General features: G+C 70.8%; 185 protein-coding genes. 81 read left to right on the forward strand and 104 right to left on the reverse strand.

Annotation, left to right across the window (positions count from 1 at the left end; all coding sequences use genetic code 11):
- Positions 1-192: 192 nt before the first annotated feature.
- The 7 genes from hisS to KHC27_RS21605 form a co-directional block, all read right to left on the reverse strand.
- Complete coding sequence (hisS, locus tag KHC27_RS07120; RefSeq protein WP_213336879.1) at positions 193-1,656, reverse strand: histidine--tRNA ligase; 1,464 nt, start codon at positions 1,654-1,656, stop codon at positions 193-195.
- 97 nt (positions 1,657-1,753) lie between these two features.
- Entirely contained in the window at positions 1,754-2,554 is an 801-nt protein-coding gene (gene phnX / locus KHC27_RS07125) for a phosphonoacetaldehyde hydrolase (protein ID WP_213336881.1), read from the reverse strand.
- 31 nt (positions 2,555-2,585) lie between these two features.
- Positions 2,586-3,701, reverse strand: coding sequence for a TIGR03364 family FAD-dependent oxidoreductase (locus KHC27_RS07130; RefSeq protein WP_213336884.1), 1,116 nt, complete (start codon positions 3,699-3,701; stop codon positions 2,586-2,588).
- A 202-nt stretch (positions 3,702-3,903) separates the two neighbouring features.
- Positions 3,904-4,773 (reverse strand): NAD(P)H-binding protein, encoded by an 870-nt coding sequence (locus KHC27_RS07135; RefSeq protein WP_213336887.1) that lies wholly within the window; start codon positions 4,771-4,773, stop codon positions 3,904-3,906.
- A gap of 368 nt (positions 4,774-5,141) precedes the next feature.
- Complete coding sequence (locus KHC27_RS07140; RefSeq protein WP_213336890.1) at positions 5,142-5,639, reverse strand: hypothetical protein; 498 nt, start codon at positions 5,637-5,639, stop codon at positions 5,142-5,144.
- A gap of 93 nt (positions 5,640-5,732) precedes the next feature.
- Positions 5,733-6,737, reverse strand: coding sequence for an AAA family ATPase (locus KHC27_RS07145; RefSeq protein ID WP_213336895.1), 1,005 nt, complete (start codon positions 6,735-6,737; stop codon positions 5,733-5,735).
- Positions 6,738-6,969: 232 nt separating this feature from the next.
- Positions 6,970-7,614: a L,D-transpeptidase gene (locus tag KHC27_RS21605; protein WP_343210854.1), complete on the reverse strand. Its 645-nt coding sequence runs from the start codon at positions 7,612-7,614 to the stop codon at positions 6,970-6,972.
- Between the two features lie 264 nt (positions 7,615-7,878).
- Between KHC27_RS21605 and pip the strand changes: the two genes are divergently transcribed.
- Positions 7,879-8,835, forward strand: coding sequence for a prolyl aminopeptidase (gene pip, locus KHC27_RS07155; RefSeq protein ID WP_213336902.1), 957 nt, complete (start codon positions 7,879-7,881; stop codon positions 8,833-8,835).
- 127 nt (positions 8,836-8,962) lie between these two features.
- Here the strand turns inward: pip and KHC27_RS07160 are convergent, their stop codons facing one another.
- Positions 8,963-11,044, reverse strand: coding sequence for a tetratricopeptide repeat protein (locus KHC27_RS07160; RefSeq protein ID WP_343210855.1), 2,082 nt, complete (start codon positions 11,042-11,044; stop codon positions 8,963-8,965).
- Positions 11,045-11,320: 276 nt separating this feature from the next.
- Between KHC27_RS07160 and aptA the strand changes: the two genes are divergently transcribed.
- The 3 genes from aptA to KHC27_RS07175 all read left to right on the forward strand — a co-directional run bounded on the left by aptA (position 11,321) and on the right by KHC27_RS07175 (position 15,870).
- Positions 11,321-12,670 carry an omega-aminotransferase AptA gene (aptA, locus tag KHC27_RS07165; protein WP_213336905.1) on the forward strand — a complete coding sequence of 450 codons (1,350 nt, stop codon included), beginning with the start codon at positions 11,321-11,323 and terminating at the stop codon, positions 12,668-12,670.
- A gap of 270 nt (positions 12,671-12,940) precedes the next feature.
- Positions 12,941-15,421, forward strand: coding sequence for an ATP-dependent helicase HrpB (gene hrpB / locus KHC27_RS07170; RefSeq protein ID WP_213336908.1), 2,481 nt, complete (start codon positions 12,941-12,943; stop codon positions 15,419-15,421).
- Positions 15,422-15,630: 209 nt separating this feature from the next.
- Positions 15,631-15,870 carry a hypothetical protein gene (locus KHC27_RS07175; protein ID WP_213336911.1) on the forward strand — a complete coding sequence of 80 codons (240 nt, stop codon included), beginning with the start codon at positions 15,631-15,633 and terminating at the stop codon, positions 15,868-15,870.
- Between the two features lie 6 nt (positions 15,871-15,876).
- Here the strand turns inward: KHC27_RS07175 and KHC27_RS07180 are convergent, their stop codons facing one another.
- The gene (locus tag KHC27_RS07180; RefSeq protein WP_213336914.1) at positions 15,877-17,190 is read right to left on the reverse strand and encodes a hemolysin family protein; all 1,314 of its coding nucleotides are present in this window, start codon (positions 17,188-17,190) and stop codon (positions 15,877-15,879) included.
- A 231-nt stretch (positions 17,191-17,421) separates the two neighbouring features.
- On the opposite strand from KHC27_RS07180, the gene aroC reads away from it, so the two are divergent.
- The 3 genes from aroC to KHC27_RS07195 all read left to right on the forward strand — a co-directional run bounded on the left by aroC (position 17,422) and on the right by KHC27_RS07195 (position 20,908).
- Entirely contained in the window at positions 17,422-18,534 is a 1,113-nt protein-coding gene (gene aroC, locus KHC27_RS07185) for a chorismate synthase (RefSeq protein WP_213336917.1), read from the forward strand.
- Positions 18,535-18,648: 114 nt separating this feature from the next.
- On the forward strand, positions 18,649-19,950 hold the full coding sequence (ribB, locus tag KHC27_RS07190) for a 3,4-dihydroxy-2-butanone-4-phosphate synthase (protein WP_213336921.1): 1,302 nt from the start codon (positions 18,649-18,651) through the stop codon (positions 19,948-19,950).
- A 139-nt stretch (positions 19,951-20,089) separates the two neighbouring features.
- The gene (locus KHC27_RS07195) at positions 20,090-20,908 is read left to right on the forward strand and encodes a DUF1194 domain-containing protein (RefSeq protein WP_213336925.1); all 819 of its coding nucleotides are present in this window, start codon (positions 20,090-20,092) and stop codon (positions 20,906-20,908) included.
- Positions 20,909-20,941: 33 nt separating this feature from the next.
- On the opposite strand, the gene KHC27_RS07200 is transcribed toward KHC27_RS07195, so the two are convergent.
- Positions 20,942-22,231 carry a class I SAM-dependent RNA methyltransferase gene (locus KHC27_RS07200; RefSeq protein ID WP_213336927.1) on the reverse strand — a complete coding sequence of 430 codons (1,290 nt, stop codon included), beginning with the start codon at positions 22,229-22,231 and terminating at the stop codon, positions 20,942-20,944.
- Positions 22,232-22,423: 192 nt separating this feature from the next.
- Between KHC27_RS07200 and KHC27_RS07205 the strand changes: the two genes are divergently transcribed.
- A complete protein-coding gene (locus KHC27_RS07205) occupies positions 22,424-22,960 on the forward strand; it encodes a DUF1097 domain-containing protein (RefSeq protein ID WP_213336929.1) in 537 nt (178 codons plus the stop codon).
- A gap of 6 nt (positions 22,961-22,966) precedes the next feature.
- Here the strand turns inward: KHC27_RS07205 and KHC27_RS07210 are convergent, their stop codons facing one another.
- Positions 22,967-23,752: a TlyA family RNA methyltransferase gene (locus tag KHC27_RS07210; RefSeq protein ID WP_213336931.1), complete on the reverse strand. Its 786-nt coding sequence runs from the start codon at positions 23,750-23,752 to the stop codon at positions 22,967-22,969.
- Between the two features lie 107 nt (positions 23,753-23,859).
- Between KHC27_RS07210 and KHC27_RS07215 the strand changes: the two genes are divergently transcribed.
- Positions 23,860-24,507 carry a hypothetical protein gene (locus KHC27_RS07215; protein WP_213336933.1) on the forward strand — a complete coding sequence of 216 codons (648 nt, stop codon included), beginning with the start codon at positions 23,860-23,862 and terminating at the stop codon, positions 24,505-24,507.
- Between the two features lie 81 nt (positions 24,508-24,588).
- On the opposite strand, the gene dxs is transcribed toward KHC27_RS07215, so the two are convergent.
- Complete coding sequence (dxs, locus tag KHC27_RS07220; protein WP_213336935.1) at positions 24,589-26,538, reverse strand: 1-deoxy-D-xylulose-5-phosphate synthase; 1,950 nt, start codon at positions 26,536-26,538, stop codon at positions 24,589-24,591.
- 259 nt (positions 26,539-26,797) lie between these two features.
- On the opposite strand from dxs, the gene KHC27_RS07225 reads away from it, so the two are divergent.
- From KHC27_RS07225 to KHC27_RS07235, 3 genes are read left to right on the forward strand one after another with little or no spacing between them, the layout of a single operon-like run.
- On the forward strand, positions 26,798-28,123 hold the full coding sequence (locus KHC27_RS07225) for a hypothetical protein (protein ID WP_213336938.1): 1,326 nt from the start codon (positions 26,798-26,800) through the stop codon (positions 28,121-28,123).
- Positions 28,120-28,707, forward strand: a complete 588-nt coding sequence (locus KHC27_RS07230) for a protein-S-isoprenylcysteine O-methyltransferase (RefSeq protein WP_213336940.1) — start codon at positions 28,120-28,122, stop codon at positions 28,705-28,707. The genes KHC27_RS07225 and KHC27_RS07230 overlap by 4 nt, the downstream gene beginning before the upstream one ends.
- 39 nt (positions 28,708-28,746) lie before the next feature.
- A complete protein-coding gene (locus KHC27_RS07235; RefSeq protein WP_213336942.1) occupies positions 28,747-28,998 on the forward strand; it encodes a DUF1272 domain-containing protein in 252 nt (83 codons plus the stop codon).
- Here KHC27_RS07235 and KHC27_RS07240 read toward each other — a convergent pair.
- The 3 genes from KHC27_RS07240 to KHC27_RS07250 form a co-directional block, all read right to left on the reverse strand.
- Positions 28,964-29,425, reverse strand: a complete 462-nt coding sequence (locus KHC27_RS07240) for a DUF1284 domain-containing protein (protein WP_213336944.1) — start codon at positions 29,423-29,425, stop codon at positions 28,964-28,966. The genes KHC27_RS07235 and KHC27_RS07240 overlap by 35 nt on opposite strands.
- 92 nt (positions 29,426-29,517) lie before the next feature.
- Entirely contained in the window at positions 29,518-29,763 is a 246-nt protein-coding gene (locus tag KHC27_RS07245; RefSeq protein WP_213336946.1) for an exodeoxyribonuclease VII small subunit, read from the reverse strand.
- Positions 29,764-29,860: 97 nt separating this feature from the next.
- Entirely contained in the window at positions 29,861-30,796 is a 936-nt protein-coding gene (locus KHC27_RS07250) for a histone deacetylase family protein (RefSeq protein WP_213336949.1), read from the reverse strand.
- Between the two features lie 269 nt (positions 30,797-31,065).
- Between KHC27_RS07250 and KHC27_RS07255 the strand changes: the two genes are divergently transcribed.
- From KHC27_RS07255 to KHC27_RS07265, 3 genes are all read left to right on the forward strand, one after another.
- The gene (locus KHC27_RS07255) at positions 31,066-32,061 is read left to right on the forward strand and encodes an L-threonylcarbamoyladenylate synthase (protein WP_213336952.1); all 996 of its coding nucleotides are present in this window, start codon (positions 31,066-31,068) and stop codon (positions 32,059-32,061) included.
- Between the two features lie 325 nt (positions 32,062-32,386).
- Entirely contained in the window at positions 32,387-33,733 is a 1,347-nt protein-coding gene (locus tag KHC27_RS07260; protein WP_246519725.1) for a cell wall hydrolase, read from the forward strand.
- A gap of 163 nt (positions 33,734-33,896) precedes the next feature.
- Positions 33,897-34,628: a carbonic anhydrase gene (locus KHC27_RS07265; RefSeq protein WP_246519726.1), complete on the forward strand. Its 732-nt coding sequence runs from the start codon at positions 33,897-33,899 to the stop codon at positions 34,626-34,628.
- Between the two features lie 107 nt (positions 34,629-34,735).
- Here KHC27_RS07265 and KHC27_RS07270 read toward each other — a convergent pair whose 3' ends face one another.
- The 6 genes from KHC27_RS07270 to smc all read right to left on the reverse strand — a co-directional run bounded on the left by KHC27_RS07270 (position 34,736) and on the right by smc (position 41,297).
- On the reverse strand, positions 34,736-35,218 hold the full coding sequence (locus KHC27_RS07270; RefSeq protein WP_213336955.1) for a F0F1 ATP synthase subunit B family protein: 483 nt from the start codon (positions 35,216-35,218) through the stop codon (positions 34,736-34,738).
- A gap of 11 nt (positions 35,219-35,229) precedes the next feature.
- Positions 35,230-35,745 carry a F0F1 ATP synthase subunit B gene (locus KHC27_RS07275; protein WP_343210856.1) on the reverse strand — a complete coding sequence of 172 codons (516 nt, stop codon included), beginning with the start codon at positions 35,743-35,745 and terminating at the stop codon, positions 35,230-35,232.
- 231 nt (positions 35,746-35,976) lie between these two features.
- Positions 35,977-36,204 carry a F0F1 ATP synthase subunit C gene (locus tag KHC27_RS07280; protein ID WP_029350478.1) on the reverse strand — a complete coding sequence of 76 codons (228 nt, stop codon included), beginning with the start codon at positions 36,202-36,204 and terminating at the stop codon, positions 35,977-35,979.
- A gap of 69 nt (positions 36,205-36,273) precedes the next feature.
- Positions 36,274-37,035, reverse strand: a complete 762-nt coding sequence (locus tag KHC27_RS07285; protein ID WP_213336959.1) for a F0F1 ATP synthase subunit A — start codon at positions 37,033-37,035, stop codon at positions 36,274-36,276.
- A gap of 155 nt (positions 37,036-37,190) precedes the next feature.
- Complete coding sequence (locus tag KHC27_RS07290) at positions 37,191-37,568, reverse strand: AtpZ/AtpI family protein (protein ID WP_213336961.1); 378 nt, start codon at positions 37,566-37,568, stop codon at positions 37,191-37,193.
- Between the two features lie 273 nt (positions 37,569-37,841).
- A complete protein-coding gene (gene smc, locus KHC27_RS07295) occupies positions 37,842-41,297 on the reverse strand; it encodes a chromosome segregation protein SMC (protein ID WP_213336963.1) in 3,456 nt (1,151 codons plus the stop codon).
- 203 nt (positions 41,298-41,500) lie between these two features.
- On the opposite strand from smc, the gene KHC27_RS07300 reads away from it, so the two are divergent.
- Together KHC27_RS07300 and KHC27_RS07305 are read left to right on the forward strand one after the other, a co-directional pair.
- Positions 41,501-42,052, forward strand: a complete 552-nt coding sequence (locus KHC27_RS07300) for an Lrp/AsnC family transcriptional regulator (protein ID WP_213336966.1) — start codon at positions 41,501-41,503, stop codon at positions 42,050-42,052.
- A gap of 124 nt (positions 42,053-42,176) precedes the next feature.
- Positions 42,177-43,142 (forward strand): DMT family transporter, encoded by a 966-nt coding sequence (locus KHC27_RS07305; protein WP_213336969.1) that lies wholly within the window; start codon positions 42,177-42,179, stop codon positions 43,140-43,142.
- An 11-nt stretch (positions 43,143-43,153) separates the two neighbouring features.
- Here the strand turns inward: KHC27_RS07305 and KHC27_RS07310 are convergent, their stop codons facing one another.
- Positions 43,154-44,227, reverse strand: a complete 1,074-nt coding sequence (locus tag KHC27_RS07310) for an FUSC family protein (protein WP_213336972.1) — start codon at positions 44,225-44,227, stop codon at positions 43,154-43,156.
- Between the two features lie 184 nt (positions 44,228-44,411).
- Between KHC27_RS07310 and KHC27_RS07315 the strand changes: the two genes are divergently transcribed.
- Positions 44,412-45,533, forward strand: a complete 1,122-nt coding sequence (locus tag KHC27_RS07315) for a site-specific DNA-methyltransferase (RefSeq protein ID WP_213337275.1) — start codon at positions 44,412-44,414, stop codon at positions 45,531-45,533.
- An 84-nt stretch (positions 45,534-45,617) separates the two neighbouring features.
- Here the strand turns inward: KHC27_RS07315 and KHC27_RS07320 are convergent, their stop codons facing one another.
- Positions 45,618-45,806 (reverse strand): CsbD family protein, encoded by a 189-nt coding sequence (locus tag KHC27_RS07320; RefSeq protein ID WP_213337277.1) that lies wholly within the window; start codon positions 45,804-45,806, stop codon positions 45,618-45,620.
- 85 nt (positions 45,807-45,891) lie between these two features.
- Positions 45,892-46,974: an A/G-specific adenine glycosylase gene (gene mutY, locus KHC27_RS07325; protein ID WP_213337279.1), complete on the reverse strand. Its 1,083-nt coding sequence runs from the start codon at positions 46,972-46,974 to the stop codon at positions 45,892-45,894.
- A gap of 151 nt (positions 46,975-47,125) precedes the next feature.
- Between mutY and KHC27_RS07330 the strand changes: the two genes are divergently transcribed.
- Together KHC27_RS07330 and KHC27_RS07335 are read left to right on the forward strand one after the other, a co-directional pair.
- A complete protein-coding gene (locus KHC27_RS07330; protein WP_213336974.1) occupies positions 47,126-47,653 on the forward strand; it encodes a DUF721 domain-containing protein in 528 nt (175 codons plus the stop codon).
- A gap of 166 nt (positions 47,654-47,819) precedes the next feature.
- Entirely contained in the window at positions 47,820-48,503 is a 684-nt protein-coding gene (locus KHC27_RS07335; RefSeq protein ID WP_213336976.1) for a DsbA family protein, read from the forward strand.
- Positions 48,504-50,207: 1,704 nt separating this feature from the next.
- Here KHC27_RS07335 and KHC27_RS07340 read toward each other — a convergent pair.
- Both KHC27_RS07340 and KHC27_RS07345 read right to left on the reverse strand, forming a co-directional pair.
- A complete protein-coding gene (locus KHC27_RS07340) occupies positions 50,208-50,885 on the reverse strand; it encodes a VOC family protein (RefSeq protein ID WP_343210857.1) in 678 nt (225 codons plus the stop codon).
- Between the two features lie 431 nt (positions 50,886-51,316).
- Entirely contained in the window at positions 51,317-52,420 is a 1,104-nt protein-coding gene (locus tag KHC27_RS07345) for a PA0069 family radical SAM protein (RefSeq protein WP_213337301.1), read from the reverse strand.
- A 357-nt stretch (positions 52,421-52,777) separates the two neighbouring features.
- Here KHC27_RS07345 and KHC27_RS07350 point away from each other — a divergent pair, with 357 nt between their 5' ends.
- A complete protein-coding gene (locus KHC27_RS07350) occupies positions 52,778-53,356 on the forward strand; it encodes a glycosyltransferase family protein (RefSeq protein ID WP_213336978.1) in 579 nt (192 codons plus the stop codon).
- 50 nt (positions 53,357-53,406) lie between these two features.
- Here the strand turns inward: KHC27_RS07350 and moaB are convergent, their stop codons facing one another.
- The 4 genes from moaB to KHC27_RS07370 all read right to left on the reverse strand — a co-directional run bounded on the left by moaB (position 53,407) and on the right by KHC27_RS07370 (position 56,991).
- Positions 53,407-53,970, reverse strand: a complete 564-nt coding sequence (moaB, locus tag KHC27_RS07355; RefSeq protein WP_213336980.1) for a molybdenum cofactor biosynthesis protein B — start codon at positions 53,968-53,970, stop codon at positions 53,407-53,409.
- Between the two features lie 16 nt (positions 53,971-53,986).
- The gene (ypfJ, locus tag KHC27_RS07360) at positions 53,987-54,871 is read right to left on the reverse strand and encodes a KPN_02809 family neutral zinc metallopeptidase (RefSeq protein ID WP_213336982.1); all 885 of its coding nucleotides are present in this window, start codon (positions 54,869-54,871) and stop codon (positions 53,987-53,989) included.
- A 95-nt stretch (positions 54,872-54,966) separates the two neighbouring features.
- The gene (locus KHC27_RS07365; protein WP_213336984.1) at positions 54,967-55,614 is read right to left on the reverse strand and encodes an alpha/beta hydrolase; all 648 of its coding nucleotides are present in this window, start codon (positions 55,612-55,614) and stop codon (positions 54,967-54,969) included.
- A gap of 444 nt (positions 55,615-56,058) precedes the next feature.
- Positions 56,059-56,991 carry a ring-cleaving dioxygenase gene (locus tag KHC27_RS07370; protein WP_213336988.1) on the reverse strand — a complete coding sequence of 311 codons (933 nt, stop codon included), beginning with the start codon at positions 56,989-56,991 and terminating at the stop codon, positions 56,059-56,061.
- 178 nt (positions 56,992-57,169) lie between these two features.
- Between KHC27_RS07370 and KHC27_RS07375 the strand changes: the two genes are divergently transcribed.
- Positions 57,170-58,165, forward strand: coding sequence for a LysR family transcriptional regulator (locus KHC27_RS07375; RefSeq protein WP_213336991.1), 996 nt, complete (start codon positions 57,170-57,172; stop codon positions 58,163-58,165).
- 63 nt (positions 58,166-58,228) lie between these two features.
- Here KHC27_RS07375 and KHC27_RS07380 read toward each other — a convergent pair whose 3' ends face one another.
- On the reverse strand, positions 58,229-58,708 hold the full coding sequence (locus KHC27_RS07380) for a MarR family winged helix-turn-helix transcriptional regulator (protein WP_246519727.1): 480 nt from the start codon (positions 58,706-58,708) through the stop codon (positions 58,229-58,231).
- Between the two features lie 238 nt (positions 58,709-58,946).
- Here KHC27_RS07380 and KHC27_RS07385 point away from each other — a divergent pair, with 238 nt between their 5' ends.
- Positions 58,947-59,972, forward strand: coding sequence for a sugar-binding transcriptional regulator (locus tag KHC27_RS07385; protein ID WP_213336993.1), 1,026 nt, complete (start codon positions 58,947-58,949; stop codon positions 59,970-59,972).
- Between the two features lie 166 nt (positions 59,973-60,138).
- Positions 60,139-61,455 (forward strand): NAD(P)H-dependent oxidoreductase, encoded by a 1,317-nt coding sequence (locus KHC27_RS07390; RefSeq protein WP_425514865.1) that lies wholly within the window; start codon positions 60,139-60,141, stop codon positions 61,453-61,455.
- A gap of 39 nt (positions 61,456-61,494) precedes the next feature.
- On the opposite strand, the gene KHC27_RS07395 is transcribed toward KHC27_RS07390, so the two are convergent.
- Positions 61,495-61,758, reverse strand: coding sequence for a hypothetical protein (locus KHC27_RS07395; RefSeq protein WP_213336998.1), 264 nt, complete (start codon positions 61,756-61,758; stop codon positions 61,495-61,497).
- A 306-nt stretch (positions 61,759-62,064) separates the two neighbouring features.
- Between KHC27_RS07395 and KHC27_RS07400 the strand changes: the two genes are divergently transcribed.
- A complete protein-coding gene (locus tag KHC27_RS07400) occupies positions 62,065-62,229 on the forward strand; it encodes a hypothetical protein (RefSeq protein WP_213337000.1) in 165 nt (54 codons plus the stop codon).
- A gap of 147 nt (positions 62,230-62,376) precedes the next feature.
- Here the strand turns inward: KHC27_RS07400 and KHC27_RS07405 are convergent, their stop codons facing one another.
- The 6 genes from KHC27_RS07405 to KHC27_RS07430 all read right to left on the reverse strand — a co-directional run bounded on the left by KHC27_RS07405 (position 62,377) and on the right by KHC27_RS07430 (position 69,306).
- The gene (locus tag KHC27_RS07405) at positions 62,377-62,673 is read right to left on the reverse strand and encodes a hypothetical protein (RefSeq protein ID WP_213337002.1); all 297 of its coding nucleotides are present in this window, start codon (positions 62,671-62,673) and stop codon (positions 62,377-62,379) included.
- 77 nt (positions 62,674-62,750) lie between these two features.
- The gene (gene lon / locus KHC27_RS07410; protein WP_213337005.1) at positions 62,751-65,204 is read right to left on the reverse strand and encodes an endopeptidase La; all 2,454 of its coding nucleotides are present in this window, start codon (positions 65,202-65,204) and stop codon (positions 62,751-62,753) included.
- 14 nt (positions 65,205-65,218) lie between these two features.
- The gene (locus KHC27_RS07415) at positions 65,219-65,638 is read right to left on the reverse strand and encodes an Hsp20/alpha crystallin family protein (protein ID WP_213337007.1); all 420 of its coding nucleotides are present in this window, start codon (positions 65,636-65,638) and stop codon (positions 65,219-65,221) included.
- Positions 65,639-65,937: 299 nt separating this feature from the next.
- Complete coding sequence (locus KHC27_RS07420; RefSeq protein ID WP_213337009.1) at positions 65,938-66,474, reverse strand: GtrA family protein; 537 nt, start codon at positions 66,472-66,474, stop codon at positions 65,938-65,940.
- 16 nt (positions 66,475-66,490) lie between these two features.
- A complete protein-coding gene (locus tag KHC27_RS07425; RefSeq protein WP_343210858.1) occupies positions 66,491-68,266 on the reverse strand; it encodes an ArnT family glycosyltransferase in 1,776 nt (591 codons plus the stop codon).
- Positions 68,263-69,306 (reverse strand): glycosyltransferase family 2 protein, encoded by a 1,044-nt coding sequence (locus KHC27_RS07430; protein ID WP_213337011.1) that lies wholly within the window; start codon positions 69,304-69,306, stop codon positions 68,263-68,265. Before KHC27_RS07430 ends, KHC27_RS07425 begins: the two co-directional genes overlap by 4 nt.
- A 135-nt stretch (positions 69,307-69,441) precedes the next feature.
- Here KHC27_RS07430 and KHC27_RS07435 point away from each other — a divergent pair, with 135 nt between their 5' ends.
- A complete protein-coding gene (locus KHC27_RS07435; protein WP_213337012.1) occupies positions 69,442-70,353 on the forward strand; it encodes a ChbG/HpnK family deacetylase in 912 nt (303 codons plus the stop codon).
- Here the strand turns inward: KHC27_RS07435 and KHC27_RS07440 are convergent.
- Complete coding sequence (locus KHC27_RS07440; protein ID WP_213337014.1) at positions 70,350-70,772, reverse strand: DUF983 domain-containing protein; 423 nt, start codon at positions 70,770-70,772, stop codon at positions 70,350-70,352. The genes KHC27_RS07435 and KHC27_RS07440 overlap by 4 nt on opposite strands.
- 409 nt (positions 70,773-71,181) lie before the next feature.
- Here KHC27_RS07440 and KHC27_RS07445 point away from each other — a divergent pair, with 409 nt between their 5' ends.
- Complete coding sequence (locus KHC27_RS07445) at positions 71,182-71,607, forward strand: organic hydroperoxide resistance protein (protein WP_213337016.1); 426 nt, start codon at positions 71,182-71,184, stop codon at positions 71,605-71,607.
- Between the two features lie 129 nt (positions 71,608-71,736).
- Here the strand turns inward: KHC27_RS07445 and KHC27_RS07450 are convergent, their stop codons facing one another.
- A complete protein-coding gene (locus tag KHC27_RS07450; RefSeq protein WP_213337019.1) occupies positions 71,737-71,895 on the reverse strand; it encodes a hypothetical protein in 159 nt (52 codons plus the stop codon).
- Between the two features lie 100 nt (positions 71,896-71,995).
- Between KHC27_RS07450 and KHC27_RS07455 the strand changes: the two genes are divergently transcribed.
- Both KHC27_RS07455 and KHC27_RS07460 read left to right on the forward strand, forming a co-directional pair.
- On the forward strand, positions 71,996-73,915 hold the full coding sequence (locus tag KHC27_RS07455; protein ID WP_213337022.1) for a leucine-rich repeat domain-containing protein: 1,920 nt from the start codon (positions 71,996-71,998) through the stop codon (positions 73,913-73,915).
- A gap of 87 nt (positions 73,916-74,002) precedes the next feature.
- A complete protein-coding gene (locus tag KHC27_RS07460; protein WP_213337024.1) occupies positions 74,003-74,209 on the forward strand; it encodes a hypothetical protein in 207 nt (68 codons plus the stop codon).
- A 42-nt stretch (positions 74,210-74,251) separates the two neighbouring features.
- On the opposite strand, the gene KHC27_RS07465 is transcribed toward KHC27_RS07460, so the two are convergent.
- Positions 74,252-74,833 (reverse strand): exopolysaccharide biosynthesis protein, encoded by a 582-nt coding sequence (locus KHC27_RS07465; RefSeq protein ID WP_213337316.1) that lies wholly within the window; start codon positions 74,831-74,833, stop codon positions 74,252-74,254.
- A gap of 691 nt (positions 74,834-75,524) precedes the next feature.
- Here KHC27_RS07465 and KHC27_RS07470 point away from each other — a divergent pair.
- Positions 75,525-77,006: a sensor domain-containing diguanylate cyclase gene (locus KHC27_RS07470; RefSeq protein ID WP_425514866.1), complete on the forward strand. Its 1,482-nt coding sequence runs from the start codon at positions 75,525-75,527 to the stop codon at positions 77,004-77,006.
- A 58-nt stretch (positions 77,007-77,064) separates the two neighbouring features.
- Here the strand turns inward: KHC27_RS07470 and KHC27_RS07475 are convergent, their stop codons facing one another.
- Positions 77,065-77,484 (reverse strand): VOC family protein, encoded by a 420-nt coding sequence (locus KHC27_RS07475; protein ID WP_213337318.1) that lies wholly within the window; start codon positions 77,482-77,484, stop codon positions 77,065-77,067.
- 182 nt (positions 77,485-77,666) lie between these two features.
- Between KHC27_RS07475 and KHC27_RS07480 the strand changes: the two genes are divergently transcribed.
- Positions 77,667-79,307 (forward strand): APC family permease, encoded by a 1,641-nt coding sequence (locus tag KHC27_RS07480; RefSeq protein WP_213337030.1) that lies wholly within the window; start codon positions 77,667-77,669, stop codon positions 79,305-79,307.
- 97 nt (positions 79,308-79,404) lie between these two features.
- Positions 79,405-80,178, forward strand: a complete 774-nt coding sequence (locus KHC27_RS07485; protein WP_213337033.1) for a ferredoxin--NADP reductase — start codon at positions 79,405-79,407, stop codon at positions 80,176-80,178.
- Positions 80,179-80,277: 99 nt separating this feature from the next.
- On the opposite strand, the gene KHC27_RS07490 is transcribed toward KHC27_RS07485, so the two are convergent.
- Positions 80,278-80,631 carry a hypothetical protein gene (locus KHC27_RS07490; protein ID WP_246519729.1) on the reverse strand — a complete coding sequence of 118 codons (354 nt, stop codon included), beginning with the start codon at positions 80,629-80,631 and terminating at the stop codon, positions 80,278-80,280.
- Between the two features lie 244 nt (positions 80,632-80,875).
- Complete coding sequence (locus tag KHC27_RS07495) at positions 80,876-81,718, reverse strand: hypothetical protein (protein WP_213337036.1); 843 nt, start codon at positions 81,716-81,718, stop codon at positions 80,876-80,878.
- A 180-nt stretch (positions 81,719-81,898) separates the two neighbouring features.
- Between KHC27_RS07495 and KHC27_RS07500 the strand changes: the two genes are divergently transcribed.
- Positions 81,899-82,396: a GNAT family N-acetyltransferase gene (locus KHC27_RS07500; RefSeq protein ID WP_213337038.1), complete on the forward strand. Its 498-nt coding sequence runs from the start codon at positions 81,899-81,901 to the stop codon at positions 82,394-82,396.
- A gap of 76 nt (positions 82,397-82,472) precedes the next feature.
- Here KHC27_RS07500 and ahcY read toward each other — a convergent pair whose 3' ends face one another.
- From ahcY to KHC27_RS07530, 6 genes are all read right to left on the reverse strand, one after another.
- Positions 82,473-83,879 (reverse strand): adenosylhomocysteinase, encoded by a 1,407-nt coding sequence (gene ahcY, locus KHC27_RS07505; protein ID WP_213337040.1) that lies wholly within the window; start codon positions 83,877-83,879, stop codon positions 82,473-82,475.
- Between the two features lie 465 nt (positions 83,880-84,344).
- Positions 84,345-84,632, reverse strand: coding sequence for an HPr family phosphocarrier protein (locus KHC27_RS07510; RefSeq protein ID WP_213337042.1), 288 nt, complete (start codon positions 84,630-84,632; stop codon positions 84,345-84,347).
- An 11-nt stretch (positions 84,633-84,643) separates the two neighbouring features.
- On the reverse strand, positions 84,644-85,045 hold the full coding sequence (locus KHC27_RS07515) for a PTS sugar transporter subunit IIA (protein WP_213337044.1): 402 nt from the start codon (positions 85,043-85,045) through the stop codon (positions 84,644-84,646).
- Between the two features lie 116 nt (positions 85,046-85,161).
- Positions 85,162-85,701: an HPr kinase/phosphorylase gene (locus tag KHC27_RS07520; RefSeq protein ID WP_213337045.1), complete on the reverse strand. Its 540-nt coding sequence runs from the start codon at positions 85,699-85,701 to the stop codon at positions 85,162-85,164.
- A 5-nt stretch (positions 85,702-85,706) separates the two neighbouring features.
- A complete protein-coding gene (locus KHC27_RS07525; RefSeq protein WP_213337047.1) occupies positions 85,707-87,602 on the reverse strand; it encodes a sensor histidine kinase in 1,896 nt (631 codons plus the stop codon).
- Between the two features lie 7 nt (positions 87,603-87,609).
- Positions 87,610-88,308, reverse strand: a complete 699-nt coding sequence (locus KHC27_RS07530; RefSeq protein WP_213337049.1) for a response regulator transcription factor — start codon at positions 88,306-88,308, stop codon at positions 87,610-87,612.
- 215 nt (positions 88,309-88,523) lie between these two features.
- Between KHC27_RS07530 and KHC27_RS07535 the strand changes: the two genes are divergently transcribed.
- Positions 88,524-89,279 carry a HugZ family pyridoxamine 5'-phosphate oxidase gene (locus KHC27_RS07535; protein ID WP_213337052.1) on the forward strand — a complete coding sequence of 252 codons (756 nt, stop codon included), beginning with the start codon at positions 88,524-88,526 and terminating at the stop codon, positions 89,277-89,279.
- Positions 89,280-89,295: 16 nt separating this feature from the next.
- On the opposite strand, the gene KHC27_RS07540 is transcribed toward KHC27_RS07535, so the two are convergent.
- Positions 89,296-90,027, reverse strand: coding sequence for a Crp/Fnr family transcriptional regulator (locus KHC27_RS07540; RefSeq protein ID WP_213337055.1), 732 nt, complete (start codon positions 90,025-90,027; stop codon positions 89,296-89,298).
- Between the two features lie 504 nt (positions 90,028-90,531).
- Here KHC27_RS07540 and KHC27_RS07545 point away from each other — a divergent pair.
- Entirely contained in the window at positions 90,532-92,136 is a 1,605-nt protein-coding gene (locus KHC27_RS07545) for a phosphoenolpyruvate carboxykinase (ATP) (protein WP_213337057.1), read from the forward strand.
- Positions 92,137-92,185: 49 nt separating this feature from the next.
- Here KHC27_RS07545 and speB read toward each other — a convergent pair whose 3' ends face one another.
- The 20 genes from speB to KHC27_RS07645 form a co-directional block, all read right to left on the reverse strand.
- A complete protein-coding gene (speB, locus tag KHC27_RS07550) occupies positions 92,186-93,091 on the reverse strand; it encodes an agmatinase (RefSeq protein ID WP_213337322.1) in 906 nt (301 codons plus the stop codon).
- A gap of 91 nt (positions 93,092-93,182) precedes the next feature.
- Complete coding sequence (locus KHC27_RS07555) at positions 93,183-93,959, reverse strand: creatininase (protein ID WP_213337059.1); 777 nt, start codon at positions 93,957-93,959, stop codon at positions 93,183-93,185.
- 547 nt (positions 93,960-94,506) lie between these two features.
- Positions 94,507-95,847, reverse strand: coding sequence for a sugar ABC transporter substrate-binding protein (locus KHC27_RS07560; RefSeq protein WP_213337061.1), 1,341 nt, complete (start codon positions 95,845-95,847; stop codon positions 94,507-94,509).
- Between the two features lie 186 nt (positions 95,848-96,033).
- Positions 96,034-97,263 (reverse strand): acyl-CoA dehydrogenase family protein, encoded by a 1,230-nt coding sequence (locus tag KHC27_RS07565; RefSeq protein WP_213337063.1) that lies wholly within the window; start codon positions 97,261-97,263, stop codon positions 96,034-96,036.
- A gap of 25 nt (positions 97,264-97,288) precedes the next feature.
- Complete coding sequence (locus KHC27_RS07570) at positions 97,289-98,677, reverse strand: LLM class flavin-dependent oxidoreductase (protein ID WP_213337064.1); 1,389 nt, start codon at positions 98,675-98,677, stop codon at positions 97,289-97,291.
- Positions 98,678-98,687: 10 nt separating this feature from the next.
- Positions 98,688-99,668 (reverse strand): ABC transporter permease, encoded by a 981-nt coding sequence (locus tag KHC27_RS07575; protein WP_213337066.1) that lies wholly within the window; start codon positions 99,666-99,668, stop codon positions 98,688-98,690.
- The gene (locus KHC27_RS07580; protein ID WP_213337068.1) at positions 99,665-100,738 is read right to left on the reverse strand and encodes an ABC transporter permease; all 1,074 of its coding nucleotides are present in this window, start codon (positions 100,736-100,738) and stop codon (positions 99,665-99,667) included. The genes KHC27_RS07575 and KHC27_RS07580 overlap by 4 nt, the downstream gene beginning before the upstream one ends.
- The gene (locus KHC27_RS07585; RefSeq protein ID WP_213337070.1) at positions 100,728-102,254 is read right to left on the reverse strand and encodes a sugar ABC transporter ATP-binding protein; all 1,527 of its coding nucleotides are present in this window, start codon (positions 102,252-102,254) and stop codon (positions 100,728-100,730) included. The genes KHC27_RS07580 and KHC27_RS07585 overlap by 11 nt, the downstream gene beginning before the upstream one ends.
- Before the next feature lie 67 nt (positions 102,255-102,321).
- Positions 102,322-103,344, reverse strand: coding sequence for a sugar ABC transporter substrate-binding protein (locus KHC27_RS07590; RefSeq protein ID WP_213337072.1), 1,023 nt, complete (start codon positions 103,342-103,344; stop codon positions 102,322-102,324).
- A gap of 118 nt (positions 103,345-103,462) precedes the next feature.
- Positions 103,463-104,830, reverse strand: coding sequence for an LLM class flavin-dependent oxidoreductase (locus KHC27_RS07595; protein ID WP_213337074.1), 1,368 nt, complete (start codon positions 104,828-104,830; stop codon positions 103,463-103,465).
- 39 nt (positions 104,831-104,869) lie between these two features.
- A complete protein-coding gene (locus tag KHC27_RS07600; protein WP_343210859.1) occupies positions 104,870-106,264 on the reverse strand; it encodes an NtaA/DmoA family FMN-dependent monooxygenase in 1,395 nt (464 codons plus the stop codon).
- Between the two features lie 69 nt (positions 106,265-106,333).
- Positions 106,334-107,671 (reverse strand): sugar ABC transporter substrate-binding protein, encoded by a 1,338-nt coding sequence (locus tag KHC27_RS07605; protein ID WP_213337077.1) that lies wholly within the window; start codon positions 107,669-107,671, stop codon positions 106,334-106,336.
- Between the two features lie 35 nt (positions 107,672-107,706).
- Entirely contained in the window at positions 107,707-109,095 is a 1,389-nt protein-coding gene (locus KHC27_RS07610; RefSeq protein ID WP_213337079.1) for an NtaA/DmoA family FMN-dependent monooxygenase, read from the reverse strand.
- A 29-nt stretch (positions 109,096-109,124) separates the two neighbouring features.
- Positions 109,125-110,123 carry an ABC transporter permease gene (locus tag KHC27_RS07615; protein ID WP_213337081.1) on the reverse strand — a complete coding sequence of 333 codons (999 nt, stop codon included), beginning with the start codon at positions 110,121-110,123 and terminating at the stop codon, positions 109,125-109,127.
- On the reverse strand, positions 110,123-111,772 hold the full coding sequence (locus tag KHC27_RS07620) for a sugar ABC transporter ATP-binding protein (protein WP_213337083.1): 1,650 nt from the start codon (positions 111,770-111,772) through the stop codon (positions 110,123-110,125). The genes KHC27_RS07615 and KHC27_RS07620 overlap by 1 nt, the downstream gene beginning before the upstream one ends.
- Before the next feature lie 212 nt (positions 111,773-111,984).
- Positions 111,985-112,605, reverse strand: a complete 621-nt coding sequence (locus KHC27_RS07625) for a peroxidase-related enzyme (RefSeq protein WP_213337085.1) — start codon at positions 112,603-112,605, stop codon at positions 111,985-111,987.
- A gap of 23 nt (positions 112,606-112,628) precedes the next feature.
- Positions 112,629-113,201, reverse strand: coding sequence for a peroxidase-related enzyme (locus tag KHC27_RS07630; protein ID WP_213337087.1), 573 nt, complete (start codon positions 113,199-113,201; stop codon positions 112,629-112,631).
- 28 nt (positions 113,202-113,229) lie between these two features.
- A complete protein-coding gene (locus KHC27_RS07635) occupies positions 113,230-114,435 on the reverse strand; it encodes an acyl-CoA dehydrogenase family protein (protein WP_213337089.1) in 1,206 nt (401 codons plus the stop codon).
- 399 nt (positions 114,436-114,834) lie between these two features.
- The gene (locus tag KHC27_RS07640) at positions 114,835-115,548 is read right to left on the reverse strand and encodes an SDR family NAD(P)-dependent oxidoreductase (protein ID WP_213337091.1); all 714 of its coding nucleotides are present in this window, start codon (positions 115,546-115,548) and stop codon (positions 114,835-114,837) included.
- On the reverse strand, positions 115,542-116,315 hold the full coding sequence (locus KHC27_RS07645) for an SDR family NAD(P)-dependent oxidoreductase (RefSeq protein WP_213337094.1): 774 nt from the start codon (positions 116,313-116,315) through the stop codon (positions 115,542-115,544). The genes KHC27_RS07640 and KHC27_RS07645 overlap by 7 nt, the downstream gene beginning before the upstream one ends.
- Positions 116,316-116,470: 155 nt before the next feature.
- On the opposite strand from KHC27_RS07645, the gene KHC27_RS07650 reads away from it, so the two are divergent.
- The gene (locus tag KHC27_RS07650) at positions 116,471-117,403 is read left to right on the forward strand and encodes a LysR family transcriptional regulator (RefSeq protein ID WP_213337098.1); all 933 of its coding nucleotides are present in this window, start codon (positions 116,471-116,473) and stop codon (positions 117,401-117,403) included.
- Here the strand turns inward: KHC27_RS07650 and KHC27_RS07655 are convergent.
- On the reverse strand, positions 117,391-118,638 hold the full coding sequence (locus KHC27_RS07655) for an MFS transporter (protein WP_213337101.1): 1,248 nt from the start codon (positions 118,636-118,638) through the stop codon (positions 117,391-117,393). The two genes, KHC27_RS07650 and KHC27_RS07655, sit on opposite strands and share 13 nt — an antisense overlap.
- A 110-nt stretch (positions 118,639-118,748) precedes the next feature.
- On the opposite strand from KHC27_RS07655, the gene KHC27_RS07660 reads away from it, so the two are divergent.
- Positions 118,749-119,609 carry a LysR substrate-binding domain-containing protein gene (locus tag KHC27_RS07660; RefSeq protein ID WP_213337103.1) on the forward strand — a complete coding sequence of 287 codons (861 nt, stop codon included), beginning with the start codon at positions 118,749-118,751 and terminating at the stop codon, positions 119,607-119,609.
- A gap of 58 nt (positions 119,610-119,667) precedes the next feature.
- On the opposite strand, the gene KHC27_RS07665 is transcribed toward KHC27_RS07660, so the two are convergent.
- Positions 119,668-120,291: a TetR/AcrR family transcriptional regulator gene (locus tag KHC27_RS07665; RefSeq protein ID WP_246519730.1), complete on the reverse strand. Its 624-nt coding sequence runs from the start codon at positions 120,289-120,291 to the stop codon at positions 119,668-119,670.
- A gap of 133 nt (positions 120,292-120,424) precedes the next feature.
- On the opposite strand from KHC27_RS07665, the gene KHC27_RS07670 reads away from it, so the two are divergent.
- The 5 genes from KHC27_RS07670 (at position 120,425) to KHC27_RS07690 (ending at position 125,222) form a co-directional block, all read left to right on the forward strand.
- The gene (locus KHC27_RS07670) at positions 120,425-121,504 is read left to right on the forward strand and encodes a putative urea ABC transporter substrate-binding protein (RefSeq protein ID WP_213337106.1); all 1,080 of its coding nucleotides are present in this window, start codon (positions 120,425-120,427) and stop codon (positions 121,502-121,504) included.
- Between the two features lie 129 nt (positions 121,505-121,633).
- Positions 121,634-122,452 carry an ABC transporter permease gene (locus tag KHC27_RS07675; protein WP_213337109.1) on the forward strand — a complete coding sequence of 273 codons (819 nt, stop codon included), beginning with the start codon at positions 121,634-121,636 and terminating at the stop codon, positions 122,450-122,452.
- A gap of 1 nt (position 122,453) precedes the next feature.
- Positions 122,454-123,245 (forward strand): ABC transporter ATP-binding protein, encoded by a 792-nt coding sequence (locus tag KHC27_RS07680; RefSeq protein ID WP_213337111.1) that lies wholly within the window; start codon positions 122,454-122,456, stop codon positions 123,243-123,245.
- Between the two features lie 46 nt (positions 123,246-123,291).
- Positions 123,292-124,605 (forward strand): NtaA/DmoA family FMN-dependent monooxygenase, encoded by a 1,314-nt coding sequence (locus tag KHC27_RS07685; RefSeq protein WP_213337114.1) that lies wholly within the window; start codon positions 123,292-123,294, stop codon positions 124,603-124,605.
- Between the two features lie 77 nt (positions 124,606-124,682).
- On the forward strand, positions 124,683-125,222 hold the full coding sequence (locus tag KHC27_RS07690; protein ID WP_246519731.1) for a flavin reductase: 540 nt from the start codon (positions 124,683-124,685) through the stop codon (positions 125,220-125,222).
- Between the two features lie 13 nt (positions 125,223-125,235).
- Here KHC27_RS07690 and KHC27_RS07695 read toward each other — a convergent pair whose 3' ends face one another.
- Positions 125,236-126,648, reverse strand: a complete 1,413-nt coding sequence (locus KHC27_RS07695) for a formimidoylglutamate deiminase (protein ID WP_213337117.1) — start codon at positions 126,646-126,648, stop codon at positions 125,236-125,238.
- 123 nt (positions 126,649-126,771) lie between these two features.
- Here KHC27_RS07695 and hutI point away from each other — a divergent pair, with 123 nt between their 5' ends.
- Genes hutI through hutU form a run of 4 tightly spaced genes read left to right on the forward strand, consistent with a single transcriptional unit; the run spans position 126,772 to position 132,028 of the window.
- Positions 126,772-127,983 carry an imidazolonepropionase gene (hutI, locus tag KHC27_RS07700; RefSeq protein ID WP_213337120.1) on the forward strand — a complete coding sequence of 404 codons (1,212 nt, stop codon included), beginning with the start codon at positions 126,772-126,774 and terminating at the stop codon, positions 127,981-127,983.
- Positions 127,980-129,524, forward strand: coding sequence for a histidine ammonia-lyase (hutH, locus tag KHC27_RS07705; RefSeq protein WP_213337122.1), 1,545 nt, complete (start codon positions 127,980-127,982; stop codon positions 129,522-129,524). Before hutI ends, hutH begins: the two co-directional genes overlap by 4 nt.
- Before the next feature lie 3 nt (positions 129,525-129,527).
- Positions 129,528-130,364 carry an N-formylglutamate deformylase gene (hutG, locus tag KHC27_RS07710; protein ID WP_213337126.1) on the forward strand — a complete coding sequence of 279 codons (837 nt, stop codon included), beginning with the start codon at positions 129,528-129,530 and terminating at the stop codon, positions 130,362-130,364.
- A complete protein-coding gene (gene hutU / locus KHC27_RS07715; RefSeq protein ID WP_213337128.1) occupies positions 130,361-132,028 on the forward strand; it encodes a urocanate hydratase in 1,668 nt (555 codons plus the stop codon). Before hutG ends, hutU begins: the two co-directional genes overlap by 4 nt.
- A gap of 55 nt (positions 132,029-132,083) precedes the next feature.
- Here the strand turns inward: hutU and hutC are convergent, their stop codons facing one another.
- Both hutC and KHC27_RS07725 read right to left on the reverse strand, forming a co-directional pair.
- A complete protein-coding gene (gene hutC, locus KHC27_RS07720; protein ID WP_213337130.1) occupies positions 132,084-132,809 on the reverse strand; it encodes a histidine utilization repressor in 726 nt (241 codons plus the stop codon).
- A 331-nt stretch (positions 132,810-133,140) separates the two neighbouring features.
- Positions 133,141-133,899, reverse strand: a complete 759-nt coding sequence (locus KHC27_RS07725) for a hypothetical protein (RefSeq protein ID WP_213337132.1) — start codon at positions 133,897-133,899, stop codon at positions 133,141-133,143.
- A 210-nt stretch (positions 133,900-134,109) separates the two neighbouring features.
- Here KHC27_RS07725 and KHC27_RS07730 point away from each other — a divergent pair, with 210 nt between their 5' ends.
- Together KHC27_RS07730 and KHC27_RS21860 are read left to right on the forward strand one after the other, a co-directional pair.
- Positions 134,110-134,871: a response regulator gene (locus tag KHC27_RS07730; RefSeq protein ID WP_213337134.1), complete on the forward strand. Its 762-nt coding sequence runs from the start codon at positions 134,110-134,112 to the stop codon at positions 134,869-134,871.
- Entirely contained in the window at positions 134,868-136,331 is a 1,464-nt protein-coding gene (locus KHC27_RS21860; protein ID WP_343210860.1) for an ATP-binding protein, read from the forward strand. Before KHC27_RS07730 ends, KHC27_RS21860 begins: the two co-directional genes overlap by 4 nt.
- 29 nt (positions 136,332-136,360) lie before the next feature.
- On the opposite strand, the gene KHC27_RS07740 is transcribed toward KHC27_RS21860, so the two are convergent.
- Positions 136,361-137,686 carry an MFS transporter gene (locus tag KHC27_RS07740; protein ID WP_213337136.1) on the reverse strand — a complete coding sequence of 442 codons (1,326 nt, stop codon included), beginning with the start codon at positions 137,684-137,686 and terminating at the stop codon, positions 136,361-136,363.
- 168 nt (positions 137,687-137,854) lie between these two features.
- Here KHC27_RS07740 and cyoA point away from each other — a divergent pair, with 168 nt between their 5' ends.
- From cyoA to KHC27_RS07815, 15 genes are all read left to right on the forward strand, one after another.
- Positions 137,855-139,015, forward strand: coding sequence for a ubiquinol oxidase subunit II (gene cyoA, locus KHC27_RS07745; protein WP_213337139.1), 1,161 nt, complete (start codon positions 137,855-137,857; stop codon positions 139,013-139,015).
- Between the two features lie 16 nt (positions 139,016-139,031).
- Positions 139,032-141,041: a cytochrome o ubiquinol oxidase subunit I gene (cyoB, locus tag KHC27_RS07750; protein ID WP_213337142.1), complete on the forward strand. Its 2,010-nt coding sequence runs from the start codon at positions 139,032-139,034 to the stop codon at positions 141,039-141,041.
- Positions 141,038-141,664 carry a cytochrome o ubiquinol oxidase subunit III gene (gene cyoC / locus KHC27_RS07755; protein WP_213337145.1) on the forward strand — a complete coding sequence of 209 codons (627 nt, stop codon included), beginning with the start codon at positions 141,038-141,040 and terminating at the stop codon, positions 141,662-141,664. The genes cyoB and cyoC overlap by 4 nt, the downstream gene beginning before the upstream one ends.
- Complete coding sequence (gene cyoD / locus KHC27_RS07760) at positions 141,661-142,074, forward strand: cytochrome o ubiquinol oxidase subunit IV (RefSeq protein WP_213337149.1); 414 nt, start codon at positions 141,661-141,663, stop codon at positions 142,072-142,074. The genes cyoC and cyoD overlap by 4 nt, the downstream gene beginning before the upstream one ends.
- A 21-nt stretch (positions 142,075-142,095) precedes the next feature.
- Positions 142,096-142,842, forward strand: a complete 747-nt coding sequence (locus KHC27_RS07765) for an SURF1 family protein (protein ID WP_213337353.1) — start codon at positions 142,096-142,098, stop codon at positions 142,840-142,842.
- On the forward strand, positions 142,820-144,148 hold the full coding sequence (locus KHC27_RS07770) for an ATP-binding protein (protein ID WP_213337152.1): 1,329 nt from the start codon (positions 142,820-142,822) through the stop codon (positions 144,146-144,148). Before KHC27_RS07765 ends, KHC27_RS07770 begins: the two co-directional genes overlap by 23 nt.
- Positions 144,138-144,668: a response regulator transcription factor gene (locus KHC27_RS07775; RefSeq protein ID WP_213337155.1), complete on the forward strand. Its 531-nt coding sequence runs from the start codon at positions 144,138-144,140 to the stop codon at positions 144,666-144,668. Before KHC27_RS07770 ends, KHC27_RS07775 begins: the two co-directional genes overlap by 11 nt.
- Positions 144,669-144,786: 118 nt before the next feature.
- Positions 144,787-145,953 (forward strand): transporter substrate-binding domain-containing protein, encoded by a 1,167-nt coding sequence (locus tag KHC27_RS07780; RefSeq protein WP_213337158.1) that lies wholly within the window; start codon positions 144,787-144,789, stop codon positions 145,951-145,953.
- A gap of 6 nt (positions 145,954-145,959) precedes the next feature.
- On the forward strand, positions 145,960-146,580 hold the full coding sequence (locus tag KHC27_RS07785) for an ANTAR domain-containing response regulator (protein ID WP_213337161.1): 621 nt from the start codon (positions 145,960-145,962) through the stop codon (positions 146,578-146,580).
- A gap of 276 nt (positions 146,581-146,856) precedes the next feature.
- Positions 146,857-147,687: a nitrilase family protein gene (locus KHC27_RS07790; protein ID WP_246519752.1), complete on the forward strand. Its 831-nt coding sequence runs from the start codon at positions 146,857-146,859 to the stop codon at positions 147,685-147,687.
- Positions 147,688-147,736: 49 nt separating this feature from the next.
- Positions 147,737-148,927, forward strand: coding sequence for a substrate-binding protein (locus KHC27_RS07795; RefSeq protein ID WP_246519733.1), 1,191 nt, complete (start codon positions 147,737-147,739; stop codon positions 148,925-148,927).
- 136 nt (positions 148,928-149,063) lie between these two features.
- Positions 149,064-149,900 carry a branched-chain amino acid ABC transporter permease gene (locus KHC27_RS07800; RefSeq protein ID WP_213337167.1) on the forward strand — a complete coding sequence of 279 codons (837 nt, stop codon included), beginning with the start codon at positions 149,064-149,066 and terminating at the stop codon, positions 149,898-149,900.
- The gene (locus tag KHC27_RS07805) at positions 149,893-151,716 is read left to right on the forward strand and encodes a branched-chain amino acid ABC transporter ATP-binding protein/permease (protein WP_213337170.1); all 1,824 of its coding nucleotides are present in this window, start codon (positions 149,893-149,895) and stop codon (positions 151,714-151,716) included. The genes KHC27_RS07800 and KHC27_RS07805 overlap by 8 nt, the downstream gene beginning before the upstream one ends.
- Positions 151,713-152,453: an ABC transporter ATP-binding protein gene (locus KHC27_RS07810; RefSeq protein WP_213337172.1), complete on the forward strand. Its 741-nt coding sequence runs from the start codon at positions 151,713-151,715 to the stop codon at positions 152,451-152,453. Before KHC27_RS07805 ends, KHC27_RS07810 begins: the two co-directional genes overlap by 4 nt.
- Positions 152,454-152,460: 7 nt before the next feature.
- Positions 152,461-153,213: a DUF1028 domain-containing protein gene (locus KHC27_RS07815; RefSeq protein ID WP_213337175.1), complete on the forward strand. Its 753-nt coding sequence runs from the start codon at positions 152,461-152,463 to the stop codon at positions 153,211-153,213.
- A 74-nt stretch (positions 153,214-153,287) separates the two neighbouring features.
- Here the strand turns inward: KHC27_RS07815 and KHC27_RS07820 are convergent, their stop codons facing one another.
- Complete coding sequence (locus tag KHC27_RS07820) at positions 153,288-154,526, reverse strand: CaiB/BaiF CoA transferase family protein (protein ID WP_213337178.1); 1,239 nt, start codon at positions 154,524-154,526, stop codon at positions 153,288-153,290.
- Positions 154,527-154,825: 299 nt separating this feature from the next.
- Between KHC27_RS07820 and KHC27_RS07825 the strand changes: the two genes are divergently transcribed.
- A complete protein-coding gene (locus KHC27_RS07825) occupies positions 154,826-156,286 on the forward strand; it encodes an amidase (RefSeq protein ID WP_213337180.1) in 1,461 nt (486 codons plus the stop codon).
- Here KHC27_RS07825 and KHC27_RS07830 read toward each other — a convergent pair.
- The gene (locus tag KHC27_RS07830; RefSeq protein WP_213337182.1) at positions 156,265-157,935 is read right to left on the reverse strand and encodes an amidohydrolase; all 1,671 of its coding nucleotides are present in this window, start codon (positions 157,933-157,935) and stop codon (positions 156,265-156,267) included. The two genes, KHC27_RS07825 and KHC27_RS07830, sit on opposite strands and share 22 nt — an antisense overlap.
- A gap of 158 nt (positions 157,936-158,093) precedes the next feature.
- Between KHC27_RS07830 and KHC27_RS07835 the strand changes: the two genes are divergently transcribed.
- From KHC27_RS07835 to KHC27_RS07855, 5 genes are all read left to right on the forward strand, one after another.
- On the forward strand, positions 158,094-159,200 hold the full coding sequence (locus tag KHC27_RS07835) for an ABC transporter ATP-binding protein (protein WP_213337184.1): 1,107 nt from the start codon (positions 158,094-158,096) through the stop codon (positions 159,198-159,200).
- Between the two features lie 2 nt (positions 159,201-159,202).
- Positions 159,203-160,126 (forward strand): ABC transporter permease, encoded by a 924-nt coding sequence (locus tag KHC27_RS07840; protein WP_213337186.1) that lies wholly within the window; start codon positions 159,203-159,205, stop codon positions 160,124-160,126.
- The gene (locus KHC27_RS07845) at positions 160,119-160,919 is read left to right on the forward strand and encodes an ABC transporter permease (RefSeq protein ID WP_213337188.1); all 801 of its coding nucleotides are present in this window, start codon (positions 160,119-160,121) and stop codon (positions 160,917-160,919) included. The genes KHC27_RS07840 and KHC27_RS07845 overlap by 8 nt, the downstream gene beginning before the upstream one ends.
- A 23-nt stretch (positions 160,920-160,942) precedes the next feature.
- The gene (locus KHC27_RS07850; protein WP_213337190.1) at positions 160,943-161,977 is read left to right on the forward strand and encodes an ABC transporter substrate-binding protein; all 1,035 of its coding nucleotides are present in this window, start codon (positions 160,943-160,945) and stop codon (positions 161,975-161,977) included.
- 79 nt (positions 161,978-162,056) lie between these two features.
- Positions 162,057-163,478, forward strand: coding sequence for an amidase (locus tag KHC27_RS07855; RefSeq protein WP_425514864.1), 1,422 nt, complete (start codon positions 162,057-162,059; stop codon positions 163,476-163,478).
- 73 nt (positions 163,479-163,551) lie between these two features.
- Here the strand turns inward: KHC27_RS07855 and paoC are convergent, their stop codons facing one another.
- Genes paoC through paoA form a run of 3 tightly spaced genes read right to left on the reverse strand, consistent with a single transcriptional unit; the run spans position 163,552 to position 167,378 of the window.
- Positions 163,552-165,762, reverse strand: a complete 2,211-nt coding sequence (paoC, locus tag KHC27_RS07860; protein WP_213337193.1) for an aldehyde oxidoreductase molybdenum-binding subunit PaoC — start codon at positions 165,760-165,762, stop codon at positions 163,552-163,554.
- Positions 165,763-165,765: 3 nt separating this feature from the next.
- On the reverse strand, positions 165,766-166,716 hold the full coding sequence (locus KHC27_RS07865; RefSeq protein WP_213337196.1) for an FAD binding domain-containing protein: 951 nt from the start codon (positions 166,714-166,716) through the stop codon (positions 165,766-165,768).
- Complete coding sequence (gene paoA, locus KHC27_RS07870) at positions 166,713-167,378, reverse strand: aldehyde dehydrogenase iron-sulfur subunit PaoA (protein ID WP_213337198.1); 666 nt, start codon at positions 167,376-167,378, stop codon at positions 166,713-166,715. The genes KHC27_RS07865 and paoA overlap by 4 nt, the downstream gene beginning before the upstream one ends.
- A 216-nt stretch (positions 167,379-167,594) precedes the next feature.
- Between paoA and KHC27_RS07875 the strand changes: the two genes are divergently transcribed.
- From KHC27_RS07875 to KHC27_RS07890, 4 genes are all read left to right on the forward strand, one after another.
- Entirely contained in the window at positions 167,595-168,860 is a 1,266-nt protein-coding gene (locus KHC27_RS07875; RefSeq protein WP_213337201.1) for a metallophosphoesterase family protein, read from the forward strand.
- A complete protein-coding gene (locus KHC27_RS07880; RefSeq protein ID WP_213337204.1) occupies positions 168,857-172,333 on the forward strand; it encodes an AAA family ATPase in 3,477 nt (1,158 codons plus the stop codon). The genes KHC27_RS07875 and KHC27_RS07880 overlap by 4 nt, the downstream gene beginning before the upstream one ends.
- A 68-nt stretch (positions 172,334-172,401) precedes the next feature.
- Positions 172,402-173,100 carry a spermidine synthase gene (locus KHC27_RS07885; protein WP_213337206.1) on the forward strand — a complete coding sequence of 233 codons (699 nt, stop codon included), beginning with the start codon at positions 172,402-172,404 and terminating at the stop codon, positions 173,098-173,100.
- Positions 173,101-173,148: 48 nt separating this feature from the next.
- A complete protein-coding gene (locus KHC27_RS07890) occupies positions 173,149-173,889 on the forward strand; it encodes a DUF2161 domain-containing phosphodiesterase (protein ID WP_213337362.1) in 741 nt (246 codons plus the stop codon).
- Between the two features lie 40 nt (positions 173,890-173,929).
- Here the strand turns inward: KHC27_RS07890 and KHC27_RS07895 are convergent, their stop codons facing one another.
- The 12 genes from KHC27_RS07895 to KHC27_RS07950 form a co-directional block, all read right to left on the reverse strand.
- A complete protein-coding gene (locus tag KHC27_RS07895; protein ID WP_343210861.1) occupies positions 173,930-174,880 on the reverse strand; it encodes a YncE family protein in 951 nt (316 codons plus the stop codon).
- An 89-nt stretch (positions 174,881-174,969) separates the two neighbouring features.
- Positions 174,970-175,497, reverse strand: a complete 528-nt coding sequence (locus KHC27_RS07900; protein ID WP_213337210.1) for an SRPBCC family protein — start codon at positions 175,495-175,497, stop codon at positions 174,970-174,972.
- Entirely contained in the window at positions 175,494-176,510 is a 1,017-nt protein-coding gene (locus KHC27_RS07905; RefSeq protein ID WP_213337212.1) for a vWA domain-containing protein, read from the reverse strand. The genes KHC27_RS07900 and KHC27_RS07905 overlap by 4 nt, the downstream gene beginning before the upstream one ends.
- Positions 176,507-177,130 carry a hypothetical protein gene (locus tag KHC27_RS07910; protein ID WP_246519734.1) on the reverse strand — a complete coding sequence of 208 codons (624 nt, stop codon included), beginning with the start codon at positions 177,128-177,130 and terminating at the stop codon, positions 176,507-176,509. Before KHC27_RS07910 ends, KHC27_RS07905 begins: the two co-directional genes overlap by 4 nt.
- On the reverse strand, positions 177,127-178,206 hold the full coding sequence (locus tag KHC27_RS07915; RefSeq protein WP_213337214.1) for a vWA domain-containing protein: 1,080 nt from the start codon (positions 178,204-178,206) through the stop codon (positions 177,127-177,129). Before KHC27_RS07915 ends, KHC27_RS07910 begins: the two co-directional genes overlap by 4 nt.
- Entirely contained in the window at positions 178,206-179,264 is a 1,059-nt protein-coding gene (locus KHC27_RS07920) for a nonribosomal peptide synthetase MxaA (RefSeq protein ID WP_213337217.1), read from the reverse strand. The genes KHC27_RS07915 and KHC27_RS07920 overlap by 1 nt, the downstream gene beginning before the upstream one ends.
- A 1-nt stretch (position 179,265) precedes the next feature.
- Complete coding sequence (locus tag KHC27_RS07925; RefSeq protein WP_246519735.1) at positions 179,266-180,228, reverse strand: DUF58 domain-containing protein; 963 nt, start codon at positions 180,226-180,228, stop codon at positions 179,266-179,268.
- Positions 180,225-181,253, reverse strand: coding sequence for an AAA family ATPase (locus tag KHC27_RS07930; protein WP_213337220.1), 1,029 nt, complete (start codon positions 181,251-181,253; stop codon positions 180,225-180,227). Before KHC27_RS07930 ends, KHC27_RS07925 begins: the two co-directional genes overlap by 4 nt.
- A gap of 285 nt (positions 181,254-181,538) precedes the next feature.
- Positions 181,539-181,853: a methanol dehydrogenase [cytochrome c] subunit gene (locus tag KHC27_RS07935; RefSeq protein ID WP_213337222.1), complete on the reverse strand. Its 315-nt coding sequence runs from the start codon at positions 181,851-181,853 to the stop codon at positions 181,539-181,541.
- 95 nt (positions 181,854-181,948) lie between these two features.
- The gene (gene moxG / locus KHC27_RS07940; RefSeq protein WP_213337224.1) at positions 181,949-182,527 is read right to left on the reverse strand and encodes a cytochrome c(L), periplasmic; all 579 of its coding nucleotides are present in this window, start codon (positions 182,525-182,527) and stop codon (positions 181,949-181,951) included.
- A 91-nt stretch (positions 182,528-182,618) separates the two neighbouring features.
- On the reverse strand, positions 182,619-183,527 hold the full coding sequence (gene moxJ / locus KHC27_RS07945) for a methanol oxidation system protein MoxJ (protein WP_343210862.1): 909 nt from the start codon (positions 183,525-183,527) through the stop codon (positions 182,619-182,621).
- A 149-nt stretch (positions 183,528-183,676) separates the two neighbouring features.
- Positions 183,677-185,581: a methanol/ethanol family PQQ-dependent dehydrogenase gene (locus tag KHC27_RS07950; RefSeq protein ID WP_213337226.1), complete on the reverse strand. Its 1,905-nt coding sequence runs from the start codon at positions 185,579-185,581 to the stop codon at positions 183,677-183,679.
- 447 nt (positions 185,582-186,028) lie between these two features.
- Between KHC27_RS07950 and KHC27_RS07955 the strand changes: the two genes are divergently transcribed.
- The 3 genes from KHC27_RS07955 to KHC27_RS07965 are packed head-to-tail and all read left to right on the forward strand — an operon-like array spanning position 186,029 to position 188,840.
- Positions 186,029-186,658, forward strand: coding sequence for a hypothetical protein (locus KHC27_RS07955; RefSeq protein WP_213337228.1), 630 nt, complete (start codon positions 186,029-186,031; stop codon positions 186,656-186,658).
- Entirely contained in the window at positions 186,655-188,181 is a 1,527-nt protein-coding gene (locus tag KHC27_RS07960; protein WP_213337230.1) for an ATP-binding protein, read from the forward strand. The genes KHC27_RS07955 and KHC27_RS07960 overlap by 4 nt, the downstream gene beginning before the upstream one ends.
- Positions 188,178-188,840, forward strand: a complete 663-nt coding sequence (locus KHC27_RS07965) for a response regulator transcription factor (RefSeq protein ID WP_213337232.1) — start codon at positions 188,178-188,180, stop codon at positions 188,838-188,840. The genes KHC27_RS07960 and KHC27_RS07965 overlap by 4 nt, the downstream gene beginning before the upstream one ends.
- A gap of 34 nt (positions 188,841-188,874) precedes the next feature.
- On the opposite strand, the gene KHC27_RS07970 is transcribed toward KHC27_RS07965, so the two are convergent.
- Complete coding sequence (locus KHC27_RS07970) at positions 188,875-189,435, reverse strand: c-type cytochrome, methanol metabolism-related (protein WP_246519736.1); 561 nt, start codon at positions 189,433-189,435, stop codon at positions 188,875-188,877.
- Positions 189,436-189,800: 365 nt separating this feature from the next.
- Here KHC27_RS07970 and cls point away from each other — a divergent pair, with 365 nt between their 5' ends.
- Positions 189,801-191,246, forward strand: coding sequence for a cardiolipin synthase (cls, locus tag KHC27_RS07975; protein WP_213337235.1), 1,446 nt, complete (start codon positions 189,801-189,803; stop codon positions 191,244-191,246).
- A gap of 105 nt (positions 191,247-191,351) precedes the next feature.
- Here the strand turns inward: cls and KHC27_RS07980 are convergent, their stop codons facing one another.
- On the reverse strand, positions 191,352-191,777 hold the full coding sequence (locus tag KHC27_RS07980; protein ID WP_213337238.1) for a DoxX family protein: 426 nt from the start codon (positions 191,775-191,777) through the stop codon (positions 191,352-191,354).
- A 218-nt stretch (positions 191,778-191,995) separates the two neighbouring features.
- Between KHC27_RS07980 and KHC27_RS07985 the strand changes: the two genes are divergently transcribed.
- Complete coding sequence (locus KHC27_RS07985) at positions 191,996-192,940, forward strand: LysR family transcriptional regulator (protein WP_213337240.1); 945 nt, start codon at positions 191,996-191,998, stop codon at positions 192,938-192,940.
- 109 nt (positions 192,941-193,049) lie between these two features.
- Here KHC27_RS07985 and KHC27_RS07990 read toward each other — a convergent pair whose 3' ends face one another.
- Both KHC27_RS07990 and KHC27_RS07995 read right to left on the reverse strand, forming a co-directional pair.
- Complete coding sequence (locus KHC27_RS07990; protein WP_213337243.1) at positions 193,050-193,892, reverse strand: hypothetical protein; 843 nt, start codon at positions 193,890-193,892, stop codon at positions 193,050-193,052.
- A gap of 12 nt (positions 193,893-193,904) precedes the next feature.
- Positions 193,905-195,335 carry a DUF1254 domain-containing protein gene (locus tag KHC27_RS07995; protein ID WP_213337246.1) on the reverse strand — a complete coding sequence of 477 codons (1,431 nt, stop codon included), beginning with the start codon at positions 195,333-195,335 and terminating at the stop codon, positions 193,905-193,907.
- A gap of 270 nt (positions 195,336-195,605) precedes the next feature.
- On the opposite strand from KHC27_RS07995, the gene KHC27_RS08000 reads away from it, so the two are divergent.
- On the forward strand, positions 195,606-196,625 hold the full coding sequence (locus tag KHC27_RS08000) for an AraC family transcriptional regulator (RefSeq protein ID WP_213337249.1): 1,020 nt from the start codon (positions 195,606-195,608) through the stop codon (positions 196,623-196,625).
- 24 nt (positions 196,626-196,649) lie between these two features.
- Here KHC27_RS08000 and KHC27_RS08005 read toward each other — a convergent pair whose 3' ends face one another.
- Positions 196,650-197,561, reverse strand: a complete 912-nt coding sequence (locus KHC27_RS08005) for a LysR family transcriptional regulator (RefSeq protein ID WP_213337251.1) — start codon at positions 197,559-197,561, stop codon at positions 196,650-196,652.
- Between the two features lie 138 nt (positions 197,562-197,699).
- On the opposite strand from KHC27_RS08005, the gene KHC27_RS08010 reads away from it, so the two are divergent.
- The gene (locus KHC27_RS08010; protein ID WP_213337253.1) at positions 197,700-198,698 is read left to right on the forward strand and encodes an MBL fold metallo-hydrolase; all 999 of its coding nucleotides are present in this window, start codon (positions 197,700-197,702) and stop codon (positions 198,696-198,698) included.
- Positions 198,699-198,773: 75 nt separating this feature from the next.
- Positions 198,774-199,448, forward strand: coding sequence for a pyridoxamine 5'-phosphate oxidase family protein (locus KHC27_RS08015; protein WP_213337255.1), 675 nt, complete (start codon positions 198,774-198,776; stop codon positions 199,446-199,448).
- A 342-nt stretch (positions 199,449-199,790) separates the two neighbouring features.
- On the opposite strand, the gene KHC27_RS08020 is transcribed toward KHC27_RS08015, so the two are convergent.
- Genes KHC27_RS08020 through KHC27_RS08040 form a run of 5 tightly spaced genes read right to left on the reverse strand, consistent with a single transcriptional unit; the run spans position 199,791 to position 204,720 of the window.
- Positions 199,791-201,014: an acyl-CoA dehydrogenase family protein gene (locus KHC27_RS08020; protein WP_213337257.1), complete on the reverse strand. Its 1,224-nt coding sequence runs from the start codon at positions 201,012-201,014 to the stop codon at positions 199,791-199,793.
- Between the two features lie 7 nt (positions 201,015-201,021).
- The gene (locus KHC27_RS08025) at positions 201,022-202,020 is read right to left on the reverse strand and encodes an NrtA/SsuA/CpmA family ABC transporter substrate-binding protein (RefSeq protein WP_213337259.1); all 999 of its coding nucleotides are present in this window, start codon (positions 202,018-202,020) and stop codon (positions 201,022-201,024) included.
- 20 nt (positions 202,021-202,040) lie between these two features.
- On the reverse strand, positions 202,041-202,769 hold the full coding sequence (locus KHC27_RS08030; protein ID WP_213337261.1) for an ABC transporter ATP-binding protein: 729 nt from the start codon (positions 202,767-202,769) through the stop codon (positions 202,041-202,043).
- Positions 202,766-203,608, reverse strand: coding sequence for an ABC transporter permease subunit (locus KHC27_RS08035; protein ID WP_213337262.1), 843 nt, complete (start codon positions 203,606-203,608; stop codon positions 202,766-202,768). Before KHC27_RS08035 ends, KHC27_RS08030 begins: the two co-directional genes overlap by 4 nt.
- A gap of 29 nt (positions 203,609-203,637) precedes the next feature.
- Entirely contained in the window at positions 203,638-204,720 is a 1,083-nt protein-coding gene (locus KHC27_RS08040) for an LLM class flavin-dependent oxidoreductase (protein ID WP_213337265.1), read from the reverse strand.
- Positions 204,721-205,195 lie beyond the last annotated feature (475 nt).

Consider the following 205,195-nt stretch of genomic DNA (forward strand, 5'->3'; position numbering starts at 1 on the left):
GACGGATGAGCCAAGAATTCCAGATGATAGGATTTTTGTCTAGGATTATTTTCTGGCATGACGCTTGTCCGGCGTCATGGCGCAGGCGGCCGCCGCCGGGCCGGGAGCTGGCGCTCACGCCGTCCCGTAGCGATGCGGACGGTCAAGGGCCGGGCGCGCACGAGCGACGCCCGGCGGGTCGCCCGCGCCGGTTCAGCCGATGCCGTGGCGGGCGAGGACCTCGCGCACCTTGTCGACCAGCTCCGTCTCGGGGCAGGAGAACTGCGCCGGGCGGGCCTCGCGCCATGCGGCATTGTCGGTGATGGCCTCGGCGGCGCGGGCGCCCTCGATCAGGTCCTTGATCTGGACCTCGCCGGCCTCGCGCTCGTTCGAGCCCTGGATGACGACGCAGGGGCTGTTGCGCCTGTCGGCGTATTTCATCTGGTTGCCGATGTTCTTGGGGTTGCCCAGATACATCTCGGCCCGGATGCCGGCGCTGCGTAGCCGGCTTGTCATTTTCATGTAGTCGGCAACGCGGTCGCGGTCCATCACCAGCACCACGACCGGGCCGAAGCTCGTCGCCGCCCCGTCCCTGAGATAGCCCAGCGCCGAGGCGAGGCGGGAGACGCCGATGGAGAAGCCGGTGGCCGGCACCGGCTCCGAGCGGAAGCGGCCCACCAGCCCGTCATAGCGCCCGCCGCCGCCCACCGAGCCGAACCGCACCGGGCGGCCCTTCTCGTCGGTCACCTCGAAGGTCAGTTCGGCCTCGAACACCGGGCCGGTGTAGTATTCGAGCCCGCGCACGACCGAGGGGTCGATCTTCACCCGTTCGCCATAGCCGGCGGCTTCCACCAGCGCGCCGATCTCGGCGAGTTCGCCGGCACCCGCGGCAAAGGCCGCGTTGTCGATGCCGGTCGCGCCGCCGGGACGCAGCATCGAGAGCACCACATCGCTCTGCGCCTCATCCAGCCCGGCGCCCTTGGTGAAGTCGCCGCTCTTGGCCTCCGGGTTCTCCCAGCGGCCGGGGCCGAGCAGGTCGCGCACGCCCGCGGCGCCCACCTTGTCGAACTTGTCGATCGCCCGCAGCACGGTGAGCCGGCGGCCGGCATTCGCCTCGCCGCCGAGGCCGATCGCCTCCAGCACGCCGTCCAGAACCTTGCGGTTGTTGACCTTGATGACGTACTTGCCGGCAAGGCCGAGCGCGTCCAGCGTGTCGGCCATCATCATGCAGATCTCGGCGTCGGCGGCCACCGTGGGGGCGCCCACCGTGTCGGCGTCGAACTGCATGAACTGGCGGAAGCGGCCGGGGCCGGGCTTCTCGTTGCGGAACACCCAGCCCGCGCGGTAGCTGCGGAAGGGCTTGGGCAGCGCGTCGAAATGCTCCGCCACATGGCGGGCCAGCGGCGCGGTGAGGTCGTAGCGCAGCGAGAGCCACTGCTCGTCGTCGTCCTGGAACGAGAACACCCCCTCGTTCGGCCGGTCCTGGTCCGGCAGGAACTTGCCGAGCGCGTCGGTGTATTCGATGAACGGGGTCTCCAGCGCCTCGAAGCCGTAGCGCTCATAGACCTGCCGGATGGTCTCGAGCATCTCGCGGGTGGCGGCGAGGTCGCCGGCGCCGCGGTCGGCAAGGCCGCGCGGCAGGCGGGCCTTGAGCTTGCTGGATTTTTCCTTGGCCATGGTCGGCGCCGTTCCTCGAAAGCGTGTCCGGCGCGGTTTAGAGGAGGCGGGCCGCAACGGCAATGGGCACGGCCCGCCTGCAGGCGGGCCGAAAGCCCTAGGGTCGAAGCCCCGCCTGCAGGCGGGCTTCGATGGCCTCCAGCACCGGCCTGAGATCGGCGATGGTGTCGATCACGAAATGCGCCCCGGCCCGGGCGAGCCGGTCGGTGGCGGCGGTGCGCAGCGCGGCGCGCTCGTCCGCGGCGAGGCGGTCAAGTTCCGCCTTGGAGAGCCCGGCCGCATTGCCGGAGAGCGCGAGCCCCACCGTCCAGGTGCCGGCGGCGAGGCCCTCGGCGATGCCGGGCTCGGTGTCGTCGATCTTCACGCAGGCGGCGGGCGGCCACACCCCGAGATCGGCGAAGGTGCGGTACATCATCAGCGGCGAGGGCCGGCCGGCGGCGAGGTCGCCGGCGCACACCACATTGTCCGGGGCATAGCCCGCCGCCGCCGCCAGCGGCATCAGCCGCTCCATGATCGGCCGGGTATAGCCGGTGGTGGAGCCGATCTTCAGGCCCTGGCCGCGGGCGAAGGCCACCACGTCGAGCAGGCCGGGAATGAGGTCGGCGTGGTGCTCGATGACCTCGACGTTCAGCGGCTCGAAGATGGCGAGCACCCGGTCGACATCGGCCTCGGTCGGCGCGGCGCCGTTGGCGGCCTGCCAGCGCGCGGCGATGGCCGGGCTGTAGAGCAGCGCGCTGACATGGTCGCGCTTGGGCAGGCCCATCGGCCCGCGCGCCTCGGCGATGGAGATCGTCACCCCCACCCGGGCGAAGGCCTCGACGAAGGCGCCCATCGGCGCGCGCGAGCCGAAATCGACGGCCGTGCCGGCCCAGTCCAGAATCAGCGCCTTCAAGGCCATGCGGGGTCCCCTCTCGCGGGTGGCAGTCAGCTCAGTCGAACAGCTCGGCAACCGCCTCCTCGGCGATGGCGAAGCCGGTGGAGGCGCCGGTGCCGCTGGTCACCACCACGAGGCGGATGGCGGGGTCGGGCCGGTCGATGAAGGCGAGCCGGTCGGGCGCGGAGGCATAGGTGCCGATCCAGCGCTCCACCACCCGGGGGGCGCCGCCGAACAGGGCGCGGTATTCGTCGAGGATCAGCTCGTCCACCGCCTCGGGGGCGAAGGGGTCGGGCGTCGCGTCGTAATGGTGGCTGTCGCCCACCACCAGCGAGCCGTCGGCCGACTGCACCACGATGAGGTGGACGCCATGGGCGAGGTGCTCGGCCTGCTCCGCCGCCAGCCGCGCCTTCAGCGCCGCCGCCTCCGGCAGCTCGGCATAGCCGAGATAGCGGCCGAGCGAGAGATCGGTCATCACCGAGCCGGGCAGCCGGCCCAGCGCGGGGTCGGCCACCCGCAGCATGTGCAGCTTGCAGCGGGTGAGGCCGTAGAGGGCGAAGCGGTCTTCGAGCAGGGTGTGGTAGTCGTCGCCCGGCGCCACCACGATGCGCGCGGCGTGGATCGGGCCGGCCGAGGTGTCGACCCGGCCCGGCTCCACCCCGGTGACGGCGGTGAGGCGGCGGAAGGCGATGCCCTGCCCCGCCAGCCAGGCGGCGAGCTTCGGGATGGCCTCGCGCGATTCCACCCGGAGGTCGTGCGGGCTCCACAGCGCGCCGGACAGCGCCCCGGTCAGCGCCGGCAGCCGGGCGCGGGCCTCGTCCGGGGTGAGAAGGGCGCAGCCCTCGCCCATCTCGGTGGCCATGAAGGCCTCGAGCACCGGCACCGCCTCGGGCCGGCGCACCGCGACCAGAAGGCCGCGATGCACCACCTCGATGCCGGCCTGCGGCGCGATCTCGGCCCAGATGTCGCGCGAGCGCATCGCCCGGCGCCAGCATTCGCCGCGCTGCTGGCCGGTGACGGTGACGAAGCCGAAATTGCGCACGGAGGCGCCGTTGGCGCGGGCGTCGCGGTCGATGACGATGGTCTTCAGCCCGCGCCGCCGGGCGGCAAGGGCATGGCCGAGCCCGACGACGCCCGCGCCGACGATGGCGAGATCGTACTGCTCGGTCATGGCGGGCTCCGCGGCGGGGGCCGGCGCGGGCAGCGGCCGGCGGGGGATGGTGGCCCCGCTCATAGCCGCTTCGGCCGCGCGGGGCCAGCACGACCTTTGCCGCACCGGCGGGACGATCCGTCACGCCGGCGGCCGTCCCGTCCCGGCGGGGCCGACCCATGACCGGGCGGTTCCGGGGGAACGGGAACGGCCCGGCGGCGCCTCACCCCTTCAGCGCGGCGGCCAGCACGGCGGCGAGCGGGGTTGTGGAGCGGCCGATCAGGCGGCTCAGCGTGTGGCTGTCGTCGAACAGCCCGCCCCTGGCGGCGCCGGCGTCGGACGTCGCCAGCAGGTCGGCGAGGCCTTCCGGCAGGCCGACGCTGACGAGGAAGGCGCGGTATTCGGCTTCCAGCAGGTCGCGGTACACCACGCTCTTGCCGGCGGCGGCGGAGAGCGCGGCGGCCCAGCCGGCCATCGTGAAGGCCTCGTCGCCCGCCAGCTCATAGACCTTGCCGGCGTGGCCCTCGCCCGCCAGCACCACGGCGGCAGCCTCGGCATAGTCGGCGCGGGCGGCGGCGGCGATGCGGCCCTCCCCGGCCGCGCCGGCCACCGCGCCATGCTCCAGCGCGGAGGGGATGAAGCCGTTGTAGTTTTCGAGGTACCAGCCGTTGCGCAGCAGCACATGCGGCAGGCCGGAGGCGGCGAGCATCGCCTCGGTCTCGACATGCTCGGCCTTCAGCGGCAGCGGCGAGGCGGGGCCGCCGAGCAGGCTGGTATAGGCCACCAGCCCGACCCCCGCCGCCTTGGCCGCGGCGGTGACATTGGCGTGCTGCGGCGCGCGGGCGCCGACCGCGCTGGAGGAGATCAGCAGCAGCCGGTCGATACCGGCGAAGGCGGCCTCCAGCGTCGCCGGCTTCTCATAATCGGCCACGCGCAGCTCGACGCCGAGCGCGGCGAGATCGGCCGCCGCCGCGACATCGCGCACGCCGGCGACGATGCGGGAGGGATCGACCTTCGCGGCCAGCGCGGCCAGCACCAGCCGGCCAAGCTGGCCGTTGGCGCCGGTGACGAAGAGACGGGGTTGGGCGGTCATGGTGGGCTCCTTCAGGGTCTCAAAATCGGTGTTGGTCTAGAATAGAGACCGCCGCGGAGACCCGGAAGGAGGCAGGATTTTATCGGATGGTTACGTGTAGGGAACTGGGGGGAGGGATTCTGGCTGCGCATTAGGAACCGACGGACAGCCTGAGAGCCACCTGTGCCACGAGCGGAAGCTCGCCGCGCTGGGGGCAGACGTTTGTTTCGGGATGGGAAGGGGACAGTCCGGTAGCGAGTTGGTCACGTCAGCTAGGTGCGAGAAGCGGATATTGGGTGATGATGCCCATCGAACGCTGAAAAAACTTTGGGGCAAACTTCGAACGGCCTGACTGTCCAGGAGCGGGAAGAAAGAAGACTCAGGTCTTGTCAGACGCCAAACACATCCATGTGCAGCTTTTTATAGATAGCCATATCGGGCTTGATCAGCTTCGCTAGCGTATTACGTGCAAACGCGCCAGCGTCGTTGCCCACCTGCGTGAGCGATAGAATTCTCTTGGCACTGACATAGATGGTGCCTGAGGTCTTCTTAATATCGTCCGCGGGATAGCCCTGGTTCACCACGTTGGTGATAGCAGCAGCCTTGGCTGCGAGCACGTCCGCTGTCTTCTCGGACTTCTCTACAGAGTTGCACAGAGCTGTCAACACCTCGTCATCGTAGAGGTATGCCTCTATATGCCGGAGGCTCAGAACATTAATGCCATTGCTCTTAAAAGCGACGACTTCACTTTGGCTATGGTCGTCCCGGTCAATTAAGCGAATGATTTTCATTCCGGAGGCCAGCTTCGGAAGCACGGTCGCCAATCCTATGAAATCGTTCTGCACTTCCTTCGAATTTCCGGCAGAAATGAAGGTGGTGTCGGCCATCTCGTTGCCAAAGATCGTTTCGTAGATACGAGCATCGCTCTCGGTGTTCTTTCCTGCTACCGAGCCTGTCGGATTGCCTTCACATATTACTACTTACTTTGGCGCCACCAACGCAGTGAGATCGTCGAGCGCGACGTGCATCACCCCCTCCCAGAAGGCCCTAGTAGGCTTGCTGGGGGTGAGCGTGACCACCTGATCGAAGTCGTGGCCACTGAAATTTATGAAGGACACCGACGCTGGGTCGACATCGTACATCTCGCGCGCCTTCCGCATCATCCCGATCGAGTGTGACGCGATCCAGAGCTGAGATTCGCTAGGAAGTAACCCGACGATTTCGCCAAGCAGTGCGCCTTGGAGCCGAGCATTCATGTGGGCTTCCGGCTCATCTATACAGTATATCGCATTCGGGTAACTCCTCTTCTTGACCACTAAATCGAGGATTAGGTCGAAGGAAGCCTTCTCACCACTGGAGAGGTTTTTATAGTCGAAACCCTTTGAGGCGCCCTTGTCGAAATGAAAGGAGCCTTGGTCGAGAGGATTGCCGATGCCGACGAAGGATAAATCGGGAAACAACCGTTTGAGGGGCGACCTAACTTCGCCGATCAGCTTTTCGCGAAAGTCACCTATAGTCGTCTTTGCCGACTCGTTGACGAATACGTCCTCCATTGCTTGGGAGGCGAGGCGCTGGTAGTTGGTGCTGACCGTGGCATCGGGCTCAATAAGCCGGCTTAGACTCAGGCGCTCGAGAATGGCTCCTTGCCGAGTGAGGGCATGGGTAGTAAATTCATGGTCGTTCCTGTATGCTGTTCGAATGTAGACGTTTCCTGGGGCGAATCTTTTGTTGGCGTCGGTTGTGACGGAAATCCTGTCATTAATATTGCGGATAGTATCCTCCGGCCGATTGTAATATTTAGTATCGCCGCTCCAGCCGTATCGCGTATCCAAGCGGTAACGTAGAAGCAGAGCGTCGAAGAGCGACGACTTGCCTGATCCATTCGGGCCGGCGAGCACCACCAGCTTCGCGGTTGGTGGAATATCCAGAATGGTTAAATCGGCGAACCGGCGGAACTGGGTGATATGGATGTTGAGCAAACGCACGGCGAAGCCCCCAGGAATCAATCCGAGGAATAGAGCCAAAATTACAGTTGTTGACTAGGTTGTCCCCGCAGCCTTAACGTGTAATTTTCGCGGCGAACGCCCGTGCCGGTGTGATGGAGTCCCTTCGGGCTACAATCCGCCATCAATCGTGACTCCAAAACGGCTGTTCGTACGGCAACCTAACGCGGCAAGTCTGCGCGTAACACATCCCAGCCGCCAGCCCCTACCCCCCTCAACTCAGCACCACCACCCGGCTCCCCACCGGCACCCGGCCGTACAGGTCGATGATGTCCTGGTTCATGAAGCGCACGCAGCCGGAGGAGACCATGGTGCCGATGGTCTGCGGCTCGGTGGTGCCGTGCAGGCGGTAATAGGTGTCGCGGCCGTCGCGGTAGAGGTAGAGCGCGCGGGCGCCGAGCGGGTTGGCGGGGCCGCCGGGCATGCCGCCGGCATAGGGGCCGTAGCGCTCCGGCTCGCGGCGGATCATGTCCGGCGTCGGGGTCCAGCGCGGCCACGCCGCCTTGCGGGCGATGGTGGCGGTGCCCTTGAAGTTGAACGCCTCCTCCCGCCCGACGCCGACGCCGTAGCGGATGGCCCGGCCGTGCTCGCCGACGAGATAGGCGTAGCGCTCGCGGACATCGACCACGACGGTGCCGGCGGGCTCGCGGGTGGGATAGTCCACCTCGCGCCGCAGGAAGCGCGGGTCGACCTCGCTGAGGTCGATGGCCGGCACCGGGAAGGGCTCGGTGGTGATCGCGCCATACATGACGGAATAGGGGTTGAGCAGGCTCGGCCCCGCCGTGTCCGGCGGGCGGGAGGTCACGCACCCCGCCAGCAGGAAGGGCGTTCCGAGCACCAGGCTGCGCCGTCCGATCACATGAACCTCCAAATCCGCGAATGCGCCAAGGCGCGGTGATAGCGAGAGGATTCGCCGCCACGGCCCAACGTTTCCGTGATCGCGGGACGCGGCGCCCCACCTGATGCGGCGGCGCAACAGCCGGACTACTCCCCCACCGCTGCGGCCTCCGCCCGGTCCCTCTCCAACCCCCGGGCCCACCGGCGGGGCCGCCCCGGCCGTTGCCTTTGCCCCGCCGCGGTGCTCTGCTCGCGCCCTTTCCGCCCCTCTTCCGCGAACAGGCCCATGACCCGCGAGCTGCGCTCCCTCTACCCCCCGATCGAGCCCTATGAGTCCGGCTGGCTGGAGGTCGGCGACGGCCATTCCGTCTATTACGAGCGCTGCGGCACGCCGGGCGCCAAGCCGGCGGTGTTCCTGCATGGCGGCCCCGGCGCCGGCTGCTCGCCGGTGCACCGCTCGCTGTTCGACCCCGCGCGCTACGACGTGCTGCTGTTCGACCAGCGCGGCTGCGGCCGCTCGAAACCCTATGCCGACCTCACCGCCAACACCACCTGGCACCTCGTGGCCGATATCGAGCGGCTGCGGGAGCTGGCCGGCGTCGAGAAATGGCTGGTGTTCGGCGGCTCCTGGGGCTCGACGCTGGCGCTGGCCTACAGCGAGACCCACCCCGAGCGGGTCAGCGAGCTGGTGGTGCGCGGGGTCTACACCGTCACCCGCGCCGAACTCGACTGGTACTACCGCTTCGGCGTCTCCGAGATGTTTCCCGACAAGTGGGAGCGTTTCCTCGCCCCCATCCCGGAGGCCGAACGCGGCGACCTCATCGCCGCCTATCGCCGCCGGCTGGTCGGCGAGGACGAGGCGGCGAAGCTGGAGGCCGCGCTCGCCTGGACGCTGTGGGAGGGCGAGACCATCACCCTGCTGCCCGACGCCGGCTTCACCGCCCACCATTCCGACGCGCATTACGCGCTCGCCTTCGCGCGGATCGAGAACCACTATTTCACCCATGGCTGCTGGCTGGAGGAGCGCCAGCTCCTCGACAAGGCCAGCCGGCTCGCCGGCATTCCCGGCGCCATCGTCCATGGCCGCTACGACATGCCGTGCCCGGCGCGCTACGCCTGGGAACTGCACAAGGCCTGGCCGGACGCCAGCTTCGAGCTGATCGAGGGGGCGGGCCACGCCTTCAGCGAGCCGGGCATCCGCGACGCGCTGGTCCGCGCGACCGACCGTTTCGCCGGGGGGTAGCGGCGCGGCAGGCAGCCGGCCCTCGCCATGGGCCGCGCGGCCGCCGCGAGGGAACCGAAGCTCGGCGCGCGCCCCGGCCGTGCGGCCGGGCGCGGCGGCGCCGTGAGCGCGGCGAAGGCGAATGGCTTCAGGGCGTGGCGTGGGCGGCCGGCGGCAGGGCGGCCGAGGCCTCGGCCTTGCGCTGGGGCAGGCCCGCGGCGGCGAGGTCGGCCCGCACCCGGCGGGCGATGGCGGGATCGGGGAAGAAGCGCGCCACCATCAGCTCGGTCTCGTTGGCCCAGGCCGGGGCCAGCGCCACCAGCTTGTGCAGGTCGCCCGCCGCGCCCTCGTCGTCGCCGGCGAGGTGGCTGGCGAGCGCGCGGGCCAGCAGGCCGGGCGCGTAGCCCTCGCCCATCAGATGGTCCGCCGCGGCGGTGGCGGCGGCGATGTCGCCGCGCAGATAGGCCGCGATCACCCGGTTGTAGTCCACCGAGGGCGGCATGCCCGGCGCGATCATCCGCACCGAGGCCAGCATCGCCTCGCCGCGCTCCTGCTCGCCATAGGCGATCAGGCGGCCGCCGACATCGGCCATGATGTCGACGTCATAGGGGTTCAGCTCCAGCGCCGCCTCGCCGGCGGCGATCGCCGGCCCGCGCTCGCCGCGGAAGAAATGCACGTCCATCAGCACGCGCCGGGCATAGGCGCTGGTCGGCGCCAGCTCCACCGCCTGCTCGGCGGCGGCGAGCGCGCGGTTGAGCGCGGGGGCGTCGGTGCGGGGATTCACGCCGTTGCGCATCTCGTCGAGATAGAGCTCGGCGAGCAGCGCATTGCCCACCGCAAAGCCGGTGTCGCCGGCCACCGCCGCCTCCAGGCACTCGCGCGCCCGGCGGTGTTCGGCCGGCAGATAGGAGCGCCAGTAGCCATAGGCCATCAGCACGCAGCCATAGGGCCCGGCCTGCTCCAGCGGCGCGCCGGCCGCGGCGATGCGGGCGCGGGCGCGGGCCTGGATGATGCCATAGGGCTCCGCCACCGCCGCCATGATGTCGCGCACCAGCGCCACCTCGGTCAGGGTCGGGTCGTTGCCGCGCCGCAGGCTCTCGAACTCGCGCGACCAGACGATGGTGCCGTCGCACACATCGGCGAGCCGCAGCAGCACGGCGACGCTGCCGTCCTCGTGATTCTCCACCATGCCGCCGAGCGAGAAGGCGGCGGACAGCCGGCCGCCGCCGCTGCAATCCGCCGAGGGCCGCACCTCCGGCGTCGCCAGCACGTCGAGCAGGTCGAACCGCGCCAGTGCGTCGCGCACCCGCATCTCGATCGCCCGGGGATCGAACTCGCCGGCCGCCGGCGCGGCGGTGGCGGTGGTGACGACGGGGGCCGCGCCCATGGAGGCGAAGGTGCCGGCGGTCTCGAAGGGCCGCACCTCGATCATCGGAATGCCGAGCCGGTTGGTGCGCTCCTGCAGCCGCGGGGCGCCCGCCAGCAGCGCCTGCCAGCCGGAGGGATCCACCATCTGCAGCAGCCCGCCCAGCGCGACGACGAGCACCAGCACCGCCACGAGGCCGAGCATCCAGCGCCGCGAGGCCCGGTCGGCCGGCGCCGCCGCGAGGAGGTCTCCCGTCTCGGTGTCACCCGGGCCGGTACCGGGGAGCCCCATGGCGGAAAGCCCGAGCCCGGCCGGGCTGGCCGGGCCGGCGCTGCCGCCGCCCGCCGCGGCGCCGTCCGGCGACGCCAGCCCGGGCACCGCCAGCCCGGCCGGAAGGCCCGCCGGCGCGGGCGGCGGGGCGCCCGGGCCCTCGCCCGGGGCCAGCGGGGCGGCCTCGGACCGGCGCTCCACGAACTGGGGAACGTAGCTGCCGCGCGGAATGACCAGCACGATGTCGTCGGTGGCGCCGGTGCCGGCGTAATAGCGCTCCAGAGCGCGGCGCAGCCGGGTGGCCTCCACCCGCACGATGGGGTCGGTCTGCGGGTCGAAGGAAGCGTCGCGCCCCAGCGCCTCGACCGCGATGGTGTAGCCCTTGATGGCGTCCTGCCGGCCCTCCAGCGTCGCCTCGACCACGAAGCGCAGGATGTTGGAGAGCTGCGGCGAGGAGCGCAGCTCATCCGCCTCCAGCACGCGGGCCAGCGCGTCCCGCACCGCCTGCGGCGCGAGCGTGGGGGCGACCCGCCCGGGATCGCTCCCGGTGGCGTCCGCCATCAACCGCTGTTCGACTGCATCAGCGTCGGCCACGCACGTTTCCTGACTGCATCCCTAAGGCCGCCGCCGAAGCGGCATAGCGGCACCATAAACCATGACCTTAGGTGAATGTAGCATGGTTGGGGCGACTTGATGGCACGCCAACGGCTTCGGCCTCCAATCTCGGGGTTTCCGCACGGGAAAAACACACGCCTAGAAGCGAAAGTGATCACATCATCACTTTTTCTCGTGTGCCCTCTGTTGGTACCCTATTGTACATGATCCCCGCGGGCTTGGAGCCTGCCCGCCACCCGACCCCCGGAGACCTTCATGTCCCTCGCTTACGACATCGACACCGTCGCGGACGCCGCCCCGAACGACCTCGAAGCCTTCTGGATGGGCTTCACCGCGAATCGGGCGTTCAAGCGCCGCCCCCGCATGGTGTCGCGGGCCAAGGACATGCACTACTACACGCCCGAGGGCCGCGCGATTCTCGACGGTTCGGCCGGCCTGTGGTGCTCGAACGCCGGCCACAACCGCGATCCCATCGTCGCCGCCATCCAGAAGCAGGCGGCGGAGATGGATTTCGCCCCGACCTTCCAGTTCGGCCACCCGCTCGCCTTCCGCGCCGCCTCGCGCATCGCCGAGCTGGCCCCGGGCGACCTCGACCACGTGTTCTTCTGCAACTCCGGCTCGGAAGCCGGCGACACCGCGCTGAAGATCGCCCTCGCCTTCCATGCCGTCACCGGCAAGGGCACCCGCACCCGGCTGATCGGCCGCGAGCGCGGCTATCACGGCGTCGGCTTCGGCGGCATCACGGTGGGCGGCATCTCGCCGAACCGCCGCTTCTTCGGCAGCCTGCTGGCCGGCGCCGACCACCTGCCCCACACCTATGACCGGGAGAAGCAGGCCTTCTCCAAGGGCGAGCCGGAATGGGGCGCCGAGCGCGCCGAGGCGCTGGAGGGCATCGTCGCGCTGCACGACGCCCAGACCATCGCCGCCGTCATCGTCGAGCCGATGGCCGGCTCCACCGGCGGCCTGCCGGCGCCGAAGGGCTATCTGAAGCGGCTGCGCGAGATCTGCGACAAGTACGGCATCCTGCTGATCTTCGACGAGGTCATCACCGGCTTCGGCCGTCTCGGCTTCCCCTTCGCCGCCGAGCGCTACGGCGTGGTGCCGGACATGATCACCTTCGCCAAGGGCGTGACCTCCGGCGCGGTGCCGATGGGCGGCGTGATCGTGCGCAAGCACATCTACGACACCTTCATGAACGGCCCCGACCATGTGATCGAGCTGTTCCACGGCTACACCTATTCCGGCCACCCGCTGGCCTGCGCCGCCTCCATCGCGACGCTGGACCTCTACCGCGACGAGGGCCTGTTCGAGCGCGCCCGCGCGCTGGAGCCGACCTTCGCCGACGCGGTGATGACGCTGAAGGGCAAGCCCGGCATTCTCGACATCCGCACCGTCGGCCTCGTCGCCGCCTTCGACATGGCCTCCAAGCCGGAAGGCATCGGCAAGCGCGCCTATGAGGCGATGGAGAGCGCCTTCCACGACCAGGGCCTGATGTTCCGCGTGACCGGCGACACCATCGCGGTGAGCCCCCCGCTCATCATCAGCGAATCGCAGGTCGGCGAGCTGGTGGAGAAGGTCGGCAAGACCATCGACGCGGTGATGTGAGGCGCCGGCCCCGGCGGGCCGGGCCGGGCCGGCGGTGACCCCACGCCCTCCATGTCCTGACACAATGCCATCCCGGCCGGGCCACCCGCGCCGGGATGTTCGTTCAGGCGGCTATCCCTCCCGCGCCGGCGCCGGGCGCGTTTTCCCGGAGGCACCGCCCCGCCTCCACGACGGCCGCCCATTACGGCCCGCGGCCCCCTGATGGCCGCCGCGGTGCCTGGCTGCCCGGCGGGGCGCCGGCCGGCCACGGCTGTGCTATGTGCTCGCGCGATGACCGGCTTCTCCTCCCCCCTTCCCATCGACGAGGCCCTGCCCGCCCTGCAGGCGAGCCTTGCGGCGCGGCCGAACGCGGTGCTGGTGGCCCCGCCCGGCGCCGGCAAGACCACACGGGTGCCGCTCGCCCTGCTCGACGCGCCGTGGATGGCCGGCCGCCGCCTTCTGGTGCTGGAGCCGCGCCGCCTCGCCGCCCGCGCCGCGGCGGAGCGGATGGCGGCGACGCTGGGCGAGCCGGTGGGCGAAACCGTGGGGTATCGCGTGCGGTTCGGCTCGAAGATCGGCCGCCGCACCCGCATCGAGGTGGTCACCGAAGGCATCTTCACCCGCATGATCCTCGACGACCCCGAACTGAGCGGCGTCGGGGCGGTGCTGTTCGACGAGTTCCACGAGCGCAGTCTCGACGCCGATCTCGGCCTCGCCCTGGCGCTCGACGCCCAGGGTGGGCTGCGCGAGGACCTGCGCCTGCTCGCCATGTCGGCGACGCTGGACGGCGCCCGCGTCGCCCGGCTGCTGGGCGAGGCGCCGGTGATCGAGAGCGCGGGGCGGGCCTTTCCGGTGGAGACGGTCTATCTCGGCCGCGATCCCCGCGCCCCGGTGGAGCGGCAGGTGGCGGAGGCGGTGCTGCGGGCGCTCGCCGCCGAGCGCGGCTCGGTGCTCGCCTTCCTGCCCGGCGCGGCGGAAATCCGCCGCACCGAGCGGCTGCTGGCGGAGGCGCTGCGCGACCCCGCGGTCGACATCGCCCCGCTCTACGGCGCGCTGGAAGGGCGCGAGCAGGAACGCGCCATCGCCCCCGCCCCGCCGGGCCGGCGCAAGGTGGTGCTCGCCACCTCGATCGCCGAGACCAGCCTCACCATCGAGGGCGTGCGCATCGTGGTGGACAGCGGCCTCGCCCGGGTGCCGCGCTTCGAGCCGGGGGTGGGGCTCACCCGGCTGGAGACGGTGCGGGCCTCGCGCGCGGCGGCCGACCAGCGCCGCGGCCGCGCCGGGCGCACCGAGCCGGGACTGTGCTACCGGCTGTGGAGCGAGGCGGAGACCGCGAGCCTGCCGGCCTATGCGACGCCGGAAATCCTCGCCGCCGACCTCTCCCGCCTCGTGCTCGACCTCGCCGCCTGGGGCCTTGGCGACCCCGCCGGCCTCGCCTTTCTCGATCCGCCGCCGGCGCCGGCGGTGAAGGAGGCGCGCGCGCTGCTCGCCGGCCTCGGCGCGCTGGACCGCGAGGGCCGGCTGACCGATCTCGGCCGCGCCATGGCCCGGTTGCCGCTGGAACCCCGGCTGGCCCGCATGCTCATCGAGGGCGCCCGCCGCGGCGCCGGGGAAGAGGCCGCCGCCATCGCCGCGCTGGTGTCGGAGCGCGGGCTGGGCGGGGAGGACGTCGACCTCGCCCATCGGCTCGACGGCTTCCGCCGCGACCGCTCGCGCCGCGCCGAGGAGGCCCGCCGGCAGGCCGCGCGCTGGCGCGAATCGGCCGAGCGGGCGGCGGGGCCGGCCCCGCGCGGGGCCGAGCCGCCCTCGCCCGCCGGGCTGCTGGCGCTGGCCTTTCCCGACCGCATCGCCCGCGCCCGCGGCGACGGCCGCCGCTTCGTGCTGGCGAACGGGCGCGGCGCCGCCATCGACCCGGCGCTCGGGCTCGCCCGCGCCCGTTTCCTCGCCGTGGCGGAACTGGCGGGCACCGCCGATGAAGCCCGCATCCTGCTGGCGGCGGATTTCGCCGAGGACGAGCTCACGGCAGAGTTCGCCGACGCCCTCACCGAGGGGGTGGAGACCGCCTACGACCCGGCGGCCGGCGCGGTGCGGGCGCGCTTCGTGCGCCGGCTGGGCGCGCTGGTGCTGGAGGAGCGCACCGCCCGGGTCGAGCCCGGCCCGGCCACGGCGGCGGCGCTGGCGCGCGGGGCGGCGCAGCGCGGCATTGCCCGGCTCGGCTGGTCCAACGCCCAGCGGCAATGGCTCGACCGGGTGCGGTTCCTCCGTGCCGCCGCGCCCGATCTCTGGCCGGACCTCTCCGACGCCGGGCTCGCCGAGACCGTGGAGGACTGGCTGGCCCCGGCGATCGAGGGGCTCACCAGCCTGGAGGCGATCGACGCCGAGCGGCTCGGCCGCGCCCTCGCCGGGCTGCTGCCCTGGGACCTCGCCCGCCGGATGGAGGAGGAGGCGCCGACCCATTACGAGGCGCCGACCGGCTCGCGCCTGCCGATCGACTACGCCGCCGAGGGCGGGCCGACGCTCGCGGTGCGGGTGCAGGAGCTGTTCGGCCTCGCCACCCACCCCGCCATTGCCGGCGGCCGGGTGGCGCTGACGCTGGCGCTGCTCTCCCCGGCGCACCGGCCGATCCAGCTCACCCGCGACCTCCCGGCCTTCTGGCGCGGCTCGTGGCGCGAGGTGCGCGCCGAGATGCGCGGGCGCTACCCCCGCCATCCCTGGCCGGAAGACCCGGCCGCCGCCGCCCCCACCACCCGGGCGAAGCCGCGCGGCACCTGACGGACGACGCCCGCCCGCGGCCGCCGCCGGTGAAGGCGGCCGAGCCCCCCTGCGCCGCGCGGCGCAGGACGATGGCAAAGCATTAACCACGGCATCAGCGGGTTCGACCTGTTAACCCGTGGGCAGGGAGTGCGGCACTAGGGTCCAGCCACAATAAATCTGCCGCAAGACAGATGCTGGAACAGATGAGCGCAAGCAGAGATATCACGATGGGACAGTATGCTCAGCGACGCCGGGACGTCGTGGGCCGGCGCCCGACCGGCACCGGGCTGGAATACGGCCTCATTGCCGCCGCCCTCGCCGTCGCCATCGTCACCGTGGTCGCGAGCCTCGGCGCCCGCTACAGCGCACCGGCCCACGGCCTGCCGGCCGCGAGCGCCCCTGTGGGCATGACCGGCGCGGCCGCGCCGGCCGCCGCCGGCTCCGGGCTGTCGCGCCCGGCCAACTGAGGGTGATCAGAGCGGCGCGCGCCGCCGCGGGGTGACGGCGCGGGAGACCAGCAGCTTGTCGATGCGCCGGCCGTCCATGTCCACCACCTCGAACTTCCAGCCATTCGCCTCGAACACGACGCCCTCCTGCGGCAGCGCCTTCAGCTCGTTCAGCGCGAAGCCCGCGGCGGTGTGGAAGCCGGCATCGTGCGGGATCTGGATCGCCAGCAGGTCGCCCAGTTCGTCCACCGGCGTCGAGCCGGCGACGAGATAGGAGCCGTCCGCGCGCTCGTGGATGTGCGGGCTGGCCTGGCCCTCGTCGTCGAGCATCACCGTTCCGGCGATGGCGCCGAGCAGGTCGGCCGGGGTGAGGATGCCGACCATCGAGCCGTATTCGTCGACCACCAGCGCCATCGGCGCCTGGGTCTGGCGCAGCAGCTTCATCGCGTCGAGCGCGCCCGCCGTCTCCACCAGCACGGCGGCCGGCTTCACGAACTGGCGCGGGTCCGGCGTGGCGCCGTCGAGATAGGCCTCCAGCAGGTCGCGGATGTCGATGACGCCGATTGATTCCTCCGGCGTGCCCTCGCAGGCGGGCATGCGGGTGTGGCGGGTCTCGCGGATCGTCCGGCGCACCGCGTCGGGATCGTCGGTCAGGTCGATCCAGTCGACATCGGTGCGCGGGGTCATCACCGCCCGCACCGGGCGGTCGGCGAGGCGCATCACGCCCGCGATCATGCGCCGCTCGTCGGGATAGATGACGCCGGCGGTCTCCGCCTCGGCGACGATGGCGCGGATTTCCTCGTCGGTGACGTTGTTCTCCGAGCCGCCCGAGTTCTCGCCCAGCAGGCGCAGCACCAGCCGGGAGGAGAGGTCGAGCATCCACACCGCCGGCGCCGCCACCCTGGAGAGCACCACCATGGCCGGGGCGACGAGGCTGGCGAGCTTTTCCGGGCTCTGCAGCGCCAGCCGCTTGGGGATCAGCTCGCCGATGATGAGCGAGACATAGGTGATGGCGCCGACCACCAGGCCATAGCCGAGGCCGTCGGCAAGGCCGTGGGAAACGCCCTGCTCCTTCAGCCAGCCGCCGAGCATCTCGCCCAGCGTCGCGCCCGAGAAGGCACCGGCCAGAATGCCGATCAGGGTGATGCCGATCTGCACGGTGGAGAGGAAGCGGCCGGGGTCGGCGGCAAGGCTCAGCGCGGCCCGGGCTCCGGCGGAGCCCTGCTCGGCCCGGCTGCGCAGACGGGCCGGGCGGGACGACACGACCGACAGCTCGGCCATGGCGAGCACGCCGTTGATCAGCACGAGCAGGACAACGACGGCGATTTCAAATAAGGGCATCTAACATGTGATGGTGAACTGGAAGGGTCCCTGTCTAGCACGGATCGGGGCTGTTGCGAGGTGGCGGGGTGGAAAAGACCCGTCTGCCGGTGGCCGCCGGGTTGGCCGGAGGCGCCCGGACCCTCCCCCGGCGGCGGCACGGCCGGCCTGCCGGCCAGCCGCCGCCGGCGGTTTGACGTGCCTGCCCAAGCGGCCTAGAAGCCGCACGCCTCCTCAACCCGGTGCCTGGCGATGTCGTTCAACACCTTCGGCCATCTCTTCCGTGTCACCACCTTCGGTGAGAGCCACGGTCCGGCGATCGGCGGGGTGATCGACGGCTGCCCGCCCAATCTGCGCTTCCGGCTGGACGAGGTGCAGGCCGCGCTCGACCGCCGCCGGCCCGGCCAGTCGCGCTTCACCACCCAGCGCCGCGAGCCGGACGAGGTGAAGATTCTCTCCGGCACCCTGCCGGACGGGGATGGCGGGCTCATCTCCACCGGCACGCCGATCGCCTTCCTCATCGAGAATGTCGACCAGCGCTCCAAGGACTATTCGGAGATCGCGGCGAGCTACCGCCCCGGCCATGCCGACTATGCCTATGACGTGAAGTACGGCATCCGCGACCATCGCGGCGGCGGGCGCTCCTCGGCGCGGGAGACCGCGGTGCGGGTCGCCGCCGGCGCCATCGCGGCGAAGGTGCTGCCGGGCGTCACCATCCGCGGCGCGCTGGTGGCGATGGGCGAGATCAAGATCGACCGGCGCCGCTGGGACTGGGACGAGATCGGCCGCAACCCCTTCTTCTGCCCGGACGCCGAGGCGGCGGGCCGGATGGAGGCCTATCTCGACGGCATCCGCAAGGCCGGCTCCTCGGTCGGCGCGGTGCTGGAGGTGGTGGCGGAGGGCGTGCCGGCGGGGCTCGGCGCGCCGCTCTACGGCAAGCTCGACGCTGATCTGGCGGCGGCGCTGATGAGCATCAACGCGGTGAAGGGAGTCGAGATCGGCGAGGGCTTCGCCGCCGGCCGGCTGACCGGCGAGGCCAATGCCGACGAGATGCGGATGGGCAATGACGGCACGCCGATCTTCCTCGCCAACCACGCCGGCGGCATTCTCGGCGGCATCTCCACCGGCCAGCCGGTGGTGGCGCGCTTCGCGGTGAAGCCGACCTCCTCCATCCTCACCCCGCGCCAGACCGTGACGCGGCATGGCGAGAACGCCGACATCCTCACCAAGGGCCGCCACGACCCGTGCGTCGGCATCCGGGCGGTGCCGGTGGGCGAGGCGATGGTCGCCTGTGTGCTGGCCGACCACCTGCTGCGCCATCGCGGGCAGGTGGGCACCGGCACGCCCTGGCCGTTGCCGCGCTGAGCAGGGCGGGCGAATCCCGGGGCGGGGCTGCATCGACAAAGCCGATTTCAGTATCACTGAAATTCATCGCGCATCTTCATTGCCGGCGAAGATGAGCTGGGCTAGGCTGCCCTCATGAAACTGGCGGACTGGCTCAGGACGACGAAAACCTCGCGCAGCGGCTTCGCCCGCGCCGCCGGGCTGTCGCCGGCGAGCGTTACCGCTCTTTGCAACGACGAGCAGGCCTGGATCTCGCGGCAGGCGGCGGAGCGTATCTGCGCCGCCACCGGCGGGGCGGTGACGCCCAACGATTTCCTCGGTCTCGACATCCAGAGAGTGACGGGCATGACCGACAATCTTCGCAGCCGGATGGAAGCCGCCATCGAAGCCTTCGCCCGCGGCGAGATGCTCGTGGTGACCGACGACGACGACCGTGAGAACGAGGGCGACCTCATCGTCGCCGCCCAGTTCGCGACCCCGGAGAAGATGGCCTTCATCGTCCGCCACACCTCCGGCATCGTGTGCACGCCGCTCACCGCCGAGCACGCCCGCCGGCTGCGGCTGAACCCGATGGTGACCGACAACGACGCCCCCCACGCCACCGCCTTCACCATCTCGGTCGACTACCGCCACGGCACCACCACCGGCATCTCCGCCGAAGACCGCACCGCCACCGTGCGCGGCCTCGCCAATCCCAATGCCGGCGCCGCCGATTTCGTCCGCCCCGGCCACATCTTCCCGCTGATCGCCCGCGAGGGCGGCGTGCTCATGCGCTCGGGCCATACCGAGGCGGCGGTCGACCTGTGCAAGCTGGCCGATCTCGAGCCGGTCGGCGTGATCTGCGAAATGGTCAATGACGACGGCAGCGTGATGCGCGGGCCGAAGATCGCCGCGTTCGCCGCCGAGCATGGGCTGCTGCGGGTCTCCGTGGCCGATCTCATCGCCTATCGGCAGGCGCGCGAGAAGCTCGTCACCCGCACCGCCGAGTTCGACTGCCCGACCGCGGTCGGCGACATGGCGGCGATCTCCTATGTCACCCCGTTCGAGCCGGTGAACCACCTCGCCCTCGTGCACGGCAAGATCGGCGACGGGCGCGACGTGCTGGTGCGGCTGCACCGGGCCGACCCGATCGGCGACGTCTTCACCGGCGGCCGGGCGATCCGCGCCTCGCTGGAGCGGATCAAGGCGGAAGGCCGCGGCGTGCTGGTCTATCTGCGCGACGGCACGGCCGGCGTGCCGACCACCAATGTCGGCGCCGACAGCGCGGATTCGCAGAGCCTGCGCGACGCCAACTGGCGCGAAGTCGGCCTTGGCGCCCAGATCCTGCGCGATCTCGGCATTTCCTCCATCCGCCTCATCGCCTCGCGCACCCGCACCTATGTCGGCCTTGCCGGCTTCGGCATCGAGATCGCCGACACCGAGCATCTCGACGTCTGACCCTCATTTGTGATTTCGGCCCCCGCCGCCCGCGTGTCACGCTGAAGGGGTGCGGTCTCGACCAGCCGGAGCGACAGGACGTCGCGTTCCGGCCGCCTCGGGGCCCGCCCTGCGAGCACGATCCCTGGCGGAGGTCGCGATGGTGCGTATCGGCGCGTGGCTCACGGCTTTTCTGGCCGCCCTCCTGACGGCGGGGCTGGCGGCACCGCCGGCCGCCCGCGCCGCCGACGAGACGGTCGATGTCGAGCTGGTGCTGGCGGTCGACGTCTCCTACTCCATGGACCTCGACGAGCTCGCGCTGCAGCGCGAGGGCTACATGCAGGCGGTGGTCTCGCCGGAATTCCTCAACGCGCTGCGGCTCGGCCCCAATGGCCGCGTGGCACTGGCCTATGTCGAATGGGCCGGGGCGGGCGAGCAGAAGCTGGTGGTCGACTGGACCGTGGTGGAAGACCGGGAGAGCGCCCGGCGCTTCGCCGACGCCATCGGCGCGGCGCCGCTGCGCCGGGTCTACCGCACCTCGATCTCCGGGGCGATGACGTTCGGCGCCGCGCTGTTCGAGAATAACGGCCTGCGCGGCCTGCGCCGGGTGATCGACATTTCCGGCGACGGCACCAACAACCAGGGCCCGCTGGTGGAGCCCACCCGCGACGCGGTGACCGCGCGCGGCATCACCATCAACGGTCTGCCGCTGCTGCTGAAGGCGGCCTCGGGCTCGCAGCTCGATATCGAACAGCTCGACGTCTATTACGAGGACTGCGTCATCGGCGGGCCGGGCGCCTTCGTCATTCCCATCCACGCCCGCCACGAATTCGCCGACGCCATCAAGACCAAGCTGGTGCTGGAGGTGGCCGGGGTGAAGCCGCCGCCCGAGACCACCGTCCGCTACGCCGCCGCGACCGCGCCGCGCATTTCCTGCACCATCGGCGAGCGGATGTGGCTGGAGCGCTGGGGCAACTGATCCGGCGCGCGGCGGCCCGGCCGCCCCAACGGCTCACCGCACGAACACGCCCACCAGCTCCACATGGGCGGTGTAGCGGAACTGGTCCACCGGGGTGACCTCGATCAGCCGGTAGCCGCCTTCCACCAGCAGGGCGGCGTCGCGGGCGAAGCTGCCGGGATCGCAGGACACGCCCACCACCACCGGCACCGCGCTGCGGGCGAGCTCCCGGGCCTGCGCCTCGGCGCCCTGCCGCGGCGGATCGAACACCACCGCGTCGAACGCCTTCAGCTCCAGCGGCAGCAGCGGCCGGCGGAACAGGTCGCGGGCCTCGGCCACCACCGGCTTCAGCCCGGCGGCGGAGCGGGTCGCCCGCAGCAGCGCCTCCACCGCCGGCTCGCTGCCTTCCACCGCGGTGACGCGGTGGGTCTCGGCCAGACGCAGCGCGAAAGTCCCCACCCCGCTGAACAGATCCGCCACGTGGCCGCCCTTGCCGGGCCGCCCTTTGCCGAGCCGTTCGGCCAGCGCGGCCTGCACCCGCTCCGCCAGCACGGCCTCGCCGGCCCGGGTGGCCTGCAGGAACGAGCCCGGCGGCAGCGCGACCCGGGCGCGGCCCATCGTCACCACCGGAGGCTCGCGCTGGATGACCAGCTCGCCATGACGGGTGAGGCGGGCGAGCCGATGCCGGCCGGCGAGTTCGCCGAGGCGCGCCATCACCGCCGGCTTCAGCGGCCCGGAGCCGCGCACATCCATATCGAGCCCGGTCTCGGTGGCGGTGACCTGGATGTCGAGCGGCTTCTTCAGCGGCACCAGCGCCTCGGCCACCGCCCAGGCGGCGGCCAGCGCCCCGTCCAGCGCGGGATCGAGGATGGGGCAGGCGTCGATCGGCACCACGGCGTGGCTGCGCCGGCCGGCAAAACCGACCGCCAGCACATCCAGCCCGGCACGGACGCTGCCGCCGCCGGCGCGGGCATGGAAGGTGGCGCGGCGGCGGCCGGCGCCATGGGCGTCGCGCAGTTCGCCCACCGGGGCATCGAGGCCCGCGCGCGCCAGCGCCTCGACCGCCAGCCCCCGCTTCCACGCGGCATAGGGCACGCCGTCCCAGTGCTGCAGCGCGCAGCCGCCGCAGGGCCCGACATGAGGGCAGAACGGCTCCCGCCGCCCCGGGCTCGGCTCGATCACCGCCAGCAGCCGGCCGCGGTCGCCCTCCAGCTCGGCCTCGACCCGCTCGCCGGGCAGCGCCAGCGGCACATAGACCGGGCCGGCCGGCGTCAGCGCGACGCCATCCCCGCGCTGGCCGAGATGGTCGATGGTGAGGGCGGCGCGGGCGGGGGCGGCGGTCATGGGCGATACACTCGATAAAAAATTACGTATTACACAAGTTTTCGACGTGCGTCATTTTGGCAGATAGACAGATAGATTCGAATATATGGCGGGACTCATGTAGTATTCGTTCGCTGCATGCCGCGAATATTGCAAAGCAGCACAGACAAAGCATCCGCACATAATAAGAAGTCAGCCACATAGGGGGAAGACATGTCACTCATCTCGGCCTTGGCCATCAGCATCGGCGTCCTCGGCGGCATCGCCACCTGGGCGTTCCTCGGCCCGCTCGCGGGCGCCCTGCAGATCTGGGCGGCGTTCATCGCCTGGGCCTGCTTCTTTCATTGCGGCGGCAAGGAAGCCGGCCTGAAGGCCACCATTCCCGCCACCATCGCCGGCGCGATCATGGCCGGCCTCACGCTCATCGCGGTCAGCCGCGGCGGGCTCGGCGCCAGCCTCGGCCTGCCGGTCTGGGCGGGCCTCTGCGTCGGCGTCGGCGTGCTGGTGATGATCCTGCTCGCCAATGTGCCGGCGCTCGGGGCCATCCCCGCCATGGTCTATGGCTTCGCCGCCACCGCCGCGCAAGCCCTGATGGCGGCGGATGGCCTCGCCAACCTCACCAGCCCCGGCCTTGCCAACCCGGTCGTCTCCATCGCCGCCTCAATGGTGGTGGGCGCGATCCTTGGCTATGTCTCGGAAAAGGTCGCGGTGGCGCTGCTCGGCACCGGCCCCGCCCGCCGCCCGGCCTGAGGGCGCTCAGGCGCCGGGCGGGTCCTCCCCGGCCGGCGCCGCCACCACGAGACTTTCCTCATTGCCGTCGCCCCCGGCGATCGGCGAGGCGAGACGGGTGAGCACCCGCCACCCCAGCCGCTCCAGCGTGGCGACCACGCCGGCCACGGCGTCGGCGCGGGCCGCCGGATCGCGGACGATGCCGCCCTTCGACAGCTTGTCGCGCCCGACCTCGAACTGCGGCTTCACCAGCGCCACCAGATGCGCCGCCGGCCCGGCATGGCGCAGCGCGGCGGGCAGCACCTGGGCCAGACCGATGAAGCTGACATCGATGGTGACGAGGTCCACCGGCGCCGCGATCACGCCGTCGGCCAAAGTGCGGATGTCGGTCGCTTCCAGCGAGACGACCTCGGGCCGCTCCCGCAGACGCGGGTGGAGCTGGTCGCGCCCCACATCGACCGCGTAGACCCGCCGCGCCCCGCGCGCCAGCAGCACCTCGGTGAAGCCCCCCGTCGAGGCGCCGACGTCGAGCGCCGTCAGCCCCGCCACCGACAGGCCGGCGGCGTCCAGCGCCGCCTCCAGCTTCAGCCCGCCGCGCGACACCCATTCATAGGCCTCGCGCGCCTCGATCGCCGCATCGGCATCGATCATCTCGGAGGGCTTGGCGACCCGGCGGCCGGCGGCGACCACGAGGCCCGCGGCAATGGCGGCCTGGGCGCGGGCTCGGCTGTCGAACAGGCCCCGCGCCACCAGCAGACGATCCGCCCGCTGTCGCCCGGAAGACGCGCCGGAAAAGGAATCGGATTGGCTCACGATCGATCAATTACCCGTTCATACGCCCTGGTCTACTCATGGAGCCGAAAGCCGCCCATGCCGTTCAGCCGAGCCGGACCCGCGCTCCGGCAGCCGCCAGGAAACAGATGCCGCTCCTCCGCCTGCCTGTCCACCCGGCGCTTCGCGCCCTCGCCGCCGTCGCTGCCCTGCTGGCCGGCTTCTGCCAGCCGACAGGGCCGTTTGGCGGGGCGGACCTGCACGCCGCGCAGGCGGCCGACACCCAGAGCGCCGCCGGCACGTCCACGGCGAAGAGCGGGGGCAAGGCGGCGAAGAACAAGGCCAAGGCCGCCGCCAAGGTGCCGGCCAAACCGGCCGGGGTCTGGACCTTCAGCCGCGATGACGAGGCCGTGGTCCTGCAGTTCCGCATGCCCGGCGCGCCCGCCGCCACCCTGGTCGCCACCTGCCGGCCGGGGCCGGGCCTGTTCCAGCTCGTCGCCGAGCTCTCGCCGCCCAAGGCGCAGGTCGGCGACGCGGTGCGGCTGGTGGTGGCGGCAGGCCGCACCAAGGTGGAGTTCGCGGCGAGCGTCTTCCCCTCGGTCGAGGCCGGCCGCCGCGCCGTTGAAGCCCAGGCCCGGCTGGAACCGAAGCTGGTGCAGCTCTTCCAGGAGGGCGAGCAGCTTCACCTCACCGCCCCGGGCGCCAGCGCCACCCTGCCGCTCGGCACCGCGGGCCGCGCGGTCGACAGCTTCACCGATGCCTGCCGGACGACGAGAGCCCTGCCCGCCAAGAGCTGAGTGACGGGCCCGCGCCGTCACGCGACACAGCGGCGGCGAGGCTCCCAACCCGCCGCGCAGATGCGCGGCGACGTCGTTTCTTCAGCCGCGCAGCAGCGCGGCGAGGGGGGCAGCAGCGACGCCCACGGCATCCTGCTCCCGCCCGAGCGAGGCAAGCACGCTGGCGACGATGCCGTTGCTGTCGAGCCCGGCGCGCGCCATCTGCGCCGCCGGCGAATCATGGTCGATGAAGGTGTCCGGCAGTTGCAGCGTGCGCACCTTCAGCCCGCGGTCCAGCGCGCCGGATTGCGCCAGCAGCGTCAGCACATGGCTGCCGAAGCCGCCGACCGCGCCCTCCTCCACCGTCACGAAGACCTCGTGGTTGCGGGCGAGATCGAGGATGAGCCGGCGGTCGAGCGGCTTGGCGAAGCGGGCGTCGGCCACCGTGGTGGACAGGCCGAAGCCGGCGAGCTGGTCGGCCGCGGCGAGGCAGGCCGACAGCCGCGTGCCGAGCGAGAGCAACGCCACCGTGCTGCCCTCGCGCAGCACCCGGCCGCGCCCGATCTCCAGCGGCACGCCCTCGGCCGGGCGTTCAATCCCGACGCCCTCGCCGCGGGGATAGCGGAAGGCGATCGGCCCGGCATCATAGGCGGCGGCGGTCGCCACCATGTGCACCAGCTCCGCCTCGTCGGCAGCGGCCATCACCACCATGTCCGGCAGGCAGGCCAGCATCGGCACGTCGAAGGCGCCGACATGGGTCGCGCCGTCCGCCCCGACCAGGCCGGCACGGTCGATGGCGAAGCGCACCGGCAGCTTCTGGATGACCACGTCGTGGACGATCTGGTCATAGGCCCGCTGCAGGAAGGTCGAGTAGATCGCGCAGAACGGCTTGTAGCCTTCGGTCGCGAGGCCGGCGGCGAAGGTCACCGCGTGCTGCTCGGCAATGCCGACGTCGAAGGCCCGCTCGGGAAACTGCTCGGCGAAAAGATCGAGACCGGTGCCGGCCGGCATGGCGGCGTTGATGGCGACGATCTTTGGGTCGCGCCGGGCCGCGTCGATCAGGCTGTCGGCGAAGACGCGGGTATAGGTCGGGGCGTTGGACGCCACCTTCTTCTGCGCCCCGGTGGCGACGTCGAAGCGCTGGACGCCGTGATACTTGTCGGCCGAGGCCTCGGCGGGCGGATAGCCCTTTCCCTTCTGGGTGACGACATGCACCAGCACCGGGCCGTTCTCGGCGTCCCGGATGTTGCGCAGCACCGGCAGCAGATGGTCGAGATTGTGCCCGTCGATCGGGCCGACATAGTAGAAGCCCAGTTCCTCGAACAGCGTGCCGCCGGAGAGGAAACCGCGGGCATATTCCTCCGCCCGCGCCGCCTGGCGGCCGAGGAACTTCGGCAGGTTGCCGGCGAGCTGCTTGGCGGTCTCGCGCAGCGAACGGTAGGTGCGGCCGGAGATGAGGCGGGCGAGATAGGCCGACATCGCCCCCACCGGCGGGGCGATCGACATGTCGTTGTCGTTCAGGATGACGATCAGCCGGCTGTCCATGGCCCCGGCATTGTTCATGGCCTCATAGGCCATGCCCGCCGACATCGCGCCGTCGCCGATGACGCAGACGACGTTGCGCCGGGTGTCCTGCAGCTCGCTCGCCACCGCCATGCCGAGGCCGGCGGAGATCGAGGTGGAGGAATGCCCGGCGCCGAACGGGTCGTACACGCTCTCGGCGCGGTTGGTGAAGCCGGAGAGGCCGCCGCCCTGGCGCAGGGTGCGGATGCGCTCGCGCCGCCCGGTGAGGATCTTGTGGGGGTAGCACTGGTGCCCGACATCCCAGATGAGGCGGTCGTCCGGGGTATTGAAGATGTAGTGCAGCGCCACCGTCAGCTCGACCACGCCGAGACCGGCACCGAGATGGCCGCCGGTCACCGAAACGGCGTCGATCGTCTCGGCGCGAAGCTCCGCCGCAAGCTGGGCAAGCTGATCCTCTGGGAAACGGCGAAGGTCCGCGGGTTCGCTCACCAGGTCGAGAAGCGGCGTCGACGGTCGGGTCAAGGACATCTCCGATACGCGGGCCGCGCGAGCGGGTGCGGACAAGGCTGGGGTGACCTGCCCCGCAGCGCGCGAAGGCCGTCGTCCGGCATACACAATGCCGCCGCGCGGTGCAACGCGCGCCCGTGTGCCGACCTTGCCGCGGCCACCTCGTACACGCACGATCACCGCAACGTGCACAGGCGGCCGGCGGGCGGCATCGCGTCTCGGGTGGGGATGGCGGGTCTGGCCATTGGCCAAGACCGCGCACATCCGATAGAACCCGCGCATGAGTTTCGGTGTCGTGACGAGGCGGCCGGCGGAGACCCAGGCGGCGGGGCGGACCTGTCCGCGCCGGCTCGTGCTGTTCCTGCCCGGCCACGATGCGACCGAGATGGACTATCATCACGGCCGCTTCGCCTATCAGGCGGGGCTCTGCGCGCGGCTGTGGTCCTTCACCGTGGAGACCTCGCCGCGCCTCGACGCGCCGGGCGATCTCGCCGGCCGCTGGCGCGTGCGCAGCCAGGGGCCGGGCTGGCAGCAGGAAACCGACTACGAAATCCTGCACTGGGACGAGATCGTCATGGCGCTGGACCGCCGGTCCGACGCGGTCCGGCTCTGGCGCGGCTTCGCGGCGCTGTGGAACTTCCTCCTCACCGGCACGGCGTGGCGCTATCTGCGCGCCTGCGTGCGCTACGGCCTTTTCTTCTTCTTTCCCTTCGCGGTCGTCGCTCTGTTCATGCTGGCCGGGCTGGCGGCGGGGGGGGCGGTGGCGTTCGGGCTCGGCTGGCTGCTGGCGGCGGAACTGCCGGGCAGCCTGCCGGGCTGGGTGCCCGCCCTGCTCGGCACCGGCATCGGCCTTGCCACCTTCTTCGCCCTGTTCCACGGCACCGGGCGGCGCTGGCGGGTGCACCATGCGCTCGACGACTGGGACCTCGCCCGCGCCTATATGCGCGACCAGACCCCGGCGCTCTCGGCCCGGCTCGACGCCTTCGCCGTCCACCTCGCCGAACGGGTGCGCTCGGGCGGCTATGACGAGGTGCTGCTGGTCGGCCACAGCCTCGGCGCCACGCTGGCGGTGGGGGTGCTCGACCGGGCGCTCTCCGCCGACCCCTTCCTCGCCGAGGGAGCGACGCGGCTGTGCCTGCTCACCTGCGGCGCGACCATCCCGAAATTCGCGCTGCACCCGGAGGGCGGCCGGGTGCGGGCGGAGGCCCGGCGCGCGGCGACGACGCCCGGCCTGTTCTGGGCGGAGTACCAGGCGCGGCACGACGCGATCAATTTCTACAAATTCGACCCGGTGCGGCTGAAACGGGCGCGGCTCGACCAGATCGAGCTGCCGCCCGGCGCGCCGCGGCCGATGCCGGTGCTGCGCACCGCCAACATCAAGACCATGCTGACGGCGGAAAAGCTCCACCGGCTGCGCTGGCAGATGATGCGGCTGCACTACCAGTTCATGCTGGCGAACGAGCGCCCCGCCGCCTACGACTACTTCGCCTTCGTGATCGGCCCGGTGCCGTTTCCCGCCATGGTCCTCAGCCGCAACGGCCCGGCCGATCATTTCAGCCCCGACGGCTCGCTGAAGAGCCAGGTCGCATCCACGGACGCCGCATGAGCATTCTCGCCGCCGCCAAGATCATCTGGGGCCTCGGCCTCGTCGGGTGGTACGCCATCCGCTTTCCCTTCGAGCGGCGGGTGAAGCGCGAACGGGTGGTGGATGCCCGCTCCCGGCTGCGGGAGCGGGTGCTGCTCACCTGCTCGACGCTCGGCCTCGGCGTCGTGCCCGGCATCTGGGTGGCGACCGGCTGGCCGCGCTTTGCCAACTACCCCTTCACCTTGGTTCAGCTCGTGCTGGGCACCGCCGTGTTCCTCGCCTCGCTCTGGCTGTTCCGCCGCACCCACAAGGACCTCGGCAAGAACTGGTCGGTGACGCTGGAGATCAAGGAGAAGCACCGCCTCATCACCGAGGGGGTGTACCGCCATGTCCGCCACCCCATGTATTCCGCCTTCTTCCTGTGGGCGCTGGCGCAGCTCATCCTGATCCCGAACGCCGTGGCCGGGCCGGCCGGCTTCGTCGGCTTCGGCATCCTGTTCTTCTTCCGGGTCGGGCAGGAGGAGCGGATGATGCTGGACACCTTCGGCGACGAGTACCGCGCCTACATGGCCCGCACCCCGCGCGTGGTGCCCGGCCTGTACTGAGACGGTACCGCGCGGCATGATGCCGGCCTTGGAGGGACCATGCTGGAACTCAGGCCGAACTGCGAATGCTGCGACCGTGACCTGCCGCCCACCACGCGGGAGGCGTTGATCTGCACCTTCGAGTGCACGTTCTGTGCGGACTGCGCCGAGGCGGTATTGGGCGGGATCTGCCCGAACTGCGGCGGCGAACTGGTGCGCCGCCCGGTGCGCCCGCCCGGACCGCTGGCCCGCAACCCCGCCTCGACCGTGCGGGTGTTCAATCCGGCGTGCCGAGAGCGCGCGGGGGCGTGACGAGGTCGGCCCCCGCCAGCCGCGTGCCGGAAAAGCCGCGCGCCGCCACCTGATCGCACAGGCCGGTCCACTGGCACCCCGCGCAGGCCGCGCGGATGGCGCCGGTGGCAAAGGCCGCCCGCAGCCGGGCCACCTCGTCGCGGGAGAGGGGAAACGTCGCGCCGAGGGACAGGGCCCCGCCGGAAAGACCGGCCAGCGCCGCCAGCGCCGCCGCGTCCCGCGCGGCGATGCGCGGCTCGTGGCAGTGGTGGCCGGCCCCGAGCATGGGCGCGCAGATATCGTCCGGCCCCGCCACCAGCACCGCGCCCTCGCCGGCATCCAGCCGGGCGACGATCCGGTCATAGCCGGCGACGAAGGCCGGGCTGTAGCCGCGCCCGACATAGGTGAGGAGGCACAGCAGGTGGTGCGCCCGCAGCCGGACCGTCATGGGCGGGCCTTCATGGCGGGGTTTTCATGGCCAACGCCTCGCAGGCGCCCCTCGTGAATGCAGCCGCCGCTGCGTCGCTCGCCCGGTTCGGCTCATTCGCCGTCCAGCGGCACGGTGCCGGTGGCCTTGCCGTCGGCGCCGTGGGTGATCTTCTCGACCTTCGCCTCGGCGTCCTTCAGCAGGGCGTCGCAGCGCGCCTTCAGCGCCTCGCCGCGGGCATAGAGCGAGATCGATTCCTCGAGCGGGACATTGCCGCTTTCCAGCTTCTGCACGATGGCCTCCAGCTCGGCCAGCGCCCGCTCGAAGCTGAGCCCGCTCACATCAGTCGTGTCGGCCATGGCATCCTCCCTCGCATCGACTCGGCGCCTTATACAGGATCGGCGCGCCGGGGTCGGCCCCGGCCGCGCACATGCCGGGCGCGGAGGAAAGGCCGGCTCAGCCGCGCATCAGCGCCGTCACATGGGCCGAGGCCGAGCGCGCCAGCCCTTCGAGGTCGTAGCCGCCCTCCAGCACCGAGACCAGCCGCCCGCCGCAATGCCGGTCGGCAACGTCCATCAGCTTCTTGGTGACCCAGGCGAAATCGTCCTCCAGCAGGTTGAGGCTCGCCAGCGGGTCGCGGGTGTGGGCGTCGAAACCGGCGGAGATGATGAGCAGCTCCGGCCCGAACGCCTCCAGCCGCGGCAGGATGCGGCTCTGGAAGGCTTCCTTGAAGTTCTCGCCGCCATCGCCCGGCCGCAGCGGGGCGTTGACGATGTTGTCGGAGGTGCCGCGCTCGCCCACCGCGCCGGTGCCGGGGAACAGCGGCATCTGGTGGGTGGAGGCGTACATCACGCTGGGGTCCGACCAGAAGATCTCCTGCGTTCCGTTGCCGTGATGCACGTCGAAATCGACGATGGCGACGCGGCCGAGGCCGTGCACCTTCTGCGCGTGGCGCGCGGCGACCGCGACATTGTTGAAGAAGCAGAAGCCCATGGGGGTGCGGGTCTCGGCGTGGTGGCCGGGCGGGCGCATGGAGACGAAGGCGTTCGCCACCTTGCCGCCCAGCACCTCGTCCACCGCCAGAACCGCGCCGCCGACGCCGCGCCAGATCGCCTCGCCGGTGCCCGGCGACATGACGGTGTCGCCGTCGATGCGCACCAGCTCGCCGTCCTTCTGCGGCATCGCCTCGTCCAGCGCGTCGATGAGATCGGCCGGGTGCACCCGCAGAATGTCTTCCCGGCTGCCGCGCGGGGCCTGCTCGCGGGCGAGATGGGCGAACTGCTCCTGCTCGAACACGCGGTTCAGCACCCGCACGCGGTCGGGCCTCTCGGGGTGGCCCGGAGGCGTCTGGTGGTTGATGCAGGCGTCGTGCGAAATGAGCAGGGTAGTCATGGCGGCGGGATGATCCTTGGCGTTCCGGGCTCGGCATTGCGCGGGCGGGTGGGGCGCGGCAGGCGCTCCGACAGTGTCGCGGGCTTCTCTTGTTTGGAAGGCTTGCGGTAGACGATATGCCAGCCACGCCCGGCATTCCAGCCGCAACCGGGAGAAATTGAGCCGCGCGCCCCGGTCGTGCCGGCATGCGGCCCCATGCGCCGGCACGGCTTGACCCGCCGCGGCCGGGCGCCTATCGAGCCGCGCTCACGAACGGATGTCGAACGACGATGAACGCGGCGATCGAGGAACGGCAGACCCGGCTGCTGGCGGCGGACGCCGCCGGCATCGCGGAGGCGGCGCGCCTTCTCTCCACCGGCGGCCTCGTCGCGATTCCCACCGAGACGGTGTACGGCCTCGCCTGCGACGCCACCGACCCGCATGCCGTCGCCCGGCTCTATGCCGCGAAGGGCCGGCCTTCCTTCAACCCGCTGATCGCCCATGTGCCGGACCTCGCCGCAGCGCGGCGCATCGGCCGCTTCGACGCCCGAGCCGAGCGGCTTGCCGCCCGGTTCTGGCCCGGACCGCTCACGCTGGTGGTGCCGGCCGTCGAAGGGGCGGTCTGCGACCTCGCCCGCGCCGGCCTGCCGACGCTGGCGATCCGTGTGCCGGCGCATCCCGCCGCCCGCGCGGTGATCGCCGCCAGCGGCCGGCCCATCGCCGCGCCCAGCGCCAATCGCTCCGGCCATGTCTCGCCGACCTCGGCCGCCCATGTGCTGGCCGATCTGCGCGGTCGAATCGACCTCGTGCTCGATGCCGGCCCGTGCCCGGTCGGGATCGAATCGACCATTCTCGACGCCTCCGGGCCTGAGGTGACACTGCTGCGCCCCGGCGGGCTCGCCCGGGAGGCGATCGAGGCCGCGCTCGGCGCCCCGCTCGCCCGACGGGCGCCGCCGGCCGATCAGGACGCGGCGCCCCTCGCCCCCGGCATGCTCGCCTCGCACTATGCCCCCTCGGTGCCGGTTCGGCTGGACGCCCGCGAGGTCGCGCCGGGCGAGGCGCTGCTCACCTTCGCCGGCGCGCGGCCCCCGGGCTCGGCGGAGGCGGTCGCGGTGCTGGACCTCAGTCCCGACGGCGATCTCGTGGAAGCCGCGGCACGGCTCTTCGCCCATCTGCGCGCACTCGACGGGCGCGGGGCGCGCGGCATCGCCGTGGTGCCGCTGCCGCGCCACGGCCTGGGCGAAGGCATTCGCGACCGCCTCGCCCGCGCCGCCGCGCCGCGCTGAGGCGCCTGCCCCGCGCCGCCCGCCACAGGCGCGCCCAGGCGGCGGCCGTGTGCCTCCTTCTCGCCTCCCCCTGCCGCCTCCCGGCCATGGCTGCGTCGCGCCCCCGCCGCAGGCCGCCGTTAACCGCCGGGCAAGGTTAATGGGCGACAACCATTCCGTCCGGCTGGCAGGACCTTGTGTGTGATCGGCGTGCCACGCGGCGGCTTCTGCCGGGCGCGGGAGCGGCGATCCCACACAGGCCCGGCCATCCGGTGCGGGCGAACGCCCCTCCTTCGCAGCACCGACCCCGGCGACATCGGCGGCTCGGGAAAAGACGGGCGCAGACATGGGTGTGACGACGTTCGGCCGGCGGTCTCTGGCGCTCCTGGCCATTCTGGCGCCGGTGATGGCCGGCGCAGGAATCGGGCTGTGGTACCGCACCGCCGACGCGGTGGCCGCCGCGCCCGACTCCGGGAGCGAAGGGGTTCGGCTGCGGCTTCTGCCGGTGAGCGGGCGCGAACTGCGCATGGCGACCTTCGCCTGGCCCTCCTCCGACCTCGCCATTACCCCACCCGGCCGGTTCCGCGTCGATGTCCACCGCGAAGCCAAAGGCGACCGCCTTCCCGTTCCCCACCGCATGATCGCCGGCGACGGCACCGGCCCTGCGGGAGCCGGCAGCGCCAGCGCCACGGCCGGCGCGGGCGCCGGCACCGATCCCGACGATCTCGCCGAGATGCTGCCCTCCGGCGACCCCACAGGCGACCCCACCGAGCTGGAGGACGGCACCACCGCCTATGGCGCCGGCAGCGGCACCGCCCCCGGGGACGGCGCCGGCACCCCGCCCGGCACCGCCGTCGCCCTTGCCGGGCCGGCGCGAACCGAGGCGGCGCTCACCGCCACGCCGGCCGGCGCGGGCGAGACCGCCGATCCCGATTCGTCGCATTTCGACCTCCCGGCGGGCGATCCGGCCGATGACGCCGCCAGCGTCGCGCCGGACGAGCCCGACTCGCCGGAGGTCGCGGCCGGGCGGTCCCTCGACGCCGGGCTGACCCCGCCGGACGCCAATGCGGCGGCGGAAGAGGCGATGGGCGGCGCGGCGGCGATGTCCGGGCTGGCCCGGCCGGCGGACAGCGAGCCGGCCCTCATCTTCGGCGCCAGCCTTGCCAGCCTGCCGCCACAGCCCCTGGCGCCGATGGAATCCGGCAGCAGCTTCGCCAAGATGGCCGAGGGCGAAGCCACCGCCGGCGAGGCGAGCCCGGCTGATCGGCTCGGGCTTTCCGGCAAGCGGCGCGAGCGGGCCGAGACGTGCCTCGCCGAGGCGGTTTATTTCGAGAGCCGCGGCGAACCCGAGCGCGGCCAGATCGCGGTGGCGCAGGTGGTGATGAACCGGGTGTTCTCCGGCTACTACCCCGCCGATGTCTGCCGCACCGTGTACCAGAACGCCCACCGCCACCTGGCCTGCCAGTTCACCTTCGCCTGCGACAACGTGCGGGACGTCGTGACCGAGCCGGAGGCGTGGCAGCAGGCCCGGCGCATCGCGGCCGACATGCTGGACGGCCGGATCTGGGACGAGCAGGTGGGGCGGGCGACCCATTACCACGCCCAGTCCGTTCATCCCCGCTGGGTGCGGGAGATGCGCAAGCTCGATGCCATCGGCGAGCATACCTTCTACCGGCCCCGCCGCTGGGGCTGAGGGCCGCCTTTCCCAAGGACAGCTTCACGGCAGCCACAGGGCCGACACTCGCCCGATGTCCCTGCCGCACGGCCAACCACCGGCGGCGGCATAACGGGACTCTGTGTTATGGTACCTTCGACGGCCTCGGAGAAGGCCGCCATCCATCCCTAGGGGGCTCGCCATGTGTCTGGACTGCAACCCATCCACCCTTTCTCTGTCACGCCGCCACCTGCTGCGCGGCTCCGTCGGCCTGTCGGCCGCGGCCATGGCCGGCATGCTCGGCTGGCCCGGCACCGCCGCCGCCACCACGGCGGCGCCGGCACTGGCGCCGGACGCGGTGGTGAAGGAACTGGTCGCCGGTAATGCCCGCCACGTCGCGGGGGTGCAGACCTGCACCGATTTCCTCGGCAATCGCGCGACGCTGGCCAAGGGCCAGCACCCGATGGCGATCGTGCTGGGCTGTTCGGATTCGCGGGTCTCGCCTGAATATGTGTTCGACCAGGCGCCGGGTGGCCTGTTCGTGGTGCGGGTGGCCGGCAATTTCGTCGACACGGACGGCCTCGCCAGCATGGAATATGCGGTCGGCCACCTCGGCGTGCCGGTGATCGTGGTGCTGGGCCACAGCGCCTGCGGCGCCGTCACCGCCGCCGTCGAGGTGGAGCAGAAGCATGTGAGCCTGCCCGGCCATCTGCCGGCGCTGGCGGAACATCTCGCCCCGCCGGTGCGCACGGCGCTGGCGGGTAACCCGCCCGATCCGGTGGCCGCCGCGATCCGGGCCAATGTGCTCTACACCATGGAGCGGTTGAAAACCGAGGAGTCGGAGGTCGCCGAGGCCATTCACGCCGGCAAGGTGACCGTGGTGGGCGGTGTCTACGACCTCGCCTCCGGCACCGTCACCTTCGTCAAGGCCTGAGGCGTTCGCGCCCGCTCAAAACGCACGACGCCCGGCACACGGCCGGGCGTCGCAGCATCGTCCAATAGATCCGGCCAAGCCATCGGCAGCGCGAGGGCGCCGCGTCGTCAGTTCAGCTTGGACCGCACATCATTGACCGCGGCGGCGAGCACGCGATCGGCGGTCTCACCCACCACATTCGCGGCGAGCAGGGTTTCGGCCGCCTTCACCGCGGCGTCTGCCGCGGCAGCACGGACATCGGCCAGCGCCTGGGCTTCGGCCTGGGCGATCTTCTGCTCGGCCATGCGGGTGCGCCGCACGATGAGGTCTTCCAGCTTGGCCTTGGTTTCGGCGGCGAGACGCTCGGCCTCCGACTTGGCGGTCGAGATGATCGCCTCGGCTTCGGCTTCGGCTTCGCGCTGGCGGCGCTTGTACTCGCTGACCAGCTTCTGCGCCTCCTCCTTGAGGCGGCGGGCCTCGTCGAGGTCGGCGCGGATGCGCTCGCCCCGCGCGTCGAGCGCGCGGGTGATGTTCGAAAACGCGCCAGCCTTGATCAGGATGGCCATGAAGATCACGAACGCGATCGCGACCCAGAGTTCCGCGTTGCCCATCGGCGGCGTCCTCAGTTCTTCACAACGGCGTCGACCGCCGATTCGACCGCCTGCGGCGCCGGGACGGTGCCGATCAGGCCGGACACGATGGCGCCGGCCGCGTCGACCGCGATGCCGCGGACATTGGCCATGGCCGCCGTCTTGGTGGCGGCGATCTTGGCCTCGGCCTCGGTGAGCTTGCCGTGCAGGTCGGCCTCCAGCGCCTTGCGGCTGGCCTCCGACTGGGCGGCGAGCGTATCGCGGGTTTCCGCGGCGATGGAGTGGGCCTTGCCGCGAGCGCTGGCGAGGGCCTGCTCATAGGCCTGAGCCGCCGCCTCGCTTTCCGCCTTCAGGCGACCGGCTTCCTCGATGTCGTCGGCGATGCGATCGTGACGTTCTTCGAGAATGGTGCCAATGCGCGGCAGGGCGATGCGGCTCATCAGCAGATAGAGAGCGCCGAAGGCGATCGCCAGCCAGATGAGCTGCGAAGGAAATGTGTGAGCATCGAAGGGCGGAAATCCCGCGCCGTGAGCTTCGCCTGACGGCACCGAAATCTCCACACCGTTCGCCGCGCCGCCGCTCGGCGGAAGGGGCGACGTGTCATCTTGCGTGCCGACGCCGTGCGCGCCGGGAGCCGACGTTTCCGCCTGCGCGACGACGAACGAAACGGCCGGACCCTCTGTCTGCGGCATGGTTCAGGCTTCCTCGATCGTAGAAGGCGGGGGTCGCCGGCATCCCGGCCTCAGCGGCCGGCCGGCGACACCCCTGCCGGCGTTTCGTCAGACCACGAAGAGCAGGACGAGCGCGACGACGAGCGAGAAGATGCCCAGACCTTCGGCAAGGGCCGCGCCGATGAACGCGCGGGCGAACTGGCCATCGGCCGCCGACGGGTTGCGCAGGGCGCCCGAGAGGAAGTTGCCGAAGATGTTACCGACGCCGATGCCGGCGAGACCCATGCCGAGGCAGGCGAGACCGGCGCCGAGGAACTTGGCGGCTTCCGCTTCCATGATCTTCTCCTATTGAATTCGCAGTAGCTGTGGTGAGGCGAAAAGGGTGGGACCCCGCGACGGCGCCGATCAGTGACCGGGATGCAGCGCGTCGTTGAGATAGATGCAGGTCAGGACGGTGAAGACGTAGGCCTGCAGGAAGGCGACCAGGAATTCGAGCGCGGTCAGCGCCACGACCATGGCGAGGGGCAGCGTCGCGCCGAGAAGGCCGGCGACGCCCGACGCGCTCATCATCACCACGAAGCCGGCGAACACCTTCATCGCGATGTGGCCCGCCAGCATGTTGGCGAACAGACGCAGCGAAAGGCTGATGGGACGCGAGAGGAAGGAGATCAGCTCGATCACCACCATGAAGGGCAGCAGGAAGGCCGGCACCCCCGAGGGAACGAACAGGTGCAGGAAATGCGTGCCGTGGCGGACGAAGCCGTAGACGATCACGGTGCCGATCACCACCAGCGCCAGCGCGGCGGTGACGATGATGTGGCTGGTGACGGTGAAGGTATAGGGAATGAGGCCGACGAAATTGGCGACCAGAACGAAGATGAAGAGCGAGAAGACCAGCGGGAAGAACTTCATCCCCTCATTGCCGGCGGTCTGCCGCACGGTCGAGGCGACGAATTCGTAGCTCATCTCCGCCAGCGACTGCAGCCGGCCCGGCACCAGGGTGCGCCCCCGGGTGGCATAGGTGAGGAAGAAAAACACCAGCGCCACGATGCCGACCATGTAGGCCGCGGAATTGGTGAAAGCGAGCTGCACGCCACCCGGCGCCCCCAGATCCACGATCTTCAAGATCTGGAACTGATGGATCGGATCGATCTCGCTGCTGGCCATTGCCGGTCGCTGCCCTCAATCGCGGCGCTGCCTGTACAGCGCCGGCCCCCGTAACCCCGCCGCCCGGGCCGGAACCTTGCGGCCCGGACCTTCGTTCGGCTGCTCATCCCACCACCCGCCGGGCGATGCCTTCGTGCCGCCCGGAGGCGGAAATCCTACCTGCCGCCCTTTGGCGGCGTGCGGCCCGTCTCGCCGGCCGCCCGCAGCATGTTCGCCACCGCGGCACCGAAGCCGAACAGCAGGAACACGATCATTCCCCAGGGCGAGGTACCGAACAGCCGGTCGATGCCCCAGCCGATGCCGGCACCCACCAGAACGCCCGCCACGAACTCGCTTCCCAGCCGGAACGCCAGCGTCATACCCGCGGAGGTAGACGTCCGATCCGGCTCGGCCGGCTTCGCTTCCGCGCGCTTCTCGGCCCGCACCCGATCAAGGGCACCGCCGAGGCCGCGAAGGCGCCCCTGAAGCTCGGCATCGCTCTCTTCCGGCCGCCGCTCGCCGCCCTGGCCGTCCGTCTTGTTCCGGTCGTCCATCTCGTGCGCTCGGCTCCTGCCGGAGAAGGTAGCCCCACCCCCGAAAACCGCCGGCACCATAGTGATCGCCCGGAGAGGTGTCAAGGACGCGATCACATCTTTCAAGTGCTTGTTCGAATTACGTAATTCCGACGACAGGACGCTCTGTCGCAGGCGTTTTTCACCGCCCGCGCACCAAGGGAAGCCCTGCGTGACTTATTTGGCATACCAGAGCGCCTTCGGCGATGCGGCAAAGCTGCTGCCGCTCGTCGCACCCTGCGGCAGCTCGGACGGTCAGACCGCCTCGCGGAGCGCCTCCGCCGTGGTCAGATCGACCGACACCAGCTTGGACACCCCGCGCTCGGCCATGGTGACGCCGAACAGCCGATTCATCCGGCTCATGGTGATGGGGTTGTGGGTGATGGTGAGGAAGCGCGTCCGGGTCAGGCCGCGCATCTCGTCCAGCAGGTTGCAGAACCGCTCGACATTGGCGTCGTCGAGCGGGGCGTCGACCTCGTCGAGCACGCAGATCGGCGCGGGATTGGTGAGGAACACCGCGAAGATCAGCGCCATGGCGGTGAGCGCCTGCTCGCCGCCGGAGAGCAGCGAGAGCGACTGCGGCTTCTTGCCCGGCGGCTTGGCGATGATGTCGAGCCCGGCCTCCAGCGGATCGTCCGAATCGGTGAGCGCGAGCTGGGCCTCGCCGCCACCGAACAGCGTACCGAAGAGCTGGCGGAAATGGCCGTCCACGACGGTGAAGGACGCCTGAAGCCGCTCGCGCGCCTCCCGGTTCAGCGCCGCGATTCCCTGCCGCAGCCGCTTGATCGCCTCGGTGAGGTCGTCGCGCTCGGCCACGAGGCCCTGGAGCTGCCCCTCCACCTCGGCCAGTTCCTCCTCGGCGCGCAGGTTGACGGCGCCGAGCCGCTCGCGCTCGCGCTTCAGCCGGTCCAGCTCGGCTTCGAGGCCGGCCGATTCGGGCAGCGCGGCGGCGGGATCGAGGCCGGCGATCTCGCGGGCGCCCTCCGGCGCCACGTCAAGCACATCGGCGATCTCGCGCATCAGATCGCCCCGGCGCTGGCGGCCGGCCTCCAGCCGCGCTTCGGCACGGACGGCGGCCTCACGGGCGCCCGCCAGCCCGTCCAGCGCGGCGCGGGCCAGCCGGTCGGCGTCGAGCTGCAGCGCCTCGGCCTCGGCCAGGCGGTCGGCGGCGGCGGCGCCCGCGGCTTCCGCCGCCGCGGTCTCGTTCAGCAGCGCCCGCCGGCGGGCGGCGAAATGAGCGGGGGCGTCGTCGAGTTCGGCACGCTCGATGGCGGCTTCCTCGCGGCGCGCCTCCAGCGCGGCGAGCCGCTCGCCGGTGCCGCCCGCGCGGGCTTGCCACGAGCCGCGCTCGCCGGCGATGGCGGACAGGCGGCGCTGACGCTGCTCGCGCTCCCGGGCGAGGCCTTCGGCGCGGGAGCGCGCCTCGGTGACGGCGGCCCGGGCCTCGGCGAGGCGGGCCTGCATGCCGGCGATCTCGGCGGCACTGTCGGTGGCCGGCGGCAGCTCCGCCAGCGCGTCCTGTGCCTCGGCCTGGGCGATGGCGGCGGCCTCACGGTCGGCCTCCAGCCGCTCGCGGCCGGCCTCCAGCGCCGCCAGCCGGGCCGCACGCTCGGCCCCGGCGCGCTCGGCGCGGGCGAGCTCGTCACGCGCGGCGTCCAGAGCGCGGGCGGAGGAACGGCGGGCCTCGCGGGCGGCGTTCTCGCGGCTGCCGGCGCTGCGCAGCGCGACCTCCGCCGCCTCCAGCGCCCGGCGCTGGGTGGCCACCTCGGCGCGGGCGCCGTCGAGCCGGGCCTCGATATCGGCGAGCCGGTTGCGCTCGGCGAGGCGGCGGGCGGCGGCGGTGGGCGCCTCCGCGGCGGCATCGAAGCCGTCCCACCGCCAGACGTCACCTTCCACCGAAACCAGACGCTGTCCCGGCCTGAGGCCAGCGGCGAGACGAAGGCCCTGGTCGCGCGGCACCACGCCGATCTGCGAGAGCCGGCGGGCCAGCGCGGGCGGCGCCTCCACATGGCGCGACAGCGGCTCGGCGCCCGGCGGCAGCGCCGCATCCTGCGCCTCCCCCGGCCGCTCCAGCCAGTGCACCGGGGCGGCGGCATCGGCCGGCGCGTCGAGGTCGTCGCCGAGGGCGGCGCCGAGCGCGGTCTCGTAGCCGCGCGCGACGCGAATCGAATCGAGCACCGGCCGCCACTGCCGGCCATGGCCGGGGTCGAGCAGCTTGGCGAGGGTGCGCGCCTCGGTGTCGAGCCGCTGCAGCGTCTTCTCCGCCTCGGCGAGCGGGCGGCGGGCCTGGTCCAGCCCGGCGCGGGCGGCGGCGTGGGCGGCCTCCGCCTCCTGGGCGGCGATCTCCGCCTCGGCCAGCGCGTCCTGCGCCTCCTCGGCGGCGACGCGGCGGGCGTCGAGGTCGTCGGCGGCACCGTGCGTGGCGATCTGCCGGGCCTGCGCTTCCAGCCCGGTGATGTCGCGCTCCAGCCGCACCAGACGCTCGCCTTCCTCGCGAAGGCGGCGTTCCAGCGCGCCGCGGCGGGCGTGGCGCTCGGCACTGGCGGCGGTGGCTTCGGCGAAGCTGCGCTCGGCCGCCACGAGCGCGGCCTCGGCCTCCTCCCGCCGGATCGCCGCGTCCTCTTCCAGGTCGGCGGCCTCGGCCTGCGCCATGGCCATCTCCTCGGCCTCGGCGGCAAGGCGTTCCAGCATGGCGCCGGCGTCGGCGGCGAGGGCGCGCTCGCGCTCCATGTCGCCGAGGAGCTGCGACAGCCGGCGGTCGAGCTCCTCGCGGCGCGCATCGGCGCGGGCTTCGTCGCGGTCGAGCTCGCCGCGGGCCAGGGTCAGCCGCTGCAGCGCGGCGGCGGCCGCGGCGGCGGCCTCGCGGAGGGCAGGTAATTCATGGGCGGCCACCGCCGCGCGGGTGGTGGCCTCGGCCTGGGCGCGGGTACGCTCGGCCACCTCCCGAACGGCGAGGTCCAGCGTGCGCTCGGCCTCGGCGAGGCCGCCCACCGCCTCCTGCCAGCGCAGCCACAGCAGCGTCGCCTCGGCCCTGCGGATGTCGCCGGAGAGGGTGCGGTAGCGCACCGCCTGCCGCGACTGCCGGCGAAGCCCCTCAGTCTGGTTGGCGATCTGGCCGATGACGTCTTCCAGCCGGGCGAGATTGGCCTCGGCGGCGCGCAGCCGCATCTCCGCCTCGTGGCGGCGCGCGTGCAACCCGGCAACGCCCGCCGCTTCTTCCAGAATGCGCCGCCGCGCCGACGGCCGGGCCCCGATCAGTTCCCCGATCTGGCCCTGCCGCACCATCGCCGGCGAGCGCGAGCCGGAGGAGGCGTCGGCGAACAGGATCTGCACGTCGCGGGCACGAACCTCGCGGCCATTGATGCGGTAGGACGAGCCGGCCTCCCGCTCGATGCGGCGGGAAATCTCCAGCGTATCGGCGTCGTTGAAGATGGCGGGAGCGGTGCGCTCGGTATTGTCGACGGTGAGCACCACCTCGGCGGTGTTGCGCGCCGGGCGGTTGGTGGTGCCGCCGAAGATGACGTCGTCCATCCCCTCGGCGCGCATCGCCTTGTAGGAGTTCTCGCCCATCACCCAGCGCATGGCCTCGACGAGATTCGACTTGCCGCAGCCATTCGGCCCCACCACGCCGGTGAGGCCGGGCTCGATGAGCATGTCGGTCGGCTCCACGAAGGTCTTGAAGCCGGTAAGACGAAGCCGGGTGAATTTCATGGCCCGAAAGTGCCGGCCTCGACCCACAAGTTCAAGTAGCACCGGGGATACGATCCACGACATGTTGACGTCGCACCTGCGCCGCCTCGCCTGTCACGGGCGACGATGGTAACGGCCCGCACCGCCATCACCTTGCCGTTCCTGCCGGGTGAATGACACATTGCGGCAGATTATGACCTCGTAGGCCGCAGAAGGAGCAGAAGATGCGCCCGCCTGTGCTCGACATGTTCGATCTGCGCATCCTGCGGGAGCTTCAGGAGGACGGCCGCCTCACCAATGCCGAGCTCTCCGAGCGCATCGGGCTGTCGCCCTCGCCCTGCCTGCGCCGTACGCGGCAGCTCGAGGAAATGGGGCTGATCGCCGATTATCAGGCGCGGCTCGACGCCCGGAAGCTCGGCCTCGGCGTGCTCGCCTTCATCCATGTGCATCTGGAACGGCAGGTCGAGGAAGCCGCGCGCGATTTCGAGGCCGCCGTGCTGGCACTGCCGCAGGTTGTCGCGTGCGACAGCGTGACCGGCGACAGCGACTATCTCCTGCAGGTGGTGTGCGAGGACCTGGAGGCCTTCGCCCATTTCGCCCACGACATCCTCATGGGCATTCCCGGCGTGCGCGGTGTGCGCTCCTCGCTGGCGCTGAAGCGGGTGAAGGAAGACCGGCGGCTGCCGCTCGACCATCTCCGGCCAACGCCTGTTTCAGTGGATTCCGTTGCCGAAAAGACAGGCAGCGGCAGGGAACCGCGCAAGACGACGCGTTAGGCGGCAGATTCTGCCGTTCACCGCCACGCTGCACCGCAACAACGCAAGGACATGCCGGCATAGGTCAACTAGTCTTACCTATATCGGCAGCGCAGTCGCGCCGCCCCGTCCGACGGAGGCAGTCATGGCGTTCGTGGCAGACACCCTGATCTCCCTCGCCGCCCGGCGCGGCGGCATCCCCGGCATCCGCGCGCTTTCGGCAGGAGCGCTCGCGGCCCTGCTGCTGAGTGGGGCCGCGCTGCTGTGGTCGGGCAATTTCTTTGTCGGCCGGGTGCTGGCCGACACGGTGCCGCCCGCCACCCTCTCCGCCGCGCGCTGGAGTGTGGCGCTGGCGCTGCTGCTGCCCTTCACCTTCCGCGAGCTTGCGGGCAATTTCGGCGTCGTGCTGCGGCGCTGGCCCTTCTTCCTGGCCTGCGGCGTGCTCAACATCGCGGTCTTCACTGTGCTGATCTATGCCGGGCTCGCTCATACCAGCCTCATCAACGGCTCGCTGATCGGCTCCTGCGCACCCATCGTGGTGGGGCTGTTCGGGTGGCTGCTGCTGCGCGAGCGCTCCAGCGCGCGCCAGCTCCTGGCGCTCGCCGTCTCCACCGCGGGTGTAGGGCTGATCGTGCTGCGCGGCGATCTCGGCCATCTGCTCGGCCTCGCGCTCGATCCGGGCGACCTCGTGCTGTTCGCCGGCATCTGCGCCTTCGGCCTCTATGCCGTGCTGCTGAAGCGCTTTCCCTGCGAGCTGTCCACCGCCGCCGCCCTCGCCGCCAGCATCCCCTTCGGCCTCGCCGCGCTCGCCCCGGTGGCGGCCTGGGAACTCCTGCAGGGCGGGCTACCGGCCGCTCATGCCGGCGCGCTCGGCGAGGCGCTGCTCGGCATCGGCTATGTCGCGACATTGCCGACGCTCGGCTTCGTGCTCTGGGCCCGCGGCGTGGCGGAGCTGGGCCCGGCGCGGGCGGGGCAGTTCCTGCAGCTCATGCCGGTGTTCGGCGCCGGGCTCGCGATCGGCGTCCTCGGCGAGACGCCGCAGCTCTATCACGGACTGGGCCTCGGTCTGGTCGTCGCCGGCCTCGCCCTGCGCGACCGCGCTCCGGGCTGAGAGCGGCTCCGCTACCGCAAGGGGCGGCTGGCGGCAAACCTGCGGTGCACGGCGTCGAACAACGCGTCGAGCCCGAGCGCCAGCATCGCGAAACCGCAGCCGAGGCTGAAGTCGAGCACCCGCTCCTCCACATCGCGCGCGGCGACGCCGGCCGAGCCGGCGATCACCTCCAGCAGCAGCAGCACGAACATGGTGAGCGCGGCATTGCCGAGAATGCCGTGTATCTCATGGGCCGGCCAGCGGATGAGCGCGGCGATCATCATGCCGGCGATCAGCCCCCAATGGCCGCCGCCGACCAGGGCGCTGACAACCAGCGCCGCCACCGCGCCGGCGACGCAGCCAAGCATCACCTCCACCATGGTGCGCCAGCTCGTCATCACGTCGTGGCGGAGCACCAGCACGACGGCGATGAGGGTCCAGTAGGGCTTGGCGACGCCCAGCCCGACGCTGGTGAGCGAGGCGAGCGGCACGACGATGCCGACCGCCGCCGCAAAGCGCCACCTCTCCCCGGCGGTGTCGCGCAGGCGCCGGGCGATGCCGGCCGGCGCGGGCGCCAGCGAAGGCCGGGGTCCGCCCACCAGCCCATCCCACACCGCCGAGACCGCAAAACCATAGGCCACGGTCGCCAGCGCGGCCGCGGCCCCGATGCCGTCCAGATGGATGTAGTGCGCGCCGATGGCGAAGGTGAAGCACAGAAAGCGCGAGGCCGCCGCCGCAGTCGCGTCGAGCGCCTCGACCAGCGCGTAGAGCACGCCGGCCGCCGCGAACCCCAGCGTGGTCGGCAGGTAGAGCCCGCTCACCAGCGTGCCCAGCCCCGCCCCCGCCAGCACCACGAGCCCGCCGCCGACCATCCAGCCGAAGCGCGGCGCCAGCCGCCCGCCCACATCGAGGCTGAAGCACAGGATCGCGGTCACCAGCGCGAAGATCATCCACGTGCCGACGCCAATGGTCAGCGCCACCCCGATCGGTCCCAGCACGGTCGCGGCGAAACGCACGGCCCGCCCGATGGTGCCGTCGCCGCGCCAGGGCGGCGGACGCGGCACCGGCCCCGCGGGGGCGGACGAAACCGCCGATCCTGCATCCACCAAAGCCGGCTCCTTCCGATGGGATATCCATCCCGCCGAGGGACGCGGGTTTTACCCCGTCTTTACCCCAACGCGTGGAGATTGTGGACGCATGTTGCGTTGCTAGGCGTCAGGTCGGTCCATGAAAGTTCTGCGTAACGGGGTAACGACGGCGGGTTCCGGCCGCGGCAAGCGTGGCGGCGGCATGGGGGACGGAACGGCGGACAGCCTGCCGCTCAACACCATCCGCCACGGCGACTGCATCGCCGAACTGGCGAAACTGCCGCCCCGTTCGGTCGATCTCGTCTTTGCCGACCCCCCCTACAATCTCCAGCTCCAGGGCGAGCTGAAGCGCCCGGACGACAGCCTCGTCGACGCCGTGGACGATGCCTGGGACAAGTTTGAGAGCTTCCAGGCCTATGACGATTTCACCCGGGCCTGGCTGCTGGCGGTGCGCCGGGTGCTGAAGCCGACCGGCACGCTGTGGGTGATCGGCTCCTACCACAACATCTTCCGCGTCGGCGCGATGCTGCAGGATCTCGACTTCTGGATCCTGAACGACATCGTCTGGCGCAAGACCAACCCGATGCCCAATTTCCGCGGCCGCCGCTTCACCAATGCCCATGAGACGCTCATCTGGGCGGCGCGGGAGCCGGACGCGCGCAACTACGTCTTCAATTACGAGGCGCTGAAGTCCGGCAACGACGACGTGCAGATGCGCTCGGACTGGCTGTTCCCCATCTGCTCCGGGCATGAACGGCTGAAGGATGCCGAAGGCCGCAAGGCTCACCCGACCCAGAAGCCGGAGGCGCTGCTCGCCCGCATCCTGCTCGCCGCCAGCCGGCCGGGCGATGTGGTGCTGGACCCCTTCCTCGGCTCGGGCACCACCGCCGCGGTCGCCCGCCGGCTGCGCCGCAACTTCATCGGCATCGAGCGCGACGCCAGCTATGTCGCCGCCGCCACCGCCCGCATCGCCGCCGTGGAGCCGCTGCCGGAAGACGCGCTCACGCTCGCACCCTCGGCCCGGGAGGCGCCCCGCGTGCCGTTCGCCGCGCTGATCGAGCGGGGCCTCATCGCGCCGGGAGCACTGCTCACCGATGCGCGTCAGCGCTTCCGCGCACTGGTGCGCGCCGACGGCACGGTGTCGCTGGAAAGCGCGCCCGGTCTCGGCACGGTCGGCTCCATTCACCGCGCCGGGGCGCTGGCGCAGGGTGCGGAGGCCTGCAACGGCTGGACCTTCTGGCACGTGCCGACACGCGACGGCCTTGTGCCGATCGACAGTCTGCGCGCCGCCTTCCGAACCGAAATGGCGCAGGCGGCGGAATAGGCGGGGCGGCGATCCCCCGCCGATCGCGTATGAAAAAGGCCGCCGGGCGGCGGCCTTTCATTAGTGCGGAAGGGAATCGGCGGCTCAGAGGTCGGCCGCGCGCTTCACCGCGTCCTTGGCTTTGCCCTTGGCCTGCTGGGCTTCGCCCTTGATTTCCTGAACCTTGCCTTTGGCCTCGAGTTCGCGGGAGCCGGTCGCCTTGCCGATGCCCTGCTTGACGTTGCCGACGGCCTCGTTGCCGAGGCCCTTGGCCTTGTCCGCTGCACTGCCCATGGTGATGATCTCCTGGTGAGCCGCACGATGTGCGGGTTGCTTCACCAACGCGCCGGGTGCGGCCGGGTTCACCGAACCGGCCGAATTAATCGGCATGGGCCAACACCTTGCGCATCACGCTCGGGAAGGCTTCGGCATCGAAGCCCTGCGGCGTGACCCAGCGATGGCCGGCCGGCGCCGGGGTGTGCTGCGGCAGCCGGGCGCGCCAGAGCGCCAGTTCCAGCGCGAAATGGCTGAAGACATGGCTGACCGCCGCGTTGAGCGGATGCCAGTCGGCGGCGAGCGGCGCGTGCGCGGCGACGTTCGCGACAGGCTCCGGCTCCCACGGCGTCGAGGGCACTTCCGTCATCCCGCCGAGCAGGCCCCTGGGGGGGCGTGAGCGCACCAGCACGGCGCCGTCCGGCCTTACCGCCAGAAACGCGACGCCCCGCCGCGTCGGCCGTGCCGCCTTCGCCACCTTGCGAGGGTAGAGTTCCGCCGTTCCCGCCGCGCGGGCACGGCAGGGGACCTGCCAGGGACAGAGCGCGCAGGCCGGCCGGCGCGGCGTGCAGATGGTCGCACCGAGGTCCATCACCGCCTGGGCGAAATCGCCGTGGCGGTGCGCCGGAAGGATGTCCAGCGCCAGCCGCCGGAACAGCGGCCGCGCCGCAGGCAGAGGCTCCTCGACGGTAAAGAGCCTCGCCAGCACCCGCTCCCAATTGCCGTCCACCGGAGCAGCGGCGGCGTCGAAGGCGATCGCCGCGATGGCCGCGGCGGTGTAGGGGCCGATGCCGGGCAGCGCCAGCAAGGCAGGCTCCTCCGCGGGGAAGCGTCCGCCATGGCGTTCCACCACCGCCCGGGCACAGGCATGGAGATTGCGGGCCCTCGCGTAATAGCCGAGCCCGGCCCAGGCCGAGAGCACCTCCTCCAGCGGGGCGGCGGCAAGATCCTCCACCCGTGGCCAACGGGCGAGAAAGCCCGCGTAGTAAGGCCCGACCGTTGCTACCGTGGTCTGCTGGAGCATGATCTCGGAGAGGAAGACGTGGTACGGGTCGGCCCGCTTGCCGGGCGGCGCCCGCCAGGGCAGGTGCCGGCGATGCCGGTCGTACCAGACGAGCAGCGCGGCCGGGTCCGGCCCCTCCCGAGGCGGCAAAGCAACGCCCCCCGGCTTTCGTGCGGGACCATCCATTGCTAGTTTGGCTTTCGACGCCATGCTGTCATCGGCTCCGCGCCGCGCACATCCCACGCGCGGCCGCGCCACGATGGCGGCCCCGTCGGCGGACCGCAAGGCGGCGCCGGACTTTGGTCGAGAACGTCATGAAAGCAGGGGAAGCGACGGCATGAGCCGACCGGAAGGCCCGATCCGCCGGCAGCGCACCGCTGCCCGCCCGCTCGCCGACCTCATCACCGGCAGCATAGCGGAGAGCTGCGCCCGGCGCGGTCTCGCCGCGGTCGACATCGTGACCCACTGGCCGGACATCGTCGGCGCGGGGCTCGCGGCGCGGGCGCTGCCGATGAAGCTGGTGTGGCCCTCCCGCCCGGATGCGGATGAGCCCGGCGTGCTGCATGTGCGGGTGGAGGGCGGCTATGCCATTGAACTTCAACACGATGCGCCCATCGTGATCGAACGGATCAACCGCTATTTCGGCTGGCGCTGCGTCGGGCGGCTCGCCCTGAAGCAGGGTCCCGTGGCGCCGCCCCGGCCGCCCCGCCGCCCGCCGCCCGAGCCTGACGCGGGGGCGCGGGGGGAGGTGGTGCGGCGAATGGAGGCGATGGGCATCGGCCCGTTCGAGGAGGAGCGGCTGCGCGACGCGCTGGCGCGGCTCGGCGCCTTCATCGCCCGCGAGCGCGGCCCGGCCGGGCGCTGAGGTATGGCGCTGAGGTGCGTCACTCGGCGCCCATCACGCAGCGGTGACAACACGGCGCGGACGCCTACCGTTGCCATGATCGCGCCGTGCTTGTAGGCGCTTGTGCGACCGGGTGGCGCCGCGCCCCCGACCCGTGTTCCGAACCTTGCCTCACCGGAGTTCTCCAATGATCGATCGCCGTCGCTTCCTCGAGGGAGTCGGAGCCGTCGCCCTCACGGGGGCCGCGCTGCTGGCCTTTGCCAGCCCGCAGAGCTTCGGCCCGGCAACGTTCGCCTTCATCGGCGAGGCCGAGGCGCAGACCGTGAGCGCCGACAAGCTGATGGCGCCCGGCGCGCTGCCGGACATCGTGCTGGGCAAGGCGGACGCGCCGGTCACCATCGTGGAATATGCCTCGATGACCTGCGGCCACTGCGCCCATTTCCACACCACCACCTTCCCGATCCTGAAGGAAAAATACATCGACACCGGCAAGGTGAAGCTGATCCTGCGCGAGTTTCCGCTGGATGTGGTGGCGAAGGGCGCCTTCATGATCGCCCGCTGCGCCGGCCCGGACAAATACTACCCGATGGTCTCGACCATGTTCGAAACCCAGAAGGACTGGGCCTTCGGCAACAACCCGGCGCAGGCGCTGCTCGCCATCGCCAAGCAGGGCGGCATGACCGAGGAGCAGTTCAACACCTGCCTCTCCGACGCCAAGCTGGCCGGCGAGGTCGACCAGGTGTCGAAGCGCGGCGCCGAGCTCGGCGTCTCGGCGACGCCGACCTTCTTCATCAACGGCAAGAAGATCTCCGGCGCGCTCAGCCCGGAAGACCTCACCAAGGAAATCGACCCGCTGCTGCCGGCCAACTGAGACGCGACTGGGCCGCCGCCGGGATGAGGGGCGCACCTCATTCCGGCGGCGGACAGCCCCGCCGGCGGGGCCGCGCCCGCCTCAAGCGAGCGCCGCCGGCCGCCGCGGACCCCGCCGGTGCCGCCGCCGGCAGATCCGCCTGCGCGGTATTAAATAACCTTTGAGACAATGACCGGTCAGGCCGATGAGGTGGACGATGTGTCCATCCACACCCCTGACCGACGGGCCGCCCTGCCCCTGCCTGCCCCACGATCGGCCGATGCCGGGACGCCGGCTCCGGCAGCCGTGCCCGGCGGGACCTCCCGTTCCGGCCCGCCCTCACGCCGCGGCATGTCGCCGCAGCACCCGGCGATCATCCTCCCCTGACGGCCATTGCAGGGCGCGCCCCCGGGTCACCGGGCGCCCCATCGGGCTCCGCCTGTGCGGTCCCGCAGCGGTGCCTCTCGCAGCCGGGCGGACGGCACGTCCCGGCCCGCCGGAGCCCCGCACGAGGCGACCGCGCCGCGCGTCCGGGGGCCTGTGCGGCGGACCCGGGGTGGGGTTGCGGCGATCCCGCAGGCCATCCGTCGGACACAGACATCGGGTGGACACAGACATCGGGCTGGGCGACATGGCCGGTACCGCCAGCCCACCTCGTCCACCGCGCCGGCAACCGCGCCACGCTGACCCCAGCCGCGCCTCGCCCCACCTCCAGACCCGCCTCACGCCAGCCGGCCGTCGTCTGCTCCGCCTGCCCTCAGCCATGGACCGTGGCCACCGGCACGTTCGCCGGTCCCGGAGCCACTGGCGGTCGCGGCGGCGGCCTCAGGCCGCAAGGACGAGGCAACTTTTGCGGCGGACCCGGGGTGGGGTTGCGGCGATCCCGCAGGCCGTCCGTCGGACACCGGGCTGGGCGACATGGCCGGTACAGCCGGCCCACCTCGTCCACCGCGCCGGCGACCACGCCACGCTGACCCCAGCCGCGCCTCGCCCCACCTCCAGACCCGCCTCACGCCAGCCGGCCGTCGTCTGCTCCGCCTGCCCTCAGCCATGGACCGTGGCCACCGGCACGTTCGCCGGTCCCGGAGCCACTGGCGGTCGCGGCGGCGGCCTCAGGCCGCAAGGACGAGGCAACTTTTGCGGCGGACCCGGGGTGGGGTTGCGGCGATCCCGCTGGCCATCCGTCGGACACAGACATCGGGCGGGGCGACATGGCCGGCACGGCCGCCGTTGCCCCTTTCCGCCTCCGACCCGCTTCAAACGGGACCTTACCCGCGCCACGCCACCTCCCGACCCGCCTCACGCCAGCCGGCCGAGGTCCGCTCCGCCTTCCCTCGGCCATGGACCGCAGCGGCCCGACCGCGCCCCGGCTCCACCTTCCGACCCGCCTCACGCCGGGCCACGACCGCCGCCCCGGCTCCGACCATCGGCTCGCGGCCCACGGCTGCCCGTCATTCCCCTCCATCCCCCGCAGGAACGGCGGCTCCGGCCACACGCGGGCCTCGGCACCCCGCCCGGTCGCCGGCCGGGGGCGCCTCACACGCGCCCGCCCGGACGGTCCGCTCCGCCGCCGGCGCGCTCAACCACGGGCTTGGCCGGCTGCCACCCGAGGGTGGCCCCACCTCCCGGCAGGTGCTGCGACCAAGGCCCGTGACCCGAACCCGGTCCGAACCCGGTCCGAACCCGTTCCCCGACACGCTCCACCGCAGCGTCGTGGCCGGCGGTTCACGCCGGCAGGGCGAGGCGGCCTTCCCGGTCGAGCGGGAAGCCGGGGTTGTGGGCGATCTCCCAGACATGGCCGTCGGGATCGGCGACATAGCCGGCATAGCCGCCCCACGCCGTCTCGTGCGGGCCGTGCAGCGCCCGGCCGCCGGCGGCGACCGCGGCGATGATGGTGCGGTCCACCTCGCGCCGGTCCGGCCGGTTGCAGGCCAGCGTCACCCCGCCGAACATCCCCGCCCGGCCCGACAGCACGCCGGCATCGGCCGCCAGCTCATGGCGGGGATAGAGCGCCAGCGCCACCGCGCCGGCCGCGAAGAACATCACCCCCTGCGCCTCGGCACAGCGGCGGGACAGCCCCATCGCGGCATAGAAGCGGCCGGCGCGGGCGAGGTCCTCGACCCCCAGCGTCACCAGCGAGACATGGAGACCCGGCGCCGCCGCCGGGCAGCCCGGCTTTGCCGCGTCCAATCGGGCCGCGTCCAATCGGGCCGCCTCCACCTTGGCCGTCTCCACCTTGGCTGCCTCCACCTTCGCCGTGCCGCAGGCGGCGAACGGCGCCTCCCCTACCGCCCGACCGCCGCCGGCCGGCCCGCCCGGCGGCGCAGCCCCGATGCCGCCGCGCGCGGCCGCGCCTTGCTGCGGGCGTGCGCCCGTCCGCATGCCGATGACCGTTCCCATCATCTCCGCTCCTCCCCGTCTCTCCCGCCACAGCCGGCCGATACCGACTCGCGGGCCCCGCTCCACCTCACCCACATCCGCCGCCTTCAGGCCCGGAACTGAAATATTACGCTACGTAACCTCCTGCCGGCACAGCCGCGCCGATCACCACGCGACCGGAAGGGCCGAGGCCCTCCCCCGGCGGTTCGCCGGCCGGGCGGCGCAGGCCGACCGTCCCGCGCCCTGCCCCACACCTCCCGGCCGGGCAGGCGCCGCCGAAACGCGCACCCCGGATTCCCGGCTTCCGTGGCGCACCCCCGGTCCGCCCTCCGGCCATCGTGAGGGCCGAAGTCCCGGCATCGCCGGGCACTTCCGCCGGCCCGGTCCATTCGTCACCTTTCGAGGCGACGATGGGCGGTTCCCGTGCCGGTCGCCGCAACCGGCGCGGATCGCGCCTAGCCGAACAGCGACAACTGCTCGCCCGCCGCCGGACGGCGGTGGAAATGCCGGGTGGTCAGCTTCAGATGCCGCCGGTTGAGGCCGAGCCGCTCCACCGCGATCTCGAACCGCCGCCCCACGGTCCAGGCATAGGGGCCCGAGCCGGTCATGCGCTGGCCGAAGGCGGCATCATATTCCTTGCCGCCGTGCAGCTCCTTCACCAGTGACAGCACGTGGCGGTACTTGTCGGGGAAATGCGCCAGCAGCCACTCCTTGAACAGGTCGCGGATTTCCAGCGGCAGGCGGAGCATGACATAGCCCGCCTCTTCCGCCCCGGCCGCGGCGGCGGCGTCCAGAATGCGCTCCAGCTCGTGGTCGTTTACCGCGGGAATCAGCGGGGCCACCAGCACCGCGGTCGGCACCCCGGCCTCGCTGAGGCGGCGCACCGCTTCCAGCCGGCGCACCGGGGTCGCCGCCCGCGGCTCCATCGCCCGCGCCAGCTTGTGGTCCAGCGTGGTGATCGACAGCGCCACCTTCACCAGCCCCTTCTCCGCCATGGGGGCGAGGATATCGAGGTCGCGCAGCACCAGCGCCGATTTGGTGACGATGCCGACGGGGTGGCCGAAATCGCGCAGCACCTCGAGGATGCGGCGGGTGAGGCGCCATTCCTTCTCGATCGGCTGGTAGGAATCGGTGTTGATGCCGAGCGCGATGGTGCGCGGCTCATAGCCCGCCCTGGACAGCTCCTTCACCAGCAGCTCCGGCGCGTCCGGCTTGGCGAACAGCTTCGATTCGAAGTCGAGCCCGGCGGAGAGGCCCTGATAGGCATGGGTCGGCCGGGCGAAGCAATAGACGCAGCCATGCTCGCAGCCGCGATAGGGGTTGATCGAGCGGTCGAAGCCGACATCGGGGGAGTCGTTGCGGGTGATGATGGTGCGGGCCCGCTCCACCGTCACCTCGGTGCGGAAGGCCGGCAGCTCGTCGAGGCTCTGCCAGCCATCGTCGAACGCCTCCCGGCCATGCGGCTCGAAACGGCCGGCGGCATTGGAGAGCGCGCCCCGCCCGCGCCGCCGCTCCGCCTCCACGCCCGGCGCGGCGGCCTCCTCCCCGGCGCCGGCCATATCGACGAGCGCGCTACGGTCGCGCGCCGCGGCGGCCTCCGCCTGCTCGCGCTGCGCCTGCCGCTCCTGCGCCAGCCGGCCGAGGATGTTGCGGTTGCCGGCCCGCCGGCGCGGCGCCGCGGCCGTCACCGGCCCGGCCGGGGCCGGCCGCAGGCCGGCGTCCTCGATCTGTGCCATGGGAAGTGCTCCTGCCTCTGTTCCGTTCTAGGGCCGAAAACAGAACATATCAAGAACATCTCGCATTCTTCGCATCAGGGCTCGACGCTGCGAAACGACGTGCTATAGGCAGATCAAGGACTTCAGCCAGAATGTGACACGCCCGGCGCGCCCCGGCGGGCGATAGCCCCATGGAAGCCCGTGATCTCCGTCGTCATCGCCACCCACTCCACGGAACGGCTGCTGATTCCCACGCTGGCGGCGCTGGTGCCGGGCGCCGCGGCCGGCCTCGTGCGCGAGGTCATGCTGGTCGACAGCGGCCATGCCGGCATCGCCGAGATCGCCGACGCGGCGGGCTGCGAATATCTCGAGGGGCCGGCCGATGCCGGCGCCCGGCTGCGCCAGGGCGCGGCGGCGGCGCGCAGCCCGTGGCTGCTGTTCCTCGAACCCGAGGCGCTGCTGCAGGAAGGCTGGCCCCGCGACGTGCGCGGCTTCATCGACCAGGTCGAGCGGATGCAGGCCAGTGACCGCCAGGCCGCCACCTTCCGGCTGGCGCTGGACGGCTTCGGCATCGCGCCGCGGCTGCAGGAGGCCGCCGCCATGGCCCGGCAGGCGGTGACGGGGCGGCCCCGCGCCCAGCAGGGCCTTTTGATCCACCGCCGCTTCTACGACCGGCTCGGCGGCCACCCGCCGGGCGCCAGCGCCCCGCACCGGCTGTTCGGCCGCATCCGCCGCGGCGGGCTGGTGCTGCTGCGCTCGCAGATCCTGCTGCCGGGCTGAGCCGGCCGCGCGCCGGGCGCGGCTCGGCCGGGTCCGCGCGCCGGGCGCGGCTAGACCGTGGCGCCCTTCGCCTTCGGCCGCTTCAGGTGCTCGTCCAGCCGGGGCAGGATCTCGACGAAGTTGCAGGGGCGGTGGCGCACGTCGAGCTGGTGCACCAGGATCTCGTCCCAGGCGTCGCGGCAGGCGCCGGGCGAGCCGGGCAGGCAGAACACATAGGTCGCGTTCGCCACGCCGGCGGTGGCCCGGCTCTGCAGGGTCGAAGTGCCGATCTTGCCGAAGGAGACGAGGTGGAACACGGTGGAGAAGCCCTCCATCCGCTTTTCGAACAGCGGCTCCACCGCCTCCGGCGTGACGTCGCGGCCGGTGAAGCCGGTGCCGCCGGTGGTGAGGATCACGTCGATGCCGGGATCGGCGATCCACCCCTCCACCTTGCCGCGTATGGCGGCGACCTCGTCCGGCACGATGTCGCGGGCGACCAGGCTGTGGCCGGCCGCCACCAGCCGGTCGACCAGCGTGGTGCCCGAGCGGTCGTCGTCGAACACGCGGGTGTCGGACACGGTGAGCACCGCGATGTTGAGCGCCACGAACGGCTTTTCGGCGGGTGTCTGGGTCATGGCCGAGAGATAGGCCTCAAATCGCGCCCTGAAAAGTGTTGCACTGCTGCATGGAGCCGGTTTTCAGCCCGCGGGTGAACCAGGTGCTGCGCTGCTTCGAGGTGCCGTGGGTGAAGCTGTCGGGCACCGCATAGCCCTGGCTGCGCTTCTGCAGCGTGTCGTCGCCGATGGCGGTGGCGGCGTTCAGCGCCTCCTCGACATCGCCGGCCTCAAGGATGCGGAAGCGGTCATTGGCGTGGTAGGCCCACACCCCGGCGAGGCAGTCCGCCATCAGCTCGACCCGGACCGAGAGGGTGTTGGCTTCCTCGCGGGAGGCCTGGCGCTGGCGCTCCTGCACCTTGGCGAGCAGGCCGATCTGGTTCTCGACATGGTGGCCGACCTCGTGGGCGATGACATAGGCGGCGGCGAAATCGCCCGGCGCGCGGAACCGGTCCTTCAGCTCCTGGAAGAAGGAGAGGTCGAGATAGACCTTCTGGTCGAGCGGGCAATAGAACGGGCCCATGGCCGACTGGGCGGCGCCGCAGCCGGAGCGGGTGGCGCCGGAGAACAGCACCATGCGGGGCTTCTCGTAGGTCTTGCCCTGCGCCTTGAACAGCTCGACCCAGACATCCTCGGTCTGCGCCAGCACCGCGCTGGCGAACTGGCCGAGCTGGTCGCTGGGCGCGCCGGTACGGGCGGCGGGCGCCTCCTGCTGCGTCTGGCGGCCCTCGCCGAAGATCGCCTCGGCGCCGCCGAGCAGGATCGCCGGGTTGATGCCGGTGGCCCAGGCGAGCAGGCCGACGACGATCAGCCCGCCAAGGCCGAGCCCGCCGCCGCGGAAGCCGCCGCCGCCACCGAAGCCGCCCCCTGCGCCGCGACGGTCCTCGACATTGTCGCTGCGGCGGAAATCCTCCCACCTCATAGGCCTTCCCCCCGGCGTTGTCCGGCCCGCAGGGGCGGGCCGGCGGCAGTGTGGTCGAACCCCGGCGCGGCGGCAAACGCGCGCCGGGGCCGCCATCAACCGCGAGAGGTGCCCCGCTGTTCCAGCCAGTCGCGCGTCAGCGTGAGATCGGGCTGGGTGAGGCCGTGGCCGGCCGGCAGCACGCGGTGGTCCACCTGCGCCCCGGCCGCGGCGAGGAAGCGGGCGAGGCGGGCGGCGTTCTCCTCGGGCACGATGGGGTCCATCGCGCCGGAGAGCATCAGCACCGGCGTGCCGGGGATCGGCCGTGCCGGCGGCTGCGCCAGCGGCACCATGGCCCGCACCAGCACCGCGCCGGCCAGCACCTCCGGGTGGAGCTGGAGCAGCGCGGCGGCGATGTTGGCGCCGTTGGAAAAGCCAAGCGCGATCGGCGCGGCGAGGCCATAGGCGTCGCGCGCCTCCGCCACGAAGGCGGCGAGGTCGCCCGCGCGGCGGCGCACATCCGCCTCGTCGAACACGCCTTCGCGCAGCCGGCGGAAGAAGCGCGGCATCGCGCCTTCCATCACCGGGCCACGCGGCGAGAGCAGCGCCACGCCGGGCGCCACGCGGGCCCCGAGCGGGACGAGATCGTGCTCGTCGCCGCCGGTGCCGTGCAGCAGCAGCAGCGGGGGACGGTCGGCGGTGCCGGGCTCGAAACGGTGGATGAAGGAAAGCCCGGCCTTCGCCGGGGCGGCGTTGACGGTCATGACGAAATCCTCCGGCCGCCTCGGGCGGCCTTTCCAGAAACGGCCGCCCCGCAGGGCGGCGGCCGCGATGGCGGCCATGGGGTCAATGTCTGCCGCCCTTGGGCGGGAATTCCTGCCCCTCCGGGCCGGCACGGCCGGCCTTCGGGGCGGACAGCCGGCCGGCGCCGGTTCGTCCGGCCGCCCCCTTCCCGAGCCTCCCCGCGCGAGCGGAAAGGGCGGGAGGGGTGCCCGGGCACACGGCCCGGGCGTTGGCGGCAGGAGAGCTCGGAAACCGGAGCCGGGGAACGGAACTCAGGCACGGAAGCCCGAAACGGGGGCTCGGGCACGGGGCTCGCCACGGGAACACCCGCCAGCCGGCGGGCGAACCCCCGGCGACGTCCGCGCCCCGGTCGCCCCGGCCGCGGAAGCCGGACCGGCGGGCCCGCGGGGCCCGCCGGCGCCGCGTCACGCGATCTCGGGCAGAACCTGCTCGATGCGGGCGCGCTGCGGCTCGAGGAAGGCCGGCAGCTTCAGGGCCTGGCCGAGGCTCGCCACCGGCTCGTCGGCGGCGAAGCCGGGAATGTCGGTCGCGATCTCGAACAGCACATGGCCCGGCTCACGGAAATAGACCGAGCGGAAGTAGTTGCGGTCCTTCTGCTCCGTGGTGCGGATGCCGTGGTTCTCCTGCAGCTTCTTCACCATCGCCGCCTCGGCCGCGTCGTCCTCGGCGCGGAAGGCGATGTGGTGCACCGAGCCGCCGCCCATGCGGGCCGGCAGGAAGCCGCCGGCCTCGTGGATGTCGACCACGCCGCCGATGGCCTGCCCCTCCACCGCGAAGCGGACCAGCGAACCCTCGCGGCCGACCTCGCGGAAGCCGAACACGTCGGTCAGGATCGCGCCGGTGGGCGCGGCCTCGGCCAGCAGCAGGTTCACGCTGTGGAAGCCGCGAATGGCCGCCTCGGCGGGAATCTCGCCATCGGTCCAGCCCGGCTCGTTCTCGATGCCGGGCACCGCCACCAGCGCGAGGCGCATGCCGTGCGGGTCCTTGAAGGACAGCACGCTCTCGCCGAACCGCTTCACCGGGGCCTGATGGGTGACGCCCTTTTCGACGAAACGCTGGGTCCAGTAGCCGATCGCGCCTTCCGGCACGCGGAACACGGTCTCCTGCGTCTCGCCGACGCCGAGCCGGCCGGGCGCGACATGGTCCCACGGGAAGAAGGTGAGGATGGTGCCGGGCGAGCCGACCTCGTCGCCGTAATAGAAGTGATAGGTGCCGGGATCGTCGAAATTGACGGTCTTCTTGACCAGCCGCAGGCCGAGCGTGCGGGTGTAGAATTCGACATTGCGGCGAGCGTTGCCGGCGATCGCCGTCACGTGGTGGATACCGTTGTGGATCATCGTGGTGCCCTCATCTGGTGGGGCGCGCCAGCGCCCTTGCTGGCCATCCAGATAATCCGAACCGGGACGGAATCCATCAAGGCATCGCTTGCGTTGACGCAACATCGCTCCTGCCGATATGATTCACGCATTGCGGCCACGAAACGATTTGGTATCGCGACACGGAGCTTCGACAGGCATGGCCGAGCCGTTCAAGGGACTGAGCTGGGACGATTTCCGCCTCATCAAGGCGGTCGCGGACGCCCGCGGGCTGCCGGCCGCGGCGGCGCAGATGGGGGTGAACCACTCCACCGTGTTCCGCCGGCTCAACCAGATCGAGGAGACCCTCGGCGGGCCGCTGTTCGAGCGTCACCGCACCGGCTACGCCCTCACGCCGTCGGGGGAGGAGCTTTTCGCCCTCGCGGCCCGGCTGGACGAGGAGATCACCAGCGCCGGCCGCAAGCTGGCCGGGCGCGAGCCCACCCCGGCGGGCGAGCTGCGGGTGACCATTCCCGATTCCATCATGATGAACCTGCTGGTGCCGGTGCTCGGCGGCTTCCGCCGGCGCTACCCGGAGGTGCGGCTCGATTTCGTGCTGTCGGCGACCTCTCTGAACCTGTCGAAGCGCGACGCCGACGTCGCCATCCGCGCCACCGACCACCCGCCGGAGAATCTGGTGGGGCGCAAGATCGCCACCATCAACTGGGCGCTCTACGGCCGCGCGCAGGACTTTCCCAACCCGGAGGCGGTGACGTTCGAGGAGCTGGCGGCGCGCAACTGGATCGGGCTGGGGGAGAACTTCGCCCATGTGCAGGCGGCGAAGTTCCTGCACGAGAACATCGCCCCCGAGCGCATCGTGCTGCGCATCAACTCCGTGCTCGGGCTGGCCGAGGCGATCGAGGAGGGCATCGGCATCGGCCACATTCCCTGCATGAGCGGGGATGCCCGCCCGCTGCTGGTGCGCCTCGGGCCGATCGAGCCGACCTTTTCCGCCGATCTCTGGCTGCTGACCCACCCGGACCTGCGCCACGCCCCCCGGGTGCGGGCGTTCCTCGATTATGTCGGGGCCGAGGTCACCCGGATGCGGCGCTTCATCGAGGGCGGCTCGCGGCTGCCGGCCGCGGAGGCCGCCGCGACGGCGGGCGGCGGGGAGGACGGCGCGTCGGCCACGGCCGTGAGCCCGGCGTCAGCCTGACCGGCAGGGCCGGCGTCGAGCGGCGAGCGGCGAGGCCCGGCGGTCCCCCGCGCCGGGGCGGCATCACGCCTTGATGCGGGCCAGCAGGCCGTCGCGCAGGCAGGTCAGCTCATGGGTGAGCCGCTCCAGCGTGGCGGTGTCCTTCTCGAGGCAGGAGCCCATCTCCCGCGGCACGATGGCGGCCTCGGCGCGCAGGGCGCGGCCCTTCTCGGTGAGCTTCACCCGGACCTGGCGCTCATCCTCGGCGCAGCGCGAGCGCTGCACGAGACCCGACCCCTCCATCCGCTTCAGCAGCGGGGTCAGCGTGTTGGTCTCCAGCAGCACCCGGTCGCCGATCTGGCCCACGGTGAGGCCGTCGCCCTCCCACAGCGCCACCATGACCACATATTGCGGGTAGGTGAGGCCGAGCCGGTCGAGCATAGGCTTGTAGACGCGGTTGAAGGCGTGATTGGCGGAATAGACCGCGAAGCAGAGGAAGTCGCCGAGCCGCATCGGGTCGTCGGCCACGGAGCCCTTGCCGGTGATGTCGCCCTTGTCGGACATGACGCGCGCCAATCCCTGTTGTGTGACGAATAGATTAAATCGCATGCGACCTAGTTCAAGGGCGAATCGGACATGACCGGCATGCGTTTCCGCTGCGCCGGCAAGGGATCGCGGCGGCACGTCGGTGATAAGGCACCGCCGCGGCCCGCGTCCTGCCGGACAGCCGGCCGGGCCTACGCCTAAAGTTTGATGAAGCAGGCCCGCCCCCTGTAGGATCGGCGGGCAAGCGGGGCGGACCATGGCGGAAGACACGGCGAAGAGGCAGGACCCGGCGGCAGGCGCGCCGGAGCTTGGCGCGGCCGGGCGGCGCTCCTCGCGCCTGCGGCTGCGCGCGGCCTGGATGTACTATGTCGAGGGCATGACCCAGAGCGCCATCGCCGAGGCGCTGGACATCGGCCGGGTGACGGTGGTGCGGCTGCTCGCCGACGCCCGCAGCCTCAACGAGGTGCGGATCTCGCTCAGCCGCGAGGTGGCGGAGCTGCCGCGCCTGGAGATGGGGCTGCAGAAGGCGTTCGGCCTCGCCGAGGCGGTGGTGGTGCCGCTCTCCGGCCCCGGTGCCGACCCCACCCCGGCCATCGGCGCGGCGACCGGGCAGTATCTCTCCGAGCTGATCCGCTCCGACCTCCGCATCGGCTTCGGCTGGGGCCGCACGCTGATGCGCGCGCTCGGCTTCATCGACGAGAAGACGGTGAGCAACCTCTCGGTGATCTCGCTGCTCGGCGGCATCACCAAGGCCCGGCAGTACAACCCCGCCGAATTCGCCTGGCAGTTCGCCCGGATGTTCCAGGCCGACTGCCACCTCATCGCCGCCCCGGCGCTGGTCGACAGCCTCGACACCAAGACCGCGCTGATCGAGCGCTGCGGCCTCGGCACGGTCTACGCGCTGGCGCGGGAGATGGACGCGGTGGTGGTGAGCGTCGGCGGCATGGGCGCGCAGAGCACCGCGCGCCGGTTCGGCTTCTTCTCGGAGGCGGACTGGGCCTCGCTGGAGGCGGCCGGGGCGGTGGGCGACATCGTCTACAACTTCCTCGACCTCGAAGGCCGGCTGATCGACCACCCGATCAGCCGCCGGGTCATGTCCATTCCCATGGAGACGCTGCAGGCGACGCCGCGCCGCATCCTCACCTCCGGCGGGCCCGAGAAGACCGAGGCGGTGATCGGCGCGCTGCGGCTGCTGCGCCCGACCGTGTTCATCACCGACGAGGTGACGGCCGCCGCCGTGCTCGCCCGGCTCGGGCTGGAGGTGGCCGCGCCGCCGGCATGAAGGCTCGTGCACAAAGAGAACCTTTGCCGCCGCCGCAATGTCGGCTACCGAAGAGCCGACCACGCCCTGCGCCGGACGCGCGGGGGGAGAGGAAGCGCAGATGTTCTCCACCACCGGGCTCGCGCCCTTCGGCACGCCGCTGCCGGCCGGCTCCCACCCGGGCGGAATCGCCCGCACCGGCCTTGCCGCCGAGCTGGCCCGCCACACCGACGCGAAGGGCCCGATCACGCTCGGCCTCGTCGGCGCCGGGCAGATGGGCACCGACCTGCTGGTGCAGGCCGCGCTGATGCCGGGCGTGCGGATCGGCGCGGTCGCGGTGCGCAACCCCGGCTCGGCCTTCGAGGCCGCCGCCATCGCCGGCCATTCCCGCGAGGACCTCGCCGCCGCCTCCACCGTCGCCGGCATCGACCGCGCCATCGAGGCCGGCAAGATCGCGGTGACGGAGGACTACCACCTGATGTGCGCGGCCGGGCGGATCGACGTCGTCATCGACGCCACCGGCAGCCCCAACATCGGCACCATCGTCGCGCTGGAGGCGATCCGCAACGGCAAGCATGTGGTGCTGCTCTCGGTCGAGGCGGACATCACCATCGGCCGCCACCTCAAGCAGGAAGCCCGCGCCGCCGGGGTGGTGCTCACCGGCGCGGCCGGGGACGAGCCGGCCTCGACCCTCGAACTCATCGGCTTCGCCCAGGCGCTCGGCTTCGAGATCGTCTGCGCCGGCAAGGCCAAGAACAACGCCTTCGACCGCGACGCCACGCCGGATGCCTTCGCCGCCGAGGCGGCGGCGCGCAACATGAACCCGCGCATGCTGGTGGAGTTCGTCGACGGCTCCAAGACCATGGTGGAGATGACCGCGCTCGCCAACGCCACCGGGCTGGTGCCGGACGTTCCGGGCATGCACGGTCCCGCCGCCGACCGCGACGTGCTCGCCCAGGTGCTGTGCAGCCGGGAGGATGGCGGCATCCTCTCCCGCTCCGGGGTGGTGGACTACACGCTCGGCGCGGGCGTGGCGCCCGGCGTGTTCTGCATCGTCAAGCCGCGCCACGAGCGGGTGATCGAGCGGATGGCCGACCTCAAGGTCGGCCCCGGCCCCTGCTTCGCGCTGATCCGCCCGTTCCACCTCACCAGCCTCGAAGTGCCGCTCTCGGCGGTGCGCGCGGTGCTGCACGGCCAGCCCGACATGGAGGTGCTGGACCGCCCGGTGGCCGAGTGCGTGGCGGTGGCCAAGCGCGACCTCGCCCCCGGGCAGGTGCTGGGCAAGATCGGCGAGTACGACTATCGCGGCTTCACCATGGCCTGGCGCGAGGCGCGCGAGGGCTTCGCCCTGCCGCTCGGCCTCGCCGAGCGGGCCCGGGTGGTGCGCCCGGTGCGCAAGGGCGAGCGGCTGACCTATGACAACTGCCAGCCCGACGACACGCTGGCGGTGACCCAGATCCGCCGCCGGCTCGACCAGGCCGACGCCCGCTTCCTCGCGGCGTGACGCACGGCGCGGGCGCGGCGGGCGGCCGGCCCGCCGCCGTCAGGCTCGGCCGGCCAGCGAGGTGAGGGTCTCCAGCCGCTCCGCCACCTCGGCGAGGGCGTCGGCGAGCTGGCGCACCTGATCGGGCTTCAGCACGAGCTGCAGCGCGGGAATCGGTTCGCCCGGCTTCGGCGCGGTGGTGCCGATCTCCAGCCGCAGCCCGGCCGCTTCCTGCCCGAACAGCGCGGTGGTGAAGCCGAACAGCGGCCACACCTTGAGATGGCCCTGTCCGTCGGTTTCCCAGTCCTTAAAGGCGTCGCTCATCATCTGTCTCCCGGCGCGACCGGAGGGCCGCTGTTGCGCGAGCAGTAGCATTGCTGACACGATCGCGCGGCAGGCTTTTTGCCGCCGGTCCCGCGCGAGGCGCCGGCTACCGCCCTCGGCCGCGCCGGAACCCGCGGCACGGCACAGGCGAGAGGCGGCGACGGCCTGGGAAGACCCGCGCCGCGGCGCGGCGAGAAGCCGGATCCCGCGCCAGTGGCGCGCGACCACGTCCCCGAAGTCCCTTGCCGATCGGGCGCAACGATCGCCCGGCCGGCGCGTTCACGACGGCAGCACTGGGAAGACGCCATGGACACGCCCACCCGCAAGGCCCTCGAACTGCTTCTGGAAATCGCTGAGGAGCGCCGCATCCACGAGGCGGAAAAGCCCGACCCCGACTTCGCCGCCCGGCTGGAAGCGGCGATCGCGCAGGTGCGCGGCCTGCTGGGGGTGCTGGGCGACGCGGCGAGCTGACAGGCGCGGCCGCCGGACGGCAGCGGCACCCCTAAGGGGCAGCCCGTCCGCCCGACCCGGCGCACCGGAGCGAACGAACGGGCAAGGAACCGCCGCTCCCGCAGCGCGGGGGCGGAGCCGGCACGGCGTCGCTCGACGGGGCGCCGCTCAGCGGCTGGAGCGGGCGTTCGCGGTTTCCTGCTGCAGGATCGCCGCCGCGCCGTTCTCGGCGGTCTGGCTGAGATAGGCGTTGCGACCTTCGGTCAGCCGCGAGGTGGTGGCCGCCTCGGCAGCGGAAGCGCCGAACGCCGCGGCAGCAACGATCAGAAGAGCGGAAGCGGTCTTGAGGTTGATCATCATCATTCTCCCTGTTTGAAGGTCGATCTCGGCTCGACATCGACAATGACAATGTATCTCCGCCCCCTCCTGCACGTTATCGACTTGATGTTTCATCGAAACAGCCATGGATGTGACCGGACACATACAGGCGTATAGGGCGAAAGCCGGCCCGCCTGCGCGATACAGGCGGGCCGGCCCGGCCCTCAGGCGGAGGCGCGGAGCGGCGCCACGGCGGGCTCCGCCGCCGGCTCCAGAGCGTTGAGGACGGCATCCTCGACCCGTTCCAGCCAGACGAAGTCCAGCCGGTCGCGGGCATCCTGCGGGATGTCCTCATAATCGCGCCGGTTGCGCGCCGGCAGCATCACCCGGGTGAGCCCGGACCGCGCCGCCGCGACAACCTTCTCCTTGATGCCGCCGACCGGCAGGACGAGGCCGCGCAACGAGATTTCACCCGTCATCGCGGTGTCCTTGCGCACCGTCCGGCCGGAGAGCAGCGAGACCAGCGCGGTGAACATCGCCACGCCCGCGCTCGGCCCGTCCTTGGGGGTCGCCCCCGCCGGGACGTGGACATGCACGTCGTTCTTCTCGAACAGCGCGGGATCGATGCCGAACTCCGCGGCGCGGCTCTTCACCAGGCTCATCGCCGCCTGGGCGCTCTCCTTCATCACGTCGCCGAGCTGGCCGGTGAGGATCAGCCCGCCACGGCCCGGCACCCGGGTCGCCTCGATGAAGAGGATGTCGCCGCCGACCGGCGTCCAGGCGAGGCCGGTGGCGACGCCGGGCACGCTGACGCGCAGCGCCACCTCATCCTCGAACAGCGGCGGGCCGAGCAGCTCCGGCAGGTCCGCCGCGGTGATGGCGGCCTTCTCCACCGTGCCCTCGGCGATGCCGACGGCGAGGCGGCGCACCGCCCGCCCGACCTCGCGCTCGAGATTGCGGACCCCGGCCTCCCGGGTGTAGGCCCGGATCATCGCCTTCAGCGCCTCGTCGTCGATCGTCACCTGGCCTTCGGCCACCCCGTTCGCCGCGAGCTGGCGGCGAACCAGATAGCGCCGGGCGATCTGGAGCTTCTCGCTGTCGGTGTAGCCCGACAGGGTGATGATCTCCATGCGGTCGCGCAGCGGGCCGGGGATGGTGTCGAGCATGTTCGCGGTGGCGATGAAGACCACGCGCGAGAGATCGAACGGAACGCCGAGGTAATTGTCCCGGAACGTGCCGTTCTGCTCGGGATCGAGCACCTCCAGCATCGCGGCCGAGGGATCGCCCTGGATGCCGGAGCCCATCTTGTCGATCTCGTCCAGCATCATCACGCAGTCGCGGGTGCCCGCCTTGCGGATGCCCTGGATGATGTTGCCCGGCAGCGCGCCGACATAGGTGCGCCGGTGGCCGCGGATCTCCGCCTCGTCGTGCACGCCGCCCAGCGAGACGCGCACGAAGGCGCGACCCATGGCGCGGGCGATGGACTGGCCGAGCGAGGTCTTGCCGACGCCGGGCGGACCGGCGAAGCACAGGATCGGCGCCTTGCCGTTGGGCGCGAGCTTGCGCACGGCGAGATATTCGACGATGCGGCGCTTGATCTTGTCGAGGCCGAAATGGTCCTCGTCGAGAATGCGGCGCGCCTCGGCGATGTCGATGGCCTTCTCCTCCGGCAGCTTCCACGGCAGCGCGATCAGCCAGTCGAGATAGGTGCGGATCATGCCGTATTCGGCCCCGGCATCCGGCATGCGGCGCAGCCGGCCCAGCTCCTTGCGGGCCATCTGCTCGACATCCTCCGGCATGCCGGCGTCGGCGATCGCCTTTTCGAGGTCGGCGATCTCCTGGCTGTTGCCGTTGTCCTCGCCGAGCTGCTTCTGGATCGCCGCCATCTGCTCGCGCAGCAGCACCTCGCGCTGGCGCTCGTCCAGCGAGGCCTTGGTCTGGCGGCCGATCTCCTGCGACAGCCGCAGCACCTCGATGCGGTGGGCGAGCAGGCGCGCGACCTTGTTCATGCGGGCGACGATGTCGACCGTCTCCAGCAGCTCCTGCTTCTCCTCCGGGGAGATGTCGATATAGGCGGCGACGAGGTCGGCCAGCGCCGAGGGCGAGGCCGCGCCGCGCACGGCGGCGACCAGCTCCTGCGGCACCTGCGGCAGCAGCTCCAGCGCCTCCGAGGCCTGGCCCTGGAGGTGGACGAAGCGGGCCTCGATCTCCGACGTGCCCTCAGAGCTCTCCTCGATGCGGCGCACCCGCGCGGTGATGAAGGGCTTCTCCTTCACGAACTCCTCGACGCGGAAACGCTGCTCGCCCTGGCAGACGAGGTGGTGGGTGCCGTCCGGCGCGGTGACATAGCGCAGGATGTTGGCGACCACGCCCATGCGGTGCAGGTCCATCGGGCCGGGCTCGTCGACCGCCGGGTCGCGCTGCATGAGGATGCCGACCGGCCGGCCCTCGCGGATCGCCTGCTGGGCGGCCGCGATGGAGGCGGGACGGCCGACCACGACCGGCATCACCACGCCGGGAAACAGCACGAAGCTGCGGACCGGCAGGATGATGAGCGTGTCGGCGCCGTTGCCCTGGGTGCCGGGGCCGCCCGCGCCGGCTTCCGCGGGCGAGAGCGAGGCGCCGCCGGTTTCGGCGGAGAAGGTGGGGTTGGTGCGGGTGAAAACGGGGTTCTGCATGGTGATGTGCCCCCTCAAACCTTACGCAGGACAATGGCGAGGCAGCCATTGACGACGGACGGACGTGAAACCTCGTAACGGCCCGGCGGCAGCACCAGCTGACGCTCGAATCGGCCCTGCGGAAGCTCCATGCGATGGATGGTGGCGGTGCGCAGCTCGGAGGGGAGCACGCGCTCTCCCGAGATCTGCAGCACGCCGTTCTGGATGGCGACCTGCATGCGGGCAGGGTCCACCCCGGGCAGCGCGGCGAGGACGAGAAGCTCGTGCTCGGTCTCGAGGACGTCGACCGGCGGCTCCCAGCAGGGGGCGTGGCTGCGGGCGCGCGCCGGCGCCGGGGCGGCGGGCTGGAACATCTGCCGGTGCAGGCGCTCCGCGCGGTTCAGCATCTCGACGGCGTCCGACCACATCCAGGCGCGGGGGTCGTTCTTCTTCATGATGGCTCCTGCGGGGTGAGGATTTCGGCCGCAGCCGTCCCCCGCCAGCGGCATATGGGGTGGCGTCGGCGCCGCGCCAGAGTGCCGGGATGCATTATATCGCGAACGATATTTTCATTTCCGCAAGCTCAGGGGAGGTCTTGCGAAAGCGGAATGGCATACCGGCCGGGGCGCGGCGGCGGTTCGGGCCGCACGCTTCAGCGATAGCGCGCGCCACGGCCGGGCGCTTGCCGGAGCGCACGGCGGCGGCGACAGGAAGCCGGAGAGGGAGAGGGAAGAGGAGGCGCGGCGGCGGCCGCTCAGGCCGAGCCGGCGTCGGCGGCGGGCGCCGGGGCGGGCGTGACCGGCCGGGACTCGCGGAAGGTCCACAGCGCGTTGCCGGCATAGTGCCAGAGCACGAGAAGCCCGGTGCACAGCAACTGGGCCGGCAGATAGGGCAGGCCCAGCACCCGGGTGAAGAGCGTCATCAGCAGGGCGTTGAGGCCGAGGCCGATCCCCGCGACGGTGAAGAACTTGCCGGCCGCCTCGGCATGAGACTTCGAGGAGCGGAAGGCGATGCGGCGGTTGAGCTGGTAGTTGACCAGCCCGCCGACCAGGAAGCCGGCGGTGGAGGCGAGCACCGGCCCCAGCCCGGCCCCCCGCACCAGCGCGACGAGCACGGTGTACTGCGCCAGCGTGCCGACCGCGCCGAGCGCGGCGAACAGCAGGATGTGGCGCAGCCGCGCGATGAGCGGCGCATGGCGCAGACGCGCCGCGCCATGCCGGCCGGCGGCGGGGCCGGCCTGCGCCGTTCCCGCCCCGTCTGCCGCGCCCTCAAGGGCTTTCCGCTCCGTCATCGCGCGGGCTCCGGCCTCAGGGCTTGCTCGCCCGGGCCACCGTCTCGCTGCCGGCGTCCTTCAGCGACACGGCGGGAGCGTCGGGATCGGTGCCGGTGGGGCCGTCCTCGCGGTCGTCCCACGGCAGCGGCTCGGCGAGCGGGGTGTGGCGCGCCCGCAGGTCCACCGCCATGGCGAGCGGCACGCCCATGCGGCTGATGGTCTTGTAGGTCATGCCCGACATCACGTCGTCGCAGCCGACATTGCGCGCGGTCAGCAGGAAGTCGGCGGCGTCCCAGTCCTCGACCATGTCGACATTCGGGCCGAGATAGGTGGAGGCCTGCACGTCCTCGGCGCAGACCGCCACCTTGTAGCGGCGCGGCCCGGCGGCCACTTCGTGCTCGATGCCGCGGCGCAGGGCGATGGCGGCCTCGCGCACGCTGGACGACCAGTAGTCGCCCTCGAACCGGCCCCAGGCGCCGGCGGTGCCGCCGACCAGCTCGTTATAGGCGACATATTCGTAAGGGTGCATCCGCACGAAGGTGCTGACATTGAAGCCGAACACCGCCAGCGCCAGCGCCGCGAAGGCGAACCCGGCCGGCCGCGACTGCCGCACCAGCCCGCGCCACGCCGCCTGCAGCCCCAGCGCCGCCAGTATGGTCACCGGCGGCAGCACGAACAGGAAGTGGCGGATGCCGTTATAGAGCGGGGGATGGTCGATCAGGGTGAAGACCACCGGCACCGCGATCGCCAGCAGCAGCGGCAGGAAGCCGATCGCCCGGCGGGGATGGCGCGCCAGCGCCGCACGCAGGCCCACCCGGCGCAGCACGCCGATGCCGGCCGCGAGGCCCGCGCCCAGCGCGGCGAGAAGGCCGAGCAGCGTGATCTCCGGCAGCTTGATCAGCAGATACTCCGACATGTAGGTGCCGGGCACCTGGCCGATCGGGGTGTCCTTGCCGTTGATGAGGGTGGAGAGGTCGAAGGTGAAGTTGTTGAAGGTGCCCATCGCCGCGAACAGGTTGGTCGGCGGCAGCACCGACCACGGCCAGGTCACCGCCATGATGGCGAGCGCCACGAGGCCGGCGATGATGAGGCGGGGCAGCAGCCGCAGCGGCAGGCGCGGATCGCGCAGCAGCACGCTGGCGAAGCCGATGGTGAGCAGCAGGTAGAACACCGCGAAGACGCCGCCGACGCGCTGGCCCAGCGCGCCGCCGACCGCGATGCCGAGCCCCACCATCACCCGGCGGGACGGCAGCTCCGGCAGCCGCACCACCATGAGGGTGATGAAATAGAGGCTCCACAGCATGGCGGCCGCGAAGGGCACGTCCTTGGTGTGGGTGAACATGGCGCCGCCATACATGCCCGTCACCGCGAGCAGCAGCACCGCCATGATGCCGGCCTTCTCGCTGCCGAGCAGCCGGGCGAGCCGCCACACCCCGAGCAGGCCGACAAAGCCGAAGCCGGCCGAGAGCAGGTGCCGCCACTCATAGACCGGCAGCGGGACATAAGGCTCCAGCCCCGCGGCGATCATGTCGAACAGGCCGCCATAGAGATAGAGGTTCACATAGTGGAAGGCCCGGTCGTCGGTGAAGCCGCTGCCGTACCAGGCCAGCAGGAGCTGGCCATAGGTGTGCTGCACCGGCTCGTCATTGCTGATGCCGTAGTCGCGGAAGACCACGACGATCCACACCGCCAGCCCGGCGAACAGGGCGAGGCTGGCGAGCCGGGTGAGGCTGGTGGAGCGCCACGCGCTCACCAGCGCGGAGAAGGGACGCAGGCCCGCAAGGGGGAAGTCGGCGACGCGCAGGCTCACAATTCGATACCGGGCACGAGAGAAGGGGCGTGCCGGTCGTCGGCACGGGCGGAACGGGCGGCGGGCAGCAGGTCCGGCATCGGGGCGGAGAACCCGACCTCGTCGGCGACAAGATACAGCGGGCGCTGTTTCACCTCTGTGAAGATGCGGCCGATATATTCACCCATCACCCCGAGGCTGATGAGCTGCACCCCGGAGAGGAACAGCATGCCGACCATGATCGAGGCGAAGCCGGGGGTGCGCACGCCGAACACCAGCGTCTCGCCGACGAGGTAGGCACCGTAGAGCGCCGAGAGCAGGGCGAGGCCGACGCCGACCAGCGACCACACCCGCAGCGGCACCATGGAGAAGGAGGACAGCCCGTCGATCGCGTAGCGCAGCAGGCGCAGCATCGAGAAGGAGCTTGTCCCCGCGACGCGCTCGGCCACCTCGAAGGCGATCTCCTCCTGGCGGAAGCCGACCCAGCTCGTGATGCCCTTCATGAAGCGGTTGCGCTCCGGCAGGGCGTTGATGGCGTCGACCACCCGGCGGTCGAACAGGCGGAAATCGCCGGCACCCTCGGGAATGTCGACCTCGCACATGGCGCGGAAGAAATGATAGAAGCCGCGGCTGAACAGCCGGCGCGGCAGCGGATCGGTCTCGCGCGAGCGCCGCACCGCGATCACCATCTGCACCCCGGCGCACCAGCGCTCGATCATCTCGGGGATGACCTCCGGCGGGTGCTGGAGATCGGAGTCCATCAGCACCACCATGTCGCCGCTGGCGGCGCGCAGGCCGGCCGCCATGGCCGCCTCCTTGCCGAAATTGCGGGCGAATCGCAGCGCCTTGACCGCGGGATCGCGCGCCCCGAGAGCAACCAGGGTGGCAAAGCTCGAATCCCGGCTGCCGTCGTCGACAAAAACAAACTCGCGCTGCAGGTCGGGATAGGCATCCAGCACCTGACACAGGCGTGCATGCAAAGCTTCGAGACAGCGCGCCTCGTTATACACGGGGACGACGATGGATATCAGGCGGGCTGACCCTAGGGCGCGTGCGGACATGGCGGTTTCGGTTGTTGAAGAGGGAACACGGCACATCAACGTAATGACGAGAGACTACATTACGTAAATTTGCTTTCAGCTCAAGCAGGATGTAAGGTATTATTGAATTGTGATATTTGTTTGGCCCCAAAAGACATGAATGATGACCTCAAGGCGATAGTAATTTGCGCCGATGACTACGGTTTGAGCGAGGGCGTTTGTGAGGCAATCGAGGCGCTGGTGATCCAGGGCCGGCTCTCCGCCACCGGGGCAATGACCGGATTGCCGGCATGGCGCCGCCGCGCCGCCGATTTCCGCGCCCTCACCGCCCGCCACCCCGCCGATGTCGGCCTGCACTTCACCCTCACCGGCCAGCGCGCGCTGACGCCCGCCCGCGGCCTCGCCCAGGACGGCCGGCTGCCGGAGATCGGCTCGCTGATCCTGCGCGCGCTCGGCCGCAGCCTGCCGCTTTCCGCCATTCGCGACGAGCTGCGCGCCCAGCTCGACGCTTTCGAGGACGGTTTCGGCGCGGCGCCGGATTTTCTCGACGGCCACCAGCATGCCCACGCCCTGCCGGGCATCCGCGACATCGTGATCGAGGAGCTCGCCACCCGCTATCCCGGACGGGCGCTTTGGGTGCGCAACTGCACCGAGCGGCCCTCCCACGCGCGGCAGCGGCGGCTGGGGCTCGGCAAGGCGATGCTGATCGGCACGCTGGGCGCCGGGCTGGCGCGCCGCGCGGCGGAAGCGGGCCTGCCGAGCAATGACAGCTTCCGCGGCCTGTATGATTTCTCCGAGCGCGTGCCCTATCGCGAGGTGTTCCGCGCCAGCCTGTCCGGGCCGGGGGAGCGGGTGCTGGTGCACTGCCATCCCGGCGTGGTCGACGACGAGCTGCGCGGGCTCGACCCGCTGCTGGAGCCGCGCGAGCGGGAGCTGGCCTATCTGCGCTCGGCCGACTGCCTTGAGGACCTTGTGGCCGCCGGGGTGCGGCCGGCCCGTTTCCACGAGACCGGGCGGGAGGGGCGCGGCCAGGCGGCGGCGCGGCCGGAGCCGGCGGGCGCCGCCTAACCCTTTTGGACGACAGCGCTTTCCGTCGCCGGCGCGGCGTCGTCATTGCCGACCAGCCGGCCCTCCTCGGCCTTGTAGTAATACTGGCTGGCGACCAGCCAGCCCTTCAGCGGTCGCAGGGGCGGTATACAGGTAAGCAGCAGGAAAGGCAGCGTCGTCACCAGATGCACCCAGTAGGGCGCGGCGAAGGCGACCTCCAGCCAAAGCCCGAACATGACCGCCGGGATGCAGCCGAAGCAGATGACGAAGAACGCCGGCCCATCCGCCGGGTCGGCGAAGGAATAGTCGAGCCCGCACACCTCGCAGCGTGGCGCCAGCGTCAGGAAGCCATTGAACATGTGGCCTTTTCCGCAGCGGGGGCAGAGCCCGCGCACGCCGGTGGCGATCGGCGACAGCGGCGGCCATTCGGTCTGGGACATTGGAAAGCCCTTATCCATACCTTCATTGATCCGCATTGAATGTAGTCAATGCTGCATACAAATACAATTCAATTGACCCCGTCCTTTCCCGGCGCGGGACGCGGCGGATAGCCGCGCGCGGCCACCCTCCCCCGCCAGGGCCGGCCTGTCCGAAAGGTGGCGGGTCGGTGCGGTGAGGTGGACGATGCGGCCGACATCGCCCCGTCCGCGACGACCTGACGCAGCGGCCATGATCCGGTTGACAGAGACGCGTTACACGATATTATCGTGCACGATATTTCAACCCGGAGCTGCCGGCGCCTGCCGTGCCGACCGCCTCCACCCCCACCCGGCGCGCCGCGCCGGCCCCTCCCCGGCGGTGCCGGAACCGGCCCGCCTCCCCTGCCTTCCATCCAGCGAGGATCGACCCATGAGCGTGAATGTTCTCTACCGCACCACCGCCACCGCCACCGGGGGCCGCGACGGCGCCGCCAGGACCGCGGACGGCACCTTCGAGGTGAAGCTCGCCACCCCGAAGGAGCTCGGCGGCGCCGGCGGCCCCGGCAACAACCCCGAGCAGCTCTTCGCCGCCGGCTATTCCGCCTGCTTCCTCGGCGCGATGAAGTTCGTCGCGTCGCAGGGCGGCCCCAAGGTGCCGGCCGACACCACCGTGACCGCCACCGTCGGCATCGGCCCGCGCTCGGAAGGCGGCTTCGGCCTCGACATCGACCTTGCCATCTCGCTGCCGGGCCTGCCGAAGGAAGAGGCCGAGGCGCTGGTGGAGAAGGCCCACCAGGTGTGCCCCTATTCCAACGCCACCCGCAACAATGTCGACGTCCGCCTGACCGTCGCCTGAACCGCGGGGCGGCGCGCGCGCCCGCTTTTGCCTCGCGGCCCCCTCCCGGGGGCCATCGGGCGGCGTGCCGCGCCGCCCGCCCTGCGTTCCGTGAGGCCCCCGCCCGGGGGCCTCATTCGTTTCGGAGCCTCACTCGGCCTCCGCCGCCGCGCAGAGCAGGGCGAAGCCGCAGGCGGCGGCCAGCGCCCACATGCCGTGGACGAAGGCCCCGCTCTCGATGAGGTTCACGCCCTTCTCGGCAAAGGCGGCGCACAGCGCGGCGCTGGCGAGGTGAAGCTGGGGGAACATCGGGGCAGTCTCCCTTTCAGGTTGAGCTGCCTTGCTATTCATACCATTCTGGGCGCAACCGGAATGGCTTCGGCCGCAACGCCTCCCGCAACGATCCGCAATGGCCCGCAACGCCGACCTGCTGCCCGCCCGCGCCGCCTTTGCGCGGCTGCTGGACGAGTATCTGCGGAAGGGCACGCGTCCCGGCGCGTTGCAGGGCCAATCCCGCACCAATGTGGAGTTCGCCGACCGGATCGCCTCCAGCCTGCAGGGCTCGGAGACAGGAGTGGTCGCCGCCACGACGGTGGGCTACTGGCGCCGGGGCGCGACCCTGCCCAAGGAGATCATGCCGATTCTGGACGCCCTGTTCGGCGATGTTGCCGGGCAGAAGGCCGACCGCGACCGGCTTTTCACGGCCTATCTGGCCGCCGCTGCGGAGAAAGCCGGCACCGCCCCCGCCGAGCCGGAAACCTCCCTCACCACCCTCGCCGAGACGGCGCCCGACCCGGCCGGTGCGGTCTGGGTGGCGCAAGGCGACCGGTTCGTCATCGACCGCTCGGGGCGGCCCTCCGACATCGCCGCGGCGCAGGACCCGCAGCTCCGGCAGATGCAGGACGTGGTGCGCGGCTTCGCCGAGGACCTCGCCATCGCCACGGCGCGGCTGCACAATGCGCCAAGCTGGTCGCTGCTGCACCGCGCCGCCCGCGACCTGCACGCGCTGCTTGACGGCGACCCCGGGCAGATGCCGGGCAAGCTGGCCACGGCCTATGGGCTGCTGCTGCGGCTCGGCCGCTGCCTTGAAACCCACAAGGAACTCGCCGCCGACCCCACCCAGCCGGACGACCCTCTGCCGCCCGCCATCCATGGCCCGCTGCGCGACGTGGTGCGGCTCGCCGCGCCGTGGCTGCGCGGCTTTCCCACCGTCGCGGGCTGGGACGATGCCGCCGGCAAGGCGCTGGTGCGCGCCGACCTTTATGAGCCCGCCCGCCGCTTCGCCCGCATCGCCCACGCCGAGGGCGCGATCGGCGCGGCGGACGCCGCCGCGATCGAGGCGCTGGCGGCCGCCGCCGGCCCCGGCTTCCTCGGGGAAAAAGCCGGGGCCCGGGCGGTGGCGAGCCTCACCAATCTCGCGGTCGCCGGGGCCGGGGCGGTTCTGGGCGGCGGCGTCAGCCCGCTCCTCGCCGAGCGGGCGCGGGCGACGCTGGCGACGGCCCCCGCCGAGGTGGCGGCGCTGGCGGAAAGCCGGCCGGACGACCTGAAGCACGCGCTGCTCTTCGCGGTGGAAGAGGCGGCGCGGGCGGGGGAGATTGAGGCGGGCGCCGGATCACAGGAGGAAGAAAGGGGCGCGGCGGCGCCGGAGAGTGAACCGGCGCCGGAGGTAGAAGCTGCCCTGCCCGAGTCGATACCGGAGGATGTCGAGGCTCAGGCGAGGGCGATGATCCTCGAAGGCTACGCCCCGCCGGTGGCGTGGCGGCCATTCATCAAGGGTCTAAACTTTCAGGGTACAGAGCTAGAGAGCCTGGAGCCACTTGCCGGACTTGACGCTCTCTCATGGCTCACCCTCAGCCAAACAGCGGTCACCGACCTCACCCCGCTCGCCGGACTGACAGCCATTTCACTGATCGACCTGCCCGATACAAACGTTACCGACCTTTCCCCCCTCGCCGGGATGACCGCCCTTTCATGGCTCGACTTGTGCCGCACCAAGGTCACCGACCTCACCCCGCTCGCTGGAATGACCGCGCTTTCACACCTCGACCTGCTCAGCACAAAGGTGACGGACCTCGCCCCGCTCGCTGGATTGACAGCCCTTTCATGGCTCAACCTGAACGGCACCAAGGTCACCGACATCACCCCGCTAGCCGGTCTAACCGCGCTCGACCGCCTCGACCTGCGCAATACCTCGGTCACAGACCTCGCCCCCCTCGCCGGGCTGACCGCCCTCACATGGCTCTTCGTGAGTGACTGGGGCGTCGCCCACTTCGCCCCCCTCGCCGGCCTACCCAACCTCAATGCTCTCTCGACACCGAACGACCCCTAACCCCCTCCCCCTAAAAACACTCCGGTAACCACCTGCGCCGCATCGTGTCGCCGCGCCGCACGGCGATTCGACGAGACGAGTGGTTCCATGAGTAACGTGATCCCCTTTCCCGCCCGTCCCGCCGCGGCGGAGGACGACGACGAGATCGACCTCTTCACCGCCGTGGATGTCGCGATCCGCGACCTGCGCGACCTCATGCTGCGGCTGCAGGGCGACGAGGCCGGGCGGCGGCAGGCGCATGAGTGCCTCAGCATGCTCTCGCGCGCGCTGGAAGGGGCCCAGCAGCAGGCCTGAGGCCGCCGCCAGCCAGGGCGGGCCCGGCCGGGGAAGGCCGGCTCAGGCGAAGAAGCTCTTCAGCAGGTAGAGCCCGGTCTCGACCAGCCCCCACACCACGCCGGACACCACCCCCAGCGAGGCGATGGCGATGGCGCCGCCGGCGAGGACCCACAGCCCGTCGCCGGCGAGGATGCCCAGCGCCAGCACGCACACCGCCAGCGCCGGCAGCATGTTGCCGAGCGGGATCGGCAGCACCAGCACGGTCGCCAGCACGAAGCACATGGCGCCGACCAGGTTCTCCCCCGGCGGGCGCGCCAGCGCGCCGAGCCGGGGCCGCAGCAGCCGCTCCGCCCGCGCCAGCCACGGCGCCGCCTTGTTGATGAAGCCGGCGAATTCGCTGCGCCCGATCGAACGGTCGGCGATGACGCGCGGCAGCCACGGCTCGCGGCCGAGCGCGAGCTGGGCGGCGAGGAAAATGAGCGGCGCCCCCAGCACCGAGGAGGTGCCGGGCGGGGTCGGCAGCACGTTGGGCAGGGCGAAGATGAACATCAGCGGCCCGAAGGCGCGCTCCTGCATCTCGCTCACGAGGTCGCCGATGGCGATGCGCTCGCGCGATTCGTCATTGGCGATGTCGCTGAGCATCTCGGAAAGCCGGGGCGCGCTCTCGCCCGCCTCGGGCTCTTCCCGCGGCTCCGCCGCCCGCCCCTCCCGTGGCTCCGCCGCCCGCTCCTCCCGCGGCTCCGCAGCGGGGCCGGCCGTGCCCTGCGGGGCGGCCGGCGGCGGCGGGGTGGGCTCCGCGGCCGCGGGGTCGGGACTGAGCTTCGGGGCCGGCTTGGACATGAACGCTCCCGCAAAACCGGCGCGGCCCGGCCGCCGCGCCTTTCGCCTCACATAGGCACGCCCGCCGCGGTTGGCCAGCGCGGCGCGACCGCCGCCGGCCGGAGGCGGTCCCGTCAGGTCCAGCTGAACAGGAACGCGCCCACCGCGATCAGCAGGATGACGGTGACCGCCACCCAGTGCCTGGCAGAAAAATCGTGCATGGTCATGACGGTTCCCTCGCTGCGGCCGGCCGGGCGGCGGGCCCGGCGCCATCGCTTCGACTTGGACCAGGACGGCGGCGGCGTCAAATGCCGAATAACGTCGGGGAAGCCGCCCGCCCCCGGCGGCCGCGCCGGCACCGGCGCGCGGTTTCGCGCCGCAATGCGGTCATCATGTTACCGGGGTTCCGCTGCGACCAGCGTCTATGCTCGCACGCATGCGAAAGCCGGCCGTCCCGGCGACGCTGCCCGATGCCTTCCCGACCCTTTGCGATCGCCGGACGCCGAACATGTTTCTGAAGAGCACCGACCCCACCCCCGGCCCCCTGCCGGAGCTGGAGGTGGCCGACCCGACCTTCGAGCTCGCGCCCATCGCGCTGTGGCTGGAGGACTTCTCGGGGGTGCAGGCGCTGTTCGACGAGTGGCGGGCGCAGGGTGTCACCGCGCTGCGCCCCCACCTGGCCGAGCATCCCGCCCGGGTGCGGGACTGCGCCGGCCGCATCCGCATCCTCAAGGTCAACCGGCGCACGCTGGCGCTGTTCGGCGCCGACGATCTCGCCCATCTCGTCGCCAATATCGACCGGGTGTTCCGCGACGACATGCTGCGCACCCATGTCGAGGAGCTGGCGCAGCTCTTCGACGGCCGCACCGGCTTCTTCAGCAACACGGTGAACTACACCCTCGCCGGACGGCGGCTCGACATCCAGCTCAACGGCACCGTGCTGCCCGGCCACGAGGCGCGGCTCGACCGGGTGCTGGTGGCGACCGAGGATGTCACCGCCCGGGAGACCGCGCGGCGCCAGGTGGAACAGGCCGAGCACCATGCCCGCGGCCTGTTCGAGCACTCGCCCTGCTCGCTCTGGGTGGAGGACTTCTCCACCATCCGCCAGCTCATGGACGAGGTGCGGGCGCGCGGCATCGAGGATTTCCGGGTCTTCACCGACGTCCACCCGGAATTCGTCGAGCGCTGCATCAGCGAAATCCGGGTGATCGACGTCAACCGGCAGACGCTGGACATGTTCGGCGCCCCGGACAAGGCGACGCTGCTGCGCAATCTCGGCACGGTGTTCCGCGACGACATGATGCGCTCGTTCCGCGAGCAGCTCGTCGACCTGTGGAACGGGCGGCTGATGCACCAGCGCGAGGCGGTGAACTACACGCTGGCGGGGGACGAGGTGCATGTCCACCTGCAGTTCAGCGTGCTGCCCGGCCATGAGCGCGACTGGGCGCTGGTGCAGGTGGCGCTCACCGACATCACCGCGCGCAAGAAGGCGGAGGCCTATCTCGAATATCTCGGCAAGCACGACGTGCTCACCCGGCTGCACAACCGCTCCTTCTATGCCGACGAGCTGAACCGGCTGGAACGCAAGGGGCCGTTCCCGGTCACGGTCATCATCGTCGACCTCAACGAGCTGAAGAGCGTGAACGACCAGCTCGGCCACGCCGCCGGCGATGCGCTGCTGCGCCGGGCCGGCGAGGTGCTGGGCAAGGTGGTGGAGCCGCCGCGCTGCGCCGCCCGCATCGGCGGCGACGAGTTCGCGCTGCTGCTGCCGGCCACCGACGCCGAGGGCGGCCGGGCGGTGATCGAGAACATCGGCAAGCTGATGGAGCTGAACAACCAGTTCTACACCGGGCCGCGGCTGAGCTTCGCCGTCGGCCTCGCCACCAGCCAGCCGGGCGAGCGGCTGGAGAACGTGGTGAAGCGGGCCGACCTCGACATGTACGCCATGAAGCGCCAGCTCGCCGGCGCCCCGGCCGCGGCGACGCCGACGCTCTGAGGCCGGCCCGGGGGGCGCCGCCACCGCGCGCCCCTGCCCCGGCCGCGACCGCGCGGCCTCAGTCGGCGGCGGCGGCGAGGTCGGCGGTGTGGACCACGCAGAGCTTGTTGCCCTCGGGGTCGCGGAGATAGGCACCGTAATAGTCCTCCCCATAGTGCGGGCGCGGGCCCGGCGCGCCTTCGTCGTGGCCGCCTTCGGCCAGCCCCGCCCGCCAGGCGGCCTCCACCGCTTCCGGCGAGGGCGCGGCGAAGCTCACCTGCAGGCCGTTGCCCCAGGTGGCGGGCAGCCCGTTGAAGGGTTCCTGCACATAGAATTGCGGCCAGCGCCGGCCGGGGCGCATCCACAGCACGCCGGGCGGGCCGCCATCGCCGCCCTCCTCCGCCGGCCCGCGCACCAGCCCGAGCGGGGCCAGCAGGGCGTCGTAGAACCGGCTCATCCGCTCGAGGTCGCGCGCGCCGACGATGATGTGGCTGAACAGCGGCATTGTCATACTCCCTGCGACCGCCGCGCGCAGGGCGAGGCGCGGCATGGTCGCACAGAGCCCCCGCCTGCGGCGAGGCGTCCGTGGCGCGCGCGCCCCGAAAGCCGATATCCAGAGGTGTCGGCACGTCTTCCGGCCGGCCGTCGCCGCGACGGGCCGGCCCCTCGGCGGGGGATCGCATGGGTCAGAAACGGGTGTCGGGAACGGTCACGCCGCCGCGCGCGACCTGCGCCGGCGAAGGCGGCGTCGCGACCATCGCCGCCGGCGGCGGCCGCACGGCCTTCACTGCCCGGAGCGAGGCTCCCGCCGCGACCGGGGGAGGAGCGCGGCCGGCCGCCACCGGCGGGACCGCGGGACCGGGACCGGAGGGCGGGCCGGCGCGCGAGCCCGCCGCGCCGCACGGCCCGCGCCGGGGCGCCCTGCGGCGCGGCTCGCTCGGCGCCGGGCATATCCTGTTCTTCGTCGTCGCCGCGGCGGCCCCGCTCACCGCGGTGCTGGGCGGGGTGCCGGGGGCGATCGCCTTCGGCCATCCCGCCGGGGTGCCCGGCGCCTTCGTCATCGCCGGGCTGCTCTACCTCGCCTTCGCCGCCGGGCTCACCGCCATGGCCCGCCACATCGCCAATGCTGGGGCCTTCTACGCCTATATCGGCGCGGGGCTGGGGCCGGCGGCGGGGCTGGCCGGCGCGTTCCTCGCCCTGCTGGCCTATCAGGCGATCCAGATCGCGGTGTACGGGCTGCTCGGCCTCGTGCTGGCGCAGGCCAGCGCCGGGCTGCTGCCGGACGGCGCGCGCGCGCCGTGGTGGGCGGGCTCGGCGCTCGCCATCGCCGCGGTGCTGGCCTGCGGCCGGCGCAACGTGCTGTTCTCCAGCCGGGTGCTCGGGGTGTGCCTGACGCTGGAACTGGGGGTGCTGGTGGCGGTGGATCTCGCCATGCTGGCCCATGGCGGACCGCAGGGCTGGAGCCTCGCCCCCTTCGCGCCGCGCGAAATCCTGGCGCCGGGGCTGGGCGCGGCGATGGTGTTCGTCATCGCCTGCTTCGTCGGCTTCGAGGCCACCGCCATTTTCGGCGAGGAGGCCCGCCGGCCGGCGCAGGACATTCCCCGCGCGACCTATGGCGCGGTGGCGCTGATCGCCGTGCTCTACGCCGCCTCCGCCTATGCCGCGCTGGTGTTCCACGGCGAGGCGGCCGTCGCCGAGGCGGCCCGGTCCGACCCGACCGGGCTCTATCTCGGGCCGGCACGGGCGCTGCTCGGCGAGGGGGTGGCGGAGACGATGAACCTGCTGCTGATGCTCAGCCTGTTCGCCTGCGCGCTCTCGCTGCACGGGGCGATCGCGCGCTATCTCTTCGCGCTGGCCCGCAACGGGGTGGGCACCCACTGGCTGGCGACGCCGCACCCCCGCCATGGCGGGCCGAGCCGGGCCGGGCTGGCGCAGAGCGCGGCGGCGGCGGGGATGCTGGCGGTGTTCGCGCTGACCGGGCAGGACCCGTTCGCGGTGGTGTTCTCCTGGATGAGCGCGCTCGGCAGCCTCGCCATACTGGCGGTGCAGGTGCTCTGCGCCGCCGCCATCATCGCCTTCTTCCGGGCCGATCCGCGCGGGGTCGGCCGCTTCCGCCGGCTGGTGGCGCCGGCCCTCGCCGGGGCGGGCCTCACCGCCTGCCTGCTGCTGGTGGTGATGAACCTGCCGCTGCTCGCCGGCTCCGACAGCGCCGAGGTGCACGCCTTCCCCGCGCTGGTCGCGCTGGTCGGGCTCGCCGGGGCGGTGCTCGGCCGGCTGAAACGGCCGCAGCCGCTGCGCGGTGACGACGCCGGCGGCGCGTGAAGAGTCGACATCGCCGCGATTGCGCAGTAAACCCGTCGCGAAGCGAATTACATGACCTTCCGGTTCATCTGGAAGATTTCACTTAAATGGATTGTAAATGAGCAATCTCCATCAGGAACGTGTCCTCAGCGTTCACCACTGGACCGACAATCTCTTCACCTTCACCACCACCCGCGACCCCGCGCTGCGCTTCAAGAGCGGGCAGTTCGTGATGATCGGGCTGGAGGTGAACGGCAAGCCGCTGCTGCGGGCCTATTCCATCGCCAGCGCGCATTACGAGGACACGCTGGAGTTCTTCTCCATCAAGGTGCAGGACGGCCCGCTGACCTCGCGGCTGCAGCACCTGAAGGAGGGTGACAGCGTCATCGTCGGCCGCAAGCCCACCGGCACGCTGCTGGTGGATTATCTCGTGCCCGGCCGGCGGCTCTACCTGCTCGCCACCGGCACCGGCCTCGCGCCCTTCCTCAGCCTGATCAAGGACCCCGAGACCTACGACAATTACGACAAGGTCATCCTCGTCCACGGCACCCGCACCGTCGCGGAGCTGGCCTATGCCGAGCTCATCACCGAGCAGCTCCCGGACGACGAGTTCCTCGGCGAGATCGTGCGGGAAAAGCTGGTCTATTACCCCACGGTGACGCGCGAGCCCTTCCGCAACCAGGGCCGCATCACCGACCTCATCACCTCCGGCAAGCTGTTCGCCGATCTCGGCCTGCCGCCGCTCGGCAAGGAGGACGACCGGGTGATGCTGTGCGGCAGCCCGCAGCTCCTGGACGACATGCGCGTCATCCTCAAGGAGCGCGGCTTCGAGGAAGGCTCCACCACCGAGCCCGGCGATTTCGTGATCGAGAAGGCCTTCGTCGAGAAGTAGCCGCCGGGCCGCACTGGCGAAACGGAAAAGGCCGGACCCGCGAGGGTCCGGCCTTCGTCATGTCAGGGGGCCGCGATGGGCACCCGATCGGGCTTCTCTTCAGGGGCGCTGCGAAAACGGCGTGGCGCGGAAGCGGCCGGGGCCGGTGGGGCGCACGCCATAGGCGTCGGCCTTGCCCTCGCGGGCGATTTCGTCCGGCGACAGCTCGCGGTATTCGGCGTCGATCACCGTCACATCGGCGCGGGTGCGCGCCACCGGCCGGCGGGGGCCGAACAGCTTGTAGGCGAGACCCGCCAGCAGGGCGACCGGAAACACGACCAGGAACACGCTTGCCGCCACCAGGGCCAGCGCCGTGCCAATGGCGAGCGCCGCCGCGACGGCAAGAGCGACCTGCCAGCCGCTGATGCGCCTCACGGTGAATCGCACGCGCTCATAAGGGTCGGACGGGTTCATCTCGGTCGTTTTCCTCCTGTCGCGGATCATCCGCGCTGTTCTTCATATGGGAAAATCGCGGCACTCTTCCAGCGGCCGCGGACAAATCCGCGCGAGGTGGCCCCGTTCGCCCGCCCACGGAGACCAACCGGCCCTGCCGCGCCCGCCCCCGCCGCCAGACGCCCGCCTGCGCGAGGTCCGCGTTTCGATCGTTGAAAGGTCCGGCAGCGCGCCGCCCCTTCGCAACACCGCGGCGGCGGCCGCCTCACCGCCGGCGGCCGAGACGGGCCGGCCGGCGCAGCGGCAGCGGCACCGCCTCCTCCGGCAGTCCCGGCCCGGCTTCCGCCTCGGCGACGGCGAGCGCCGCGCCCGCCACCGCGGCGGACCCGGCGGCGAGCACCACCTGCTGGTCCGCCGGCTGGTCGAACGAGACCGGCTGCACGGCAAGCTGCGGCGCGGTCTCGTCGCCCACCGCGAAGCGGCCGAGAGGCACATGATCCTGCGAGACCTTATCCTGCGAGGCCCGGTCTTGCGAGGCATCGAACACCGCGCCGCCATAGGCCGGGGCGGACTGGGCGCCGCCGTCCCAGATCTCGTGGATGTGCAGGGTCTGGATCGCGCCGGCCTCGCCCACCGGCATGCTGGCCCAGGCCCCCACCGCGACCAGCCCGGCACAGAGCGCCCCGACGATGGGCGCGCCCACCGACACGCGGGGGCGCCGCACCGCGGCGGCCATCACCACCGCGCCGCGCCCCGCCATTTCCGCCCGCTCCGCAGCGCTCCACAGCTCACCGGCATCGGAGGTCTCGATCTCGATCGCCACACCCTTCAGGCTGCGCCGGCGCAGCGCGCGGTGCCGGGCGAGGCCGAGCACGAAGGCCCGGGCGCTGCCGCCGGCGTCGCACAGCCGCGCCACCAGCCGGGCGTCGCCCTTGGGGAGATAGCCGATCAGCACGCCGCGGCGGTGGACGCTGACCGCGAAGGGGCGTCCTATATCCGCCGGCAGACGGTTCAGCTCAAGTTCGAGGCCCGGCCGCAGCAGGGCGCCCGGATTGGCCGCGCACCCCTCGCGACCAAGACCTTCGATCTGGGACGACCACGTTTCCATGGGACTTCACCCGCCATGAATTCCCCAACCAGCGCCTGCAAGAAGAAGGGCGTCAATTGTGGCACAATCACGTCAAGAGCGTGACGAACCGGCAACCGAGTCATCCTCGGGCAAGCCTCGGCGTCCGCAATACGCTGCACCGCAGCACTTTCACTTCACGAACCGCCGCGCGGAGACACCATGATCGTGCGTCCTGCTGGGGAAGCCGACCTTCCCTCCCTCCTCCTGATCTACAATGATGCGGTGCTGAACTCGACCGCGATCTGGAACGACACGCCCGCCGACCTCGCCAATCGCGCCGCCTGGCTCACCGACCGGCGGGCGCGGGGCTATCCCGTTCTGGTGGCGGAGGCGGAGGGCGCGGTGCTGGGCTATGCGAGCTTCGGCGATTTCCGCCCGTTCGAGGGCTTCCGCATCAGCGTCGAGCACTCGGTCTATGTCGCGGGCGCGGCGCGGGGGCGCGGCGTCGGGCGGGCGCTGGTGGAAGCGCTGTTGGCCCCGGCCCGGGCGCTCGGCAAGAAGGTGATGATCGGCGGCATCACCGCCGGCAATGCCGCCTCGCTGGCGCTGCACGCCCGGCTCGGCTTCGTCGAGACCGGCCGGCTGCCCGGCATCGGCACCAAGTTCGGCCAGCGGCTCGACCTCGTCTTCGTGCAGAAGGAACTGGACGAGGGCTGAGGCCACCGCCACGCCCCGCCCGCGCATGAAAAAGGGGCGCCCGACGGCGCCCCTTTCCCGGTGCGGAAACCGCCGCTCAGTAGCGGTAGTGGTCCGGCTTGAACGGCCCCTCGACGGTGACGCCGATATAGGCCGCCTGCTCCGGCGAGAGCTTGGTGAGCTTCACGCCGAGCTTCTCGAGGTGCAGCGCCGCGACCTTCTCGTCGAGGAACTTCGGCAGGGTGTAGACCTTGCGCTCATACTTGCCCGCATTCGCCCACAGCTCGATCTGCGCCAGCGTCTGGTTGGCGAAGGAGGAGGACATGACGAAGGAGGGGTGGCCCATGGCGTTGCCGAGATTCACCAGCCGGCCCTCGGAGAGCAGGATGATGCGGCGGCCGGAGGGGAACTCGATCTCGTCCACCTGCGGCTTGATGTTGGTCCACTTCAGGTTGCGCAGCCCGGCGACCTGAATCTCGTTGTCGAAGTGGCCGATGTTGCAGACGATGGCCCGGTCCTTCATCTGCCGCATGTGGTCGACGGTGATGATGTCGCGGTTGCCGGTGCAGGTGACATAGATGTCGGCGCGGGAGAACGCCTCCTCGATCGTCGTCACCTCATAGCCTTCCATCGAGGCCTGCAGCGCGCAGATCGGATCGACCTCGGAGACGATGACGCGGGCGCCGGCCTGCCGCAGCGAGGCGGCGGAGCCCTTGCCGACATCGCCGAAGCCGGCGACAAAGGCGACCTTGCCGGCCAGCATCACGTCGGTGCCGCGGCGGATGGCATCCACAAGCGATTCGCGGCAGCCATAGAGGTTGTCGAACTTCGACTTGGTGACGCTGTCGTTTACGTTGATCGCCGGGAACAGCAGCTTACCCTGCTCCGCCAGCTTGTAGAGCCGGTGCACGCCGGTGGTGGTCTCCTCCGAGACACCGCGGATGGCGGCCGCGACCTCGGCGAACCAGCCCTTCGGCTTCTCCGCCAGCAGCCGCTTGATCAGGCGGAAGAAGATTTCCTCCTCCTCCGAGCCGGGATGTTCGAGGAAGCCGGCGTCGCCCTGCTCGGCGCGCAGGCCGTTATGCACCAGCATGGTGGCGTCGCCGCCATCGTCGAGGATCATGTTCGGCACGCCGCCGCCCTGCCAGTCGAACAGGCGGGCGGTGAAGTCCCAGTATTCCTCCAGGCTCTCGCCCTTGTAGGCGAAGACCGGGATGCCGGCGGCGGCGATCGCGGCGGCGGCGTGGTCCTGGGTGGAGAAGATGTTGCACGACACCCAGCGCACATCGGCGCCGAGCGCCTTCAGCGTCTCGATTAGCACCGCGGTCTGGATGGTCATGTGCAGGGAGCCGGCGATGCGGGCGCCCTTCAGCGGCTGGGAGGGACCGTATTCGGCGCGGATGGCCATGAGGCCCGGCATCTCGCTCTCGGCGAGATCGATCTCCTTGCGGCCGAATGCGGCCAGCGAGATGTCCTTCACGATATATTCGCTGGCGAGGGTCATGAGCGTATCTTCCATTGGCTGCGACGGGCGGCTGGGGTTTACCAGCCGGCCCGGCCGCTGGCAATAACGATATAAAGATGTCTTTATATCGACACGCGCAGCGTGCCGCCGCCGCTCCGCGCAGCCGCGGCCAGCCCGCCGGCCCCGCCGCAGGGTCCGCCCTGAACGTCGCCTGGCCCCGCCCTTCTGCCTCGGCGGGCTTGCCCCGGCCTGACACCGCCGGCCGCTGGTGGCGGAAGGTGGCCCGGCGTGCGGACACGGGCGGCCGGGGGGTCGCCAGCCGGCGGGCACGCGGGCGCAGCCCGCCGGAGCGCAGGCGACACGGTTCGGGAAAGCGCATGGGCCGGCACGCACGGGCAGCGCCCACGGGGCTTACCGGCGTCGCGGGCGGAGCGTGTCCAGGTGGGCAGGCTCGGACGGACGGGCGGACGGACGGACGGACGGCGCGCGGTGACGGCGGGCCGGCTATTCCTCCTCGCCGAAGCGGCCGGCGACCAGCGCCTCCAGCGCCTCCAGCGCGGCCACCGCCTGCGCCCCGCTGGCCTCGACGGTGATGACGGTGCCCGGCGCGGCGGCCAGCATCATCAGCCCCATGATCGAGGTGCCGCCCACGGTCTCGCCGCAGCGGGTTACCCGCACATCGGCGTCGAAGCGCTCCACCGTCTGCACGAACTTGGCGGAGGCCCGCGCGTGCAGGCCCCGCTTGTTGAGGATGGGAAGCTCCCGCTTCAGCGCGGCGGGCGTGTCCGTCATCGGGGGCTGCGTCATTTTCCGGCGAGCACACGGCTGGCGATGTTGATGTATTTGCGCCCGGCGTCCTGGGCCTGCGCCACCGCCTGATCCAGCGGGACTTCGGCGCGGACGGTGGCGAGCTTCACCAGCATCGGCAGGTTGATGCCGGCCACGACCTCGATGTCGGGCGCGTTCATCACCGAAATGGCGAGATTCGACGGGGTGCCGCCGAACATGTCGGTGAGGATGACGACACCCGCCCCGCTGTTCACGGACTCGACGGCGGCGAGTATGTCCTTGCGGCGCTGCTCGATGTCGTCGTCGGGGCCGATGGTGATGGCTTCGATCTGGGACTGCGGCCCCATCACGTGCTCAAGAGCCGAGCGGAACTCGCTGGCCAGATGTCCATGGGTTACGAGTACGAGTCCGATCATTCTGCTCCGCCGTCCGCTGAGCGGTTCGGCTCCGAGGGCGTGCCTGCCGCCTCAATCGAGGGGCCGTCATCATCGTTGCACTGCACCAGATTGGCAAGGCCTGCCGCATATTTGATCTAAATCCATGGTGTATCGCCTGCAGCCTCGTCATCGAGCCCCGGCGCGGTAAGGGCGTACGCAATCACCGCGTGCACCGGGTCCATGCCGGGGCCGAGCGCGAGGCGCGCCAGCGCCACCCCGGCGAACGACGCGGTGCGGCCGGGCGGCGGCAGGCGCTCGGCATCGGTGGCGGCAAGGTCGACCAGCAGCCGCAGCGGGACCGGCGCCAGCGGCTGCAGCCGCCGCAACCCCAGGCCGCGAACCTCCAACAGGCCGGCGAGCGCCGGGGCCGGGCGTGCCAGCAGCCGGCCCTCCACAACCTCCACCAGCACCCGGTCGTCGGCCACCAGCCGGGTCTCGGGGAGGATTCCGGCGCGGCCGGCGAGGATGAGCGCGAAGGCGAGGTGCGATTTGCCGCAGCCCGAGGGGCCGCGGATCAGCACGCCGTGCCCGCCAATGGCGACGCAGGCGCCGTGCAGCGTGCCCGCCGGCACCTCGCCGGTCCCCTGCCCCTCGGCCGGCGCGGACGGCGGTTCCTCCGGCGGGTGCGCGGCCATGGCCGTCACACCGCCGGCAGGCGGATGATGAAGCGGGCGCCGACCACGCCCTCCGCCGCGGGCACCACCGGGGCCGGCTCGGCCTTGCGGCGGCCGCGCCGCGCCGGCTTCGGCGCCGTCACCGCCTCGGCGAAGCGGTTCTCCGCCCAGATCCGCCCGCCATGGGCCTCGACGATCTGGCGCGAGATGGAGAGGCCGAGGCCGGAATTCTGGCCGAAGCCCTGATCCTCCGGCCGGTCGGTGTAGAACCGCTCGAAGATGCGGGTCAGCGCGTGCGGGGGAATGCCGGGCCCGTCGTCGTCGACGACGATCTCGACCTGGTCGCGCAGCCGCCGGCACGTCACCCGCACCTCGCCGCCCTGCGGCGAGAACGAGCGGGCATTGTCGATGAGGTTGTTGATGACCTGGCCGAGCCGGGAATCATGGCCGGGCACGACGAAGGCGCCATTCGCCGCACCGCCCGGCTCATAGGTGAGGGCGATGGTCACCCCGTCGCCGCGGCGCACGTCGTTCTGCACCCCGATCACCGTGCCCAGCAGCCGGGTGAGGTCCACCGGGGCGGATTCCTGGCGCTGCAGCTCGGCGTCGAGCCGGCTGGCGTCGGAAATGTCGGTGATCAGCCGGTCGAGCCGCTTCACATCGTGCTGGATCACCTCCATCAGCCGGGCGCGGGACGCGTCGTTGCGGGCGAGCGGCAGCGTCTCCACGGCCGAGCGCAGCGAGGTGAGCGGGTTCTTCAGCTCGTGCGAGACGTCGGCGGCGAAGCTTTCGATCGCCTCGATGCGGGAATAAAGCGCGTCGGTCATGTCGCGCAGCGCGCCGGAGAGATGGCCGATCTCGTCGGAGCGCTGGGTGAAGTCGGGAATCTCCACCCGCTGCCGGGTGCGGCGGCGCACCCGCTCGGCGGCGTCCGCCAGCTTGCGCACCGGCCCGGCGATGGTGCCCGCCAGCAGGAAGGACAGCAGCATCATCACCGCGATGGCGACCAGGAACACCCGCACGATGACGAAGCGCTCCGCCGCCACCGCCTCGTCGATCTCGCCGCCCTGCGTGGAGAGCAGCAGCGCGCCGAGAATGGCGCGGAAGCGCTGCACCGGCACCGCCACCGAGACGATGACCTGGCCGCGGTCGTTCACCTGCACCGCGCTCGCCTTCTGCCCCAGCAGGGCCTGCTCCACCTGCGGGTAGCCCTTGCCGTTGTTGGGGCCGAGCTCCCTGTAGAGCGGCAGGTCGCCGCGCTGGAACCACATCTGCACGCTGTTCCAGCCGCGCTCCATCCAGTTCGGCTTGCGGGTGGTGGGGGCCGGCAGCTCGAAGCGCAGGATCTCGCCGCGGGAATAGAGCGAGCTGGAATCCAGCAGCAGCGCGCCGTCGCGGTCATAGATGCGGGCGCGGGTGCCGGTGGGCTCGACGAGCCGCTTCAGCACCGGGGCGACGCGCTCGGGATTGATGGGGAATTCGAGCGGGGCGAAGCCTTCCTCGCCGGGGCCGTAGCTCTCGCCGGCCTTCAGCTCCAGCAGCCGCTCGGGGTCGATGGTGATGGCGTTGGTCTCGACCTGGGCCGAGGCGGCGATGGCGCCGGCGATGATCTCGCCCTGCACCAGCAGGCTCTGCACCCGGGCGTCGATGAGGCCGGCGCGGAACTCGGAGAGGTAGAGAATGCCCGACACCAGCAGGAACATGCCGGTGAGGTTCAGGAAGACGATGCGGCGGGTGAGGCTGGAGAAGCTCTTGAACGCCACGAAGCGCCGCACCCGGCGCAGCAGCGCCAGCAGGTCGGCGAGCGGGCCCAGCCGCACCGTGCGGCGGCGCGCCAGCCGGGCGGCCGGGTCGCGCGCGGGCGGGCGGGGCTCGGCGCCCTCGCCCTCCCCGGCGGCGCGCGTGGAGTCGGGATCGAGCAAAGGCCCGCTACTCCTTGAAGCGGTAGCCGACGCCGTACAGCGTCTCGATCATCTCGAAATTGTCGTCCACCACCTTGAACTTCTTGCGTAGCCGCTTGATGTGGCTGTCGATGGTGCGGTCATCGACATAGACCTGATCGTCATAGGCCGCGTCCATCAGCGCGTTGCGGCTCTTCACCACGCCGGGGCGGGTGGCGAGCGCCTGCAGGATGAGGAACTCGGTGACGGTGAGAATGACGTTCTCGCCCTTCCAGGTGCAGGTGTGGCGCTCCGGGTCCATGCGGAGCTGGCCGCGCTCCAGAACCTTGGCGCTGTCGGTCTCGCGCGGCAGGGTGCCGTCCTTGGGGGCGAAGCGGCGCAGCACCGCCTTGACCCGCTCCACCAGCAGGCGCTGGGAGAAGGGCTTCTTGATGAAGTCGTCGGCGCCCATCTTGAGGCCGAACAGCTCGTCGATCTCGTCATCCTTGGAGGTGAGGAAGATCACCGGCATGTCGCTCTTCTGGCGCAGGCGGCGCAGCAGCTCCATGCCGTCCATGCGCGGCATCTTGATGTCGAAGATCGCGAGGTCCGGCGGGTTGGAGCGGAAGCCGTCGAGCGCCGTCGCGCCGTCCGTGTAGGTCTGGATGCGATAGCCTTCCGATTCGAGCGCGATCGACACCGAGGTGAGGATGTTGCGGTCGTCGTCGACAAGGGCGATGGTCGGCATGAAACGAGCTTTCCTGTTCGGCCGCGAAATTCAGGTGGCTCGCGGTGAACCGTGCCGGCGTGGCCAGAATGTGACAGGCAACAGGCGACCGGGAAAATAGCGCGCTTTTCGGCGCGTGGCCAAGCCGGACGGGCGCATCCTCGCCAGCGGGCGCCCGGCCCACCCGTTCACCGACCGGAAACGGCAACGCAGCACACGGCAGAAGGAGGCCGCGGATGAACGCCGAAACCCAGCACGATCAAGGCTTCGACCCGGCCCGGGCGGCCCGCACGCTGCTGCGGGAATCCACGACCGGGGCGCTGGCGACGCTGGATTCCGACGGCACCCCCTATGCCTCGCTGGTGCAGGTGGGGACGCTGCCGGACGGGGCGCCGACGCTGCTGCTCTCCGGCCTTGCCCGCCACACCCGCAACCTGAAGGCCGATTCGCGCGCCTCGCTGCTGCTCGACGAGCGCGGCCGGCCCGGCGCCGCCCCGGGCGAGGAGCTGCAGCGCGCCTGCCTCACCCTCACCGGCCATGTGGTGCCGACCGACGACGCGGCGGCGCGGCGGCGTTTCCTGCGCCGGCACCCCGACGCCGCGCTGTTCGCCGGCTTCCGCGACTTCGGCTTCTACCGGCTGGAACCGGCGCAGGGCCATCTCGTCGCCGGCTTCGGCCGCATCGTCGACCTCTCCGCCGCCGAGCTGCTCACCCCGCTTGCCGGCGCCGAGGGCGTGCTGGCGGCCGAGGAGGGCGCGGTTGTCCACATGAACGCCGACCATGCCGACGCGGTGGCGCGCTACGCCACCGTCCTGCTCGGCGCCGCGCCAGGCGCGTGGGAGCTGATCGACATCGACCCGGAGGGCTGCGGGCTGATGGCCGGCGGGGTGGTGCGCCGGCTCGACTTTCCCCGCCGCATCGGCGCCGGGGAGGAGCTGCACCGGATGATGGTGGAGCTGGCGCAGGCAACCCGCCCCGCCCCGCCGGCATGAGCGGACGGGCCCCGCCTCAGATGATCGGGCGCGGCGCCAGCTCGTCGTCGTAATATTGCGCGAGGCGCTCCAGCACCCGCGGGTTGATGATCTGCATCCGGCCGGTGGTGAAGGTGAACAGGCCGAGCCGGCGCAGCCGGGCGATGGTCTTGTTGGTGTGCACCAGCGACAGCCCCAGCGCGTCGGCGATGTGGCTCTGGTTCAGCGGAAAGGCGAAGCTGTCGTCATTGGCGACGAGGCCCAGCGTGCGGCAGCGCTTGTGCAGCGTCAGGATCAGCGCCGCCACCCGCTCGGCGGCGTTGCGCAGCCCGACCGAGACGAGGTTCTCGTCGACGAGGCTCTCCTCATGGGCGCCGAGCCACGACACCTCGAAGGCGAGCTGCGGCACCCGCTCGAACAGCGACCACACGCGCTGGCGCGGAAAGACGCAGAACTCCGCCTCCGTCAGGGTCTCCACCCCATAGAGCGAGGCGCCGAACATCGAGGCCTGCAGGCCGATGAAATCGCCCGGCAGCAGGAAATGCAGGATCTGGCGGCGCCCGTCCGGCAGGGTCTTGTAGCGGAACGCCCAGCCGGAGAAGAGGGTGTAGAGGTCGGCGTCCTCCTGCCCCTGGTGGATCAGCGAGGTGCCGGCGGACACGGTGAGGTGGTCGCGCTTCAGCGTGTCGAGGAAGGCGATCTCCGCCTCGGTCTTGGGCTTGAAGGCGGGCTGCCGGCGCAGACCGCATTCCTGACACCGCACCCGCATCCTCGTCTCCGCCTCGGCCGGCCTTGCCGCGCCCCGCCTCTCTCGCCCGCCGGCCGGCCTGCGCCGCCGCGGATCGGACACGCCCTCTCTACCATCAATGAGGTGACCGTTCACCGCCGGCCGGCCTCGCCCCGCAATGCCGGGGCCGCCCCGGCCGGGCGGCGGCGCGGAGCGGCCCGGCCGGCAGGCCACACGACGGGGCCTTGCCCGTAAAGGCCGTGGCGGACGGTAACGGCCGGCGGCGCGCGAGCGCCGGTCCGGCGGCGGGGGACGGCGGGGGGACGACAGCGGAGAGCGGCCCCGGCCTGCGTCAGCCTGACGCGCCGGGCCGGCGGCCGCCGTGGCCGGCGCCGGGCCGGGCCGGCGGTCACAACTTGGTTCCCTGCCACATTATCAGCACAAGTGGTGGGGAAGACATCGGGTGCGACCTTTCCGTTCCCGCCCCGCGCGGGAGCCCATGGAAGAGACGGCGGCCCGCTTCGGCCCTCGCCTTAGGAGATGAGCATGCAGGAAACCGGCACACGCAATCCCTCGACGGGCGCTGCCGCCTACGGCCTCGACGGCTCGGGAATCGTGTTCTGGAATCTCGCCGAACCCGCTCTGTACGAGCGCTCCATCGCCCGGGGCGAGGCGCGCCTCGCCGCCTCCGGGGCGCTGTGCGTGGATACCGCGCCGCTGGCCAGCGCCGCCCCGGCCGACCGCCGCGTTGTGCGCGAGGACGCCAGCGCGCCGGAGGGCTGGGAAGGCCACCGGCCGCTGGAGCGCGAGGCGTTCGACCGGCTGAAGGCCGACATGCTGGCCCACGCCGCCGGCCGCTCCATCTTCGCCCAGGACCTGCACGCCGGCGCGGATGCGGACTGGCGGCTCAACCTGCGGGCCTATTGCGAGCAGGCCTGGCACGGGCTTTTCCTGCGCACCCTGCTGCGGCGCCCGGCGCGGGAGACGCTGGCGACGTTCGTGCCCGACCTGACCCTGCTCTGCCTGCCCGGCTTCAAGGCCGACCCGGAGCGCCACGGCTTCACCGGCCCCGCCGCCGTCGCGATCGACCTCGCGCGCGGCGACATCCTGGTCTGCGGCACCAATGAGGGCGCCGAGCTGCGCAACGCGGTGCAGCTCTGCCTCGACCACGCGCTGCCCGGCCGTGGCGTGCTGCCGCTGCACGGCGCCGTCACCGTCAGCGAGGAGGGCGAGGCCGCGCTGCTGCTCGGCCATGACGGCAGCGGCAAGACCACGCTCGCCGCCGACGAGGGCCGCACCCTGATCGGCGACGACAGCCATGGCTGGGCGGCCTCGGGGCTGGTCAATCTCGAAGGCGGCTGCCACGTCCGCACCGAGGGGCTCAGCGCCGAGCGCGCGCCGGAGCTCCACGCCGCGGTGAACCGGTTCGGCACCCTGCTGGAGAATGTGGTGCTGCACCCCGACACCCGGGAGCCGAACTATGCCAGCACCGCGCTGGGCGAGACGCCGCGCGCCAGCTTCCCGCTGCGGGTGGTGCCCCATGCCAGCCTCAGCGGCCGCGCCCCGGCGCCCCGCGCCATCCTGCTGCTCTGCCGCGACACGCGCGGCGTGCTGCCGCCGATCGCCCGGCTGAAGCCGGCCACGGCGCTGTACCACTTCCTCTCCGGCTATGGCGCCCCGATGGCGGCGGCCGATGGCGCACCGGCCCATGCCGGCTTCTCGCCCTGCTTCGCCGGGGCGACGCTGGCGCACCACCCCTCCACCCACGCCGCCCGGCTGCGCGACCTGGTGCAGCGCCACGGCGCGACCTGCTGGCTGGTGAACACCGGCTGGATCGGCGGGCCGATGGGAACCGGCCGCCGGGTGCCGCTGGCTTTGACGCGCCGGCTGGTGGCGGCGGCGATCGACGGTGCGCTGGCCGAGGTCGACATGCGCACCGATCCCTATTTCGGCATCTCGGTGCCGACCTCGCTGCCGGGCGTCGAGCCCCAGCTTCTGAACCCCGCCCGGAGCTGGGCCAGCGCCAGCGCCTATGAGGCGGCGGCGCGGGCGCTGGTGGCGCTGTTCGTCGAGAATTTCGAGCGCTTCGAAACCGCCGTGGACGACGAGGTGCGCGGCGCCTGCCCCCGGCTGGCGGTAGCGGCGGAATAGCGCCCGCCGCGCCCCCCCCCGAGGCGGCCGGCCGCGTTCCCGCTCGCGCTCAGCCGGCCTTGCGGCGGGCGACGCTGTCGGCGACCACGCAGAGCAGCTCGAACATCAGCGTCGCCCCGGTGAGGGCGGTGAGGCCCGAGGGGTCGAAGGGCGGCGAGACCTCGACGAGGTCGGCGCCGATGATGTTCAGCCCCTCCAGCCGGCGCACCATCTGCTGCGCCTCCCGGGTGGTGACGCCGCCGATTTCCGGCGTGCCGGTGCCGGGCGCCTGGGAGGGGTCGATGATATCGATGTCGAACGACACATAGGTCGGCGCCGCGCCGACCAGCTCCCGCGCCTCCTGCATGACATCGGCGATGCCGCGCTCGACCAGCTCCTCGATGAAGACGATGCGGATGCCGACGGATTTGGCGTAATCGTAGTTCGACGCGTCGGAGATGGCGCCGCGCAGACCGATCTGGATCACCCGCTTCGGGTCCAGCAGCCCCTCCTCCACCGCCCGGCGGAACGGCGTGCCGTGGGTGTAGCGGTGGCCGCCGAAGAAGCTGTCATAGGTGTCGGAATGGGCGTCGAAATGGATCATGCCCACCGGCCCGCCAAGGGCCGGGTTGTCCTTCACCAGCCCGCGCAGGATCGGCAGCGAGATGAGGTGGTCGCCGCCCGCCGTCAGCGGGGTGGCGCCGGCGGCGCGGATGCCGGCGTAGAAGGCGGTGATGGCGTCGAGGCACTCCATCAGGTCGATGGGATTCACCGGGGCGTCGCCGCAGTCGCCCACCTTAACGAGGTCATAGGGCGAGATGCCGGAGGCGTGGTGCACCCGGCGGGTGAGGCTCGACTGGTTGCGGATCTCGCGCGGGCCATGGCGGGTGCCGGCGCGGTTGGTGGTGCCGCCGTCGAACGGCACGCCCACCAGCGCGACATCGACCTCCTCCGGCCGCGCCATCGGCAGCCGCATGAAGGTGGGGATGCCGGAATAGCGCGGGGTGGTGCCGGAATCGACCGGCTGGAAATCGGCGAGGGTCTTCTGGGTCACGTCGGCGGTTCCGTCAGAGGTTGAAGGCGGCGGTCACCGCCTCGGTGATGAGCGCGACATGGTCGTCCATCAGCAGCCGGCCCTTTTCCGCGCTGGAACCCCGCGCATCGGCCAGCACGCCGGACGGCGGGCCGAACCCCTCCGGCGTCGGCCAGATGTCGTAGGCGGGGAAGGTGGCCGGGCCGTCGGCGGGCACCTTGTCCATCTCCACCAGCTCCGGGCGCAGATGCAGCATCAGCGAGGTCTCGATGAGGCTGGCATGCTCCAGCTCGGTGCCGGGGAAGCTGCCGGGGGCGAAGATGCGCTCATGCGTGGCGCGGTGCACGAAGTCCCAGTATTCCAGCCGCATCACCTTCATGTCGGCGATGCCCTCGCGCGCCAGCTCGCGGAAGGCGAGGTCGATGCCCTCCACCGCCGGCCAGCCATTCTCGAAATGGCCGATCACCACCACGAGGCGCTTCACCCCGTCGCGGCCGAGCGCGCGCACGATGTCGCGCACCACCAGGATGAAGGTGGAGACGTCGAGGCTGGTGGTGCCGGGAAAGCTCTCGCCGCCGCCGGAGCGGGGCTTGGACTTGCAGCCATAGGGCACGGTGGGCGCCACGAGGCCGCCGACCCTGCGCGCCACCGCCTCGCACACCGCCGTGGGGATGACGACGTCGACGCTGAGCGGGGAGTGCGGCCCGTGCTGCTCGGTGGCGCCGAGGGCGAGGAACACCGGCGCGCCGGCCTCGATCTTCGCCTGATATTCCGGCCAGCTCAGCTCGGCCATGAAGACGCTGTCGACCATGGGGGATGTCTCAACCGATTCCGACACACGCTGGCGAGCGGCATTTGCATTTCGGAATCCGCTCAACCAAAGGGTGTCGCCGGTTCCGATCGCCTTTAGCGCCATAGCAATTTCAGGCGTTTAGTCAATCCTCGGCATCAGCCTTGCCCTGTTCGTCGCCGGAGCCGGCGCGGTCTGTCCACGGCGGCGCGACGCTGTCCGGGCGCGATCCGCCGCGCCGTCGGATGCGCCGCGCCGGTGGCCGGACGAGCCGCGTGTCGCGTCATCGCGGAAGGGGCGGACGTTCGCATGCCCCGCCTGGGTATTGGATGAAGGACTGACCGAGGCTTCGCGGCGTGCGGCTGTCCGGCATCCATGCCGGGGCGCTGGCGGGATGGAGCTGCCGGCCTCTGCCGTCGTGGGCCGCGCGCAGGGCGGCGGCTGCGCCGGCGGCTGGCGCCGGGCCGACATGCCACCGGCGGCCACGCGCAGGCGCGGCCACCGGGAGACGTCGTGACGAGCCGGGCCGGTGTCCGACCCGGCCTCGGGGATTGCCCCGGCGTGTGACTCAGGACTTGGCGTTTGGCGAGGGGCCGAAGAACTTGATCTTGTAGTGGTCGCGGTACTCCGCCGTCACCGCCTCCCACTCGCCATTGGTCTTGGCGTCGAGATAGGCCTTCGGATAGGTCCAGCCGTCGGGCTTGGGAATGCCGGCCCACTCCTGGTCGATGTCGAGGGGGAAGACCTCGGCCTGGGGATCCCAGTCGGCAGGGTGCAGGACCTTGGAGAGACGGCGGTAATCGAAGGGTTCGACCCCGTTATTGTCGACATAGCGCTTCAGATAGACGTCGACATTGTCGCGCGTGGTGGTCACGGAGCGCCAGTAGAGCAGGCGCTCGGCGGCGCGCGGCTTCCATCCATGCGTCACGTCGTAGAGCCGGGCGGTAAAGGAGGCGCCGAAATAGGCCGGGCTGTTCGCGCTGGTGGCAAGCTGCGTGCCCTGGGCGATCGCCCGCGCGCCCTCGCTCGTGCCGTCGGCGCCGACCACGAGCACATCCTTGCCGGGCTGCACGCCGGCATTGCGCAGGGCCGCGATCACCCCCTGCGCCACGTCGTCGTTCTGCGCCACGACGCCGACGATGTTCTTGTACCGGGCCAGCAGGTCCTCGGTCGCCTTGAGCGAGTCCTCGCGGTTGAAATTGCCGGGAAGCTGGCCGACCAGCCTGGTCTTCGGAAAGTCCTTGAAGGCATCGTCCCGACCGCGGCTGCGCACCGTGTCCGTCGAGAAGCCCGGCACGCCGGTGACGGCCACGATGTCGCCGCCGCCGAAGTCCCTGGTGACGGTTTCCAGCAGCTTGACGGTGACGCCGCGATGGGCCGAGAACTCCTCGGGCACGGCGTAGAGCGTGTAGTAGTCGCTGGCGTCAAACGGCGTGAACCACGGCAGCGTGGCCCAGACATTGGCGAAATAGACCTGATTGTCCTGCGAGAGCTGGGCGATGCGCTTGAGCGCGCTGCCATCCGAGGCATGCAGGATGATGCCGCCGGAGCCGATGGTCGCCTGCTGCTCGAACTGGTTGAGCTGGCGCTGGCTATCGAATTGACCATCAAGGAAGGTGTAGCCGAGGCCCAACGCCTTGCTGGCCGCCTCGACCGCCTTGCTCGCCTGGATCATGTACTCGACGCGCGAGGTCCAGGCGAGATAGGCGAGCTTGCCGTCCGGCGACGCCACGGCAACCGAGGGCAGCCCGGCCATGCCGGCCGTGGCGCTGGCGATGGCTCCCGCCGAGGCCAGCGCCAGGAAGTCGCGCCGTGAGACACCGCGGGTGTCCAGGCGTTCGAGGTGTTCGTCGACCACCTTCCTGTTGTCGAAATCGGGAAACCGCGAGGGATCTATCGGCCGGGCCATATCGCTTCACCATGGTGAGATTTACATATAATCTATAGTATAAATAGATAATTTGAGTGGCAAGCGAAATGTGGGCAAAGAGGCCTGCGATGGGCCGCCCGCCGCGGCGGGTCGCCGGGTTGGACGACGGCGATGCCGGTCCGCCGGACCGGGTGGTTTCCTTCGCCCGGGACCGGACGCCGAAGGCTAGACGCGGCCGATGCGCCACGACTGGGGCGGCAGCGTGCCGTTCACCGCGAAGTCGCCGACGATGCGGTCCTTGTAGATGCGGGGATTGTGCGAGGCGAGCGTGCGGGCGTTGCGCCAGTGCCGGTCGAGCCCGGCGCTGCGCAGCGTCGCCGAGGCGCCGAGCGCATCGAACAGCACGGTCGTGGCGTTGAAGACGAGGTCGGTGACCACGCTGACGGACTGGGCGGATTCGAGCTCGGCGAGGGCGAGCGCGGTCGGATCGGACGCGGCCTTCCCGTCGCCGGAGTTCGCCGCCCGCTCCACCGCCTCCGCCACCCTGGTGACGATGGCGCCCGCCGCATAGGCGGCGCCATGGACGCGCCCGACCACCTGCAGCACCTGCGGGTCAAGGCGCGGCAAGGGGCCTGCGGCGTGGGTATAGCTCCGCTGGCGCCGGGCGACGGCCTCGGCGACGTCGCGCGCCGCCGCCCGGGCGATGCCGGCCAGCGTCGACAGGTGGACGAGCTGGTAGAAGGGCAGCGTGTAGCCGAAGATCGCGGCGTCCTCGACCAGATCGGCGTCCTCGACCTCCACCTCGTCGAAGAGCGCGGTGCCGCTCGCGGTCAGGGTCTGGCCGAAGCCGTCCCAGTCGTCCAGCACCTGCACGCCGGGCGCGTCGCGTCGCACCACCGCCGTCACCGAGCCGCCGTCCTCGACGCAGGTTGTGGCGACGTGGATCCATTCGGCATAGAGCGAGCCGGTGGTGTAGAATTTGCGGCCGTCGATCCGCCAGCGGTCCTGGTGACGGCGCAGCGTCGTCTCGAACGCCGCCTGGGCTGCGTCTCCCGCCTCGCTGCGGGCGCTGCCGGCGGTCTCGCCGCGTGCCAGACGCGGCAGCCACGCCTCGCGCCGTCCGGGTACATCGGTATGAAGGATCTCCTCGACGAAGCCGAAATGCGCCCGCAGCGCCTGCGTGAGATTGGAATCGGCGGCGGAGAGCTCAATCAGCAGGTTGAAGAATTCCGGCAGGCTCGCGCCCGCGCCGCCGTCGGCCTCCGGCAGGCGCACGGCGGTGAAGCCGGCTTCCTTCAGCCAGCCGATCTCGGCATGGGGCAGCGTGCGGCTGCGCTCGCGCGCGACCGCATTGGCCCGGATGCGTTCGAAGAGCGGACGGAATCGCGCCGCCAGGGTCTCATAGCGCGAACTCGGCCCAACGCCCCACGCCTCTTTGATCTGCGTCGCCGTCATCGTGTCGTCCCTCATATGAGCGATGTCAGGCCGTCCGCAGGGCCGGCCCGACACCGAAGCGGAAGGTGGCCGCGGGATGGGTCGCGGGAAGCCGCGGGCCATTGCCGAACAGCTTCTCGCGGAAGGTGCCGGGGGCGTAGTGCGCCGGGTAGCGTCCGCGCCGCTCCAGCTCGGGCACGACCAGTTCGACGACGTCGCGGAAGCCGCCATCCATCACGGCGTAGGAGAGATTGAAGCCGTCGATGCCGGTGGCGGCGATCCAGTCCTCAAGCTCGTCGGCGACGGTTGCGGGCGTGCCGGTGGTGACCGGGCTCAGCCCGCCGATGCCGCACCAGGCGGCGATTTCGCGGATGGTCCAGACCCGTCCGGGATCGGCGGCGCTCATCGCCTCCACCACCGACTGGATGGCGTTGCTTTCCACATGCTCGAACGGATCGTCGAGCCGGTAGCGGCTGAGATCGACGCCGATCCAGCCCGACATCATGGCAAGCGCGCCTTCCTCGGAAGCATAGCGCGCGTAGTCGGCCCGCTTGTCTTCAGCTTCGGCGGCGGTGGGCGCGATGATGAGCGTGTGTTCGGCGACGATGGGCACGCTGGCGGGATCACGCCCGGCCTCCGCCAGCGCGGCGCGCAGGTGGTCGACCGTTCGCCTGAGCGCGATCCTCGACGGAGCGCCGACGAAGATGCATTCGGCGTGGCGCGCCGCGAAGGCCCGGCCGCGCCGCGAGGCCCCGGCCTGATAGAGCACGGGCGTGCGCTGCGGCGATGGCTCGGCCAGATGCGGGCCGGCGACGTCGAAATGCGAGCCGTGGTGGTCGATGGGGCGGATGCGCGAGGGGTCGGCATAAAGGCCGCCATGCTTGTCCCGGCGCACCGCATCGTCGGCCCAGGAGCCCTCCCACAGCTTGTAGCAGACCTCGAGATACTCCTCGGCGCGCTCGTAGCGGGCATCGTGCGGGAGCTGCCCGGCCCGGCCGAAATTGCGCGCGGCGCTGTCGAGGGCGGAGGTGACGATGTTCCAGCCGATCCGCCCGCCGGTGAGATGGTCGAGCGTGGAGAAGCGGCGGGCGAGGCTGAAGGGGTGCTCGTAGCTCACCGAGCAGGTGACGCCGAAGCAAAGGTGCCGGGTGGCCGCGGCCATCGCCGGCACCAGCAGCAGGGGATCGTTGACCGGAACGTGCAGCCCGTGCCGGAAGGCCGGTGCCATCGAGCCGCCGAACGCCTCGTAGGTGCCGAGCGTGTCGGCGAGGAACATGGCGGAGAAGCGGCCCCGTTCCAGCAGCCGCGCGAGCGCGATCCAGTGGTCGAGGCGCGTATAGGCGGTGGAGCTGTCGTCGGGATGGCGCCAGAGCCCGGGCGACAGATGGCTCGGCGTGTTCATCACGAAGGCGTTGAGGATGATCGGTCTGGACACGGCGGGCGCCTCACGCCGCATCGCGGCGGCCGGTGAAGGCGAGCAGCAGGGCGAGGAAGATGAGCAGCCCGCTGCCGACCTGCTGCCAGTAGAAGTTCCAGCCGATCAGCAGGAGCCCATTGGAGACGAAGCCGAGCAGCAGCACGCCCAGCAGGGTGCCGGGGATGTTGGCACGCCGCGTGCGGCTGAGCGAGGTGCCGATGAAGGCGGCGCCGATGCTGTTGAGCAGATACGCGTTACCCGAATAAGGCACGTAGGCATTGACGTTGGCCGAGATGAGGATGCCGGCGATCGAAGCGATGGCGGCGCTGGCGATGTAGATGAAGGCCAGCACGGAGCGCACCGGCAGGCCGGAATAGAGCGCCACCTGCGGCTCTGTGCCCACCGCCAGAACCTCCCGGCCGAAGCGCGACCTTGCCAGCAGCAGCCAGGCGGCGGCGGCGAGGATCGCGACCAGCCACAGCGCCAGCGGTACGCCGAAGACGGCGCCGTGGCCGATGAAGGCGAGCGCCGGCGGGATGCTGCCGGTCGGAACGTAGACCGGATTGCCGCCATCGGTGGTGAGCTGCTGCAGGCTGTGACCGATGAACAGCGTGCCGAGCGTGGCGAGGAAGGGCGTGATCGACAGCCCCGCGATCAGCAGCGCGTTGAACAGCCCCGTGCCGATGCCGGCCAATACGCCGAGGACAGCGGCGATCCAGACCGGCTGGCCGGCGATGATGGCGGAGACGAAGGCAAGGCTGCCGAGATCCACCGCCGTGCCGACGGAAAGGTCGGTGCCGCCCGACGCGACGGTCAGCGTCATGGCGATGGAGACGATCGCCGCCAGCGCCACATTGTTCACCAGCACGCCGACGATGTTGGAGAGCGTGAGGAAGCCGGGAGCCATCAGCGAGAACGCCACCAGCACCAGGGCGAGCGCCAGCGGCACGCCGAAGCGCAGCAGGTCCGGCGCGGCGGCGCGCGGGCTGTCGAGGGTCTCGAGGCTCATGGGCGCGCTCCCCGCCCGGCGAGGCCGGAGGTGGCGCCGACGACGGCCAGGATCAGCGCGCCCTCGATGCCGTTCACCCAGTAGGACGAGACGTGCAGGAGCTGGAATCCGTTGGCGAGAGCGCCGAGGAACACCGCCGCCAGCAGGGTTCCCGTCACCGTCGGCACCAGCCGCCGCGAGAACATCCGGCCGAGGAAGGCGGTCGCGATCACCGGCAGCAGCATCTCGGCGGAACCGGAGGTGGCGGCGTTGAGGAAGGCGACGGAGAGGATTCCCGCGACCCCGCCTAGGAGGCCGGCGACGAGGTAGGAGCTGGCGAGATAGCGGGTGAGGTCGATGCCCGCCGCCCGCGCGGCTTCAGGGTGGCCCCCCACCGCATAGGCCCGCAGGCCCACCGCCGTGAAGCGCACGGTGACGGCGAGGATCAGCCACGCCGCGACGAGGACAAGCCCGATGACCGGCAGATCGAACGGCCCGACAAGGTTCAGCGCGTCGATCAGCGGCAAGCCGGCGGGCACCGTGGTGTTCTCGGTGAGCACCAGCTCCAGCCCGCCGCAGATGTTCATCACCGCCAGCGTCGCCAGCAGGGGCAGGATGCGCAGCCACGTCACCGACAGCGCGTTCAGCGCGCCGACCGCGAGGCCGGTGGCGAGCGTCGCGGCGACGCAGGCCGTATCCCCGTAGCCCGCCTGGTTGAGGGTGGCGAAGACCGCGGCGGCGAGCCCGAGCGTGCCGGCGAGCGACAGGTCGATGCCGCCGCGTATCACGTCCGAGCCGCCGGTGATCAGCACCAATGTCAGCCCGAGGCCAAGAATGCCGAGCACGGCGGATTGCGAGAGGATGAGGCCGATATTGCCGGTCGTCACGAACGAGGGCACGCGCACCGCGAAGAAGGCGACCACGGCAAGCAGGGCCAGCAGGCCGGCGAAGCGCAGCACGCCGGCAAGGGCGCCGCGCGAAAGCCCCGGGGCCGCCACCGCTTCCGGCGGCGGGGCCGGCCGGCCCGCGCGGGGCAGGTGGAGCGCCTTGAAGGCGGCGAGCGAGGATTCGAACGAGGATTCAAGCGACATGGGCGATGCCTTCCGCGCGGGCGCCGGAAACGGAGGCGGCCAGCAGCCGCGCGCCCGTCGTTTCGGACGGGATGTGCTCGGAGACGATTTCGCCGCGATACATCACCAGAATGCGGTCGCTGACGCCGAGCAGTTCATCGAGATCGGCCGAGAGCAGCAGGATGGCCGCGCCCTGTTCGGCGAGGCGGGCTATCAGCCGGTAGATCTCGGCCTTGGCGGCGACGTCGACGCCGACCGTCGGCTCGTCCAGCACATAGATGCGGGACTGGCGGGCCAGCCATTTGGCGATCACCACCTTCTGCTGGTTGCCCCCGCTCAGTGTCCGCACCGCCGCTTCCGGCCCGGAGGTCTTGATCTTCAGCTCGTCGATGAGCCTGGAGACACGAAGCCGCTCGCGGGCCCGGTCGATGAAGCCGAAGCGGCTGAACGCCGGAAGGCTGGCGAGCGTCGTGTTCTCGTCGACGGCGAGCGCCAGCGCGACGCCCTGCGCGCGGCGGTCCTCCGGCACCATGGCAATGCCCCGGCGGACGGCCGCGCCGGGGCTGCCGAGTCGCACCGGCCGCCCGTCGACCTCGATCCGCCCGGTCCTGGCGGGCGAGAGGCCGAACAGGCTGCGCACGAGATCCTTCGCGCCGGAACCCAGCAGTCCGGTCAGGCCCAGAACCTCGCCCCGGTGCAGGGTAAAGGACACATCGCGGAAGGCCGGCGGCGCGGCAAGGCCGGAGACGCTCAGCACCGGCGCGCCGGCCGTCGCGTTGTGGCGGGGAAAAAGGTCCTTCACGTCCCGGTCCACCATCAGCCGCGTGATCTCGGCGGTGCCGGTGGTGCGCGGGTCGACATGGGCGACGTCCCGCCCGTTGCGCATCACGGTGACCGCGTCGCAGATGCGCTCGATCTCGGCGAGATAGTGCGAGATGTAGATGCTGGTCAGGCCGTGCGCCTTGAGCTGGCCGATCACCTCGAACAGATGATCCACCTCGCGACGGGAAAGCGAGGCGGTGGGCTCGTCGAAGACGATGATCTTCGGGTCGGCGAGCAGGGCGCGGGTGATCTGGACAATCTGCTGCTGCGCCGTCGTCAGGTCCTGGATCAGCGCTCCCTTCGGCAGCGCGATGCCGAAGAAGCGCTCCAGCAGCCCGGCGGCGCGGCGCTCCAGTCGCCCGCGCCACAACCCGTGACGCGAGCCCGATCGTTCCTGGCCGAGAAACAGCGCCTCGCCCACCGTGGCGGTGGGCACCAGCAGCCGGTCCTGATGGATGAAGGCGATGCCGAGCTCTTCGGCTCCCCGCGGCGACAGCGGGCCGAGCGGCGTGCCGCCGACCTCGATGTCGCCCGCGTCGGGCGTGACCAGTCCGGCGAGGATCTTGATCAGCGTCGACTTGCCGGCGCCGTTCTGGCCGACGAGGCCGTGCACCGTTCCCGGCGCGACCGTGAGCGAGGCGCCGTCGAGCGCCCGGGTGGGACCGAATGTCTTGACCAGCCCGCGCATGGCGAGCGTCGGCGCGAGAATTGTCATCGTGCTGCCCGACGGCCGAAGGCGTCGCCGCCTCCGGCTCCATGCGCCTCGGGAGGAGGCGGATGCCTCAGACCTGGCCGAGCTGCTTCTGCACCTCGGCGGCGTTCTTCTTGTTGGCGACGATCGCCGGCAGGAAGGTCTGCGACGGCAGGGACGTGTCGCCGTTCAGATATCGGGCGACGTTGAGCACGGCGGTGCGGCCGATCAGCGAGGGCTGCTGGGCCGCCACCGCGCCGGCCGGCGCCTTCGGATCCTTCACCAGCGCCAGCACTTCCGGCGTGCCGTCGACGCCATAGGTCAGGATTTCGGTCCGGCCGGCGGCGATCAGCGCCTGCGTCGCACCGAGCTGGGGGATGTCCCAGGCCGACCAGATGGCCGAGATCGAGCCCTTGTCCGGGTATTTGCTCAGCAGCGCGGTGATCTGCGCGTAGGCGTCCTGCACCGTGTTCGGGATGACGTCGCGCAGCTCCGGCTGCACGATCTTCACCTCGGGATAGTACTTCAGCACCTGGCGCAGCTCGTTGTAGCGGATTTCGCAGACGGGAACGCCGGCGAAGCCATTGAAGACAACGATGTTGCCCTTGCCGCCGATGTCCGAGACGAGCTGCAGGGCGAGCTGGGCGCCGAGCGAGAAATTGTCGGACGTCGCGGTGTTGATGACGTTGGTCGACGGCAGGTCGACCGAGAAGACCGGGATGCCTGCCTGCCGCAGCTTCTTCAGCCAGGGATCGACCACCGAGAGCGTGCCGAGCGTCTGGATCACCGCATCGGGCTTCTGGGTCAGCAGCGTCTGCAGCTGGCTGACGATGGCCTTGTCGTTGCGTCCGCCGTCGAGCCCGATCGGCGTGCCGCCCAGCTCCTTCACTGTTTCGATCTGCGCCTGATAGGCCTTCAGGTCGAAGAAGTGATCGGTGCCGGCGACGCTGATGGCAATCGTCTTGCCCTTCAGCGACGGCGCGGGAGCGTCCGCGGCGGCCGGCGCGGCGGCCTGCGCTAAAGCGGGGCCGCCAAGCGCGAGGGCGCCGGCCAGGGCTGCGCCCGCCTTGAGAAGCGAGCGACGGGCGATGTGGGCGGAAGCGGGGCTTTCCATCGTTTCTTCAACCTGATTGCCATGCGGACAGGTTCAGTAGAACATATATTCTATAGAATACGTCAATAAAAAGCTGTTCGTGCGCACACCGGCCGTGCACCCGCGGCGCGCCGCCGCTTCAGCCGGCCTGCTCGGCGGCGGTGAAGGTCGATTGCGGCTGCCAGCGCGGAACCTCCAGTCCCAGATGCGCGCGCAGCGTCGTGCCCTCGTATTCGGTGCGGAACAGCCCGCGCCGGCGCAGTTCGGGCAGCACCAGCGTGGCGAAGTCGGTCAGCCCGCCGGGAAGCGTGGGCGGCATGATGTTGAAGCCGTCGGCGCCGCCGTTGAGGAAACGCTCCTCCAGCAGGTCGGCGATGTCGCCCGCCGTTCCCACCACCTGCCAGTGGCCCCGCGCCCCGGCGATGCGGCGGGCGAGCTGGCCGATGGTGAGGTTCTCCTTGCGGGCGAGATCGAACAGCAGGTGCTGCCGGCTCTTGCCGCCATTGGTCTCGGGAAGCTCCGGCACCGGCCCGTCCTGCGGATAGCCCGAGAGGTCGAAATCGCCGATCATGGCGGAGAGCAGGCTGATGCCCACGGCCGGGTGGATCAGCTCCTGCAATTCGTCGAACTTGGCCTGCGCCTCGGCGCGGCTGCGGCCCACCACCGGGAAGATGCCCGGCATGATCTTGAGCTGGTCCTCGCGGCGGCCGTATCTGGCCAGCCGGCCCTTGAGGTCGCTATAGAAGGCCTGTGCGTCGGCCAGCGTCTGCTGGGCGGTGAAGACCACCTCGGCGGTGCGCGCGGCAAGTTCCTTGCCGGGCTCCGAGGAGCCCGCCTGCACGATCACCGCGTGGCCCTGCGGCGAGCGCGCGACATTGAGCGGGCCGCGCACCGCGAAGTGCCGGCCGTGATGGTTGAGGACGTGAAGCTTGTCGTGGTCGAAATAGACCCCGCTCTCCTTGTCGCGCCGGAAGGCGTCGTCGGCGAAGCTGTTCCACAGGCCGAGAACGACATCGACGAACTCTTCGGCGCGGTCGTAGCGGTGTTCGTGACGAGGGTGGCCGGCGCTGCCGAAGTTCTTCGCCTCCGCCTCGGTGTTGGAGGTGACGAGGTTCCATCCCGCCCGCCCCTCGCTGATCAGGTCCAGCGAGGCGAAGCGGCGGGCCAGCGCATAAGGCTCGCTGTAGGTGGTCGAGGCGGTGGCGACGAGGCCGATCCGCTCGGTCACGGCGGCGACGCCCGCGAGGAGCGTCGTCGGCTCGAAATAGGCCGCGCGCGCCACGCGGGTGCCGGTGTCGGCGCTGATGTCCTTCACGGCGACGACATCGTCGAGAAAAATCATGTCGAACTTCGCCGCCTCGGCCTGCCGCGCCAGCTGCGCATACGCCCTGAAATTGGCACCGAGGTCGGCCTGCGCGTCCTTCTGGCGCCAGGCGGCGACGTGGTGGCCGGGCGCCATCATGAACAGCCCCAGCTTCATCTGCCGCGGTGTCCGGGCCTTGGGCATGGCGTGTCTCCTTTCGAGCGTGGCGGGTGCCGCGAGCGGCTACAGCGCGGGCTCCGCTGCGGGAACCGGGAGCCTGCGGAAGCGGGCGGCGGGATGGCGCTCGGTGAGCCGCGCGCCGCGGCCGGCGAACAGCTTCTCGCGCAGCGTGCCGTCGGCGTAGTTCTCCTGGGCCAGGCCGCGCTTGCGCAGCTCGGGCATGACGTGCTCGGCGAATTCGATGAAGGCGAAGGGCGTGCGCTGGTAGGCGACGTTCACGCCATCGATGCCGGCGGCGCGCCATTCCTCCAGCCGATCGGCGATGGTCTCCGGCGTACCGACGATGCGGCCGTTATAGGACATGGCGGTGGTGAGATCGCGCAGTCGCACCACCTTGCCGGGGTTCGCCTCCTCGACGAAGCGCGCGAAACCCTGCAGGCCCTGTATGTTGAAATCGGCCACCGGCCTGTCGGGATCGAGCAGGCCGAAATCGACGTCGAGATCGCGGCCGACATGAGCGGCGAGCGCATCGGTGTCAATGTAGTCGTCGAGCTCCCGTGACCTGCGCCACGCCTCCTCCTCGGTGCTGCCGATCACGAAGGACAGCCCCTGGAAGAACAGGATGTCGGAGGGATCGCGGCCGAAGGCGACGGCCTGCCGGCGGATGTCGTCGACCGCCCGCCGCGCCCCGTCCGGCGTCAGGCTGACGATGAAGGTGGCTTCCGCGTTGCGCGCGGCGAAGCGGCGCCCGGCCACGGAGGAGCCCGCCTGGATGAGCAGCGGCGTCCGCTGTGGGGAGGGCACGCACAGATGTGGCCCGTCGATGCGGTAGCGCTCGCTGCGGTGATTGATGCGGTGGACCTTGCGCGGATCGGCGTAGACGCCGCGCGCCTTGTCGGCGAGCACCGCGTCGTCCTCCCAGGAGCCTTCCCACAACTTATAGGTTGCTTCGACATATTCTTCCGCCCAGCGGTAGCGCTCGTCGTGGGGGCTCCGGTCCTCGAAGTCGAAGTTGCGGGCGGCGGCGCGGCTGGTGCTGGTCACGATGTTCCAGCCCACCCGTCCCTTGCTCAGATGATCGAGCGTCGAGACGCGCCGCGCGAAGTCGAAGGGATGGCTCTGCAGGATCGAGCTGGTGAACATCAGCCCGAGATGCTCCGTCGCGCCGATCAGCGCGGCGGACAGGATGGCCGGATCGTTGGCGGGGAAGTGGATCGCCTGCTCGACATAGATGTCGGAGGTGCCGCGATGGACCTCGTCAAGGCCCATCACGTCGGCGAGGAACAGCCCGTCGAAACGGCCCTTCTCAAGGATACGGACCAGCTCCACCCAGGTGGACAGATCGTTGAATTCGGTCTGGCGCGTCTGCGGATGCCGCCACACGCCGTGATAGACGTGCGACGGGCTGTTCATGGCGAAGGCGTTGAAGATCAACCTTCTGGCTGCGGCGTCTGGCACGGCCCCGATCCCCTGCTGGCAACGTTCAGCCCGCCCACGGGGCCCGATGGGGCCGAGGGCGAGGCAGGCTCAAGCCTTCTTGTTCGGCGAGGGACCGTCGAACCTGATCTTGTAATGGTCGCGATATTCCTGGGTGACGGCCTCCCATTCGCCGTTGGTCTTGGCGTCGAGATAGGCCTTGGGATAGGTCCAGCCCTCGGGCTTGGGGATGCCGGCCCAGGCCTTGTCGATGTCGAGCGGGAAGATTTCGGCCTGCGGATCCCAGCTGTCGGGATAGAGCACCTTGGAGACGCGGCGATAGTCGAAGGGCTCGATGCCGCCATTATCGACATAGCGCTCGATGTAGCCGCCGACGTTATCCTTGGTGATGGTGAGCGAGCGCCAGTTGAGCAGGCGCTCGGAGGCGCGCGGCTGCCAGCCATGCGTGACGTCGTAGATGCGCGCCGCGAACAGCGCCGCCGCGTAGGCCGGGCTGTTGCCGCTGGTGGCGAGCTGGGTGCCGGCGGCGATCGCCTTGGCGCCGAGGCTGGTGCCATCCGCCGCGACCACGAGCACATCCTCGCCCGGCCGCAGGCCGGCGGCGTTCAGCGCGGCAATGACGCCCTGCCCGACATCGTCGTTCTGCGCGACGATGCCGACCACGTTGGGGTTGCGCGTCAGCAGGTCCTCGGTCGCCTTCAGCGCGTCCTCGCGGTTCCATTTGCCGGGAAGCTGGTCGACGAGCCTGGTCTTGGGGTAGTCCTTGAAGGCGGCGTCGCGGCCGGCGCTGCGCTGGCGGTCGGTCAGGTTGCCGTTGGTTCCGGTCACGCCGATGATGTTGCCGCCGCCGAATTTCGCCGTGACCGCCTTCAGCAGCTCGGAGGTTACCGCCCTGTGGGCGTCGAATTCCTCCGGCACCGCGTAGAGCGTGTAGTAGTCGTTCGCCTCGAAGGGGGTGAACCAGGGCAGCGAGTCCCAGACATTGCCGATATAGACCTTCGAGTCGCCGGCGATGCGCGAGGCGCCCTTGATGGCACTGCCGTCCGCGAGGTTGAAGATCACCGACTGCGAACCGGCCGCCACCTGCTGCTCGAACTGGTTGAGCTGGCGCTGGCTGTCGAACTGGCTGTCGAGGCCGACATAGCTGAAGCCGAGGTCACCCGTCGCCTTCTCGAACGCCTTGTTGAGGATGACGTTGTACTCGTTGGCGAGAAAGGCCGACAGGAAAGCGAGCTTGCCGTTCGGCGCGGCGACCGCGACCGAGGGCAACCCCATGGTCGCCGCCCAGGTGGAGGCGGCGACGCCGGCCGAGGCCAGGGCCAGGAAATCGCGGCGCGAGACGCCGTGCGTGTCGAGCCGCCCCATCAGGTCGTCGACCGTCTTGCGCTCCTCGAGCGTGCGGAGCCAGCGGGGGTTGAAGGTCGGCATGATCGGTCCTTTCTGGTGATCGAGGGACGCGGGGCCTATTCGGCCGGCTCGCGCAGGCGCTGTCTGGCGAAGGCGTTGCGATAGGCCGCAGCCGGATGTCGGGCGTTGAGGCGGGGGCCGCTGCCGGGGAACAGCCGCTCGCGATAGGTGCCGGGTCCGTAGTCCTTCTGGGCGAGGCCGCGCGCCTGCAGGACGGGAATGACCTCCTGCGCGAACTCGATGAAGGAGCCGGGCGTGGTGCTGTAGATGAGGTTGACGCCGTCGATGCCGGCGCGCTGCCACTCTTCCAGCTGGTCGGCGATCGTCTCCGGGGTGCCGGTGATGCGGCAGGAATGGGCATAGGCATAGCCGAGGTCGCGCACGCGGGCCTTCTGGCCGGGATGGCCTTCCTCGAAGGCGCGGATCACGCCCTGCACGCCCTCGATCTCCAGCTCGTCGACCGGCCTATCCGGATCGAGCCGGCCGAGGTCGATGCCGAGGTCGCGGCTGATATGGGCGAGCAGGCCGTCGAGGCTGACGTCCTCGTCATAGTCGCGCGCCTTGCGCCGGGCTTCCTCCTCGGTGCCGCCGACGACGACGTTCAGTCCCTGGATGAACAGCAGGTCGTGCGGATCGCGGCCGGCCGCCGCGACCAGCGCGCGGGTCTCGGTGATCTGGCGGCGGGCACCCTCGGGATTGACCGCGACGATGAAGGTGCCCTCCGCGTTCCGGGCGGCGAAGGCCCGCCCGGCCCGCGACGCCCCCGCCTGGAAGAGCACGGGCGTGCGCTGGAGCGAGGGCTGGCTGAGGTGGGGGCCCAGCACCTTGTAGCGCCGCCCCTCGTGGTGGATGCGGTGGATCTTCGAGGGATCGGCGTAGCGGTTGGCGGCCGCATCGTTGATCACCGCGCCCTCGTCCCAGGAGCCCTCCCAGAGCTTGTAGACGACCTCGACATACTCGTCGGCCCAGGCGTAGCGCTGGTCGTGGGGAACGATGCGGTCGAGGCCGAAATTCTGCGCCGCGTTGTGGCTGACGCTGGTGACGATGTTCCAGCCGATGCGCCCCTTGCTGAGGTGATCGAGCGTCGAGAGCTTGCGCGCGAAATTGAAGGGGTGCTCCTGCAGGATCGAGCTGGTGAGGGTCAGCCCCAGATTCTCGGTCGCCCCGATCAGCGCGCCGATCAGCGCGCCGGAATCATTGATCGGGATCTGAACGGCCTCGTCGATGTAGGTGTCCCAGCTTCCCTTGTAGGCGGGATCGACGCCGATGACATCGGCGACGAACAGTGCGTCGAACTTCGCCTTCTCGAGGATGCGGACGAGGTCGACCCAGGTCTCCAGCTCGTTGAACGAGGTCTGCCGGGTGTCGGGGCGCCGCCACAGTCCGTGATAGACGTGGGAAACGGCGTTCATCGAGAATCCGTTGAAGACGAGCCTTTTGGCCATTCGTGAAATCTCCTGGCGACGCTCGCGGTCTACTTGACCACGGCTTCCTGGGTAGCGTTGCGGCTGACGAGAACGGCGGCGATGACCACCAGACCCTTGATGATCATCTGCAGGTACTGGGACACGCCCATCAGGTTCAGGCCGTTGTCGAGGATCGCGATGATGAGGACGCCGATCAGCGTGCGGTGCGGCCCGCCGACGCCACCGGCGAGCGAGGTGCCGCCGACCACGATGGCCGCCAGGCTGTTGAGCAGCAGGTCGGAGCCGAGCGAGGGGCCGGCGGCGCCGAGGCGCGCCACCGCGAGGATCGAGCCGAGCCCGGCCAGTACACCCGAGATGGCGAAAGCGTAGATCTTGTAGCGGCGCACCGGCAGGCCGGAGGTGCTCGCCACCTGCTCGCCGCCGCCGATCAGGTACATGTAGCGGCCGAAGCGCGTGCGCACGGCCACCACGACCACGAGGACCCAGGCGACCAGGGACCACAGCGCGATGTTGGGCAGGCGCGGGATGAACTGGCCGATCGCGATCTGCTCGAAGCCGGGCGCGGTGAACTGGATGGCTCGCCCATCCAGCAGCGTCAGCGCGATGCCGGTGAACACCGACAGCGTGCCGAGCGTCACGATGAAGGAGGGGATGCGGCCATAGACGTAGACGGCGCCGTTGATCGCGCCGAGCAGGCCGCCGAGCAGCGCGGCCAGCGGCAGCACCCAGTAGCCGATGCCAAAGCTGTTGAGGATCTGCACGCCGCCGGCGCCGACGAGCAGCACGATGGCGCCGACGGACAGGTCGATGCTGCCCATCAGCACCACGAAGGTGGCGCCGAGACAGACGATGAGCAGCGTCGCCGCCTGCCCGCTGATCGCGGTGAAGTTGCGGAGGGTGGCGAAGGATTCCGTCGCCAGCGAAAAGAAGACGAACAGGAAGAGGACGACGCCGATCGGGAACCACAGGCTCTTCTCGACGCTGCGGAACGCATCGAGGAGGCCGCGAAGCGGCTTGCCGTGCTCGGAAGGGACTGCGAGGCTCATTACACCGTCTCCAGCGCGGCGGGTTGGAAGGGGGCAGCGGCGACAGCGGGCGCCTCGGACGGCAGCTCGCCCGTCGAGCCCTGCGGCAGCATCCGCACAACGAGCTGGTGCTCGGTGGGCTTGGCGTCGGCCGGGGCGGGAACTTCCGCGGCGATCCGGCCGCGCTGCATGATCAGGACACGGTTCGACAGGCCGATCAGCTCGAGCAGTTCATCGGTGATCAGGACGATGCCGACCCCCGCCTCGGTAAGCTCGCGGATGAGCCGGTAGATCTCCTGCTTGGCGCCGGCGTCGACGCCCCGCGTCGGGTTGTCGAGGATGAGCACCTTCGGCCTGCGGGCGAGCCAGCGGGCCAGCACCACCTTCTGCTGGTTGCCGCCGGAGAGGCGGCGGCAGGAAAGATCCGGCGTCGCCGAGCGGATGGCGAGGCTGTCGATGTAGTGCCGCGCGGTGGCCACCTCCCGACGCCGGCGCCAGAAGCCGAGCGGCCCGCTGAACAGGTCGCCGCCGCTGCCGGTCGACAGGTTCCAGGCGACGCTGAAGGAGGGAATGATACCTTCAACCAGGCGCTCGGCCGGGATATAGCCGAGCCCTTTGCCGACGAAGCGTCGGATGTCCGGGGTGCGGCCCGGCGCGCCGGACAGCGCCACCTTGCCGGCGACGGGCGGGACAACGCCGGCCACCGCCTTGCCGAGCGCCGACTTGCCGGAATCGAGCAGGCCGCCGACGCCCACGATCTCGCCGGCCCGCACCTCGATGCCGAGCGCCCCGCCCTTGCCGTCGAGGTCGATGCCCTCGGCGGACAGCACCACCGGCTGGGCGGCGACATCGCGCTGGCGGCGCTCGTAATAATAGTCCGCCGCCCGCTCCCGGCCGACCATCAGGCTGTGCAGCAGCGGCTCGTCGGCCGTGCGGGGATCCAGCCTGGCGACAAGCTTGCCGTCCTTCAGGACGTAGATCAGGTCGGAAATCTCCAGCACCTCGGAAAGGCGGTGGGAGACGAAGAGCAGCGAGCCGAATTGCCGTATCCGCCGGACCAGCCGGAAGAACGCCTCCTCGTCGCGCCGGTCGAGCGCGGAGGTCGGCTCATCGAGCAGGACGAGCGGGGAGCGGATTCCGGCGACCAGGGTCGGTGCCAAGCAGGCTCGCGCGATCTCGATCGACTGCCGCTTGGAAAAGTCGTAATCGCCGGTCCGCCGGCGGACATCGACATCGATGCCGGCCTCCTCGACGATACGGCGGGCCGCGTCGATCATGCCCGCGCGATCGACAAGCTGGCCGTAGCGCAGAAAGCGATGATCCTGCCCCAGCAACAGGTTCTCGTAGACCGGCACGTTCTGGATCAGCGCCTGTTCCTGGAACACGCGCGAGACACCGTGGTCGACCGCCTCGCCATAGCTGCGCGGCGCATAAGGCCTGCCGTTGAGCCGCATCGAGCCGGCGCTCGGCGTGGTCAGGCCGCTCAATATGTTGAAGATGGTCGACTTGCCGGCCCCGTTCTCGCCCACCAGCGTCACCACCTGGTTGGCGGGGACCTCGAAGCCGACATCGTCGAGAATGACGTTGGGGCCGTACGACTTGGAGATGCCCGCGGCCTCGAAGGTCACGCTCGTGCGCGGAACGTGCGGGACGGCGGCATGGGTGTTCATCGCGGCTCTCTCGGTGCGGGGAAGGGGCGCGTGGCGTCAGGCGGCGTCGCGCACCCGAGGGGCGGCCAGCGCCGGGGCGAGGCCGAGGGCAACCATGATCTCGTGGGCGCGACGACACGGCCTCTCGTCGAGGCGCGCGAGCCGCGCGCGTCGTCACACCCCGCTTTCCCTCTGGGGCGGGCGAGGACCGGTCGCGCGCGACGGTGGCGCCGTCAGTTCGCGAAGAAGCGTTCGTCCGGCACGACGTTGAGCGCGATCGTCAGCCGGTTGGCGTAGCTGAAGAAGGCCGATATCTCGAGAATCTCCAGGATCGCCGCGGCCGAGAAGCCGAAATTGGCGAGCCGCACGAGTCCCTTCTCGCCGAGCGACACCGGGTCGAGCGCGAGCTGCTCCACCGTCTCGGCGAGGGCCTGATCGCGGTGCGACAGGCGCACATGATGGTAACCCTGCGCGATGCGGCGTGCCCGGATCGGGTCGCCGGTCGCCGCCGCCAGCGCCTGGGTGTGGTTGAACACGCAATAGCTGCAATGATTGGCGGCGGAGGTCACCACCGCGATCAGCTCGCGCTCGGCCGCCGAGAGGTGGCTGCGTGCCGGATCGAACAGGTGCCTGTAGAAGGTCACCAGCCGATAGGCGGTGTCCGGATTGGCCGACAGCGCCTTCAGCCAGTTGGGAATGAAGCCGTAATGGCGGCGGAAATCGTCGTAGATTTCCTTGAGATGGGCCGGCAGGCTTGCCTCGTCGCGAATGCCCAGGAGCGATATCGGCTCCGGTGCGTCGGCGGAGAAGGCATCGGGTTCGGAATGGGTCGCGGCGAGGGAAGCGGTGGCCATGGCGTCTCTCCGGTTCCGGGCGATCAGCGGGTGAAATACGCCTCGTCCGGCCGGACGCCGAGCGAGATGAAGATGCGGTTGGTGTGGTTGAACCAGCTGCTGGTCTCGAGCGCCTCGAGGATCTCGGGGTCGCTCAGGCCGGCGGCGCGCAACTCGTCGAGATCGGCCGTCGAGACGGATTTCGGCGCCTTCGTCACCTTGATGGCGAATTCGACCAGCGCATGCTCGCGCGGGCTCAGCGGTGCCAGATGCGGATCGAGCGCGATGCGCCGGGCCTTCTCCGCGTCGCCCAGCGCGTCGGCGAGCGCGTTGGTGTGATGGATCTCGCACAGGCCGCAGCCATTGGTGGCCGAGACCACGACCGCGATCAGCTCGCGCTCGGCGAGCGGCAGCAGGCCAGTGCCGGCGTCGAAAAGACTGGCGAAATAGCCGACGAAGCGCCGCGCGGTGGCGCCATTGACCGAGAGCGAGCGTATCCAGTTCTCGTTGTGGTTCGCCGCGGCCAGTGCGCGGATGTCGTCGGCGAGATCGGTCAGCGGCGGGGGCGGCAGGCGCCATTCCAGATCGGCCGGACGCGGGGCGATGGTGTCGAGCATGGCAGTATTCCTTGCGGAAGCGCGGGCGTCATTCGGCGGCCTGCGCCACCGGCGGAAAGACGCCGAGATGAATCTGGCCGATGAGGTCGTGGGTCGCGTCGCTGTTCGGGGGATGGAAGGGACCCGAGCGGACGTCGCGCGTAAGCCGTTCCAGCTCGCTGCGCTTGGTGAGGGACTGCGCGCCGGCGACCTTGGTCGCGCGGTCCACGACTCGCCGTGCACCGTCGACGGCGTGCTGCTTCGCGCCGAGCAGCTTGGTCGGCCACAGCGCGCCATGGTCGACGCCCTGCGTCCATTCCACGGCGACGCGATCAAGATAGGCCCAGATGCTGTCCAGCTCGACCGAAGCCTTGGCGATCTCGACCTGCGTCTGCGGATGATGGGCATAGGTCCGCCCGCCCAGCGCCGGCGACACGCGCTGGCGCGCCCCTTCCACCGCGATGTCGAACGCCCGGCGGGCGATGCCGTAGTAGACGGCGCCGATCGGCAGCACCGCCGAGGAGATGATGCCGTCGATGAAGGGGTCGGCCGGCGGCCCCGCGGGAAGCACGCGGGTCACGTGCTCGCGGCGAGCCACGACGCCGTCGAGCACGGTGTCGTCGCTGCGGGTGGCGCGCTGGCCGAGCGTGTCCCAGGTCTCGACCGTATGATGGCCGGGGTCCTCGCGCCGGATGAAGGCATGAACGATTTTGGGATTGGCGGGATCGCTGCTGTCGAGGCCATGGACGCCCAGCCAGTCCCAGACCGGCGACAGCGAGGTGAAGATCTTGCGGCCGTGGAAGCTGTAGCCGCCATCGCCGGTCGGCCGGGCCTCGACCGTCGAGCCCGCGAGGCCGACATCGTTGCCCGGCTCGCCATGGCCGGCGGCGAAGATGCGGCCGGCGGTGGCCTCCTCAAGGATCCAGTCGGTCGAATGGTCGCCGCGGCGCCAGAGATAGGCGGCGGTTCCCACCCAGTAGAGGTGCATGTTCACGGCCAGCGCGGTCGGCGGGGCGTGATAGGCGAGGCGCGCCTGTTCGCGAAGTATATCCGGTAATTCCAGTCCACCGCCACCGAATTCGAGCGGCGCCGCCGCCTTGAAATAGCCGGCGGCCCTGAGGTCTTCGAAGTCCTCATAGAAAAATCGGTTCTCCCGGTCGTAGACCGCGGCCCGCTCATGGAACGTCTGCAGCAGTTCGTCTTTGAGAGGGGCGGCTCTAGTGGCCAGCCGTATCGCAGCATCTCGAAGCGCCATGGACGTCTCCTCTCAAACAGGATGCACATACAATCCGGCCGATCGCCCGGAAAAGCAATATATAAATTCTATGGAATTTATAGAAATTAACGCAAGCCGACCGTTTCGCCGAAAAAAGGGTCCGGTTGAGGTATTATCTTGGGCGATCTGGGGACGGGCCGATGCCGGGAAGGCCCGGCCGTGCGCCAACGCCGCAGCGGCAGGCCAGCGAGGGGGCCGGAAAGGCCGCGGTGCGGAACAACCAGCCCGCGAGCGCGCCGGAATGTCGGCCCGACGGCCGAACGCCAGCGTGCCGGGCGCCGCCCCAGCCCAGCCCGCCACCCATCACGTCGCCCATCGGGTTCCTGGCGCGCGTTGGAAGAGGTATGGACCCCGGATGTCCTGTGGGGCGAGGAAGGCTCAGTGCATCGCGGCGCCGCCGTCGACGCTCAGGCACTGGCCGGTGGTGAAGGAGGCCGCGGGCGAGGCCAGGAAGACCGCGGCCGCCGCCACCTCCTCAGGCCGGCCGATGCGGCCCATCGGGTTGGCGGTTTCGAGCTGCTTCTGCGCCTCGGTCATGGCGCCGAAGTTCAGCAGCGGGGTGTCGACCGGGCCGGGGGCGATGGCGTTGACCAGGATGGACGGGGCCAGCTCCCGCGCCCAGGAGCGGGTGGCAGAGACGATGCCGCCCTTGGTGGCGCAGTAGCCCGAGGCGTTCTGCCGGCCGAGAAACGCCAGCTCGGAGGCGATGTTGATGATGCGCCCGCCCTCGCCCATCACCCGCAGCGCCGCCCGGGCGACGAGGAACGGCGCCCGCAGGTTCACCGCGAGCATGCGGTCGAGGTCGGCCAGCGCGAAGCTGGCGAGCGGGGCCTCCACCTCGATGCCGGCGCAGTTCACCAGCACGTCGAGCCCGCCGAGCAGCCCGGCCGCCGCCTCCACCGCCGCGTCGATCTGCGCGGGGTCGGCGAGGTCGGCGGTCACCCAGACGTCCTCGTCCGTCGGCGCCGGCAGCCGGTCGAGCCCGGCCACCTGCGCCCCGGCCTGCCGGAAGGCGAGAAGGATGGCGCGGCCGATGCCGCTGGCGGCGCCGGTGACGAGGGCGCGGCGCCCGTTCAGCACAGCCGCTACCATGGAACTTCTCCGCGGTCGGCCCCGAGCGACTGGCCGGTGACATTGGCGGCCAGCGCGGAGGCGAGGAACAGGTAGACGCCGGCGATGTCGGCCGGCTCCATGAGGCCGGGCAGCGCCTGCGCGCCGACGATCTCGCCGAGCAGCTCGTCTTCCGGGCGGCCGCTGCGCGCCGCCATGCCGGCCAGAGAGCGCAGCGAGGCTTCGGTGCGCACCCAGCCCGGGCAGACCCCGTTCACGGTGATGCCGCGCGGGCCGAGCTCCTTCGCCCAGCTCTTGGTCAGCCCGATGATGGCGTGCTTGGAGGCGACATAGGCGCCGAACAGCGGCTCGCCCACCCGGCCCCAGATCGAGGCGGTGTTGATGATGCGCCCGCCCGCGCCCATGCCCGCCAGCGCCGCCCGGGTGACGAGGAAGGTGCCGGTGACGTTGATGTCGAGGATGCGGCGGAAGCGGGCGAGATTCTCCGCGCCGGCATCGTCGAGCGGGGTGAGCAGTTCCAGCCCGGCATTGTTCACCAGCACGTCGAGCGGGCCGATGGCGGCGAGCGCGGCCTCCACCACGGCGGCCTCGGTGATGTCGACGCGGTGGGCGGTGGCGCCAAGCCGGTCGGCGGCGGCGAACACGCCTTCATCCTCGGCGAGGATGTGCAGAACGGTGCCGGCGGCGGCGAAGGCCTGCGCGATGCCGAAGCCGATGCCGCGGCTGGCCCCGGTGACGAGCACACGCCGGCCCTCCAGCCCGAGGCCGGTGAGGGGCAGCGCGCTCATCGGCTTCTCGCGGGACAGCGGATCGGCATGGGCGGCTCCGGCGGTATGGCTGGATGGAATGGGGGCATGGTCGCCGCAATTCACATGGAAGGAAATCTGTTTTAATCGAAATGAACATCGAGAATTCTCGATGCATACAGAACCGGGAAACGCCCATGCGCCGGCTCGACAATATCGACCTGCGCCTGCTGCGGGTCTTCATCACCCTCGCCGATGCCGGCAGCTTTCCCGCCGCGCAGATCGCGCTCAACCTGTCGCAGTCGACGCTGTCCAGCCACCTCGCGGCGCTGGAGCGCAAGCTGGGCGGGCCGCTCTGCGTGCGGGGGCGGCGCGGCTTCCGCCTCACCCCGCTCGGCACCGCCACCCGGCAGGCGGCGCAGCAGCTCTTCGCCGACATCGACACCTTCCAGCAGCGGGTGGGGGCGATGAATGGCGAGCTGATCGGCCGGCTGCGCATCGGCATGGTCGACGGCGTCGCCCACAACCCGGCGCTGGCGCTGCAGGAAACCCTGCGGGCCTTCATGGAGCGCGCCGCAGAGGTGCGCATCGACCTCGAGCTCGGCACCCCGCACGATCTCGAACGCGCCATCGCCGACGGCGTCCACGACATCGTGGTGGGGCCGCTGTCGCAGAAGGCGCCGGGGGTGGTCTATGTCCCGCTGCACCGGGAGATGCAGGGGCTCTATTGCGGCCGCGGCCACGAGCTGTTCGCGGCGGCGGACGCGGCGGTGACGCAGGAGGCGATCGAGCGCTCGCTGTTCAGCGTGCGCGGCTATCGCCATCTCGACGATCTCTACCGGGTCGGCCACCCCCGCCCCGCCGGCACGGTGGTGCACATGGAGGCGCAGGCGATGATGATCCTGTCCGGGCGCTTCATCGGCTTCCTGCCCTGCCCGATCGGCCAGGACTGGGTGGCGCGCGGCCAGATGCGGGAGCTGCGCCCGCACACCTACCGCTACCCCTCGCAGCACTTCGCCGCCTTCCGCCGCGAGGCCGCCGGCAATCCGCTGGTCGGCACCTTCCTCGAGGAGCTGAAGCGGCAGGCGGCACACCACACGGATCTTTGGCCGACCCCTCAGCGGCGTTGAGCCTCCTCTGCGCGCAAACGGAATGCGGCCTGATTGTCCTTAAGCCGCAACGTCAGAAGCCCGGCCGCCACAGCCGCGGCGGCACTGCACAGGATGGAACCGAGATAGGTTCCCGTGCCGTCGAAGATGAAACCCGTGACGGTTGGCCCCAGCAAAGCCGCCACGCCCACCGCCGTGTAGAGATAGCCGAGCATCGCCCCGATGTGCGTGGTGCCGAAGAGATCGGCCGCGACAGCCGGGTAAAGCCCGACGCAGCCGCCATAGCTCATGCCGAACACGACCGCGAACGCCGCGAGCATGGCCATGCCATCTGCGAGGGCCCATAGAATGAAAGAGCCGGCGACGGCAAAGGTCAGGAAGGCCAGCAGGCGCAGGGAGCCCATACGGTCGCCCAAGCCCGCAAGGACAAAGCGCCCGAAGATATTCCCGATGCCGATAAGGCCGATCAGGGATGTCCCGCTTTCGAGCGACAGGCCCATGTCGCGCGCGGCCGGGACAATATGAACGTAAGGAATGAACGTGCAAAAAGACGCCAGAACGAGCATTGCATAGAACAGACGAAACCGGCCATCGCGCCATGCGGCGAGAGGGCTGGGATAATCAGGTCTCCTGGTGTCTGCGGTGACGGCTCTGTCCTTCCGCTTGCGAATAAGCGCCACAGCCGGCAGGCCGATGGCGGCGATAATACTTGCCAAGGCAAGGAAGCACCCACGCCAGCCTAGGTCGCGCACGGCGTGCCCCATTGCGAACGGCAGCGTGAGGGTGCCGACACCAAGGCCTGCCGTTGCCATCCCCGTTGCCCGGCTGCGCCTACTGACGAACCAGGACTGCACGGCTCCAAGGGCGGGAACATAGGACAGGCCAATCCCCAGCCCGACGCCGGCACCATACGAGACATATAACGAGACGAGGGAGTGCGCCTGACTGGCGGCGGCATATCCGGCGACCATCGCGATCAACCCGGCCGCAATCAAGCGGCGGGACGACCATCGATCGGCAAGAGGGCCCGCGACCGCGCCTAATGCATAGAAAATGAAGGCGGATATGGAGAAGACCAGGGCGATCTCGCCCCGCGAGGCTCCGAAATCTCTCGAAAGGCCCGGGAATAACGCAGAGAACGCATAGGCCGAGCCGAAGGTCACGGCCGTCAGCACATGCACGCCACCGACAACCCGCCATCCCTTGCGCGAGTCGACATCTTCAGAAGGTGATGCAGGCGGAAACGGTTCTGACATCGAAGCACCTCGTAGGACGCTCACGGGCGTGCGCGGCCTATGTGCCAAGTGCGAGGAGGCCAGAAAAGCGAATATCCTTCGAAACCATTATTCGATAATCTGATAACGCCATGCCTCAACCGCTCGATCTCGATCTGCTCAGAACCTTTGTCGCCGTGGTCGAAAGCGGCAGCTTCTCGAACGCCGCCCCCTTGGTTGGACGAAGCCAGTCCGCCGTCAGCATGCAGATGCAACGGCTCGAACAGTCGATTGGACGCGAACTTCTGGCGCGCGGCCCGCAGGCCGCCAGACCGAACGCCGCGGGCGAGGAACTGGTGATCTACGCCCGAAAACTTCTGCGCTTGAGTGAGGAAGCCCGGGCAGCGCTCATGCGGCCGCAAGAGACCGGCTCCGTGCGCCTGGGCGCGCCTGAGGATTACGTGGCGCAGTTTCTGCCGCCAGTCCTCGCGCAGTTCGCCGCCGAGCATCCACTGGTCAGCGTCGACCTTGTCTGCGAACCCTCGCGCCAGCTTGTACCGGCCATCGCAAGTGGCCGGATCGATCTGGCGATCGTCACTCGCCAGCCGGGCCAGACCTTTGATGCACAGCGGCGCGAACCCTTGGTGTGGGTCGCTTCACGCACTCACGTCGCCTGGGAAACCGATCCACTTCCTGTTGCCCTGTTTGAAGCCGGCTGCGGCCCCGCCCATAGCCGTGTTGTGGAAGCCCTCAACGGAGCAGCTCGCGCTCACCGCGTGGCTTATTCGAGCGCAAGCCTGGCCGGGTTGATCGCCGTGGTGGAAGCGGGCGTTGCCGTGGCCGGGCTTCCACGGTGCAGCGTTCCGCCCTCATTACGCATCATTGGTCCGCGCGAAGGGCTGCCGTTGCTGCCAGACCTGGAAATGAGCGTGTTGTGCAGCCCTCTATCGGTTTCGCCTGCGGCTCAACGCCTGAATGATTTTCTCATACGCGAGCTGCTGCGAGCCGCCTGAGGCCTCCAGCGGGGCGGCCGGCCTCATCGTCCGACCGTAACGGAGAAGGCGTATCGCCCTAAGGACCTAGACCGGGGCGCAGCGTCTCGTCGAGGAAATCGGCGAGGTCGCGGATGTCCTCGACGATGCGGTCGTCGCCGCGGCTTTCCGAGGCGTAGAAGATGCCGTCGAGCATCAGGCCGATGCGGCGCGCGGTGCGGGCGACGTCGACCGGGCGGAACTCGCCGCGCGCGACGCCGCGGGCAAGGGCCGCCTCCAGCAGCGCGCGCTCGCCGTCGTAGAAGCCGGCGAGCTGGGCGTCGATCTCGCGGGTGCGCACGCCGGAGGAGGCGTAGTCCGACATCAGCTTCACCATGCGGGTCAACATCGGGGCGATGGTGATGTGGGTGTCGAGCCAGGCGCCGATCTCGGCGCGGGCATCCTCCAGCGCCGGGCGCCGCGCGGCATAGCCGGCCATGAGCTGGCCGACGGCATATTCCAGCGCGCAGCGGACCAGATCGTCCTTGCTCTCGAAGTAGTGGTAGATGAGGCCGACATTGATGTCGCAGGCGAGCGCGATGTCGCGCACCGACACCACCGAATAATGCCGCTCAGCAAACAGGCGGAGCGCCTCTTCCAGGATCAGCGTGCGCCGTTCCACCGGGTTCAGCCGCCGCCGCGGCGCCTTTGCCGTCAATGCCATGCCTGCCTCCGCCGGTCACCGCGCCGGCTGTCTGCCCATTAATTGCGCTGCACAATAGTTGGGCTTGATTTGGGATATTAAGTCCCCGCTTAATAGCCATGTCCAGCGCTATTCACCCAGGAGCCGCCCCCCCATGAAGCGCCTGATGCGTGCCGCCCTCGTCATCGCCGCCGTCACCGCCTCCATGGCCGGCGGCCTCACCGCCGCCGACGCCGCCGCCAAGAAGAGCTTCAAGCTCGGCTACAACGTCTATATCGGCTTCATGCCGTTCGCCTACATGAAGCAGTCCGGCCTCATGAAGAAGTGGGCCGACAAATACGGCATCGACGTCGACCTCATCCTCGTGAACGACTATGTGGGCGGGGTGAACCAGTTCATCGCCGGCGAGCTGGACGCCATGGGCGTCGCGTCCATGGACGGCCTCACCATGCCGGCGGCAGGCGGGGTCGACACCTCGGTGTTCCTCATCACCGACTATTCCAACGGCAACGACATCGTCATCTCCAAGACCGCCAAGGACGTGAAGGAACTCGCCGGGCAGGACGTGTTCCTGCTGCAGTACTCGGTCTCGCACTACCTGCTGAACCGCGCCCTGCAGAAGGCCGGCATCGACGACCCCACCGCCACCAAGACGGTGAACATCTCGGATGCCGAAATCTCCGCCGCCTTCGTCTCCCAGGACGCAATGAAGCACGCCGTCTCCTGGAAGCCGCTCACCGAGGACATGCTGAAGGTGAAGGGCGCCACCAAGCTCTTCGACAGCTCGCAGATCCCCGGCGAGATCATGGACGTGTTCGTCGCCAAGACCGACAACCTCAAGGACAACCCCGATTTCGCCAAGGCGGTGATCGGCGCGTGGTACGAGGCCCTCGCCATCCTGAAGGCCGGCGGCCCGAAGGCGGAGGAGATGCGCGCGGTGATGACGAGCGCGATGGGCACCGACGCCAGCGGCCTGCAGGGGCAGATCGACACCACCCACTTCTTCTACACCCCGGCCGAGGCCTATGCCTTCCTCACCGCGGCCGAGAACGCCAAGATCTGGGACAGCATCCGCACCTTCTGCTTCGCCCAGGGCCTGTTCGGGCAGGGCGCCACCAGCGTCGACAGCATCGGCATCGCGGTCGCCGACGGCACGGTGCTCGGCGACAAGGGCAACATCAAGATGCGGGTGGACCCGACCGCGACCAAGCTCGCCGTCGACGGCAAGCTCTGATCGTCACGGAGCCGCCGCGCCCCGGCGCCGCGGCTCCCCCTCCCGCCCGCCATCCGCTCACCGCGCCGAAGCACTTCGCACTGACGAATCTCGCGTCGACGAATCTCGCGTTCCCGCGCCGGAGGCCCCATGCGTCGCATCATCAACTACACGCCCTCGACCGGCGTGCGCACCGTGCTCGGCGTCCTGCCTTTCGTGGTGGTGATCCTCGTCTACCTCGTCGCCTCGGGCGAGCGCATGGCCCTCGACCCCAACGACAAGCTCATGCCGGGCTTCGCGGCCTTCGCCTCCGCCATCACCCGGCTCGCGACCACGCTCGACATCGCGACCAAGCAGTACCTGCTGTGGTGGGACACCTGGCTCAGCCTGTGGCGGCTGTTCGTCGGCCTCGGCATCGCCGCCGCGCTCGGCCTGGTGCTCGGCATACTGATCGGCTTCATCCCCTATCTCAGGGGCATGTTCGAGCCCTTCATGGCGGCCTTCTCGCTCATCCCGCCGCTGGCGGTGCTGCCGATCCTGTTCATCCTGTTCGGCCTCGGCGAGGTCTCCAAGATCGTGCTGATCGTGTTCGGCGTCGCCCCCTTCATCATCCGCGACGTGATGCTGCGGGTCGCCTCGATCCCGCGCGAGCAGATCATCAAGGCGCAGACGCTGGGCGCCTCGACCTGGCAGATGATCAGCGGCGTGCTGCTGCCGCAGGTGCTGCCGCGGCTGATCGACTCGGTGCGGCTCTCGCTCGGCGCGGCCTGGCTCTATGTGATCGCCGCCGAGGCCATCACCGCCGAGGGCGGGCTGGGCTACCGCATCTTCCTGGTGCGACGCTACCTCGCCATGGACGTGATCCTGCCCTATGTCGCCTGGATCACCCTGCTGGCCTTCGTCATGGACTGGGCTTTGCGGCGGCTGAACGCCTTCGCCTTCCCCTGGGACCGGATCCGGGAGGGCTGAGATGACCACCATCGTCTTCGAGGACGTCTGGAAGGAATATGACGAGCGCATCGTGCTCGAGCGGGTCAACCTGTCGCTCGCCGACCACGAGTTCCTCGTCATCATCGGGCCGAGCGGCGTCGGCAAGACCACGCTGCTGCGCATGCTGCTGAGCCAGGAGCAGCCGAGCCGCGGCCGCATCCTGATCGACGGCGAGCCGATCGCCCCCGAGCCCACCGCCGACCGCGGCGTGGTGTTCCAGCGCTATTCCGTGTTCCCGCACCTCACCGTGCTGGCCAATGTGATGCGCGGGCCGCAATGGGTGGCCTCGCCCTTCCTCGGCCGGCTGTTCGGCGCCCGCCGCCGGGCGCTGGAGGCCGAGGCCATGGCCCTGCTGGAGCGCGTCGGCCTTGCCGAGCACGCCGCCAAATACCCCCAGCAGCTTTCCGGCGGCATGCAGCAGCGCCTCGCCCTCGCCCAGGCGCTGATCATGAAGCCGAAGGTGCTGCTGCTCGACGAGCCGTTCGGCGCGCTCGACCCCGGCACCCGCAAGTCGATGCACGAGCTGGTGCGCGACCTGTGGGAGGAGCACCGGATGACCATCGTCATGGTCACCCACGACCTCGCCGAGGCCTTCCTGCTGGGCACCCGCGTCATCGCCGTGGACCGCCCCCGCAAGGACCCGCAGGCGCCCGAGCGCTTCGGCGCCACCATCGCCTCCGACTTCGAGGCCAAGTGCCGGATCGTGCGCGAATCCCGCCGCTTCGAAGCCGCCCGAGCCGAAGCCCGCCTCCAGCTGGTTTCAAGCAACTGACCGCCGGCGCCCGGCGACGGGCCCGCTCCGTGCAAGGACGCAAGACATGGCCGACAAACGCTTTCATCTCGCCTGGTTCATGAACTTCACCCCCGACGAGTGGCGCGAGCCCTTCGGCCAGGGCGGCAATCCGTGGGACGGCCAGTTCTACATCGAGATGGCCCAGGCCATGGAGCGCGCCTGCTTCGATCTCATCATGATCGAGGACAAGCTGATGGTGCCGGAGACCTATGGCGGCTCCCGCGACATCTCACTCAAGCACGCCATGATGGTGCCGAAGGCCGATCCCGCACCGCTCGCGGTGGCGATGGGCATGGCCACCCGGCATCTCGGCGTGGTCGCCACCATGTCCACCATGGCCTACCCGCCCTTCATGCTGGCGCGGCTCTCCTCCACCATCGACAGCCTGACCAAGGGCCGCTTCGGCTGGAACGTCGTCACCTCGGCCGAGGACCTGATGGCGAAGAATTTCGGCATGGACCAGCTCCCGCCCCGCGAGGAGCGCTACGCCATGGCCGAGGAGTACATGGAAGTCTGCGACAAGCTGTTCAACAGCTGGGAGCCCGACGCCGTCGTGCTCGACCGCAAGAACGGCATCTATGCCGACGGCTCCAAGGTCCACACCATCGACCACAAGGGCACCTACTACCAGGTGCGCGGCCCGCTCAACACGGTGCCCTCGCCGCAGCGCCGCCCGGTCTATCTCCAGGCCGGCGCCTCCCCGCGCGGGCGCGACTTCGCCGCCCGCTATGCCGACGCCATCGTCTCGGTCGCGAATGGCGTCGAGGGCATGAAGGCGTTCCGCGCCGACATCCGCGCCCGCGCCGAGGCGATCGGGCGCAACCCCGACGACATCAAGGTGTTCTTCTGCATCTGCCCCAGCCTCGGCGAAACCGAGGAGGAGGCTCATGCCCGCTACCGCAACGTCACCATGTCGGACAACTTCGTCACCGACGTGCTGATCTCGATCTCCGCCATCACCGAGATCGATTTCTCGAAATACGAGCTGGACAAGCCGCTGCCGGAGAAGCTCGTCACCAACGGCGAGTCGGGCACGCTCGACAAGTTCCAGCAGTGGGGCTCGGGCAAGACGCTGCGCGAGCTGGCGGCGGCGGGCGGCGGCGGCCTCGTCTCCTCCATGGAGCTGATCGGCACCCCGGCGCAGGTGGCGGAGAAGATGGGCGCGGCAATGGCCGAGGTGGGCGGCGACGGCTTCCTCATCACCACGCCGGTGCTGCGCGTCTCCCGCCGCTACATCGCGGAGATCTGCGACGGGCTCGTGCCTGAACTGCAGGCCCGGGGACTGGTGCGGACCGAGTACAAGCACCAGCTCCTGCGCGACAATCTGCGCGAGTTCTGACACCCCCCGGCGCGGCCGCTCCCCGGCCGCGCCCTTTAGCCGGCTCATGAGAGAGCCCAACCCGGAAAGGAACGGCGATGGGACAGTGCCAGCCGATGGAAGCCGCCACCCCGGCGCAGGCCGCGCCAGAGGTGACCCGGCAGGAGTACCGCGACGCCATGGCCCGCCTCGGCGCCGCGGTGAACATCATCACCACCGACGGGCCGGCCGGCCGCGCCGGCTTCACCGCCTCGGCGGTGTGCAGCGTCACCGACTCTCCGCCGACCCTGCTGGTGTGCCTCAACAAGGGTTCCTCCGCGAGCCCGATCGTCCACGCCAACGGCGTCGTCTGCGTCAACACGCTGGCGGGCGGGCATGAGGAGCTGTCGAACGGCTTCGGCGGCAAGCTGCCGCCCGCCGAACGCTTCGCCCTCGGCGAATGGCGCACCGCCCACACCGGCGCGCCGATGCTGGTCGGCGCCGCGGTGTCGTTCGACTGCCGGATCGTGCGCACCGTCGAGGTCGGCACCCACGACGTGCTGTTCTGCGAGGTCATCGGCCTTGCCGCCGGCGATGCCCGCGAGGGGCTGATCTATTTCGGCCGGCGCTACCACGCGCTGGAAGCCCGGGCCGACTGAGCGGCCCCTCGCCTCACCCGGCCAGCCGGGTCAGGCTCGCCCGGAAGCGGGCCTCCACCGCCGCGCGGTCGCGATGCGTGCCGCCGGCCACCAGCTTGTCGCCGCGCCGCCAGACGCAGTCCACCCCGCCGCCGCGTGTGGCGAAGATCCAGGCGTCGAGCAGCCCGTCGCCGCTGCGCCCGGCAAGGCTCGCCCGCCCGGCATCGAGGCTGACGAGATCGGCCGGCGCGCCGACGGCGAGCCCCACCCCTGCCGGCCCCGCGCCGGTGGCCCCCAGCGCCTGCGCGCCGCCGGCCAGCGCCGCCTCGAACAGGGTGCGCCCGGTGGAACGGCCCGGCGCCAGCGCCATGACGTTGCGGGCGCGGTTGCCGAGGCGTTGGGAATATTCCAGCAGCGCCAGCTCACCCGCCGCGTCGATGCGCACATTGGAATCCGAGCCGACGCCATAGCGCCCGCCGGCCGAGGCGAAGGCCGCGCCGGGAAAGATGCCGTCGCCGAGATCGGCCTCGGTGATCGGGCACAGCCCGGCCACCGCGCCGCTGAGGGCGAGCCGCGCCGTCTCCGCCTCGCTCATGTGGGTGGCGTGGATCAGGCACCAGCGCGGGTCCACCGCCGCGCCGTCCAGCAGATACTCCACCGGGCGGCGGCCGCTGAAGGCGAGGCAGTCCTCCACCTCGCGGGTCTGCTCCGCGACATGCATGTGCACCGGCCCGGCGGTCATCGGCAGCAGCGCCGCGATCTCCTCCAGCGTCGCCGCCCGCAGGCTGTGCGGGGCGAGGCCCAGCACCGCGTCCGGCAGCGGCGCCAGCGCCCGCGCGCTCGCCTCCATCAGCCGGGCGAAGCCGTCGAGCCCGTTCACGAAGCGGCGCTGGCCCGGCATCGACGCCTGCCCGCCGAAGCCGCCATGGGCATAGAACACCGGCAGCAGGGTGAGCGCGATGCCCGTCGCGCCCGCCGCGGCGGCGATGCGGGCGCCGAGCTCGGCCGGGTCGGCATAGGGCGCGCCGTCGCGGTCGTGGTGGAGATAGTGGAACTCGCCGACCCGGGTGAAGCCGGCCTCCAGCATCTCGACATAGGCCTGCGCCGCCACCGCCTCGACATCCTCCGGCGTCATCCGGTCGAGCGCGGCATACATCGCCTCGCGCCAGGTCCAGAAGCTGTCGGCGGAAGGCCCGCGCACCTGGGAGAGCCCGGCCATGGCGCGCTGGAAGGCGTGGCTGTGCAGGTTGGGCAGGCCGGGAAGGCCGACAGCGTGGCGCTCCCGCCCGGCTTCCGGCGCGGTGCCGGGCTCCAGCCGCACGATGACGCCACCGGCAATGTCGACCGCCACGCCCTGGGCCCAGCCCTCCGCCAGCAGCAGCGTCTCGAACCAGAGCCGGGCCGGGGCGCCGGCAGGCCGCGGCGCCGGTGACGTGGTGAGGCTCATGACGGACATCCCTCTCTTCCGCAGGCTCTGGACAGGCGCGCGGGCTCTGGACAAGCGCGATCGCGTCCCGTTATGTATAGACATTATCGATCCCCCCTGTCACCCGTCCCCCGACGATCCGAGGTGGAAATGCGCTGCGACCGCATCTGGCGAGAGGCGAGGCTGGCGACGCTGGCGCCGGGGCGCGAAGGGCTCGGGCTGGTCGAGGACGGGCTGGTCGCCGCGCGCGACGGCCGCATCCTCTATGCCGGCCCGGCCGCCGAGGCGCCCGCCTTCGAGGCGGCGGAAACCACGCGCTGCGAGGGGCGCTGGATCACACCGGGCCTCATCGACTGCCACACCCATCTCGTCCATGGCGGCAACCGCGCCCATGAATTCGAGCTGCGGCTGGCCGGTGCTTCCTATGAGGCCATCGCCCGGGCCGGCGGCGGCATCGTCTCCACCATGAAGGCGACCCGCGCCGCCGGCGAGGCCGAGCTGTTGGCCGGCGCCCTGCCCCGGCTCGACGCATTGCTGGCGGAAGGCGTCACCACGGTCGAGGTCAAGTCCGGCTACGGGCTCGACCTCGCCTCCGAGCGCACCAGCCTGCGCGCCGCCCGGGCGCTCGGCACGGCGCGCCGGGTGGAGGTGAGCGCCACCTTCCTCGGCGCCCACGCCCTGCCGCCGGAATTCGCCGGTGACGCCGACGGCTATATCGGCCATCTCTGCGCGGACATGCTGCCCGCGCTGGTGGCGGAGGGGCTGGTGGATGCGGTCGACGCCTTCTGCGAGGGCATCGCCTTCTCGCCGGAGCAGGTGGCCCGGCTGTTCGAGGCCGCCCGCTTCCACGGCCTGCCGGTGAAGCTGCACGCCGACCAGCTCTCCAACCTGCACGGCGCGGCGCTGGCGGCGAGCTGCCGGGCGCTCTCGGCCGATCATCTCGAACACACCGACGAGGAAGGCGCCGCCGCCATGGCCGCCGCCGGCACCGTCGCGGTGCTGCTGCCCGGCGCGTTCTATTTCATCCGGGAGACCCGGGTGCCCCCGGTCGGCCTGTTCCGGGAGCACGGCACGAAGATCGCGCTGGCGACCGACTGCAACCCCGGCACCTCGCCGTTGACCTCGCTGCTGCTGACCATGAACATGGGCGCCACCCTGTTCCGCCTCACGGTGGAGGAATGCCTCGCCGGCGTCACCCGCGAGGCCGCCCGCGCGCTGGGGCGGCTGCACCAGATCGGCACGCTGGAAGCCGGCAAGTGGTGCGACCTCGCCATCTGGGACATCGAGCGCCCGGCCGAGCTGGTCTACCGCATGGGCTTCAATCCCCTTCACGCCCGCATCTGGAGAGGCGCATGACCACCCGCCCGCCCGTCACCCTCACGCCCGGCGCGGTGACGCTGCCGCAATGGCGCGCCATCCATGACGGCGCCGGCGCCCGGCTCGACCCTGCCGCCTTCCCCGCCATCGACCGCGCCGCCGCCACGGTGGCCGCCATCGTCGGCCGGGGCGAGGCGGTCTATGGGGTCAATACCGGCTTCGGCAAGCTCGCCAGCGTGCGCATCGCCGCCGCCGACCTCGCCACCCTCCAGCGCAACATCGTGCTCTCCCACGCCGCCGGCGTCGGCGAGCCGATGCCGGTGCCGGTGGCCCGGCTGATGATGGCGCTGAAGCTCGCCAGCCTCGCCCAGGGCGCCTCCGGCGTCACCCGCGCCACGGTGGCGCTGCTGGAGGCGATGCTGCTGCAGGGGCTGACCCCGGTGGTGCCGGCGCAGGGCTCGGTGGGCGCCTCGGGCGACCTCGCCCCGCTGGCCCACATGACCGCGACGATGATCGGGGTGGGCGAGATCCTGGTCGGCGGCGCCCGGTTGCCGGCCGCGGAGGCGCTGGCGCAGGCCGGGCTCGCCCCGCTCGAGCTCGGGCCGAAGGAAGGGCTTGCCTTGCTCAACGGCACCCAGTTCTCAACCGCCAATGCGCTGGCCGGCCTGTTCGGCGCCGACCGGCTGTTCCGCTCCGCGCTGATGACCGGCGCGCTCTCCACCGACGCCGCCCGCGGCTCCGATGCCCCGTTCGATCCGCGCATCCACGCGCTGCGCCGGCACCGCGGCCAGATCGAGAGCGCGCAGGCGCTGCGCCGGCTGATGGCGGGCTCGGCCATCCGCGCCTCGCATCTCGTCGGCGACGAGCGGGTGCAGGACCCCTATTGCCTGCGCTGCCAGCCGCAGGTGATGGGCGCCTGCCTCGACCTGCTGCGGCAGGCGGCGGCGACGCTCGCCACCGAGGCCAACGGCGTTTCCGACAACCCGCTGATCTTCCCGGAGGAGGGCGAGGCGCTGTCGGGCGGCAATTTCCACGCCGAGCCGGTCGCCTTCGCCGCCGACACCCTGGCGCTCGCGGTGTGCGAGATCGGCTCGCTGAGCGAGCGCCGCATCGCCATGCTGGTCGACCCCGCGCTGTCGGGCATGCCGGCCTTCCTCACCCCCAAGCCCGGGCTCAATTCCGGCTTCATGATCCCGCAGGTGACGGCGGCGGCGCTGGTGTCGGAGAACAAGCAGCGCGCCTACCCCGCCAGCGTCGATTCCATTCCCACCTCGGCCAACCAGGAGGACCATGTCTCCATGGCCGCCCATGGCGCCCGCCGCCTGCTGCCGATGGTGGAGAACGCGCTGAACGTGCTCGGCATCGAATATCTCGCCGCCGCGCAAGGCTGCGACTTCCACGCCCCGCTCGCCTCCAGCGTGGTGCTGGAAGAGGCCCGCGCCCTGCTGCGCGGGCAGGTGCCCTCCCTCGACGACGACCGCCACTTCGCCCCGGACATGGAAGCCGCCACCGCCCTCATCCGCTCCGGCGCGCTGGCGGCGCTGGGCGACGCGGTGCTGCCCTCGGCGCTGGAGGGCTGAGCGGTGGCCCCGCCCGGCTTCATCCAGATCGAGCGGGGCGAGGCCCCGCTGCTGCTGAGCCTGCCGCACACCGGCACGGACATTCCGCCCGACATCGAGGCGCAGCTCGTCTCGCCCTGGCTGGCGCGGAAGGACTGCGACTGGTGGATCGAGCGGCTCTACGGCTTCGCCGCCGATCTCGGCGCGACCCTGGTGCGGACCGGCGTCTCCCGCACCGTGGTGGACGTCAACCGCGACCCCTCCGGCGCCTCGCTCTATCCCGGCCAGGCGACAACGGAACTGTGCCCGACCACCACCTTCGACGGCGAGCCGCTCTACCGGCCCGGCCTCGGCCCGGATGTCGCAGCGCGGCGGGAGGGCTGGTTCACGCCCTACCACGCCGCGCTGGAGGGCGAGATCGCCCGGCTGCGGACGCTCCATCCCCGCATCGTGCTCTATGATTGCCACTCCATCCGCTCGGTGGTGCCACGGCTGTTCGAGAGCACGCTGCCGCACCTCAACATCGGCACCAATGGCGGCGCGAGCTGCGCGCCGGACCTGCAGGCCGCCATCGAGGCCGAGGCGGCGACGGGCGGCTTCTCCTGGGTGAGCAATGGCCGCTTCAAGGGCGGCTGGATCACCCGGCATCACGGCCGCCCGGAGGACGGCGTCCATGCCGTGCAGATGGAGCTGGCCTGCCGGACCTACCTGCCGGAGCCGCTCGGCGCGGTGTCGCCGGCCGACTGGCCGCCGGCCTACGACCCCGGCTACGCCGCGCCCGCCCGCGCCGTGCTGGCCCGCATCCTCGACGCCTGCCTCGCCTTCGCCCGCGCCGCTGACCCTGAAGGAACCCCGCGATGACTCGCCTCGACAATGCCCGCATCATCCGCGCCGCGCGCGGCACCGATCTCACGGCGAAGAGCTGGCTGACCGAAGCCCCGCTGCGCATGCTGATGAACAATCTCGACCCCGACGTCGCCGAGCGGCCGGGCGAGCTGGTGGTCTATGGCGGCATCGGCCGGGCCGCGCGCGACTGGGAGAGCTTCGACCGCATCGTCGCCGCCCTCACCCGGCTGGAGGAGGACCAGACCCTGCTGGTGCAGTCCGGCAAGCCGGTCGGGGTGTTCCGCACCCACAAGGACGCGCCGCGGGTGCTGATCGCCAACTCCAACCTGGTGCCGCACTGGGCGACGTGGGAGCACTTCCACGAGTTGGACCGCAAGGGCCTCGCCATGTACGGCCAGATGACGGCCGGCTCCTGGATCTATATCGGCGCGCAGGGCATCGTTCAGGGCACCTACGAAACCTTCGTCGAGATGGGACGCCAGCATTTCGGCGGCTCGCTGGCGGGCAAGTGGATCCTCACCGCCGGGCTCGGCGGCATGGGCGGGGCGCAGCCGCTGGCCGCCACCATGGCGGGGGCGAGCTGCCTCGCCATCGAGTGCCAGCCGAGCCGCATCGAGTTCCGCCTGCGCACCGGCTATCTCGACACCTCCACCACCAGCCTCGACGAAGCGCTGCTGATGATCGAGAACGCCAATGCGGCGGGCAAGGCGCTCTCGGTCGGGCTGCTCGGCAATGCCGCCGAAATCCTGCCCCAGCTCGTGCGGCGCGGGGTGCGGCCGGACATCGTGACCGACCAGACCTCGGCACACGACCCGGTCAACGGCTATCTTCCGATCGGCTGGAGCCTCGACCAGTGGGAAGAGAAGCGCGCCAGCGACCCCGCAGGGGTCGCCAAGGCGGCCAAGGCCTCGATGGCGGTGCATGTGCAGGCGATGCTGGACTTCCACCACGCCGGCATTCCCACCGTCGACTACGGCAACAACATCCGCCAGATGGCGAAGGACGAGGGCGTGGCGAACGCCTTCGACTTCCCCGGCTTCGTGCCGGCCTATATCCGCCCGCTGTTCTGCCGCGGCATCGGCCCGTTCCGCTGGGCGGCGCTCTCCGGTGACCCGGAGGACATCGCCCGCACCGACGCCAAGGTGAAGGAGCTGATCCCCGACAACGCCCATCTGCACAACTGGCTCGACATGGCCGGCCGGCGCATCAAGTTCCAGGGCCTTCCGGCGCGCATCTGCTGGGTCGGCCTCGGCGACCGCCACCGGCTCGGCCTCGCCTTCAACGAGATGGTGCGCCGGGGCGAGCTGAAGGCTCCCATCGTCATCGGCCGCGACCATCTCGATTCCGGCTCGGTCGCCTCCCCCAACCGCGAGACCGAGGCGATGCGCGACGGCTCCGACGCGGTGTCGGACTGGCCGCTGCTCAACGCGCTGCTCAACACCGCCTCGGGCGCCACCTGGGTGTCGCTGCACCATGGCGGCGGCGTCGGCATGGGCTATTCCCAGCACGCCGGCATGGTCATCGTCTGCGACGGCAGCGCCGAGGCCGATGCCCGCCTCGCCCGGGTGCTGTGGAACGACCCCGCCACCGGGGTGATGCGCCACGCCGATGCCGGCTACGACATCGCCCGCGACTGCGCCCGCGAGCACCAGCTCGACCTGCCGGGCATTCTCGGCTGAGGGACGTCCCGGCGGACGCGCGCCGGGCCGGGGCGAGCGCCGCGCCGGCCCGGCCTCACCCCTGCGGGGAGAACCGGGCGACGAGGTGATAGAGGTCGCCGCGGAAGATCTGCCGCACCGCCGTCACCGTCTCCGTGGCGCGCCAGGTGCGGCGCTCCAGGCTGAGGCACGCCGCGCCCTTGGCGACCTCCAGAATGGCGGCCACCTTGGTGCTGGCGGCGAGCGCGCTGATGCGGTGCTCCGCCTCGGTCCACGGCACGTGGTGCAGCAGCCAGGAGCCGGGAGGGGTCGCGGCGAAATCGACCTCCGCGGCCTCCGGCACGCTGGCAAGGCTGATCAGCCGTTCTTCCAGCGCCAGCGGCCGGCCATTGGCGCGGTGCAGGCAGCGCAGCTCCAGCACCTCCTGCCCGGTGAAGACCGCCGGGTCGTCCTCGCCGGCCGGGCGGCGGCGCCGACCGATCAGTTCATAGCCATAGGTTTCGCCGCGCCCCGCCACCTCCTGCTGGATGTCGGGAATCTCCAGCACCGCCGATTGCAGCCGGGGCTGCGCCACGAAGGAGCCGGCGCGGCGGCGGCGCTCGATGAGCCCGGCGCCGGCGAGCGCGGCGATGACCTTGTTCACCGTCATCCGGGCGCAGCCATAGTGCGCGGTGAGTTCGTGCTCGAACGGGATGCGGTAGCCGGGCGGCCATTCGCCGGAGAGGATCTTGCCCTCGATCTCGGCGCGGATACGCTGGTGCAGCGGAAGCTGCGCCGTCTCCCCTTCCGTCGCGTCGGCCATCTGCACTCACCGCCCCCTGCCGCGCGCCACCCCTGCACCGGCGGTCCGGCCGCGGGGGCGGGTGCCGGCCGGCGCGGAAAGGCCGCCCGATTATGCATAGACATAATGTCGCGGAATGCAACCGGGGACGGCTCTCCGGCCCGCGCGGGCTACCGGCTGGCGGCGGGCGCCGGTCCGACGCGAAAACGCCCAAGCGCCGGAAGGCCGTGGGGACCTTCCGGCGTTCGGGTGGACGCGCCGAGTGGGCTTGGGCGCGTCTTCCTCCGGAAGCCGTGCAGGGGGCGTCAAGAACGGCTTCCGACTCCGCCGGCCCGAAGGCCGGCAAAGAGCATCAGTCGAACGGCGGCAGGCCGTCCGGGCCGGGGCCGCGACCGCCGGGCCCAAAGGACGGGTGGTCATGAGGCCCGCAGCCCTCCGGCCCGCCCTCCAGCGGCCCGCGGCCCGGAGGACCGAAGGGGCCCGGCGGCGGCAGCGCCGGCCCGGCGAGGGCGAGCCGCTTCATCTGCTCGGGCGACAGCTTCGCCTTCAGCGCTTCGACCGCGTGGCCGAGGCGGGCCGCCGCCTCCGCCTTTCCCGCCAGCCCGGCGGCGAAATCCGCCACCGGCTGCAGCGGATCGGGCGCGCCGGCCGGCGGAGGTCCCGCCGGCGGGGAGCCCGGCGGCGGCACGGGTTCCCCCGCCCGCGCCGCGCCGGCCGGGCCGCCGGGCGGCCGCGGCGGGGCGAGCGCCTCGAGCAGGGCATCGGTGTAATCGCGCCAGACGTCGAGCTGGTCGGCACGAATGCCGATCAGCGTTTCGGTCGCGGCGAGCCGCGCCGCCACACCGAGGGGACCGCCGAAGCCGCGCTCCGGCCCGCCCAAGGCCTCCGGTCCGGGCCCGCGGCCTTCGCGCGACGGCCCGCAGCGGCCTCTCTCCCGCGATTCGCCAAAACCGGGAACACCGGGCGGCGGACCGGGCGGGGGCACGGGTGCGTCGCCACGGGCGATACAGGCGGCGTCCGGGCCGGAACCCGCGCCATTGGCGGCCTGGCTCGCCGTGATCACCACGGCGCCGAGTGCTGTCGCCGCAAGGGTTACGAAAACCAGTTTCACGATCGGCTCCTTGCCTGCGTTCCGTTCGATGCCGAAACTGGCGGCGCGACGTTGCGGCTCTAGGTCCGGGCGTGTCCGAGCGTGTCCCGCCGGCGCGAGCTTGTTTCCGAACGTGGCTGACGCGGCGGGGGCAACGCTCGTTTGCCAAAGAGTGGCGACGGTGCCGGCCCGATCGGCTAAGGCTGGGGTTGCCGAATGCAGGGAAGGACCGTGGACAACACCGCCCATGTGCTGGTCGTCGACGACGACGGCGAAATCCGCAAGCTGCTCGCCCGCTACCTCCAGAGCCAGGGCTTCCGGGTCACCGTGGCGGAGAACGGCCGCGAGGCCGAGCGCCGCCTCGCCACCAGCCGGATCGACTTCGTCGTGCTCGACCTGATGCTGCCGGACGTCTCGGGCCTCGACCTGTGCCGGACGCTGCGGGCACGCTCGCGTGTTCCCATCATCCTCCTCACCGCACTCAAGGAAGACGTCGACCGCATCATCGGACTGGAGGTCGGAGCGGACGATTACATCGGAAAACCGTTCAATCCGCGCGAGCTGGTGGCCCGAATCCGCGCCGTTCTGCGCCGCACCGGCGAGGCGGCGAGCGCGCCCGCCGCCGCCCCGCCGCCCAGCTTCGCCTTCGCCGGCTTCCTCGCCGACCCCGCCACCCGCCAGGTCCTCGATGCCGCCGGCATCGACATCCAGCTCACCGGCGCCGAGTTCGACCTGCTCCTCGCCTTTCTGGAGCGGCCGGGCCGCATGCTGTCGCGCGACCAGCTGCTCGACATCACCCAGGGCCGTGAAGCCGGCGCCTTCGACCGCTCGATCGACGTGCTGGTGAGCCGGCTGCGGCGCAAGCTGGGCGACGCCGGCAGCTTCAACATACTGAAAACGCTGCGCAATGGCGGCTACCAGCTGGCCGTGCCGGTGGAGGTGCGCACGGACGGCCCGCCCGCGCGCACGCCCGCGGAGGGATCGTGGCCGTGACGACGCCACGGATGGCCGGCCGCGGCACCATGACCTCGCTGCGCGCCCGCCTCACCCTGCTGATGGTCGGCGCGGTCATGCTGGTGGTTGTGCTGGCTTCCGCCCTGTCCTTCCAGCTGCTGGCGCCGCCCCGTTTCGACAGGGCGGAGGAGGCCACCGCGGTGCAGCTCGCCCTGCTGGCCGACCTCGCGGGGCGACTGCCGGAGGGGCAGGCCCCCGCCGCCGTCGCCGGCTTCGGGCTGCGGTCGCAGCCGGCGGGTCAAAGCGACCGGCCCCCGCCTCCGCCCGGCTGGCCCGCCCTGCTGGACCGGCTGTGGGGTCCGCCCTCCCCGCCCGAGCCGCTCCCGCCACCGGGCGCGCTACAGGCGGACCATGCCCCGCCTGTCCCACCCGCCGAAAAGCCCCCGGGCGCTCCCGGCGAGAGCCCGCCGAGCCGCGGGATCAACGCCGCGCTGGAGCGGTTGGGGCGGCCGGAGCGTGTTATCGTCAGCGGGTTCGAGGCTCCCGGCGGACCGGTCATCTCGCTGAAGCTGGCGGAGGGGCGCTGGCTGGTGGTGCCGATGGCGACGCTGACGCCTTTTGAGGACCGCACCATCGCCTTCCTCGCCTGGATCGGCTTCATCACCCTCGGCGCCACGCTCATCGCGGTGATGATGGTGCGCCGCCTCGTCGCGCCGCTCGCGCTCATCGAGCGCTCGGTCGCGGCCGTGGGCCCGGATGGCGAGTTCGCCCCGCTGCCGGAAGACGGGCCGGCCGAGGTGCGTGCCGCCGCCAGCGCGGTCAACCGGCTCTCGGCACGGCTGCGCAGCGCGATGGAAAGCCGGATGCGCCTCGTCGCCGCCGCCGGCCACGACCTGCGCACCCCGATGACCCGGCTGCGGCTGCGCGCCGAATTTCTGGAGGGCGACGAGCGCGAGGGCTGGATCGCCGATCTCGACGAGCTCGACCGCATCGCCGACAGCGCCATCCGGCTGGTGCGCGAGGAGGTGGAGCATTCCGTGCGCAACGCGCTGGCGCTGGACGAACTCGTGCGCGAAGTGACCGACGATCTCGGCCGGCTCGGCCTGAACGCGCGGATGGCCGCCAGCGAGCCGGCGCAGGTGCTGGCGCGGCCGCTGGCGCTTCAGCGGGCCGTGCGCAACCTCGTCATCAACGCCGCCACCCATGGTCGCGGCGCCACCGTTCAGGTGAGATGCGAGGGCGAGCTGGCGGTGGTGTCCATCGAGGATCGCGGTCCCGGCATTCCCGAGGCCTTGATCGACCGCGCCTTCGAACCCTTCTTCCGCATCGATCCCGCCCGCGGCCAGGCCGTGCCCGGCGCCGGCCTCGGCCTTGCCATCGCCCGCGAGATCGTGACCGGCAATGGCGGCACGCTCTCGCTGCACAACCTGCCCGGCGGCGGGCTGCTGCAGCGCATGGCGTTTCCCCGCGTGCCGGCGGCAGCGGAAGCGGCGGGCTGACCCGCCACCGCCCGGGTCGAGCCGCCGGCTCAGCCGGCGGCCAGCTCCAGCCGCTTGTTCATCCGCAGCGCGAGCAGGGTGCAGACAGCGCCCGAGAGCAGGTAGGCGCCGGAGGCGATGATGCCGAAATGGCTGGAGAGCAGCAGAGCCGCCAGCGGAGCGAAGCCGGCACCGAACAGCCAGGCGAAGTCGTTGGTCAGCGCCGAGGCGGTGTAGCGGTAGCGGCGGCGGAAGTTCGAGGCCACGACACCGGAGGACTGGCCGAACGACAGGCCCAGCAGCACGAAGGCCAGCACCATGAACAGGCTTTCACCCACCACGCCGCCATTGAGGAGCTGCGGGGCGAAGCCGCTGAACACCGCGATGGCCGCGGCGGAACCGCCGAGCAGATTGCGCCGGCCCACCCGGTCGGCGACGAAGCCGGACGCCACGACCGCGGCGAGGCCAAAGAAGGCGGCAATCGCCTCGATCAGCAGGAAGCGGGTCGGCCCTTCCTGGGTGAACAGGAACACCCAGGACAGCGGAAACACCGTGACCATATGGAACAGGGCGAAAGTCGCCAGCGGCGCGAAGGCGCCGATCGCGATGCCGCGCCCCTCGTGCCGCACCGTCTCGATCACGCGGGCGGGCTCAAGGTCGCCGCGCTTGAACAGATCGGTGTATTCCGGGGTCACCGCCATGCGCAGCCGGGCGAACAGCGCCACGACGTTGATGGCGAAGGCGACGAAGAAGGGATAGCGCCAGCCCCAGGAGAAGAAGTCTTCCGCCGACAGGTTGCCGATAAAGAAGGCGAACAGCGCGCTGGCGATGATGAGGCCGATGGGGGCGCCGAGCTGGGGCAGCATGGCGTACCAGCCGCGGCGACCCTCCGGCGCGTTGAGCGCCAGCAGCGGGGCAAGGCCGTCCCAGGTGCCGCCCCAGGCAACGCCCTGACCGATGCGGAACGCGGCCAGCAGCCAGGCCGACCAGCCGCCGAGCTGGGCATGGCCGGGCAGGAAGGCGATCGCCACCGTCGAGGTGCCGAGCAGGAACAGCGCCGCCGTCAGCTTGGCGCCGCGGCCCGAGGTGCGGTCGATCGCCATGAGGAGCGCGGTGCCGAACGGCCGGGCGAGGAAGGCGAGCGCGAAAATGCCGAAGGAATAGAGCGTGCCGGTCAGCGGATCGACATAGGGGAAGATCAGCTTGGGAAACACCACCACCGAGGCGATGGCGTAGACGAAGAAGTCGAAGAACTCCGAGACCCGGCCGATGACCACGCCGACGGCGATCTCGCCGGGGTCGACCTTGCCGGGCGTGTGTCCGTCCGAGTGAAGCTGCCGGGCGTCGCGTTCAAGGGTGGAGACAGGCTGCGACATGGTGCTCGCTCACTGAAATCACGGAAATGTCTCGGGCGCCCGGGGCACGCCGAGCCGCCTTCTTGCCTTTCGTCGCGGCGGACAGGCATTGGACAAATTGTCCAATGGCCCTGTTGCTGCACCGCAATTACCCGTCGCCGCATGCGAACGAAAGTAGCAGGTTTTCCCGTGAGCCGCTTCCGCCCGATCGCCGTCCTGCCGCTCCTTCTGGCGCTCGGCGGCTGCAACTTCGTCGTCCTTGATCCCACGGGCGACATCGCCGCGCAGCAACGCGACCTCCTTGTGGTCTCCACCCTGCTGATGCTCCTCATCATTTTGCCGGTGATGGCGCTGACGGTGTTCTTCGCCTGGAAGTACCGCCAGTCGAACACCACCGCGCGCTACGAGCCGGACTGGCACCATTCGACCCAGCTCGAACTGGTGATCTGGGCGGCGCCGCTGCTCATCATCATCTGCCTCGGCGCGCTGACCTGGATGGGCACCCATCTGCTGGACCCCTATCGCCCGCTCGACCGCATCGCGGCCGACACGCCGGTGCCGGCGGACGTGAAGCCGCTGGAGATCCAGGTCGTCGCGCTCGACTGGAAATGGCTGTTCATCTACCCCGAACAGGGGGTTGCGACGGTCAACCAGCTCGCGGTGCCGGTGGACCGCCCGGTGAGCTTCCGCATCACCTCGTCCTCGGTGATGAACGCCTTCTACGTGCCGACTCTGGCGGGCATGATCTACGCCATGCCGGGCATGGAGACGAAGCTCCACGCCGTCGCCAACGCGCCCGGCGAATCCCGCGGCTTCTCCGCGAACTACAGCGGCGCCGGTTTCTCCGGCATGTTCTTCGGCTTCAAGGCGCTGCCGGCCGCCGAGTTCGACGCCTGGCTGGCGGAGAACCGGGCCAGCGCCGAGGGCCTGACCAAGGCGGCCTATCTGGAGCTGGAAAAGCCGAGCGAGAATGTGCCCGTCCGCCGCTTCGGCACGGTCGAGCCCGCGCTGTTTAACGCCGTGGTCAACATGTGCGTCGACACCGGCAAGATGTGCATGGCCGAAATGACGGCGATCGACGCCAGGGGTGGCCTCGGCCTCGCCGGCATCCACAACGTGCTGCCGCTGACCTACGACAAATACGCCCGCCGGGGCACCGTGCTCGGCGGCAAGGCCGGCTATGTCGTCGGGGTGTGCTCGCCGGAGGAGCTGGCGCAGCGCACCGTCTCCGCCGCCACCTCCCCGCGCAGCCTCGCTCCGGTGAAGGGCGCGGGGCTGGCGCTGCCCGGCTTCACCCCGATCAGCCTGCCGGCGGCACCCGCCGGCCCTCGCGCTCCTTCCAACATCTGACGCCAGGGACGCGCCAATGACCGAGTATCCCGTTCCCACCAGCCCGATCTTCGGGCGGCTGACCCTGGACGCCCTGCCCCTGCACGAGCCGATCGTGGTCGTCACCTTCCTCGTGGTGGCGATGGGCGGCATCGCCGTCTTAGGGGCCATCACCTATTTCCGGCTCTGGGGCTATCTCTGGAAGGAGTGGTTCACCAGCGTGGACCACAAGAAGATCGGCATCATGTACATGGTGCTCGGCATCATCATGCTGCTGCGCGGCTTTGCCGACGCCATCATGATGCGGGCCCAGCAGGCCATCGCCTTCAACGGCAGCGAGGGCTACCTGCCCGCGCACCATTACGACCAGATCTTCACCGCCCACGGCATGATCATGATCTTCTTCGTGGCCATGCCGCTGGTCACGGGGCTGATGAACTTCGTGGTGCCGCTGCAGATCGGCGCGCGCGACGTGTCGTTCCCCTTCCTCAACAATTTCAGCTTCTGGATGACCACCTGCGGCGCGGTGCTGGTGATGGCGTCGCTGTTCATCGGCGAGTTCGCCAAGACCGGCTGGCTGGCCTATCCCCCGCTCTCGGGCATCGGCTACAGCCCCGACCCCGGGGTGGACTACTACATCTGGGCACTGCAGATCGCCGGCGTGGGAACGCTGCTCTCCGGCGTCAATCTCATCTGCACCATCGTCAAGATGCGCGCGCCCGGCATGACCATGATGAAGATGCCGGTCTTCACCTGGACCGCGCTCTGCACCAACGTGCTGATCGTCGCCGCCTTCCCGGTGCTGACGGCGGTGCTGGTGCTGCTGTCGCTCGACCGCTATGTCGGCACCAACTTCTTCACGAACGACTTCGGCGGCAACCCGATGATGTACGTGAACCTGATCTGGATCTGGGGCCACCCGGAGGTCTACATCCTCATCCTCCCGGTGTTCGGCATCTTCTCGGAAGTGACCTCAACCTTCTCGGGCAAGAAGCTGTTTGGCTACACCTCCATGGTCTACGCCACGGTGGTCATCACCATCCTGTCCTACCTGGTGTGGCTGCATCACTTCTTCACCATGGGGTCGGGCGCGAGCGTCAACTCCTTCTTCGGCATCACCACCATGATCATCTCGATCCCCACGGGAGCGAAGATGTTCAACTGGCTGTTCACGATGTACCGGGGCCGCATCCGCTTCGAGCTGCCGATGATGTGGACCATCGCCTTCATGCTGACCTTCGTGATCGGCGGCATGACCGGCGTGCTGCTGGCGGTGCCGCCGGCCGACTTCGTGCTGCACAACAGCCTGTTCCTGGTGGCGCACTTCCACAACGTCATCATCGGCGGCGTGGTGTTCGGCCTGTTCGCGGGCATGGCCTACTGGTTCCCGAAGGCGTTCGGCTTCCGGCTGAACGAGTTCTGGGGCAAGTGCTCCTTCTGGTTCTGGGTCGTCGGCTTCTACTTCGCCTTCATGCCGCTCTACGTGCTGGGGCTGATGGGCGTGACCCGGCGCCTGCGCGTGTTCGACGACCCCTCGCTGCATATCTGGTTCATCCTGGCGGCGTTCGGCGCCTTCCTCATCGCGCTCGGCATCGCCTGCTTCCTGGTGCAGATCTTCGTCAGCATCCGCGACCGGGAAAAGCTGCGGGACGTGACCGGCGATCCCTGGAACGGCCGCACCCTGGAATGGGCGACCTCCTCGCCGCCGCCGGACTACAACTTCGCCTTCACCCCCGTCATCCATGACGGCGACGCCTGGGCGGACATGAAGAGCCGCGGCTATACCAGGCCGCTGGAGGGCTTCCGCCCGATCCACATGCCGAAGAACACCGGCGCGGGCATCATCCTCGCGGGCATCTGCCTCGTGCTGGGCTTCGCGCTGGTCTGGTACATCTGGTGGCTGGCCGCGCTGAGCTTCGTCGCCCTGCTGGTCGTCGCCATCGGCCATACCTTCGACTACAACCGCGACTTCTTCATTCCGGCCGACGAAGTGGCTCGCTGCGAAGCCGAGCGCACCCGTCTGCTGGCCGGGCAGGTGCAGGCATGAGCACGGCAACCACGACCGCCACCGAGCGTCCCGTCTTCTACGAAGTCGAGGAACACGCCCACCCCGAGGGCAGCAGCACCGCCCTCGGGTTCTGGATCTACCTGATGAGCGACTGCCTCATCTTTGCCTGCCTGTTCGCCGTCTACGGCGTGCTGGGCAGCAATTATGCGGCGGGACCGGGACCGAAGGACCTGTTCGAGCTGCCGCTGGTGGCGCTCAACACCACCATGCTGCTGCTCTCCTCCATCACCTATGGCTTTGCCATGCTGACGATGGAGAAGAACCGGGTGCGGCAGACCCAGATCTGGCTGGCGATCACCGGCCTGTTCGGCCTCGCCTTCCTCGGCATCGAGCTGCACGAGTTCCACACGCTGATCGAGATGGGGGCGACGCCGCAGCGCAGCGCCTTCCTCTCGGCCTTCTTCACGCTGGTCGGCACCCACGGCCTCCATGTCACCTTCGGCACGATCTGGCTGGTGACGCTGATGGTGCAGGTCGGCCGGCGCGGGCTGATCGCTTCAAACCGCCGCCGGCTGATGTGCCTGTCGATGTTCTGGCACTTCCTGGACGTGATCTGGATCGGCGTCTTCACCTTCGTCTATCTCATGGGGATGCTGCGATGAGCGCGAACACCCACGCCCACCACCACGGCGCGCAGGATCATGGCGCGCACGGGCACGGCCACGGCGAGGAAGCGCCCCACGGTTCGCTCGCCAGCTACCTCACCGGCTTCGTGCTGTCGGTCATCCTCACCGCCATCCCGTTCTGGCTGGTGATGAGCGACGTGATCGCCGACAAGACCGTGACGGCCCTGGTCATCATGGCCTTCGCCGTGGTGCAGATCGTGGTGCACATGATCTTCTTCCTGCACATGAACTTCCGTGCGGAAGGCGGCTGGAGCATGCTGGCGATGATCTTCACCATCATCGTCGTGGTCATCACCCTCACCGGTTCACTGTGGGTCATGTACCACCTCAACGCCAACATGATGCCGGGCCACTCCATGGAGCAGATGATCAAAGATGCCCCCTGACCACCGCATGGCGCGGTGAACATGCCCTCCGCCGGCGAAGCCGTGGCGTCCGGGACGCCACGGCGTTCACGTGTGTTCCGCCTTCTCCTCGGCAGCCTCGCGGCGCTCATGGTCGCGGTGCTGCTCGGGCTCGGTGTGTGGCAGATCGAGCGCCGGGCCTGGAAGCTCGACCTCATCGCCCGGGTCGAGGACCGCATCCATGCCGAGCCGGTCGCCGCGCCCGGACCTGAGGCGTGGGGTAGCGTCAACGGCGCGAACGACGAGTACCGCCATGTCCGGCTGCAGGGCCGTTTCCTCCCGGGGGAAACCTTCGTCCAGGCGGTGACGGACCTTGGTGGCGGCTTCTGGGTGCTGGCGCCGTTCCGCACCGAGACGGGTTTCGTGGTGCTGGTCAATCGCGGCTTTGTCCCGCCGGAGCGCCGCGACCCCACGAACCGGCCCGCCACACCGCCCGGCGGCGATCCCACCACCATCACCGGGCTGCTGCGCCTCAGCGAGCCCAAGGGCGGCTTCCTGCGCAGCAACGACCCCGCCGCGGGGCGCTGGTATTCCCGCGACGTGGCGGCCATCGCGCAAGCGCAGGGACTCGGCACGGTGGCGCCATACTTCGTGGATGCCGACGCCGGACCCACGGCCGGCGGCTGGCCGGTCGGCGGCCTCACCGTGGTCACTTTCCCCAACAACCATCTCGTCTATGCGCTGACCTGGTTCACCCTGGCAGTGATGGTCGCCACGGGTGCGCTGTATGCTCTCAAACGTCGGGACTGAGGTCCCTCGCCCGCCGTCGCCGCCCTCCAAGGCGCCGCCGCCCGACATCGCCAGCGACAAGAACCTGTCCCTGCTCGTCCAGCTCCGTTGGCTGGCGGTGCTGGGCCAGATCGTGACGATCCTGCTCGCCGACTACTGGCTCGACATCACCCTGCCGATCGCCGACATGGTCGGCGTCATCACGTTTCTGGTGGTGCTGAATCTCGCCAGCCTGCTGCGGCGCTATCGCCGGGTGCCGGTGACCAACACCGAGCTGTTTCTGGAACTGCTGCTCGACGTGACGGCGCTGACCATCCAGCTTTATCTCAGCGGCGGCGCCTCCAACCCCTTCATCTCGCTTTACCTGCTGCAGGTCAGCCTCGGCGCGGTGCTGCTGGAGGCGTGGACCGCGTGGGTGCTGGTCGGCATCGCGAGCGGCTGCTTCGTGCTGCTGACACGCGCCTTCCGTCCGCTGGAACTGCCGCCGCACCATCAGGCCTCGCTGTTCGACCTGCACATCACCGGCATGTTCGTGTGCTTTGTGCTGGCGGCGACGCTGCTGGTGCTGTTCATCCACCAGATCACCCGCAACCTGCGGGACCGCGACGCCCATCTGGCGGCGCTCCGGCAGAAGACCGCGGAGGAGGACCACATCGTGCGGCTGGGCCTTCTCGCGTCGGGCGCGGCGCATGAGCTGGGCACGCCGCTCGCGACCATCTCGGTCATCCTCAGCGACTGGAAGCGGCTGCGCCGCGTCAGCGCCGACCCCGAGATGGCGGACGACCTTGCCGAGATGCAGAATCAGGTCGGCCGCTGCAAGAAAATCCTCTCCGGCATCCTGCTCTCGTCCGGCGAGGCCCGCGGCGAGGGCACGCTGCGCACCACGGTCGGCAGCTTCTTCGAGCAACTGGTGGAGGAATGGCGCCTCAGCCGCTCGCCCGCGACGCTCGCCTTCGAGGCGCCGCAGTCGCTCGATGTCATCATCTCGGACACCGCGCTGAAGCAGGTGCTGTTCAACGTCTTCGACAATGCGCTGGAGGCCTCGCCCGACTGGGTGGGTATCGAGATCACCTGCCGGGACGGCCTCATCCGCGTCGAGGTGAGCGACCGCGGCCCCGGCTTCGCCGAGGCGATGCTGGCCGAGTTCGGGGCGCCCTACCGCTCGACCAAGAATCGCCCCGGCGGCGGGCTGGGGCTGTTCCTCGTGGTCAATGTGGTCCGCAAGCTGGGCGGCAGCGTAAGTGCGCACAACACCGCGGAAGGCGCGCGCGTGAGCCTGATCCTGCCGCTCAGCGCGCTGTCGCCGGAGGAGCGCCATGGCGTCTAATCTCCTGCTCATCGTCGAGGACGACGCCGCCTTCGCCAAGGCGCTGCGCCGCTCCTTCGAGCGCCGGGGCTACGAGGTGCGGGTCAGCGACGGGCTGTCCTCCGTACGGGCATTGCTGGAGGAGGTGCGGCCGGGCTTCGCGGTGGTCGACCTCAAGCTCGCCAGCGGCTCCGGCCTCGAATGCGTCAAGACCCTGCACGAGCACGACGCCTCGACCCGCATCGTGGTGCTGACCGGCTTTGCCAGCATCGCGACCGCGGTGGAGGCCATTAAGCTCGGCGCCCAGCACTATCTCGCCAAGCCCGCCAACACCGACGACATCGAGGCTGCCTTCGGCAAGGTCGCCGGCGATACCTCCATCGCGCCGGCGGCTCGCCCCACCTCGCTGAAGAACCTCGAATGGGAACGCATCCACGAGACCCTGGTGGAAACCGACTTCAACATTTCGGAGGCGGCCCGCCGGCTCGGCATGCACCGCCGCACGCTGGCCCGCAAGCTGGACAAGAAGCAGGTGCCGTGACCTTCGCGGCGACCGGCCGGGTTGTCGCCCCGCCTGCCGCCGCCCGCCGCCCCGCTTGGCCCGGCCCGGCCGCGCCTGCTAAGACGCCGGCATCGCCCCAGCGTGAAAGACCCCGACCGTGACGGACCGCGTCCTCCCATCCGCATCGCGTGCGCGCACCGGCGACGCCTGGCGCATCGGCGTGCTGTTCTCCCGCAAGGGGTACATGCAGGTGCCGGAAAGCGAGCATTTCCGCGGCACCGCCCTCGCCGTGGAGGAGATCAATCTCGCCGGCGGCGTGCTGGGGCAGCCGATCGAGCCGGTCTGCTACGACCCTGAGTCCAGCCCGGAGCTGTACCGCCGCTATGCCGAGCAATTGCTGACCGAGGACAATATCAGCACCATCTTCGGCTGCTGCACCTCTTCCTGCCGAAAGGCGATCCTCGCCACGGTCGAGCGCCGCAACGCGCTGCTGTGGTACTCGTCGCTCTATGAGGGCTTCGAATACTCACCCAACGTGATCTACACCGGCGCGGCGCCGAACCAGAACGGCATCCAGCTCGCCCGGCATCTCTTCACCACCTATGGCAAGAGCTTCTACCTCGTCGGCTCCGACTACATCTATCCCCGCGAGTCCAACCGCATCATGCGCGATGTCGTGGCCCGCGAGGGCGGCGAGGTCGTCGCCGAGACCTATGTCCCGGTGGTGCCCCACCCCGACCAGATCAACCGTGTGGTGGCCGATATCCGCCGCAAGGCGCCCGCCGTGGTGTTCTCCACCGTGGTCGGCCAGGGCGCGCAGCTTTTCTACCGGGCCTTCCGCGAGGCCGGCCTCGATCCCCGCACCATGCCCATCGCCAGCCTCACCATGGCGGAGGGCGAAATCCGCGCCATCGGGCCGGAGCTGTGCGTCGGCCACATCACCTCGGCGCCCTATTTCTCCACGGTGGACACACCGCAGAACCACCGTTTCGTGGCGGCCTACCGGGCGAGGTTCGGGCGGGATGCGCCAGTGACGATGTACGCCGAGGCGGCCTATTTCCAGATCCACCTCTTCGCCGACGCGCTGGCCCGCGCCGGCTCGCTCGACACCCAACGCCTCGTCGAGGCCGCGCTGGGCACGGAGTTCGACGCGCCGCAGGGCCGCATCCGCATCGACCCCGACAACAACCACACCTTCCTGCGCCCCCGGATCGGCATGGTGAACGAGCATGGTGACTTCGACATCGTGTGGGAGGCCCGGGCGCCGCTGAAGCCCGACCCCTATCTCGTCGACCATGTCTATGATCACGCCTGGTCGGATTGAGCCGCGATGAGCGCTGCCGCCCTCATCCAGAACCTGCGCAACACCCGGGTCGCCGTGGTCCATCCGCGCGACCAGGATGGCGAGGACCTGATGCGCCAGCTCCAGCGCATCGGCTGTCAGGTGCAGATGGTGTGGCCGCCGCCGCGCGAACTGCCCGCGCCGCTGGATGCCGTGTTCTTCCTGCTCGACGGCGACACCCGCACCGCGATGCCCTGGCGGGTGAGCGACGTGCAGGTCGCGCACATCGCCATCGTCGACTACGAGAACCCCACCGTGCTGCGCGCGCTGCTGGATTCGAACGCCCATGGCGTGCTGATCCGCCCCATCCGCGCCTCGGGCGTCCTCTCCAACCTCGTGCTGGCGCTGTCGATGCGCGGTTATGAGAGCCGGCTGCTGGCGAAGATCGCCAAGCTGGAGGACACACTGCGCACCCGCCGCGAGATCGAGAAGGCCACACGCCTGCTGATGGGACTACGCAATCTGTCGGAGGACGAGGCCTACCAGTTCATCCGTCGGCAGGCGACCGCCAAGCGGGTGGCGATGGCGGCGATCGCCACCTCCATCATCAATGCCCATGCCATGCTGGTGGACCTCGACCGAGACGGGCCCGGCGGGGGCGGAAGCTGAAGCCTTAATTTTGGGCAATTGCTCAAATGCCGTTTTCACCGGCATCGGCGCTTGACACCGCCGGGCTCCTGTCCTTCACTCACGGCCAGCGCTTCGTAGCGCCTGCGGCAGCGTTGCCGTGAAAAATCCAGGCTGTGCAGCCCTCGTCTGACGTCGAGAGACGTCGTCGGGGGCTTTTTGTTTTCACGCCGCGGCGCGCCGCGGCGATGGCAGAGGTGTGCCTTGATGACCAGCCCGACCCCCGGTTCGAGCCGCGTGCGCGTCGCCTGCATCCAGATGGAGCCGCGCTTCGGCGACACCGCGGCCAATGTCGCTCATTCGCTGGAGCTGATCGGCCGCGCCGCCGACGACGGCGCGAGCCTGATCGTGCTGCCCGAGCTCGCCAACACCGGCTACGTGTTCGAAACCCGTGCCGAGGCCTTCGCACTTGCCGAGACCATTCCCGACGGGCCCACCAGCCGGGCCTGGATGGACATCGCGGCGGCGCGCAACCTGCACATCGTCGCCGGCATCACCGAGCGGGAGGGTGACGCGCTGTTCAACAGCGCCGTGGTCATCGGCCCCCACGGCCATATCGGCACCTACCGCAAGACCCACCTGTGGGCGGCGGAAAACCTGTTCTTCGAGCCCGGCAACAACGGCTTCCCGGTGTTCCAGACCTCCATCGGACGGATCGGCGTCGCCATCTGCTACGACGGCTGGTTCCCCGAGGTATACCGGCTCCAGGCCCTGCAGGGCGCCGACATCGTCTGCGTGCCGACCAACTGGGTGCCGATACCCGGCCAGGCGGAAGGCCGCGAGGCGATGGCCAACATCCTCGCCATGGCCGCCGCCCATTCCAACTCGCTCTACATCGCCTGCGCCGACCGCATCGGCACCGAGCGGGGACAGCCCTTCGAAGGCCAGAGCGTCATCATCGGCTACACCGGCTGGCCGGTCGCCGGGCCCGCGAGCCGGGCGGGCGAAGAGATCGTCAGCGCCGAGGTCGATCTCGGCGCCGGCCGCCGCGCCCGCAACTGGAACGACTTCAACCAGGTGCTGCGCGACCGCCGCACCGACCTCTATGCCGAGATGCTCGGCTCCGAGATTCCACGCGGCTGGTACTGACCGCCCCTTCCCCTCCCAGAATACGACAGCTTCCCCAGAGGAGTACCCCATGCCCCGCATCGCGCCGTTCCGCCGACCGCTTTCCCGCCGCGGCCTCCTCGCCGCCGGCGCCCTTACCGCCGGTCTCGCCGTGCTCGGCCTGCCGGCTCTGGCCGCCGACGCCATCACCATCGGCATCCCGGTCGGCCTGTCCGGCGCCAACAGCGTCGTCGCCCCCTCCGTGGTGCAGGCCGCCGAACTGGCGGTCGAGGAGATCAACGCCAAGGGCGGCATCCTCGGCCGGCCGGTTAAGCTGGAAGTGGCGGACGACGCCTCCGGCGCGGCCGGCGCCCAGAAGGCGTTCGACTCCCTCATCTTCCAGAAGAAGGTCGACGTGCTGATCTCGATGGAAACCTCCGCGGCGCGCAATGCGGGCCTGCCGATCGTCAACCGCGGCAAGGTGCCTTACATCTACACCTCCTTCTACGAAGGCCGCTCCTGCAGCCCCTATATGTATGTCAACGCCTGGGTGCCGGACCAGCAGGTCGCCCCCATCGTCGACTTCTTCAACGGCAAGGGCGCCAAGACCTATTTCCTGATCGGCTCGGACTACGCCTTCGGCCGCGGCATGCTGTCCTTCACCAAGAGCTACATCGAGAAGACCGGCGGCAAGGTGGTCGGCGACGAATACGCACCGATGGACGCCACGGACTGGACCGCCATTCTCTCCAAGGTGAAGGCGGCCAATCCTGACGCGATCATCACCTCCACCGCCGGCGGCGCGCCGAACGTGACCCTGACCAAGCAGCTGCGCGCGGCCGGCATCAAGGCGCTCTACGGCAACCTTGCCGTCGACGAGGGCACCGCCAAGAGCATGGGCGGCGACGCCGAGGGCATCTACATCGCCGGCTCCTACTTCACCAACATCGACAGCCCCGCCAACAAGGCTTTCCTTGCGGCGATGGAGAAGAAGTTCGGTGCCGACCTGAAGACCCCCAACGACCTCTCCGTGCCCGAATACGAAGCGGTCTATGCCTACAAGGCGGCCGTCGAGAAGGCCGGCACAACCGCCGCCGACAAGGTCATTCCCGCCCTTGCCGAGGTGAGCGTGGAAGGCCCGCGCGGCACCATCATCATGAACAAGCAGCGCCACGCTCCGCTCACCATGTATCTCGGCCAGGTTCAGGCCGATGGCAGCGTGAAGACCATCTCGTCCTTCAAGAACGTCGATCCCGGCGAGCAGTGCCCGAAGCTGAAGTGAGCCGGTAAGGCCGACGGTCGGCGGCGTCACGCTGCCGGCCCGACCACCCGCTGACGAAAACGGGCGTCGCCGGGCGCCCGCCTCCCCTTCCGGACGGCCCGGCGCCCGCGCGCCGCGCCTCGAAAAAGGACGGCCGATGATCGCCCAAGGGCTCGACATCGTCACCACCGCCGCGATCCTCTACGCGGTCGCGACCGGGCTTCTGCTCGTGTTCGGAGTGATGAAGATCATCAACTTCGCCCATGGCGGGCTGATGACGCTGGGCGGCTACGCCGCGCTGGTCACCACCCAGATGGGCCTCAATCCCTGGCTCGCCATTCCCGCCGCGGCGCTGTTCGGCGGCGTTGCGGGCATGGCGATCGAGCGATTCGCGGTGCGGCCGCTCTATGGCCGCCCGCTCGATGCCATTCTCGCCACCTGGGGTTTGAGCATCATTCTCGGCCAGCTCATCACCATCGGCTTCGGCCGCGGCGTGCAGTTCACCCGTTCCCCGCTTGAAGGCACGCTGGACCTCTTGGGCGAGAGCTATTCCGCCTGGCGGCTCGCTCTGGTGCCGATCGCCGTGGTGCTCGGGCTGGGGCTCACGGCGCTGCTGCAGGGCACCCGGCTCGGCCTCGAAACCCGCGCGGTCATCATGAACGAGGACCTCGCCCGCGGCCTGGGGATCAATTCGGGCCTGGTGCGCTTCCTCACCTTCACGCTCGGCTCCGCGCTCGCCGCGGTGGCCGGCGCTCTCATCACCCCGCTCTCCAGCGTCGATCCCAATATGGGGGTGCCGTGGCTGGTGAACGCCTTCATGCTGGTGCTGGTGTCCGGCGCCTCGCTGTTCAGCCTCGCGCTGTCCTGCCTGGTGCTCGGCGGCGCCCAGGTGCTGGTGAGCACCTATCTCAGCCCGGTTCTCGGCGGGCTGACCATCGCCGTGCTGGCGGCGGTTCTCCTCCGCATCCGGCCGCAGGGGTTTGCCCGTGACTGAATCCCGCCGCCTCTCCATGCTTTTCATCGGCTTCCTGCTCGCCGCCGCCGTCATTGGCGCGGGCCCCTATCTGCTCGACACCTATTCGGTGAACGTGCTGACGCGCTCGCTGCTCTATGCGGCGGTCGCACTGACCGTCGACCTGCTGTGGGGTTATCTCGGCATCCTCACCTTCGGCCAGTCGGTGTTCTTCGCCGCCGGCGCCTATGCCGCCGGCCTCGTCTTCACCCATATGGACTTCACCCCCGGCAATGCCGCGCTGGCGCTGGGGCTTGGGGTGGGAGGGGCGCTGCTGACGGCGGCCATCGTGGGCTGGCTCGCCTTCTGGCATGGCGCCTCGGCGCTCTATGCCTCGGTGATCACGCTGGTGCTGCCGATCGTCGCGACGCAGCTGCTCTACACCGGCGGCGAATTCACCGGCTCCTCCAGCGGCCTGTCCGGCTTCACCTCCTTCGACATCTCGATGGAGGGCTGGTTCTGGCTGGCCGGCGGCTTCCTGGTGTGCGTCACGACGCTGGCCGTGCTGTTCGTGCAGAGCGACGCCGGCCGGCTGCTGGTGGCGGTGCGGGAGAACGAGCAGCGCTGCAAATATCTCGGCCTCGACACCTCGCGGCTGAAGATCACGGTCTATCTCGCCTGCGCCGTCATCGGCGCGGTGGCGGGCTATCTCTATGCCGGCTATGCGATGGTGGTGGCGCCGGAACTGGCCGGCTTCGTGTTCGGCACCGAGCTGGTGATCTGGACCGCGCTCGGCGGCCGCGGCACGCTGCTGGGGCCGGTGATCGGCACGCTGATCGTCGACTATGAAAGCGCCCAGCTCTCCGGCGATTATCCCTTCGTCTGGCAGCTCATCATCGGCGTGGTGTTCGTTCTGGTCATCGTCGCCTTCCCGCGCGGCCTTCTGCCCGTGGTGGCCGACGTGCCGCGCCGGCTGTTCCGCTCATTCCTGAAGCGGCCGGCCCGGCCCGTGGCCAGCGTCCGCCTTTCGACGCTCGACCCCGCCCTCACCCAGGGCGAGGCGCCCGGCGACGGACCGGCGCTTGCGGTGGAGGGCGTGGCGCGGCGTTTCGGCAGCCTCACCGTGCTGGATGGCATCGACTTCGCCGCCCGGGCCGGCGAGCTCGTCAGCCTGGTCGGCCCCAACGGCGCCGGCAAGACCACGCTGATGCGCTGCATCGCCGACGGTGCCGAACGCTCGTCCGGCCGCATCGTCGTCAATGGCCACGACATCGGCCGGCGCCCGCCGGAGGCCTGCGTCGCGCTCGGTGTCGGCCGCAAGTTCCAGATGGCGAACGTGTTCGAGACGCTCACCGTCGCCCAGTGCCTGCAGATCGCGCGGGTCCGCCATGCGCGACCCTCGCTGTGGCGAAGGGCGGGCGAGCTGCACCTTCCGGAATCGGCGATGCACGTCATCGCCACCACCGGCCTCGACCGTCAGCTCGGCACCCCCGCTCATCTGCTGTCGCACGGCATGAAGCAGGCACTGGAACTCGCCATGGTGCTGGCGCTGGAGCCGCGCGTGCTGCTGCTCGACGAGCCCACCGCCGGCCTTACCAAGACCGAGCGGATGCAGATCGGCGCCATCCTCATCGACCTTGCCCGCCGGCAGGGCCTGTGCGTGCTGCTGGTGGAGCATGATCTCGACTTCGTGCGCGAGATTTCCTCGCGCGTCATCGTCCTGCACCAGGGCCGCATCGTGCTCGACGGCTCGGTGGAGGAGGTGGTGAATTCGGAACTGGTGAAGCAGGTCTATGCCGGCTCGGGCCATGCGGGCATCCAGCACCAGGCCGCCGGCCGCGAGGAGGTGACGCCATGACCGCGCCCGCGACAAACCCGCCTGCCAGCGCCAACGATACGCCCGCCCTGGCGGTCGAGAATCTCTCCAGCGGCTACGCTGGCGCCGTCGTGGTGCGCGAGGTCAGCCTCGCCCTCCAGCCCGGCGAGATTCGTGCCGTGCTCGGCAAGAACGGCATGGGCAAGAGCACGCTGCTGAAGGCGGTGATGGGTTTCCTGCCGAAGATGGGCGGTGTCGTCCGGTTCGAGGGTACGGACGCCACCCGCCTGCCGCCGCACCGCATCGCCCGGCTCGGCATAGGCTATGTCGCGCAGGAGAAGGCGCTGTTCCAGGACCTCACGGTGGAGGAAAACCTCCGGCTGGCGGTGCGCGCGCCCGACTTCGCCGCCGCTCTGGCTGAGGTCGAGACCGCCTTTCCCTTTCTGCTGAAGCGCCTGCGGCAGCGGGCCGGCACCCTCTCCGGCGGTGAGCAGAAGATGCTGCTGATGGCCCGTGCGCTGGCCACCGGCGCGCGGCTGCTGCTGGTCGACGAGATCACCGAGGGGCTTCAGCCCTCGGTGATCGACCGGCTGGCCGGCGTCATTCGTGACGCCCGCGCCCGCCACGGCACGACGATGCTGCTGGTGGAACAGCACCTGCCCTTCGCACTGGCGGTCGCGGACCGCTGGGCGGTGCTGGACCGCGGCGAGTTCGCCGATGCCGGGGCGACCACGGAGCCGGACGCACACGCCCGCATCCTCCGACATCTCAGCGTGTGAGGTCCGCATGCACAAGTCTCTGGAACTCAACACCTTCTCCATCGTCGCCCGCTGCCCGGAGACCGGGCGGGTCGGCGTGGCGGTCGCGACCGCGGTGCCGGCGGTCGGCTCGATCTGCCCGGCGACGCGGCCGGGCGCCGGCGCGGTGTCCACCCAGTCCTGGGTCAATCCCTACCTCGCCATTGCCGTGCTGGAGGCGATCGCCGCCGGCGCGCCGGCACCCGAGGCGCTGGCGGCGGCGCTGGGGGACGACCCGGCACGCGAGCTGCGCCAGATCGGCGTCGTCGACATCGAGGGCCGCGCCGCCGCCTGGACCGGCGCGGACTGCACGCCCTGGTGCGGCCAGGAGATCGGCGACGGTTTCGCCGCACAGGGCAACATGCTCACCGGGCCGGAGACGATCGACGCGATGGCCGCAACCTTCCGCGCCGGCGCCGGGGAGCCGCTGGAGGAAAGGCTGATGCGGGCGCTGGAGGCCGGCGACGAGGCCGGCGGCGACAGGCGCGGCAAGCAATCCGCCGCGCTGCGCGTGCAGGGGGAGGAGGACTACGCCTATCTCGACCTGCGCGTCGACGAACATGCCGAGCCGGTCCGCGAGCTGCGTCGTGTGCTCGCCATCGCCCGCCACCAGCTCCTGCCCTTCATCGACGGCATGCCGAAGCGGGGCATGCCGGCCGGGCCGGCGCCTGAGACGGTCACCTCAATGCTGCTGAAATCCCCGCCGGACCGTCCCGGCGGCGGCGGCTCCGGCCGCGCCTGAGCCGACCTTTCGGACGGGGTCACCGACGCCCGCCGGATGGCGGCGACGGCATCGGACGGCCCCGCCGCTCCTGCCTAGATGACCCCGGCGCGGCGCAGCGCGCCGCGCTCCTCTGCCGACAGGCCGAGAACGGCTTCCAGCACGACATCGGTATGCTGGCCCAGCATCGGCGGGGCGAGCGGCGCGACGTCCGGCGAGTCGGCGAGCCGCAGCGGGCTGCGGACGCCCGGCGCGCTGCCACCCGTGGCGTGCGGCAGCGCCAACGCGTGGCCGCGGGCGAGCGCCTGCGGCTCGGCAAAGGCCTGTGCGATGCTGTTGATGGGCCCGGCCGGAATGCCGGCAGCGTCCAGCATGGCGAGCCAGACCGCGCTGGTCTGCCGTTTCAGCGCGGCACCGACGGCCGCCACCACCTCCGCGCGGTGCGCCACCCGTCCCGCATTGGTCTGCACCCGCGGGTCGGCGGCGAGATCGGGCAGGTCGGCAAGACGGCAGAAGCGGGCGAACTGGCCGTCATTGCCGATGGCGAGGATGAGGTGGCCATCGGCCGTCGCGAACGCCTGATAGGGCACGATGTTGGGGTGGGCATTGCCGAGGCGGCCCGGCGCGGTGCCGCCGACGAGGTAGTTCAGCGCCTGGTTGGCGAGGCTGGACATCGCGACATCGAACAGCGCGAGGTCGATATGCTGTCCGCGCCCGGTGCGGTGGCGCTGCTCCAGCGCCGCGAGCACGGCGACGGCAGCGTGGAGGCCCGTCATCACGTCGACCAGCGCGACGCCGATCTTCTGCGGTTCGTCCTGCGGGCTGCCGGTCACCGACATGAGACCGGACATGCCCTGGATCATGAAGTCATAGCCGGCGCGGCCGGCCTCCGGCCCATTCTGGCCGAAGCCGGTGATGGAGCAATAGATCAGGCGCGGGTTCTCGGCCGCCAGGCTCGCAGGATCGAGGCCGTAGCGGGCGAGCCCGCCCACCTTGAAGTTCTCCACCAGCACATCGCTGGCCGCTGCCAGCCGGCGGATCAGCGCCTGCCCCTCCGGGCGGGCCATGTCGATGGTGACCGAGCGCTTGTTGCGGTTGGCGGCGAGAAAATAGGCGCTCTCGCGGGTCTCCAGCCCCTCGCCATCGGTTAGCCAGGGCGGCCCCCAGCCGCGGGTGTCGTCGCCGGCGCCCGGCTTCTCCACCTTGATGATATCGGCGCCGAGATCGCCGAGCATCTGCGTCGCCCACGGCCCGGCCAGCACGCGGGAGAGGTCGAGCACGCGCAGGCCGCTCAGCGCCTGGGCGTCGGGTCGGTGGATCGGCGTGTCGGTCATGGTGGCCCCATCGCGCGCGGCCGGATGTACCGCCGGCCGGAGCGGCTTAGACCACAAACCGGCGGACGGGTCGACGCCGCAGCGGGACGCGGCATTGCCCCTCCGCCGCGACGAAGGTGGCACGCTCCCGCCGCGCCGGCCGGCTTGCCCGCGCCCGGCGGATCGCGGACAAAAGCCGTGTCGAGGAATCATCGCCCATCCGCCACCGCGCCGGAATCGAGGCCGGCGCGGGTACGGCCGGTTCGTGCCCGGCCGGGCGCGAACCGCGAAGTGGGGCGGCAGCGGGATGGTCAGACATCATGGATATCAGCGATCTCTACGACGCCAGCGACGCGGTCGGGCTGGCGGATCTGGTGCGGCGGGGCGAGGTGCTGCCGGACGAGCTGCTCGACGAAGCGCTGCGGCGCGTGGAGCAGCTCAATCCCCGCCTCAACGCCGTCACCATGCTGCAGGAAGGCGTCGCCCGCCGCCTCATCGCCGACGGCCTGCCGGACGGGCCGCTGGCGGGGGTGCCGTTCCTGCTGAAGGACCTCGGCGCGGAAGCGATCGACTTTCCCTCCAACAATGGCTCGCGGCTGTTCGCCAACACCCGCTACGCCCGGGATTCCGCCATCTACGCGCGGCTGAAGGCGGCCGGCCTTGTCACCTTCGGCCGCACCACCTCGCCCGAGGGCGGCATCGGCCCGACCACCGAGGCCGCGGTCTATGGCGGCCCCACCCGAAACCCGTGGAATCCCGCGCACACCCCCGGCGGCTCCTCCGGTGGCGCGGGCGCGGCGGTGGCGGCCGGCATCGTCCCGGCGGCCCATGGCTCGGATGGCGGCGGCTCGGTGCGCATTCCCGCTTCGAGCTGCGGCCTGTTCGGCTTCAAGGCCACCCGCGCGCGTCTGCCGGACGGCCCCTATGTGGGTGAAGGCTGGGCCGGCATGGCGATCGACGGCTTCCTCACCCGTTCGGTCCGCGATACCGCCGTACTGCTCGACGCCACCCATGGGGCCGATCTTGGGGCACCCTATGTCGCGCCGCCGCTGGAAGCCGGGTTCAGCGCCGCGCTGGCGCGGCGCGACCGGCGGCTGCGCGTCGCCGTGGCCACGACCACGCTGACCGGCGCCCCGATCCATCCCGACTGCCGCGCCGCGGTCGAACAGACCGCCCGGCTGCTGGAAGACCTCGGCCATCATGTGGAGGAGGCCCTGCCCGCCGCCGACACCGCCGGCATGATGGCCGCGTGGACCAAGATCGTCGCCTGCGGCAGCCGGCTTTCCATCGAGGGCACGGTGCGGCGGCGCGGCGAACCGCTCAAGCCCGACGAGATCGAGGGCATTGCACGCGGCGCCATAGCCTATGCCCGCACGGTGAGCGGGTCGGACTATCTGGAAGCCATCAACGCCGTTCACGCCTATGGGCGCCAGATGGCAGCCTTCTTCGAAGGCCACGACATCCTGCTGACGGCAACGCTGGCGGAGCCGCCCGCCCCGCTCGGCCGCTTCAACCATGCGAGCGAGGATTATGTGGACTACCGCATGGGGCCGCGCGGGGTCTTCGCCTATTCCCCCTTCACCGCCGCCTTCAACGCCTCCGGCCAGCCCGCAGCTTCGCTGCCGCTGCACTGGACAGCGGAGGGGCTGCCGGTCGGCGTGCATCTGGCCGCCGCCTTCGGGCGCGACGAGATGCTGCTCGGCCTGTGCGCCCGCATCGAGGAAGCGCAGCCCTGGTTCGACCGCCGGCCGCCCCTGGGCTATGCCGCGCCGCGCTCGTAGGTGAGGCGGCCGCCGCAGATCGTGGCGGCCACCTTCATCGTGTCGATGTCCTCCGGCCGGGCGGCCTCGATGTCGCCCGAGAGGATGACGACATCCGCCAGCGCCCCGGGCTTCAGCACGCCCTGCCGATCCTCGGCAAAGGCGGCATAGGCGCCATCGCGGGTGAAGCCGGCTATGGCGTCGTCGAGGCTCTGTCGCTCCTGTGGCGCGCCGTCGTGGATCGGCCCGCGCATCACCGCGGTACGGATGCCGAGCAGCGGGTCGAGCGGGGCGACCGGCCAGTCGCTGGCGAAGACGAGGCGGGCGCCGGTCTCGCGCAGAGTCTGCCAGGCATAGCCAAGCTTCATGCGCTCGCGCCCGATCATGCTGAGGATGGGCTCGATAGGGTAGGCCCCGCCGGGGGCATGGGTCGGCTGCATCGAGGCCAGCACCCCAAGCTCCGCGAAGCGGGGCAGCTCTGCCGGGGCGAGAATCTCGATGTGCTCGATCCGGTGGCGACTGTCGCGCGGGCCATTGGCACGGCGCGCGGCCTCATAGCCGTCGAGCGTGCGGCGCACGGCGGCGTCGCCGATGGCGTGCACGGCGATCTGGAAGCCGAGCCGGTCGGCGGCGACGCAGATCGCATCGAATTCCGCGGGCTCGAAGAAGGAGGAGCCGCGCAGGCCGGGGCGGCCGCAATAATCGTCCAGCATGTGGGCGGTATAGGACTCGATCACCCCATCCATGAAGATCTTCACGAAGTCGGCGGTGAGAAGATCGGAATGCCAGCGCCGCCGACGCTCGACGGCCTCATCCAGCGCCGCAGCGCCCATGCCGGGCAGCAGCCGGAACGGCACGCGCCCCCGCACGGTGAGTTCGCCCGCCGCCTCGATCTCTCCCAGCAGCTCGAGCTGGTAAAGGTTGCCGTCCATGTTGTGGAAGCCGGTGATGCCCAGCGAAGCGCAATAGGCGAGGCCCTGCCGGAGGATCGCCCGGTCGACCGCGCGCTGGGCGGCCGTCGGCGCGGCGGCGGGCTCGCGGCCCAGCAGGCCGAGCATCTCGCGGCCGCCGGTCGGGGTCAGGGCAGTGAGCGGCGCGAAGGCCTCGAACTCGACGAGTTCGCCGGAGGCAAGCCCGTCCGGCGCCATCACCACCTCGCTGCCCGGCGCGGTGGCAAGGCCGTTGAGCACGCCCGCGGCGGCAAGGGCGGGGGTATTGGCCCACATGGTGTGGTGATCGCTGGCGAACAGGGCCAGCGGCCGGCCCGGCAGGATGCGGTCCAGCAGGTGCCGGTCGATCGGCTCGCCCGCGCCGAACATGGCGTAAGCCGCCTGCTCCACCAGAAGAAGGCCCTCGCCGGGCTGCTCCGCGTCACGCTGCCGGATGGCGGCAGCGATCGCGTCGAACCCGCTCAGGCCCGCCACCGACAGACTGGCGAGCTGGGCGCCGCCGGTGAAGAGGTGGATATGGCTGTCGATGAAACCCGGCAGCACCGAGGCGCCGCCGGCATCCAGCCGCCGAACCCCTGGACCTACCGCCGCCGCAACCTCCGCGCGGCTGCCAACAGCGAAAATCTGCTGGCCCGCCAATGCGATGGCCTCTGCCCGGGGATAGGCCGGGTCCATTGTGAGGAGGCGTGCATTCTCGATGATCAGGTCAGCCTGCGGCATGGTTTATTCCCCTCGCGAAACTTCTTCGCGTATGGGAATAACCCTTAAGCCCCCCTTGCCCCTCGCCAAGCCGGCTCATAGGCTGACCGCGTCGATGAAAGGAGCCACCGCCTGCGCGGCTTCCAAACGCGTCGGCGCGAACCGCATGGGTGCAGAGTATGGCGGCGCCGGACAGGCCACAGGACAAGCGGAACGCGATCGAGGCCAAGGGCATCGTCAAGGAGTTCGGCCAGGGGGCGAGCGCGCTGCGGGCCCTGGACAACGTGTCGATTTCCATCCGGGAGAACGAGTTCTTCACGCTGCTGGGCCCTTCCGGCTGCGGCAAGACCACGCTGCTGCGGATGATCGCCGGCTTCGAGTACCCCACCGAAGGCGCCATCCTGCTGCACGGCGAAGACATTGCCAGCCTTCCGCCCTTCCGGCGGCCCATCAACACCGTGTTCCAGAGCTACGCGCTATTTCCCCACCTCTCGGTGTGGGACAACATCGCCTTCGGGCTCCAGATGCTCGGCCGGCCGCGGGCGGAGATCGACGCCCGCGTCGCGACCATGCTGAAGCTGGTGCGGATGGAGGAACTGGCGAAGCGGCGCACCGACCAGATCTCCGGCGGCCAGGCCCAGCGCGTGGCGCTGGCGCGCGCGCTCGCCCCCAGCCCCAAGGTGCTGCTGCTCGACGAGCCGCTCTCCGCGCTCGACTACAAGCTCCGCAAGGAGATGCAGATCGAGCTGAAGCGCATGCAGCACGAAACCGGCATCACCTTCGTGTTCGTCACCCACGACCAGGAAGAGGCGCTGACGATGTCCGACCGCATCGCGGTGATGTCGAAGGGCCGCGTGCTGCAGGTCGGCTCGCCCTGGGACATCTACGACAAGCCGGCCGACCGCTTCGTGGCCGACTTCATCGGCGAGACCAACTTCCTCGCCGCGTCGGTCATCGGCTTTTCCGAGGGGCTGGTCCGGGTGCGGCTGTCCTCGGGCGCGGAAATCGCGGCGACGCTGGCGGAGGGCGCACGGCCCGGGGGGGATGTCACGGTGGTTGTCCGGCCGGAGCATGCCCGCGCCGTGAAAGAGGGCGGCCATCTCTCGGGAACGGTGGAGAACGTGGTCTATTTCGGCACCGACACGCACATCCACATCCGGATCCCCGGGGGCGAGACGTTCACGGTGCGCCAGCAGAATGCCCGGGCGCAATCCTGCGGCTTCGCCATTGGTGACGCGGTGGGCATCGACATCGCGGCCGATGCCGCCCAAGTGCTGCGGGACTGACCATGGCCAGCGCCGCCGAGAACGCCCAACGCCATCACCGGGAAGAGATCCGTCGGCGCTGGATGCTGTCGGCGCCGGCCCTGCTCATCATCCTCGTTGCCGCCACCGGCCCGCTGCTGGTGATGCTGGCCTATTCCTTCATGGCGAAGGGCGACTATGGCGACGTGAAGTTCGGCCAGTTCTCGCTGGACGGCTGGTTCTCCGTGCTGTTCCAGCGCGACATGTTCGACGACACGGTGACGCTGGCGGACGCACATCTCTCGATCCTGTGGCGCTCGCTGCGGCTGTCGCTGATCACGACGCTGGCAACCCTCGCGCTGGGCTTCCCCACCGCCTATTTCATCGCGACGCGGCCGCGCCACACCCGCGAGATCTGGGTGTTCCTCGTCACCATCCCGTTCTGGACCAACCTGCTGATCCGCACCTTCGCCATGCAGCAGGTGATCCGCAACGAGGGCATCCTCAACAATGCGCTGCGGGCGCTCGGCGTCATCGATGAACCGCTGCCGATCATGTACACCGACTGGGCGATCCTGTTCGGCATGGTCTATGTCTATCTCCCCCTCATGGTGCTGCCGCTCTATGCCAGCATGGAGAAGCTGGATTTCCGGCTGATCGAGGCCGGCTACGACCTTTACGCCGGGCGGCTGGCGGTGCTGCGCCGGATCATCATCCCGCTGGTGAAGCCCGGCATCGTGGCCGGCTCCATCCTCGTCTTCATCCCCTCGCTGGGCGCCTATGTCATTCCCCGCGTCCTCGGCGGCGGCAAGAACATGATGCTCGGCAATCTGATCGAGCTGCAGTTCGGCTCGGGGCGGAACTGGCCGCTCGGGGCCGCGATCTCCATCACGCTCATGGCCCTGGTGATGGTTGCCCTGCTGGTCTATGTCCGCAACGCCGCGAAGTCGGGGGCCCAGCATGGCTAGCCGCTTCGATGTCCGCTCCCAGCCCGGCTTCGGCACGGTGGCGATGTTCACCTTCGTCCTGCTCTACCTGCCGATCGCGACGCTGGTGGCCTATGCGTTCAATGCCAGCGAGTCCGTCACGGTGTGGGGCGGTTTCTCGCTGCGCTGGTTCGTCGAGGCGTCGCAGAACGCCGCGGTGCAGGACGCAGCGTGGCGCTCCTTCGTCATCGCTCTCAGCGCCGCCACCATGGCGACCATTGCCGCCACGATGGCGGCGATCGCGACCACGCGCACTGCGCCCTATCCCGGGCTGTCGGCGAAATACGCCTTCATCAACCTGCCGCTGATGGTGCCCGAGATCGTCACGGCGGTGGCGCTGCTGATCGTGTTCTCCAGGGTGAAGGTGTGGACCGGCTATTCGGGGCTCGGATATCTCGTCGTGGCCCACACCGCCTTCTGCATTCCCTTCGCCTACCTGCCGATCCGGGCCCGGCTGGAAGGCATGGATGCTTCACTGGAGCGGGCCGCGGCCGACCTCTACGCCACGCCGTGGATGGCCTTCCGCCGGGTGACGCTGCCGCTGCTGCGGCCGGGCATCATCGCCGGATTCATGCTTGCCTTCGTCATCTCGCTCGACGACGTCGTCATCACCGAGTTCGTGAAGTCGGGCGGGCAGGACACCCTGCCGACCTACATGCTGGGGCAGATCCGGCGCGCCGTGACCCCGGAGGTCAACGCCATCGCCACCGCATTCCTTGCGCTGTCGATCCTGATCGTGACGGCATTCTTCTTCATCAACCGCAAGAAGTCGTGAAGACCGAAAACCGGAGTGGGAACATGAACTGGAAGATCTCGATCGCCAGCGCGGCGATAGCCTTCCTGGGGCTGGCGGGCAGCGCCGCCGCCGAGGGCGCGCTCAATATCTACAACTGGGGCGACTACACCAGCCCCGAACTGATCAAGAAGTTCGAGCAGAAATACAACGTCAAGGTCACGGTCACCGATTACGACTCCAACGACACCGCGCTCTCCAAGATTCGCGCCGGCGGCCACGGCTTCGACATCGCGGTGCCCTCGGCAAACTACATGCCGATCTGGATCAAGGAGGGCCTTCTGCTTGAGGCCCGTCCCGACCAGATGGACAACTTCAAGAATGTCGACGAGCGCTGGGTGAACGTGCCGTGGGACCCCGGCCGGCATTATTCCGTGCCGTGGCAGTGGGGCCTGAGCGGCATCGGCATCAACAAGAAGGTCTATAGCGGCGACATCAACACCTCGGCCATCTTCCTCGACCCGCCGAAGGAGCTGATCGGCAAGATCAACGTCGAGCCGGAAATGAACGACGTGCTGTTCGCCACCATCCGCTATCTCGGCGGGGAATGGTGCACGTCCGACAAGGAGTTGCTGAAGAAGGTCCGCGACAAGCTGATCGAGGCCAAGCCGAAATGGCTCGCCATGGACTACAGCGTGACCGAGAAGCTGCCGTCCGGTGACTACGCCGCCGTGTATTACTGGAACGGCGCCATCCTGCGCTCGCGCCTGAAGAATCCCGACATCGCCTTCGGCTATCCCAAGGAAGGCTACCCGATCTTCATGGACAGCGTGGTGATCCTCAAGGACGCCAAGAATGTCGAGAATGCCAAGCTGTTCCTGAACTTCATCATGGAACCCGAGAATGCCGCGCTGATTTCCGGCTTCGCGAAATATGCGAACGGCATCAAGGGTTCGGACAAGTTCATGCCGCCGGAGATGAAGGACGCTCCCGAGCTGGTGGTACCGCCGCAGTTCGAGAAGGCCGGCGAGTTCCTCGCCGCCTGCTCGCCGGAGGTCTCGCAGCTCTATGCCCGCATCTGGACCGACGTGAACAAGTGATCCGCATCGGCGGGCCGCCGCTGCTGCGGCCCGCCGTCTGCCTGCACAGGCCGGACCCGACGCCGGCGGGAGGCCCTGCTTGTCCCTCATGGACCTGACCGCGACCGAACTGTCGCGCCTCGTCGCCGCGCGCGCGGTGAAGCCCTCCGAGATCATGGCGGCCCATCTGGAGCGGCTCGCCGCGGCCAATGGCGCGGTGAACGCCATCGTTTCCCCACGTGATCCCGATGACCTGATGGCCGAGGCCCGCGCGCTGGACGATGCCGCGCCGCGCGGCTGGCTTCATGGCCTGCCGCTGGCGGTGAAGGACCTCGTCGCCGTGCGCGGCCTGCGCACCACCTATGGCTCGCCGCTCCACCGCGACCATGTGCCGGAGGCCGACGATCTGCTGGCGGCGCGGCTGCGTGCAGCCGGCGCGATCTTCGTCGGCAAGACCAATACCCCGGAGTGGGGCCATGGCAGCCACAGCTTCAACCCGGTGTTCGGCGCCACCCGCAATCCCTACGACACGACCCGCTCGGCCGGCGGCTCCTCGGGCGGGGCGGCGGCGGCGCTCGCCGCGCGGCTGGTGCCAGTGGCCGACGGCTCCGACATGATGGGCAGCCTGCGCAACCCGGCCGCCTTCTGCAACATCTACGGGTTCCGGCCGAGCTATGGGCTGGTGCCCGGCGACGCCGAGGGCGACACCTTCCTCGCGACGCTCGCGACCGACGGCCCGATGGGCCGCACGGTGGAGGATGTCGCCCGTCTGCTCGAGGTGATCGCTGGCGAGAACCCCGAGGTTCCCTTCGGGCGGCCCGGCGCGACCTTTGCCGACCGGCTGGAGATCGACCCGTCCGGCCTGCGGGTCGGCTGGCTCGGGGACTGGGGCGGGGCCTATCGCTGCGAGCCGGGCATCCTCGATCGGTGCGCCGCCGGGTTGGGGGTGCTGGAATCGCTGGGCGCCCACATTGACCCGGTGAAACCGCCCATCCCGGCGGAAGAGCTTTGGCAGGCCTGGCTGCATCTGCGCGGATTCCTGAATGCCGGCAGCAAGGGCGCGCTCTGGGACGATCCGCAGCGGCGCGCCCTGCTGAAACCGGAGACGCAGTGGGAAATTGAGTCCGGCCGCACCGTGACCACGGCGCAGCTCTACGCCGCCAGCGTAGTGCGCTCGCGCTGGTACGCGGCGGCGGCAGAGCTGTTCCGCCGCTACGATGTGCTGGTGATGCCGGCGGCGCAGGTCTGGCCTTTCCCTGTGGAGTGGCGCTGGCCGCAGACGATCAACGGCCACGCCATGGACACCTATCACCGCTGGATGGAGGTGGTGGTCCCCGTCAGCCTCATCGGCCTGCCGTCGCTGGCGGTGCCGTGTGGATTCGGCCCCGCCGGCCTGCCGACCGGCATGCAGATCATCGGCCCGGCGGGCGCCGACGCCCGGGTGCTGGCGGTGGGCGAGCAGTATCACCGCGCCACCGGCTGGCCGCAGAAAAAACGTCCGCCGCCGGTTGATGCCACCTGATATCGAGCCGCACCGCGGGGAAGATGGCTGCCCGTCCCCCTCTTTCAGTGCCGGCGCCGTCCGCCCAGGGGATTCAGGCCACCTCCGGCAGCCGGTCGAGATAGGTGTCGAGCGTGATGGGATAATCGCGTACCCGCACGCCGGTCGCGTTGTAGATGGCATTGGCCACCGCCGCGCCGACCCCGCACAGGCCGAGTTCGCCCACCCCCTTCGCCTTCATCGGCGACGAGATCGGGTCGGTCTCGTCGAGGAAAACGACCTCCTGGTGCGGGATATCGGCGTGAACGGGCACCTCGTAACCGGCGAGGTCGTGATTGACGAAGAAGCCGCGCCGCGTGTCGACGGCGAGATGCTCCATCAGCGCCGCGCCGACTCCCATGGTCATCGCCCCGATGACCTGGCTGCGCGCCGATTTCGGGTTGAGGATACGGCCGGCGGCGCAGACCGCGAGCATGCGCCGAACTCGCGCCTCGCCTGTGGCGCTGTCCACCGCGGCCTCGACGAAATGCGCACCGAAGGTGGACTGCTGGTAGGTTTCGTCGAGATCGCCATACTCAATGGCGTCTTCGGCGACGATCTCGCCCTCGGCCGCCGCCGCCCCCAGCGGAATGGCGCGGTTGCCGCTGCGCACTTCACCATCGACAAAGGCGGCATCGGCTGAATTGAAGCCCAGCCTGCGGGCGATCTCCTCGCGGAGCTTCACGCAGGCGGCATAGACGCCCGCCGTGGCGTTGTTGGCGCCGAACTGGCCGCCGGAGCCGGCCGAGACTGGAAACCGGGAATCCCCGAGCCGCACCGTCACCCGGCCGACCGGAAGGCCCATCATCTCCGCCGCGGTCTGGGCGATGATGGTGTAGCTGCCGGTGCCGATGTCGGTCATATCGGTCTCGACCGTCACGCCCCCCTCGGCATCCAGCCGGACACGGGCGGCAGACGTCATCAATAGGTTATTGCGGAACGCCGCTGCCATGCCGAGGCCGACCAGCCAGCGACCTTCGCGGCGCCGGGCCGGCTGGGGATCGCGCCGGCTCCAGCCGAAGCGGTCGGCACCGAGGCGCAGACACTCGACGAAGGGCCGCGACGAGAAGGGGCGCCCGGGCTTCTCCGGGTCGACCAGCGTGTCGTTACGGATACGGAACTCCACCGGGTCGATGCGCAGCTTCTCCGCCATCTCGTCCATGGCGATCTCCAGCGCCATCATGCCGGGCGCCTCGCCCGGAGCGCGCATGGAGTTGCCCTCCGGCAGGTCGAGCACCGCCAGCCGCATCGCGGTCATCCGGTTGGCGCCGGCATAGAGCAGCCGGGTCTGGTTCACCGCGGTTTCCGGGCCGCCATCTGGCAGGTCGCCGGACCAGCTTTCGTGCGCGATGGCGGTGATGTCGCCCTCGCGGGTCGCGCCGATGCGGATGCGCTGCACGGTCGCTGGCCGGTGGGTGGTGTTGTTGGGCACCAGCGGGCGGTGCAGCGCAACCTTGACCGGCCGTCCCGCCGCCCGCGCGCCCAGCGCCGCCAGCAGCGCATCCGCCCGCAGGAACAGCTTGCCGCCGAAGCCGCCGCCGATGAACGGCGACACCACGCGGACGTTTTTCTTCGGGATGTCGAGCGTCGCGGCAAGATCGTCGGTCCACCAGTCGATCATCTGGCTGGAGGTCCACAGCGTCAGCCGGTCGCCCTCCCACAGGGCGAGAGAGGCGTGCGGCTCCATCATCATGTGCGACTGGTCCGGGGTGGTGTAGGTGGTGTCGAGCGAAACCGGCGCCCGCGCGAAAGCCCCGGCGAAATCGCCGACGCTGGTGTCGACCGGTCCCGTCTGCCCGCTCTCCTTCGGCTTCGTCGCCGATCCCTTCGCGGCCCTCAGATCGAAGGCGCCCGGCTCGGCGAGATAGTCAATGCGCACCAGTTCCGCGGCGGCGCGCGCCTGCTCGAAGGTTTCCGCCACCACCAGTGCCACCGCCTGATGATAATGCTGGATCTCCGGCCCGCCGAGCAGGGTCGCGGTATTGCGCTTGCCTTTGCCGAGCGGCCCGGCCGTCGCGGCGGTGACGATGGCGAGGACACCGGGGGCGCGCCCGGCGGCCGCGGTATCGATGCCGGCGATACGGCCCTTGGCGATCCCGGCCCCGATGACGTGGCCATAGGCGACGTTCTCCGCCTCGCCGTGGTGTTCATAGGCATAGGGCGCCGTGCCCGTGGTCTTCAGCGGGCCGTCGATCCGGTCGATCGGCTGGCCGACGACCTTCAGTGCGTCGATCGGATTGGTGGTGGCGGGGGTGTCGAATTTCATGGCTCAGCCTCTCGCTTCCGCCAGCACCGAACCGAGCGTGCGCTCGACCAGCGTGACCTTGAAGGCATTGTCCCGAGTAGGCCGCGCGCCGGCGAGAAGACGCTCGGTCACGGCGCGGGCGCCGCGTGGCAGCTCCGTCTCGGCCTCTTCCACACGCCAGGGCTTGTGCGCCACGCCGCCCAACGCGACCCGGCCCGTGCCGTCCGGCTGCACCACCGCCCCCACGGAGACCAGCGCGAAGGCATAGGACGCCCTGTCCCGCACTTTCCGATAGATATGGCGGCCGCCGAGCGGGCGGGGCAGCACCACCGCCGTGATCAGCTCCCCGGGCTGCAGCGCGGTCTCGATGTGCGGGGTCTCGCCCGGCAGCCGATGGAAGTCGGCCATCGGGATGGTCCGCGTCGCCCCGTCCGCCTGCACGGTCTCCACCACCGCATCGAGCGCCCGGAGGGCAACCGCCATGTCGCTCGGGTGGGTGGCGATGCAGGCGTCGCTCGTGCCGATCACCCCGAGCTGCCGGGTGAAGCCGCCGATGGCGGCGCAGCCGCTGCCGGGCCGGCGCTTGTTGCAGGGTTGGGCGGTGTCGTAGAAATAAGGGCAACGGGTGCGCTGGAGCAGGTTTCCCGCCGTGGTCGCCTTGTTGCGGAGCTGGCCGGACGCACCAGCGAGCAGCGCCCGCGTCAGCAGCGCATAGTCGCGCCGCACCCTCGGGTCGGCGGCGAGAGCGGTGTTGCTCACCAGCGCCCCCACCCTCAGGCCGCCTTCCGGCGTCGGCTCGATCGTATCCAGCGCCAGCCCGTTGACGTCGATGAGGTGGCTCGGCACCTCGATCTGGAGCTTCATCAGGTCGAGCAGATTGGTGCCGCCGGCGATGAACCGTGCGCCGGGCCGCCGCGCGGCAGCCGCGGCGGCCTCTGCGGGCGAGGCGGCGCGCTCATAGGAAAAGGGTTTCATGCGCGGGTCCCCGCAACCTCGGTGATGGCGTCGATGATGTTGGAGTAAGCCCCACAGCGGCAGATGTTGCCGCTCATGCGCTCGCGCAGTTCCTCGTCGGAGAGGGCCGGCGCGCCGGCGATATCGTGGGTGACATGGCTGGGGATGCCGGCGTCGACCTCCTTCAGCACCGCCACCGCCGAGCAGATCTGGCCGGGCGTGCAGTAGCCGCACTGGTAACCATCGTGCCGCACGAAGGCCGCCTGCATCGGGTGCAGGTTCTCCGGCGTTCCCAGCCCCTCGATGGTGGTGATGTCGTCGCCCTCGTGCATGAGGGCGAGCGTCAGGCAGGCATTGATGCGCACGCCGTCGACGAGCACGGTGCAGGCGCCGCACTGGCCGTGGTCGCAGCCTTTCTTGGTGCCGGTGAGGTGAAGATGCTCGCGCAGGGCGTCCAGAAGCGTGGTCCGCGTGTCGAGCCGCAGCTCGCGTATGACGCCGTTGACGGTCAGCCGAACGGTGTCATGGAACGGCTGCGACGGAGCCTCCAAGGTGCCAGCAGCGTCGAGGTTCACACCTTCTTGAGCGAGGGCGTCGCGGCTTGCGGCACTTCCCGCAAGGGTGGCCGCGCCGGCCGCGAGCACGTCGCGGCGGGACAGCCCGGGGTTGGAAAGCCTGTGCATATCCTCGTCCGATCGTTGAGACGCCGGGTTCGGCGAAAGGAAGGACGCGCCATGGCGGGGCCGGGGCCCCGTGGTGCGCGGTGTCCTGTTTTGAATGCATCCAGCCTGAATGCGTTCCCTCGCCCGCATAGGCTCCGCGAGCGCGCCGACGCCTCAGCCGGCCGAGGCGGGCAGAATTCCCCAGCGACTCGACGCCCGATCCGCTACCATTTTGCGATGGCCTTTCGTTTCGTTCACACCGCCGACCTTCATCTCGACTCGCCGCTGAGGTCGCTCGCGCTGCGCAACCCCGACCTCGCCGCGCTGGTCGGCGACGCCAGCCGGCGGGCTCTGGTCGCCATCATCGATCTCTGTCTCGACGAGCAGGTCGATGCGCTGGTGATCGCCGGCGATCTCTATGACGGCGACCAGACCTCGATGAAGACGGCGCGGTTCCTGGCCAGCCAGATGGAGCGCCTGCACGCCGCCGGCATCGACGTCTTCAAGGTGCGGGGCAATCACGACGCCATGTCGCGGATCACCCAGGAGCTGATCCTGCCGCCATCGGTAAAGGTGTTCGGCGGCCGCGCCGAAGCGGTCGAGCTGAAGCGCGGCGGGCTCGACATCGTGGTGCACGGCCTCAGCTTTGCCCGACCCCACGCCCCGGAAAGCCTGCTGCCCAAGTTCCGCCGGCCGGTGGGGGATGCGGTCAATATCGGGATCATGCACACCAGCCTCGCCGGAAGCGCCGGCCATGACCTCTACGCCCCGTGCAGTGTGGCGGAGTTGCAGGGCTGGGGCTTCGACTACTGGGCGCTGGGCCATATCCACGCGCGGTCGCAGCATGAGGGTGCCGGCACCGTCGTCATGCCCGGCATTCCCCAGGGCCGCGACATCAACGAGGCGGGCCCCAAGACGGTGTCGCTCGTCACCCTCCACGACGACCGCCGCCTCACCGTCGAGCAGCGCCTCGTCAGCCTCGCCCAGTTCGAGCGGGTCGCGGTCGATCTGGGAGGCGTCGCGTCCTGGAGCGAGGCGATCGGGCTCATCGAGCGGGCGCTGGCGACGCAGCGCGAGCACACCGCCTCCGATCATCTGGTGGCGCGGCTGTCGCTCACCGGCGCGACCCCGCTGGCGTGGCGGCTGCGGCGGGACCGCGACCTCCTGCTGGCCGAGACGGAGCAACGTGCCCAGCGACTGGGCCGCACCTGGATCGACAGGATCGAGCTGGCGACAGAGGCGCCCTCCGTCGCCACGGCCGCCGGCACGGCCGATCCGCTGGTCGAACTGCGCGCCCTGATGCAGTCCGACATCGTCGGCCGTCATGCCATCCGCCAGTCCATTCGGGAGCTGGCGGAAGCCGTACGCGACGATCTTCCGCCCGATGCGCGCGGGTTCGGCGGCGAGGACGAGACCGGCTTTGAGGCGTTTCTGACCCAACTGCTGGAGGAGGGTTCGGAGGAAGTGATGGCGCGCCTCGCCCCAGCAACCGGGGACGAATGATGCGCCTGCGCCGGCTCGACCTCACCCGCTACGGGAAATTCACCGACCATCGCCTCGATTTCGGGCCCTGTCCTGAAGGCGAGCCCGACCTGCACATCGTCTACGGGCTGAACGAGGCGGGAAAGTCCACCGCGCTGGCCGGCTATCTCGACCTGCTTTTCGGCATCGAGGAGCGCAGCCGCTACAACTTCCTCCATCCCTACGGCACGATGGAAGTGGGGGCAACGCTGGAGGCGGGCGAGGAAGCGCGCGAGCTGAGGCGGGTCAAGCAACGCACCGGATCGCTGCGTGACGCGGCCGGGCAGCCGATGAACGAAGGCTGGCTCGCCGCCGCGCTGGCGGGCCTGAGCCGCGACTCCTACCGGATGATGTTTTCGCTCGACGACCAGACGCTGGAGGAAGGTGGCGACGCCATTCTCGAAAGCCGCGGCGATCTCGGCGAGCTGCTGTTCTCCGCCAGTGCCGGTCTGGCAGGCCTCGGCCGCCGGCTGGAGGAGATCGACACCGAAGCCGAGAGCATCTTCCGCAAGCGCGCCAGTTCCACCGCGATCGCCGCACTGAAGCGCCGGCTCGCCGAGCTGAAGACCCAGCGCGAGGCGATCGACGTGCAGGCCTCCGCACATGCGGCCCTGACCGCCACCCTCGCCAAGGCGGGGCAGGCCTATGACGAAGCCGCCGGCCAGCGCGCCAGCGCGCGGGCCCGGCTCGAGGATGTCGGCAGGGTGCTGCGGGCGCTGCCGCTGGCGCGCGAGCTTCACCGCATCGCCGCCGATCTGGCCGGGCTCGACGGCCTGCCGCGTCCGCCGGCGCACTGGGCCGCCGAACTCCCCCGGCTGATGGACGCCGATGCCCGCCAGCAGACCCAGCTCGCCGGCCTCGACGGCCGGTTGGACCGCCTTGGCGAAGAGATCGACGCTATCGTGCTCGATACCGCGGTTCTGGCGCTCGGCGAGCGGATCGAGCGGCTCGGCGAGGCGACCGCCCGCTTCCGCGGCGCCGAGGACGATCTGCCCAAGCGCCGCGCCAGCCTCGCCGCGCTCCAGGGGGGCATCGATGCCCTGCTGAACGCGCTCGGCCAGCCCGGCGAGCCGGAGCCGACCCGGCTGGTGCTGCCCGCCGCCACGGTCGGCACCCTTCGCGACCTGATCGAGCAGCGCTCCGGCATTGCCACGGCGCGGGATGCCGCCGCCGCCGAGGCCGAGGCCGCTGCAGCCGCGGTGGAGGCGGCGCAGGACGAACTGGCCCGGCTCGGCGACCCGCCGCCGGACGATGCGGGCCGTAGCGCCACGCTGCGGGCGCTGGTGGGCCGCCTGCGGCAGGGCGACCTTGCCGCCCGCCTGCACCTGGCAGAGCGGGAGCTGCCGCAGAGCCGTCGGCGGCTCGACCAGGCGCTGGCCGTTCTCGCGCCCTGGGTCGGCGACCCGGCGGCACTGCGGGCGGTCGAGATGCCCGAGCTGACCCGGATCGAGCACTGGCGGGGCACGCTGGCGACGCTGGAAGGCCGCCGCACCACCCATCAGAACCGCTTGCGCGAACTCGTCACCCAGCAGCGCGAGCAGGAAGCCCAGATCGCGGCGCTGGAGGCCTCCGCGGGGGCTATAGACGATGTGCGCGCCACCGCGCTGCGCGCCGAACGCGACGCCGCCTGGCGGCTCCACCGCGCCCGGCTCGACCTCGCCAGCGCGGAGGCGTTCGAGACGCGGATGCGCGAGGCGGACCATGTCGCGGACCAGCGTCTCGCCCGTGCCGACGATGTCGCCGGGCTGCGCAGCCTCGCCGCGGCCCGCGCCCTCACCCGCGCGCAGCATGAGCGCGAGAACGAACTTCTGGCCGAGGCCGAGGTCGCGCTGAGAGCACTCGACGGCCAGATCCGCCGCAGCCTGCCCTTCGCTCTTCCGGCGGAAGACGACACCGCGCAGGCCCTTGGCCGGCTGGAGCGCTGGAGCCGCCTGCGCGAGGCGGCGCTTGCCGCCTGCGACATCTGGCAGGCCGCGAAGGCCACCGCCGAGGCCGCCCATGCCGAGGGCGAGCGCGAGCGCACCCAGTTCGCCGCGCTGCTGGCGACCCCCGAGGGCAGCGCCGCCGCCCTGCCGCTGCCCGTCCTCGTCGAACGCGCCGAAGCCGCGCTGGCGCAGGCGGGCGAGCTGCGGCAGGCACGCGAGACCGCCGAGCGGCGGCTGCGTGAGCAGGAGCGCGACCTCGCCACGCGCCGGCGCGCCGCCACCGCCGCCGCCGCGGCGCTGGAGGATTGGCAGGCCCGCTGGAACGCGGCGCTGGCGTCGACCTGGTTTGCCGGGCGCGGCACCGACACCGGCGCGGTGCGCGCGGTGCTCGACGCGCTGGGCGGCCTCGCCGCCGAGCTGCCGAAGCGGGCCGACATGCAGCACCGTGTCGACACGATGGAGCAGGATCGGCAGGCCTTCGCCACCGAACTCGGCGCCCTGTATGACGCGCTCGGCATGCCGCTGGACCCGGACGCGATGCTGCCGGCGGCCCGGGCACTGGCCAACCGCCTCGACCACGCCCGGCAGGAGCTTCGCCGCCGCCGCGAGCGGGAGGCCGAGCACGCCCGGCTGCGGGCCGAGCGCGCCGCGCTCGCCGCCGACATGGCGGTGCAGGATAGCCGCAAGGCCGAGCTTCTCGCCTTCTTCGGCGTCGGCGACCTGCTGGAGGTGGGGCAGGCGCTGGCGGCCTGCGCCGCGCGGGACCGGCTGGAGCACGACCATGCCAGCGTCGCCATCCGCATCGCCGCGGAGATGCAGGCGGACAGCCTCGAAGAGGCGCTGCGCGAACTCGCCGGCCTCGATCCCGCCGCGCTGACGCGGGAGAGCGCCGAACTGGCCGGGCGCATCGAGGACCTCGACGAGCGGGTGAAGCAGCTTTTCGCCGAGCGGACGCGGGCGGCCGACCGCCTCGACGCCATCGGCGGCGACGACGCCGCCGCGCGGCTGGAAGCCGAACGGCGCACGGTGCTGCTCGACATGGAGGAGAAGGCCCTGCGCTTCCTGCGGCTCAAGACCGGCGGCCTGATCGCGGGCGAGGCGCTGCGGGCCTATCGCGACCGCCACCGCAGCTCGATGATGGAGCGCGCCTCGGACGCGTTCCGCCTCATCACCCGGGGGGCCTATTCCGGGCTCACCACCCGCCCCAACGGAGGAAGCGAGACGCTGATCGGCCTCACCGCCGCCGGGGCCTCGAAGCTCGCCTCCGACATGTCCAAGGGCACCCGGTTCCAGCTCTATCTCGCCCTGCGGCTCGCGGGTTACGAGGAATTCGCCGCCGCCCGCCCCTCGGTGCCGTTCGTGGCGGACGACATCATGGAAACCTTCGACGAGCCGCGCTCGGAAGAGGTGTTCCGGCTTTTCGCCCGCATGGCGCGGAGCGGGCAGGTCATCTACCTCACCCATCACCGGCATCTGTGCGACATCGCGCAGCGTGTCGCCCCCGAGGCGCGCCTCCACGCCCTTTCCTGAACCGCGCTCTTGTCCAGCCGCGCCGAAGGGCGATAGGCGAGGAGGATCGCCTCCGACGGGTCTGCCCCATGATTCCCTGGTCCCTGCTCGATACCGCGAAAGTGCCCGACGGCTTCGGCGATCTCCGGCTGATGAAGCGCGGGGAGGAGTTCTCCATCATGGCCGGCGCCACCGAGCTGATGAACAGCCGTCTCAGCGGGTCGGAGAAGGCGCTGGCGGATCTGGCCTGCGACCGGCTGGGCGAGCGCGCGGCGCCGCGGCTGCTCATCGGCGGGCTCGGCATGGGCTTCACCCTGCGGGCGGCGCTGGCCCGGCTCGGCCCACAGGCCGAGGTTCGGGTGGCGGAGCTGGTGCCTTCGGTGATCGCCTGGGCGCGTGGGCCGATGGCCGCGCTGTTCGGCGGCAGCCTGGACGATCCCCGCGTCAGCCTGCTGGAAGGGGATGTCGGCGCCTTCATCCGCCAGCACCGGCAGGCCTATGACGCCATCCTGCTGGATGTCGACAATGGTCCGGGCGGGCTGACCCGCGCCGCCAATGACGGGCTTTACGACCCCGTCGGCCTTGCCGCCGCCCATGCGGCGCTGAGGCCGGGCGGGCTCCTGCTGGTGTGGTCCTCGGCGCCTGACCGCGACTTCACCCAGCGCCTGCGCCGGTCCGGCTTCGCCGTGGACGAGGTGCGGGTGCGCGCCAACGGCAAGGGCGGCGGCGCGCGCCATATCATCTGGGTGGCCGCCCGTGCCGCCGGCCCGGCCGGGCCGCGGCGCTGACCCCCCTGCCGTGCCCGGCCGCCCACAGCGCCGCGAGGAGACGCCGCCCTGGAAACTTCCCTGTACCTGCCGGTCAAGCGCTTCCTGGAAGGGCTGGGTTTTGCCGTGAAGGGCGAAATCGCCGGCTGCGACCTCGTCGCGCTGTCGCCGGACGCCGACCCCGTCGTCGTCATCGGGGAGATGAAGCTCGCCTTCAATCTGGAACTTGTGCTTCAGGCCGTCGACCGCGCGGGCGCCTGTGACGAGGTGTGGTTGGCGGCGCGGGCCTCCCGCAAGGGCAAGGGGCGGGAGGCCGATGCCCGCTTCCGCAATCTCTGCCGGCGGCTCGGCTTCGGCATGCTCTCGGTCTCCGAGGCCGGCGAGGTGACGGTGCTCGTCTCCCCGGTCGCACCGATGCCGCGCAAGGACCCGCGCCGCCGCTCGCGGCTGGTGGAGGAGCATCGGCGGCGGCAGGGCGACCCGGCCATGGGCGGCATGTCGCGCCGGCCGATCATGACTGCCTACCGCCAGCAGGCGCTGGTCTGCGCCGCCGCCCTTGCCACCGGGCCCGCCCGCCCGCGCGACCTGCGGGAGCGGGCGCCGCGCGCCGCCGCCATTCTGCGCGACAATGTCTATGGCTGGTTCGAGCGCATCGGGCGCGGCGTCTATGCGCTCACCCCGGCGGGGCAGGAGGCGCTGGAGCGCTGGCCTCAGCCGGCGGCCGGCGAGACTGTGCCTGCCGGAGGGGCGGTTGAGACCGGCGGGGCTTCCGCGACCATACCCCCCGCCCGGGAGACGCCGGAGCCGTGACCACCGCGTCGCCGCCCGGCCCCGTCGGAGGGAGGGCGGCTCACGGCACGGCCACCAGCATGCGCGGCCCGGCGGGAACCGCGACACGCCCCGTGACCCGGCCGGTTGCGACCTCCACCGCCACCACTGCATCGTCCGCCCACGCCGCGACCACGGCCCGGCCGTCCGGCAGCGCGGCGACGCCTTCGGGAAAGCCGCCCACCCGGCTGCGGGCGATCACATGCCCGCTCACAGCTTCCAGCATCACGACCTCACCGCCCTGCTGGTTCGCCACGAGGACCCGCCCACCCGCGGCGTTCACCGCGACACCATAGGGCATCAGCCCCACGCGCGGCCGGATGAGCTCGGTGCGGGTCGCCGTGTCGATCACCGACAGGTCGCCGCTGCGGACATTGGCGACATAGAGCCGGGAGCCGTCCGGCGACAGCGCCAGGGCGAAAGGTGCCCGGCCGACCGGCACGCGCGCGACCCGCGTCAGTGTGGCGAGGTCGACCACGCTCACCGCGTCGCTTTCGCGGTCCGCCGTGTAGGCAATGCCGCGCATGGCATCCACGGCGAGCCCGGCGGGTGACCGCCCCACCGCGACCCGGCCGATTTCCCGGCCGGTCCCGGCGTCGAGCCGCAGCAGAGCATCGGCGCTCCAGTCAGTGACCAGCAGCCGCGCCCCCTCGCCTTCGACGGCGATGCCAAACGGTTCGGCACCGGCGTGGAAGGTGGCATCCACCGTCCCGGCGGTGCGGTCGATCCGCGAGACGAGGCCGAGATCGGGGTGGGTGACGAATATCTGGCGGCCATCCGGCGAAACCGCGACCGCCGCCGGCACCCTTGCCAGCGCCACCGTCGCCGTCGGCCGCAACGTGGCGGCGTCGATGAGCGTAAGACGGGCGGCCTGCTGGGACACCACCGCGACCAGCGTCGGGCGATCCCCCGGCTCCGCCGCACGGGCTGCCGCAACGGCGGCGAGCAGGGCGAGGCCGGCCGCGACCCGCACGGCACGCCTGAGGAGGGCCGCAAAGGGGGTAGCGCCGCGCCGACTCGCCGGCGCAGGTCCCGGTAGGACAGGCCGCGCCGTGTGCGGCCTCACGGCGCCGTCACCTTCGCCTTGAGGCCTTCGAGACCCGCGCGGAAGAAGGTCGTCATGGCGGCGATGGCCGCCTCGTCGTTCAGGTTATCCGGCGGCTCGTTGGTGGTGTCGGCGCGGTAGAACCGGGCAATCCAGACGACTTCGCTGCCGCCGGGAGCGTCCTTCACCTGGATTTCCGCGGTGTAGAAGCTCACCGGCAGAGCCTCGATGTTTTCCTTGGACAGGCGATAGGCGTAGCGCCGCTCGGCCGCGCTGTAGTCGTCGAGCCCGTCGGTGATCTCGCCCGTCGCCAGCGTCAGCACCCGCTCGGCGCCGGGGGCATCGCCGCCGGTGGCGCTGGCCTGCTTCACCAGCGGGTGCCAGCCGGCAATGCCGCCGAAGGCGCCGAGCACCTTCCACACCGCCTCCGGCGGGGCGGGAATGATGACGCTCTCCTCCACCTTCTGTGGCGTCGGCCCGTGGGCCTCGGCGGGCGCGAAGCAGGCGAATGTCAACAGCACGGCGGCGAGAAGCCTCTCGATCATGGGCGGGCGTTTCCTTGTGAGGTGACGGGCGGGGATGATGGGTGGGAGCGACGGGCTGCGCGTCGGCCAAGGGGCATCAGATGGGCCAGCACCAGCGCCAGCAGCGCGAGCGCGGCCGGCAGCGGGTAGGTCTCGACGAGCGCCCGGACCGGGCGAGGTTCGGTGGCGGCAAGCACCGCACCCGCCAGGTTGTCGGGCGACTCCAGCCGCGCATAGCCAAGCCCGAGCTGGGCGGCGAGCGCGCGCAGATGCTCTTCGCGCAGTGCGCTCAGATGTTCGGTGCCGGAGGCGGCCTCCGCCCCCCAGGGCGCGTTGCGCGGGTTGTAGCCGGGGCGGCTCTCCGCATCGGCCGGGGGCGGGCCGGAGCGGTTTTCCTGTGGCACGTCGGCCTCGGCGTAGAAGCCGGTCTCGCGGCCATCCTCGTCGAATTTGGGGATCGGTGCCGGCTCGGGGCCGCCGACGCCCACCAGAAGGCCGTGAACCGGCGGCCCCGAGCGCTCGAAGGGCGGCAGGCCGGCCGCTGGCGCCGGCGGCGCCTCGTGGCCGTCGGTGAGGAAGACGAGGTCGGCCCTCACCGCCTGCGCCAGCTCCCAGCCCGACTGGGCGCCGCGGGCGATGTAGCTGTCGCCCTCCCACGCCATGCGCCAGTCCAGCGCGGCGAGTTCGGCATCGAGCGGGGCGAAGTTGCCGCAGACCTCCGCCGGCTCGAACAGCAGGAAGCTGCGGCGTTCGGTGAAGACGGCAAGGCCCACCCGGGACGAGCAGGGCAGGGCGGCCAGCAGGTCGCGCAGCGCGCGCTTGGCGACCTCAAGGCGGGAGGTGGGGCGGCCATCCACGGTATAATCGCGCACATTCATGCTGCCGGTGATGTCGACCACCAGCAGCAGGTCGCGGGCGCTGCGCGGCCGCTCGATCCGCGGCGCCAGCAGGGCCGCGCAGGTCGCGGCCAGCGCGGCCAGCAGCAGTCCGAACCGGCGGTCGAGGCCGATGCGGCGGCTGAGGCGGCGGCTCATGGCAGGCCCTTCGGAATGCCGGGAAGGTCGGTCCACAACCGCTTGGCGGCCTCCGGCGGCGGCTCCTCGCCGTCCTGGTCGAGCTGGGGGAAATCCCGCACCAGCCGCATGGCGATGTCGAGATTGTACTTGGCGTCCCAGAAGCTGGGGTCGATCAGCAGGGCGCGGCGGTAGCTGTCCTTGGCGAGGCGGACCAGCGGGATGGCCGCGTCGATCTGGCCGACCTCGAGATGCTCCAACGCCTTGCGCAACCTTGCATTTGCGGTGTCGTAGAGCGCCGCCGCGGCCAGCGCCGGCGCGCCCCGGGCGACCACCGCGGCCAGCACCGGGCGGGCCTCGTCGAGCCGGCCGCGCAGCAGCAGGAAGTGGAGGCGCGCCATCGCGGCCTCCGGTCCGGCGGCCGGGCCGAGCGGCAGGTCCCTGCCCGCGGCCAGCGCGTCGATGGCGGCATTGTCCCGCGCCGCCCGCGCCAGCCGCCAGCCGGCGGTCCCGACCCCGATCAGGCTCGCCGCCAGCACCGCCAGCGTCGCCCAGAGCAGGAACCGGCGCACCGACGGGCGCGGGAGGGACAGGCTCCGGCGAGCCGGGCGCGGCGGCGGGACGATGGCGAACGCGCTCATGCCGCGAGCCTCCGGGGTCGCATGGGTTCCTCATTGGAATCAAGTGGTTGCGGACGGCGGGCCAGCGGCCGCTCGGCGGCCTTGGCGGCAAGCAGCAGCGCCAGCGCCATGGCGGCGACGCCGAGCAGCGCCGGGGCATAGTCGCGGCGGGGCACCCGCTCGATGTAGCGCAGAGGCCGGGTTTCCTGCCGGTCGATCTCGGCGATGGCCTGCCCGACCGCCTCCGGGCTGCCCGCCTCGAACGCCCGGTAGGGCACGCCAAGGCTTTGAAGAAACAGATGAAGATGCCGTTCCGGGTTGGCCTGCGGGGTATTCTCGCCGGGCGGCGGCGCCTCGAAGATGCCCCGGGCGCCACGAGAACGGAGGAACAGCCAGTAGAGATGCACCGGGTTGCGCGCCACCTCGTCGCGCAGGGCCTCCTGCACCTTGCGGTCGATCAGCGCCGCGCCGTCCGACACCAGCACCACGGCGCGGGAAGCCTCGTCGCTGTCGCTGCCGAAACTGGCCAAGGCGAGGGCGAGGCCGCGGCCGACATCGGTGAAGGAGAGGCCGGGACGGTCGATCGCGGCGATGGCGGCCAGCACCGCGCCGTGGTGATCGGTCAGCGGCAGCACCGGCATGGGCGAGGTGGAAAACGCCACCACCCCGATCCGGTCATTGGGCCGCCGGGTCACGAACTCCGACAGCAAACGCTTTGCTGCCAAGGACTTGGACTCCACGTCGCCGGAAGGCGCGCGGTCGGCGAAGGTGTTGTCCATGCTGGAGGAGCGGTCCAGCAGCAGCACCACATGGGCGCCCTGCCCCTCCCGCTCGACCAACTGGGCGCGGCGGTGGAGGCCCGCCAGCGCCAGCACCAGCGCGGCGATCGCCAGCATCCCGGCGAGGCGGATAGACCCGGCGACGAGGCGGGACAGCCGGTCCGGCGGCGCCAGCGCCAGCGCCGGCACCCCCTGCCGCGCCAGCGGCGAGGCGACGAGCGGCAGGAGGGACAGGAAAAGCCCCAACAACACAAGGGGATAATCCACCCCAAGGGTCTCGGCCCCGAGCCCGGCGGGCAGCAGCGTCGTAAGCACCATCACCCCCTCCGCTCCAGCCGGGCGAGCCGCCGGGCGAGGCCGCCAAGCTCCGCCGCCGGCAGGCAAGTCTTTGCGATGTCTATGTTTTCTCCGAAGAAGGCGAGGCGCGAGGCGGCGAACAGCCGGCGGATCTCCGGTGCGGCGGCGGCAAGGCCGGGGCGGGCGGCGAGGAAGCCGTCGAGGTCGTCCGCCAGCAGCCGCCGGCCGGCGCTGGCGTCGAAGGCGCGGTGCAGCTCCAGCAGCGCCGCGGCATAGGAGGATGAGTGCGGTGAGGTGGACGATGAGTCCATTTCGCCGGCCGATGCGTCCAGCCGGCGCCGCACCCGCCGGGCGGCGGCGGCGAAGGGGCGGGAGGCCCCCGGCCGGAACGGCCACCACCCCATCTGGAAGGCCAGCGCGGCGAGGGCGAGGAGGCCCGCCCCGCCGGCGGCGGCGAGCTGGGCGAGGGCCCCGCCGGTCGGCACCGGGCGGGCGCCGGCATCGGGCCGCAGCCGCAGCGCCTCGCCGGGGGCGGCCCCGCTCACCTCGCGCAGCGGCGACATGAGGAAGGACCACGCCGGCACCCGGGCCTCGACCCGGCGGGTGCCGTCGGTGGCGGCGAGCATCACCGCCGGCACCTCCAGCCGCTTCGGCTCCAGCGGGGCGTAGAAGGTCTGGTAGCCGAGGTGGAGGCGGTAGCGGCGGGCGCCGTCGTGGCGGCCGAGGTCTTCCAGCCGGACCTCGCGCAGCTCCAGCCAGTAGGTCACCGCGCGCGGGCGCGGCAGCGCGGCGGCGTCCAGCGTGAAGGCGGGGTCGAGCGCGATCTCGACCTGATGGGAGAAGGCATCGCCGAGGACATAGCCGAAGGCGCGCGGGGCGTAGAGATCGACCGCGCGCACGCCGCCGCCGGCAGCCGGGGCCGGCGCCGCCTCGCCGGCGGGTGCCGGAGCGGCCTCCTCGCCCGTGCCGGTGTCCCGCGAGGTGTCGACCTGGGCCCGCGCCGGCGCAGCGGGAAAGGCCGCGGCGAGCGGCCCGGCGAGGAGGCCGGCGATCAGGCAGGGCAGCCACCGCGCGCGCATCTCAGCCCCCCAGCAGGTGGCGGGCGAAGGCCTCGGGGTCGAACCGGTCGACCAGCTCGAACGGACGGGCGCCGTGGCGGCGGAACCGGGCCTCCAGCGCCGCCCGCCGCTCGGCCGCCGCGCGCTGCCAGCGCGCCCGCAGCGCCGGGCGCAGCAGCACCAGCCGGCTGCGCCCGGTTTCGAGGTCCGCGAGATCGACGAGGCCCCAGCGCGGCAGGCCGGCCTGCGTCGCGCTGTCGCGCAGCACCACCGGCACCACCTCGTGCCGCCACAGCGCGGCGAGCACCCGCTCCACCGCCTCTTCCGGCATGAGGAAATCGGAGATGAGGAAGACGAGGCTGCGCCGCGCCGGCAGGCGGCCGGCGGCCTCCGCCAGCCCGTCGCTGCCGGTGCCGGCGGCAGGCGCGCCGCGCAGCCGGCGCAGCACCTCGGCGCCGAGGCCGCGCCGCCGGGTCGGCGGCAGGTCCAGCTCCGGCCGGGCGGCAGGCCCGGCGGCGAGCAGGGCAAAGCTGTCGCCCATGGCCTGCGCGGCGTCGGCCAGCAGGGCGCAGAGTTCCGCCGCCGGCCCCGGCAGCGTCGCGTTGAAGCCCATCGAGCCGGAGGTGTCGACCAGCGCCGCCACGGTGATCGCCCGCCGGGGCGAGAACTGGCGCACATGCAGCCCGCCAAAGGGGTCGCGCAGCGAGGCCAGCACGTCGAGCCGGCGCGGATCGGGGCTGCGCAGCAGCTCGGCATGGCGGCGAAAGGCGCCCTCCCCGCCCTCCCCCGCCCCGGCATGGCCGCCGGGGTGCACGCCGCGCGGGCGCCAGCGCAGCGCATAGGCGAGCTGGCCCACCGCCTCCCGCCGCGCCTCGGAACCCGCCGCCGGGGACGGCCCCGGCGTACCCCGCGCCGGGGTGGCGCCGGTCGCGCCACCGCCGCCGCCTCTCAGGAAGCGGGTGATGACACCCCCGGCACCCCTCATGGCGCCGGCACCCGGGCGAAGACCTGGGCGATCAGCTCGCCGACGATCTCCCCCCGCCTCAGCTCATAGACCGGGTCGAGGAAGATGCGGTGCGCCATCACCTCGGGGAACACCGCGCGCAGATCCTCCGGCACCACCATGTCGCGGCCTTCCAGCCACGCCCGCACCCGGGCGGCGCGCACGAGATAGGACATGCCGCGCGGGCTGGCGCCGCCGGCGACGAGCCGCGCCATGTCGACGCCGGGCACCACCACGCCGGCCGCCGCGGGATCGCGCAGCGCCGCCCAGAGCGCGGTGGTGTAGACCTCCAGCACCGGGCTCGCATGGATGCCGGCCTGGATGGCGCGGGCCACCTTCTCCAGCCCCGCCGGATCGAGCACGCCTTCCGCCACGGTCCCAACCAGCGCGTCGACGTCGTGGAAGCGGGGATCGAAGATCAGCCGGCGGCGGTCCTCGGCGCCGAGCGGCATGCCGACCTCGATCTCCATGAGGAAACGGTCGCGGGCCGCCGCCGGCAGCTCGAAGGTCTCCTCCCGCTCGACCCGGTTGCGGTCGGCGAAGACCTGGAGATGGGGAAAGACGTAGTCGCGGTTGAAGGCGGCGACCGAGCGCTCCGCCATCAGCCGCAGCAGCAGGGAATGCACCTGCGGGCGGGCGCGGTTGATCTCGTTGAAGAAGAAGATGGAGAGATCGCCGGCCTGCTTCAGCAGCGGGCCGGGGTCGATGCGCGGCCGGCCGTCCTCGCCGAGATGGGCGTGGTAGACCAGATCGGCCGGCATCAGGTCGATGGTGCCCTCGATGCGGGAGAAGGCGCCGCCGATGGCGCGGGCCACCGCGCGCAGCAGGGTGGTCTTGCCGACGCCGACATCGCCTTCCAGCAGCACATGGCCGCGGGCGAAGGTGGCGATGGTGATGAGGCGGATGACCCGCGCCTGACCCAGCACCGCCTTGCCGACCTCGCGCTCGAAGGCCAGCGCGCGGGCGCGCCAGTCGCCGAGCGGCTCCATCTCCCGGATCACGCGCATGCGCGCCTCTCCCTGCTGCGGCCGGCGGCCCGGCGGCCTGCGGTCGGCGTTGCGGCGCCTGTGCGCCCTGTCGTTAGGGTTTGCGGCGCAGGCGCCGCAGGGCGGGTTTGCGGCGCCGGTGCGCCGCAGGGGCCGGGCTTGCGGCGCCTGCCGGTAAAGGGCGCGGCCACGGCCGGGAGACCGGCTCCCCCGTGGCCGCGCCAAGTGCCCACCAGACCGGGAAACCCCGGAGGAACGCGTCGCCGGGCCGGAGAGCGCCGGCGGCACAGGTGGGTCCGGCCAAGCTCAGTTCGGAATCTTGCTGACGTCGTAGACGAAGGTGCCGGTCTTCTGGAAATACTCGACCCGCCGGGCGTTGCGCTCTTCCATCGCCTGGATCGACTGGGACTGCTTGTTCAGCTCCTTGGGGTCGTGCTTGGGATCGTATTTCGAGCCCGCGACCTGCGCGGGATAGCCGGGCTTGGGTTCCCAGCAATTGCCCGGCGCCTTGCAGGTGGTGCCGTCATAGGCGGCGGCAACGCCGGCAAGGCCGAGGCTGAGGCCGCCGGCAACGGTGGCGGCGAGGAGGGAATGGACGGCGCGGCGCGTGGTGATGCTCATCATGTGCTCCTGATCGTTTCCTCGGGACGTCGCTTCTGGACGCTCTTTTCGTGGTGCCGGGCCGCTGCGGCCCGGGCCGTCCGGCGCCGCCCGGCTCAGTCGGGCTTGGCGCCGCCGCACTCCGGCGGCATCACATCCGACGGCTCGATGTGGGTGGAGGTGGCGTTGAAGGGCTTGAACTCCTTGCGCTGGGCTTCGGTCAGCCAGGTCGCGGTCTGGGGATCGCCGGTGTAGAGGTGGCGGATCCACGCCATCACCAGCAGCATCTCGTTGAGGTTCAGCGCGCCGTACATCGGGCCCATCTGGCCCTGCGCGCCGCCGAAGATGGTCTCGAAGATGCCCTGGTCGGTCTCGTTCTTCGGGTAGGTCCAGTAGCTGTCGTTCAGCCCCGGCCCGATCTTGCCCTCGGCATAGTGGCCATGGCAGCCCGAACACATGGAGAGGAACAGCTCATGGCCCTTGGCGAGGCAGATCTTGTCCTCGTTGTAGATGTTCGTGCCGGTTTCGAGGAAGGTCTTCACCGCCCGGGTGTCGCGGCCCTCCTCGGGCGCCTCGTTCAGGTCGAGCGGCTGGCCGGTCACGGTGTTGGTGAACATCAGCGTGGCGTGGGCACCCCAGCCGAGCGTTCCGACGGCAAGCAGGACGGCGGCCGTCCGGAGCAGGGTTTTTCTCATTGGACCTCTGGGACCTCTCGGGGATCTCTGCGATCGGGCGGCGGCGGCCACGACGGGTCGCGGGCACCCCCGCGGCGGCCGCCGGCCGGCATCAGCTGTTCGGCTTGAGGAGCGGGATGCCTTCCTCGGTGAGGATGGCCTCGATGCCGGGGCGCGCCGTTTCCAGCGCGGCGTTGATCTCGGCCATCAGCGCGGTGTCGTCCTTGCGCACGCCGATCGCCTGGTCGTAGTGCAGCGGAATGGTCGGCCGGCCCTCGCCCTGGTCGAGGTCGTTCGCGATCACCGTCATGCGCAGCGGCGTGGTGGAGGTCTTGACGTAGCGCGCGACCTCCGGGGCGAAGGCGAGCCCGACCTCGGCCTCCCCACCCGCCACCTCGCTGACGAGGCGATCGCCCGGAACCTGCACCCACTGGTTGCGTCGCGACTTGAAATTCACCAGCGAGTACATGTAGGCGGCGTTGTCCTCGAACCGGCCGAGGCGCTTCACGATGGTCTCCGCCGGGGAATAGAAGCGGATCGCGAAGCGGCTCATGCCCTGGATCTGCGGGTCGTCCCAGCGGGTGGCGGTGATGTTGCGGTCGGCCCGGGTCACCATCACGTAGCCGGTGCGGTAATAGGGCCGGGAGACCAGCACCCGGGGATCGCCGACATCGACGCCCATCACCACGTCGCAGGCGTTCTTGTCGAGCAGGTCGCGCACGAGATAGATGCCGGGCTGGTCGGTGCGGACGAACACCGCGGTGCGGCCCATCGCCTTCGCCAGCACCTCGGCGATGCGGTCCTCGAAGCCGGAGCCGTCCTTCTCGGAGAACGGCGCCTCGACATTGGAGGCGCAGATGCGCAGCGCGCCGGGCGCGCGGGCGGCGCCGGGCGAGGCGGGCACGCCGGTGCCGGCGGCACCGGCCGCGACGGGCGCGGCGGCGAGCAGCCCGGCGGCCAGCGCGCCGACCGCGCGGCCGGCGGCGGCACGGCGGCAGAAGCGGGAAAGCGCGTGGGTCACGGTGGTGTTCCTCTCGGTGCGGCCCGCCGCGGATGGGGCGCGGACGGGTCCGGCAGGGCGCGGCGCCGCCGGGGCGGGGCCGGCCTCGATGCGGAGAAGGGGCCGCCCGCGCCGGGGGAGCGGCGGCGGGCGGCGGGCGGTTCGCGGGATCAGCCGCCGGTCTTGATGAGGGTGGAGTATTCGCCGAGGTTCGGGTCGTCATAGGGACCCTTGCCGTCGAGCGAGAACACCATCACGCCGCCGCCCATCTGGGTGTAGTGCTGGAGCTGCTTGAACGCGCCGACCGAGCCGAGGCCGGCGGTGGGATCGTTCAGGTCGAACACCAGGCCGACGCCCGGCCAGCCGCCGACGCCGTAATAGATGGCGACGTACTGCACGCCCTTGTGGGTGTAGGTCATGGGGTGGCCGATGACGCCGGAAGGCAGCTTGAACTTCCACAGCAGCTCGCCGGTGTCGCTGTCGCGGGCCTTGATGAAGCCGTCCAGCGTTCCGTAGAACATCACGCCGCCGGCGGTGGCGAGGGTGCCGCCCCAGGCCGCGAAGCGCTCCATCACCTCCCACTTGTACTTGTTGTTGATGGCGTCATAGGCCTTCACCTGGCCGAGGCCCTCATACTTCTGCCGGTCGCCCTTGGGGCCGGGATACATGTTCAGCGTCGCGCCGACGAAGAACTGGCCCGCCCGGTAGGGCAGCATGAAGGGCTCCCAGTCCATGCAGATGTGGTTGATGCCCATGAAGAAGGTCTGGCGCTGCGGGTCGTAGCTGTCATGACCCTGGTTGTGGTAGCCCATGGCCGAGGGACAGATGTCGCGGCCCTTGTGGTCCATCCGGGTGCCGTATTCCGGGTCGCGCTGCGGCAGGCCGGTCTTGAGGTCGACCTGCTTCACCCAGTTCACGGTGTCGTCGATCTTGTCGGCCGAGACGAGGTCGCCATTGGTGCGGTCGAGCGTGTAGACGATGCCGTTGCGGTCGGGGTGGGTCAGCAGCTTGCGCAGCTTGCCGGTCTTGTCCTTCTGCTCGGAGAGCATCATGACGTTGACGCCGGCATAGTCCCATTCGTCGTGCGGGGTCTTCTGGTAGCCGAATTTGGCCATGCCGGTGTCGATGTCGCGGCCCCAGATGGTCATGGTCCACTTGTTGTCGCCGGGGCGCATGGTCTCGTTCCACGGCGCCGGGTTGCCCGAGCCGTAGTAGAACATGTTGGTGTCGGGGTCGAAGGCGTACCAGCCCCAGTTGGTGCCGCCGCCGATCTTCCACGCCTCGCCTTCCCAGGTGGCCTGGCCGAGGCCCTTCTGGCCGTATTGCGGGTTGGCGCTGTTGAAGTCGTCGGCGAGGCGGACGTCGTTGTCCGGGCCGGTGGCGTAGGCGCGCCACTTCTGCGCGCCGGTCACCACATCATAGGCGGTGACATAGCCGCGCACGCCGAGCTCGGCGCCGGACGAGCCGATCAGCACGGTGTCCTTCACCACATAGGGGGCGATGGTGAGGGTGGAGCCGACCTTGATGTCGGAATTCTCCAGCTTCCAGTATTCCTCGCCGGTGTCGGCCTTCAGCGCGACCACATTGCCGTCGAGCTGGGTCTTGATGATCAGCGGGCCGACCTTGCCGTTGCCGGGCCAGTAGGCGAGGCCGCGATTGACCACGTCGCAGCAGGCGACCGCGCGGGCGGTGGCGTTCTGCTTGGGCTTGTGCTGCCACAGGATGTGGCCGGGATCGTCGAGGCCGAGCGCGAAGGTGGTGTTGGGGAAGGGCGAATGGACATACATCACCCCGTCAACCACCAGGGGCGTGCCCTCATGGCCCGACAGCACGCCGGTGGAGAATGACCACGCCGCCTTCAGGTTCTTCACGTTCTGCTTGTTGATCTGGTCAGCTTCGCTGTAGTTGTTGGCGCTGTAGTTCTTGCCGGTCATCGGCCAGTTGTCGGTGCTTTTCGACAGCTCGACGAGCTTGTCGTTGGCGTGCGCCGGCGCGATGCCGCAGGTCAGCGCAGCCGCCGCGCCGAGCGCGACGACGAGCGACAGCGCGGACACCGAAGACGTCAGTCGGTTCATCTTGACTTCCCTCGCGTTTCCAGTCCCAGGACACCCATGTCCGTCCCGCTGGGCGGGATGCGGCGCGGGCTGTTATGCCCCGCCGGACCGCAGCCCACCGCCGCATCGCGGCGGGTGGAGCTGTTCGGGCGGCGGGGATTTCTTATGAAGATCTAAGTATATATTGGCGTTGTTGTGCGCACAGTTTGCGCGTCCGGCGGCCCGTGTCTGCGGCAAGCCCGGCAATTAGAACCGGGAAGTTGCGGCAAGATACCGGGAAGTTTTCCCTGTTCCGCAGCGGAGCGGGCCGGTAGGGGGTATAAATTATCGTGGATTTTCGGCGACTTGGCGGTTTTTCCGCTCGGGAAAGGCTCCCGCCGCTTGCGCTCGTGCGGCGAAGTCGTCACCAATAATCCAGGTGCGGCACGATCGACCGCTTCGTAATTGATAAGAACATTCTAAGTAAACATGAAGATGACACCTCTCGCCCTACGCGGCCTCGCCGCCGCGCTCGCGGTAGCGGCGGCCGGCTGCGGCGAGGACGAGCCCCGTCCGCCCGCGGCGAGCCCCGCCGCCGAGGCGCCGGCCGCGCCCGCCCCGGCGCTGGAAAAGGTCGCCCCGCCGCCCGCCGATGGCCTTGCCCGCCGGACCCGGCTCGACAGCGGCGAGGCCGCCAGCCCTGCGCGCTGGCTCGCCAGCCGCGCCGCCGGCCGCGACCTGCCGGAGAGCGACCCCGCCGTCGCCCGCTGGCGCGACCTGCTGGCAGAGGCCGACGCCCGGTTCGACGAGAGCGGGCGGATGATCGCCAACCGCGCGGTGCAACTCGAGGCGATGCTGCGGGAAAAGGGCCTCGCCGCGAGCACGCAGGCACTGGTGCACGATCTCGCCGCGCTGGCGCCGAAAGGCTCGCGCGCCGGCTTCGGCACGCTATGCCAGCACTATTACAATCTGCGGCTGCAGGGCCTCGACCACGGCGGGGCGCTGGCGGCGCTGGCCGGCACGGTGCCCCGCGCCCGCTCCATCCTGTGGCCGGAGCCGGCCGAAGCGCCGGCGGCCCCCGCTCCGGCGACGCCGGCAGCGCCGGCGGCCCGGCCATGAACGGGCGGACGCTGGACGGGCGGACGCCGAACGGGCAGGCCCTGCGCCCGGACGCCGACGGCCTTCCGGCCGGCGCCGGCGTCGCCCGCCGGCTGTGGCGCGCCCGCTCGCTGCGCTTCCAGGTGCTGGCGGTGTTCCTCGCCATCAACGCGCTGGCCGCGATCGGCGCCGCGGCCCTCGTCATCGCCAATGCCCGGCGGGCGACCAATGTCGAGATGGCGGCCTCGCTCGCCATCGCCGCCCGCTTCGTCGAGAGCACGGTGCAGCGGATCAGCGCGCGGGAGGGGGCCAGCGCCTCGCTGGAGCAATTGCCCTTCCACATCGGCGGGCTGCGCCATGTCCGCATCCGCATCGAGACGGCGGGCGGGCGCAGCCTCGACGTCGCCCCCAATGCCGACAGCCGGGCGGAGGGCGACGACGAGGCCGCCGACCCCGCGCGGGATTCGGCGGCGGCGCAGGTGCCCGGCTGGTTCGTCCGCCTGGTCGACATCCCGCCCATGGTGCGGGAAATCCCGATCCATGAGGGCGTGACCTGGCTCGGCCGGGTCATCATCTCCGGGGAGAGCGCCGACGAGATCGCCGAGGTGTGGGAGGACATGTCCGACCTCGCCGTGCTGGCGGGCACGGTGAGCCTCGTCATCCTCGCCGCGCTCTATCTCGCGCTCGGCCGGCTGTTCGCGCCGCTGCGCGATCTCGCCGCCGGCTTCGGCGCGCTGGAGGCGGGCGACTACCGCCACCGGCTGCCGCCGCCGCGGGTGCGCGAGTTCGGCGCCCTCACCCGGCGGTTCAACGCGCTGGCGGTGACGCTGCAGGCCGCGCGGGACGACACCGCCCGGCTCAACCGCCGCCTCGTCACCGCCCAGGACGACGAGCGCCGCCGCGTCGCCGCCGATCTGCACGACGAGCTCGGCCCCTGCCTGTTCGGGGTGCGGGCCAATCTCGACTCGATCGCCCGCCTCGCCGCCGACGCCGGGGCCGGGCTGCGCGAGCGGCTGCGCGACCGGGCGGGCGACGCCAGCGCCATCGTCGACCGCATGCAGACCCTGAACCGCCGGCTGCTGCGCAGCCTGCGGCCGATGGCGCTCGGCCATGTCCCCCTCTGCGACCTCATCGCCGATCTGGTGGCGGATTTCGAGCGCAGCGCCCCCGAGCACCGCTTCACGCTGGAGGCCGGCGACCGCAGCCGCATCCACGAGGAGGGTGTCGGGCTCACCGCCTATCGCTGCGCCCAGGAGGCCATCACCAACGCGGTTCGCCACGCCGGGGCGAGCCATGTGAGGGTGCGGCTGGAGGAGTTCGCCGGCGCGGAGGGGCCCTGGCTGCGCCTCTCCGTGGAGGATGACGGCGTCGGCTTCCGGCCGGACAGCGCCGCCGGCTATGGGCTGATCGGCATCGAGGAGCGGGTGGCGGCGCTGGGCGGGCGCTGGCGCATCGCCGCCGGCACGCCGGGCACCCGCGTGGAATTCGAGATACCCGCCGAGGCCGGCGGCTTCGACACCGCAACCCGGGAGCCCACGACATGACCAGCGTGCTGGTGATCGACGACCACCCCATCGTGCTGCAGGGCTGCGCCCGGCTGCTGGAGGACGCCGGGGTCGAGCGGGTGCTGACCGCGAACAGCGTGCTGAGCGGCTACCGCCAGTTCCGCCGCGAGCGGCCGGACATGGTGATCGTCGACCTCGCCCTGCAGGGCAACGGCCTTTCCGGCCTGCTGCTGGTGCGGCGGCTGCGCAGCCAGAGCGCGCGCACCCCCATCCTCGTCTTCTCCATGCATGGCGACCCGGTGATCGCCAGCCGGGCGCTGGAGGCCGGCGCCAATGGCTATGTGCTGAAGGACACCTCCTCCGGCGGGCTGCTGGAGGCGTTCGAGCGGGTGCGGCGCGGCCAGCCCTATATGAGCCACGACATGGCGATGCAGGTCGCCCTGCTGGGCCGGACCGCCGGCAGCACAGCGCTCGCCGACGTCACCCCGCGCGAGCTGCAGACCCTTTCGCTGCTGGCGGAGGGCCGCTCCTACGGCCAGATCGCCGAGGAGCTGGGCATCAGCTACAAGACGGTGGCCAACACCTGCTCGCAGCTCAAGGCCAAGCTCGGCGCCACTAGCCTGCCGGAGCTGATCCGCCGCTCGATCCAGTACGTCACGTCCTCGCCGGCCAGCCTTTCCCGCGGCGGGCGGGGGTGAGGCCGCGGCGGCCGACGACGGGGCCGGCCGCCGCTCACCCCATGCAGGCGTCCACCGTCGCGCTGTAGCCCGGCGGGCGCGGCGCCACCTTCTGCGGCGGGCCGCGCTCCACCGCCCCATCGGCGCGGGCGCGCAGATAGACATAGATGGCGTCGAGGTAGCACATCACATTGGGATTGCGGCCGAAGGCCGGCATGACCAGCTCCTGGCTGGCGCTGACATTCTGCTTGCCATTGGTCACGGTGTCGACGAAGGCGGCGTGGTCCAGCACCTGCAGCGCGCCCACCAGCGAGGGCGCGAAGGTGGAGCCGAGCCCGTCCGGGCCGTGGCACTGCATGCAGTTGGCGGTGTACTGGGTGTAGCCGACGCCGGTGTACCAGTCGACCGTGCCGTCCGGCGCGATGCGGAAGGTCGGGTTGCCGGCGCGGTCGGTATAGGCCCCGTCGGTGTCGCCGACCGCGGCGGGATCGCCGGAGGGGTCGGCGGCCGCACCGGGCGGCGGCGCATCGGCCGCGGCATCGGCCAGCGCCCGCGGCGCCGCCGCGAGCAGAACCAGGGCGGCGAGCCCGATCATGTGGCGGCGCCATTCCTGCATCACCCATCCTCCCACGTCGCCCGGGCGTGGTCCGCCCGTGGCCGCTTTTCCGGCCGGCGCGACGGCCGGCTCCCGGCGCATTCTACTCCCGATCGGGCCGGCCGCCTCCCCCCGCGCCGCGACCGCCGCGGGCTTTTCCTCGCCGCCGGGCGCGCGCGGGCGCACGGGCGCACGGGGCGAGGGGTAGCACCACCGGGTAGCGCCGCCGGGTCACGCCACCGGGTCGCGGCGGCGAGGGGCGGTGGCGAGGGGCGGTGGCGCAGGGCGGTGGCGCGGGGCGGCGGCATGAGGCGAGGCGGGCGCGTGGTTTCGCGGGGCGAACATGCTTTAATGCGCCGCCCCTGGCCCATCACCCCCTCCCCGACATGCCCGATTCCACCCTCCTGACCTGGCTGCTGTTCGCCACCCATGCCGGCCTGCAGCTTCTCTTCATCGTCCGCGCGCTGCTGCGCCCGCACCGGGAGCCGGCCTCGCGGCTCGCCTGGGTGCTGGTCATCGCGCTGACGCCGGTGGTGGGCGTCATCTCCTATGTGCTGTTCGGCGAGGTCAATCTCGGCCGCGCCCGGGTGGAGCGGCTGCGCGCCGCCTTCGCCGCGCTGCCGCCGGCGGGCGAGGTGGCGGGCGCCGGGGCGGAGGCGGCGATTCCCGACCGGTTCGTGCCGCTGTTCCGGGTGGGGCAGTCGGTGAGCCACTACCTGCCGGTCGGCGGCAACCGGGCGAGCCTGCTGCCGGACTCCGCCGCCGCCATCGAGGCGATGGTCGCCGACATCGACGCCGCCCGCACCAGCGTGCACGTGCTGTTCTACATCTGGCTGGCGGACGGCAACGGGCTGAAGGTGGTGGAGGCGCTGAAGCGCGCCGCCGCCCGCGGCGTGACCTGCCGGGCGATGGCCGACGACCTCGGCTCGCGCGCGCTGATCCGCTCGCCGCACTGGCGCGACATGGCGGCGGCCGGGGTGCGGCTGGCGGCGGCGCTGCCGATCGGCAACCCGCTGCTGCGCCCCTTCAAGGGCCGCATCGACATGCGCAACCACCGCAAGATCGTGGTGATCGACAACGCCGTGACCTATTGCGGCAGCCAGAACTGCGCCGACGCCGCCTTCGCGGTGAAGGCGCGCTTCGCGCCCTGGGTCGACATCATGGCGCGGTTCGAGGGGCCGGTGGTGCGGCAGAACCAGCACCTCTTCGCCAGCAACTGGATGGCGCAGAGCCCGGAGAACCTCTCGCCCCTGTTCGCCGAGCCGCTGCCGCCGGCCGAGCCCGGCTTCGTCGCGCAGGTCATCGGCTCGGGCGCAGGCGTGCGCTATTCCGCCATGCCCGAGACCTTCGTCGCGCTGATGAACGCGGCGCGGCGCGAGCTGGTGATCACCACCCCCTATTACGTGCCGGACGAGCCGATCCAGGCCGCGCTCTGCGCCAGCGCCCGGCGCGGCGTCGCCACCACCATCGTGTTTCCACGCCGCAACGATTCCTGGATCGTGGCGGCCGCCAGCCGGAGCTATTACCGCGAGCTCATGGAGGCCGGGGTCGAGATCCGCGAATATGTCGGCGGCCTGCTGCACGCCAAGACGCTGACGCTCGACGGCACCACCGCGCTGATCGGCTCCGCCAACATGGACCGCCGCAGCTTCGAGCTGAACGCGGAGAACAACATCCTGCTGCACGACGAGGCCTTCACCCGCGTCCTGCGCGCCCGCCAGCAGGTCTTCCTCGACGCCGCGCTGCCGCTGGACGTCGCGGACGTGACGAAGCTGAGCCGCCGCCGCCAGCTCTGGAACAACACCATCGCCATGCTCGGCCCGGTGCTGTAGCCGGCGGCGGCGCGACGGCGGGCAGCCATGGCGCCGGCGGGGCCGGAACCGCCCGGGAACGGCGCGCGGCGGCCCGGGCTCCGGACCGACCGTTCCGCGCGCGGTTCAGCGCGGCGCGATCGGCGCCTTGCGGGTCCGGCCCCAGAGGACGAACAGGCACAGCGCGACATAGACCAGGTTGAACGGCAGCGGCGCCACCTCGCCGCGCAGGATGTGGAACGGAATCGCCAGCGCCTGGATGGCCAGAAGGCCGGCCGCCGCCCACACCGTCAGGCCCGGCAGGATGCGGGTCGCGGCGGGCAGGATGAGGCCGAGGACACCGAGCAGCTCCATCACGCCGATGAACCGCACCAGCGCCAGCGGCGCGCCGAGCGCCCAGACCGCCCCCATCGCCGCCATCTGCTGCGGCGAGAGCGCGAGGTGCATCCACACCCCCATGAGATAGAGCAGGCCGAGGGCGAGCTGGCCGATCCAGAGGGCGAGGTTCCAGCCGCGCGAGGCGGCGGAGGGTGTGGGGGCGATGAGGCTCATGGTGGTTCCTCGGAGGGCGGCGGCGCGGCGGCCGCGATGCTGGGATGGCCGGAGGTTAACGGGCACCTCACGCCCGATCATCGGCGGGACAGGCGATGCACCCTTTCCTCCGGGTTGATGATGGCCGGCTCGTGCGCCTCGATCTTGCCTCTCGCCGGAGGATGACGCAGGCTCTCCGGGGGCGGGAGCCGCGCCCGCCGATGCGCCCCGGGAGACGGATGGACACGTTGCTGAGCCTCAGGGTGTTCGCCGCCGTGGCCGAGGCGCGGAGCTTCGTCGCCGTGGCCGAGCGGCTCGGGCTTTCCGCCGCCATGACCAGCAAACATGTGCAGCACCTGGAAGCGCGGCTGGGCGCCCGGCTGCTGAACCGCAGCAGCCGCAAGGTCAGCCTCACCGAGGCCGGGGCGATCTATCTCGACCGGGTACGGCCGCTGCTGGAGGGGCTGGACGAGGCCGGGGCGCGAATCTCGCAGACCGCCCTCGCCCCGCACGGCAGCCTGAAGGTGAGCCTGCCGGTGTGGATGGCGAACCCGGCTTTCGCCCGCATGCTGGCGACCTATCGCCAGCGCTGCCCCGAGGTGACGCTGGACATCGACCTCAGCGGCGAGCACGTCAATCTCGTCGAGGACGGCTACGACCTCGCCCTGCGCGTCAGCCTCGCCCTGCAGGAGGGGCTTGTCGCCCGGCGGCTGGCGGAGATCGCCTTCTACATGGTCGCGGCGCCGGCGCTGCTGGACCGCATCGGCCGGCCCGCCAGCCTTCGCGACCTCAACGGCGCGCCCTTCCTCGCCTACACCCCGGTCACCACGACCGGGCGGCTGCGGCTCGGCAGCGGCCCCGGCGCCACCGAAATCCGCCTGCGACCGGTCCTGCGGAGCGCGAACGAAGCCCTGCTGCATCTCGCCGCCATCGAGGGCATGGGCCTGCTGATCATACCCCAGCCGGTGGTGCAGCGGGACCTCGACACCGGCGTGCTGGAGCGGCTGCTGCCGGACCAGCCGGCGATCACCGCGCCCCTCTCGGCCATCTACCCCGACCGCAGCTTTCTTCCGGCAAAGACCCGCAGCTTCCTCGATTTCCTCGCCGGCCCCGACGGATTCGGCGGCGGGTGCGTGGAAGACAGGCGCCCGGCGGACCGTAGTCCGGCCGGCCGACGGCCATGACCCGGGCGCTGCCGGTCAGGCCATGAGCCCCGGCCGGCACTCCCGGGCGCATGCCGGCGACGGGGAAGGCGGACGCTGCGCCGGCAAAGAGACTTCGCCGGCGCCGGGCTCAGAACCGCCAGCCGAGGTTGACGGTCGGGCCGTGCATCGTGGCGTTGTAGCGGAAACCGCCATTCTCGTAGTCTTCGTAGAGATAGCGGTAGCCGATCGCGGTGGAGATGGACGTGGTCCAGAGATAGCCCACGCCGACATAGCCGGTGCTGGACAGTTGAGAACCCACGCCGAAGCCGCCGATATCCGCCATCGCGTTGAGGTACCAGCGGTCGGTGATCGCCCACTGCAGCACGAAGCCGACGGTGGGATCGACCCACTGTTCCGAATCCGACCTCGACCAGGCGAAGTCGTGGCCCGACAAGGTCACGTCGAGATCGGTGGAGAGCTGGACGTAGCGCAGGCCGGCGGTGACGGCGAGATCGAGGTTGGCCACCCCGATCGGCAGCTTGTAGCCGACCGCACCGGTCGCGATGGTCTGGGTGAGCGTGGCGTCGGCGTTGAGTTCGCCGCGGCGTCCGAAGGTGTCGTCGTGCGAGAGCTGCGCCAGCACCAGGTCGGCGATGAACAGCCACTGGCTGTTCTGGGCGAGGAACGAGCCCATCACCGCGCCGTCGAGATTCTTCAGCACGTCGGAGATGCTGGCGTCGAGCGGCACCGTCGGCCGGTCGCGCACGCCGATATCGCCGTTCAGCCCGGTGAGCCAGCCATAGAGCGTCAGTTGGAACCGCCAGTCGGAGGCCGGCGCCGCGGCCGCGGCGGGGTCGGCCTTGACCGGGATCGCCGCCGGGTTCGACAGGTCGGCCGCGCCGGCAGGACCCGCCGCGACGAGCCCGGCCAGCGCGAGCGCGAGAGCCCCCGCTGCCGGTGAGAAGAAGCGCCGATGAGAAGTGCCGTCCATCATGCCGTCACCTCACCCCACCTTCGTCACGGCCGGAATGACCCATGAACCGTCGATGATCGAGGGGTCGTTCTCGTCCGGCCAGTAGAGGCGGAGCATGAGGTTGAAGCGGTCCTTCGGCGCCGGCAGCCAGTTGGCCTCCTTGTCCGCGCCCGGGCTCTCGTTCTGGATATAGATGACCAGCGAGCCGTCCGCCTCCAGCTTGGGATTGGTGCGGATGCTCATGGAATAGCGGTTGATCGGGTTGGCGACGAAGAACATGTTCGCGTCGTACATGGTCAGCGACCAGAAGCCCTTTACCGGCGGCAGCTGGCCGGGGGCGAAGCGAAGCTGATACCTGCTCGCGCCGCTGTAGGTCTTGCCGTCCTTGTTCTTCAGCGAGGTGGGATAGACCGCGTCCTGCGGGCGGTTGGCGCCGAGGCCGATGGCGGTGATCAGCGCGCGCTGGAGATAGTCGGTGCCGTAAACACCAGCCTTGGTGGTGTAGCCCCAGCCATTGACGTCCTTCACATCCCCGTCGCTGAACTTGAAGTGCAGCATGATGCGGTCGAAGGAGAGCTGCGGCAGCCGCTTGTCCCAGGTCTTGTCGAGCGCCTTGGCGTCGAAGCTCTGGCCCGGCACGAGACCGATGCCCTTGAAGCGCTCCAGTGCCGGCGCATCCTTGAGCGCGGGCGGGTTCGTCTTCATCAGCTCGGCGAGCAGGGTGAAGTAGTCCGCCGCCGAAAGCGCGTTCACCTGGTCGCGCACCGGGGTCTTCATGTCGATGGAGAGGTCGACCTTGCCGGCCGGCGGGATGTAGTCCTTGCCGAGCGCGCTGAGGGGGAACAGCCTGAACTGGTCCTGCAGGGCGTGGACCGCGGCATAGTCCTCCGGCGTGCCGGTGCAGTAGATGCGGCCGAGCATCCAGACCATGCTGGTCGGGGCTTTGAGCTGCACCATGCCGTCCGGCACCGTGCCGCTCCAGCCCGGGCCGGTGACGAGGAAGGTCTGCGCGCCGGTGCCGGTGGTGCGGGAGCCGGGCACCTGGAACACATTGGTCCAGCCGTCGAGGAAGGGCAGCAGGAAATAGCGGCCCTTCATGTCGGGGATGCTGACCACCCAGGGCTCGGCGCCGACATCGAAGAAGGCGGTGGTGTACAGCGTGTCGGCGTTCGGCGCGGTCACGTCGCGGAACGCCGCGTCGGGATAGGCGCGCGCCTTGATGAGGGTGCCCATCGGCGCGCGCATGGCCTGCGTCGCGGCGACATTGGTCATCACCCGCCGGGTATATTCCATCGTCACCAGGGGATAGCCGAACACATAGGCGTCGGAGGCGACGGCGAACTCCTCGGTTCCCTCGGCGAGATCGTAAAGCGGCCCGTCCCAGGCGAGGGCATCACGGGCCGTGGCGGCGGTGGCCAGTGCGGCACCCCCCATCAGCAGGGCACGGCGCGAGATCGTCATGGCAGGCTTCCTTACGGGCGTTTCCAAACAATGCAGGCACACAGCAAGGTTTTGCGCAGGCGGGAGGCGCGAAACCTCTGTGGAATTGTGTCGTTTTCCTAACGATCATCATGCGGACGCGAAGACACAACAGCGGCGTGCCGGCTGCGACGACGGTCGATCTAGGTGATCCCAAGCAGAACGATCTTGTAAGAATGACTTGCGGGACGGTAGAGGGATAACTTATGAAAAACTCTGTCGCTTGCCTTTAGAGGACAGGAGTTCGCAATTTTGAAGAATGTCCCCTCCCAGCGCGTGGGGCCGGTGGCCGAGCTGCCGGCGCTTCTCGGCGAACTGGGGGTGAGCCTCGAGGAGGCGTTCGCCGGCTCCGGCCTCACGCCAGAGGCGCTGCAGCCGGAGGCCCGCCTCCCCTTTCCCGCCCTCGCCGGGCTGATCGAGCACAGCGCGCGCCTGGCGCGCTGCCCGCATCTCGGCCTGCTTCTCGGCGCCCGCAACGATCACCGGGCGCTGGGGATCATCGGGGAGATGATGGCCTGCGCGCCCACCCTGGGCGAGGCGCTGCGCGACTATGTCGGGCTGCAGCTCGGCTATTCCCGCGGCGCGGTGGCCTATCTCCAGCGCAGCGGCGACGACGCCATCATCGGCTATGGCCTCTACGATGCCGGTGCCGGCCGCGACCGCCAGGTGTACGATCTCGTCGTCGCCATGGGCTGCAACCTCGTGCGGTCGCTGAGCGGGGGCAAGGCGCAGCCGGTCCGGGCGCTGCAATGCGTCGGCCCGCCGGACAATCCCGCGCTCTACCGCAGCCTGCTGAAGACCGCGATCAGCTTCGACCAGGAGCAGACCGGCCTCGTCGTCGCGGGCCGCGACATGGCCCTGCCGCTGCCGGGGGCGGACCCCACCCGGCGGCTGCAGCTCCGCGCCGCCATCCGGACAATGGTGCGCGGCGACCTCGAAGACATCGCGGCGCAGGTGCGCCACACCCTTCGGCCCCGGCTCATGCTGGACGAAGCCGACCGCGATTCGGTCGCGCGCGAGCTGGGGTTCCAGCCGCGCACGCTTGCCCGGCATCTCGCCCGGGTCGGCACCAGCTTCGAGGCGATCAAGGACGAGGTGCGCTTCACCGTCGCGCGCGAGCTTCTCGCCCTCACCCGCCTGCCGGTCGGGCGCATCGCGGAGGCGCTCTCCTATTCCGCCAACAGCTCCTTCGACCATGCCTTCCACCGCTGGACCGGCATGGCGCCGTCGCAATGGCGGGCCGAACAGCAGCAGGACGGGCCGGCCTCCTGACGGCGGCGCCCGGTCCCCGCGGCCTCAGCCCTCGGCCTCGAGCCGGGCCAGCGCCGCCCGAAGGCGCGGCACGGTCCAGTCGAGAAAGCAGCGGACCTTGGGCGGCAGCCCTTCGGCCGGCAGGTGGATGAGGCTGACCGGCAGCGGCTCCGGCGCGAAATCGGCCAGCAGCACCTGCAGCCGCCCGGCGCGCACCTCCTCCCTCACCTGATAGGACAGCACGCGGATGATGCCGAGATCGGCCAGCGCGGCCTGGACCGCCGCCTCGGTGGTGTTGACGGCGAGCTTCGGCCGCGGCTCCACCGCGAAGGCGGCGCTGTCGCGGCGGTAGCGCCATTCCGGGGCGACGGCGAAGCCCTGGAAGCTGATGCCGTCATGCCCGGCAAGGTCCTCGGGCTGGCGCGGCACGCCGTGGCGGGCGAGATAGCCGGGGCTGGCGCAGATCACCCGGCGCACCGCGCCCACCCGTATCGCGATCAGCGCGCTGTCGGCGAGATGGCCGATCCGCAGGGCGACGTCGACATGCTCCTCGGCGAGGCTCACCTGCCGGTCGGCGAGGGTGAGCCGCAGGTTGATCTCCGGCTGCTGCCGCAGGAAATCCAGCGCGACGGGCAGCAGGTGGCGCTGGCCGAAGGCCACCGGCGCGGTGACGTGCAGCGCGCCGCGCAGCGCGCCATAGTCGCCCGCGGCCTCCCGCTCCGCCGCCTCCAGCTCGCCGAGGATGCGCCGCGACGCGGCGACGAAGGCGCGGCCGGCGTCGGTGAGGGTCAGGCCGCGGCTGGTGCGGGTGACCAGCCGGGCGCCGAGATGCCGTTCGAGATCGGCGACCTTGCGGCTCACCGTGGCGAGAGGCGCCCGAAGCTGCCGCGCGCCGCCGGAAAGGCTGCCGGCCTCCACCACCGCCAGCAGCACCGACATCGCGTCGAACCGGTCCATGAAACCTCCCGAAATGCGGGAGGCGTTCTCCCGAAAGGGCAGAATACTCCCGAAAACAGGCATGTCCTAACGTCGCCTCCAGGTGGCGCGGGTCCGGGGGGACAGGCCGCCTCGATCCACGACCTGACGGAGGAAACCATGCCGCAGCTTTCCCGCCGCGCCTTTGCCGGCAGCCTGTCGCTCGGGCTTCTCGGCGCCGGGCTGGCGCCCCGCCTCGCCACCGCGCAGAGCCCGGCCTCTCCGGCCACGCCGGCGCCGGGCGCCGCGACCGCCGCCGGCATCGCCCGCGTGACGCCGCTGGCGCAGATCCGCATCGGCCGCTTCACCGTCACCGCGCTGACCGACGGCTATGCCGACATGCCCTACACCTTCTTTCCCGGCCGCAGCGCCGGGCAGGTGGAGCAGGCCGCGCAGACGCAGTACACCGCCCGGCCGAGCGGGGTGCGTTTCGTCTTCAACCAGTATCTGGTCGAGGACGGCACCCGCAAAATCCTGCTCGACACCGGCGCGGCCGGCTCCATCGGCCAGACCGGCGCCCTGCCGCGGGCGCTCGACGCCATCGGCATCAACCGCGACGCCATCGACGCGGTGATCGTGACGCACATGCATCAGGACCACATGGGCGGGCTGATCCTGGGCGGCCGGAACAACTATCCCAATGCCGAACTCTATATCGACCGCCGCGACGTGAAGCACTGGACCGACCCGGCCAAGCGCAACGCCGCCCCGGACTACCTGCAGACCAGCTTCCGCATGGCGGAGGAGGTGGTGCGGCTCTACCCGAAGCTGCAGGCGATCGACGGCGAGCGGCAAATCGCGCCCGGCATCACACTCGTCGATCTCACCGGCCATACGCCCGGCCATATCGGCGTGCGGATCGAGGATGGCGGCCAGAGCCTCATCATGGTGTCCGACATGCTGTTTCCCGTGGTGCACCCCGGTGCGACCGACGTGTTCTTCCTGTTCGAGCAGGACCGCGCGGCGGCGCAGGCGATGCGCGACCGCTTCTTCCCGCTCGCCGCCTCGGAAGGCGCGCTGATCGCCTCGACCCACATGCCCTTCCCCGGCCTCGGCCGCATCGTCGCCGACCGGGGACAACGGCGCTGGCAGGTGGCAGACTGGGCGCTGCAGGACTGAGGACGCCGGGTTCCGGCAGGCATCGCGCCGGCCCGGGTCTCGGCCCGGGCACCGGCATGCGCAACGGTGGACGCCATGAGCAGCCGATATCTCGACATCGCCACCACGCCTTCCGTCGCCGCGGCGCAGGAGCGCTATGGCAGCGCGGGCCGGTGGGGGCACTTCGCCGGGCCGCAGGACGGAGAGGAGCCGGCGGCCGCCGACCCGCTCGGCCCGGCCGAACGCGGCTTCATCGCCGGGCGCGACGGCTTCTACATCGCCAGCGTCTCTGAAACCGGCTGGCCCTATGTGCAGTATCGCGGCGGCCCGGCGGGGTTCCTGCGCGTCGTCGACGACACGACGCTGGGCTTCGCCGACTTCCGCGGCAACCGGCAGTACATCACCACCGGCAATGTCGGCGCCAATGACCGGGTGTCGCTGTTCCTGATGGACTATGCCCACCGCCAGCGCCTGAAGATCTTCGGCCGCCTGCGCCTCGTCGACGCCGCGGACGACCCGGCGCTCGCGGCGCGGCTGGCGGTGCCGGGCTATCCCGGCCGCGTCGAACGGCTCGCCCTGATCGCGGTCGAGGCGTTCGACTGGAACTGCCCGCAGCACATCACCCCGCGCTTCAGCGAGGCCGAGCTGGAGACCGCGCTCGCCCCGGTGCGGGAGGAACTCGCGGCGCTGCGGCGTGAGAACGAGCGGCTGCGGCGGGAGGTCCACGCCCGCCCGATGCGCCGGGACGACGACGCCGGCACGCCCGGCTGACCAGGGCGGGATCGGGCGCTTGATCCCCGGCACCGTGCTGCCTTGCCGCTACCGGCGGGCGCTGCCGAACCCCCGCCTATGCCGAGCCCCGCCTATGCCGAGCCCCGCCTATGCCGAGCCCCGGCTATGCCGAACCCCCGCCTGCCCCTGGCCGGCGGCGAACGCTTCCCCGGCGCCGGCTCCCGCCTCAGGCTGGCCCGGCCCGCGAGGTGGGGGAGCTGTGTGAGCCCATCTGGCAACCGCCGGGGCTCTCCGTACTACCTCCGGCGCGCGGGTCCTCAGCCGCGGACCGGCGGACCTGCCGCCGGCGGAGCCGGCCCGGCGCGGCGGTAACCGCCCCGCCTAGAAGAACCCCTTCGCCGGCAGCCGCGTGCCGTTGGTCTCGAAGGCGCCGATGGCGGCGGCCTTGGTGACGCCGGGATTGTGGGTCGCCAGCGTGCGGGCGTTGCGCCAGTGGCGGTCGAGGTTGCGCGCCCGGCTGGCGGCGCTGGCGCCGGCGAGATCGAAGATGCGGCTGCCGCTGCGGATGGCGTGTTCGTCCACGACGAGCTTGGCATGTGCCGAGGCAAGGGCGGCGGCGTGGGCGAGATCGGGGTCGTCGCGCCCGCTGTCGCGGGCGGAGCCGACCGCATCCAGTGCCTCGGCCGCCGCCAGCACGGCGGCTTCGGCCGCGAAGGCATCGGCGGACATCTCGCCGAGCACCTGCAGCAGCAGCGGGTCGTCGGCCGGCCGCTCGGCATTGGCGTAGTAGAAGGTGCGGGTGCGGCCGAGCAGCAGGCGCCGGGCATCGTTCAGCGCGGCGCGGGCGATGCCGGCGACGATGGCGGTGACGTAGAGCTGCGCCAGCGTGTTGGAATAGGCGAGGCCGTAGCCCACCCCCTCGCCATCGAAGATGGCCTCCGGGGCCTCGACCCGGACCTGGCGGAAATGCCCGGTGCCCGAGGCGGTGAGGCGCTGGCCGACACCGTCCCAGTCGTCGACGATCTCGATCCCGGCACGACCCACCGGGATGATGACCGAGACGAGCCGCTCGTCCGGGGTCGCCGCCCGCACCAGCACATGGTCCGCATAGAGCGTGCCCGTGGTGTAGTACTTGGTGCCGTTGAGGCGGAAGCCGTCGCCGTCCGGGGTGAGGGTGGTCGAGGGCAGCACGCCGCCGGCGCTCTTCGAGCCAAGCTCGATGTTGCCGAGCCCGAAGAGGGCGCCCTCGCGCACCGCCTGCTGCCAGAGCAGGCCCTGCCCCGCGCGGGCCCGGCGGATATAGATCTCGTTGACCGAGAAGTGGTTGCGAAAGATGTGCGCCACATTGGAGTCGGCGGCGCCGAGCCGGATCACGATCTTCAGCAGCTGGCGGAAGCTGAGCCCGGCATCGCCGCTCCCCGGCAGGCGCAGCGCGCCATAGCCCGCCTCGCGCAGCAGGGCGACCTCGGCGAAGGGCAGGATGCGGTCGCGCTCCCGCTCGGCGGCGCCCTGCTCGATCCGGTCGAACAGCGGCTGGAGCCGCGCGAGCGCGGCCTCGCCATCGGCGGGGGGCTGGAGGGCGAGAGGTTCGAGGGGCCGGTTCATCGCTGCCTCACACCGCTGCGACATAGTCGGTTACGGTCACCTTCTCCGGCAGCACCTTGCGCGCGCTGAGCCAGTCGGCGGCGGTCTGGAACTTGGCCAGGAAAGCCTGGTCGGTGACGGCGTAGGGGGTGTAGCGGCGCTTCAGCGAGATGAAGTGGTCGCGCACCGCCTCCGGGTATTTCAGTCCGTCGAAGGCGATGGTCTCGGCCTCGACATTGTTGGCGCTCGCCCATTCCGCCTCGGCGACGATGGCGGCGTTGAAGGCGCGCACGAGGTCGGGGTTCTCCTCGACGAATTTGCGGCGGGTGAGATAGCTGTTGAAGTCGATCTGGAACGGCAGGTCGCGCCCCTCGAGATAGACGTCCTGGGCGTCGTACTCGACGCGGGCGATGTCGACGCCGGGGCTCCACATCGACCACGCGTCGACCTTGCCGGCGGCCAGCGCCGGGGCCGCGTCCGGCGGGTTGAGATAGACGAAATTGACCTTCGAGCGGTCGATATTGTGCTGCTCCAGCGCCGCGACGACGAGGAATTCGCCGAGCCCGGAGCGGTTCACCGCCACCGAGCGGCCGACGAGGTCCTCCACCCGGGCGATACCGGAGCTCTTCTTGGCAATGATCGCGGTGGTGCGCGGCTCGTAGATGAAGAACTGGGTGAAGACCAGCGGCGAGCCGGCGAGCAGGGCCGCCAGCGCCGGGGTGGTGCTGCCGCCGAAGGCGTAGTCGGCGGTGCCGCCGGTCACCGCCTGCAGGGTCGGGGCGTGGTTGGGGAAGGGGCCGACCCATTCCACCTTGATGCCCTGGTCGGCCAGCCGCTTCTCCAGCGCCCCGCGCTGCTTGGCGAGGTAGCTGAGGCCGAAATAGCCCCAGGTGAGGCGCAGCGTGTCGGTGGTGCGCCCGGTCGCGGGGAAGGCGGGGCCGATGCCGGCGAGCCCGGCCGCCGCGGCGCCGCCGAGCGAGGCGGCCAGGAACGCGCGCCGCGACGGCACCAGGATGGAACTCGACATGATGGAACGTTCCTTTGCGGTCAATGTGAGGAGGGAAGGCCGCCGTCGAGGGCGACACCGAGCTCGCGCAGCAGCTCGGCCCGCGCCGTCGCGGCCGCGTTGTGGGAGGAAAGCCGGTGCTCGGCGGCGATGACGCCGCGGCGCATGACGAGGACGCGGTCGCCGAGCCGGAGCGCCTCGTCGATATCGTGGGTGACCAGCAGCACGCCCGGCTGGTGGCGGGCGACGAGGTCCTTGACGAGGCCGTGCATGCGCAGGCGGGTCAGGGCGTCGAGCGCCGCGAAGGGCTCGTCGAGCAGCAGCAGCTTCGGCTCCTGCACCAGCGCCCGGGCCAGGGCCACGCGCTGGGCCTGCCCGCCGGAGAGGTTGCGCGGCCAGTCGTCCAGCCGGTCGCCGAGGCCCACCTCCGCCAGCGCGGCGGCGGCGCGGGCGCGGGCATCGGCGGCGCGCAGGCCGAGCGTCACGTTGCGCCACAGCGTTTCCCAGGGCAGCAGCCGATGCTCCTGAAACACCACGGCGGGCCGGCCCGGCACCTCGACCGTGCCGCCCTGGATCGGGTCCAGCCCCGCCAGCGCCCGCAGCAGGGTGGTCTTGCCGCAGCCGCTCTCGCCCAGCAGCACGACGAACTCGCCCTGCCCGATCACGAGGTCGAGCCGGTCGATGACGGTGCGCTCGCCATAGGCGCGGCGCAGGCCGGAGACGACGACGGCGTTGGTGCGGAAGGCGGAAGCGGGCGGCTGCACGGTCATCGCCCGGCTCCGTAATTGGGGTGCCAGGTCAGCAGGCGGCGCTCCAGCAGCCGGGCGAGGCTGTCGGCGCCGACGCCGATCAGCGCATAGATGACGACCGTCAGCACGATGACGTCGGTGCGCAGGAATTCCCGCGCGTCGAGGGCGAGGAAGCCGAGCCCGGCCTGGGCGCCGATGGTCTCGGCGACGACGAGCGCGAGCCACGCCGTCGCCAGCGAGAACCGCACCCCGGTGAGGATGGAGGGCAGCGCGCCGGGCAGGATGATGCGGGTGATCAGCTCGCGGTTGTCCAGCCCCTGCACCCGGCCGAGCTCGATCAGCTTGGGGTCGACCTGCCGGATGCCGAGCGTGGTGTTGACGTAGATCGGAAAGGCGACGCCGAGCGCCACGAGAAAGATCTTCTGCCCCTCGCCGACGCCGAGCCAGACGATGACCAGCGGCAGCACCGCGAGGAACGGGATCGCCCGCACCATCTGCACGCTGCGGTCGATGAGGGCTTCCGCCAGCCGGGAGAAGCCGACCAGCGTGCCGAGCGCGAAGCCGATGCCGCCGCCGATCGCAAAGCCCACCGCCGCCCGCAGCAGGCTGACCGAGAGATCGTGCAGCAGCGTGCCCGAGACGGTGAGCTTGTAGGCGGTGAGCGCGACCTTGCTGGGGGCCGGCAGCAGCTGCGGCTCGATCCAGCCATAGCGCGCCAGCGCCTCCCACACGATCAGCAGCAGCACCGGCACCAGCCAGGACAGCGCCACGAGGCTGCCCGCGCCCAGCCGGACGCCGGGCGATGCCGCGGATGAAGGGATCCGCCCGCCGGCGACGTCGAACTGCGTGGTCACACTCATGCCGTGCTCTCTCGTGTCGGGGGTCGGGATCAGGCGCCGGACAGGGCGGGAGACGGCGCAACGGCGCCGGCGGCCTGCACGCGGGGCACGACCTCTGCCGCGAAGCGCCGCAGTTCCGGCCGCAGCGGCTGGAACTGCAGCATGAACAGCTCGATTCCCGCGCGATGGAAGGCGAGGATGCGTTCGCTCACCTGATCGTAGGAGCCGACCAGCCCGGCGGCGGTGCCGCCATTGGTGCCCACCCGCACCGACTTCGCCATGGTCTGGAACATCACGGTGCGGGGATCGGCATGCTTGCGCTGCAGGGTGTGGACGTCGGCATCCTGCGCGGCGAGGGCGAGCAGGCGCTCATAGGCCTCGTGCGCCTCGGCTTCGGTCTTGCGGGCGATGACGAAGGCGGACAGGCCGAAGCGCAGCGGCGCGCCCGCCCGGGGCCGCCGCCGCAGATCGGCGATCAGCGCCGCGACATCCGCCAGCGGCTGGCCGTTGATGAACCAGACGTCGCCATGGTCCGCCGCCAGCGCCCGCGCCGGCTCGGACTCCCCGCCGATATAGACCGACGGCCGCGCCCGGTGCAGGTCGCGCGGCGTCAGCCGGTAGTCGGTGATGGAGAAATGCGGGCCGCGATGGGTCACCGTTTCGCCGGAGACGAGGCGGGAGACGACCGAGATCCACTCCCGCCCATACTCATAGCGCTGGTCATGCTCGCCGAAGGCGATGCCCGCCTTTTCGAATTCGGCACTGTTCCAGGCGTTGATGAGGTTGATGCCGAACCGCCCGCCGCTGATGTTCTCGATCTGCAGCGCCATCTTGGCGAGGAAGACCGGGTGGAAGATGAAGGGCTTCACCGCGGCGATGATCTCGATCCGGCTGGTGAGCGCGGCCAGCGCCGCGGCGGCGGTCCAGGTCTCGAGCTGGTCGTGGTCGGGCAGATGCGGGTTGACGGTGTGCTGGGCGATGAGCGTCGAATGGAAGCCGAGCTGCTCGGCTTCCAGCACGACCGCCCGGTTGTGGTCCCACGAGGCATCGAACGGCTCCTGCGGATCGCGGAGCGCCGCACGCGGCCCGTGCACCGGCGCCCAGACGCCAAACCGGATAGCTGGAGACGTCATGATCGCCTGCCTGACTGCTGAATCTAATAATCTACAGACTATATAAATTTTATCGGCTCGACCTGTCAAATCGCGGACGCCGAAGCCCTCCGGCCGCACCCCTTATCCACCGACAGGGTCGAAGCTGCGCGCCGGGCGGGACCGGCGCCGAGCGCGCCTGAAACGATGGCGCACGCGGCGGCCCACGGGGCGGCCAAAGCCCGCCGGCGCGCCCGGAGGCGCGGAGGGCTTAAGTCTAGAAAGTCTGTAGACAATGAATCCTTGTCATGCCACCACTGTACCGCCGGAGGGTTGGTGGGGATGTCGAGCGTGCGGGGACAGGTTGCAGACAGCCAAGCCGACGCGGGCGCGGCCACACCGGCCCGCGAGGCCGGGCCAGCCCACCCGGCGGAGGCAGCGCCCCACTGGAACCTGGATTCCGTTGTTGCGGGGCTGAAGCTGTCGCGGGATGTGAGCCATAACATCCGCCATCGGG

The organism is Ancylobacter lacus (assembly GCF_018390635.1).
Lineage (GTDB): Bacteria > Pseudomonadota > Alphaproteobacteria > Rhizobiales > Xanthobacteraceae > Ancylobacter > Ancylobacter lacus.

Coding starts and splice junctions, on each gene's coding strand:
- hisS (WP_213336879.1), bottom strand. CDS start 1,656: ATGGCCAAGGAAAAATCCAGCAAGCTCAAGGCCCGCCTGCCGCGCGGC.
- phnX (WP_213336881.1), bottom strand. CDS start 2,554: ATGGCCTTGAAGGCGCTGATTCTGGACTGGGCCGGCACGGCCGTCGAT.
- KHC27_RS07130 (WP_213336884.1), bottom strand. CDS start 3,701: ATGACCGAGCAGTACGATCTCGCCATCGTCGGCGCGGGCGTCGTCGGG.
- KHC27_RS07135 (WP_213336887.1), bottom strand. CDS start 4,773: ATGACCGCCCAACCCCGTCTCTTCGTCACCGGCGCCAACGGCCAGCTT.
- KHC27_RS07140 (WP_213336890.1), bottom strand. CDS start 5,639: ATGGCCGACACCACCTTCATTTCTGCCGGAAATTCGAAGGAAGTGCAG.
- pip (WP_213336902.1), top strand. CDS start 7,879: ATGACCCGCGAGCTGCGCTCCCTCTACCCCCCGATCGAGCCCTATGAG.
- aptA (WP_213336905.1), top strand. CDS start 11,321: ATGTCCCTCGCTTACGACATCGACACCGTCGCGGACGCCGCCCCGAAC.
- hrpB (WP_213336908.1), top strand. CDS start 12,941: ATGACCGGCTTCTCCTCCCCCCTTCCCATCGACGAGGCCCTGCCCGCC.
- KHC27_RS07175 (WP_213336911.1), top strand. CDS start 15,631: ATGGGACAGTATGCTCAGCGACGCCGGGACGTCGTGGGCCGGCGCCCG.
- KHC27_RS07180 (WP_213336914.1), bottom strand. CDS start 17,190: ATGCCCTTATTTGAAATCGCCGTCGTTGTCCTGCTCGTGCTGATCAAC.
- aroC (WP_213336917.1), top strand. CDS start 17,422: ATGTCGTTCAACACCTTCGGCCATCTCTTCCGTGTCACCACCTTCGGT.
- ribB (WP_213336921.1), top strand. CDS start 18,649: ATGAAACTGGCGGACTGGCTCAGGACGACGAAAACCTCGCGCAGCGGC.
- KHC27_RS07195 (WP_213336925.1), top strand. CDS start 20,090: ATGGTGCGTATCGGCGCGTGGCTCACGGCTTTTCTGGCCGCCCTCCTG.
- KHC27_RS07200 (WP_213336927.1), bottom strand. CDS start 22,231: ATGACCGCCGCCCCCGCCCGCGCCGCCCTCACCATCGACCATCTCGGC.
- KHC27_RS07205 (WP_213336929.1), top strand. CDS start 22,424: ATGTCACTCATCTCGGCCTTGGCCATCAGCATCGGCGTCCTCGGCGGC.
- KHC27_RS07215 (WP_213336933.1), top strand. CDS start 23,860: ATGCCGCTCCTCCGCCTGCCTGTCCACCCGGCGCTTCGCGCCCTCGCC.
- dxs (WP_213336935.1), bottom strand. CDS start 26,538: ATGTCCTTGACCCGACCGTCGACGCCGCTTCTCGACCTGGTGAGCGAA.
- KHC27_RS07225 (WP_213336938.1), top strand. CDS start 26,798: ATGAGTTTCGGTGTCGTGACGAGGCGGCCGGCGGAGACCCAGGCGGCG.
- KHC27_RS07230 (WP_213336940.1), top strand. CDS start 28,120: ATGAGCATTCTCGCCGCCGCCAAGATCATCTGGGGCCTCGGCCTCGTC.
- KHC27_RS07235 (WP_213336942.1), top strand. CDS start 28,747: ATGCTGGAACTCAGGCCGAACTGCGAATGCTGCGACCGTGACCTGCCG.
- KHC27_RS07240 (WP_213336944.1), bottom strand. CDS start 29,425: ATGACGGTCCGGCTGCGGGCGCACCACCTGCTGTGCCTCCTCACCTAT.
- KHC27_RS07245 (WP_213336946.1), bottom strand. CDS start 29,763: ATGGCCGACACGACTGATGTGAGCGGGCTCAGCTTCGAGCGGGCGCTG.
- KHC27_RS07250 (WP_213336949.1), bottom strand. CDS start 30,796: ATGACTACCCTGCTCATTTCGCACGACGCCTGCATCAACCACCAGACG.
- KHC27_RS07255 (WP_213336952.1), top strand. CDS start 31,066: ATGAACGCGGCGATCGAGGAACGGCAGACCCGGCTGCTGGCGGCGGAC.
- KHC27_RS07260 (WP_246519725.1), top strand. CDS start 32,387: ATGGGTGTGACGACGTTCGGCCGGCGGTCTCTGGCGCTCCTGGCCATT.
- KHC27_RS07265 (WP_246519726.1), top strand. CDS start 33,897: ATGTGTCTGGACTGCAACCCATCCACCCTTTCTCTGTCACGCCGCCAC.
- KHC27_RS07270 (WP_213336955.1), bottom strand. CDS start 35,218: ATGGGCAACGCGGAACTCTGGGTCGCGATCGCGTTCGTGATCTTCATG.
- KHC27_RS07280 (WP_029350478.1), bottom strand. CDS start 36,204: ATGGAAGCGGAAGCCGCCAAGTTCCTCGGCGCCGGTCTCGCCTGCCTC.
- KHC27_RS07285 (WP_213336959.1), bottom strand. CDS start 37,035: ATGGCCAGCAGCGAGATCGATCCGATCCATCAGTTCCAGATCTTGAAG.
- KHC27_RS07290 (WP_213336961.1), bottom strand. CDS start 37,568: ATGGACGACCGGAACAAGACGGACGGCCAGGGCGGCGAGCGGCGGCCG.
- smc (WP_213336963.1), bottom strand. CDS start 41,297: ATGAAATTCACCCGGCTTCGTCTTACCGGCTTCAAGACCTTCGTGGAG.
- KHC27_RS07300 (WP_213336966.1), top strand. CDS start 41,501: ATGCGCCCGCCTGTGCTCGACATGTTCGATCTGCGCATCCTGCGGGAG.
- KHC27_RS07305 (WP_213336969.1), top strand. CDS start 42,177: ATGGCGTTCGTGGCAGACACCCTGATCTCCCTCGCCGCCCGGCGCGGC.
- KHC27_RS07315 (WP_213337275.1), top strand. CDS start 44,412: ATGGGGGACGGAACGGCGGACAGCCTGCCGCTCAACACCATCCGCCAC.
- KHC27_RS07320 (WP_213337277.1), bottom strand. CDS start 45,806: ATGGGCAGTGCAGCGGACAAGGCCAAGGGCCTCGGCAACGAGGCCGTC.
- mutY (WP_213337279.1), bottom strand. CDS start 46,974: ATGGATGGTCCCGCACGAAAGCCGGGGGGCGTTGCTTTGCCGCCTCGG.
- KHC27_RS07330 (WP_213336974.1), top strand. CDS start 47,126: ATGAGCCGACCGGAAGGCCCGATCCGCCGGCAGCGCACCGCTGCCCGC.
- KHC27_RS07335 (WP_213336976.1), top strand. CDS start 47,820: ATGATCGATCGCCGTCGCTTCCTCGAGGGAGTCGGAGCCGTCGCCCTC.
- KHC27_RS07340 (WP_343210857.1), bottom strand. CDS start 50,885: ATGATGGGAACGGTCATCGGCATGCGGACGGGCGCACGCCCGCAGCAA.
- KHC27_RS07345 (WP_213337301.1), bottom strand. CDS start 52,420: ATGGCCGGCGCCGGGGAGGAGGCCGCCGCGCCGGGCGTGGAGGCGGAG.
- moaB (WP_213336980.1), bottom strand. CDS start 53,970: ATGACCCAGACACCCGCCGAAAAGCCGTTCGTGGCGCTCAACATCGCG.
- ypfJ (WP_213336982.1), bottom strand. CDS start 54,871: ATGAGGTGGGAGGATTTCCGCCGCAGCGACAATGTCGAGGACCGTCGC.
- KHC27_RS07365 (WP_213336984.1), bottom strand. CDS start 55,614: ATGACCGTCAACGCCGCCCCGGCGAAGGCCGGGCTTTCCTTCATCCAC.
- KHC27_RS07370 (WP_213336988.1), bottom strand. CDS start 56,991: ATGATCCACAACGGTATCCACCACGTGACGGCGATCGCCGGCAACGCT.
- KHC27_RS07375 (WP_213336991.1), top strand. CDS start 57,170: ATGGCCGAGCCGTTCAAGGGACTGAGCTGGGACGATTTCCGCCTCATC.
- KHC27_RS07380 (WP_246519727.1), bottom strand. CDS start 58,708: ATGTCCGACAAGGGCGACATCACCGGCAAGGGCTCCGTGGCCGACGAC.
- KHC27_RS07385 (WP_213336993.1), top strand. CDS start 58,947: ATGGCGGAAGACACGGCGAAGAGGCAGGACCCGGCGGCAGGCGCGCCG.
- KHC27_RS07395 (WP_213336998.1), bottom strand. CDS start 61,758: ATGAGCGACGCCTTTAAGGACTGGGAAACCGACGGACAGGGCCATCTC.
- KHC27_RS07400 (WP_213337000.1), top strand. CDS start 62,065: ATGGACACGCCCACCCGCAAGGCCCTCGAACTGCTTCTGGAAATCGCT.
- KHC27_RS07405 (WP_213337002.1), bottom strand. CDS start 62,673: ATGGCTGTTTCGATGAAACATCAAGTCGATAACGTGCAGGAGGGGGCG.
- lon (WP_213337005.1), bottom strand. CDS start 65,204: ATGCAGAACCCCGTTTTCACCCGCACCAACCCCACCTTCTCCGCCGAA.
- KHC27_RS07415 (WP_213337007.1), bottom strand. CDS start 65,638: ATGAAGAAGAACGACCCCCGCGCCTGGATGTGGTCGGACGCCGTCGAG.
- KHC27_RS07420 (WP_213337009.1), bottom strand. CDS start 66,474: ATGACGGAGCGGAAAGCCCTTGAGGGCGCGGCAGACGGGGCGGGAACG.
- KHC27_RS07430 (WP_213337011.1), bottom strand. CDS start 69,306: ATGTCCGCACGCGCCCTAGGGTCAGCCCGCCTGATATCCATCGTCGTC.
- KHC27_RS07435 (WP_213337012.1), top strand. CDS start 69,442: ATGAATGATGACCTCAAGGCGATAGTAATTTGCGCCGATGACTACGGT.
- KHC27_RS07440 (WP_213337014.1), bottom strand. CDS start 70,772: ATGTCCCAGACCGAATGGCCGCCGCTGTCGCCGATCGCCACCGGCGTG.
- KHC27_RS07445 (WP_213337016.1), top strand. CDS start 71,182: ATGAGCGTGAATGTTCTCTACCGCACCACCGCCACCGCCACCGGGGGC.
- KHC27_RS07450 (WP_213337019.1), bottom strand. CDS start 71,895: ATGTTCCCCCAGCTTCACCTCGCCAGCGCCGCGCTGTGCGCCGCCTTT.
- KHC27_RS07455 (WP_213337022.1), top strand. CDS start 71,996: ATGGCCCGCAACGCCGACCTGCTGCCCGCCCGCGCCGCCTTTGCGCGG.
- KHC27_RS07460 (WP_213337024.1), top strand. CDS start 74,003: ATGAGTAACGTGATCCCCTTTCCCGCCCGTCCCGCCGCGGCGGAGGAC.
- KHC27_RS07465 (WP_213337316.1), bottom strand. CDS start 74,833: ATGCTCAGCGACATCGCCAATGACGAATCGCGCGAGCGCATCGCCATC.
- KHC27_RS07480 (WP_213337030.1), top strand. CDS start 77,667: ATGGGTCAGAAACGGGTGTCGGGAACGGTCACGCCGCCGCGCGCGACC.
- KHC27_RS07485 (WP_213337033.1), top strand. CDS start 79,405: ATGAGCAATCTCCATCAGGAACGTGTCCTCAGCGTTCACCACTGGACC.
- KHC27_RS07490 (WP_246519729.1), bottom strand. CDS start 80,631: ATGAACCCGTCCGACCCTTATGAGCGCGTGCGATTCACCGTGAGGCGC.
- KHC27_RS07495 (WP_213337036.1), bottom strand. CDS start 81,718: ATGGAAACGTGGTCGTCCCAGATCGAAGGTCTTGGTCGCGAGGGGTGC.
- KHC27_RS07500 (WP_213337038.1), top strand. CDS start 81,899: ATGATCGTGCGTCCTGCTGGGGAAGCCGACCTTCCCTCCCTCCTCCTG.
- ahcY (WP_213337040.1), bottom strand. CDS start 83,879: ATGACCCTCGCCAGCGAATATATCGTGAAGGACATCTCGCTGGCCGCA.
- KHC27_RS07510 (WP_213337042.1), bottom strand. CDS start 84,632: ATGACGGACACGCCCGCCGCGCTGAAGCGGGAGCTTCCCATCCTCAAC.
- KHC27_RS07515 (WP_213337044.1), bottom strand. CDS start 85,045: ATGATCGGACTCGTACTCGTAACCCATGGACATCTGGCCAGCGAGTTC.
- KHC27_RS07520 (WP_213337045.1), bottom strand. CDS start 85,701: ATGGCCGCGCACCCGCCGGAGGAACCGCCGTCCGCGCCGGCCGAGGGG.
- KHC27_RS07530 (WP_213337049.1), bottom strand. CDS start 88,308: ATGCCGACCATCGCCCTTGTCGACGACGACCGCAACATCCTCACCTCG.
- KHC27_RS07535 (WP_213337052.1), top strand. CDS start 88,524: ATGAACGCCGAAACCCAGCACGATCAAGGCTTCGACCCGGCCCGGGCG.
- KHC27_RS07540 (WP_213337055.1), bottom strand. CDS start 90,027: ATGCGGGTGCGGTGTCAGGAATGCGGTCTGCGCCGGCAGCCCGCCTTC.
- KHC27_RS07545 (WP_213337057.1), top strand. CDS start 90,532: ATGCAGGAAACCGGCACACGCAATCCCTCGACGGGCGCTGCCGCCTAC.
- speB (WP_213337322.1), bottom strand. CDS start 93,091: ATGCGGCTGCCGATGGCGCGGCCGGAGGAGGTCGATGTCGCGCTGGTG.
- KHC27_RS07555 (WP_213337059.1), bottom strand. CDS start 93,959: ATGGTCGACAGCGTCTTCATGGCCGAGCTGAGCTGGCCGGAATATCAG.
- KHC27_RS07560 (WP_213337061.1), bottom strand. CDS start 95,847: ATGGCCCGGCCGATAGATCCCTCGCGGTTTCCCGATTTCGACAACAGG.
- KHC27_RS07565 (WP_213337063.1), bottom strand. CDS start 97,263: ATGACGGCGACGCAGATCAAAGAGGCGTGGGGCGTTGGGCCGAGTTCG.
- KHC27_RS07575 (WP_213337066.1), bottom strand. CDS start 99,668: ATGAGCCTCGAGACCCTCGACAGCCCGCGCGCCGCCGCGCCGGACCTG.
- KHC27_RS07580 (WP_213337068.1), bottom strand. CDS start 100,738: ATGTCGCTTGAATCCTCGTTCGAATCCTCGCTCGCCGCCTTCAAGGCG.
- KHC27_RS07585 (WP_213337070.1), bottom strand. CDS start 102,254: ATGACAATTCTCGCGCCGACGCTCGCCATGCGCGGGCTGGTCAAGACA.
- KHC27_RS07590 (WP_213337072.1), bottom strand. CDS start 103,344: ATGGAAAGCCCCGCTTCCGCCCACATCGCCCGTCGCTCGCTTCTCAAG.
- KHC27_RS07595 (WP_213337074.1), bottom strand. CDS start 104,830: ATGCCCAAGGCCCGGACACCGCGGCAGATGAAGCTGGGGCTGTTCATG.
- KHC27_RS07605 (WP_213337077.1), bottom strand. CDS start 107,671: ATGCCGACCTTCAACCCCCGCTGGCTCCGCACGCTCGAGGAGCGCAAG.
- KHC27_RS07610 (WP_213337079.1), bottom strand. CDS start 109,095: ATGGCCAAAAGGCTCGTCTTCAACGGATTCTCGATGAACGCCGTTTCC.
- KHC27_RS07615 (WP_213337081.1), bottom strand. CDS start 110,123: ATGAGCCTCGCAGTCCCTTCCGAGCACGGCAAGCCGCTTCGCGGCCTC.
- KHC27_RS07620 (WP_213337083.1), bottom strand. CDS start 111,772: ATGAACACCCATGCCGCCGTCCCGCACGTTCCGCGCACGAGCGTGACC.
- KHC27_RS07625 (WP_213337085.1), bottom strand. CDS start 112,605: ATGGCCACCGCTTCCCTCGCCGCGACCCATTCCGAACCCGATGCCTTC.
- KHC27_RS07630 (WP_213337087.1), bottom strand. CDS start 113,201: ATGCTCGACACCATCGCCCCGCGTCCGGCCGATCTGGAATGGCGCCTG.
- KHC27_RS07635 (WP_213337089.1), bottom strand. CDS start 114,435: ATGGCGCTTCGAGATGCTGCGATACGGCTGGCCACTAGAGCCGCCCCT.
- KHC27_RS07640 (WP_213337091.1), bottom strand. CDS start 115,548: ATGGTAGCGGCTGTGCTGAACGGGCGCCGCGCCCTCGTCACCGGCGCC.
- KHC27_RS07645 (WP_213337094.1), bottom strand. CDS start 116,315: ATGAGCGCGCTGCCCCTCACCGGCCTCGGGCTGGAGGGCCGGCGTGTG.
- KHC27_RS07650 (WP_213337098.1), top strand. CDS start 116,471: ATGCGCCGGCTCGACAATATCGACCTGCGCCTGCTGCGGGTCTTCATC.
- KHC27_RS07655 (WP_213337101.1), bottom strand. CDS start 118,638: ATGTCAGAACCGTTTCCGCCTGCATCACCTTCTGAAGATGTCGACTCG.
- KHC27_RS07660 (WP_213337103.1), top strand. CDS start 118,749: ATGCCTCAACCGCTCGATCTCGATCTGCTCAGAACCTTTGTCGCCGTG.
- KHC27_RS07665 (WP_246519730.1), bottom strand. CDS start 120,291: ATGGCATTGACGGCAAAGGCGCCGCGGCGGCGGCTGAACCCGGTGGAA.
- KHC27_RS07670 (WP_213337106.1), top strand. CDS start 120,425: ATGAAGCGCCTGATGCGTGCCGCCCTCGTCATCGCCGCCGTCACCGCC.
- KHC27_RS07675 (WP_213337109.1), top strand. CDS start 121,634: ATGCGTCGCATCATCAACTACACGCCCTCGACCGGCGTGCGCACCGTG.
- KHC27_RS07680 (WP_213337111.1), top strand. CDS start 122,454: ATGACCACCATCGTCTTCGAGGACGTCTGGAAGGAATATGACGAGCGC.
- KHC27_RS07685 (WP_213337114.1), top strand. CDS start 123,292: ATGGCCGACAAACGCTTTCATCTCGCCTGGTTCATGAACTTCACCCCC.
- KHC27_RS07690 (WP_246519731.1), top strand. CDS start 124,683: ATGGGACAGTGCCAGCCGATGGAAGCCGCCACCCCGGCGCAGGCCGCG.
- KHC27_RS07695 (WP_213337117.1), bottom strand. CDS start 126,648: ATGAGCCTCACCACGTCACCGGCGCCGCGGCCTGCCGGCGCCCCGGCC.
- hutH (WP_213337122.1), top strand. CDS start 127,980: ATGACCACCCGCCCGCCCGTCACCCTCACGCCCGGCGCGGTGACGCTG.
- hutU (WP_213337128.1), top strand. CDS start 130,361: ATGACTCGCCTCGACAATGCCCGCATCATCCGCGCCGCGCGCGGCACC.
- hutC (WP_213337130.1), bottom strand. CDS start 132,809: ATGGCCGACGCGACGGAAGGGGAGACGGCGCAGCTTCCGCTGCACCAG.
- KHC27_RS07740 (WP_213337136.1), bottom strand. CDS start 137,686: ATGTCGCAGCCTGTCTCCACCCTTGAACGCGACGCCCGGCAGCTTCAC.
- cyoB (WP_213337142.1), top strand. CDS start 139,032: ATGACCGAGTATCCCGTTCCCACCAGCCCGATCTTCGGGCGGCTGACC.
- cyoC (WP_213337145.1), top strand. CDS start 141,038: ATGAGCACGGCAACCACGACCGCCACCGAGCGTCCCGTCTTCTACGAA.
- cyoD (WP_213337149.1), top strand. CDS start 141,661: ATGAGCGCGAACACCCACGCCCACCACCACGGCGCGCAGGATCATGGC.
- KHC27_RS07765 (WP_213337353.1), top strand. CDS start 142,096: ATGCCCTCCGCCGGCGAAGCCGTGGCGTCCGGGACGCCACGGCGTTCA.
- KHC27_RS07770 (WP_213337152.1), top strand. CDS start 142,820: ATGCTCTCAAACGTCGGGACTGAGGTCCCTCGCCCGCCGTCGCCGCCC.
- KHC27_RS07775 (WP_213337155.1), top strand. CDS start 144,138: ATGGCGTCTAATCTCCTGCTCATCGTCGAGGACGACGCCGCCTTCGCC.
- KHC27_RS07785 (WP_213337161.1), top strand. CDS start 145,960: ATGAGCGCTGCCGCCCTCATCCAGAACCTGCGCAACACCCGGGTCGCC.
- KHC27_RS07790 (WP_246519752.1), top strand. CDS start 146,857: ATGGAGCCGCGCTTCGGCGACACCGCGGCCAATGTCGCTCATTCGCTG.
- KHC27_RS07795 (WP_246519733.1), top strand. CDS start 147,737: ATGCCCCGCATCGCGCCGTTCCGCCGACCGCTTTCCCGCCGCGGCCTC.
- KHC27_RS07800 (WP_213337167.1), top strand. CDS start 149,064: ATGATCGCCCAAGGGCTCGACATCGTCACCACCGCCGCGATCCTCTAC.
- KHC27_RS07810 (WP_213337172.1), top strand. CDS start 151,713: ATGACCGCGCCCGCGACAAACCCGCCTGCCAGCGCCAACGATACGCCC.
- KHC27_RS07815 (WP_213337175.1), top strand. CDS start 152,461: ATGCACAAGTCTCTGGAACTCAACACCTTCTCCATCGTCGCCCGCTGC.
- KHC27_RS07820 (WP_213337178.1), bottom strand. CDS start 154,526: ATGACCGACACGCCGATCCACCGACCCGACGCCCAGGCGCTGAGCGGC.
- KHC27_RS07825 (WP_213337180.1), top strand. CDS start 154,826: ATGGATATCAGCGATCTCTACGACGCCAGCGACGCGGTCGGGCTGGCG.
- KHC27_RS07830 (WP_213337182.1), bottom strand. CDS start 157,935: ATGCCGCAGGCTGACCTGATCATCGAGAATGCACGCCTCCTCACAATG.
- KHC27_RS07835 (WP_213337184.1), top strand. CDS start 158,094: ATGGCGGCGCCGGACAGGCCACAGGACAAGCGGAACGCGATCGAGGCC.
- KHC27_RS07840 (WP_213337186.1), top strand. CDS start 159,203: ATGGCCAGCGCCGCCGAGAACGCCCAACGCCATCACCGGGAAGAGATC.
- KHC27_RS07845 (WP_213337188.1), top strand. CDS start 160,119: ATGGCTAGCCGCTTCGATGTCCGCTCCCAGCCCGGCTTCGGCACGGTG.
- KHC27_RS07850 (WP_213337190.1), top strand. CDS start 160,943: ATGAACTGGAAGATCTCGATCGCCAGCGCGGCGATAGCCTTCCTGGGG.
- paoC (WP_213337193.1), bottom strand. CDS start 165,762: ATGAAATTCGACACCCCCGCCACCACCAATCCGATCGACGCACTGAAG.
- KHC27_RS07865 (WP_213337196.1), bottom strand. CDS start 166,716: ATGAAACCCTTTTCCTATGAGCGCGCCGCCTCGCCCGCAGAGGCCGCC.
- paoA (WP_213337198.1), bottom strand. CDS start 167,378: ATGCACAGGCTTTCCAACCCCGGGCTGTCCCGCCGCGACGTGCTCGCG.
- KHC27_RS07875 (WP_213337201.1), top strand. CDS start 167,595: ATGGCCTTTCGTTTCGTTCACACCGCCGACCTTCATCTCGACTCGCCG.
- KHC27_RS07880 (WP_213337204.1), top strand. CDS start 168,857: ATGATGCGCCTGCGCCGGCTCGACCTCACCCGCTACGGGAAATTCACC.
- KHC27_RS07885 (WP_213337206.1), top strand. CDS start 172,402: ATGATTCCCTGGTCCCTGCTCGATACCGCGAAAGTGCCCGACGGCTTC.
- KHC27_RS07900 (WP_213337210.1), bottom strand. CDS start 175,497: ATGATCGAGAGGCTTCTCGCCGCCGTGCTGTTGACATTCGCCTGCTTC.
- KHC27_RS07905 (WP_213337212.1), bottom strand. CDS start 176,510: ATGAGCCGCCGCCTCAGCCGCCGCATCGGCCTCGACCGCCGGTTCGGA.
- KHC27_RS07910 (WP_246519734.1), bottom strand. CDS start 177,130: ATGAGCGCGTTCGCCATCGTCCCGCCGCCGCGCCCGGCTCGCCGGAGC.
- KHC27_RS07915 (WP_213337214.1), bottom strand. CDS start 178,206: ATGGTGCTTACGACGCTGCTGCCCGCCGGGCTCGGGGCCGAGACCCTT.
- KHC27_RS07920 (WP_213337217.1), bottom strand. CDS start 179,264: ATGCGCGCGCGGTGGCTGCCCTGCCTGATCGCCGGCCTCCTCGCCGGG.
- KHC27_RS07925 (WP_246519735.1), bottom strand. CDS start 180,228: ATGAGGGGTGCCGGGGGTGTCATCACCCGCTTCCTGAGAGGCGGCGGC.
- KHC27_RS07930 (WP_213337220.1), bottom strand. CDS start 181,253: ATGCGCGTGATCCGGGAGATGGAGCCGCTCGGCGACTGGCGCGCCCGC.
- KHC27_RS07935 (WP_213337222.1), bottom strand. CDS start 181,853: ATGAGCATCACCACGCGCCGCGCCGTCCATTCCCTCCTCGCCGCCACC.
- moxG (WP_213337224.1), bottom strand. CDS start 182,527: ATGAGAAAAACCCTGCTCCGGACGGCCGCCGTCCTGCTTGCCGTCGGA.
- KHC27_RS07950 (WP_213337226.1), bottom strand. CDS start 185,581: ATGAACCGACTGACGTCTTCGGTGTCCGCGCTGTCGCTCGTCGTCGCG.
- KHC27_RS07955 (WP_213337228.1), top strand. CDS start 186,029: ATGAAGATGACACCTCTCGCCCTACGCGGCCTCGCCGCCGCGCTCGCG.
- KHC27_RS07960 (WP_213337230.1), top strand. CDS start 186,655: ATGAACGGGCGGACGCTGGACGGGCGGACGCCGAACGGGCAGGCCCTG.
- KHC27_RS07965 (WP_213337232.1), top strand. CDS start 188,178: ATGACCAGCGTGCTGGTGATCGACGACCACCCCATCGTGCTGCAGGGC.
- KHC27_RS07970 (WP_246519736.1), bottom strand. CDS start 189,435: ATGCAGGAATGGCGCCGCCACATGATCGGGCTCGCCGCCCTGGTTCTG.
- cls (WP_213337235.1), top strand. CDS start 189,801: ATGCCCGATTCCACCCTCCTGACCTGGCTGCTGTTCGCCACCCATGCC.
- KHC27_RS07980 (WP_213337238.1), bottom strand. CDS start 191,777: ATGAGCCTCATCGCCCCCACACCCTCCGCCGCCTCGCGCGGCTGGAAC.
- KHC27_RS07985 (WP_213337240.1), top strand. CDS start 191,996: ATGGACACGTTGCTGAGCCTCAGGGTGTTCGCCGCCGTGGCCGAGGCG.
- KHC27_RS07990 (WP_213337243.1), bottom strand. CDS start 193,892: ATGGACGGCACTTCTCATCGGCGCTTCTTCTCACCGGCAGCGGGGGCT.
- KHC27_RS07995 (WP_213337246.1), bottom strand. CDS start 195,335: ATGACGATCTCGCGCCGTGCCCTGCTGATGGGGGGTGCCGCACTGGCC.
- KHC27_RS08005 (WP_213337251.1), bottom strand. CDS start 197,561: ATGGACCGGTTCGACGCGATGTCGGTGCTGCTGGCGGTGGTGGAGGCC.
- KHC27_RS08010 (WP_213337253.1), top strand. CDS start 197,700: ATGCCGCAGCTTTCCCGCCGCGCCTTTGCCGGCAGCCTGTCGCTCGGG.
- KHC27_RS08015 (WP_213337255.1), top strand. CDS start 198,774: ATGAGCAGCCGATATCTCGACATCGCCACCACGCCTTCCGTCGCCGCG.
- KHC27_RS08020 (WP_213337257.1), bottom strand. CDS start 201,014: ATGAACCGGCCCCTCGAACCTCTCGCCCTCCAGCCCCCCGCCGATGGC.
- KHC27_RS08025 (WP_213337259.1), bottom strand. CDS start 202,020: ATGTCGAGTTCCATCCTGGTGCCGTCGCGGCGCGCGTTCCTGGCCGCC.
- KHC27_RS08030 (WP_213337261.1), bottom strand. CDS start 202,769: ATGACCGTGCAGCCGCCCGCTTCCGCCTTCCGCACCAACGCCGTCGTC.
- KHC27_RS08035 (WP_213337262.1), bottom strand. CDS start 203,608: ATGAGTGTGACCACGCAGTTCGACGTCGCCGGCGGGCGGATCCCTTCA.
- KHC27_RS08040 (WP_213337265.1), bottom strand. CDS start 204,720: ATGACGTCTCCAGCTATCCGGTTTGGCGTCTGGGCGCCGGTGCACGGG.